Genomic DNA, 230686 nt, shown 5'->3' on the forward strand with positions numbered 1-230686 from the left:
GCGAACCAAATTAGAACACGAGGGTATTCCTTGTTTTCTAAACAATGAGAATTTTACCAATCTCATGCCCAATTATTACAACCTTTTTGGAAGTGGTGTGAGGGTGATGGTACCTGATGAATTCCTAGAACAAGCCAAGGAAATTCTGCAATTGTCTGATGGCGTTTTGAAATGTCCCAATTGCAAATCGGAAAATATATCAAATAAAAACAAACCCCTGTTGGAAACAATAAAAGTCATATTCATTGGTATTTTCTTTGCGGCCCCGGTTGGTAATTTAATAACAAACTTTTGCTGTGATGATTGTAAAACTGAGTTCAAACAATAATTTCATTCTATTTCCCATCTTTTTACCTTCCTTCCCGTATGCCATAATTCAACAATTCAAAAACTCATTATAATTACTCAATGACCAAAGTATTTTACTCAAGCATCGCTTATCTGGGATTGGCGATGTGGTTGCTGGCTTGCGACCAAGATGACCACTCAAACACCGATTTATATATCCAAATCCCGGATGAAAGTTTTGAAGCACAACTCATTGCGCAGGGCATAGATTCAGACACCACCATTAATCAACAAATATTAAAATCTGATGCAGAGTCAATATCCAGATTAGAACTTGATGCAAGTCAAGACACGGTGATTCTAGACCTTACCGGAATAGAAGGCTTCTCCAACCTGACTTATTTATCGGCTTCGTTTAATGATTTCGTTACAGTTGATTTATCGAAAAACATGAAGCTGGATTCGGTATCTATGATTGCCAATTTGCTAACTGAAATTGACTTTTCAAAAAACGAAAACCTAGTCTACGTTCAGCTGGAGTCCAACGAGCTAATAGTAGTTGATGGATTAGCTGATAAACCCAAATTGAAAAACGTACAACTTTCATTCAACTACCTAGAAGCCTTGGACGTAAGCAACTCTGGAGTAGAAGTACTTTTTGCCAGTGACAATGACATTACTACAATTGATCTAAGTGGGGCCGTTGATTTGAAAAATATCTTTCTAAAAACCAACGACCTGGAAAGCATTGACCTTAGAGCAAATCCTCTCCTAGAAACTGTGGTCTTATCTGACAATAAAATTCAAAGCTTAAACGTCGAAGAAAACAAGTCCATAGAATACCTGTGGATATCCAGCAATTCTCTCACCAATTTAGACGTAAGCAGTCTTCCTTCGCTGGTTCATCTAACTATTCACAATAACCCTAAACTGAGCTGCGTCAACATTGGCACAGGTCAAGACATACCAACGGTTACTAAAACTGAGGACCAGCAACTTAGTGAGGGTTGTGAATGATGTATCTTTGACTTAAATGGAGAGGAAACTAAAAGTCATATTAACTGGTGCCACGGGCATGGTCGGCGAAGGCGTTTTACATGAATGCCTGCATCATCCCGATGTAAAAAAAGTACTAATAATCAATCGAAGACCCGGAGGCATTTCACATGAGAAATTGACAGAAGTGATTCATGGAGATTTTACAGACTTGACTCCTATTATGGATCAACTCGCAGGGTACAACACCTGTTTCTTCTGCTTAGGCGTATCGGCATTCAATATGAAAGAAGATCAGTATAGATCTCTGACTTATGACCTAACACTCAATTTTGCCCAAAAGCTACTATCCATAAATTCAGACCTTTCATTTTGTTATGTTTCAGGAGCTGGCACAGATAGTACAGAAACTGGAAGACAAATGTGGGCAAGAGTAAAAGGCAAGACGGAAAATGACCTACTGAAACTACCGTTCAAAAAAGCTTATATGTTCCGTCCGGGGTATCTTCACCCAACCAAAGGCCTTAAAAACCACCAAACGTTCTATTCCTGGATTGGCTTTCTTTATCCAGTGTTCAGGGTACTATTCCCTAAATATGTTTCAACATTGGAAGAATTGGGTCTGGCCATGATCAACATCACAACTAACCCATCTAAAAAGCAAATTCTCGAAGTGTCTGATATTGTAAGATGGGCCAAGCAAACTACAGCCAATAAATAAGTCAAATACATATTTGACTTTCATGCAAATGAAAACTTTTGAATTGCACTTGAACTAATCAAAATATTCTAATTTAGCGATTCATTATATTAACTACCTAATAAAGATTATTGAGCATGATCATTCGAAACGACTGGACCAGAGAAGAGATTACAGAAATATACAACACACCTGTCATGGACCTAGTATATCGCGCTGCTACCGTGCATCGCGCCTATCATGATCCTAATGAAGTACAGGTTTGCACCTTGCTTTCTGTAAAGACAGGTGGATGTCCAGAAGACTGTGCCTACTGTCCACAAGCGGCTCGTTACCACACCGATGTGAAAGTAGAAAAGCTGATGGATGTTGATGTAGTTTTGGATTCTGCCAAAGAAGCTAAAGAAAACGGTAGTACCAGATTCTGTATGGGTGCGGCCTGGAGAGAAGTTCGAGACAACCGAGATTTCGACAAGGTACTAGAGATGGTAAAAGGAGTAAACGGCATGGGAATGGAAGTGTGTTGTACACTAGGAATGCTTTCTGAAGAACAAGCCGAAAAACTAAAAGACGCTGGGCTCTATGCCTACAACCACAATCTGGACACGAGCGAAGAACACTATGATGAGATCATCTCTACCAGAACCTACGATGATCGATTGGATACGCTAGACAATGTGAGAAAAGCAAAAATTTCTGTTTGTTCTGGGGGTATCATTGGCATGGGCGAAAGTCATGAAGACCGTGTAGGTATGCTGCACACGCTAGCCACCCTGGAAGAGCACCCAGAGTCGGTACCGGTAAATGCCTTGGTACCCGTAGACGGCACACCACTCGAGGATCAGCCTAGAGTGTCAATCTGGGAAATGATTAGAATGATAGCCACGGCTAGAATCATTATGCCAAACGCTATGGTAAGACTATCTGCTGGTAGGGTAAGGATGAACATTGAAGAGCAAGCTTTATGTTTCTTGGCGGGCGCCAATTCTATTTTTGCTGGTGATAAATTGTTGACCACCCCTAATCCAGAGGAAGACATGGACAAGAAAATGTTCCAGACCTTAAACTTGAAACCAAGAGCATCATTCAAAGACAATGAAGCTCCGGTAGAATTTCAAACTATCCCTCAATAGTGAGGAGTTTAGTTCTTCTATGGTGTTTGGCCTGCTGCATCGCTTGCAGCAAGACTAGTACAAAAGAAGAATCCATCAATAAGTATGAAAATATAAAAGAAGGCCGCTATAATGTGGCCTTCTTGGTAATGGATGGCACGTTCAATACCGAATTGACTGCACCATTTGACATTTTTCATCATACGATATTCAGGGATAGTATCAAACCTATGAATGTCTTTCTGGTGGCCAAAACACTCAATCCAGTTGTCTCATTCGAAGGAATCAAACTACTACCAGATTTTAACTATCTAACAGATAGCTTACCTCCAATAGATATATTGGTAGTACCAAGCGCAGAAGGGCACTTGGACAAAGACTTGGAAGACTCCCTTATGCTCAACTTTGTTAAATCCGTTGCCTATTCAGCACAATTTGTTACGTCTCATTGTGACGGAGCTTTCCTATTAGCCGAAGCAGGACTATTGACTAATGTAGAGTCTACCACCTTCCCTGGAGATATTGAGGCTTATCGCAAAAAATACCCCAACCAAATCATTCACGATTCTGTGTTGTTCGTTCATGACGGTAAGTTTATCACCTCTGCTGGTGGAGCTAAATCCTTCGAAGCAGCACTTTATTTATGCGAACTGCTCTATGGCAAAACGGTTGCTGATCAATTGGCAGAGGGACTAGTTATTGATTGGGACCTGCAAACCGCCCCACACATTGTTGCCAAATAAACAAAACATGTAGCGGTTAATCCGTATGAATGATTATTCCTCCCCCGATAAACATCTGTGGTGAGTGACTAAAAAACACATCATCATTCCCTCCTGCAGGCTGCGCATTGAAGCCTAAATTAACTGCTGGTGAAATTTTATTGTCTTTATTAATTATAAAGGTTCCAATAAAATTAGTCCCAAGGGCAGACATGTTATCTTGATCACTGGAAAACCATTGTCTAAAACCAATCTCAGCAGTCAGTCTTAGTTCATGATCATCTGCAATTTCAAATTGTGGTCCAAGAAAAAAGCCAAACTCAATAAAACTCGCATCAAAACCACCGATATCAATACCTGGGACAGCGTGAAAGTATCCACCTCCTAATAGCCAATCTCCCCATGGAAATCCTGCATTACCACTCAACATGACCGCTGAACTCATATCCGCGTATCCATCAGGAGGATCAGCGTAAGCAGCCTCACTAGCACCTAACAACAAGTTGAGAGATGCACCCCATTGAGGCTGGGAATAACCCGTAAAACAAAACAGCAAAAGAGAGGAAAGTAGGACAGTTTTCATTTGATGACGGTTTAATAAAAAACTAGAGCAATCGCTAGAAAGCCCATTTATCAATTCAAACAAAAACCAAAAAACTAGTTAGACAGAATCCAGTCATTATAAAATTACAGAAATACTCTTACAAACTCTACCTATTTAGTACTTAAAACTTACTCCCACTAATTGTGTCCAAGTATCATTGGATAGTTTTATTTAAACCTCACTCAGCTTTGCAAAGCAGCAGAACATCGAAATAGAGCCTCAAAATCTAATTCCTGATTTTCCCAAATAGTCAAAATTCTGTACCTTATATCTATTCTTGTTTCCTACACTTGGACTATCAGCTATGAAAATCTTCTTGATTTTGTTTTTTCTATCACTACTCTCATCTGTGAATGTTCTAGGTGAAGAAAAACAACAAGTTGGTTTTGAGCCGAAATATGGTTTTCAAGACTTGGCCATTGACACCTGGACCAACAAAAGTGGGCTTGTTTCTAACAACGTTATTTCAGTATTTCAGGCGAAAGATGACTACCTCTGGGTCATGTCCTACAATGGCTTACAAAAGTTTGATGGCGACAAATTTGAAAGTTATGATCAAACCAACATTCCGCACCTCACGTCAAATACTTTTTATGAATGTGCACAGGGTTCTGATGAGATACTATGGTTAAGTACTGGCGCAAGTGGCATAATTGGGTATGATGGAGAAAAATTCTTCCCACATCCCAAAAACAATCAAATACCTAATGCCATCATTTCGATATTCTCTGATAGCAAAAACAGGCTATGGATTGGTGCGAAAAATAACGGGTTGTACCTGATTGATGAAAATCAGGAGCTATCAAAGGTTAAAGAGATTCCAAGTGTCACAATTCATCAAATCACTGAAGACCAAAAGGGAAACATTTGGGTCGCGTCAGACAATAGCGGTGCCTACTGCATCAATGATGAAAAAACAACACATTTCACAGTTGAAGATGGACTGCTAGGTAATCATATTAGTACCATCTTCCCAAAAGACAGCTCAGTATATGTAGGAACCCTCAATGGATTGAATGTAATTGAGGAAAATCAAATCAACTCGATCCCTGCATTCGAAGAAGACATCATAAATGATGTCATCGTTGATGACTTTGGCATCCTATGGGTAGGCACAGAACGTGGGATCATTAGGTACAATAAAAAAGAAAGCATCTACGACTTTTTTTCTGAAAACGACGGGTTACCAGGAAAGCGAGTGGTCGACCTTACTTTTGACGAAGAAGGCAGCTTATGGGTATGTACTTATGAAGGTGGTCTTGTAAGATTCAAAGCAGGCATAATTACAAATTTGACTATTAAAAATGGACTCACATCTAATCAAGTACATATTGTCAATAGGTATAAAGACAAAATATACATAGGAACCCAAGATGGGAACGTCAACATTTTCGACGGAAAAAAAATTAGTCAATTAGCCTTAAGAAAAGAATTTAGAAATGACGTGATACGTGACATTCACTTCGAAGAAGATGAAATCTGGATCGCCAATTATAGAGGCCTTGTTAGGATAAATGGAGGTCAACAAACTTATATAAACGAGAGCTCCGGTCTTCCTAATCATAACCTAAGAGTTATTTTCAAAGATTCGAAAGGAAATATATGGCTCGGCTCTCGAAATGGTGGGTTGATTAAGTACGATCCCGCTGGCGATCATATAGTGTACGACAAAAGCACATACGGTGGGCTACTCACTAATTACGTTCTTTCGATTGATGAAGACCAAGAGGGCAATTTACTTATTGGTACCAATGCCGGTGGTCTCAGCGTTCTTTCTCCCACAGGTGAAATGAAAAATTATTCAATTAAAAATGATGACTCAGGCACGTTGATCTTTAACATCATGGTGGATAAGGAGAATAACATCTGGCTGATTACCAATATTGGACTATTCAGGTTTAAGGATGGCAAATCTGAAAAAGTAACTTTTCATCCAGCCCTCAAAATGGAAAAGTTTTTTGATATGGTCAGTGATGAATCAGGTACGTTTTGGTTAAGCTCGCCAATTGGCGTAATACGAGTTCGCCAGTCTGATTTGCAAAGCTTTATCAGTGGGTCAAAACCACATGTTTCGTATGAACATTTTGGTGAAGATGACGGTATGGAAAGTCAAGAATGTACTGGAGCCACACCCAGTTTTTTCGACAAAAAAACGGGTAAAATATGGATTCCAACATTTGAAGGAGTAGCCATTATTGATCCGAGTCAAAAAATTAAGAATCAAAGGATACCCAAAGTATATATTACTCGAGTCCAAGTTGATAATAGCTCCGTATTTCCCATAGAAAATGGTGTCAAGATTAAACCAGGTACATTTCGTTACCTTTTTGACATTACCTCTTTGAGTTTTTTGGTCCCATCAAAGGTCGAATTTATGTATAAACTAGATGGCATCGATGAACAATGGAATGGCCCCACTAAAAATCGACGAATAGAATACACCAATTTACCTTATGGTGATTACACCCTCCAAGTAAAAGGTTCAAACAATGATGGTATCTGGAACGAAACTGGATCTCAACTTTCTTTTACGGTTCTGCCATTTTTCTTTGAAACCCTTTGGTTTCGATTGGGTTTGATTTTCCTTTTTATCGGCTTGTTTTTTGGATTTTACAAGTGGCGAGTTCATGACATAAAAAAGACCAACAAGGTACTGAGAAAGATGAATACAGAACTCGATCACTTTGTATATAGTGCTTCACACGACCTTCGTGGTCCTCTCACCTCTACTATGGGAATCGTCAATCTGGCCCTTGATGAAAAGAATCCCGAGCAGCAAAGCGAATATTTCCGTCTTATCAAGCAATGCACAGACAAAATGAATCATTTCATTAATGGATTAATTAATTACTCCAAGAATAAAAATGACAAAATTGAGTATCGCGAGTTCGAACTCAAAACTATGATTGACAGTATTTGGGATGGTTTGAAAGAACGAATTACATCAAATGGTATCTCACTTGAGTATGACTTTTCTTCCAATCAAAAAATTCTATCTGATGAAACTCGGTTGAAGGTAATCTTGAGAAATCTACTACACAATGCTGTAGTGTTTTCTGATTCTAGAAAGCCGAATCCAATGGTAAAAGTTATTATGCGTCAAAATAACCAGCATATAGAATTATCAGTAGTAGACAATGGTCTTGGGATACCTAAAAATGTATTAGACAATATATTTGATATGTTTTTCAGAGCTAATGATCACAGCGTGGGATCTGGCCTCGGTCTATATGTAGTAAAAGAAACCTCTCAAAAATTGAATGCAACCATTAACGTGGAATCTGAAGAAGGAAAAGGTTCTTCTTTTAAAATCACCCTTCCCAATGGGAAATAAAAAGGGAATCACTTACTCTCTCTATCCGCGGGTAATTTCATTTCTTTTTCCAACAGTTCATTCATTTGCTTGATTATCTCATCTAATCGCTCAGCAGAGGTATCCAAACTATCAATAAGCATGATCCTTTCCGTCTCATCATTCTTTTTTTTCAATAAACTAACCAGTCCCAAAATATTGGATAAGGGAGCTCGAAGTTCGTGCGAATTCATATGAGCGTATTTATTCAATGTATTGAGCTGATCTTTAATTTTAAGAGATCGCTGTATGGCTAGATCATCCAGGTTTTCGTTCATGCTTTGAAGCTTTTCATTGGCCGAAGCCAATTTTTGCGTACGATCTCTTACTTGTTCTTCGAGTGTTAACTCATGAATGATCAATTCTCTCCTGATATCTAATTGAACTAAATACATAGTGGTGACCAATACAGTCACTACGAACTCATACTTAATCAATTGAAGCATCCTCAAGTAAGTATCAAAAAACACAAAGTCCGGATTTGGCGAAATCCACTGATTGATAATCAAAAGCAGAGGAACAACAAAAACAAGATAATAGACAGATGAAACAATGATCCAGGCCAATGCCCTGCGCCAATCGACTTCATCATACTTAATGAACTTGTGATAGCCAAACCAAGCGAAAGCTAATGCCCAAAGATGCATCCAGTATACAGTGACCCAACTAATGGAAGAAGGTGTAAGAATGGTAATACCACAAACCAAGAAGAGCCACCAAAATGACCTCAAGTAAAAAACAGCAATCAATAAGGGTATCTCCCTAAAATCAGCGGTAATACCTTCGAAGGCTGGCATTTGAATTTTTACGGACCCAAAAAGCAGGGAGAGTATACCAAAGAAAACTGCATTGGTGAAATCTGCAAGAACCGGAGAGGTCGCAATTCTTTGTCTGAGATCTGCAATCATTAAATGTAACTTCAATTCCACGCTTTCTTAATCTGGTTAGGTATCAAATAAATTTAATCAATTATCATCATTTAGTCTAAGGTCTTATTTGCGCTGCAGGCAAGGTGTTATCTGAATTATTTGCTTCACAAAGAAAAAACACCTGTTCAGAAAGAAATTCTATGAGTTAACAATACAACCCTTCAATATGTTCTATTGATCTGTGATCTTCACAGAGCAGCATTTTTAATCTAGAGCTTAACGTCTAGTACAGTCCAAAAAATAATAAAGTTTATATGCTTAACAGCATGTCTCATTTTTAAACCTGGAATTATTAAAATGCGAATTTCAACTATACTCACCCTTTGTTTTCTTTCACTTCATTTACATTCACAAAATCCAATCCTGGAATGGGCGAATGGTCTCGGGAGTACGGCGACAGATTACGGACAAGCCGTTGCGATAGATCCATCTGGAAATGTGATCAGTGTAGGTTTCTTTCAAGGCACCATAGATTTGGACCCCGGATCAGGTTCGGATAACCACACTTCTCAAGGCAACTTTGACGGTTATGTGTCCAAAGTCGACAAAGATGGCATTTATCTTTGGGGGTTTAGAATAGGCCAGACATTAGCTGACGGTATCAATGGCGTAGATATAGATGCCTCTGGAAACATATATATCACTGGGCTCTTCACAGGCACTGTTGATGTTGATCCTTCTGGTAACACCTACAACCTTACCTCCTTTTCAGAATTTAGTGTCGATGCATTTTGGGCTAAGTATGATCCCAATGGTAATTTTCTAAATGCTTATGCTTGGGGGGGAGCAGGATATGACCAAGGTAATGATATAAAAGTGGGAAGTACAGGAGAAGTTCACATTATTGGAGACTTTGAACAAACCGTTGATTTTGCTCCAAGCGCAGCAGTGATTAATAGATCTTCAAACGGTGGTCACGATATCTTTATATCAAGATTCAATACATCATACTTGCTCAATTATGTTGTTACAATTGGTACTTCAGAGACCACGTTATTCACAGATCATGGCTCCGGAATTGACATTGATAATTCAAACAACATATATATCTCTGGTTTTTTCCAAGGAACAATGGATATGGATCCTTATGGCACTCCAACAAACATATCCTCGACCAACAGTTCCTCTCCTGATGGATTTATTGCAAAGTATAATGGATCAGAAAGTCTGCAATGGGCCAAAGGATTTGGGTCAAGCAGTATCGACAGAGTTCATGATTGCACCGTAGATAATGATGGCAATATGTACGTAACTGGTGAGTTTACCAATGCCGTAAACTTCAACCCTGGAGGAACCTCCAACACATTAACCAGTAGCCCAATTAGTAATGCAGATGCATTTGTTTGTAAATACAATACTTCAGGAGACCTTCAATGGGCTTTTCGAGCAGGTGGAGTATATGCCAGTGATGTAGGACATACTATTGCGACCAACAACACAGCCATATTCGTGGGTGGCAATTTCAGGGGCACAAATGTAAATTTCAATCCAGACGGTTCCAATTTTTTAACTTCTACAGGAGGAACCAATGGCTTTTTGGCTTCTTATGATTTGTTGGGAAACCATTTGTGGTCAGGTGGACTAAATCCTGTGAACAATTGTGAAGTTTATGGAATCGACACGGATGGAACAAGTCGTACAGCTGTCACTGGTAAGTTTTATGGAACTACGGACTTCGATACAGGCGCTGGAACTTTGGAACTTACTCCCATTGGAACATACGATGCTTTTGTAGCTGGTTATAGATCCTTAAATACGGAAACAAATTTTATTGACTTTAGTATTCCAGAACAAATCACAGCGGCAGTTATTGATGAATCAAATCACACTATAGACGTTGTAGTGCCGAATGGAACTGATGTTTCCTCTTTGGTATCAACATTTTCAACTTCACCTGGCGCATCTGTTCATATTGGCCTATCTCCTCAAACAAGTGGCGTTACTATTAATAACTACAACTCTCCGATAACTTATAGAGTAACGGCAGAAGATGGTACGACTTTTCAGGACTGGATTGTTAGTATCATTTCACCACCCACCATTTCGAACTTCTCTCCAATGAATGGACCGATTGGGACTACAGTCACTATTGTGGGAACTGGATTTGACTCCACACCTATTAATAATGTTGTTTTCTTTGGAGCTACTCAGGCCATTGTATCAACTGCATCGAAGACTCAGCTTACTGTCACCGTTCCTTCAGGGGCAAGCTACATGCCAATTACAATTCTTGCAAATGGATTACTAGCTTACTCTTCCTCACCCTTCAAAGTAACATTTGGAGGAGAGGGAATTGATGCAAGTTCAGTCACCTCAAAAATGGATTATACTGCCGGAGACACTCCATTCTCAATAGCTATTGGTGACCTAGATGGGGACGGAAAAGCAGATTTAGCGGTAGCAAATCAAGCTAGCAATACTATATCTATCTTTCGCAATACTAGCACAGCCGGTTCGATCAGCTACGCCCCTAAATATGATTTTGGAACAGGACTAAATCCAATATCAGTTGCTATAGGCGACCTCGATGGGGACGGAAAACTAGATTTGGCAGTTGCTAATTTCAATAGCAACACGGTCTCTACCTATCGTAATATTGGTACTATAGGAACAATCAACTTCTCCTCTGGACAAGAGTTTGCTACTGGATTAAAACCAAGATCGGTAGCTATTGGAGATGTGGATAGTGACGGCAGAGCTGACCTTGCAGTTACTAATCAAAATAGCAATACCGTATCACTCTTTCGTAATACCAGCACAATTGGTGCGATTAGCTACGCAGCCAAGTTAGATTTGGTGACTGGAACTACTCCCACATCAGTAGCCATTAGGGAATTGGATGGAGATGGCAAAGCAGATTTAGTTGTATCAAATGCCAACAGTAATTCTCTATATGTTTGGAGAAATACAAGCGCAAATGGTGTGATCAGCTATGCTACTAGTATTGAGGTTGCAACTGGACAACATCCGTTATCATTTAGTATAGGTGATGTTGATGGTGACAACATACCTGATTTAGTTGTACCTAATTTCCCAAATGGCAATAGCACCCTCATCAATGTAATAAGAAATACCAGTACTAGTGGTGCAATCAGCTTCGCCTCGAAAGTCGACATTACAACTGGAGCTGGCCCATGGGCAGTAGCCATGGGGGATATAGACGGAGATGGAAAGACAGATTTAGCCATTGCGAACCCAAGTGGGAACACGCTATCAACACTTAGAAATACCAGTACTATCGGATCAGTCAGTTTTGCAGCCAACATTGATTTCGAAACAGACATTCAACCTTATTCAGTCGCCCTAGGTGATTTAGACGGTGATGGCAAAGCTGATTTAGTTTCGGCAAATGGTAATGGAGGTTCGGTATCGGTTTTTAAAAACACCGTGCCTATAATCGATACTGATGGAGATGGAATAGCTGATTTGTCAGACATTGATGATGATAACGATGGCATACTAGATGGGGCCGATTATGCCCCTTTAGACCCTACACTCTGTGGAGATGACGATGGGGATACTTGTGATGATTGTTCGGTTGGAGTAGATGGCTTTGGCCCATTGGCTGACTTTGACACCGCTAATGATGGAACCGATACAGACGCTGATGGAATCTGTGATTCCGGCGATACTGATGATGATAATGATGGTGTACTGGATGGAGCCGATTATGCTCCTTTAGACCCTACACTTTGTGGAGATGACGATGGGGATACTTGTGATGATTGTTCGGTTGGAGTAGATGGCTTTGGACCTTTGGCCGATTTTGACACTGACAATGATGGAACAGATACAGATGGGGATGGGCTTTGTGATTCCGGCGACACTGACGATGATAATGATGGAGTATTAGATGGAGCCGATTATGCTCCTTTAGACCCTACACTTTGTGGAGATGACGATGGAGATACTTGTGATGATTGCTCGGTTGGAGTAGATGGCTTTGGACCTTTGGCCGATTTTGACACTGACAATGATGGAACAGACACAGATGCCGATGGAATCTGCGATTCTGGCGACACCGACGATGATAATGATGGAGTATTAGATGTTGCGGATATTAACCCTCTTGATCCTACTATCTGCCAAGATGCTGATTCTGATAGTTGTGATGACTGTTCGGCTGGAGTAGATGGCTTTGGCCCATTGGCTGACTTTGACACCACTAATGATGGAACCGATACGGACGCTGATGGAATCTGTGATTCCGGTGATACAGACGACGACAATGATGGTGTCTTAGATACTCACGACTCTGCACCTTTAAACAACCTGATATGTTCAGATACCGATGCTGATGGTTGTGATGATTGTGCTTCTGGTACATTCGATACTAACAACGATGGAACAGACACAGATGGTGATGGGCTTTGTGATTCCGGCGATACTGATGATGATAATGATGGAGTATTAGATGTTGCGGATATTAACCCTCTTGATCCTACTATCTGCCAAGATGCTGATTCTGATAGTTGTGATGACTGCTCGGTTGGAGTAGATGGCTTTGGCCCATTGGCTGACTTTGACACCGCTAATGATGGAACCGATACAGACGGTGATGGAATCTGTGACTCTGGTGATACGGATGATGACAATGATGGCGTCTTAGACACTGATGACTCTGCACCTCTAAACAACATGATTTGCTCAGACACAGATGCTGATGGTTGTGACGATTGCTCCTCAGGCACTTATGACATCGATAATGACGGAACAGATACAGATAGTGATGGACTTTGTGATTCTGGTGATACGGATGATGACAATGATGGCGTCTTAGACACTGATGACTCTGCACCTCTAAACAACATGATTTGCTCAGACACAGATGCCGATGGCTGTGATGATTGTGCTTCTGGCACTTATGACATCAACAATGACGGAACAGATACGGATTCCGATGGAATCTGTGACTCCGGCGATACCGATGATGATAATGATGGCGTTTTAGACGCCAATGATTTGGACTCATTAGACCCATCTATTTGTGGAGATTTGGATACAAATGGGTGCGATGACTGTGCTACAGGAACTGATGGTTTCGGGCCATTGGCTGACAATGTCGGTGATATTCTTGCTCCTGTTCCTAATATTGAAAACCTATCAGATATCAATTCAGAATGCGCTTTAGAGTCTATCACTGCTCCTACAGCAGTAGATGACTGTTCTGGCACCATAGATGGGGTTTCTAATGTTGCATTCCCAATTAGTACTAAAGGAAATACAGTAATCACATGGACCTATGAAGACGCAGCTGGAAATACTTCAAGTCAAGATCAAACAGTAACGATAAATGATCAGAGTGCTCCCACTCCTATTGCATCATCGCTACCAGATCTAACAGACGAATGTTCAATACCATTGCCGACATCACCAACAGCCAGTGACAATTGTATTGGAACAATTAACGGCACTACAGATGTCATTTTCCCAATAACGGAGATTGGAACAACTGTAGTTACATGGTCGTTTGAAGATGATAATGGAAATGTTACTACACAAACTCAAAATGCGATCATTTCAGGGCTTGAAAATTCATTGACACAATCAGGAAATACAATTACAGCGAATGCTTCGGGAGCTACTTATCAATGGCTGGACTGTGATAATGGAAACACCCCAATTGATGGAGAAACAAATCAAAGTTTTACAGCTCATCAGAGTGGGAATTTTGCAGTTGAAATTGATAATGGTGAATGCAATATTGTCTCTGATTGCATTAGTGCAACAATTACAGTAGTGACCGATCAAATTGGCAGTATTGACATTTTCCCTAATCCAACAAACGGATTAGTAAAAATCAAACTAGATGACAAACGAGCACTTAGTATTCAGCTCTTATCTTTAGATGGTAAAGAAATTCAAAACTTCGGAAGTTACTTTGGGTCTAACTTAGAATTGAATTTAAGTAATGTTAACAAAGGAGTATATCTATTCAGAATCAACACCAACGAAAACCATATAGTGAAGAAGATAGTTTTAAAATAATCCACACAACCCTCTGGTACTCTAACTCTAGGGTACCAGTTTTTAAGCCATTCGGTTAAATCTTTGAAGTATTTGTTCTCGATTGTTTTTGCTATACGGAATATAAATTTCATCGAAATAGACGAAATCTACATCAAATCCCGTTACGTTGTCAGTATTGATCATGTAAGACCTATGCACTCTGATGAAGTTTGGGTGAGTGAGCTTTTTCCAGACTGAATTTAGATTATTGGAAGACGAATACTTTTTATGCTTTGTGAACACATGAGAGTAGCTACCATCTGCCTGAATATAGAGAATATCTAGTAGCATCACTTTTTCAAACTTGTCGCCACTCTTCAAAAAGATGCAGTCATTATTGATCAAATCCTTTTGACCAGAATCAAACACATCCTTAATATGATTACTAAAAGCTAATTCGATCGCATAAACAATCGCGGTCTCATCAAATGGCTTGGTAATGAATGCACTTGGCTGTGTACTGATGGCCCTGCTCGCGGTTATTTTATCCGAATTGGCTGTCAGGTATATCAAGGGAATATTATCCTTCTCCTTCAGTTTGAGGGCAGTATTAATTCCATCCAATTCTCCCTCCAGATTTACATCCATTAAAACAACATCTGGCTTATTAAGCTGAATAGCTTCAATAGCAGCTTCTCCAGAGGATACACTATCGGTAATGTGCATGCCGCACTCTTCCAACACCTCAGCTATATCTTGAGCTGTGATAGGGTCATCTTCTACGATCAATACGTTAATGCGCATTTTAGTCAGTTTGGAATTCAAATAGTAATATAATCAATTGCCTATTTTGAAGAACAACTTACCATACCAAATGCCTATACCATGTCCTGGTTTGTTTTAAAATATCCTGAGTCAAGATGAATTTCGACTACGAACCCTTCGTTGTGCCCAAATTGAATAGATGCTTTCAATCGATCCACAAGTGCATTTACTATTTTCCAACCAAAGGAATCAGATTTACCCAAATCGTCAACCTTGCCACTGCCATTGTCCCATACCCGTAATACGGTATGTTGTTCTCTCTGACTCATATCAATGCTGAGTTTAGGGTGTTCGACATGGGGAAAAGCATGTTTGATACAGTTACTAATCAACTCGTTAACAATTAGCCCTAGCAAAATAGCATTTTCCACCTCCATTTGAACTGGAGGTATACTAAAGTTGAGATCGACCTCCTCGTCAGGTTTTGAACTAATGTTCACCAGATTTTTAACCAGTTCCTCCAAATAAGATGCAAAGTTGATTTCGGCATAAGAAGCATTTTTATAGAGGTGCTCGTGAATCAAACCCATAGCAATCACTCTGTTTTTGCTATCCTTAATAGCCTGTTTGCTGGACTGGTCTTTCAGTTTTCGCTGTTGAATACTAAGAAAACTACTGATGGTTTGAAGGTTGTTTTTTACCCGATGATGAATCTCTGCCAATAGCATTTCATTCTGCTCGTTCTTTTCTGCTAACTCTTCTGTTCGCTGCGCCACTGCTATTTCGAGTTGATCTTTTTGATCACTTTGTATCTGCTCGTTTACTCTCATTTGGTCAATCAACAAGCTTTGAGTTTTTTCTCTCTGCTTATTTGTCAGTGCCATACGAATCCCAATTCCTACGTTGAAAATGAAAATTTCCATCGTTAATGCCCCCATGACAAAATAGTTTGTTTGATCGACCAATTTCAGCGTTGAAGCCAGTTGACCAAAGAGAGTGGTAGAAACCAAAATGGAGGCTCCTAGTAAAGCAATCCTGCTCAAAGTTGATTTGAGTTTATAAATCCTACTCAGGCTATATAGCATGAAGCACATTTGCACCACTAATGAAAAGAAGGTGAAAAATATTGAATGTTGAATATCATATCCTATAGCAAATGAAATGGACTCTACTATTACAACAAAAAACACGAACCCAATGCCACCATTCAAAACTTTCCACAATAACAAATCTTTTTCCTTGAGATGTAAAAACGACTGAATAAACAAGGTATAAGTAATGGTTATAGAGGCTGAAGTAATCCAAACCAAAGAGGGATGGATATAGTTGACCCAATCAAAGTAATAGCCAAAAAAGCCATATTGGTAGGCGAAAAAATAGTAGACAGAAAACAAATACAGCGCATATTCCAGATAGATGATTTCTGTACCTCGGACTACAATGTAAAACGCCAGACTCAATACAAATAAGAAAAATACAATCACCAAAAAACCAGTTTTAACCATCTGACTCGGGGCCTCCTGCTCTAGGTACCTGGCCGACGGAAGAACAGAAAGAGCAACTCCTCCGTCTTCTTTTGGGTCTAGAAATGGATAAAATATAAAGACCTTTTGAGTGCCACTATCCAATTCAACTCTCACAAAGTTTCCAGTGCTTAACTTTTCTCCTCTATCATTATAGAAGACCATAGACCGGAGGTATTTCTTACCTCCAACGATGAAATAATCTCCGCTTGTTCGAATCTCCATTTTGACCTCTGCCCAATAACTTTGTTTAAACTGAAGCTCTGTATCGATAGTCTCAAAGGTTGGAATTGAATCCTCAGTCCCACTTTTTAACTTAATAGATTCTATATGAACAGGCATACCTGAAAGAATCATCCAGTAAAATAGAAAAGCGTAAATCATATTCAGCTTATATCATGAGCTATGCAGGAATCAAAAGATTCGATTATCATCATGTTATAACATTTAATTATAATATTTTTAGTCTATTAAATATATCAATTGCGTGCCAATAATAAGCAACAGTACATACACCAACCGACCTTTCTACTTCCCTAGCAGACATTTAGAAACAATCATTCCATCTATTTTCAACAAAACAGATCAAGTCGCCTTTGAGAATGAGAGATTAGAACTAGAAGATGGGGATTTTTTAGACTTGGGATGGTTAAAAGGAAATAATCGTAAACTTCTAATTGCCTGTCACGGTCTGGAAGGAAGCCACCAAAGACATTACATCCAACGATCAGCTAAATTCTTTAGTCAGAAAAACTGGGACTATCTGGGATGGAGTTACCGAGGGTGTGGTTCTGAACTCAACAGACTTCCAAAACAATATTACTATGGGGGTATAGATGATTTTTCAGCAGTCATTGATCATGCTTTAAACACAAAACAGTATGATCAAATTATACTACTAGGGTTTTCGATGGGCGGTTGTTTGGTAAACAAATACCTGGGGGCTACAGAAAACCTCGATGATCGAATCAAAGGTGGGGTTTCATTTTCTGTTTCCTGTGATCTGAAGGATAGTGTTACTGCAGTTCAACAACATTATTTTGGTTTTTATGACAAAGTCTTTGTAAAAAAGCTAAAGGACAAACTCAGACTCAAAGCTGATGCTTTTGATGAGGTTAAAAGTATTCCGATCGACTCTATTAGATCTTTTGATGACTATCACAAGTATTACACTCTTCGATTTCACCACTTAGATTCCATTGAAGACTTTTATAAAAAGTCTTCATGCATTAATTACCTTGACCAGATCAACAAACCTAACTTGATCGTCAATGCACTGAATGATCCCATCTTAGGAGAAAGATGCTATCCTTATGAAAAAGTAAAGAATCACCCATTCGTCTTTTTAGAAACACCAAAATATGGTTCCCATTTAGGGTTTTCACTATCACAACAAGAATTTAGTTGGATGGAAGTCAGAACAAATGAGTTTATAGAAAATCAAATTTTAAAATGAAAGCTAGTCCTCGCTCCTCCCCCAAATGTATGACGGCAACATAACGACTCTATCGCAGTAATCGTGAACCGTGGCTGCAGGTTGTGAAATGATGGCATATGCCTACAAAAAAACGCAAGGCATGTGGCTAGCCATATGCCTTGCGTAATCTGGATGATGATCTATTACCTCGGTCTATTTTTTGTACAAAGTCTCTCCTGCCTGAAAATATGCATCCCCAGCAGACCAATAGGGAGTTTTCTTCGCGTTGGCTATTTTTCTAGCCACATTCACATATGCCCTGGTATATCTGGTGAGGTACTCATAATCTAAAGTTTCAGGGTTATCTGATACATTGTGATACACTTGTTGAATGCTTGGACCAAAATTCGAAATGCCCATGCTGATGTTAGCCGCTGGAATTCCAGCCCGAGCGAAGTGGACATTATCCGATCGTTCGTACAATCCCTGCTCCTTCATAGGGTCAGCTATTACTGACAACTCCGCTTCTTCAATTCCACTTTGAATCAGGTCTTTAGCCGTTGTGCGTTCCATTCCTATAATGGTTGCTGCGGTTTTGTCTGTATAGCCGGCATTATCACTGTTTAAACAATACACCATTTGATTTAAGGGCAAGGGTGCATTTTCAACGAACCATTGACTCCCTAGTATCCCTTCTTCCTCGCCAGTAAACAAGACATACAATACCGATCTCTTAGGTTTGTTTTGACCAAAATATTTAGCTGCTGTTAGCACTGTGGCTACGCCTACAGCATTGTCTCTGGCGCCATTAAAAATAGAGTCTCCTTCTGCATTTGGAATACCCACACCTACGTGATCATAATGAGCGGTAAATACAATATGTTCGTTCTTTAGATTTTCATCAGAACCTTCAATTTTAGCTAATACATTTTTGGACACGAACTCACTTTCTTCTGCACCTTCAACAGTTAAACTCCCTTTAACACCTTTTCCTTTTTTCATTTCCAATGGTGCTGATTCAAGAGCCCAAATATGCACGAAGTCGTTTTTTTCTTCATTCTGAAGTGAAACACGAACATCTTTATCAAGAAAGTGTTTTAACTGATCTCTCATCATTTGTGGAATCACAAGTACCTCTACAAGACCTATAGCTCCTTTTTCGATGGCCCATGCTCTCTTTTGCTTCATGGCAAAAAAGGCAGCCCTTGGATCCACTGGTTCGGAAAGTCCGGCCTTAACGATGACCAACTTTCCGGCTACATCTGTCGAACTAAAATCCTCTTGATTCCCAAACTCCAAGTAAACGATACGTCCCTCATATGTTTTATTGCCTCCATCAAGTAATATTAAATCTGCTAACGATTTATCCCCAAGTTTTATCTGCAGGCCAGTGGGTCTGGTGACTTGATTGAATTTCACAGATTGGAAATATAAACCCTCGACGGGCTCTGCTCCATAAGCACTTAGCTGTGTGCTCAAATACTTAGCTGCAATATCAATTTCGCTACTTCCAGTCTTCCTTCCCCTCAATTCATCCGAAGCTAAAAACGCTATGTGTGATTGTACTTCTCTCTTGTTGACCAGCTTATTTACTGATTCCATGTCAACCTGTGCCACAGAAGGCATAACCATCACACACAGCATTATCGCAATTAAATTCTTCATCTTCTTTTTTTTACATGATATTTAACTTTCAAAACTAAACAGACACCGAATCGATTGATGATGTTGCATTTTGAAAAAAATCATTTGCGGTTGATAATTCTTTTTTCAATCCTATTCTCATTTTCAAACCTAAGATGTGCCCAATCAGAAGACAATTGGAAGCTCATTGTTCTTGGCATTGCACAAGATGCTGGCTACCCACAAGCTGGGTGTAAGAAGTCCTGCTGCAAGGCGTATTGGAAGGGCCAAAATCCCAAGCAACATCCTACTTGCCTGGCCCTTCTGAATAACCAATCCAAAGAGGCTTGGCTATTCGAGGCTACACCTGACTTCAAAGACCAGATGCGCGCCTTGGACACTTTGGGATATCAGCTATCGGGTATATTTCTCACCCATGCACACATTGGGCACTATTCGGGTTTGATTCATCTGGGACGTGAAGTAATGGGAACGAAAACTATCCCTGTATATGCGATGCCCAAAATGAAATCATTCTTGGAAAACAATGGCCCGTGGAGTCAGCTAGTATCACTCAACAATATTGAACTGAAAGAATTGAAAAATGAAAAATCCGTTAGGCTAAATGCATCTACCAAGGTCACTCCGTTTCTCGTTCCCCATCGTGATGAATACTCTGAAACTGTAGGCTTTAAAATTGCTGGACTCAATCAAACGATCCTATTCATTCCAGACATCAATAAATGGGAGACTTGGAATAAAGATTTGGCAGAGGAGATAAAAAAAGTTGACTATGCCTTCTTGGACGCATCATTCTTCGCTGATGGCGAATTGCCGGGAAGAGACATGAGTAAAATACCGCACCCCTTCACCTCAGAAACAATGGAATTGCTCCAGGACTTACCAATCAAGGAAAAATCCAAAGTGCATTTCATTCATTTCAACCATACCAATCCCGCGCTTTTCAATTCGCCAGAGCGCAAACAAGTTTTAAAAAAGGGATTTAATATTGTGAAAGAAGGTCAAATGATTGATCTCTAACCTATTTCCTTAATGGCCATCTTTGATCAAGTCAGGAAATTTTGCTTTAAACCTATTGAGCCGGGGAATAGATACCGCCCTGATGTAACCCTGATTAGGGTGAAGCCTTTCATAGTTCTGATGATAATCCTCTCCCACCCAAAATTGTTCAAAGGCCATGACTTCTGCAGCAACTTTCTCAGGAGCTAGTTGCTCATTGAGTAGTTTAATTTTGGATTCAATGATTTGTTTCTCTTCCTCGTTTTGATAAAAAATAATGGATCGGTATTGAGATCCTCGGTCTGGTCCCTGCCCATTCACTTGAGTTATATTTTGCGAGCCAAAGTAGACATCAACCAATGTAGCAAAACTCACAACACTTGGATTGTAAAAAATCTCTACCGCTTCGGCGTGCCCTGTTCTCCCCGTATTAGAAGCTTCATAAGTGGGATTCTTACTATGCCCACCGGCATAACCCGAAATAGATTCCTCTACCCCTTTGACTGATTCATAGATGGCCTCCACACACCAAAAGCACCCTGAAGCAAAATAAGCTCGCTTTAGATTTACGTCTTTCGATAATTTTTTTGAAGTCAAACTTGCTGCTTGATTACCAGTTTGATTTTGAGACTGACCACAACTTGCTGCAAATGCCAAAATCAGAAACAGTATAATTCCTCTGTTTTTCATAAAATCAATTTATACGACCTATCATTAATCTATCTTCAACATACCTCGCTCTAAAATAATTCCTAGGCTAGGATGCTTTCTACAGTTGACTTCATTTTATCATAATCCGAATAGCCCATACTCACTGCAAAATACTCTTCTCCTTTTTTGAGCACTACCGCAGGAAACCCTCGAACACCCATTTGCTGGGCACGGGCGAAGTCCTGATATACCAGCTGCTTGTAGCCTTGAGATAAAAATAAAGATTCAAAGGTATTGTAATCTAGATCTAACTCTTCACACAGCAGCTTATAAGTCGCGAGGTCATGCACATCTTGGTTCTCCGCATAGAAAGCTTGCTGCAATCGCTTATAGAAAGACCACTCCTTCGATGCATCCATATCTCGCACTACCCTTACGGCTCTGGCTGATGGTTCGGTATCGTAGTTGAACTGCTCGCGCTCGAAAAAGCTATAATCAAACGGCTGACCTGATGCCTCTTCCACATGCTCCCAATGCTGACGAATCATGGCGCGAAAGTCTTCTGCCCATTCTTCGCCGCCGCCAGGACGAAGACCTCCTAATATCAATTCAAAACCGAACTGTTCTTTGTATTCTTCTTTCAATCGCTCCAAGTGATTGGTAATCCCCCAGCACCACGAGCACATGGGGTCACCAACATAGATCAAGCGATCTCCATTCTTATCCGAAGCTACTTCACTGGCTTTACTCTCAACTTCGGGCACTTCACAGGCGCCATCTTCGCAATTCATCGGATCTTCTACCATCTCTTATTCCTATATTATCTGGACACAACGCCAAACCTCCATAAATGATTCCACATTCGCCATCAATTAATTCTTAGAATTGTATAATATTTCTAATGACACTATATTCGGGTAGCTATTGGCATCAGCACCCAATGGTCCTGTCAGTATTTTGAGAAAAGCAAAAAATATAAATTACACCCATAATGGAAATAAGTGTAACTAGTTACACTTACATAAATGTTAGCAGTAATTATAGAACTTAAAAAAGTATGAGCACCTTTTCCAGCAATAGCGTTTCACTGACTTACAAGATATACGGAGAGGGTAATCCCATTTTGCTCCCTCATGGAGGTTGTGTTGATTTCAACTACAATTATTACCAAACTGGGTGGGTCGACACCTTGACAAATAATGGATTTCAGGTGATAGGCCTTGATTTCCGAGGACATGGAAACAGTGATAGAAGTACTGATCCTAGCTTTTATGGTTTAGATAATTTGTCAAATGACGTAATGAATTTAATTCATCATTTGAGTCTGAAATCAGCAGTTATAATGGGTTATTCGATGGGTACAGTTATCGCGCTCAACCTATTGCATAAACATCCTGATTTTTTTTCAAAAGCAATACTTATTGGCACTGGAGATGTCCTCATCGGTCAACCTCCTTTCGAAAAAATTGTTCAAGGACTAGGGAAAGTATTTGATTTTGAAACTTTCCCAGACCATTTACCTAAACATGTTTCCGCATATTGGTCCTTTTTCAAGGAACTCGGATTGGACAGAGAATCTATGAAAGCCTTTAGCAAGGCAAGTTATCCTAATTTGTCCATCGAAGAGGTTGAGAGTATTCAGGTTCCAACATTAATAATTAGCGGTGAAAACGATCTGGTGCTTGGTCAAGGGAAGCAGGTGGCACAGAAATTAGTAAATGGCGAATATTCTGAGATTAAAAATACAGACCATTTCACTTTAGCAATAGAACCAAATACACACCATAAAGCTATTGATTATCTAAAAAGAACTTAAACAAACTGCTAACAGACACTATCATCCATAAGCTAACTGAGCTATTTGCAAGGGCATATTTGATCCGATACTTTAGTAGAAATTTGAAAAGTCCAGCTTACGGATGATAGCTGGACGTTAGCTATAATTTTCCTTACTCAATCTGTAGCATCATAATGAAGGTTAAAGAGGTTTTCAGTCAGCTATTTAAGTACTCTCCTTCATCACAAGATAAAATTTGGGACGAAGATTTTGACTATAATGATATTGACCATTTGTATTCCCTTGAATTCTTTCTTCAAGATCAACTAAGGTTAATATTTGAACAGACTGGAGCAACAGAGAAAGTAATCCCTATTGTACATTCACATTTTGACGAAATAATTGACAGGAAAAAAAAGGCCTTCGGAGAGGAAAAAGAAGTCTTCGAATATTTACAATTCTCCTGGTCAATTAATGCTGTGACTCATTTGAACGTCCTGGGTGAATTCATCTATTGCTACAATATTTTTACTAAATCGGCTTTTGGAAAAACTCTTGAAAATGGAGAAATATACGATTTAGCGGACTTCAATGCCTATAAATTCTTGAATTCTAAAAACGCCTTTGTGCAAAGATCTATAGAGGTTATAGAACAATGGTTCAGCCAGTTATATTATTATTCCAAATCGTTCTCCGGCTTAAATGATTGGTGCAACTACTATTTTGAAGATATTTACTATGAACTCAATGAGAGTCTTCAAATAGCTCCTTATCATCCACAATTTCTTTCAAATCTTTTCTCTTGGTGTGAAGTAAATTCCAATTCGGCCGGTTCAAATGCAATAAAAAAAATTATAGAACGAGAGTACAATTTACTTAACTGGAATGGGAGTTCAGACTCAAATGAAATTAAGTACTTACTTGGACTTCAGCTTCTGATAATCAGAAATTATAAGCAATCTGAAAAACAGCAGCTATTTAATGATTTAGAAAACAATCACGGTTTTGATCCATTTGCCAAAGTACAAGCGATTATGGGACTTTGCCTCGATGAAAGCAGCCTATCATCTAACCTAGATTCTCTAATAAGTTCAATTAGTGAATTCAATGATTTCTTAGCAAGTCATAACCTCAATCCAGTTGAATATATATACCAAAGAGCTAGGCTGTTCAAAACACTACTTAACAATCCTATTTTTATAGCTTCTAACATCGGTAGAACTGATCTAATCGAAAAAATCCTCATAAGCTTCTATGAAATTCAGTCACCTGCTCCTTGTGGAAGCATTCTGATGATTTTCCCGAATCATTTAAGCCAAGTGGTCTATTGTATGGGAAAAGAGAGACTGACTGATCAAAAGGACACACAGAAACTTATAATAGAACTTATAGATATTGAGAACAAGGCGTTTAACCAGTTTAGGCTACTAAAAGGGGGCAAGAATCAAAACTTTGAAATCACAGGTAAGGATGTTGGATTGATTGATTTAAAACATGCCAAATCATATGAAGCAAAACTTTATGAACTCTACAATTTCAAAGTAATCGATGATGTAGTTTCCCGAGCCGATTCAATGTGTCAGTTTGACTTAAATTCCTTCCCTATTCAAGCTTTGATGCTTAAATCGATTGGGAGAACACTTCCAATGAACCTTAGTCTTTCAGAAAAATTAGAATTTCCAATTATTAAGAAAGTTCTATTCTGGTCAGGGTTTAGTCTGACATCACAATTGGAAACAGAAGCACTTAAAGAAATTTTTCAAAATGGGAATATCCAATTTGAAACACACAGTGAACATGAAAGTGATATTGAACGCTTCATTGAAAGAATTGATCAATATGATCCCGACATTATTTGGATATCTTCTCACGGAGAGTACAAACATTATGAACCGAATTTATCAGAGATTGTCTTTAGTGAAAGTGAGTCTCTGGATATTAGAGATTTTTCAAAACTTAATAATAATGGTACAAAGAGAAGATTATTGTTCCTTAATATTTGTGAGGGCGGTGTTCACTCACAAACTGGTGAATTCAAAAACCTAGGATTTCCAAACTTGCTTACATCAGCAAATCAAGATGTCCTTTCCCATCTATGGATGGCCGAAACTAATTTTGCCTATGTTTTTGGAGTTTTATTTGCGATCGGAATCACAGACAAGGCGTTAAACTATATTGATGCATATTCATATGCATTGAGTTTAGCTCTTTCGAGCAAGACTGAAATCTTGGAAGAAATTAACAGGAGTACCACTGGACTATTAGATTTCAAGGAAAGATTAAATAATAACGATAGAACAGACTGGGGAAATATTATAACCACAGGCAGTCTCGCTTATTACGTGTAAAAAAATAGCTAACAAACGATATAGCACATGCCTCGAAGTAGTTGCTTGAAAGTGCAGTGCATATCCGCTAGTTTAGAAGAATTAAACAAAGCCCAGAGGCACGTGCCATATCTGGACGTTAATCACATCCACTATTCCTTTTTTTCGCCAGTATACTCCAGTGAAATACATATAGATAGCATACTGCTATTTAGATTTTTGTAATAACCCTCGGTCATTTCACACTAACCACAAAAATATTTCAAACTCATTGTAACCGAGCGCAAGACCCCGCGTCTCCTAAGCAACATGACCACAGAACAATTTAAAACCGACGTCTTATCAGTCAAGAACAAACTCTACCGATACGCCCTGAGTATCGTGTGTGAGGTGGAATTGGCCGAAGACATCGTACAGGAAGTGTTCATGAAGCTATGGAACCAGCGAGAAAAACTCAAAGAGATCAAAAACATAGAAGCCTGGAGCATGACAATTACCAGAAACCAATGTTTGGACAAATTGAGAAAGAAGAAAATGCATGTGGTGGATCTATCCGAAGCCAAGTACCAGATTTCAGGGCATCAGGTATCGGACCACCTCAGCATCAACAACGATTTGATGGAAAAGATCGAATCTACGCTGGAGCTGCTACCCGAAAAACAACGAGAGATTTTTCGGCTGCGGGAGTTACTGGGTTATTCCAATCAGGAGATTGAAGAAATCACAGGATTGGATGACACTCAGGTAAAAGTGTACTTGTTCAGGGCAAGACAAAAAGTAAGGGCATCATTGAGTAAAATATTGAACTATGGAGTGGAAACAAATCAAGCAGCTGTCTGAAAAATACTGGAAAGCTGACACGACAATAGAAGAGGAAAAAAAACTCAGAAAAAACATCACATCCTCCAACGATCTGGTAGATCCGCAGGAGGTCGAATACTTCAAAACTTTGGAGCAGTTCTCTTCAGCCACCCTCGATGACGACTTTGATGATCGATTTTTCGAAAATATAGAAGCAAATCCTAAAACGATTCCTTTCTATCAGCACAGATGGTTTCAACTGGCCGCATCGGTCATATTGATGGTTGGCATGGCTACAGGGTTTCAGACCTACAAAGCTAGACAGCTGGCCCGTCAGCAAGAAGCCAGAGCCGCATTCGAAATCGCGAAAAGTGCCCTTTTTATAGTTTCAGAAAAAATGAATGAAGGCAATCAATACACGATTGATGGCTTGAAAAAATTTGAAGAAACCCATCAAAAGATTAAAACTCAGAATTTCAACAATTAAGAATATGAAAAAGTTAATGATAATAATGATAGCTGTAGCGGGAAGTTTTTCTTCTATGGCACAAGACAATGCGATAAGCAAATATTTCTCCAGCTATACAGCAGACGATGCATTCACGAAAGTGACAGTGACTAGCAAAATGTTTTCGCTCTTTACAGAAATAGAAGGTGAAGACGAAGCAGAAAAAGAGGTACTAGAAGCATTGAGCAAACTCAAAGGCATCAAGGCTTTGATCAATGAAGATCCCAAGGATTCGAAGGCGCTTTATAGCAATGCGATCAAATCAGTAGACAAAAGTTACGAGGTTTTGATGTCTGTTGAGGGCAATGATGAAAACATCAAATTCATGATCAGAGATGAAGGCAGCATCATCAACGAGCTACTAATGATCGTAGCCGGAGACGAAGAATTTCTAATCATGAGTCTGTTTGGAGAAATCGATTTGAAGCAAATAGCCAAACTTTCAAGGGTCATGAAAATGAAAGGCATGAACCATCTTGAAGTATTGGATAATGAATAACACATTGAAAGGTCAATTACTCACTCACTCTGCTCTTTTCATGAAGAGCAGAGTATTACTGCTCTCCTTAGGTTTGATGGTTATCTCACTTGTATCTATTGCACAAAGCAGCAGCATCACAAGCTTGAAAAAGGATAAGCTGACTAGCATGGATTTGCATTTCTATCCAAGTACCCTTCGCATGGTCAATCTCGACAACAATGAAGAGTTCAATCGCTTGATACAGGATATCGAGAAGCTCGTTTTCTTCAAGATGAATGGAAAGTTTGAGAACATTGATATGTACAATTTGGTAAATCAATTAGAATCCAATGAAGACTTTGAAGAATATGTAGTGGTCGACGGCCCTACTAAAAAATTCTATTTGTTGGGTAGAGAAAAACCGACAGAAACTGTAGGTCTTGCTTTATTAGACAATGAACATTACGTATTTGATATAGCAGGTAGTTTAGAGCTCAAAGAGCTTCCCAAATTGTATCAATACATTTCAGAAAACGACTCGACTTTCCAAAACAAGTTCTCCCAGATATTGGGACTCATGGAATTTGGCGAGGACGTAGCAGACTAAAAAAAACTCAAACATTGAAATATATACTCGAAACCAAAGGGCTCACCAAAAAATATGGAAAGCTCACAGCGTTGGACCAACTCAATCTGACGATAGAACCTGGACAGGTTTTCGGACTTCTAGGCCCTAATGGTAGTGGCAAAACCACTACCCTAGGAATGATACTCGACGTGATCAAACCCAGCAGTGGTAGCTATGCTTGGTTTGATGAAGCACCTAGTGCTGACAGTAGAAAAAAGATTGGTGCCATATTGGAAACACCTTGCTTCTACCCGTACCTATCAGCAGTGAGAAACCTGCGGATCATAGCCAAAATCAAAGAATGCCCAGAGTCTAGAATAGACGAAGTGCTGAAGCAAGTGGGCTTGTACGAGCGAAGAGATGATCCCTTCAAAACCTATTCACTCGGAATGAAACAAAGATTGGCTATAGCCTCTGCCCTGCTGGCGGATCCTCCAGTTCTTATTCTGGATGAGCCAACGAATGGTCTAGACCCTCAGGGTATCGTCGAAATTAGAGAGATTATTCAGGAGATTGCTCTTTCAGGAAAGACTATCATTCTGGCCAGTCATTTATTAGATGAGGTTCAGAAAGTATGCACTCACTTTTGTGTACTTCGCAAAGGCGAGAAGCTTTACCAAGGTAGTGTAGATGAAGCACTATCAGACCAAAAAACAATCGAAGTAGCAGCTTCAAATATGCCTCAGCTCGAAGAGACCCTGCAAGCATTAGAAGGAGTTTCGAAGATTGAAAAAATGTCGGACGTCCTATCATTGACCACTGTCAACGGGCTCTCACCAGAATCGATCAATTCATTCCTTTTTGAAAAAGGAATGACCGCTACTCACCTGGTCAAAAAAGGCGGAAGTCTTGAAAAACAATTCCTCAAAATACTCAACGAAAATGACTAGACTCTTACAAATAGAATGGCTTAAACTTAGATACAACCGAGCCTTTTGGATATTGATTGGTATGTACTCAACTGGAGTAATCATCGTTTGCTCAGGAGTGATGTTTCTCATGCAATTCCTTAAAAGTAAAGGCGCAGATTTCAATGGTATCGACCCTACGATCATTCCTTTCTACGACTTTCCAGACGTATGGCACAACATTGCCTATATCGCCACCTTTTTCAAAGTGCTACTGGGATTTATCATGGTGATCTCGATCTCCAATGAAGCCTCCTACCGCACCATGCGGCAAAACATCATTGATGGACTGAGCAAAAAGGAGTTTCTGATGACTAAGCTGCTAATTATAGGTCTACTTTCTTTGGGCGCGATGTTGTTGCTATTTTTTATAGGACTGACTACGGGTGGACTTTATTCACATGTCTGGGGGTGGAAGTATGTATTCTCTGACATGCAGTTCTTGTTCGCCTATGGTTTTGAAGTGTTTTGTTATCTCACTTTTGCATTAACCGTTGCCTTATTGGTTAGAAAAGCAGGGTTAGTGATTGTTGGCTTACTAATGTACACCTTGATATTTGACCCCGTGGCCTCCAAGCTTTTGGAGCACTTTCCTCACGTTTGGAATCAGATTCGATTCTTGAAAGACTATCTCCCTGTCACTGCTATGAATAACCTTATTCATATTCCATATATGAAATACTTCTTTCAGGAAATTCAAGATTACATCTCATGGAGAGAGTTTTTCATAGCTCTCGGCTGGCTAGTAGCCAATATCGGTTTTAGCTATTGGATATTGAAAAAAAGGGATTTGTAAATACTCACATGAATAAACAAAAAGGCCAATGCAAGAGAATTTGCATTGGCCTTTTTGTTACTTGTCTTTCTCAGTTATGCAGCAACTTTCTGCAATCTCCGATACTCTCCAAACGTAATCATTCTTTGAGAATCCTCATCCCACAATCTATGATTCATATATTTCAAGCTTTCCCAAAACGTAACGATAGTCGTGTATTTGCTAAACTCAGGGTTTTCTTTGATACACTTCACAAGATTGTAATTGGGAATAGCTGAATATAAATGATGAATATGGTGTACACCGATATTGCCTGTGAGCCAATTGACTAATGCTGGCAATTTATAATAAGTACTCCCTTTTACGGCAGAAGTAAAGTGGTCCCAATCCTTCGCCCATCTCTTGTAGCCGTCTTCATGCTGATGCTGCACGTAGAAAAACCAGATCGCGATGATCGAAAATAGATACAATACAGTTAAGTAAGTAGCTAATATTGCCTTCCAATTGAAGATCATACATAGAGCAACTACGCCGCCGATCACAACTACATTATTAATCATCACACTCCAAAAAGCTCTGCTTTTCTTATTTTCTAAAACTACCAATGGCAGTCTCATGTTTCTGACAAAGTAGACAATCGGCCCGATCATAAAAGTCACTACTGGAAATCTGAAAATTTTGTATTTGATCTGATCCCAAGTACCCATTTCTTCAAATTCTTTAACTGTAAGCGTATTGATATCGCCAATATCTCTGGTTTCTAATTTACCATTGTGGTTGTGATGAAAAGCATGCGCATCCGCCCAATACTTATAGGGCATCGCACTAAAAATACTACATACAAAACCTATGGCATCTCTCCATTTTCTTGATTTTACAAAAGAGTGGTGTCCGCAATCATGCTGAATAATAAAAATTCTAACCAAGAAGAACGCGTTGATCACACCCAAACCAAAAAATAAAAATAGGTTGTAAGAAAAGGCCCAATACATGGCAATCCATATCGCCACAAATGGGATCATCGAATTGCAAATTTGCCAAATTGCCTTCCTATAGGACGTCTGCTTATACTTTTGCAGCGTCTTCATCATCTCCTTCGCAAACGCTTTAATTTCAATGTCACTCATAAAATACTACTACAATTGTTTGATACTATAAAGACAAGAATGCCTAATATTTGTGACAAAGATCGGAAAAATTATTTAGGCGGTTATTGGTCCATGAGGAATAAATCTTATGATATAAATCAACTTTGGGCTAATTTTTGCGAACACCCAAATAAACAAATTTAATTACACATGAAAAAGTTAATCCTAATCCCCATTTACTTCCTTGCCATACTTACCGCTTCAGCACAATTGAATGTAACCGGGCAGGCCTCTATTTCCGTTCAGCCAGAGCGAACGATAGTCACCTATTCTATCAATGAAACCAGAGACAGCTATGACGAAGCGATTTCAACAATGACTAAGAGAATAGATGCATTGACCAATGCCTTAACAAAAATTGGTTTCAAAAAAGAAGAAATAAAAACTGCCAACTTCAATATCCGTCAGAATAGAAAATACCGTCAGAGCGAACCCAAAGGAGAAGAATATGTAGCTTCTCAAACCCTCGAAATTCGATTTGATCATTCGACCAAACGCTTGCTAGAAGTACTAAACAAAACGACATCTGATGAATCTGCTCCTTCTGTTTCCATAGCTTTTGGCATGTCTGATGAACAAGAAAAAACAGTGAAAAACCAATTGATACAAAAAGCTGTAGCAGATGCCAGAGCAAAAGCAGAGGTGATTGCTTCGGCTACGGGATATCAAATCAAAGGGATTAAAGAAATCAACTATGGTGGTTCATCAAATACACCTCGTCCGTATGCTACTAATATGGGCATGATGAAAAGTTTTGCAGAAAGTGACATGTCAAACTTCGAAGCCAAAGATTTAACAATTAGTGATCAAGTGTTCATTTCCTATGAAATCGATAAATAGAACTTGATCTATTCACATAATTATTAACTACCTTAAGGGAATGAAAAAGCTACTCATTCCCTTTCTTTTTGTCTTTTGCTTTCATGCCAATGCACAAACCAACAAACCCACCATGAACGACCTTAATTTTCTTCGTGGCTACTGGGTCGGTGATGGTTTTGGAGGCGTTTCCGAAGAAGTATGGATGCCGGCATCATTGGGCCGAATGAATGGTATATACAAACACATGAAGGATGATAAAACCACCTTCATGGAGTTTATGGATATTTCAATCGTGCAGGACACGATCCGGTTAAGACTTAAGCATTACAATCCTGATATGACAGGGTGGGAAGAGAAAGACAAGTACGTCACCTTCACCTTGGAATCCATAGAACCAAACAAAGCCATATTCAAGGGCCTCACTTACGAATTGGTAGACCCCAATTACCTAAAAGTTTCATTAAAGTTGAAACAAAAAGATGGCAGTGTAAATACTGAAGTATTCAACTTCAGAAGAAAAACACTCTAATTCAAATCTTCCTAAGGTTGGTTCAAAATTTTCAACGAACCATAAGTTTTAATATGAATTCTTTAAATATTAGCTAAAATCTTGCTCACACCTAAGATTCAGCTATCTTTGCCTTACTTATCAAGAAAGACCGAGGGACTGGGCCCGAAGACGTCTTGGCAACATATCCATAGCCGCAATATTGGATGTTGTGCCAACTCCCATTCTGAGTGAATCATCATTCAGAAAAAGATAGGTTATCTATAAGATTTCTTTTTTGGTAAGTGTTGTATCGGAAGGTTTCCCATACACATGAAGTAATGCGTGACAGACTGTGTTTCGCTGTACATTAAAATTAGAGTAAATGAATATTCTGGATATTCTAAAAGAGAGAATACTAATTCTGGACGGAGCTATGGGTACCATGATCCAACGTTATAAGTTGGAGGAAAAGGACTTTCGAAATGATGAACTTAAAAATCACGATGTGCCTTTAAAGGGCAACAATGATCTCCTCTCTGTAACCAGACCTGACGTGATTAAAGAGATACATGGGGCTTATTTTACGGCTGGTGCGGACATTGTAGAAACTAACACCTTTGGTAGTACTTGGGTGGCTCAGGCCGATTATAAATTGGAGGACTGGGTCTATCGTATCAACTACGAGTCAGCTAAAATTGCAAAAGAAGTAGCTAAGGAGTTTACAAAAAACGAACCCAACAAACCGAGGTTTGTGGCTGGTTCTATGGGTCCTACTAATCGATTGGCCTCAATGTCTCCGGATGTAAATGACCCTGGCTATAGAGCCATCACATTCGACCAACTGTTGGAAGCATTTGGAGAGCAGGCCAAAGCCCTTTTAGATGGTGGCGCTGATATCTTATTGGTAGAAACCATTACGGATACCCTAAATTCAAAAGCGGCCTTGATGGCCATCGATCAAATCGCTGAAGAAAGAGGCATTCGAGTTCCAATCATGGTTTCAGGCACTATTACAGACGCCAGTGGAAGAATTTTGTCTGGACAAAACACAGAGGCTTTCTTAATCTCTGTATCGCATTTGGACTTAATGAGTATAGGACTCAACTGTGCCCTGGGTGCTAGAGAACTTAAACCTTACTTGAACACACTTTCCAATAAGTCCGAGTTTAACATCAGTGCTCACCCCAACGCTGGATTGCCCAACGAGTTTGGAGAGTATGACGAAACGCCTGAAGATATGGTCGCACAAATCAAAGAGTTCCTCGATGACGGCCTCATCAATATCATTGGTGGGTGTTGTGGCACCACACCAGATCATATCAAAGCGATTGCAGAGTTAGCCTCTAATTACAAGCCGAGGATAGCTGAAGCAGGGACAGTAAACGCATAATACATTTTACAAAAGAAACAGAAGATCATGAGCGCCAAACTTTACAAAGAAATAGATAAGGATATACTAGTGGCCATCCCTAACCCTTCGAAAGAAGCCTATGAAATCAAAATAAAAATCCCAGAATTTACTTTTTTGGGTGTGAAACAGCAACCAGATTTCGCGCAGGTATATCTTACCTTCTACCCTAAAAAAAGCATTATTGAGCTCAAATCACTAAAGCAGTACGTCTATCATTTGCGAGACATTACCGTGTCTTATGAAAGATTGATCAACATCTTTTATGATCACCTGATAGAAGTATATGAGCCTGAAAGATTAAGAATTGTAATGATCTGTAACCCGAGAGGTGGAATCAGCTCAAAATGTACAATCGACTCAGACTGGAAAATAAGAGGTGGTGAAGAAAAATTCAAAGACTGGATGCATTCATCTAGCGAAGACAATTGGAATGTGGTAATGTAATTTTCACCTAATAGGTAATCAATAAAGAAGGCAAAGGAAATATGAATATTCATCCAGACTATCCTGGCAGATACGAGTACAAGTGGCACAACTGCACGCCGATGAAATTGAGTGGACTGGAACCTCTTGTGGTTACGCCAGATATGAATTTCATTAATGTAGGTGAAAGGACTAACGTAACAGGCTCTAGGAAATTCCTCAGACTGATCAAGGAAGAAAAGTATGAAGAAGCTTTGGAGGTGGCTAGAAACCAAGTAGAAGGTGGTGCGCAGATCATCGATGTCAACATGGATGAAGGGATGTTGGATGGTGAGGATACCATGACCAAGTTTTTAAACTTGATGGCAGCCGAACCAGATATTGCCAGAATTCCCGTGATGATCGATTCATCCAAATGGGAAATTATCGAAGCTGGACTGAAATGTACACAAGGTAAATCTGTGGTCAACTCCATCAGTTTGAAGGTTGGTGAAGAAGAATTCATCCGACAGGCCAAACTCATCAAACAATATGGCGCTGCTGTTATAGTAATGGCCTTCGATGAGGATGGCCAGGCTGACAATTACGATCGAAGAATAGAAATCGTCAAACGATCCTACGAGCTGATGACTGGTCCGAAGATCAATTTCAAACCTGAAGACATCATCTTCGATTTGAACATTTTTCCGGTAGCTACAGGAATGGAAGAGCATAGAAAAAATGCACTGGATTTCTTTCAAGCTACTCGATGGGTAAGAGAAAACCTTCCTGCCGCTCACGTGAGTGGTGGAGTAAGCAATGTTTCTTTCTCTTTTAGAGGAAACAATGCTGTGAGAGAGGCAATGCATTCAGCATTTCTATATCACGCCATTGGTCAGGGTATGGATATGGGGATCGTAAATCCAGCCATGTTGGAAGTATACGACGATATTCCAAAAGACTTACTAGAGCATGTAGAAGACGTACTGCTAGACCGTAGAGACGATGCCACCGAGCGGCTACTAGACTTTGCTGAAACTGTGAAAGGCAGTGGTAAAGTAGAAAAGAAAAATGATGAATGGAGAGCTCTTCCTGTTGAAAAGAGAATTGAACATGCATTAGTAAAAGGAATTGTAGAGTTCATTGATGAGGACACGGAAGAAGCCAGACAATCATTAGACAGACCGCTTCACGTAATCGAAGGTCCATTGATGGACGGCATGAATGTGGTTGGTGATTTGTTCGGAGCAGGTAAAATGTTCTTACCACAGGTGGTGAAAAGCGCCCGAGTGATGAAAAAAGCAGTAGCCTACCTTACACCATATCTGGAAGCAGAAAAAGCAGAAGGCGAAGCCCAAAATGCAGGAACTGTATTGCTAGCCACAGTGAAAGGCGATGTACATGATATCGGCAAAAATATTGTGGGTGTGGTCATGGCTTGCAACAACTACGAAATAGTAGACATGGGTGTAATGGTACCCAACGACAAAATTTTAGAAAAAGCCAAAGAAGTCAATGCCGATGTCATCGGACTCAGCGGACTGATTACTCCTTCATTGGATGAAATGGTGGATTTTGCCAAGTTGTTAGAAAAGGAAAAGGCAAACTATCCCTTACTCATAGGTGGTGCCACCACTTCCAGAATCCATACGGCCGTAAAAGTAGATCCCTGCTATAGTGGCCCAGTGGTACACGTGCTGGATGCTTCCAGAAGTGTGCCCGTGGCTGGTGAGTTGTTGAGCGACAAGAAGGGTGCGTTTGTAGAAAAAACCAAAAAGGAATATTTGGAGGCTAGAGAAAATCACGCCGGACGGACCAAAGCCAAAAACTACATTCCATTCGAGGCAGCACAAGCCAATTCGTACAAAATTGATTGGGAAAATAGCACCATCAAACAGCCTAATTTTATTGGAAACAAGGCGTTCAACAATTTCCCATTGGAGGAAATCAGAAAATACATCGACTGGACACCTTTCTTCCAAACTTGGATGCTCAAGGGCAAATTTCCTAAGATTTTGCAAGACGAGGTGATTGGCCAACAAGCCACCGACTTGTACAATGATGCCAACAAAATGCTGGACGAGGTGATTGCCAAAAGAAGCCTGCAAGCCAATGGTGTCATCGGCATCTACCCTGCCAACAATACCAATGGTGATGACATTAAAGTCTCCGATCGCTCTGGTAAAGAGTTGACCAATTTCCACTTCTTGCGTCAGCAAGGTAAGAAAGGCTCGAACATCGCCAATTTGTCTCTGGCAGATTTTGTAGCTCCTGAGTCTTCTGGCAAACAAGATTACATGGGTGGGTTTGCAGTCACAGCCGGAATCGGTATCGAAAAACTGATTGAAAAGTACGACAAAGAGCATGACGATTACCATTCGATTATGATCAAAGCTATTGCTGACCGATTAGCAGAAGCCTTTGCTGAACTCATGCATGAAAAAGTCCGAAAAGAACTTTGGGGCTATGCAGACAGCGAAAAATTAGACAACGAAGGATTGATCAGTGAAAAATACGCTGGTATTCGACCGGCACCTGGATACCCTGCATGCCCAGATCACACTGAGAAGCCGATCTTATTCGAATTACTCGATGCAGAAAAAGAGACGGGAATCAAACTCACTGAATCCAATGCCATGTATCCGGCTGCCTCGGTAAGCGGCTTTTACTTCGCCAACGCCGAGTCCAAATACTTTGGCTTAGGTAAAATCGAAAAAGACCAGGTAGAAAACTATGCTCAAAGAAAAGGAATGACATTAGAAGAAGCTGAGAAATGGTTGTCACCCAATTTGGCTTATTAGTCGACGGTCTATAGTCGACAGTCGATTGTAAAACAATAGATTCAAGAACTGAAAAAAATGAGCTTTAAATTTGAAAAACTTGAAGTTTGGAAAAAATCTTTGGAATTAGCCAATCAAATACACCTTTTGACTAAAAAATGGCCAAATGATGAATTGTATGTCCTTACTTCTCAGATTAAAAGAGCTACAGACTCTGTTTCCTTGAATTTAACTGAAGGAAGTACTGGCCAATCTAATCCTGAATTCAGACGCTTTTTAGGCTATTCCATTCGATCAGGGCTAGAAGTCGTCAATTGTTTATATCTGGCAAAAGGAAGACAACTAATTTCAGATGATCAATTTGACCTATTTTATCAAAAATTAACAGAAATAATCAAAATGCTTCAGGCATTAAGAAATTCACTAAAGTAAATCTGTGGACTGTTGACCATAGACAATGGACTAACACAATGAAAGTAACCGAACATATCGCTAACGCCAAGGGCAATACGCTTTTCTCTTTAGAAATCATTCCCCCACGGAAGGGTGAAAACATTCAAAATATTTTTGATCATTTGGATCCATTGATGGAGTTTAAACCACCATTCATAGACGTGACCTATCACCGCGAAGAGTACGTGTACAAAAAGCATCCTAGCGGGCTGCTGGAGAAGAAAACTACACGAAAAAGACCTGGTACGGTTGGAATATGTGCGGCCTTGAAGCACAGGTATGATGTGGATCCAGTGCCTCACATTATCTGTGGTGGCTTCAACAAGGAGGAAACTGAAAATGCGTTGATCGACCTGAACTTTCTTGGAATCGACAATGTACTGGTGCTACGCGGTGATGCAATCAAATCCGAACCACAGTTCAAACCCGAACCAGAAGGAAATAACTACGCCATCGATTTACTTCATCAAGTAAAGGGAATGAATGAGGGCAATTATCTTGATGACGAGATGGAAAACGCCAACCCAACTGATTTTTGCATAGGCGTCGCCGGTTATCCGGAAAAACATTTTGAAGCACCAAGTTTAAATTCAGACCTAAAGCACCTCAAGCAAAAGGTCGATGCCGGTGCTGAGTACATTGTTACGCAGATGTTTTTTGACAATCAGAAGTTTTTTGACTTCGAAAAAAAATGTAGAGAGATTGGCATCAATGTGCCGATCATTCCAGGGTTGAAGCCGTTTAAAACCAAAAATCAATTGAGCGTTTTACCAAGCTTTTTTAAAATTGACCTGCCAGACACACTGATCGATGAAGTAGAAAAGTGCAAGGACAATAAGGAAGTACAACAAGTGGGAATCGAATGGGGCATTCAACAATCCAAAGAATTGAAGGAACATGGTGTGCCTGTTTTGCACTACTATTCCATGGGCAAATCTTCGAGCGTTCAAAAAATAGCGAAAGCCGTTTTCTAATTTATTTTAAAAGGATATAAGCATGAAGATTAAAGCGTTTACAGTTGACTCATTTACTGATAAACCTTTTCAAGGAAATCCTGCTGGCGTGTGCCTACTGGATACAGCCATTTCGGAAGACCTCATGCAATCTATTGCCAAGGAATTCAACTTATCAGAAACAGCCTTCGTCCTAAAAAACGATCACCAAAACAATCATTATTCTATTAGATATTTTACACCTACGGTAGAAATTGATTTTTGTGGACATGCCACGCTAGCGGCTTCCAAAGTGCTTATGTCGGAAGAAAAACATGATTATGTCAATTTCACCACTCATAAAGCTCTAAAACTAAGCGCCACAAAAGAAGAAGAATCAGTTTTGATGAATTTCCCTCTTTTCGATACTAAGGCCTATAAAGTCAACCAAAGACTTCTCGATGCTTTTGGGATAACAAATCCTATGGCTATTCAATTCGCCGAAGCGCTGGACATGTTGGTCATTGAAGTAGAAAACAAAGAAGCATTATTAGCCATTAAACCAGACTATCAAGAAGCTTTAGAAAGTTCTGATCAAGTCAAGGAACTTGTGGTGACCACCAAATCTGAAGACAATGATTTTGATTTTTATTCGAGGTGTTTTTGTCCATGGATTGGCATCAATGAAGACCCTGTAACCGGTGCCTCTCACTCTGTCTTAGCCAAGTATTGGTCTGAAAAGCTCAACAGGAAAGAACTATCTGCCTATCAACTTTCAGAACGTGGTGGATATCTTGATCTTAAAATTACAGATCCCTCTACCCTAGAAGTCAGAAGCAATGCTTGCATTGTTTTCAAAGGATCTTTAGCGATCTAAAAAAATCCTTATAGAATTAAACCTTTTGATACCTCAAAAGTCTAACAGACTTTAAATCAAAAATTCAATATTTATGAAAGTATCAATTGTAAAAATAAGTGCCTTGGCACTTGGTGTTTTGTTGTATGTACAAACTCAGGCTCAGCCTCCGCAAAGACCAGATAAAGAAGACGTTTTTGCAAAGTTAGACACCAGTAATGATGGCCAACTTGACAAAGAGGAATTCATGGCTGGAGCCAAAATGAGAAAAGAGAAAATATCAGAAAAAAAAGATGCTCGAAAAGCTTTCGATCGTATGGATTCCAATGAAAACGGTACGATCGAATTTAATGAATTTGAAAAGGCCAGTGAGACGCGAGAGAAAAGAAAAGAGGAACGTTTGACTCCAGATGAACTGTTCGAGAAAATCGATACAGACAATAACGGGTTTGTCAGCCTGAAAGAATTCAAAGCGCACAAAAGACCTGAGAGAAAAAGAAACTAGTATCACTATCTACAGGCAATCACTCAGAGTTATTCCTAGGAGAACTCTGAGTACCTAATCTTCCTTACCTATTTCTTTCACCATCTTGAAGGAAATATAAGTTAGTCCGAACCCCACTACAGCAATAACAAACCAAACGAGATATTTGTTATTCCAGAATCCCGACTCAACAGGTGTGTCTTCCGTTGGCCTAATATCAACTACTGAATCGTGATCCACAGAAGGTATATCGGACGGTATTTGGTTCGCAAATGCCTTTAGATCATAGTCCGGTTCTCTCATGGATTCATTTCCAAATTTCAACGTGTAAGAAGTTTCTGACTGTAATTCGCATACAAGATAAGTATTCAAATAGGATGCTTTTATTGATTCAACTTTCAGGGGATGATTGTCTCGATTATCTATTTCAATAAGTAACTCCTGAACTATGGCACCACTAAAAGAAATCGAGTTCTCACTATTGGAATGGATTTCAAAAGAGCCCAATGATTGAAAGTATTCATACTTATTTTTCTTGCGGTCGATTCCTTCTCTCTTCACTTTCACTGTTGTTGACCTTAAGTAATGGTCTTCACCACTCAATGAAAATTGCAATTGTTCCATATACATCGGCTCAGGAAAAACAACCTTAATACTGGACGTCTTCAGCGTATCCTTTTGCAAGGCAATGGGACAATCAAAGCTGGTTCGCATTCCCTTTTCCAGCTGCCGATCATAATATCCAACTTTTAAGATATTGATGGGCAATCGCCAATTGTCATCTATCTCCAATTTGAAGTAAGCATAGTCGCTCAGCGGAAAGTTCAAGATCTTCATTTCTGAAGTTTCCTCTTCGCTTTTCATAGCATGCAACAAGTAGTTATCCTTTATTACATACCAGTTCTCCTGATCATCGCTTCCGCTTAACCTGGCTCTTTTCTTTACATCGGTATTCTTCACCAAAAAACTCACATTATTGATGGGTCGCTTATCTGGGTTAGTAAATATCAGATGTGAAATAGCGTCTTGCTTGTAGGCCATATCAATAATTTCATATTCATTGAATAGCGACTGAGTAGACACGGCAGTCTCTTGGCGAATAAGGTATGCCTGCTCTTCTCCGTTTTGATCATAAACCCTAACATCTGACAGATCCAGTTGGGCTTTGCCCATGAGCTCTGGTGAAAGCGATATTTTGTGATAGCCCGAGTTGGAAACGGGAGAAACAGCAGCTTCGAATCCAAACTCCTGACCAAAAACCTGAACACTCATTAATATGCCTAGAAGACAGCTTATCTTACTTTTCATCATCTTGAATTATAAACTTTAGTTTCTGATACAAGAACGAAATCAACAACAAAATCACACCGAGCAAAATGAAGGAAATGATTTTTCCCGTTGAATTACCTGCCAAATCATAGAAGAACAATTTAACAATTGTAAGGGAGAACACCACCAACGAGCCCAATCGCAAGGGCTTCATTCTGAGTTTCATCCCTACCACCATAAGTACCAAAGCTGACAATGCCCATACCCCAGGATAAACCGATCGGACAGCTGAATCTAAGGCTTCATACTCCGCTTTGCCCGACCCATATTGATACAACATCGATAAATGCCCGACTTCGACAGTACTCACAAATACTCCAATAAATGCCAACACCCACAGAGATATGGTCCCAACCTTGGAATGGAAGGTGTATGTTCTTTGAATATACTGATAAGCATGAATCAAAATCAGAACGAACAAAATCAGTAGGACATAATGCCAATAGAATCCTGTAGATAGCCCATCATCAAGAATATGATAGCTTCTGGAATAATTGACTGCGCTCAAATAATAAGTTAAGTAAGATCCAACAGCTAGAATACTTAGGATAAAGCTAGCCTTGTTTAACTGATCACTTTGTTTCTGTCTAGCGGCTAGCGCAACCAACAACACATACAAATAATTGTAAATACCTAAAAGAATCAATCGCTTAGAAAGCACCCATTCAAACCTTAAAAATTGATAATTCAATTCCATAAAGAATCCTAGGTAGAATACTATGGCAAACGATACACTCACGTATGATTGCTTCCATGTAAGTTGTATTCCTTTTATTTCAAAAGACTGGTCATTTTTCATCAACAACATGGAACCAACTAGTGAGACCATACCAACGAATGAAGCAACAAAGGCTTTGTTCAAGAAAACATTCAACACTACATAATCATACCGCGGGTAGTAATTTTGTTGCCAATCTATAGAAAGGCTGATCAGCATCAGTACAGTAATAAGTGCTGAAGCTGCAGTCATCAATTTGATACCTGACTTCTGAGAAAGCCATAGGAGCAGCACCGCTTCAACCGCCCAGAAGAGAGTAATGTAATTCCCATTCAGCTGAATAGGAGCAATCAAACTTACAAAGGTCAACACCAAGCCTATCAACAAGAACAGCAAGTTCTTGTCAATGTCCTTGCGCTTATAAAGCACGAACGCAAACCCAAAGTTAAATACTGCAACAAGTCCAGTAAACAGTCCACTCAGCAATCCTTCTCTATATCCCTGAACTAGTCCCAGTCCCAGTCCAAAGTACAAACTAGAATTGGTCAGCAACATCATAATTTCAGGATATCTGAATTTTCTTGAATTCTTGACATTGTATATGATTGTCATCAAAAAGAAGATCAAATAGAAAGTCGTTAAGAATAGGAACAATGGCAATCTAGTCTCATCCTGATTGTCAATAAACTTGGTAAAGTAAATCCCGAGAAAGAGGAAATAAGTAAATCCATAGGCCAGATAATTGATAACATTCCATTTCTTGAAATAGACCAAAGCCAACATACCAATATCAAGGATGAGTATATAAGTAAGCAATGCGCTGTAGTTACCCGAACCCGTACTAACAAAAAACGGTGTACCAAATCCACCAATGATGGCCAAGACAGCCAATTCTCTTCTGTCATACGCAACGGAGAGCAGCACACCAAATGCAGTAATGACTACCATGATAATGAAGGCCGCCATTTGTGGAATCAACTCATATTCATGAAAGGCAAGTGCAATCGTGAAATACAAAACTGCCAATGCACCGCCAATTAATATGGAACTAAACTTGGCAAAAGAAGTTCGCATATAATGTGCTAATCCAATCATACCACCTCCGATCAACACACCAATCGTAACTCTCATACTTTCAGTAATCACCTCATTGTCGATACCAAGTTTCACAAGAAACCCCATCCCAATGACGAAAATCACGATACCAATTTTGCTCAGCAGGTTTTCACCAATAAACTTCTCCAAATCTGGATTTCTTTCCCAAAAGGATGGTTTCGGAGGTTTACTGACCACTTTCTTTTTAGGCGGAACAGACGTCGCCTTTGGTTTTTGCGACTGGACAATCAATTCTTTTACCGGGTCAGGCTCCTTTTCTTTTACCACATCCTTAGGTGGAATCGGTTTCGGTTTTTCAACCACAGTGGGTTTAGCAGGTTTGACCCGTTTAGAAGTTTCTTCACCCAAGATTTCATCATGAATGTGTTTAACTCTGGTATCAATCTTATCGACTCGATCCATGAGCCGAACAATCATAATTAACAGTATGATCAACAGGAGTATGATAAATCCTTCCATTTAGTGTTGGTTTCTGTTTGCGGGATTACCCAATTCTTAAAGCCCGACAAGTTAACTTTTTCTTGGTTATTGCAATAAAAAATTAGCTGACAAGTCCTTACCACTTGTCAACTACACTACCATTTATATCGCTAGCTTTGCATTCAAATTTATTCGCACCCTAATGGAAAAGTTTTCTTCGAGCAACCTACACCCCAGTATAAAAAAAGCCCTGGCTGAAAAAGGCATTGATATTCCAAGCGAAATTCAGGCGAAAACCATTCCTGTCTTGATGAAGCACGATGGCGACTTTATTGGCCGGTCGGCAACTGGCACTGGCAAAACCTACGCCTATGGTGCTCCACTCCTTTCAAAAATTGACCCTTCGGTAGGAAAAGTGCAAGCTGTAGTTCTCGTCCCTACAAGAGAACTGTGCGAGCAAGTGGGCAAGGAATTAGCATTTCTATCTAAACACATTCCTAACCTAAAAACAGAATCTATTTATGGAGGCGTTTCACTTAAAACTCAAATCCACGATTTGAGCAATGGCACGCACATCGTGATAGCCACTCCTGGCCGATTGATGGACTTAGTCAACAGAAATGTGGTCCAATTAGAAACTTTGAAATATGTGGTTTTTGATGAAGCGGATGAGATGCTTTTGAAAGGTTTTCAAACAGACATTGACAAGATTTTAGCTACGACCAATCGCAATTATTCTACTTGGTTACTTTCCGCTACCATGCCAGATGAAGTGAATCATCTGATTAAAAAATACCTAAACAAAGACTTGATCAAGGTATTGGTCGGAAAAGCAGAAACACCTAATGTAGGCATTCAACACCAACTGATTGAACCGGTTGCCGAACAAAAACTGGACGTGCTCCTTCAGTTTCTCAAGCAATATGCCAACGAAAAAAGCATCATCTTCTGCAGAACAAAATCAGGTGTGCAGAAACTCTACAAACAGCTTTCTACCAACAAGTTCAGCTGTGGTGCCATACATGGTGACCTGCCGCAAGGTCTTCGCAATAAGGTAATGGAGCAGTTCAAAGCTGGAAGCATCAACACGCTAATTGCTACTGATGTAGCCTCCAGAGGAGTAGATATTGACAACGTTGGCGTAGTACTGCAATACCACATGCCAGACACCAAAGAATCCTATACACACAGAAGCGGAAGGACTTCCAGAGCAGGAAAAACTGGTATTAGCATTACTTTCATTTTTCCAGAAGAAAAAGAAAAATGGAATGAGATCAAGAAAACGCTTAATATTAAATTTAAAAACTTGCCTGTGCCTAGTCACAAAGACCAGCTTGTAGGCAAAGCGATGGTATGGGCGCAAAAGGTCGCCAAGTCCAAACCTGTTGGTAATAAACTAGATGCCGCTACAAGAAGTGAATTTAAGGATCAGCTCAAACATCTCTCAAAAGATGAACTATTAGAAAAGCTGCTAGCTACCTATTTGAGAGAACAACAGGGCTAAAAAACGAATATGGGAGGCAAAAAGAAACAACCAAAACAAGCATCCAGAATACACCCACGTAATAGGCATACAGGTCGATATGACTTTGAAGCGCTCATAGAGGCTCTACCAGAACTTGCAGTACACGTGCGTCCAAACCTCCACGGCGACGACTCCATTGACTTTGCTAATCCCGAGAGCGTAAAGACACTGAACAAGGCACTACTGAAGCTCCAATATGGCATTGAAGGCTGGAACATTCCAGAAGGCTACCTCTGCCCTCCCATCCCTGGACGTGCCGACTATATCCACCACATGGCCGACTGGCTTTGCAGCCACAACTATGGCAAAATTCCTACAGGTGACAAGATTACTTGTTTGGATATTGGTGTGGGTGCCAGCTGCATTTATCCTATCATCGGACAGAAAGAATACAGCTGGCAATTTATTGCTTCGGACATTGATAAAAATTCCATTGCCTCTTCCAAAAAAATCGTTGATCAAAACCCGACTTTAAAAGGCAAAATAGAATTCAGACATCAGCCCGAACCCAAGGATGTCATCTATGGCATTCTGACCAAAGAGGAGCGTATAGATCTAGTTGTTTGCAACCCACCCTTCCATGCCTCAGCCGAAGATGCTCAAAAAGGCTCATTACGAAAGGTGAATAACCTCAACAAAGAAAAAGTAAAAGAGGCCACGCTCAACTTTGGCGGACAAAGCAACGAGCTCTGGTGCGAGGGTGGAGAAAGAAGATTTGTGCGTGAACTGGTACGGCAAAGCAGCAAGTTTCCAGAATCCTGCTTTTGGTACTCATCGCTGGTCTCCAAGCAGTCCAACCTGAAGAGTATCTACGAAGCATTAAACAAAGCCAAAGCCACCATTGTACACACCATCCCTATGGGGCAAGGCAACAAATCCAGTCGCATAGTTACCTGGACTTTTCTTTCTAAGGAGCAACAAAAAGCGTGGAAAGACTTGAAGTGGAATGGCAGGAAGAAATAGCTAGACTTGAAAAGGCACTGACCAAAATAGCCAGCGCCTTTATGAACTGAAATCAGATAATATGACAATTAAACCCAGATGTTGTATTGGAACCTGATCATCCAGATTCAACTACTTGACCAAACATCAAAATTGTTCCGTTTGGTTGACTGCAATGGCTGATGCAATTAGTAGCCCAAAAATTCCTCCAAGGAATAGCCCCCCTTCAATAAGTTCCCAATGATTATTTTCTATTTGTGTAATAGTAGACAATAGCGTTCCGAGCTTTGCTCCTACTGCCCCACCTATGATTACACCTATAAGTAATGTTCTTAGTTTATTCATTTTGATAGAATTATGATGTCATTAAAATAATTGAATAATAAAATGGGATGCCAATGATCACGTTTAAGGGAAAAGTGATACCCAATGCCATAGGCAAATACAATCCAGCATTAGCTTCTGGCACAGCTTGCCTCATGGCTGCCGGTACGGCTATATAGGAGGCACTCGCACCTAGGATAGCAAACAAGAGCTGATTTCCATGCGCATCCGTAATCTGAATACTAATCAGCAAGGCCAAAAGACCATTGACAAAGGGCATAACACTCGAAAAAAGGAAAGGGTACATGCCTTTATTCAGGATGGAAGACAACTGCTTTCCACTTGTTAACCCCATATCAAGTAAAAAGACTGCTAAAAATCCCTTAAAGATATCCGTGGTAAAGGGTTTTATTCCTTCTGCTTGTGCTGGTGTGGCCATGAATCCGATGAGCAAACTTCCTAGGATCAACAACACAGATCCATTAGTCACAGAGTGCCAAACTATATCTGAAAAGGTAGAGGTACTCTTCTTCTTTTCGCCTCTTTTGAAATAATTGATTAGTAAAACACCAACAATAATCGCCGGTGCTTCCATGAGTGCCATCACTGCTATCATGTGCCCATTGAAACTGATGCCTTCGAAGTCCAAGAAGGTGGTAGAAGTCACAAATGTAACAGCACTAACAGACCCATAGGAAGCTGCAATTGCTCCTGCATTTTCTACACTGAATTTTCTTCTCAGTAGAAAAAAAGAAGTAATAGGAATAAGTGAAGCTAAGAATAATCCCAGCCCCATACTATAAAAGAGCTCCATGCTCATGCCACTATGAGACAATTCTTGTCCACCTTTAAACCCAATGGAGAGTAAAAGGTAAATCGAGATAAACTTAGAACTGTTTTCAGGGATCTGTAGATCACTTTTTATCTGAACAGCAATAATTCCTAGCAAGAAGAACAGCAACGCCGGATTGGTCAGGTTCTCAATAAGTGTTTCGATAGCCATTTCCCTTAGTCAGATATCTTTACAGTAAGCGTTTTGATGTATTCTACCTTTTTACCAAGTTTTTCCGCTTCTAGAACGTAACTATGCAAGGTCAAATTAGACAGCCCTTCCACTTCGAGTACATTCTCTTCCACAAAATGACTGGTAACTGATTCGGCCTCCCCTTTTCTTCTCAGCGTCTGATCAAATAATTCATACAAAGATGGTGCATTCTTTTGCACTTGTCTCTTCAGTTCCTCAGGCATGGCGCTTTCTTGAGCATGTGTAGATTTAATCCGAATACTCAATGGATCCTGCCCCTTCTTCTTAGAAGAACTCGTATCTCGTTTCAGTACTTCTTGATTCTGGCTGTAAGCTTTTGTTAATAAAGTCATAGTTTATTTGTTTAATTCGAGGCAAACGTACATTTTTATAATCATAAATTTTTATTTAAATATTTTATGATTAACATAAATATTAATTAATGCATTACACACTCCACCAGTTAAAAATATTTCTTACAGTTACTGATTTTCAGAGCATTACAAAAGCTGCAGAAGAACTCCATTTAACACAGCCAGCCATCTCTATTCAGCTGAAAAAACTTCAAGATCAATTTGACATTCCTCTTACAGAGGTAATAGGAAGACAACTTTACATTACTGATTTTGGGAAAGACATAGCCGTCAGATGTCGAAGAATACTTGACGAAGCAGAGGGTATCAAGCATACTGTAGACCAGTACAAAGGGTTATTATCTGGAAGTATAAAAATATCAGTTGTCTCTACTGCCAAGTATATTATTCCCTATTTTCTAAAACCATTCATGGATAGGCATCCAGGAGTTCAAATTTCCATAGACGTATCAAACAAAAACAAGGTAGTAGAAGGCTTAGTGAAAAATGAAACAGATTTTTCGCTTGTTTCCGTACTTCCTGAAGACATAAAACTAAATACCGTAGAATTAATGGAAAATAGACTATACCTGCTTGGTAACGAAGATTTTTCTGGAAAAATGAAATCACCAAAAGACCTGGAAAAAGTAACCTTACTCTTCCGAGAAAAAGGATCCGCAACAAGAAATGCCATGCAACAATATCTTAACCATCACAAAATCAATGTCGGCTCTTCTATGTCGCTCGTTTCAAATGAAGCTATAAAGCAAACCATTAATGCTGGTATCGGTTTTTCTATTGTCCCACTCATTGGATTACGTACTGCCTTAAAAAATGAAAAGATTAAAATCTATCCATTAAAAGGATTACCAATAATAACGAAATGGAATATGGTTTATATTTCTGGAAAATCATTGACCCCGGCGCAAATGGCCCTTGTGAATTTTATAAAAGAGAACAAGGATAACCTGGTGCAAGAACATTTCAATTGGGCATTAAATCCATTGGTTTAATGGATGCTTTATTATCTTGTGTATCAAGAACATTATAGGTCATGTCGAAAAAAGCAGAAAGTAAGAATCAGACTGTATCTCTTGTTTTAGGCAGTGGTGGTGCCAGAGGTCTGGCTCATATCGGTGTTATCAAGTGGCTGGAAGAAAACAACTACGAAGTTAAATCCATTGCCGGTTGCTCGATTGGCGCTATGATTGGAGGGGTTTATGCGGCTGGTAAACTAGATGAACTCGAAGAGTGGATGTGCTCTATAACTAAAATGGACATGGCCAATCTGCTTGACATCTCCTGGGGTAATGGTGGAATTTTCAAAGGAGATAAAGTGATAGACACCTTGAAAGACCTGATAGGCGATAAACAAATTAAAAACCTTCCCATCCCATTTACAGCAGTGGCGGCTGATATAATTACACAAAAAGAAGTCTGGATTAATAAAGGTTCACTTTTTGATGCCATTCGAGCTTCTATTTCTCTACCTCTCTTTTTCACACCAGTAAAGCACAAAGACAAGTTGCTCATTGACGGTGGTGTCTTAAATCCTGTTCCAATAGCTCCTACATTCGATGACCATACAGATTTGACTATAGCCGTAAATCTGGGAGGACCACTCCTAATAAGGAACGAAAAAGAGACGAATACCAAAGGAAAAAAAGAAGGCTGGGGCAAATTTCAAGAAAGCATCAAGAAGTTTATCGACAAATACAGTGACTCAGATAATTCTAAAGAAAAAGACTGGGGCATGTATAAGGTAGCGGATCGGGCATTTGACACTATGCAAAGCTCCATTGCTCGAATGAAAATCGCTACCTACCCTCCTGACGTTGAAATCAAAATTGCTCGAAATGCCTGCGGTACGTTAGACTTTGATCGCGCCACGCACATGATCGAACTAGGCTTTAACAAAGCAAAAGAGGCTTTTGATCAGAATCACAAAGAAGTTTAGTTCATTTAATCTCCGCAGCAGTCGAATTTTTATAACTCTTAATCGAGTAATGGACTTATTTCGTACATTTTCTTGTTATCATTGATAATCTACTTTAGAGAAAGGAATGTTGAAAAACACCAAAATTAGTCGATTGCCAAAATCATGGTTAAAGAAATTTAACTTGACACTAGTATTTTTAGTCTGGGGTTCCATTGTTTATGCCGCAGATTTCACAAGTAGTGCTGGAGGTGGAGATTGGGATGATACCAATAGCTGGAATGAAGCCGGTTTTCCTGTAGATGGTGACAACGTAACTATTACAAGTACTATCAATGTTAACGTCGCATCAGCCTGTACAAATTTAACTATCAATACGGGAGGAATTTTAAGACATACGGCTGATGTCACACTCACCGTTAGCAATGACCTTACACTTTCTGGCACAGGACAAATCACCCCCGATGTAGAAAGCACCTCTAGAATTCTTGATGTTGATAATAACTTTGATGTTTCTGCGGCATCGACAAGCAGTGTTGGTGGTATCCGATTAAATGTATCGGGAACAACAATGCTCAACGGACAACTTACTTTCACTTCGAACACAGGAATAAAATTTTTTGATGGAGCCGTAACAGTCAATTCAACTGGCTCCTGGATATCTACAACAGCTACAGGAAATAATATTGTAAGGTTCCGAAATGGCTTGACCAATGACGGGTCGTTTTCAGCAGGTAGTATATTGTTTAACTCTAACGCACAAAGTATTGGAGGAACAGAATCAATAAGCGTTGCGAATAACTTAACGGTTAACACCATCACAGTTACAAATAATTTAGTTTCTCCTGATGAACTTACTGTTGGAGCTGATATTAGAGGAACTGGTAGGTTCAACCAAGGAGTTAATGCTATACTCAACGTTGGTGACGACGTAGAAATTACCACCTTCGACCCATCGGCAAACCCAAACACTGTAGTTTACAATACATCGATTAGCTCAAATATTGGATGTCCGTTATCCGCATATCACCATTTGACACTTAACAAATCAGGAACTTCGAATTCAACCATGCAATGCAGTACAACCATAAATGGCGATTTGACTATTACCAGTGGCACTTTAAGGTCTGACGATAATGCAACCACTTTGACTCATAGTGTAGCAGGCACAACAACCATCTCAACAGGAACAGTAACAGGCTCTTATAACATCCGAGAAAACAATTCGGTATTAAATACACTGAACCTGACTATGAGTGGCGGAACTATAACTGGTGGTAATAGTTCAAGCACTGTCAATGTAACTGGCTTGTTTAATACATCCGGTACAGGGAGTCAAATTAATGCTTGCGTTTTCACTGTTAGTGGAGCTTCGACCATTGATGGTGGGTTTACTTTTGGAAGCAATACAGGCGTCAAAACATTTCAAAGTTTAGTTACCATTGGAGCCTCAGGTACTTGGGTATCTACTACCGTCACAGGCAACAATCGATTGGTTTTTCAAAATGGATTGACGAACAATGGGAGTTTTTCGGCTGGCGCATTACAGTTTAATACCAATGATCAAAGCATAAGCGGAAGCTCAGCTGTATCCTTTTCAGGAAGAGTTACCGTGGGAAACTCAAGAACCTTGACGAACAACAATACTGTGAATATTACAAGTGAGGCCACAGAATCTTTGCGCGGAAATGGCACGTGGACTCAAGGAAGTGGTAGTACTTTGAATTTCTCAGGAGAAACAAGTTCCCTAAACAACCTCAATTTCTCCACATCTACTAATACAGTTAATTATAATCGAGCAGGTATTCAGACTATTTATGTCCCCTCCGATGGCAGTTATTCTAACTTGACCATTTCAGGTTCTGGAACTAAAACATTGAATGGGACTATTGATGTAGATAATACGTTAGATATGACTTCTGGAGAAGTGGATCTAGCCACTTTTACATTGACCTTAGGAACAGCAGCAAGCACTCCTGGCACACTATCATATACCACAGGCGATCTTTACAATGGCAGTTTTACGAGATGGTTCAATGCAGTGACTTTAAGTGCTGGAAATGTAGCTGGATTATTTCCTATGGCAGATACTGATGGTAACTCGCGGCCTTTTTACGTGACTCCAGCAACTGCTCCCGGTACGGGAGGCACCATATCTGTATCCATCACTACAAATGACCAGGCAACAGACATTGGGCCAATCGATGATAATGGTACTGATATCGTTAGACAACACCAAGCATCTTGGAACGTATCAACCGGCAATGGATTGGCAGGAGGTGACAACTACAACATCCGAGGTAGTGGCACTGGTTTTGGAAGAATAGACGCTGTCTCTGACTTGAGGCTTATGACAAGTGGTGGCGTTGTTGGTAATGATGGTGGAGCTGGTGGATCAACTTCTGACCCTGTAGTTGACAGAGACGCACTACTACTAAGTGAATTAACCAATAGTTTTCATATTGGTTCAACTAATGCGACTGACTCACCCCTGCCTATTAAACTATTTAGTTTTGACGTCAAAATGAATTTCGATGTTGTCGAAATTCATTGGTTGACATCCGCTGAAACCAACAACGACTATTTCACCATAGAGCGGTCTTCCAATGGTTCTGATTTCCATGAATTAAGTCGAATCGATGGAGCCGGTAATTCTACAGAAAAGCTGAACTATAGTTTCACGGACTTCAACCCTTTAAATGGCGACTCCTACTACAGATTAAGGCAAACTGACTTTGACGGAAAAACTGAAGTTTTCGCCCCTGTGAAAATTCAAGGGCCAGTAAAAAACAATATCAGTATCTACCCTAACCCTTTGACAGGACCCACATTCAATATTCAATTGGATAAATTAGATGATCAAGTTTCTACTATATTTATCTATGACTATGTGGGAAAGCTAGTATCGTTTCAATCGATTGAAAAAGAGCAGTCGATAATTATCTCATTTACTGAAAGAATAAAACCTGGCCTTTATATTGTTTCTATTCAGAACGGAACCATTAATTCCAATCAACAACTTATTGTTCGCTAATTCAATAATAAACGGCTATCTCGTCCAATGGCTTCCTTGTCAGCTTGGGGACATAGACTTCATCCTCCGCATATCCCACAGGCAGAAGAAGAAATGCCCTTTCGTTTTCCGGACGTTCTAAGATTTCCTGTAGAAAGTTCATAGGACTCGGTGTATGAGTCAAAGTAACCAAACCAGCATTATGAATGGCTGAAATGAGAAATCCGCTGGCAATACCTACTGATTCATTGACGTAATAATTATTGTATTTAATACCATCTTCATCCCTTTCGAATACTCGTTTGAAAACGATAATTAAATAGGGTGCAGATTCCAAAAATGGTTTCACATCGTCTGTACCTATTGGCTTCAAATCATCCAACCATCGCTCACTCATTCGATTGGCATAACTTTCTCTTTCTTCTTCTTCTGCGGCAGCTCTAATCTTGCTCTTCATTTCTGGATTAGACACTACACAAAAAGTCCAAGGCTGTTTATGAGCCCCTGATGGAGCGGTTGAAGCCGTTTTTATGATGTTATCAATAATTTCCTGAGGAACCGGTTTATCAGAAATTTCACGTACCGTCCTACGTCGATCGATCCATTCAAAATAATCCTTACTTCTCTGGAGCATTTCTGCTTCTGGATAGCTGTCAGGTGTATATGCTTCGTGAGGGTGTCCTTTAATTTCTTTGGTTTTCATTAGGTATCTAATTTATAGGCGGTGGTAAATTTATCCCTTGAAAGTACGAACTGACTTTTCACGTGAGCAATGTTTGAATTCACGGAAAGGTTAGCCAGTATGAACTTTTGAAAAGTCTCAATATCGCGAGTTACAATTTTGAGCATGTAGTCAAAATCACCAGCAATATGATACACTTCTTGTACTTCTTTAAATTGATTCATTTCATCAATGAACTTCTCCAAATAGGAACGCGTATGATTCTTAAGTGAGATGGAAACAAAAACAGTAAGCTTCCGATCAATTTTCTTGTGATTGAGCAAGGCAACATACTTGGCAATCACCCCGTCTTTTTCAAGCCGTTTCATTCTTTCGAAAATAGGCGTAGTCGAAAGCCCCAACTTTTCTGAAAGTGCTTTATTAGTGATCCTTCCCTCCTCTTGCAGGACGTTCAAGATCTTGATGTCTGTAGCGTCTAACTGTGTCATTTTAGAATTTTACTATTTTACTTGGTCACATTCAATTCTTAAAAGGATATAATTCCAATAAATAATATCCAAATGTTCTTTTATTCTAATTATTTACATTAATTAAGAATAATCAGACATCCAAGATAGGTAAAATCTAACTTCGCACAAGAATTATTTGAAATATTTTATTCTTATCAATGGAATTAGGTGTTATTTATTTTTACCTAAAACAAACCACAAACAGAATAATATTCCATTAATAAGAAATAATAAAGAACATAACGATATCATCACCCAATGAAAGAACTACTAAACAAATTTGAGGCGAAACGACCGGAAATCGTATTTGAATGGAAGGACGCAGAAACAGAGGCAGAAGGCTGGGTAGTCATTAATTCGCTTCGTGGTGGAGCAGCTGGCGGCGGCACTCGTATGAGAAAGGGACTGAACAAAAGAGAAGTTGAGTCTCTGGCTAAAACCATGGAAATTAAGTTTAGTATTTCCGGCCCTCCAATTGGTGGCGCCAAATCGGGAATCAACTTCGATCCCGCAGATCCTCGCAAAGAAGGCGTGCTTCAAAGATGGTATGCAGCCGTTAAGCCGTTACTTAAATATTATTACGGAACAGGAGGTGATCTGAACGTAGATGAAATTCACGAAGTAATTCCTATCACGGAAGATCACGGTATTTGGCATCCACAGGAAGGTGTTTTTACTGGACACTTTCACCCAACTGAAGCGCAAAAAGTAAATCGAATCGGTCAGTTGAGACAAGGGGTTATTAAAATCATTGAAGACGAAAAATACACTCCTGACTTATTCAAAAAATACACAGTGGCTGATATGATCACTGGGTACGGAGTATCTGAGGCTGTAAGACACTACTATAATCTTTGGAGCGGTGATATTGCCAGTAAAAAAGCAATCATCCAAGGTTGGGGAAATGTGGGAGCTGCGGCGGCATTTTATCTGGCCCAGATGGGTGTCAGGGTAGTAGGAATCATTGATAGAGCTGGCGGGTTAATCAACGAAGAAGGATTCTCATTTGAAGAAATTACAGCCCTATTCGTCAACAGAAATGGTAATCAGCTGAACAGTCCCGATATCATCCCTTTTGACGAAATCAACGACAAAGTATGGGATCTCGATGCGGAAATATTTATTCCAGCAGCAGCATCTAGACTAATCACACAAGATCAACTCGATCGCATGGTAAAATCTGGGCTTGAGGTGATTTCTTGTGGAGCGAATGTGCCATTTGCCGACGAAGCTATTTTCTATGGCCCGATCAGTGAACATGCAGACAAACACGTTTCTGTGATTCCTGATTTTATTGCCAATTGTGGAATGGCGAGAGTATTTGCTTATCTCATGTCAGGCGAAGTAGATATGACCGATGATGGTATTTTTAGTGACACCTCAGAGATCATTGGAAAAGCCTTAGAAGCCATTCACAGTCAAAATAAGGATAAAACGCTCCTAACCAATACTGCCTTTGAAAATTCATTAGGCCAATTAGTGAACTAGTCATAGAGTTCGTAAATTTATATAGGACTTCATTTTTTGAATCTAAAACATTAAACCACTATGCCTCAATATCATCAATTAGGTAAGATTCCGCACAAGCGGCACACCACTTTTAAGAAAGACGATGGAAGCATTCATTACGAACAGCTTTTTGGAACGATAGGCTTCGATGGCATGTCATCATTGATGTACCACCTCCACAGACCTACTATGGTCAAAGAGGTCTCGAAATCATATAGTGTAGCTCCGAAGATTGCTGAAGAAAAGAACATGCTCTCTTTGGCGATGGAAGGCTTTAAGGTTCCTTCTGAAAATGACTACTTAGATAGTAGAAAGACAGTGTTGGTCAATTCCGATTGTCACATTGTACTTGCGTCCCCTAAACAAAGCCAAACCGAATATTTCTATAAAAACGCTGATTGTGATGAATTGATTTTCATCCACAAAGGCACAGGTACACTCAAAACTCAATTGGGAAATATCACCTTTGGATACGGAGATTATCTATTAGTACCACGTGGCATGATCTATCAGGTGCATTTTGACACGGAAGACAATCGCCTGTTCATTGTAGAGTCTAAGCGACCTATCTACACGCCAAAACGCTATAGAAACTGGTTCGGTCAGCTGTTGGAGCATTCTCCATTTTGTGAGAGAGATTTTAGGAGACCAGCAGAACTAGAAACATTCGATGAGTTTGGAGATTTTACTATCAAAGTAAAAAAAGAGGACATGATGCATGAGTATATCTATGCCAGCCATCCATTTGACATCGTGGGTTGGGATGGGTACAATTATCCCTATGCATTCTCCATCCACGATTTCGAGCCGATTACTGGTCGTGTGCACTTACCTCCCCCGATTCATCAGACTTTCGAAACGGACGCCTTTGTGATTTGCTCTTTTGTGCCAAGACTCTATGACTATCATCCGGAGTCGATACCTGCACCCTACAATCATAGCAATATTGATTCAGATGAGGTACTCTACTATGTAGACGGGGACTTTATGAGTAGAAACAACATTGAAAAAGGAAACATCACCCTTCACCCTGCTGGCATTCCGCACGGTCCTCACCCGGGAGCTACAGAGCGAAGCATTGGAGAAAAAGTAACCGAAGAACTTGCGGTTATGGTAGATACCTTCAAACCACTGCAAGTGACTGAAGAAGCAATGAAAATTTTAATAAAAGACTACCACAAGAGTTGGTTGGAATAACTGAAGAGATTCGTTGGTAACAACACCAACTAAGGCTAAGGATTAAAAAACGAATGAAAAACCCCAACAGGGTTTGAAACTCCTGTTAGAGTAACGTAAAAAATAATATTATGGCAAAGCAAGTAGAAAGCGTAAACTACGGTTTAGAGAAAATATTCGAAGGAGCACAGGACTTCCTTCCATTGTTAGGAACAGATTACATCGAGCTGTATGTGGGAAATGCCAAACAAGCTGCTCACTTTTATAAGACAGCATTTGGCTTTCAGTCCTTTGCGTATAGAGGACTAGAAACCGGAAGCAAGGATGTTGTTTCTTATGTGTTAAAGCAAGATAAGATAAGGTTGGTCCTTACCACCCCGCTCAACTCCAAGCACCCTATCAACGAGCATATCGTCAAACATGGTGATGGTGTAAAAGTAGTTGCCCTTTGGGTGGAAGATGCAAAAAAAGCATGGGAAGAAACCACCTCAAGAGGAGCCAAATCATACATGGAGCCAGTCGTTGAAAAAGACGAGCATGGTGAAATCGTTCGATCAGGAATTTACACTTATGGAGAAACTGTTCACCTTTTTGTTGAGCGTAAAAACTACAATGGTGTATTCATGCCTGGCTTTGAAAAATGGGAGTCGGATTACAGCCCAGAATCACTTGGTCTGAAGTACGTTGATCACATGGTAGGCAATGTAGGCTGGGGTGAAATGAACACCTGGGTAAAGTGGTATGAGGATGTGATGGGGTTTGAAAACTTCCTTTCATTCGATGACAAACAAATCCATACTGAGTACTCTGCTCTAATGAGTAAAGTGATGAGTAACGGAAATGGAAGAATCAAATTCCCAATTAACGAGCCAGCTGAAGGAAAGAAAAAATCTCAAATAGAAGAGTACCTTGACTTCTATGAAGGACCCGGTGTTCAGCACATTGCAGTTGCAACTGATGATATATTAAAAACCGTAGCAGGAATGCGAGCTAGAGGTGTTGAGTTTTTAACCACACCTCCTGAATCCTATTATCAAGCAGTACCTGAAAGATTGGCTACTCATGATCACAAACTCAAAGAGGATCTGGAGAAGCTGAAAAAACTAGGCATCATGGTTGATGCTGATGAAGAGGGTTATTTATTACAAATCTTCACACGTCCAGTAGAAGACAGACCAACACTCTTCTTCGAGATTATCCAAAGAATGGGCGCAAGAGGTTTTGGAGCAGGAAACTTCAAAGCACTTTTTGAATCCATTGAAAGAGAACAAGAGCGCAGGGGAACATTGTAAATTCCTGTCGTCATACCTCGATTTATTCGGGGTATCTACATCCATCAGGCAGATTCTCTGGACAAGCCAGAGAATGACGGCTATATTTGAGCCTTTAATTTCAATAACCCAAAACATTAAAAAAGAATATAATGACAAAATCCTGGATTTCGGTAGCCGCTGAATCTGACTTTCCAGTTCAGAACATACCTTTTGGAATAGTAAAAAATGGAAAAAGCTGGTACGCCGCCTCTCGAATTGGTGAGTATGCCATCAACTTGGCCATTCTTCAAGAAAAAGGCTATTTGAAAGGCCTTTCGTTACCAGAGGGTATCTTCGAAAAACAATATTTGAACGATTTCATTGCCTTAGGTAAACCAGTTACCAACAAAGTGAGAGAAAGGATTCAAAGCGTTTTTGAAGAGCATTCAAAAAACGGACTTAGAGAAAATACGGTACATAGAAATAAAATATTGAAAGATGTCAAGAACATCACAATGAGTCTACCAGTGCAAATTGGCGACTATACAGATTTCTATTCTAGTGAACAGCATGCTTTCAACGTAGGCTGTATGTTTAGAGACCCAGACAATGCCTTGATGCCAAACTGGAAACATTTGCCTGTAGGCTATCATGGTCGTTCTTCGTCTATAGTCATCTCTGGTACTGATTTTCATAGACCAAAAGGTCAGCAAAAGCCTAGCGCAGATGAGCCCCCTGTATTTGGACCATGCAAACTGTTAGACTTTGAGTTGGAAATGGGATTTATCGTCGGGAAAGGCACTGAGCTTGGCGATACTATTACGACAGCTAATGCCGCTGATCATATATTCGGACTTTGTGTATTCAACGACTGGTCAGCTAGGGATCTTCAGAAATGGGAGTATGTGCCATTGGGTCCATTCCTGGCAAAGAATTTTGCATCGCATTTATCTCCTTGGATAGTGACCTTGGAGGCACTAGAGCCATTCAGAACCGAAGGTCCAAATCAAGACCCGAAAGTTTTACCCTACTTGGAGTATGAAGGCAATCATCACTATGACATCGAACTGGAAGTGGCTATTGAAACGGAGAAAGGTGAAAGTAAAACAGTGAGCCAGTCCAATTTCAAGTACATGTATTGGAACATGATTCAGCAGCTCGCACATCATACGGTGAATGGTTGTAACGTACAGCCAGGTGATATGATGGCTTCTGGTACAATTAGTGGCCCAGAATCACATCAATATGGATCCATGCTGGAAATAGCCTGGCAAGGAACTAAGCCTGTGCAGATGCCAGATGGTTCAGAAAGAAAATTTATCCAGGACGGCGATACAGTCGTAATGAAAGGATTTGGAAATAAAGACGGTGTACGAGTTGGTTTTGGTGAAGTAAGAGCAAAAGTACTGCCGACTAAATAAAGCAACATTACCCAAAAGTGATCTTTGATCATTCATTTTTAAGTGTTGTTAATCCCGGCCTAACCGTCGGGATTTTTTATTTGAATTGTCGGTTTCTTCCTAACGGCAGTCTGTTAAAAAACACTATTTTTAAGCTTAACAAAAAACATTGAATTCACGATGACTTCTATTGATCCAAAATCGGTGTCTACCGCACAATTTCATTCTGTACTTCTTTCTGCTGTTGCACCTCGACCCATTGCCTTTGCCAGCACCATCGACGAGGACGGAAATGTAAATTTGAGTCCGTTTAGTTTTTTCAATGCCTTTAGTGCCAACCCTCCGATTTTAGTTTTTTCACCTGCTCGACGGGTACGCGATAATACCACCAAACACACGTTAGAAAATGTACTCAAGGTACCAGAGGTAGTCATCAATATCGTAGACTATCCGATCGTAGAGCAAATGTCCCTGGCCAGCACGGAATATGGAGACGGCGTCAACGAATTTGTAAAAGCCGGTTTCACCGAAGTACCTTCAGAAAAAATCAAACCACCAAGAGTAAAAGAATCTCCAGTATCCTTTGAGTGCAAAGTACTGGAAGTGAAAGCCATGGGTGATCATGGAGGTGCCGGCAATCTGATCATTTGCGAGGTGGTAATGGCTCATGTACAAGATCATCTTTTGACTGATGATAACAAAATAGATCCTACACGGCTAGAACTTGTGGCCCGCATGGGAGGTAATTGGTACACTAAGACCAATTCAAATTCTATGTTTGAAATACCCAAGCCTTTGACCACGATGGGTATAGGGTTTGATCAATTGCCTGAAAATGTGAAAAACAGTGCGGTACTTACAGGAAACAACCTAGGCAGACTGGCCAATGTAGAGCACATTCCTACAAAAAATGAAATATTGAATATGGCGAGAGAACCTGAAGTAAGCGCCATCTTGGAAAGTTTTGCTGACGATGAGGAAAATCTGGAAAATGAATTACACCTATTAGCTCAGAAATATCTCGATTCAGGCGAAACTGCTTTTGCTTGGCAAGTGATTTTACAAGGAGAGTATTTGTAACTACAAGCCCAATTTCTCGAAAAAACTTAATAGTGCTTCATTGAATTTATCGTTTTCTTCTTTAGAAAACTTTCCATGACTCCCATTTTCAATGGTAACAAACTCACTTTGTGCACCGGCACGTTGAAGCATTTCGTGCAGCTGTTTTGACTGAGTATAAGGTACTGTTGGATCCTTTTTTCCATGCACAATAAATACGTCTGGGCTTGAACTGTCTATGTAGTTAATTGGAGAAACAGACCTCACAAAGTCCAAGTCATTAACCCTCGTACCTAACCATTTCTTAACAGAGGGTGCTTGACAAAATGGTTCTAAATCTGCTACGCCATATTTATCGACAATCGCCAAGATTTCAATCTTTTTTTCACAAGAACATCCATTGTCAAACGATCGATCATCATTAAGCAAACCAGCCATCAGCGCCAGATGCCCTCCTGCAGAGGCTCCCATCATTATTACTCTATTTTGATCAATTCTATACCTGCTAGCATTATTTATTAAATATATTAGAGCGCACCGGACATCTTCTATCGCTGCTGGAGCCTTAGCTACACTTTCAAGTCGGTACTCGACATTGGCAACAACAAAATTTTTCTCAAAGAACTGAGAAAATCCTCTTTGTGATTCTTTCACTCCATGATTCCAACCACCTCCATGAATATTGATTACCAACGGATGTGACTCAGTGGTATCCAACGGAAAATAAAGATCTAAACGTCCTTTCCAACCGTCTAACTCTTTATAAATCAAATCAATATTTTTTGTATAACCTTTGGGTACGTTTACTGGCGCATAGACTACCTCCTGGGCATATAAAGAAACGGCCAGCCCACACCAAATTTTGATGAGGCCAGCCGTCAGTAGGAGATTTTTAATATTTTTCAAGTCAGTTATTCATGACTGACTTCCAACTCGTAGTATTTCACTTTAGCGAATGCATCTTCATCCAATGTAGTGAGGTAATTCCCTGCCTTGAAGTAGTTTTCGAAGATGCCCCACCGTTCCATGTGGATATCATCATAAGTCATAGTCTGATCATCATTTAGCGTGATTTCCATCTTGCCATCGGATACTTTCACCTCCAGAGTAAATTTGTTGAAATCTACTTTTTCATCGAAGTTCACGCCTGTCAGATCTCCCCAAGCATCCGTGTGCAATGCCTCAGTATCAGTAGCATCCAAATCCTTTAGATACTTAGTATGTACACGTACATAACCATCCTTCCAATAGATTTTAAGCACTGGAGGAGCATTATTATCGTCTTCTCCTATCAAATCTCTCTGCGCATTGGTCAACCGACCATGAATTTGCATGATGATAGTTCGGTGATAATCTCCGTCGCCTTCTTTGGTAATCGTATCCATGGCTAAAGTGCCTTTCATATAAGCTCCATCAGCAAACGTCCAATTGGTACTATTACTTCCAGACACCATTTGCTCTCGCAGCTCGGTCCTGGAATACTTAGTGTTGTTAGTTGTCGCTCCTGGATAAGTGTAAAACACCAAACTTCCATCTGTAGAATCATTGTACATAAATGGCAGCAACGTTTCATTAGTTGCATACTCCAATATTTCTGGCGGTTCTACTTCTGTAGGATTACCAATCGGCAAGGTGACTTTCCAATGGTTCAAATCAATATTGGGCAAAAAATAATCTACTCCTTCAACCAAGTCGCTTTCTGGTTCTTCTTTCTCTTCCTCCTTTTCCTCAGTCTCAGTCGTTTCCTCCTCGCTTTTTACTATTTCATCCGCTTCATCCTCACCGCATCCATTGCCCATGACCACGAACATGGCCAATAAAGCACAGATCAAATATTTTATCCCCTCAACTCTTTTCATCCTTGTACTATTTATAATAATATTTCTCTTTTCTACTAACTTCACTTAACGTAAAATACTATCCCCAATTGCTAATTAATCCATAGAATCAAATTCAGTGCTAGAATTGGGCAGATTCAGAATATTCTCATTCTGGATCTGCCCAATTCTAATTTATTAGATACCTAATGCTTGTCCACCACCAATTTGGATAGTTTCAGCAGTAATGAAAGAAGCATCATCACTTCCCAAGAAGGAAACAACAGATGCTACCTCTTCAGGTTCGCCAATTCTTCCCAACAAAATGTTGTTTTTCCATGATGCAAATACTTCAGGCTTGGTTGCCTTAATCTGCGCATGGAATGGTGTGTCAATCGTACCTGGAGATACTGCATTTACTCTGATTCCGTATTCAGCCAAATCCTTAGCTAATGCTCTCGTGATGGCATGCACACCTGCTTTAGATGTTCCATAAATACCAGCACCAGGCCCTCCTGCATTCCAACCTGCATTAGATGTGTAATTTATGATGGAAGCATTTTCGCCTTTCTTCAAGAATGGAATAGCCGCTCTTGAAGCAAAGAATACAGAATCAAGGTTTAAAGCCATAACAAACCTGTAAAACTCAGTGGTCATTTCTTCAAATCGAGCTCTACCGCCCAAACCACCGGCGTTGTTTACAAGAAGGTCTATTTTCCCATACTTCTCTCCTATTTTGGTAATGTTTTCTGTCACCTCAGCTTCGCTAGTCACATCAAACCCATAGTACTCTGCAGTAATTCCTTCAGCCTCAAGTTCTTTTACTCTTTCGGCTCCTTTATCATCTTCAATGCCATTCAATACAACAGTGTATCCATCTTTACCTAATCTCTTTGCTACCGCAAATCCGATTCCTCCTGTAGCTCCTGTAATGATCGCTACTTTATCTTTCGCCATGATATTTCTATTTAAAATTCAGTTATTCAATTAATCGCGGGCTTATTCTTTTCCCAAAGAAGGCAGAATCCATACCCAGGGTACAAGTAGGTTGTCTCAAATGAATAGATACGGTAGAAAAAGGCGACAACTAAACCTTTTATCTACTTGAAATGACAGCGTCAAATCAGTTATACTATTCAAACTCTAAACTCCTTCAGAGTCCATTTTAAACCAGCTGTATAGCATTCAATTCCTCAAAACTTGTTGGCCCAAGTAGTGAATAAAATCGTACGTTACTAGCCAATTCCTTTATATTCCAGTAGCCTACAACTCAGGCCACTTTATTCTCTTAATCTTCCTGATCTACAGGTTTAATTTCTTTCGCAAAAAAGTAAATCGACATTATGCACAATGGCACAAACAAGGCGATCATTACGAAAATCGGCGTGTAAGAAAATTTCTCTGTGATCACTGGAACTAAAAAGTTCATGATAATCACCGAAAAGATTCCCACCGTTCCTCCTAACCCCGCCAAAGAGCCTACTGATTTGCCACTGAATAAATCACTTGGTATGGTTTGGATATTGCTAATTACAAACTGAAATCCGTACAACACAAAGGCTACGATGGCAACAAACTTGACCGCCGTATCTCCTGCAAGGATGGTAGCGACAAGCCCCAAGAACATAATCACACAACCAACCATAATTGTTTTCTTTCTGGCTTGATCGACGCTTGCCCCATTGATAAGCAATCGACCAGAATAGTACCCTCCAGATAAGCTACCTAACGCAGCACCTACATAAGGTACCCAGGCAAAAAACCCAATCTCCTTTACATTGAAGCCATAAACATCCGCCAGGTAAATGGGCATCCAACCCACGAACAGCCACCAGATTGGCTCTACAAAAAATCTGGAAGCTAGTACTGCCCATGATTCTCTCTTCGATAGAATTTCCGTCATACTCAAGCCAGGCTTGTCATCTGCCTCTTTTGTTTCATTCAACCCAGAAAGAATATGCTCTTTCTCTGCCTCTGTAATCCATGGGTGCTTGGCTGGTACATTTTTGTTCACAATCCACCAGGGAATGATCCATACCAAACCTAAAAGACCCAATAGAACGAAAGTCATTTTCCAACCAATCATTACCCAAACTATGGCGATTAAGGGAGGAGCTACAATAGACCCCAAAGCCGCTCCTGAGTTGAATATCCCTTGAGCAAAAGCTCTTTCTTTTACTGGGAACCACTCCGCGTTACTTTTCACAGCACCAGGCCAGTTACCTGCTTCACCTAACCCTAACAACACTCTGAAGAAGCTAAATGAAACTACTCCGCGAGCAAAGGCATGAATAGCCGTAGCCAATCCCCACACTGTAATGGAAATTACAAACCCCAACCGAGTTCCGATCTTGTCAAACATTTTCCCAGAAAGTGATTGTCCCACTGCATAGGCTACCAAAAACACATTAAGTATAATGGCATAATCAGCCTTGGTCATCCCCAAATCCTTGGATATATCTGGCCACATAATAGCCAATGCGGATCGGTCAATATAATTGATCACAGTAGCCAGGCACACGAGCCCAACAATCCACCATCTTAGTCCTTTTATCTTCATCTTCGTTTAATCTTTATCTCCAAAATACGAAACGCCTCCTCCAGTGAGAAAATCCTCTCTGACTGGACTGAACGTATCAATCAATTGACCTTCTTCCAGACAAACGGCGCTGTGTAGCAGATTGGGTTCGATATAAACACCGTCTCCAGCAGATACGGTCTGTTTCACACCATCTATTTCAAATTCGAACTTACCCGATACTACATAAGTAGCTTGCGTATGAAAGTGACTATGCGGTGACCCAAGTGCACCTTTTTCAAACTTTACAGACACCATCATGATCTGATTATCATATCCGAGAAATTTTCTGGAAACTCCGCCGCCAAGCTCTTCCCATTCCATTTCTTTTGTCAATATGTATTTCTCGCTATTTCTTTCCATTCTTACTTAAAAAATTCTAAAATCATAAATTCCATTCCATTCCAACCGCTCTTTGGAAGTTGCTACTGCATGTGTACTTGTCTCTTCATCATTTGCTAATGAAAAGGCAAACTGGTAGTACTCTCCAGATTTTAGTTTAAAACCAACTACAGCATAAGCTTCTGACTGATGCAGTATTTCCAAATTGGCAATAGAAGTGAATGAGTTTATCGGGCGCTCTGATGCGTAATCATAGCTACCATGTGTTTCATAAAGGCTCGCGAAAAGTGTATTTCCACCTTTTCTACGATGGATCAAACCTGGATCTCGTCTAAGGTTAAAGTTCGGATCAGTTGCCCCGATTCTGGTTAAAATCATCTCGTCTCCAGACTCAACTGCAGAGGTAACCGTATAAAATTTCTTGCCATTGAACCATGTCATGCTGAATACATCACCCACCAATCCTGTCTGTGCCTCAGCCCACAAATGCTGATAGCCGTCATTTGTACCCATTGGAGTAAGGTCTTTGTTCGTCTCAAACTGCTGATTAGAAGACATGAACTCGCCCATGTAATAAAGAGGTAAGTCATACCTAGTCCCTTCAGGTGCTTGCACTGAAAACAAATCTATCACCAATGGGTTTTCTAATTCTTCAACGTCTACTACGGCCATCGTTCTTTGCATCTCTATACCATCATAGGCGTTCATCTCCTTGGCACTGGCAATCTGAACTGAGCCCTCACCTAAGAAGTAATAAGGCGTTCCAGAAGTTTTGTCTGCCTCCCTTACATTTCCATCAAAATGGGAGTCTTTGTCGACTACAAGCGTGTTATGAGCTACTGTTTCTTTCGCCCAACTATGGTTTTCTTTGAGATACCCTCCTCCATCTTTGTGCTCTATGTTTACCCAACGTGCGGCACCATAGTCTTGAATCACTTCACCCGTTTCGTCATACAACAAGAAGCCTAAACGGTCGAAGTGGCCATGCCCCATGCCGTGTTTTGCATATTTCATCATCAAAGTCAAGTCTTCTGACCGGATGATGCCAATAGCACCTTCATCACCTTTCGCTCCATCAGTCAGCTCCATGCTTTTGTATTCAAATTTCTTAGCCTTGCCTTCAGCAACCCCTTTGGCTGCAGCCATACCAGCATTGTTCAATGGCACACGTCCTTGATTCTCTACTATAGATAACAACCCTGAATCATTGCCTCCAAATGCATAAGCCATGCTCACTGCATTCACAAGCTCTCTTGAAGACAGTGACATACCTTTTTGCGAATCGTTAATAGGAAAAAATTCTCCGCTAGCGTTTGTCTGATTGATCAAGGCATAAATTGCTTTGATCAATAGGCCATCTCTATAGCCTAAAATTTCTAGTTCCGGTCTCTTATTAGCCAATGCTTGTGCAAAAATCAGGAATGGATACATGGCATATCTCTGATAGTACGGTCCTTCGGTATAGTAGCCATCTGGCGAAAAGGAATGATCAATTTGCGCCAGAAACCCTGCTTCTTTTTGTCCTTCCGGTTGTATATCTCCACCGTCATTGTCTTTGACAATATCTCCAGCTACCTGAATGTCCAGGCCATAAAGTGCCCAATTGATGAGTTCTTCATCGTCCATAACCAATCCAATCATCCCTACTGCTGCATTTCCCCAGGTACTGTGATTATGAATTCGATTAAAGAACTGTGGGTTCTCAACAGAAACATATTCAGCATAGGGTCTGAACAACTCCTTATTTAACTTCTCCCTGGTCAGTTCATCTAACCAATCATAGATACAATCATACCCTTGACCAGCATACACCAACCAATTCGCATCATTCAGACATTGCCAAAAGATCTTTCCACGAGCGTAAGAACGCTCTGCAGGATGTTTCCCAATGGTCGGCCACATCTCTGCATAGGCCAATAACATGTCTCGTACATAAACCGCATACTTTTCCTCACCGGTAATCTGGAACAAGACTCCAGCTTTCTGCATGATGAAGAAGTTGGACTTATGACGCTCGTGCGTATACCCTCCTGCCAGGTCCTTAGGAACAGGCACTTCTATTCCATTAGTGATTTCAGCATCTACTTCTTTAGTGACCGCTTCCAAGGTCTGATCAAAGAGTGGTACTTGTCCTAAATTGGATTTGATTTCAGCAACTCCTGCTGAGGTGAGGACCAAGCTTGGGTGTTCATCAGATAGGGACTGTTGCTCTGTAGACTCAACTCCCTCGACACAAGAGAGTAGTGACAGAACAACAGCCACACTAAAACCTATGCTGATATAACAAAACTTTATCTTCATAGCGATGATCCGAGTTTCTCGCCATCGCTTCCATTGGCATTTTTGGCCAATTTAAGATTTGACAATGTTGCAGTCTTGTCGCTGATCATCAGCTTTGACTGGTCGATATTGCAATCTGTTATTTTCGTGATCGGCTCACCTACTGTATGGAAGATATCGAAAGTCTTAATGTCATCGAATATGGAATTCGATATCAAAGTCTTCTGCACGCCATGTAGCGTAAATGCCTTCCCCCCTTTATTTTTAGGACCATATCCCACTTTTTCAAACGAACAGTGATCAATGAAAAGCAGTGGCCCAAACGTGCTTTCGTCGCTTCCTCCTCGATGCAGATTTACGATTTCCTTACCGATATTTTTAAATGAATTGTTATTGAGGATAACAAACTCAGCGTTGTAGATTCCAATGTCATCAGACTCTTGATTCAACTCTAGAATAGTACCACTTACATCGCTGAATTTAGAGTTTTCAATAAGAACGCTATCTGCAAAAGTGTTTTTATAAACCTTTAAAATATTGAATGAGTGGTTGACATCTAAATCTCTAAACTCGCAGTTGTTGATGAATAATTTGTAGTTTCTATTCATTGAATATCTACTGGTAGACACCACAGCATTGCCAGCATAATCAGGGCACTCAGCTCCATCGATAACCAAGCCTTCCATTTTAAGTGCTCCACCATTTTCTATCACAAACAAATTTGATTTTTCAAACTTCAAGACGGCACCCTCTGAAGACTGAACAGTGACAGGCACATTCAACGGAACCTTCTTTTCCAATAAATACTCCCCAGCAGCCAAGGTGTAAACATCGCCAGCCTTTGCGTTTTTCATTACATCAAACAAGTCAGTTCCAGCTTCAACAGCAATAGTTCTACCGTAACCAAACGTCTTACTGTTGGATGGCTTGGTATACCAAGATGGACCTGTAGCCTCTTTGGATACAACAGAAAAGTCAGCCGTGATACCCGCTGTAATATTTTCATCCATTAAACCATAAATTCCCTTTTCAGTTTCTACTATCTGCGACTTGACAGCCTCAAATCCAGCACCCAGAGATTGGATGTTTGGGCTCAGAATATTCCCATCGAAAGAAATACCTGAAATATCATCGTATACCGTAAAAACATCATCCTTAGATTCATTCCAAAAGATGTTGTTTGAAATGGAAGTGGTCTGTGGAATGGCACTTCTCTCCGCATCACTACCCGCACACAGCTGTACATAATCGCAGTTAATGAACGTGTTATTATTGATCTCAGAATCTTTGACCGGATGATATCTATTGATTGGCGAATTAGGCACGCCGTTCATTACCACTAAGGCACCTCTGAATCTATGACCGGTAAGTCCGTAGCCATAGTTATTAATTACTTTTTGTTTTTCGTTGATGACTCTGATACCACCTGTATGTGGTTTTCCATTACCAAAGAAAGCATTGCTCTCTGCAGTATTTTCATTGCCATGTCTGAAGGTCAAAGTACCAACACACTCGTCGAATACATTGCCTTTGAATAGGTTTCCGCATGATTTGTTTGAGATGATTTCATGCTCACCATCGCAGCGATCGAAGTAGTTGTTGATCACTTGTGTATTTGAAAAAGATAAAGAGTAATGGCTGGTGCCAATTCTAAGTGTCTCTCCACCGTTGGCGCCTAAGTTTTCTCTAGGGCCGAAGTAGTTATGATCGATCAGGTGTCCGTTTTCAAGACTTTCTTCGGAGTTGAGTCTCACTGCCATGGTCACCCCTTTGTTGCCTTTACCAACTAGGGCATTATGATCGAATCGATTGTTTTTACCATACATTCCCACCCAATAGTCGCTTTCATGTCGCTCTGGATTGGAATAGTTGTCTACTAATGTTTCTGTGATTCTACAGTTGTTGGCTAAATCATCCTTTTTGATTTTGAAAGAGACCACTTCCGCGGTAGGTGTGTATCCGTTTGTAAAATGCAAGCCACTTACTACGACATATTCACCTGCCAATTTCAAATTTGAAGCACCAGTTAATTGTACACCGCCAGCTGTTTCAGCCATTACAACGATTGGAGCCTCTGCTGTTCCTTGGGCTTTGATGACCAGTTCAGCATCCTTCCATTCACCATTTGCCAATCTGATAGTATCACCAGGGTTAGCAATAGCCAGCTTAATTTTCAACTCCTCTGCGCTACTTACCGCATCAACCGCTTTCGTCTCAAATCCGCACTCTGTACCGAACATCACCAAGAGCATAAGCAAGCTCAAGGTCACTGGGTTGATCAACTGTAAATTCTTCAATTCTTTCATTTCTTGTTTTGTTAGGAGCCAGCTCACGCTAGCCATCCCTATATTGTTGATGGATCTAAAAGAATCAGACCTCATTTTTTGAAAAAATACACACCCTGAAAAACTCAGAGTGTGTATGAATTTTATATCTAATTAATCCGCATCTACTATTGCAGCAGGAAGTATTTTGATATTATCATAATATGACTTACCTCCATGTGCCCACATCCAGATAGATACTTCACCACTAACAGGTGCAGTGAACTTTCCTCTAATGGTTCTCCATTGTGGGCTGTCAGACCCTCCACTTATCTCACCATTAGAAACAGTTCCTTGAAGTTCAACTAAACTAGATCCATCCAGCGAAGCTGCCAATGCATTTGATCCATCTGCAAAGTGACCATCCAATATTTCACCTGCTACTACAGTACCGTCAGCATTGTTATATGAGAATTCAAGATAGTATTCAGAACCAGGGTTAAGGTCCATCTCCTGATACGCATATCTGGTGTCAGTATCTGGTGTTGACCCATCAGCATTTGCACACTTCGAACCATCAATTTTCGCACCTCTAGTTTTTGAATCTGTGTCAGTTCCATTATACAACTGGAATGCACCATCACTACTACCACCATAAGGGGTATCTCCTGTTATCTCATCTCCTGAATAATCATTCGGTCTCCAGAAATCTCTATCATCACCAGTTTCAGTATCTTCAAAATCTCCACCTAACACTTTTGGAACACCAATTGCTAGCGTCGTTGATTTTTCATTTTCAAAGCCTGTACTACTTATGGCCGTAAGTGTAACCGTATAGAAACCAGGTCCACCGTTGTAAACGTGAGTCACTGTAGCATTTACGTCCGTTGTGCTGTACGAAAATCCATCACCAAAATCCCACGCTACACTTGCTGCAGTAGTCGACTCATCTGTAAAGTCGATAGTATATATATCGGCTCCTTCAGCATATGAAAAATCTGACGTAACTGGTGAATGAAGATCAAACGTTATTGAAAAATCAGCAGAAAGACCTGCATCATTTTTGGCGGTTAACTTCACAGTGTAATTACCCGCTTCTGCATATACGTGCGTCGGGGATACTTCTGTAGATGTATTACCATCTCCAAAATCCCATTCGTATGAGGTAGCATCAACCGAAGCATTAGTAAACGTATAAGACAAATAATTGATATCGCTCTGCTCACTAGAGAATGACACTGATGGTGGAATAGCGCCATCAGGAGCAATATCAATAGAAAATTCATCTAGCCTTGTCTCCACATTTCCGTCGTTCCAGAAGTAAATAGCCACTGTGGTGTTTTCACCTGAATTGAATGCTAATCTCTGCTGTACGTAAGTAGAAGGGTCAGACGTATCATTAATAGTTACAGATGCAATTATACCTGCTTTGGCTTCCACAGCACTGCTGATTGGTCCATTTTCGGTAACACCAACAATAGACACCGTAGCCCAAGGGTCTGAAGAATCATCCTTCATGGTATACCAGAAGCTCAAATCATAGTTTTGATCTGCTTCTACCACAAATTCTTGATATCCCTGACGAGGGTTATCTGGCTGAGCCTCTAATTTAGCGGCCTGATCTCCAAAACTTACCGGACTACCCGATATTCCAAAAACCGAATTCTCATCTGGCCAGGAGTTTCCTGACTCTGTCCAAGACTTTGATCTCCACGGGTCTCTTCCATCTCCAGTATCCCCATCACCTTCAAAACCAGATTCTTTTAATACTGGCTGATAAGGGCCTTCAACTACAGAAATAGTTATTGTGGTATCCGATTCTATGCCCAGTTTATCCGTGGCCATAACTGTTACATCATAGTTACCAAAAGCTCCATATGTATTCGAAGGATTTTCTTCATCAGAAGTATTACCATCACCAAAATCCCAGGTAAAATCTGTAGCACTTTCGGACTGATTTGTAAATACAATTTTCTTTTGATCCTCCGGATCTGAGCTATAGGTAAAAGCAGCCTTTGGTGGTGTGGTATCCTCAATAGACCCCGCTCCAGGCAACGTATCGTTTTCACATGCCGTGATAAATATAGCACTGGTGATTAATGAAAATCCAGCTAGTAAGTTCATCACTTTGATGAACTTACCTGTTTTTATATTTTTTGTCATTGATTTCAATTTTAGTATCCAGGGTTTTGACTCAACAATCCTTTACTCAAGTTGATTTCTCTTTGAGGGAAAGGGAGTAATAGATCATTAGCTGAGAAATTGAATCCATTGGAAGAAGCAAATGCTCCTAATGTACTTTCAGCTAACCCTAATCTTATTAAATCAAACAATCTATGATTTTCGAAAGCCAACTCAACTCTTCTTTCGTCAGCTAAGTCCTGCTTGGTGATGCTACTCACCAAAGTAGTAAGACCTGCTCTATCTCTCACTTCTTGAAATGATGCCAGGGCTGCTGTGTTAGAAATAGGGCCATCTGCGCCTGCAAGTAAAGATTCCACGTGCATCAACAATACATCAGCATATCTCAGCACAATCCAATCATTGCCTGCCAAAGTAGGGTCACTTGATACTGCGTCTATTCCCAAATTTTCATCGCCATTTGGCAAATATTTAACCACCTGTGAATGGATTGGCTGTAAGGCATCAACTCTCATTGAATAGCTAGCTCTCATGGTACCACCCAGTGCTGTAAGTGCAGCTTTCGCATCATCAGTCACATAGTTGACTCCACTGGTTCTACCCACGGCGTTTAACCACTCTGCTGAGAAGTTTTGACTATCATTACCATTATCAGAATCATATCCAATGGCAAAAATCACCTCATCATTTCCTTCTGAATAAAACAGTTGGTTAAAGTCTGTAGCTAAACTAAACTCAGTACTTGAAATGATGCTTTCACAAAGCGTCTGTGCGGTGCTATAATTACCCAAGGTTAAATGAACCTTAGCCAATAGTGCCTGTGCTGCAGCTAGAGAAGCTCTGTTTTTATAAGTGTTATCCAAATTAGCTACTGCAGTTTCCAAGTCGCTCACGATTACTGCATACACGTCTGCTGAAGCAACTCTAGTAAAAGCCGTTTCTTGATCCGACGGTTGGATCAGTTCGGTGGCTAATGGTATATCTCCAAATAATCGTACAAGGTTAAAGTATGCATAAGCTCGTACAAATTTGGCTTCGCCTTCGAACTGCCCAGCTTTAGCTGCAGAAGCGTTCTCGATATTAGCCAATACAGTATTAGCTCTGAAAATCACATTATACATGCTCGCATAGTAATCTGCTACTATGCCATTGGTCGCCTCTACAGCATAACTTTCGAATTGAGCGGTTTCACCTTCACTACTTTTAGTTTTAGTGTTATCACTTCTCATTTCGGTAAGGTAAAACTCAACCTGAATACCGTGTAAATCAGTTGTAGTTGTAGAATTGATACCTTGGATACCATCATACATGGCAATTACACCCGCTTCAAGCTCTGTATCATTTTGATAGAAGGCATCAGCGCTAATTGCTGAATTCGGCGCTGGAGACAAAAAATCGTCTTCACAAGCGATAAGGTGTATCGCAAGTACGAACAGCGCTATGATTCTTAAATTTTTCATAGTATTTTCTTTTATATTCATGATCACCCTGATTAAAATTCAATGATTACACCTGTCACAACTGATCTAGGAATAGGTGCTCCCGCACGCTGATAACCATAAGTTGTAGGAGAAGTAGTGGTCAATGATTCAGGATTAAAACCCGTGTAATCACTAGCTTTTAGGTACATCAGGTTAGACCCACTTACATAAAGTCTTGCACTGGTCATGCCTACTTTCGAAGCCCATGCAGCTGGCAAGTTGTAACCCAGATTCACGTTTCTAAGCGCTATATAAGAAGCGTCTTGAACGATTGAATTGGTGAAAATTTTCTGCTGAATAAACTCTTGATCTGGAGTCACAGCCGGATCATAATCCTGTCGGCTGTTGAAGTGGTTATACAGGTATTGATCGCCCATATTTCTTACTTCTGCACCATGACTACCCTGGAACATGAAAGACAAATCAAAGTTGCCAAAAGTAACCGTATTGGTAATACTCCAAATAAAATCAGGATATGGATTGCCTAATATGGTTTTGTCACTATCATCGATTACACCATCACCGTTCAAATCTCTCACATATACATCCTGAGCTTGCGCACCAATTGGGTGATAGGCATCGTTCAAATGTTCCAAAGCAATTTGTCTATCAACGACATAACCATAAAAAGAAGAGATTGGATCGCCTACAGAGCTAATCCATTCAGCAGCTCTTTTTGAATCCACACTTTGGATTAACCCATCAGAGTCAGCAAAGTCCGTCAGCGTATTTTTGTTTTTAGAAGCCAAAACAGTAGTTGTCCATTTGAACTTATCTGTTCTTAGGTTCGTAGTTCTCAACTCTACTTCAATACCTTCGTTTTTAACTTCTCCAATGTTTACTAGAGCATTATTGAATCCAGTTACTCCTGAAACATCTACATTCAATAACAAATCATCACTAGTACGTCTATATACGTCAACAGAACCTGAAATTCTATTATCCAAGAATCCGAAATCGATACCAGGATTAATTTCAATAGATCTCTCCCAGCCTAGCTCAGGGTTAGCAATGTTTTGTGGATTGAAAGCTGCAGCAGTTCCTCCACCTACAACAGCAGTTCGTGAACTCAATAAAGCAGTATGAGAATACCAATCATTTAACCTGTTTCCGGTAGAAATTTGATCATTACCAGTGATTCCATAGCTGGCTCTTACTTTCAAGTTACTGAGCACACTTGATCCTGCAAGAAATGCTTCCTCTGATATTCTCCAACCCACAGATGCCGCAGGGAAGTTACCATACTTAGTTTCCGAACCAAATACTGAACTACCGTCTCTTCTTAAACTGATAGAAGCCAAATATTTGTCTGCGAATGAATAGTTCACACGTCCAATAAATGAAAGTAATCTCTTTTCTCTTTCTCTAGAGCCCCAAGATGAAGCAGTTGATGCTGCATCTAACGTGGGTACATAATCAAATTCATATCCAGTACCACCAACGTCAGTATATCTCTCCTTAAAAGTTTCTGCCACAATACCTGCTGTTCCAGAAATATCGTGATCCCCGAAAGTTTTAGAATAGTTTACGAATGATTGACCTACTATATGAATCTTATTCTCATTATTGATGGTCAAAGAAGCTGCAGATGCACCATTTCTGTTAGACTCAACACCTTGGTATCTTTTTCTTTCAGTATTTTGATAATCTCCAGAAATAGCTGCTTGAATTGACAAGTCATCTGTAATCTTATATTTGGTATAGAACTTACCAAACATCTTGAATTGCAGGTCTGTCCTATCCCTCTCCAAAACTTTTGCAGCCGGATTAGTATTAGACGTATTGCTAATATCTATCAAAGTACCGTCACCATCTAGGTCATAATTATCGAAATGACGCTGAAGCGCATAATCACCAACTTGTACGTCAGGGTATGTGGTTCTATCTACGTATTGAATCGTATTTTCATCATGATAAACGGGTAACCATGGCGTCTGCCTTAAAATATCATGAGTAGATCCATCGAATCTCCTTCTTTCGGTATAAGAAGGGTTTAGGCTTACACCAAATGATAAATCATCATTAACTTTTGTATCAACCTTGGCCTTGAAATTATACTTCTTGAAATCATCCGTCAACAATACGCCTTCATCGTGCGCATAGGTCATTGCTGTACTGAACGTAGTAGACTCATTTCCACCACGTGCACTGATTGTATGACTTTGCGTATTGCCACCATCGAAAATGATGTCTTGCCAGTTGTTATCAACTCCGATCAATTCTTTATACCTTGATCTATCTGACAACTCTCCATTAGCAGCTCTTTCTGCAGCCATACCATCTGCCACAGAGGTATTGTAGTCAGGGTTGTTTTGAACATCTTGCCATCCGTAAAAACCATTGTAAGAAAACTTCGTCTTCCCTGATTCTCCAGACTTGGTAGTAATCATCACTACGCCGTTTGCTCCCCTAGAACCAAAGATGGCAGCAGAAGCCGCATCTTTCAAAACCTCGATGGATGCCACATCATTCATGTCGATGTTTGACCAAAACTCGGAATCAACCGCAATTCCGTCGATAACCAAAAGTGGGCCAGAACCGCCAGTAATTGACCCTACACCTCTAATTTGGATAGTAGGTGCTCCACCTACACCATCAGGGCTAGTAGATTGCACATTCATACCTGCTACTCGACCGACCATTGCCTGATCCGCTCTTGAAGTAGGAATTTGATCAATATTGGTGTTTTCCACCTTCGAAATTGCTCCAGTCAAGTGGGACTTCTTTTGAGTACCATAACCAATAACCACAACTTCTTCTAGTTGTTCAATATCTGGCGACAGAGAAATATCTATGGTAGATCTTCCGCCTACACTCACGCTTTGTTTCAAATACCCGATAAAAGAAAAGTCCAAAACCGCATCAGATGGGGCTTGAAGTTTATAGTTTCCATTAATATCTGTTACAGTTCCGGCAGTAGTGCCTTGTACTAGAATAGTAACACCAGGTAGTGGCTCATTTTCTTCAGAGTTTACCACCCCTGATATGGTGATGTCCTGAGCGAATACCGGCGTTATTATCATCACATTCAACACTAGCAACAAAAGCGTCAAATTCAGCTTTTGGTAGTGTTTAGATAATAGTAAAATGTTTTTCATTTTAAATGATTTTGTTCACACTTAGTAAATAGTATTTGCTGATGCGGGTAGGTAAAAAAGACACTCATTTACTGTAGAATAACAGTATTTAGTTATCTTTGAATCAGCAATTGATCTCTTCAATGAAATACCGATGGCCAAATTGATATTTCAACATTGATAGATCGATCCCGCTTGTGAATGGGTTGACCCTTGGTTAATCCATTCTTTTTTTATGTACCTGTCAGTTCTCCATTAACTCCTTCATTTTTATTGTTATATAATTGTTCTACTTGTATCGTTTTAGAATAATCAAGGATATCCACTAAATGCCCTCGCATTTCCTTTGCCACCGTCTCTCTATCCTGATTTTTAATTGCTTCCAATATTCTTTCGTGCTGCTCTACCGCCTTGTTTGACCTTCCATCACCACACACATCGTGCTGCTTGAAATAAGACAGTATATCGGGAGTAATAATCAACATCAAAGATTTAAGCACTGAGTTTTTGCTCGCCTCAGCAATTTTCAAATGAAACATCAAATCTTCTTCTACAGCATGATCTGCTTGTTCGATTTTCGCTCGGTGAGCAAATAATGCCTTTTCTATTTCTCTGAGATCATTACCTGTTCGACGCTCAGCGGCTAATACTCCACTGTTTACTTCCAATATAACCCTAGTCTCTACCAATGAGCTAAAGTCATCTCCTTCCAACTTTAATACATCAGAAATCAATCCTTCCAAAGCAGTAATGCCCATACCTGCCACGACAGTTCCACTCTGAGGGAGTGTCTTGAGGATTCCATAAAACTCCAATTTTTTTATAGCATCTCTAAGGTGGGTTCTACCTACACCTAATACATCACAAAGCTTTCTTTCTGATGGAAGCTTGTCTCCGGGCTTCAATTGACCGGAAGTGATAAGTTGCTTGATTTGGTTGATAATTTGATCAACCGGAGTTTCAATAACTATCTGACTAAAATTTTTAAGCAATTCCATTGTTTTGTCTTAACATCATTGTTGATTGGTCGACCAATTTATAGTAAATTATTTTAAATACAAAATTTACCATGAAAAAACCTGTCATTTAGCAGGACTCTGCTGAATTGTAAAAACGGCTCAAGCTTGCTAAAAAAGCCTCTATCTCCAACATAGATGCTATATATGACAGATAATATGTAATAATTGTAAAGTACAATAAAACTACTCTTCTCATTGATCGACCAGTTACGTTTACCAATAACAGTTGTTTAAAACATGATTTATCTTCTAATTGCTAATTGGTTCACCAGTTACTAATCGACTAAACTGTGTTCCTTGAAACATTTATTCACTAACTAAAACAAAATGAAAAACACGTTGAGTATTATGAGAAATGTGATATTAGCAACCATTATGCTGATATCTACTGGTTGGCTCATCAGTTGTCAGGAAGATGATCTTGAGCAATCAAAGACAGCTATTGAAAACGTAAAAATGGCAGCGGGCGATGTGGTCAGCCTTACCAACCCTGGATTTGAAAGCAGCTGGACAGGCTGGAATGACTCCGATCCTTCTGCCATTTCAGGCGATGCGAATTCTGGTTCTAAGTCCGCCAAAATCACTGGATCGGGTGGAAAAGCAGAACAGACAGTTTCCGTTTCACCAAACACCAATTACATTTTATCAGCCTATATCCAAGACAAAGGAACCATTGGTGTCATTGCTGGAAGCAATGATTACAATGACGGTGGAGATTTCAACGACTGGACACAAGTGTCTGTCTCTTTCAATTCAGGAAGCAACTCCTCTATCACCATATATGGAAAGTATAATGGAGGTACCGGTAGATTTGATGACTTCTCCCTTATAGAAGATAGCGGATCTGGTGGTTCTGGATCTGGTGGTGAAAATGGTAAACTAAGTGTATCGTCTGTATCGGCCAGCGCAAATGACGGCAATGTACCTTCCAATACTTTAGACGGAAACCTAGGCACCCGATGGTCAGCCAATGGTTCCGGACAGTACATCACCTATGACCTGGGTTCTATTAAAAGTGTGAGCAGTATGAAAATTGCCTGGTACAAGGGAGACCAACGCAATTCGTATTTTAAGATCAGAGCTGGTAATACGACATCTACCATGTCAGATGTTTTTAATGCGTCAACTTCTGGAAGTAGTGGTAGTACCACTAGTCTTGAAACCTATTCTTTCGATGCTGTAAATGCCCGATACGTAAGAATCACAGGTTTTGGAAATTCGAGCAATAGCTGGAACAGTGTAACGGAAGCTGAAATATGGGGATCTAGCGGTAATGGCGGTGGAGACACTACCCCTCCGGGTTCTGTAAACAATCTTAGTGCAACTGCAGGAAATAGTCAGGTGAGCCTTTCATGGACTAACCCCTCTGATTCTGATTTTGATTATGTATCCATCTCTTATAACGGAAGCAACACTACGAGCACCTCAAGTAGCAAGACTATTACAGGGTTGACCAATGGAACTTCATTTACATTCACGGTAATAGCTTATGATGATTCTGGCAATGCTTCTTCAAGCAAGTCGGTGAGTGCTACACCACAAGGTTCAGGTGGCGGATCCGCTAATGTCCCTTCTGACCTTATGGCCAATTGCAATCAATGGAAAATCACCTATCCTGATGGAAGTGAAGACAAAACACTTTGCGGCGAGGGTAATAATGAATACTACTTCGTGAGTGACAACCAAGATGCTATAGTATTCAAAGTGCCCATCAGAAGCAACAATGGATCTACGCCAAATTCCAGTTATATCAGATCCGAACTAAGAGAGAGAAAAGAGGATGGTAGTTCTGATATTTACTGGACGACAACTGGACAGCACGTGGTGTACTCAAAACAGGCGATTACTCATTTGCCGATAAACAAAAATCATTTGGTAGCCACTCAAATCCATGGCAACAAATCTGATGGCATTGACGACGCGATGGTTCTGAGATTAGAAGGCTCTCATCTTTTCTTAAGCTTCAATGGTGGGAAATTGAGAAGTGATTTGACAATCAAAACCGATTATGTACTAGGAACTCAGCACGAAGTGATTTTTGAAATCATAAATGGCAAACACTACTGCTATTACAGCGAGGATGGCAACCTGTCCAATGCCTACAACAGTGGTAATGCTTCGAGCTACCTCGTAAAAGATGGCAGTAATAATCATGTAATGGACATCAATTACGATCAAACCTATTTCAAAATAGGTAACTATACGCAGAGTAACCCTGATAAAGAAGGCAGCGATACGGACGACCCCAACAACTACGGTGAGGTCTATGTATACGATTTCTGGGTGCTACACAACTAAGAATTAAATTCAGTCGATTAATTGCAAAGAAAGCTGTCATCATCAGATGGCAGCTTTTACTTTATTCGAATTCCTTTAATTAATTATCAGCGAAAGCCACATTCTCTTTGGTCAAGATATCTAACGGCATATACTGAGTAGCGCTTACGGCTGTATTTAGGATGAGGTGTTTGTACAATGTTTGGATACTCAAAGTGCCTTGTGTTTTTGGGTTTTGATGTATAATGAATTCTATTCGACCATCATTTAAGCCCTCCAGGTTTTTAGACACCAAATCATAACCTATTAATCTATATGAACTAGCTGACCAAACGGAAGCCGCTTGTTTAGCCACCTGATGAGACCTAGAATTTGGAACGAATATCAAAGCCTCTTTTTCCTTCCTAGCACCTAACCATTCTTTCAAGGCTTCTTCATCCAATCCGATTTCCACCTCTTTGATTTGAGAATCGTCTAATCCCTTTTCATTGTAGTATTTCTTGAATCCTTCGATGCGCTCATCAATGGTTTTATTAATACTATCATAGTCACGAAACTTGATAATTAGAGATTGGCAGTTTTCAGGATGACCTATGTTCAGCAATTTGGCTGCTAAGTATCCACTTTGTATTGAGTCCTGCCCAATAAATGCCAGTGGCTTGGCCGTCTCCAAATTTGAGTCTACGAATACGTATGGAATTTTTAAGTTATCAAGTTGTTCACAAATAGCAGAAGCTTCCTTTTCCAAGAGTGGAGCCATGACTACTGCATCTGGCCCAGACTGCAAGGCCAACTCGGACTGAGTCACGAATGAATCTTGGTTTTGCCTATCGAATGTATAGAAATCCAATTGAACTCCTAACGACGCATACTCTGCAGCGGCAGACTCGATTCCAACGCGCTGAGTTTTCCAATATTCATTATCCTGTGGAAGAATAATTGCAAAGCGATGCGTTTTATTCAATTTCAAATTTCTAGCAAACACGTTGGTAGAGTAATTGCCTTCCTTGGCAATTTGCTTGACCAATTTCTTGGTTTTCTCTGCCACTTCTCCCCTGTTGTGCAAGACGCGATCCACTGTACCCACAGAGACACCTGCCTTTTTAGCTATTTCCTTAATCGTAATTCGTTTCATGCGAAGCCAATATTAAAAAAAATCAATGATTGATTTTGTAATTAGCAGCAATATACTACATTTGTATTCATCGTTAACGAACACGGAACAAAAATCCTTCTCATTGAGGGATTATTTTTTCAAGCATTCCGTTAACGAACACGGTAAAAGCAAAAGAATATACAATTATGAAAAAGGTAGTAACATTCGGAGAAATCATGCTAAGATTGGCTCCACAGGGATTTTTGAGATTTTCTCAGGCTAACAACTTCGACGTAGTGTATGGAGGTGGTGAGTCAAACGTAGCGGTATCGCTAGCCAATTATGGTGTAGATGTGGACTTTGTGACTAGACTACCAAAGAACGACATTGGTGAGTGCGCATTGATGGAAATGAGAAAAAGAGGTGTAAATACCAACAACATCGTTTTTGGTGGTGATCGATTAGGAATTTACTTCTTAGAAACAGGAGCGGTAAGTAGAGGAAGTAAAGTTGTATATGACAGAGCTCACTCTGCTATGTGTGAAATACAGCCAGGCATGGTAGATTGGAAAGCAGTATTCAAAGATGCTGGTTTCTTCCACTGGACAGGTATCACTCCTGCGATTTCTCAGAGTGCCGCTGATGCTTGTCTCGAAGCCGTAAAAATAGCTTCAGAAATGGGCGTTACCGTTTCTACAGACTTGAACTATAGAGCCAAACTTTGGACATACTGCGATGCAAAGAAAAGAGAAGAAATCATGACAGAGCTGACTTCTTACTGCGACATTGTGTTGGGTAATGAAGAAGACGCTGAAATGCATTTTGGCATCAAGCCAGAAGGCATTTCAGTACAGACTGAAGGTCACAATGTAAAAGGCGAAGCGTTCTTATCTGTATGTAAGCAGATGATGAAGAAATTCCCTAAAGCTAAGAAAGTAATAACGACGTTGAGAGGAAGTATATCTGCTTCTCACAACACATGGGCTGGCGTATTGTACGATGGCAACAAGCTATTTGAAACTCGCCAGTACCAAATCACTGATATTGTAGACAGAGTTGGTGGTGGAGATTCATTCATGGGTGGATTGATCTATGGATTGTTGAAATTCCCAGAGGATGATCAAAATGCCCTAGATTTCGCTGTGGCGGCATCTTGTCTAAAACATACTATTAAAGGGGATGCTAATTTGGTAACGGTAGCAGAAGTTGAGAAACTGATGGGTGGAGACGCATCAGGTAGAGTAGCCAGATAGTACGATTCAGAAGAACGGGCAGTCTATATTTTTTCCTAGAATATTTAAACCGGGACTGCCCTTCTTTTTCCTAATACCAAAACTAAAAACAATGTCCAAACCATCCATAGCAATCATTTGCGGCGGAGGCCCAGCACCGGGCATCAACACTGTAGTGAGCACTGTTGCCAAAACCTTTCTGAAGGACGGCTATCGTGTGATCGGCGTGCACGGTGGCTACCAGGGCATTTTGTCTGACGATCCTCAAATCACAGACTTCGACTTTGCCTATGCAGATCGAATCTTCAGCAGAGGGGGGTCTTCTTTGGTGATGAGTAGATTCAAACCCAAAGACTCAGATTTTAACACCAAGTTCTTCACCAAATTCAATGTGAAGCTTTTGGTAACTATCGGCGGGGACGACACTGCCAGCACAGCCAACCGCTTAGCCAAATTCTTAAAGAAAAGTGAATTGGACGTGAAGAACATTCACGTACCAAAGACCATCGACAATGACTTGCCCCTACCCGATCGAAATCCAACCTTTGGATTCCATTCGGCCAAGGATGAGGGAGTAAAGATCGGTAATACGATCTACGAAGACGCCATCACAAGTCAAAATTGGTTTATCATGTCAGCCATGGGAAGGTCGGCAGGACATCTGGCTTTCGGGATCGCCTCGGCCTGCCACTTTCCCATGTTGATTATCCCGGAGATGTTCAACCAAACTAAAGTCACTCTAGACAAGGTGGTCAACCTGATCATTTCGTCAATGATCAAACGAAAAATGGAAGGCATTGATTATGGCGTAGCCCTAGTCAGCGAAGGTGTTTTCCACGTCATCGACGAACAAGAACTGAAAGACTCAGGAATCTTATTTACCTACGACGCACACGGCCATCCCGAGTTAGGCAACGTAAGCAAATCCAATATATTCAATGTTTTGGTTCAAGAGAAATTGAAAAAATTAGGCATTCAAATCAAAAGTCGACCGGTCGAATTGGGATACGAATTGAGGTGTTGCCGACCGATTGGCTATGATTTGACGCTATGTACACTACTAGGCACGGGTGTAAAAAAACTATTTGATGAAGGAGTCAGTGGATGCATCGTCACCACCAATTCAAAGGGAGACATCAAACCGATGTTTTTATCTGAATTTGAAAATGGTGATGGTGTGATACCGCCGAGACTAGTGGATACAGAAGCGGAGATTTACAAACTAAGTTTGCACAATTTGCACTTCATAGACACCAAAGATTTAGCGAAAGCGAAAACTGTGGTGACCGACCCTGAACCGTACGAATTTAACACGATATTAAACTGGAATTAGAAAATTATGGCACGATTTACAAGAATAGAAGTAGCGCAGCAGATGGGGGCCACAGGGATGGTGCCTGTATTTTATCACAAAGACATCGAAATCTGCAAGAAGATATTGAAGGCTTGCTACGAAGGCGGCGTAAGAGTTTTCGAATTTGTGAACAGAGGCGATTTTGCTCATGAAGTTTTTACAGAATTGAACAAATGGGCAGCCAAAGAGACCCCTGAATTGATCTTAGGCATCGGTTCTGTGGTAGACGCTGGCACCACTTCACTTTACATTCAAAATGGAGCCAACTTCGTGGTATCACCAATCCTGAATGCTGACATGGCCAAGGTATGTAACCGAAGAAAAATCGCTTGGTCTCCTGGATGCGGATCTCTTACTGAAATCTCTTATGCTGAGGAACTTGGTGCTGAGGTAGTGAAGATATTCCCAGGTTCGCAAGTGGGCGGTCCATCTTTCGTAGCGGCAGTAAAAGGGCCATTCCCCTGGAGTAGCATCATGCCAACCGGTGGCGTTGAGCCTACCGAAGACAACCTAAAAGGTTGGATCAATGCCGGTGTGCACTGTGTAGGTATGGGATCGAAACTCTTTGTGAAAAACTCTGAAGGAGAATATGACTATGCTGGATTGACGGCCAAGGTAAAAGCTACTTTGGCTTTGATCCAAAAGCTGAGAGGGAATTAACCATGGGTGGTTCGTGAGGACACGAACCACGGCTAAACTCCTCAGTTGGTGTTGTCACCAACTGACCAACTAAAAGAAAAACGATTAGTGTGTTTATTACGATATAGTCCATTGCCCGATGGATTATGCATCAATGAAAAGACCCTTGAGAGAGGGTCTTTTCTTTTGCAAACAAACCTTATAGGTTTAGTTAATGAAAATATCCTTTTCATAATTCCCCCGTTCTTAGCATTTTTGAGCAAGCATTTGAAATCAGCAAAATAGTGATCAAAATTGAAAAAGGAGAACGGTATTGGAACATAGGTTTTGCACTATTTTCTATCCTGTTTATCGGTTATCTGTTCGACTTTAATTACCTATCCAGGTTCGATCCGCCGCTAGAATTTTTTACTATCATCACTAACCCTCTTACAGCTATTTTTTATCTCGGAGGTTCGCTGATTGCCTTTCGTCATAGTTATATGCTCATGAAGTTTGTGGCTCAAAAAACGCCCCAACTGTCCTTCATCTTTACCATCATCTTTTCGTTGGTTACTTTGGGTTCTGCTATACTCATCTATCTGAGTTTTGGTTGTGACGCCCAGGCACTCACATATCCCTTTGAATGGCACATCATGGTAGGGCTAGAATTTGTAGTTCTATTCTGGCTACTGATGATTGATGTCCATTTGATAAAAAGCCTTTCAAAGCTCTAAAAATAGACATATTTACAAATGACGGGTAAATGACGGGTTAGATTCAATTCCAAAATTTGAACTATTATTGAGCGTCGGTTAAGCTTGCAAAAAACGATAAGAAAAATGGCAACTCTAAAACAACCACAGCTCGGTCAGACGATAGTTTCGCTGAGACAAGAAAAGAACGTTACACAAGAAGAATTGGTAGAACGCTGTAATGTAAGTGTACGCACTATACAGCGGATAGAAGCTGGGGAAGTAACTCCTAGGGATTCTACCTTGCGAATTATCTTAGAATCATTGGACTACGATTTCAACCGAATCTACAATAAAGCGCACGTCAAAAAGAGTGTCGATACTTTGAAACTAGCGTGGATTTTAGGGATTGTGTATTTTATGACAGGTATTGCGGAAGCATTTCTCGACTTCTACCGATTCGAAACAGACCTCCCCATCTATTACAGCTGGATTTATACGAGCGCTAAGTTGATCATTCTTGCCACTTATATCTTTTTCATGCTTGGCTTTGTGGAAATAGGCAAACTGCATAAGAGCTCTTGGCTAAAAATCAGTTCATTTCTGATGATAGGGTCCATGTCTATCATGGAACTCTACGATATCATCACCCTTTTCTCAAAGTTTTCAGAAGAAGAATTCTTTTTGATAAAAGGGATAGAAGGTGTGGCCTTTGCAGGAATAGATATGGCCTTTGGAATTTCATTGTTTAAACTAGCCAAGGAATTGGGAGATTTGGCAAAAGTTGCCGGACTACTTGAAATAGGCGCAGGATTATGTTTCTTAACGTTCATACTGGGTTTTGTAGGGTTGTTTATCCTGTTACCAGCCATTGTCTTGCAGATTATCATCATCTACAAAGTATATGATAAGCTCGCCAGCGAATAGTCATTTTTAATGAAGCCTGAAGAGTTAAAAATATTTTCAACTCTTCAGGCTTCATTACCAGTTACTCATATTTCAATGTCTTCACTGGATTGATAGTAGCTGCCTTCAATGAATGCGCACCCACCGTGATCATGGCCACTAAGAATGTAGCCAAACCAGCTACTGCAAAGGGCCATAACAAGAGGTCAATCCGATAGGCGAAACTTGCCAACCACCAATCGATCATTAAATAGGCGATCGGTGCTGCGATCACAAATGAAACACCTACCAACATCATAAAGTCTTTAGACAACAAGAGCACTATGTCTTTAGTCTGTATGCCCAATACTTTTCTGATTCCAATTTCCTTGGTGCGCTGCTCCATCGTAAAAGTAGCCAGTCCAAATAGGCCCAAACAAGCCACCAAAATAGCCAAGCCAGAAAACACAGTAGTAATCATGCTCAACTTGCTTTCAGCCTTATAGGATTCGTTCAGTCGATCCTCCAAAAAGAAATATTCAAACGGTCTACTTGGGATAAATTTCTGCCAATTGGATTCTACAATAGCAATGGATTCCTGGAGGTTGTCTCCATCCACTCTTACTGCCATATATTTCATAAACAAATTAAATGTAAATGGAGCAGTCCAAAGGTCGATCCCAATAGGCGACATAGGATGATGCTTCGATGTGAAATTAAAATCTTGAACCACACCAATGATCTTTCCCTTTCTGCGTCGCATCAACTCAACAGATTTGCCAATCGCCGCCTCTGGCGACCCATATCCCAGCTGCTTCACCATCGTTTCATTCACTACCAGTGCCAAACTATCGTCAGTGACGTGCGATTCACTGTATGCACGACCGGCAATAACAGGGATATTAAAAGTTTTGAGAAAATCATGTCTGACAAATAGTCTAGGATAAGGTTTAGATTTTTCCACGCCTTCAAAAGTGTAGTTCATCACCTGATGTTTTGCTCCCAATACTTCCTCCAATGCAGTTACTGACTTGATTGAGGAGTTTGAGAGCATCTCACTTTTCATACTCTCATAATGGCTCGCTATCGGCGTTCCAATTACCGGAACCATAATTACTGCCTCTTTATTGAAACCCAAATCGTCGTCTTGTAAAAATTGTAGCTGTTTGATCGCCATGATTGTACCTACAATAAGCACCATCGAAATAGAAAATTGAAGGATGACCAACACCTTTCTGAAATTCATTCCATGATTATTGAGCTTTCCTCCTTTAATGACTTCGGTTGTTTTGAATGAAGACAATACAAATGCAGGATAAAACCCAGCAATCAATCCTACGAACAGTGTCAAGCCTGCCACTGCACTTAAATATTCGGCAGACCAAAAGGTCATAAGTGTTATTGACTTTTCAGTCAACGCATTGAAGCTCGGTAGTATAAATACAATACCAATGACCGCAATAATCAAAGCCAAAATAGTCTGAAGGATAGACTCAAAAATGAACTGATAAATCAGCTGTTTTTTAAGGCTTCCTAAAGCTTTTCTGATGCCTACTTCTTTCGCCCGTTTGGTCGCTCTAGCTGTGGATAGATTGATGAAATTGATCACTGCTATCAATAACACAAAGACTGCCACGGCCGAAAACACATAGATATTACTTTCATTGCTATTGGCCTGAATTTCATAGTCAAGCTTTGATTTGAGATGAATATCAGTCAATGGTTGCAACTCCATGGTAATATCATCTCGGATATTCTCCTGAAAATATTTTTGCACAAAATCAGGCAGCATGTCAGACAATGTCTCAGGATTCGTATTTTCATTAAGTACCAGATAAGTCCAACAAGGATTCCAGTACCAACCATTCATTGTTCGTTCTTGATTTCGTTCTTTGTAATGCGCTTTCAAAGTAGAAAAAGAAACCAAAAAGTCGAATTGAAAGTGGGCATTGTGCGGTGCGTCTGCCAATATGCCTTTCACTACTAAATTTCTCTCCCCCTGGAACTCCAAATTTTGACCCAAGGGATTTTCCTCGCTAAAGTACTTTTTAGCCATGGTTTCGGTAATGAGAATAGAGTTCGGCTCATCCAGCGCCGTATACTTATCTCCCACAATCATTTCAAAATCAAATACGTCAAAGAATGTGGAATCCACAAAAAAGACATTTGGCTCGTTGAAACTCCTATCAAGCTTTCTGTTAGCCAAACTGAGAAAGGGTGACTGAAAATCAAACAGTCTCGTCATGTGATCGATCTGCCCCGGATAGTCATTGACCAACGCCGGGCCAACTGGAAATGGCTGACTAGCAGAATGTTCACCCACACCATCACTTTCGAAATGTTCCAAAATTCGATAGGTTCGATCTGATTTAGAGTGAAAGGTATCGTAACTCAATTCATCATGAATGTATAGAAAAATCAAAAGAAAGCAGGCGACTCCTATGGCCAGACCTGCGGTATTAATCAAACTATACACGCGCTGCCGCATGAAATTTCGATAGGCTATTTTTAGAAATTTTTAAACATGGCTAAAGTGTTGTTATGTGTTATTGAGTTTCTTTTTAGTAAAAAAGGTCTAAGCAAATCGAATGCATCAAACCATACGAAGAGCTTCGCATACATCTTACCCTTCTTCTGGAACCTATCTGCATAGAGTTCATACAAATCCCCTTTGAGCATTTCCAAATGTTCTTCTTTGCAGAAAACATCCAGCAATCGTATGACCCATTTCGGAGGATTTAGCTCATCCATACCAGTGACAATCCTTTGAAGGATAGACTCGGCATGGCCTGATATAGGCCCGTTCGTAGATCATGGGCCTCTCTGGCCGCTGCACGTCCGGCTGAAGTGATGGTGTAAAATCGTTTTCTCCTTCCTCCTCTTGCCTTGGTAGCTCCTCCCTCCTGTGAACTAATAAAACCTTTTTCAGTCAATCGATTAAGTGCTGAATGTAAGGCACCAATACTGGGATTTCGACCTGTTCGCTCCTTCAATTCTTCTTTGATTGAAATGCTATAGGCATTTTCATTTAATACACCTATAACTAAAAGTACGAGTTCTTCAAACTCTCCTAGATACGTTCCTTTCATAAATTGGATATATTCTACATTTAGGATTCTAATACGCGAAGTATGAAGATTAGTTTCCTAATTGCAAATGAAATAATTACACCATAGACAAACGGCCAATTTCTCTTGCCAAACGACTATTTATTAGGAAATGTAAGCGTAAAGGTGGTTCCTTTTCCGTACTCGCTGGATACCTCAATGTTACCATCATTGAGCGCAACAAACTCACTAACTAATACTAGACCTAAGCCTGTACCTTTCTCATTGTTAGTCCCATAGGTAGAGTGCGTCAATTCAAAAATCTCTTCCAGTTTATCCTTAGGGATACCCACCCCTTGATCTGAAATTAGTATGGTGGTTTTTTCGTGATCGCAGGAATAACTCACTTCTATTTCAGAGTTTTCATTAGAAAACTTGATTGCGTTGTTGATCAGATTTCGAATAACGGTAGACAACGAATTCTTATCTGCATGAATCAAACACCCGGATGCACCAGTCAATTTCAATGCTACTTTTTTCGTTTTTGCAGACTCATTGAGTATTGAAATAATCTCCTTCAGAAAATAATCAACCTTGATCAGCTCTGGATTTACTTTGAAATTTCCAGACTGATTTAATGCCCAGGTCAGCAAGTTATCCAGTAGGTGTCTCAGTCTTTTTACCGATTCAGCCATATGCTCGACCATCTCGTCTACCATTTGAGTTTCTTCCTCCTCCTGATAATGTTGAATCAAATCTGTAAGCCCCTGCAGTGAGTTCAACGGGCTTCTCAGATCGTGTCCGATGATAGAAAAAAGCTGATTTTTTGTGTCATTAGCATTTTGAAGAATGAGGCGTTGAGTTTCTAAATCCCTTTTTTGTTCTTCTACTTCTGCTGTTCTTTTTGAAACCAAGTACTCCAACTTTTGTTTAGCCTGCTCCAGGCTCGCTGTCCTTATTCTAAACAATACATAAATCAAAACCAGAACACCAGCGACATAGGCAATGATTGCGTATCTGGATCGATACCACGGACGGTTGACATAAAATTCATACGTATCGATTGTACTTATTTGATTAACAGCATTTTTTGCCCTAACCTGAAAAGTATATGTTCCAGCTCTCAGGCCCGTATAGTCTTTTTTGGCTTCCTGCGTCCAGGCGGACCAAACTTCGTCCCGCCCTCCTAGCTTGTATTGAAAAGACCTTTCATCACTTGCATTTACTTCATCTGTGAAAAAAGTGAAACGAATATCCGTTTGATCATAAGGCAAGTCCACGGGGCCTACGTTAAAACCATTTTCGAAGATCAAAGAATCTTTTCCCAAAATCATTTTTTCGATATGGCAATTAAACGCTTCAGTTTCACCTATCACAGGGATATTCTGATCGTATCGAATGGCTCCTTCATCCCCAATAAACCACAGTACACTGTCCCTATCGGCAAAAGATGAATTCACATGAAAACTTGAGCCAAAAGCAATCCCGGTAGCTTCCATTTTACCCTCAACCATTTGTACGAGTTCATTATAGTTGATGCGCTGCTGATCCTGATAGCTGACCCACATATGCTGATCTTGCAGTACCACCGCCTGTAGAATTTTAGAGGCTTTGTTTGACAACGCCAGAGATCTTGGCTCGGAGAGCTTACCAGTCTCATCCAAATAATACCAACTCTCCCTAGCCACAATCAATATTTTTTCGCCACAGGGCACAATCGATGCATTACCAACTTCATAAGATTCCTCTAATTTTAAGTAATGGGTGTTCTGCGATACTCGATGAGTGACAACTCCCAAAGTGCCATATTTTGAAATGAAGACTATCTTATCTCCAATCTCTTCAATTTTTTTAATAGGCTCAGTAAAACCATCTAGCCGAATTAGCTTTAGATTTACACCCTCTTTGTAATAGATTCCCATACCTACTTCTCCGAGACCAACAAAAACTTCTGATTCGTCCTTGGATACCTGAGCATAATGCAATCTTTCGGTGTCTAGAAATTCAAAGTTCTTATTGTCGTATGCAATAAGGCCACGTTGACAACCTACGAGCATCTTGTCATCCATCTTGCCTAAAGAAAAGACTTCATAATAATCTTCGTGATTAAATGGAACGAAATGCGCTCCGAACTGATTAGGCTCCATTTTATATAGTCCACGTAAAGTGGTCGCATACATATTGCCTTTATATCTTATGATGTCCGTTCCTACGTCCTTCAGGCCACGACGCTCGTCAAAGTAAGAGAGAGGCGATTGAATTTTGACTTTGCTCGTCCCTACTCCATTCGCAATCCAGAGATTATTCGGATCGAACATGCCTACAAAGAGATACTGAAAATCTATTAGGCCTGAATTTTCATCCAGCATTTCAACAATTTCTCCCTGCTTGTTGAGAATTACTACACCTTTCGTGTAAGCAGCCAAGGCATAATTTCCATCGTAGGTGATACATCCATGGTAAATTTTATAAGTTTTCAAAAAGTCATCCGCTTCAGTTTCAAAAACCTCTATTACGCCTTCGTTATCCAAAAGGAACAAACCGTCAAAGCGACTGGCGACCAACAACTTGTCCTCATACGGTAAGAACACATTGACCTTCATGTCTGCAAAGTATTCCCCTCCTTTCACAGGAACCAGTGCATCTCCATTCAGATACAACAGCCCCTTTCCAACTTGACGTGTGTAAATGGTATCTCTTACTGTAAAAGCTATGTCAAACTCGCTGTCTTCTAAGACAAATACCTTGATCTGATCATCTCTAAGTCTGAATATATATTTTTTGGATCGAAAGACTACTTCTTTACTTGAGCATGCCACTTCCCATACCGCCCCAAAGTCATGGTATTTGGGGTCGATTTTATCCATAAGAGAAACATAAAATAGCTTGCCACTTTCAGTAGCTTGCATATAACCAATCTCTCCATCAGACCCTACATAAATAATTCCATCATCATTCTTCTGCAGCCAATAGACTGACTTCTCTTTGGCGATCTTGATAAGATTCCAATCCACTCCATTGTACACAAGTACGCCATCGTCGTTCGAGAAATAATAAATTCCCAACGAATCGCGAATGACGTTGAAGTTGAAACTTCCTGCACGGTAATCGGATGGTGCATAATAGTCAATAAACGGCAGACCTTTTTCGCTTGTCTGCGCCCATGAATAACTGCTAAGAAGAGGTAGGAAGGTTAAACACAGTATTGCTGACTTTATAAAACTCATCAAAGGTTTTAGTTAAATTAAAGACAGGCGGATAAGAGATATAAATAAACGGAATCTATAGAACTTAACCTAGTCGCTCACTCAATAAAAAATGAATATACTTTAATATAAGTATATAAATAGGCAAACCATATAGATGGCGACAATAAAAAAAGAGACCAATCAACCGATTAGCCTCTTTTACATGTTGTGGATTACTTAATATTATTCCTTAACAAACTTTAGGTTTAACTGCTGAGATTCAATTCGAAGCTTCAAAAAGTAAACGCCACTTTGATAATTGAAGAGGTCAATCTTAATTTCAGAACTATTCAACTGGTCCCTGAAAAAGACTTCTTGTCCTTGCATATTCACTACGCTAAGCTGAGCATTGTGCCAAGCTTTCGGCAAGTGAAGTGTCAAATGCTCTCTAGCCGGAACTGGAAAGAGTGTCACCTCTTCAGACGGATCATTTAAGCCAAGAACTTCTTCAGGTTCTTCTGGAATTATGATAGTGACGTCTAGCGCATTTGATGTAGACGAGCATCCCAGATCAGATACTACGACCACCTGATAAGACCCGCTTGCTGTAGGTTCGTAAGTAGCACCTGTGGCTTCGCTGATATTAGATTCGTCCAATGACCAGGTATAGGTATAACCTTCCACGTCAGCCACCTTCAACAAATCTTCTTCTTGAGTAAGCGTAGCTTCTGGCAATGGATTAAAGTCAATGTTTGTTTCAAACCTTTCATCTGTTTCTGTAGACTGACCATCCACTCCTACAACAAACAACGTAGTAGCTGTCGTAGATTCAAAGGTATTTCCTCCATCCTGGAGTAACTCATCATTATCATCATACCACCTATAGTCGAAAGCGCCACTTGCAGAAACAGATGAGGTTCCCCCTAGGCAACTTTTAGACTGAGTAAAAGACAATGTAACGTCATAAGTCAATTCTGATATATTGAGTGTAAGGACATCCTCTACAAAAGCACCAGATCCATCAGTCGCTCGATATACCACCTGACTCTGACCAACATCAGCTAAGGTGGGTGTACCAGAAACCGTTCCTCCGATGTTGGCCAGCCAATCAGGTTTGCTTTCTACCGTATAGGTCAATACATCACCTTCATCAATGTCCTTGAAATTTCCTTCAGGAAAATCAAAGCTGAATACTTCACCAGTAAACACAGACCTTGTTCCTGCTGTCTGAACAGCCTCAGGCGTATCATTTACATTGATAATCGCAAACTCAAAGGTGGCTCTAACAGATCCCCCAGCATCGGAGGCTAATATGGTAACCTGATCAATACCAACATCATCATTGGTAGGGCTGCCACTTAAAATATCCCCACTCTGAGACATCCAATCCGGTTTGCTTTCCACCAAATAGGTCAAGGTTTCGCTGTCTATATCATCGAACAAAGTGGTAATATCTGTATTAAAATCACCGTCCTGGTTCAAGTCAGACAAACTACCATCAACATAAGGCAAGTCGTTCACTCCTGAAACATTCAATGTAAAGGCCTCCTCTGAAGTATCACCATCATCTGCTGTAATGGTGATTACAGTCGAGCCATTTTCATCAGCTTCCGGAGTCAATGATAGGAAATAGAAATCACCCTGATTATCGGTTTGTACGATATTAGCATCTGTCAGCAAAGACTGATCACCCGAAACCACTGAGTAAGTAAATGAATCGCCTTCCGGATCTTTGATCTCAATCAAAAGATTTTCCAACACACCATCCTCTTTCATTGTTTGGTTAGAAACAGAGGTAATTACCGGTGGATCATTGATTGGATTTATCGTAAGGTTAAACTCTTCAATCACAGACTCTCCACTTGTGGTTCCAACCAGTACCATGTCATTACTACCATTAGCGTTTGACGTACTGGTCAATGTCATCATTTCACCATCGATCGAAGCATTGACTAAACTAGCACCTAGCAAATTATAGGTAAAGACAGCATTGGCATCCCGGCTATCTGCAAAAACATCAGAAATATCAACAGTTAGTGTACCAAAGTCTTCATCTTGGGCTGAAAGAACTATTTCATTTGCAACAGAAAGCTCAATTGGACTGGCATTTACTGTAAAGACCACATCAAAGGAAGCATCCGTGCCTCCTCCTCCATCCGAGGCAGAAAACGTCACCGTCTCTGTTCCAGTCCCAACATAACTAATGGTAGCTATTGAAGTTCCTGCCCCCAATCCAGTGATACTTACCACTGTTCCGCCTGAATTATCACTATAAGTCAAGCCCGATGAAGCCGTTTCTGCGTCAGAGAAATAAGAAGAAAAGTCAACATCATAGGAAATAAAGCTTTCTACCAACACCTGATCCTCTAGTTCAGATTCCACTTGCGGGTCATCATTTACCGCGTTGAAAGTCACATCGAATGTCACTGTATTAGATAAGGCATTGCTCGCTCCGGACCCATCATCGGCGACCACAGTTACAGTTGATGACCCATTGGCATTGGCTCTTGGAACTACGCTTAGCGTGTTATTCGAAAACTCTACTGTTGCCAGTCCAGGATTTGCAATGGATCCGTAATAGCTAAAAATAATCACATCTCCATCATCATCTGTGGCACTGAGGTTAACAGAAATAGTTTCATCCTCATCAGCCGTCTGATCACCTACAGCCGCTAAAACAGGAGCATCGTTAACAGGTGTCACCTCCACATCTAACTGCTTCAGCACCAGATACTCCTCATCTGTTCCCACCTCTTCTACCCAAACATTGATCGTAGCTACTCCATAGTACCCGGCAGTTGAACTAAGTTCTAGCACACCGTCTACCACTTCAGCCATGATATCTGGGTTGTCAGATTCTGTATCAAAAATCAGTGCATTATCTGGGTCTGAATAGGTCAGCGTAACTGATTTTGAGTCATCCTCGGCCCATTGCTGATCTGGAATATCTGACAATTGTGGCACATCATTTACTTCCTGAATAGCCATAGTCACCTCGCCAGATTCGTAGCTATTGCGTATGGGATTAAACACCCTAAAAGTAAAATCATCATCTCCACCGACCTCAGCGGTAGCGGTATAAGTCGTTTCCCAAATACGGATGTTGTTGGACGATTCCACAAGAGTCAACGACCCAAGCACACCTTGATCAGGATTTTTCGTCCATTCCACCGTGGGTTCAGCATCAAACCCTGCAAAATCTACAGCTACCAATTTGACGGCAACTGATTTGTTTTCGGGTACTGACATATCGCTTCCTACCACAAAATAGTCTCCATCTTCGCTAGCTAATATTCTACCTCCAGCAGCGTTATCCAGGATAAAGGAGTTGAAGGACGAATAACCATTTGGTGCCGTAACTAAAACAGTAACGAGCACCTGGTCCGTAGTATATAAATAACTATGCGTGCTTTCATCCACTGCAAATGAATAAGAAGCCGACAATGAAGCATAATCAAGCAACCCTGCATCTACCGACCCATTTTGAATATTTACAAATTGCGCATTCAAGGGATCGCTTATGTTATAGTAATTCACATCTACACCATAATTGGCATTGAATACCGTATCCGCAAATGTCAGCGTAAACGTATCTGAAGCTTTGCTCAGTCCAGTAACTTCATGAGGAGTATCTTCAAGTAAGAACTTAAATACCACCTGAGCCACGTTAGAACTCTCAGTTGTGTTCACTTCATTTACTTGAAACTCTAAAGTGTCCTCATAAATAATATCTGGGAGCAAATCAGGATTTGGTGTCAACAACAACTCATTAGTGGTAACTCCATCTGCAAGTGATAATGTACCATACTCAGGAGCACGCGTGATCTCAAATTCAATTGGTGCCCCTTCTGGGTCATAGCCATCGAGTTCAAGAATATCGCCCAATTCGTAATAAAACTGCACAGAAGTAGAAATGGCGACCGGTGGTTCGTTCACCTCCGGTTCGGCGAGGTCACCCAGCAAATAGCCTATTTTTCCTGTGTAGTCTCCTCCGGCGATTTTTCCCTGGACGTATTGTCCAGCCATACCAAAAGTCGTATAGCCACCGTTGCTGCCCCAGCCTGACCCAATATGGAGTGTACTCGGCACCAGCAAGGTATCCGGCTGCGCCACCAGCGTCTGCACCATGAGCAGCATTAAACTCATAAGATAATATCTTGTCGTTTTCATGTCTTTTGTGTTTTAGTTAAACAATCAAACAATCAATTATCTTGAAGCCGTTGCTTCATTTCCAGTCAAGGCCTGCTTGGCTAATAGTTTTTGTATAAGGTCAATTTTGATTTCAAGCTCATCCACTTTGGTCAGTTCTGCCTTCAATTCGGCATTCTCACCTTGCAGATTCGTTACTTGCTCTGACAATTCTTTCACTGCTTCGATCAACACGGCAGTCAAGGCAGCGTAGTTTACAGACTTGTAGCCTTCGTCATCAGTTTTCACCAATTGAGGGAATACTGCTTCCAGCTCTTGAGCCAATATGCCTACCTGTTCTTCTTTGTTGGTGATGCCTTTTTGCTTCTTAGCCAACTTATTCCAATTGTAAGTGTAACCGTTCAATTGCTGCGTTTTGGCTAAGGCATTGTCAATGGATTTTACATTTTTCTTGAAACGTGCGTCGGAAGTGTTGTTGTAGGACCCAGAAATATCTATGTCACCAGTGACCCCACTAATATGAACAAACCCATCTCCATTAACATTTACTATACCGCCAATACCATCACCATCACCTGCATCACTATCTCTACTCATGGAAACACCATCACCGGGGTCATTTATTAAAAATGAATTGGCAACTACTTCACCTTGAAACGAGGCGTCACCATTTGAACCATTGATAAAGGCTTGTAAACTGCTTCCCGCATACATTTCAAATACGCCCCCACCAGAATTATCATAGTTCATCACAATGCCATTATCATAAGCATTGTTGCCCATATTTATTCCTCCAGAACTAATATTCATACGAGAATCATTTCCCTGATTTGTAGAAAGCTCTAACTGTCCCCAATAATTCCCTGATCCGTCATCATCCACCGAAAACCTTACTTGCTGATCGTCATTATTATCTCTCATAAGGAAAGCTCCTTGATTTCCTGAGTTACCCCAATTGCTAATCATTTCAGCTTTTCTAGTCCAGAGATTACCTGTAGCACCGTCCATGTTAATCGAACTTGAATTGGATGCATCGTTTATATTGATGAAGCCAGCATCTCCTCCTTGTCCCATTTCTAAAGCATTCAGACCGCCATCGGAAGCATTTTTGAAGTCAATTCTACCACTACCATTCATTTCTATACCACTTTGATCGGTACTATTACTAATGAACATATAACCATGATAATTCGAAGAACCATCATCGTCTACTGAAGCTTGAATACGCCAGTTATCATTAGCATCTCTTAGGATCATAGCTCCTTGGCCATCATTACCCCAATTACTTTGTATTTCGGTGCGTGGGGTCCAAATGTTACCATTGGCACTAATGTCTCCATTTTCACCATTGATGCTAATCGTTTCCATAGGATTTCCTCCTCCATCATCTTGATAACTTCTTAATCCAATGTAACCGTAGCTACCTGCTCCTTCATTATTTACTTCGATAGAGGCCCTATTAATATCTCCATTACCAAAATCATCTGTACCATCTAGATAGACTCGACCTCTTTCATCTCCTCCATTTCCTTCCCACTCTTTATTGCCAATTCCAACATAATCATTTGCCCCTCTACTCAAATTTATCTGACTTGCTCTAATGTTTCCATTTCCGTCAATATCTACAGAAGTACCGTTCGTAGAACTAGAAACCGAAATATGCCCTCTCTCATCCCCGTCATCAAAAGTATTTAGTAAGATTAATTCATTCCCATTTTTCCAAAGACTGACAAAAGCTTCGTCACCATTCGGACCAGCCATGCCAAGTCGAGTAGAACCTATACCTGTTGGGTCATTGACTTCAAGTCCTCTTGAGGCGATATTTCCTTCGGCATAGACATCTCCATTTTCGCCATTCAAACTAATAGTGGTCAATCCATTTCCTCCACCATCATCTTGATAATTTTTAAGACCGAGAACTCCAAAACTTCCATTTCCATAATCATCCACATCCAAATAAATCCTTTGTGTATCCCCATTAGGTAAACCATCATCTGTTCCAGATAAATGGATAAAACCCCTTTGATCTCCGTTATTGCCTTCCCACTCTTTAGCACCAATATTAACATAGTCATTGGTTTCTGTTCCGAATACACCATTGGCAGATTTGCCAAGACCATGAGCATTAATGGTAAAAGAAGAACCATCCGTGCCGAATAAGGTAATTTCTCCCATTTCCTGAGGTGAGCCATCATCATACGAAGTAGCCTGCATCATAATCATATCCAAAGTATCCGGTGAACCATAAATCGCCATATAACCTAAATCAGACCTTCCTTCCCAAAATTTACCTCCCATCTGAAGCGAACTTTTCCACTCATTAGAATAAATATTGAGCTGTCCATAATCTTCACCTGCCCGAGCTCGTACTTTACCCTCATTGCCAGCACCCAATGTAAAAGTTGCTCCTGTTCCATGTGTCTGGATATATGCCTCTCCAAGCTTTTCCCAATCAGGGTCATCAGATTCAGGTACGCCAACCATTTGAAAATATGTTCCCCAGTCGTAATTTTTCATCCAAAACCCCGGATAGCGATTGCCATTGGAGCTCCTTATTCTGTCATTATACATAAAAAAATGACTGGTCGTATCATTAGACATCAATTGAAAGGTTTTTTCACCAAGACGGTCATACAAATCCAACCCTCCATTTTCGTATGAAGTCAATTTAGCTCTTACTTCATCGTTGGAATTTTGCACTTGTATGGAATCAAATACCCCAGATGAGTTTCCCGTTCCACCAGTATTAATTGGTAGTCCATTGACCATCAGGTCTCCATTCACGTTTACGTCACCATCAAAATATCCTGCCCAGTTTTCTGTTCCATTACCAGCAAGGCCATATACACCGTAATTTCGACCAACACCAAAAGCATTACCTGACACTCCGTAATTCGACACTGTATCAGAAGACCCAGCACTTGATATACCGTGCACACCAAAATTGGTTACCCCTTCGGTACCGAAGTTAGAACCTTCTACGCCAGTATTATTCCAGGCATTTCCTCCAGCATTACCCTCGACTCCAAAATTGATCGAGCCTTCTCCGAAGTTGTATCCGGTAGACCCATCACCTGTACCCGCAGCATAACCTTTCACTCCATGATTATATTTTCCACCCCCGGCACCATAGCCCATCACTCCTCGGTGGTTCCCTGTTCCATCACCAGCAGCTTGACCATACAATCCATTTTGAGTATCTACATTGCCATTCCCAGAAACGGCAAAACCTTCAACCCCAGTATTTTGAGTTGCCGACTGTGCTACTCCTTCAAAGGCAGAGGTCTGCGCATCTCCAACGCCATCAACAACCATAGTTAGTCCGTTGAACTCTGTACCATCCTCATCAAAAGTTCTTTCAATCTGACCTGGCATATTCTGACCTACTATAGCTTTACTGATAAAAGGTGAATGCAGTGCAACAGTTGCTACATCATTACCACCAATATTCACAACCAAATCTGGTGTAGTTCCTGTGGTAAATAGGTCATCAGGAAACGCTGTAGCCTCACCTAACACTACGGCATACACCCCTTGGGTTACACTTACATTGTTATGTGTTTCTGTCCATGCCGGATCAGCTATGGTAAATGTAATATTCACAGTACCGTTCACTGCGGTACCCCCTTGATACAATGTTCCTTGGAAAGGAATCACCTGGCCCTCTTGTGCCAATGAGTTTGAAATGGATAGTAATGCTGCAAACAACATCACTATACATGAATTGTAAACTAGCTTCATAATTCTGGTTTTGTTTGAAATTTTATTCCTAGGCAGGATGGTATTCAAATGACACCAGAATTATAGAGAATGTAAATACTCATATATGAGTAATTAGCTCATGCATTATTAGCATAATTCAATTATTACTTATAGAAGTAATAGATTAACTACACATGTATTAAAATAATTCAAGCTGTTCAGGAAGCAACCGAAAGCTTTTACGGTGATGCGGTGTGACACCAAAGTCACGAATGGCCTGTCTATGAGCCTTAGTTGGGTAGCCTGCATTGGATTGCCAACCATACTCCGGAAATTCTTGATGCAAATCTCTCATTAGCTCATCCCTATAAGTTTTCGCCAATACAGAAGCTGCAGCAATGGCGTAGTATTTACCGTCACCTTTGATGATAGTTTCGTGCGGGATATCAGGATACTGTTTAAAACGATTCCCATCAATCAGAAGCAATTCAGGTCTAGTCCTTAACTGATCCACCGCCCGATGCATAGCAAGGAAGGAAGCATTGAGTATGTTGATTTCATCAATCTCGGTATGCGAGACTACACCAATCGCCCAGGCAATCGCATCAGATTTAATCTCGTCCTTTATGTCATTACGCTGCTTGAGACTAAGCTTTTTAGAATCGTTCAAAACCTGGTGTTTATAATCAGTTGGAAGAATCACGGCAGCTGCCACAACAGGCCCTGCCAAACAACCACGTCCAGCTTCATCGCATCCAGCTTCAACAATTCCTTCTTTATAAAATGGCAACAAAGACATGCTCCAAAAATAGGAATCTTGCGAAGAAAAACTCCTATTTTCAATGTATTCTGTACCTTCGCATTTCGTTTATTCAAAATGGCAAAAATAGGAACTGACATATCACATGCGGTGGCGTTGCTAAAGGCCGGAAAGTTGGTGGCCGTACCTACCGATACGGTTTATGGACTGGCTGGGCATGCGCAGAAAACGGGAACACTTAAGGAAATATTCACGGTAAAAAAAAGGCCACAAGACAAACCACTTATAGCTCAAGTAGATCATATCGAAAAGGCTAACGGTTTTGTGAAAAACATTCCCAACGGTGCTCGGATTCTTGCTGAAAAATATTGGCCCGGTGCACTTACATTGATATTTGAGGCCAGCAACAATGTGTCACCTATCATGGTGTCTGGAGGTACGACCATGGGCCTTAGAGTACCTGATCATAAAATGACCCTGGAGCTGCTGAATCAATTAGATTTCCCTCTAGCCGTAACCAGTGCTAACCTAAGCGGCCACGAAAGTCCAACTACAGCACAAGAGGTGAATGAACAAATCGGAGACAGCATCGAATATATTCTAGATGGCGGGACCAGCGAGATAGGATTAGAATCTACGATTGTCGGGTTTGAAAATAAGACGCCAGTAATATTCCGAAAAGGAGCCATTTCCGAAGAAGAAATATTGGCGACACTCAATTTAAACTTGAGTAAAAAAGAGAATTAAAATGAACATTAATAATAAATAACCGCATGACCCAAGAGACAGCACAGCTGTCATGATTGCTATAAAATTTATTAGATAATAAACACGAATTACAATGAACACACTTGATCAATTCAACTTTGAAGGAAAAAAAGCCTTAGTGCGGGTAGATTTCAATGTGCCTTTGAATGCCGAATTTGAAATCACTGATGACACTAGAATTAAAGCGGCTACGCCTACAATAAAAAAAATACTAGCAGACGGTGGATCAGCCATTCTGATGAGTCACTTGGGTCGACCGAAAGATGGACCTGAAGAGAAATTCTCTCTGAAGCATTTGGTATCCACACTATCCGAGAGATTCGGTACCACCGTCAAATTTGCCGAGGACTGTGTAGGTCAGGAAGCGATAGATTTGGCGGCCGGCTTACAAGCTGGCGAAGTGCTTCTGCTCAACAACTTAAGGTTCTACAAAGAAGAAACCAAAGGTGATGAAGCTTTCGCTGAAAAGCTATCGAAGTTGGGTGATGTGTATGTCAATGATGCCTTTGGAACTGCTCACAGAGCACATGCTTCTACTACTATTGTGGCGAAATTTTTCACTGACAAAGTATGTGGCTATGTGATGCAAGCGGAATTGGACAATGCTGAAAAAGTGTTGAACAATCCTGACAGACCCTTCACGGCCATCATGGGTGGGGCAAAAGTCTCAGATAAGATTTTGATCATTGAGAAACTATTAGACAAAGTGGACAACTTAATCATTGGCGGTGGTATGTCCTATACATTCACCAAAGCCAAAGGTGGTCAAATTGGAAACTCACTATGCGAAAATGACAAATTGGAGTTGACCAAAGAGCTGGAGGCTAAAGCCAAAGAGAAAGGTGTAAACTTGTATCTGCCGGTAGACAACAAAATCGCTGACGATTTCAATAATGATGCAAAATCTGACATCGTAGATGCAGACAAAATTCCTGACGGATGGATGGGACTAGACATCGGACCGGAATCAGTAAAAATATTCAGCGAAGTAGTGGCCAATTCTAAAACAGTACTTTGGAATGGGCCAATGGGCGTTTTCGAATTTCCAAATTTCGCAACAGGAACAGAATCCATAGCAGAATCAGTAGTTACGGCTACTGAAAACAATGGCTTCTCATTGATCGGTGGCGGAGATTCTGCCTCTGCAATCAACAACCTAGGCTACGGAGATAAGGTATCTTACGTCTCTACAGGTGGCGGAGCTTTACTTGAGTACATGGAAGGGAAAGTATTGCCTGGAGTGGCTGCGCTGGAAGACTAATTCTAAAATAAACGAATTAAGCGAAGCCTTTCTGGATCACCGGAAAGGCTTTTTTTGTGTTTAAACAAAAATAATTTTACCGTATTTGAACGCGAGTAAATTTCAAGTGTAATACCTTATGACCTCCGGAAGTCATTTAACTAAAAAATGTAAATGATGAATACGATAAAAAGAATTTGTGTTATGACTATTGTCCTACTGCTAGGACAACAACTTATTGCCGCCAATAAACCAGAGAGCATTCCTTCGAAATTGAGGGAAATAAAAACTACTAGCTGGTATCAATCCAAATTTCAAGCATGGGAAGTTTATCTAGAAGAAAATCCTGACAACCCTTCCGATTGGCTTGAATATTTTATAGCCGCTGCCTACTCAGGAGTTTCAAAATCAAAATTAGAAGAAATATCTGCTGATATAGCCACTAAATTTCAGAGCTCTTTTGAAGCGGCATACGCAAGCGCTAAAACTAACGGGTGGAGCGACATCGGAGTAAAACAAATGGCCAATGCTGTACAGTTAAGCAATTCACCAGCTACGATGGCCGAGGAACTTATGCTTGCAGAATTTTATCTTAATAAAAAAGGGAGGGAATCTGCTTCCAAGAAGTTATATAGTCAAAGTCAACTCCATGCAAGCAGCCTCAACTACAGCTATAATGTACTGATGTCTGTTGGTGAAAATGGCATCCTTTTTACCGAGGGAGAAAGTACGACCATCCCTATTTGGATATTGCAGGATGAAATGAATGTAAGAACGGATGTATCTGTAATAAACCTTGAACTTGCCACAAATCAAACTTATCTCAAGCGCAAACTTGACGACCTTGGTCTACAAATACCTACTGAAGAAAGTGAACTGAGTCTAAGCTATTCGCTCCCTAGAGCCAATCCCAATCGAGAATTTTACTTTGCACTCACGCTGCCAAAAAAGAACCTAAAAAAGATTGAAGATCGGTTGTACGTAGTAGGACTTACCTCTCAACTGAGCGATAGCAGAATTAACAACTACGCTATTTTAAAAGAGAATATCGAAAACAAATTCCTCCTGGACTACCTCACGGTAGATTTCAATGGAGAACCCAAAACAGCTACCGGACGGACCTATGAAGGCAATTATATCGTACCTTTTATACTTTTGAAAGAGCACTATGATAAGACGGGCAATGAACTGAAGTCTGGATACTGGACAAATCAAATTCTAAATGTAGCTGACCGATCCCATCTCAAAAGCAGGGTAGAAATGTTGCTCAACAAAAACGGATTGAAGTCCGCCAACTTCGTCATAACGGAAATAAATGTAAAAGAAATGGATAAGCAATTGACCAAAGTGAAAGACAACATCTATGCCTCCATATCAGAAACCACCAACGAACAATACGAGACTTTTTTAGATTATTTAATCAATAACGGATACGACGACTTGTATCAAAAGGCTCGGATAGACCTTTCGAAATATGATGGTGCTGCATTAGGCATGCACAAGAGTTACCACTTTGACTTACGCAAAAACTCCAAACACAAGGGCTCCCGCACAACCGATTTTAGTCAACATCCAGCCATGGACATGACGCACGAAGCAGCTAAAATCTACTGCGAATGGCTCACGGCACAATACAATGGGCAAGAGAAAAGGAAATTCAAAAAAGTGCAATTCAGGCTGCCCAGTGAGCAGGAATGGACAATGGCTGCGTTAGGTTACGTGGACTTTCAATCTTGGGTATTTGAAGACAATATTGTGAAAGCCAGGCCGTATGGGGAGGATAAACCGAAGTACTTTGAGGAATATAGAATTGGTGACTACGACAGCGTAAGCTATCCATGGTATCATTTCGACTGGTTTAAGTATAGAAACAGTATCATTAACAATAAAGGATGCTATTTAGCCAACACCAAGGCTCCCGAAATACCTGCCTGCCAAGGCCAGATGATAGGTGATGGTTTTACCTTTACAAATAAAGTAACAACCTATTTTTCTAATGATATGGGTCTGTTTGATGTAATAGGCAACATAGCCGAGATGATAGATGAAGAGGGCAAAGCGATGGGAGGAAGTTGGGATCACCCTGCAAACGAAAGTACAATAACCAGCGTGATGCAATATGAGCACTCTGAACCAACAGTAGGCTTCAGAGTATTTATGGAAGTAATTGAAGAATAGTTGGGATTATTTTCAAATTATACCAACAATTCAGATGAAAGGCTGATGATCCTTATCAAAGCTGGGGATCATCGAGCCTTTTCACATCTATATGACCGATATGCGCTAAGACTCAAAGCCTACTTTTACCGTATGCTTTGGTCAGACAGCAGCCTCGCAGAAGATTACGTGCATGACTTATTTTCAAAAATCATTGAGAAACCAGAACTTTTTCATGAAGGCAAATCCTTTCAACCCTGGCTATTTCGAATAGCATCCAACATGTGTAAGAATGCCTATCGAAAAAGAAGTTTTGAGACAGAATACTTGCAACAATTAGAAAACCAGGGCATAGAATTGCCTGTGATAGACAATAAACTGGACGAAGAAATCCTGGCCAATGAAATCTATAAAGCGCTAGAAAAATTGGATGAGGACAGACGCTCTCTTTTTTTGCTCAGGTATCAACAAAACATTGCAATCAAGGAACTAGCCCTCTTATTTGAATTACCTGAAGGCACTATAAAGACTCGATTGTTCCATATCAAAAAGAATTTGATTGGCGCTACGGAGAAAATTAAAAATATGATCAATTATGGCAATGAATGATTTAGAAAAATTCGACCACCTGATCCGCACCAAAACATACGATCAATTATCGGAGGCGGAAAAGCAATGGGTTTTGAATCAGCTACCCGATCGGGAGAGTTATGCTAAAATTCGAAACATTATCTTAAAGCTGCGCATTGAGACCACTCCAAAATTGGCCCCATCAACCAAAAGTGATCTGATGCACCAGTTTAAATCCAAACATAACAGTGCCGCTTACAAGTGGCTCAACTATAAAATTCCAGCACATTTAAGTTTTTTGTGCGCTATAGGTTTTGCATTGCTTGTTTGGTGGATGTCTCCTTCGAAAGAAGTCATTGTAGAAAAAGCTGTGACAGTACAGCTTCCCGGTAGAGTAGATACGCTAGTCATCCAGTCTAAACCAGACACTGTTTTCATCAATAAAGTACACCGTATAGAAGTGCCTGTATATATAACAAAAAAAGAGGAATCTAGTCCTGAAATGGACATTCAAGGATCGAGTATGGCTGAGCAGCACGAATTGGACGACTTCCTTGTCAGTAGTAGTTCACCGTGATAAGAAAAAACTCAACATTCAGATTTTAACTCCTCAAGCAAAATCTAAAACAAGCCTTTCTGAAATCTTCAGAAAGGCTTTTTCATTTACATCTTCTGAATCGTCATTCTGATTCTTTATTTTAGGACTCTCAAAACCAAACTCCAAAACTATGAAGTCGATTTTAGCCTTATTGTTTACTCCTTCTTTTCTCCTGCTTCAGGAAGTTCAAGCTCAATCACCTACCCCAACTACCGATCTCGATGGTAAATATTTTTTGATGAATCCTGAGCGATCGCCAAAAGGCGGAACGACCCAGGAGATGCTGGTACAGTATGTAGAACGAAATGGACAAAAGATGCTGGTAGCCGCGGCCTGTGAAGATGGATGCACACCCATGGTATTCTCCTACCAACCGGCACCCAGCGAAACGCTCGGCGCTCCAGTTTTCTACAATAGTTTTGGTTACTACATGCTTTCGTACGAAGGAGATAGCTTTATTTCCGTCATTCCGGATACACAACTGGGCAAGGACATTTGGAGATCTATCAGGTACAGCAATTTCTACAGCAAAAGCAAAGAGAAATCAAGTGCTATGACTGCAGATAAAATCAATGAAATAGCGATTGGAATTTCGAATCAGGTTATGGGCAATTAGTTATCCTAAAATTCAGGATCAAGCCTAAAAGTCATCTCCTTGCTTGTAATCGGATGAACAAATGATATCTCCGCCGCCTGCAAATGTAATCGACTGTCTGGCTTGCCATACAAATCATCTCCTACCATAGGAATATTGAAGCCATCCCGATGAGCGGCATGAACGCGCAGTTGATGTGTCCTGCCAGTAAATGGCCAAAGGTGTACGAGAGTCCTGCCGTTTTCTCTTTTAATGACCTTCCACTTAGTTGTAGCCGGTTTACCATGTTCAAAGCACACCAGCTGTCGAGGGCGATCTTCGATATCCGGGCGCAGCGGCAGCTCAATGACTCCCTCCTCACCTACGACACTACCTTCCAGCAATGCACTGTATCTTTTTTTAATCGATCTGTCCAAAAACTGATCCTGCAGATTTTTATGAGACTCCTTCGTTTTGGCTACCAACAGAAGCCCAGAAGTCGCTCGATCCAAACGATGAACCAACAATGGACCAGTGGCGTCCGGGTATCGTTTTTGCATTCTGGCTAAAACAGAATCAGCATTAGTCTTGCCCGGCACGCTCAAGAATTCGTGAGGCTTATTGATTACTAAAACAGAATCATCCTCGTAGATTGTTTCTAATCTCTTACGAGAAGTGAAAACACTTGCCATCGGACTTTCTTCTACATTCATACCATCCAGCATGTGTCCAAGAATCGGCTCACACTTGCCTTTGCATGACGGATAGAAATATCCGTGCTTTCTTACTTCAGATTTTGGTGACTGCCCCCACCAAAATTCAGCCATTGCCAAGGGTTTTAATTCATTCAGAAAGGCATATTGTAGCAACTTAGGTAATGCGCAATCTCCTGCTCCGGAAGGTGGAATTTTGAAAGCGGTCTCTTCAAAAATGTCACAAACGCTACGCGTCTTACCCTCTATATTTAAGAATTGATATTGATCAAAAATCCACTGTTGCAGATCATTGGACATCTGACGCCTTTTCTTTTTTAATGCTCTGGCCTGCTCTTCCCAGATCTGAAATGCTGTTTCTTTTTCAGCCAAGTCAGCCTTCCACTTTCTAACCAAATCCTTACTTTGGTAGTGCATTTGCATGCTCTCTGCCTTCAGCGCTTCATCCAGATTCTCAAATGCCTCCTTAGTCAAGTTTTGTCTTCCTCCTTCCCGCTTCAGGCTTCTTTGTTTCTTCGCTTCTTTTTGCAGTTTTTTTGATTCAGCCAATTCAGCCTTAGATTCACTTTGCGCTGATTCCCAATTAGTTTTAGCTTGCTGGTACTCTGGTGATTCCAACAATCTATACAGCACTTGATTGACCGCTTCGATAGCTTTTTCACCTTGGCGATAATGGCTATCCACGGCAAGGTAATCTACTACTGGAGGCACAAAACCGGGCAAATGATGCTCGTCTGCCAGCTTTCCTGAAAAAGCGGACAGAAAGCCCACCTCACCTTCCAAACTTTGAACCAACAAGACACCAAACATCTTCCCTACATTCACCCCATCTACCCAATGGTCTATACCGAAATCATGTTGCCAATCGGTTTGATTTTTTAAGGTATTTTGAAGTTGCTCAGCCGCAAGTTTGCACAAAGGGTGCGGCTCATAAAAGAAGGGATAGGTGAACTGCTCAGGCAAAGGTATGCCTGCTATGTTTTCACTAAATCCGGTGAATTGTAAGCCCTTCTTTGTCCCTGTTTGACTCATGAATGACAAAGGTAAATGGAATCAGATAAAGATGATGAGATTCATGTTTCCGCAATTGAATCTACCACTCGCAATAATGGTTTTATCTTGATTATTTTATTGTCATATCACAACCATTATCCCATGATTGCCGACTACTTTTGGGCGGTTAAATCTTATTAATATCAAACCAGATGGATAGCCAACTTAACACATATATAGAAAGTCGTGTAGCCATTGAAGCTTCAGAACTTGAGCAAATCAATGCTCTCTTTGAACCCATAAAAACTGTCAGAAACGAAATGCTTTGCAATATTGGTCAAGTCTGCAAACATTTCTACTTCATTAAAACAGGATGTCTGAGACTTTACGAAATAGACGATAAAGGCAATGACATTACAGGCTATTTTGCACTAGAAGAAAGTTTGATTTCGGCGAATACGAGTTTCATACTTCAAAAACCATCTCGTGACTGCTTAGTTTCATTGGAACCTTCAGAGCTCTTGCGCATCAAACGATCAGACTTCTATCATTTAGTGGAAACAATCCCTTCGTTTGCCAGTGTTTATCATCAGTTTATAGAATTTGCGTTTATCCATTCACAAATGCGCATTTACAGTTTTCTCGGAATGGAAGGAATAGACAAACTCAAATGGGTGATGGAGCATGAACCCAAATTACTTTCTAGAATCTCCAGTAAGGCTGTAGCCTCTTATCTGGGGATGACCAATTCCACCTTGAGCAAGTTGAAAGCGAAACTTTAAATCGTTGTCATAAGACAATTTTTTTCTTTCTGACACTCCCCAGCTTTGCTACATGATGAACAACGAAGTTCGCATGTAAACAAATAAACAATGCCTATTACAATAACAATTACCAAGGGAGTGATAGCCTCAGAAAGACATGGAAAAGTAGTTAAGGAAATTACTGATTCTTTTCTTGAAAAGCACGGTTTGGCAGGAAACACCGTCATGACACCCAATGTAACTACACAATTACACATACAACCCAAGAACGAAACCTTTTCCGCAGGTGAACCCATAGAAGGTGCTTGGGTAGAAATCAAATCACCATCCTTCGCATTGGCAGATAGAAAGGTACAGCAGGAATTCTTTGCAGCCGTCACTGAGATCATCTACAAACACTCAGATGCAACTTTGCCCAAAAAACATATTTGGACAAATGCGGTGCACACGGTAGACGGTAGCTGGAACATGGATGGCATCGCAATGACCAACGAAGAGTTAGGGGCAGCCATTGCTAAAGGTTAATTACTATTCAGATGCAGCGACCTCAAAACAACTCATACATCAGAATTTGAGGTCGTTGTTTACACTTAAAAAAGACTAATGAAACATATACTTTTTATTGTAACCAGTACTAACAAAACAGGTACAGGCCAGCATGCTGCCGGCTATGAATTTTCTGAAATCGCAGACCCCTACTGGGAGTTTATCAAGAAGGGATATACTGTAGATTTTGCCAGTATCAAAGGAGGACAGCCACCTTTCGTTGGTTATGATCATTCGCAACCATCGAGCAAAAACTTCAGGGCAAGCAATGGATTCAAAAGATTAAACTTTAGCCATACGCTGCTGAATGTAGATACCGAGGCCTATGACGCCATTTTCTTTCCAGGTGGGCTAGGCTTAATGACAGATATGTTGAACAATCCATTAGTAAAAAGGGTAATCAAAGAGGTTTATGAAAATGAAAAAGTTATTGGGGCGGTTTGCCACGGGCCTGCTGCCTTGCTTAACGTGAAGTTATCCGACAACCGTTTTTTATTAGAAGGGAAGCAGATTAATTCATTTACTCAAGAAGAAGAGGACGAAGATAAACACTGGCTGATAGATGTCATTCCATTCATGTTGGAAGACGAACTGATTAAACAAGGTGCTATTTTTTCAAAAGAAAAACCTTTTCAAAAGTATGTAGTATCTGATGGCAATTTAGTAACCGGACAAAATCCAGCATCAGCTTCGGGTGTAGCCCAAAAAATGATTGAACTTTTATCCTAACAGATTATTAATTGATTCGTTCGACCTAGATGGACTGGTTTGTTCCATACGAACCAGCATCTGGGTACGAGCATTTTTAAAACCCATTAATTGAAACAAGCATGATTGAGCCATACAAAATCAATATCCGACAAGAAGTCCTGGATGATTTAAACTTAAGAATTAAAAACAGTCGTTGGCCTGATGAGATCAATAACTCAGGTTGGGAATACGGAACTAATCTATCATACATGAAGGAATTGAGTAACTACTGGCTTCATGACTTCAGCTGGAGGAAAATCGAAGATGAGATCAATGCTCATCCTAATTTCGTTGCTAATATAGATGGACATCAAATTCATTATTTACACATCAAAGGCAGAAGTAAAAACTCTACACCCTTAATCATAACACATGGGTGGCCAGGGTCATTTCTAGAAATTCTAAAACTCATCCCGCTTTTGACCAACGACGAAGCATTTTCATTTGATTTGGTCATTCCCTCGGTTATAGGCTTTGGCTTCTCTAGTAAGTGTGTAGAACGTGGATGTGACAATGCCTATATAGCGGAGCTGTGGCACAAACTGATGCTTAAACTGGGCTATACCAAATATGGCGCTCAGGGAGGAGATATAGGCTCTGGAATAAGTACTCGGTTGGCTCAAAAATATCCCGATCATATCCTCGGGCTGCACCTTAATTATGTCTCTGATTCTTTTCAACCATATAATCAAGAAGAGCTGACACCAGAAGTGATCAAATACAATCAAGGACTTGAAGAATGGGCGGCAAGGGAAGCTGGATACGCATATATTCAAAGTACAAAACCAATTACATTAGCCTACGGTTTGAATGATTCGCCCATTGGATTATGTGCCTGGATAGTGGAAAAAATGAACAGCTGGAGTGATCATGAAGGCCACCTTGAAAACATTTTAACAAAGGATGAAATTTTGGCTAATGTTACACTCTATTGGGTGACTCAATCCATACATTCTTCGGTAAGAATATATAACGAAAACAGCAAGAACCCCATGAAATTTGGTGCCAATGATTTCGTCAAACCACCAGTTGCTTATGCCAATTTTCCAAAGGAAATATCAAGACCTCCAAAAGCCTATATGTCGCAGGGATACCACCTCACACAATGGACCGACATGCCCAAAGGAGGCCATTTTGCAGCTTTGGAACAGCCCGAGTTATTGGCTCAAGACATCATGGAATTCTATAGGAAGTTTAATGATTGATCTGTTTGATTCGTATGAATCATACTCTAAGGTCATACATACTGAAGGGTAAAAAAGCAGGTACTTCCTTCCTCTTCTTTGCTTTCCATCCAGATAGACCCACCATGCATTTCTACAAAGTCTCTACATAATTTGAGCCCGAGCCCGGAGCCTCGTTCTTCGTGTGTACCAGTAGACGAGCGATAGGACGATTGATCAAAAAGGCCTTGCAACGTCTGACTATCCATCCCTATGCCATTGTCTGAGATAGAGATTTCAATGCCATTCTCTATCGAAATAGCATTGATAAAAATTTTGCCTTTATCCTTAGAAAACTTGATTGCATTGGCCAATACATTTCTTACGACAGTGGATATCAAAGTATGATCAAAAGGCATTTTCAGGTTTTGATCTACTTTGTTTTCTATCTCAATATTTTTCTGCTTCAACTTTTCCTGAAGCAAATTGACATTCTCAGTGATCACATTTTGTAAGGGCTGGTCCTCTAAATTCAACACTGAACCCTGTCGTTGACTCTTGGCCCAGATCAACAAGTTTTCCAGAATATTGTATACCGAGGTACTTTGAGCTCCCAGTTTATCCAGCACCATCATCGTCTCTTTCTGGTCCATCTGATCAGGACTGGAGACAATCAAATCAATAAACGCTTTAATGTTTCCTACAGGAGATCTTAGATCATGGGAAATGACGGCAAAAATGTCGTCTTTTGACTTATTCATGACTTCCAACTCCTGATTCGTTTTCCTTTTCTCAATCAGGCTTTTTCCTAAAATAACACCAAACAAAAACAACAAAACAAACCCGGCAATAAAACCATTTCTAAGCAGTAACTCCCTATCAATTTTAGCCTGCTGAATGGCTTCCTTCTCTTTTTGTTTAAGAAGTAACATTTCCTTCTCTTTTTCAAATTCATATTGATATTCCAGACCAGTTATTTTCTCGATGTTGAGTTCATTAAACAAACTATCACTTAATGTTTTGAAATCGACATGGGTCTCGTACGCTTTATCGTACTTTCCTAGTTTAGCATAAATCTGCGGCATCAGTTCCAAAATTGCCCGTCTTCGTTCAACAATATTAACTGCTTGGGTAAGATCAGATGCTATTTTTCCATATTTCAACGCTTGATTATACCGTCCCATTTTGAAGTAAGTCTCCGCAATACCAATGAGATTATCACACTTAGATGACTCTATTCCCATTGCTTCGTTTTGTTCAAGTGCTTTATTAAAGTATGCTAGTGCTGACTGAAACTCTCCTTTCTTTAAAGAAATCCGGCCATAGCTATTCAGTCCACTGGGTAACATGGTCACCAAATTCAATTTTTCTAATATGGGCATCGAAATCGCCAAATACTCTTCCGCCTTTTCAATGTTGTTCAAGGTAAGATAGACATCCGAAATATTGTAAGTACATACGCCTATTTTGAATGGTTGGTTAAGCTCTTGAAATATGGCAAGCGCTCGTAAATAATAATTGAGGGCCTGCTCAAAATTTCGTTGAATCAAATGCATAGAACCGATATTGGTAGCAACGTTGGCAACTTCTTCTTTGGCATCAGATGTTTCAAACAATTCCAGAGACTGATGAGAGTAATCTATGGCCTCAGGAATCTTATTCAAAAAGAAATAACATGTGCCCATACTTCTATATATTGATCCCAACCCAATGACATCAGTTGTTTCGCGCTGCCTGGCCAGTGATTCATTCAAAATCACTAATGCCGTGTCCGTGTCACTACCGGGTTTTCTCATATAGTACTCCGCCATCATCCTGAGCGCCTGTGCTTGTCCATTGATATAACCTATGGAATCAGCAATCCCAAATGCATCCTGAGCATACTTGAATGTTTTGTTCAGATCGTAGCGATTTGACTTTAATGAAATTTGTAATAGGAGATCAACTTTTTCTAAGTTATCAACTGTGGTCAGAGAAAGACTATTTTGAAGACTGTCTAATTCCGGTGTCTGAGCATGAATGTGAAAAGAAGAAAATAATAGGACATAGGCGGTTGTCAAATGCTTCAATATTCTCATTGCTGGCTTACAAATAGTATATATTCAATATACGAATTTTTTGTACACTATTCAACAGATTGTTTGAAGCCCTACCTTTCCACACCCTTCAATATATTCATATGCAATTTGGTTAGGTCACATCCCCAACCTCCTCATCACCAATTCATCCACTCGCTGACAGAGTGTGAGCGGCTTCAGTGTACGCCAGTTGGTAATTTCTAGTGGGCCGCCGAAGTTGATGTAGCCATCTACGTTGTAATTGTTCATTTCTTCGATCACGAAGTCTCGGAAACCCATACCAACAATCCAGCCATCCTCTACGTCCTCCAGCCACTCTTCGTAGTAGCTATCGTCCGAACCGTGGAAATTGAGCACATTTTCTCCTATGAGAATGTATTTATTGATGCCCTCCAGTTGAAACTCGTCTATAATATTTCTTTTAAGGTGCATGATGTCGTTATTCACGGCATCATTCCACTCCCCGATAAACTCTAGCACGGCATAGCCGAGCTCATAGTCGACGAAAAGCACCTTGACATACAGGGTTTCCGAACCCAGATAATCCCAACCCGGATCGATGTAATAGCCATAGATCGTTTCCGAATACAGATCGTAGTTGTACTCCTTGCCATGAAAAGGCGACAAGGCATCACTGGCCGAATCGTAATACTTTAACCAACCGCTGTAGGGCTCAATGTTATGCATCGCCGTTTTTATGATAATCAATCGCCTTTCGTACTGAGCCCTGAGAACAAACCAACTCTTCAGCCTTTTCACGACTTAGGCCTGTTTCTTCCATGACCATGCGAACTGCCCGATCCACCAATTTTTCATTACTGAGTTGCATGTCCACCATTTTGTTTCCTTGCACATGACCCAAGCGGATCATAACAGTTGTCGAGATCATGTTGAGTACCAATTTTTGAACGGTGCCTGCTTTCATGCGCGTACTGCCGGTGACAAATTCAGGTCCTACTACCACTTCGATAGGAAACTGTGCCGTTTCGGCCAGCTTACTTCCTTGGTTGCAAGTGATACACCCCGTCACTAAACCCTCCTCATTGCCTTTCTTCAATCCACCTATCACATATGGCGTGCGGCCAGAGGCTGCAATGCCGATCAGCACATCCTTCTCGGAAATATTGAATTCTAATAGATCGTCCCAGGCCTGAGCGGGATCATCTTCGGCATTCTCTACCGACTTTCGTATAGCTCCATCACCGCCTGCTATTACCCCTACCACATGACCGTGAGGCAACCCGTAGGTAGGTGGTATCTCTGAGGCGTCTACCACACCCAGTCGACCGCTGGTTCCGGCACCGATATAAAACAACCGACCACCTGTCGACATTTTCTTTACAATTTGAGCCACCAACTCCTCAATGGCTGGAATGACTTTTTCTACAGCTATAGGCACTGTTTGATCTTCTTTGTTGATATTGGTCAACAATTCAGAAATCGACATATGCTGTAGGTCATTGTAATTAGAAGGGGATTCCGTGGTACTGCTCATTCTTCAAAATTGAGGCAATCGTTTGTGAAAGAGAAGAGAATTTTATTTTTATTATTTGATGTAAGCGATAATACCTTTATCAAATCCCCCTAGCCACCTTTTTCTAAGGGGGAATGACTTGTGTTACGTTCTTAAGGTAAGAATTGCTATAGCCGTCACTATAGTAGCAGCTGTTTTCGCTAACAGATCACGGAATGAATTCCGCAAAAACTCCCTCTTGAAGAAGAGGAATGGAGGTATTGAAGACTCTTATTTCTTTGGTTGGTGATATTGAGTCAAACCATCGATTGGACCTACCACTATATCTTTAATATTGATACCAAGGTCGATACCTACCTTTCTCAATATATTCTCATAGAAAAAGGCCACTGAGCCCGTAAAGTGGACAGGAATGTTCTTGAAATTTGTGTATTTCATCACGTTCAGCTCTAAGAATCTTTTGAAGGCATCATACACCATTTGATAAATCATCGGGTCTTTGAGATGCTTGTGAATGAACTTAGAAAAGCTAGACAAATACAAAATGGGCATGTGATGATGGTAGATATTGTTTAAAATATCTGGTGCATCCAAACCAAACTCGTCATCGAATTGGGTATGGATATCTTCAGGCAACTCCTTTTTAAAATAATGCTTTAAAAACTGTTTACCTAGGTAATTGCCGCTACCCTCATCTCCCAGGATGTATCCCAGCGATCTAACATTTTCAATGATTCCAATACCATCATACAAGCATGAGTTAGAACCTGTTCCTAAAATACATGCTATCCCCTCTTCAATACCACATAGAGATCTGGCAGCAGCCAGCATGTCATGATTGATTTCGATTTTAGCATTAGGAAACAACTGCATAAAACAATCTCTGATAGTCTGCTTATTTCTAGCTGACGAACATCCCGCCCCGTAAAAGTACACCTCATTAAATGGGGCATCGATATACTCGATGAGTCCCATACGCATGACCTCTAATATACCCGCAGCATCCAAATAATATGGATTGATTCCGCCTGAGCGAGCGTGAAATACATTTTGTTTGGAATCAATGATCCTCCATTCCGTTTTGGTGGAGCCACTTTCTGCAATTAGAATCATACCGTTCATAAAGATTGATGCACCATTATTTGTACACCAGATTCGAAAATAACAAATTCTAGAAGATTCGTTGAGCTTGTCGTCAATAATTGAACAATTTTTAAAACCTCTGCCCTATCCTATTCATTTTGTTGAGCGTTATAGACATGCTTCTTTCAGAGTATTGAGAAATTGTTGTTTGCCGTCTTGGAGTGGTTATTGGTTAGCAATACCAGTGTTTCACTTGCAATCAGCAAACTAATTACTATGATTTGTGTATTACAATCCTAATTGCAGAACAAATAACATTATGGAAATCAAAATCACTAAAACGCTCATCCTATTAATATTCGCTTGCTGTTCTGCATTTGCACAGCAAGAGTCAAAAAAATTCGAACCGCTACCTATTCTACATGCTTTCGTGGGAGAGTGGACAGGTGAGGCCACAGCTTATTATCCAAGAGATACTAGTAAGGAAAGTAGATTCGAAAGTATCCGTGCTGTTGGAAAAAAAATGCTCAAAGAAACCTATGTTGAGATTCAATCTACTTGGACTCAAGCAGATGGCACTTCTCGTGAGTTATTAGAATTAGTGAATTATCATGTTCGCAAGGACAGCTTTCAGGTATTGTATCTGTATGACAATTGGCCAGGAAGAGTAGATTACCCTCTTTCCTACAATGAAGAAACGCGAACTTTTAATGGCTATGACACTTTTATTGCTCGCGGTGGTATTCCAGCTGAAGAAAAAGTAGAATGGATACTATCTGAAGATGGACTTGAAATTCGAGGCACTGAATACAACCGCCTATCTACAGATCCTGATGGATACTGGCCAAAGACCTTTGAATATGTGCTTCGCCGAAAGGAGTAATTAGCCTAAAATACCAATCACCTCGAACTTATCAAATACTTTTTCTGTATGAGGAGCATCAGCCAGTTCTGGAGTCAGGTCCTGCCCTGCCCAATGTTCGTAGTGTTTGCCTTCACGCCACAAGCGTGATTTAGTAACATCATAGATTTTACCTTTGTATGCCACCCAGATTTCGTCACGATCCTGGCCGTTTCGAAGAGCTAGCTGCTGGCGCGAATAAGTGGCTATACTCATCAGTTCTCCAAAGTAACTACAGTAATACCAGCACCGCCATGCTCTACATGCTCGTCTTTGGCACTAATAACCTTGTGATTTTCACGCAATACATTTCTCACTAGTTCTCTTAAGATACCGTGACCTTTTCCGTGCAAAATTTTGACCTCGGCATGCCCCAATAAAAGGGCTTCATCTATATAATATTCGACCTTTCCTATGGCCTCTTCAGCTCTCACACCCCGAATGTCCAAGGTAGCACTGAAGCTAGCCATTTTATCATTCAAGTTGATGCCCGTCATTTGCTGTACTCGTTTTTCGGTTGATTTCTTGAATTCTTTCGAAGAAATCTTCACAAGATCATTCAACTTGGCCCTGGATTTCAACCCACCCAGCAACAACTCCACTTGCTTACCTTTGATACTTTCAACCTCGCCCACAGCACCAGATTTCAACTGCACTTTATCACCTACTTCAATCGGGCTGGTGTCTGCCACTTTTTGAGGCTCAATTTTCTCTTTGGTTTTTATCACCTTGGCAGCATGGTCTTTGAGTGCCTCACGGGCTTGAGCAGTCCGTTTTTTATCAGCTTTGGATTCTTTGATGGCTTTGATTGTAGCTTCTACTTTTTTGTTTGAAGACTCAATAACCCTGGCCGCCTCGGCTTTGGCATCTTTCAGCACCTTTGTTTTTTCCTTTTCCAAATACTTCTTTAGATCATCATAATCTTTAATGGCATCGGTCAGTCGCTTGTTTTTAGCATCCAATGCTTTTTTGTCCTTGGCTATCTGATTTTTTTCAGATTCCAGTTCACTAAGCAGTCTGTCAAATTGCACATGTGATATCCCGGCTTTTTTCTTAGCTCGGTTGAGCATCTCAGGGTTCAACCCAATCTTTCCAGCAATTTCCAAAGCAAACGAGCTACCTGGCTTGCCGATTTCAAGTTCATACATCGGCTCCAGCCTCTTGACATCGAACTTCATTGCAGCATTCACGATACCCTTCTCTTTGTCTGCTACTTTCTTTAAATTCCCATAATGGGTGGTAATCGCACCAAAAGCTTGCGCTTTATTCAATTCTAACAGCACCACCTCGGCAATCGCTCCTCCAAATTGAGGTTCTGTACCTGTACCAAATTCATCAATGAGAAAAAGAGTATTTCTAGTTGACTGCTCTAAAAAATGTTTCATGTTCGTTAGGTGCGAACTATAGGTACTCAAGTCATTTTCTATAGATTGTTCATCACCTATATCAATGAAAACCGAAGAAAAAGTCCCAAACTCTGAGCTTTCAGAGACTGAAACCGGAATTCCACATTGAGCCATATATTGCAACAAACCAACGGTTTTGATACAAACAGATTTACCGCCTGCATTTGGACCCGAGATCAACATGATTCGTTTCTCTCTGGACAAAGCAAGGTTTAGTGGTACGATTTTCTTTTTTTGCTCCTTTAGTGCGGCTTCCAATATTGGATGACGAGCCAATTGCCAATTGATTTTTTGTTGTTTGGACAACTCCGGACAGGTACAATTAAAGTCTATCCCAAACTTCGCCTTGGCCCGAATGAAATCCATCACTCCCAGTATTTTGATTCCATTACGGACTTCAGGTAAATTGTCTCGAAGCTCATCAGTTAGCACAGTCAATATCCGAACGATCTCTCGTCGTTCTGCATATCTCAGCTCTCTGATTTCATTGTTGATTTCTAATGCTTCAGCCGGCTCCAAAAATACCGTTTGCCCAGTAGCAGATTCATCATGTACAAAGCCCTTGATGTGACGTTTGTGCTCTGCCAATACAGGAATTACCATTCGACCTTCTCGGATTGTTAAAGCTGGTGCTTCTGGACAGTAACCGTGCTTATTGGCTTCCTTCAATATCTTATTGACTGCAGTTCTGGCACGTACCTGGCTCTTGGAGATGGCACTTCTAATGGACATTAACTCTTGACTGGCATCGTCCCTTAGTTGGCCTTTCTCATCTATTTTTTTGTTTAGAGCCAAATACAACGAATCATCTAACTCAATATGCTCTACTCTAGCCGAAAGAACGGGAAAGTCCTCTTGATGCTCTTCAAAAAATTTGAGCATTTTTAGCAGTGTTTCAAGTACGAGTTTTACTTCAAAAAAATCCGCTTCATCCAGGAAACTGCCTGGCACTTCCGATCGCTTTAAAGCTGGGGATATGTCTGTGTAATTAGCTTGCGGAAATGATGAACCGCTGGTGAGAATTTGAATAAACTCCCTTGTTTGATCCATCCACTCATTTATTTTCGGAGTATTTGTTGACAAAGTCAAACGATCCACAAAGTCCTCTCCCAGCGTACTCAAACAGCGATCCTTTACCAACTGTCTTACTTTGTCAAAACCTAATTTGACCTCAATATCTTTGGGGTAATAATTCAATTTCTATTTTTTAAATACCGAATCTCTGGAGATAGCAGCAGGTATCATCCTCTTATTATTTACAGCCATAGAGTCTAAACTTGGTTTAAAGTCAGTCACCTTGGCCAATTCAGTTTCTTCTTTATAACCTCTTTTTTGGATCACATTTAGGCTATCAACTACAACAGCATAAATTTGATCTAATTCCTTAGGGTAGGATAGGTAGTGCTGATAGCTTCGTTCATACTCGGACTTTGTTACCTCATTTTGTTCAAAAATCTCCTGCTCTAGCGTGTTGTATATGGCAAATGCAGAATCATTGGTCAGACGAAGCTTATCAACCCTGGCCTCCAAAATATGAATATCAATCAATAACTCGGTCATCTTCGCTGGAGGTATCACCTCTTGTTTTTTAACCGACTGATTACAACTGAATCCTACGATAACATTTATTAACAAAAAATATTTTTTCACAAACCCAAAGTATTAAGTAATGGCTTAATTTTAGCGCCTCAAAAGTACAATGAATGAAGGACATCCTCAAGAAGCTTAGAAAATACGAGATAAGGATCCGGAAGGCTATAAACTCCCAGATGCAAGGCGATTTTCATTCTATTTTCAAAGGATCTGGACTGGAGTTTGACGATGTACGGTCCTACCAATATGGTGATGATGTACGATCTATCGACTGGAATGTTTCTGCGAAAGGACATGGTACTTTTGTAAAGACCTTTAAAGAAGAAAAAGAGCAAAACGTATTTTTCATTCTTGATGTAAGTGCTTCTCAGAATATTGGAAAGAAAGGACAACAAAAATTAGACATTGGAAAGGAAATCTGCGCACTCCTCTCTATCTCCGCGATTAAAGAAAATAGCCAGGTAGGTCTTATCTGTTTCTCTGATCAAAAAGAGAAATACGTAAAACCTGGAAAAGGGCTAAAACATTCCTTTAACATCGTCTCGAATGTATTCAACCTAGAACCAAAATCTAAGCAAACCGATTTGGCCAAGGGTATACATTTCACCTTAAACTTACTTAAGCGAAAAAGTGTAGTTATTCTCATATCGGATTTTGTAGACGAAAACTATGAACACGATCTGAAGGCTCTAGCAAGGGCGCACGACTTGGTGGTTATTCAGGTATCAGACAAAAGAGAAACCACATTTCCAAATTTGGGTATTGTGCCGTTGCATGATCAGGAAAGTGGAAAAACGGTCTGGAAAAACACCTCGTCGGGTGCTTTTAGGAAATTATTGGATCAGACCTATGGCGATCGACAGAAGGAACTTGAGAAATTTTGTTTAAGAAATCAGGCCAACTACACCAATATCCGCACTGATGAGGATTATGTACCAAAACTCATCCGATTGTTCAAAGTCAGAAATAAAATGAGGAAAAGTGGATAAAAGAATTGCGGCAGGAATATTATTCAGCTTAGTATTTTCATTCAGTTATGCTCAGGAGATTTCTCCTTTTGGTAAATTTCTGAAGGATAGCGTAATGGTTGGCGAAGAAGTGCAATACTCGCTTTCTGTAAGGTATCCTTTGGATTGGCAATTGGTATTTCCAGACTCGACTTACAATTTCGAGCCTTTTGAATACTATGCGAAAAATTACTTTCCTACACGTATCGATAGCACCCATGCCTTTGACAGTGCTGTATACACAATAGCTTCTTTCGAAGTAGATTTAATACAAAAGCTACAACTACCAGTCTATCTTTTAAATGGCAATGATAGCACGGTCATCTTAGCCAACCCTGACTCAGTTTTTTTAAAGGAGCTGGTGACAATGATGCCTGATTCGTTAAAATTCAAGGAAAACGTGACTTACCAGGCCGTTGACTACGCTATCAATTACCCCTATTTGATGATTGGATTGGGAGTTCTGTTGCTACTTCTGATCGGAACCTATTTTCTTTTTGGAAATGCAATTCGAAAAAAAATCAAGCTGTACCGAATGCGGAAGGCTTATGAAAAATTCTCCCTGGAGTTTGAACGCGGAATCATTAGAATCAAACAAAGTGAGACGAACGCTGAATTGATTGAACAAATTCTTGTTACCTGGAAGAAGTATATGGAAAAGATAGAAGACCGTCCTTTCACAAAATACACCTCCAAGGAAATATTAAAAGTTGGTTTTGAAAAAGAACTAAAAACTGTGCTTCAGACTATTGACCGTTCCATTTATGGAGCGATTGGAGACGAAGAAATGCATAAAAACTTTGAGGCTTTAGAGGATTTTACTTTGGAGAGATATCGCGAGGCTCAAAAAAAAGTATCGATTGAAAAAGCTGAACCAATAATAAAAAAGAAAAGCCGAGATGAAGAACGTAAAATAAAAAACACATCGCTAAGCAACTTCGGCATGACCCCTAGGGACTTGTATATAGAAACGAGTAATGGCGGCAGGTTTGTTATTTATTACTACACTATATCGATATTGGTCATGACATTTAAACGTAGCAGTAAGGTATACTTTCTTAAAGGATCTGAGAATGGCATCAAGCAGGGGTTGATTTTTAGCCTAATTAGTTTCCTTTTTGGCTGGTGGGGGTTTCCGTGGGGTTTGATCTTTACTCCCCATTCTTTATACGTAAATTTTCGTGGTGGCAAAGACATCACGAATGAAATTGTAAAAACATCCAAATAAGCAGAACGCTCAATAAAAATGCAGAAACCTTGGTATTCGTTGGATTGGTTCAAATGGTCATCATTTGAAAACTTTCAGTGGGAGAACCCTGTAGCGTTTATTCTATTTGGACTCCTTCCATTTTTTGTATTGATCTGGTGGCTTTGGAGCCTAAGCAAAAAAAAGAATCTTGCCATTGCTCTGATCAAAAAGGATATCAAATGGAGCCCCTCTTCGTTGCTCAGACATATCCCTAGCTTGGTCTTTCTGATATTCGTCTCGTTAATAATTGTTGCCTTAGCCAGACCACAGAAGACTAATGAAAAAGTGGAACAATGGACTGAAGGAATTGACATTATGCTAGTGGTTGATATTTCGGAGTCCATGCAGATCGAAGACTTTAAGCCAAACCGACTGGAAGCTGCCAAAGATGTGGCGCGGAAGTTCATCGCCGGAAGGTTTCAAGACAGAATTGGCTTGGTGGTATTTTCTGGAGAAGCATATTCTCGATCACCACTCACTTCAGACTATGATCTGCTAGGAGAATACATCGATGGTATATCCTTTGATCTAATCGAAAAAGGAGGTACCGCCATAGGCAGCTCACTGGCGGTAGCCACTAACAGAATGCGTGAATCTGAATCCAAATCTAAAGTAATGATCTTGCTAAGTGATGGAGACAATACTGCTGGTAATATTGACCCAATTACTGCTGCGGAATTAGCTAGTGCTTACAACATCAAAATTTATACAATTGCCATTGGAAAAGAAGGTAAAGTTCCTTTCGGTAAAGATTTTTTTGGTAGAACTCGGTATGTTGAAAATACACTTGATGAAACTACACTTAGAAAAATCGCCGACATAGGAAATGGTCAATTCTATCGAGTATCAGATAACAAAGCCTTGGAAAATGTATTCGCTCTAATTGACAAATACGAAAAAGCTGAAATTAAAGAAAATAGATTTCGGGATACCACAGACTTCTATCCTATCTATCTGAAATGGGCCATTGTTTTCTTCCTGCTATGGATGATGCTGAAGTCGACTTTTGTAAGTAATGTTTTACAAGATTGATTCAAATAGTTTATTGAGAATCACTCAATAGCAACTGGCAAAAACACTGAAAATCTGGTTCCAACACTTTCTTTACTCTTAATCTTGATGTGACCTTCTGACTTCTGAACAAATTCCTTAATCAAGTTTAGTCCCAAACCAGTTCCTTTTTCATTCGCCGTTCCTCGAGTAGTTTCAATTCGATTTGATTTAACTAATTGTTCGGCCTTTTTCTTTGACATCCCAACTCCCTCATCCTTACACCTTAATTCAATCATTGCTCGGCCACTTTTTTTATCCATCACTTCCTTCGCGCTCAGTGCTATTTCTCCTCCAGTTTCAGAGAATTTAATGGCATTGGAAATAACATTTCTCATGATGGACAAAAACGCTTTCTTATCTACATAAACTTCCAAATAGGGTTGAATCTCATTCTCTACACTTATTTTCTTGAAGTCAATTTGTGGTTTGAATAGCTCCAAAGCGTCTTTAACCAATTCACCAAGCACCAGATTTTCGGGTTGAAAATCTAAACCATCTTGTTGTGCTACTGACCAGGAAATTAGATCATCGGTCAATTGAACAACCGAATAGGCACAATTATTTAACTCTGAAAGCACCTTGGACTGCTCCACTTTATTTTGAGCAAACCCATCATCTAGCATGTGTACTAGCATTTGCAAATTGCCTAATGGAGCTTTAATGTCGTGGGCTATAAAAGCAAACAGTTTGTTTTTCGTCTGATTGGCCTCATCCAGCAACTTTTTGTTTTTATAAAGTTTAGCGAATAAGAAAATTACAATTATGAGAAAAACAAGTAGGATGGCTCCGATAGCATATTGTAATCTAATTTGAGCTTGCTTAGATTCAATTTCCTTCTCCTTCAATTCATTTTCTTGTTGCAAAAACAAATTCTCCTGCTCCTTTTTTTCGAATTCATACTGTCCCATAATTTGCATGAGCTGTTCGTTTTGATTGGAAACGTTCAATGAATCTTTGGCCACCGTATATTCCTTTTGCACTTGGTAGGCACTCTTAAACTTACCTTCTAGCTCAAAACACTCTGCCTTTAACTCCAGTACTGTGGATTGTTCTCGCGACTCACCCGTGAGTTCAATAAGTTCCAAACTCCGATCAAACCGTTGATGCGCTCTAATGAATTGTCCCAATCGCATATAACACTCACCTGCACAATAATTGACGAAAATTAGTCCTGAGTTGAAATTATGCCGTGTTAGAATTTCTTCAGCCACCGAAAGGTATTCTAGTGCTATTTTATAATCGGCTAGATTGAGATAGGCCTCTCCAATGTTTGCATTGGTAATTCCAGCATCTAATTCATTGCCTATCTTTAGATTAATGGATAGAGACTTGAGGTAAAATTTGATAGCTTCAGTGTATTGTTTATTGAATGAGCGAATGACCCCTATATACTCGTATGAACTTGCCATTCCTATTGAATCTTTTCCGGCAATGGCTATACTCAAGGTTTCTTCATAAATCTCTTCGGCCTTTTCTAGCTCTCCAGTACTTACATAGATTCCACCTAATATGTTTGATGCACTCACTAAATTGGCCGTATCTTTAAGTGATCGGAATAGGCCAATACTCTTGAGGATATTTTGAATAGAATTGACATTATCGCCATATCTCCACAAGACATGTGATTGTCCCATCAGAGCCTTGGCTATCTCCTTTTCTTCCTTGTATTGTTGTCCATACTTTAGCACCAGTTGATAACTTCTATTGGCCTTGGTGAAATAGCCTTGCTTATAATAGATATCGCCAATCAGATTGTGAATTTTAAGAAAGTCATTGAGACTACTATCTCTATCTTGGAATAATAGTGCTTCTTCATACAATTCTATAGCACAATCGAAGTTTAGAACTTGCGCACACGAATCCGCCCTAGTCAAACTATTAGACTGAGGAGCAGCACTTATATCACAAGCGAAAAGGAAAAAAACAAAAACAACACTCAAACTCAGAATGTCAAACCTCATAGCATAGTCATGTAATTCATCAGATTAGAAATTACTCAAAAAAAGAACAAAACAGAACTATCTTGTCTATTTAGATATCTGCATGCTACTATTTCCCTTAATGCTATGGCAATAGGTGCTTATTTATATTCGTTCCACCATGCTTCAGCCTTAGTTTCGGATGGAACCATCATGACAGCCCCTACAACTGGCGTATGAGTACTTAAGCTTTTATTAATTGCCTCGTTAATGAACCGTTGAACAGGGTCTTTCCATTGGTGTAGAGCCAAATTAAACTTACCCCAGTGAATAGGCATGGCAACTCTAGCTTTTACATCCAAAGCAGCTTGCACCGATTGTTCCGGTAGCATATGAATATCCGGCCAGCTTTCCTTGTTGTATGCACCACATTCAATAAGCGCTAAATCAAACCCTCCAAACTTTTCTCCTATTTCCTTGAATCCCGGAAAGTAGCCCGAATCACCACTAAAATACATTTTTTGACTACTCCCTTCTATCACCCAAGAACCCCATAGGGTAGTAAAATTATCCGTCAACCCTCTACCCGAAAAATGCCTTGTTGGCGTGAATGTCAATTTAATATTACCATCGAGGAGCTGCTCATCCCACCAGTCAAATGTCATTATGTTTTCAGTAGGGACTCCCCAGCTTTCTAAGTGAGAAGCCACTCCTAGTGGAACATAAAACAGTTTTACCTTTTCCTTTAATTGCGTGATAGTAGGATAATCTAAATGATCATAGTGGTCGTGCGAAATTATTACAAGATCTACGTCAGGCAATTGATTCACGTCCATATGATGACTGTAGTCAAATTTCTTTGGCCCCATGAATGAAAACATAGAAGCGCGTTCTCCAAAAACTGGATCAGCCAAAATAGTCTTTCCATCTATTTTGATCAAAACTGAAGAATGACCAAACCAACTCAATAAAATTTCATCTTCGTTCCTAGCAACCCACTGCTTAGCATCAAATGCAAAGGTCTCAATCTTTTCTTCAGGCTCTCGACCTTGAGTATTGGTAACCATTTGATACATGACTTTGACTGTCTTCGCAAATGAAAAATCCGTATCAGTTTCAACCGAATTATAAAATTTCCCTTCACGATACTGAGGGGACTTTTCCATTTCATCATGTCGCATTCCGGAAGCTTGTCCTCCTATTTGAGGCGCAGTTTTGAAAAAAACCATTACAAGAATAATAACAGCAAACAATGCTGCTAGAATAGTCAGTAGCGTCATTTTTAAAATTTTAAGCATAATACAAATCTCTAATGCTTCCAAAAAGCATCAAATGATATTTACTTCTGGTGTAATCTCAATATTGAATTTCTCTTTTACAGAATCTTTGATTCTGAATGCCAGGTTCTTTATATCGGCACCTGTTCCATTGCCGTAATTCACCAGGACTAGTGCCTGGTTTTTGTGCACCCCAATATCTCCTTCACGAAAACCCTTCCAACCACATTGTTCAATCAACCATCCGGCTGGCACCTTTACCTTTCCATTAGGTTGATCATAACTGGGCATATTAGGGTATTCGTTTTTTAACTCTAAAAATTGATCATTGCTAATCACGGGATTTTTAAAGAAACTACCGGCATTGCCAATTTTAGTTGGGTTCGGCAATTTAGATTCTCTAATCTGAATTACGGCTTCGCTTACCTGCTTAATAGTCGGGGTTTCTATAGCCTGGCTATTGAGCACTTTACTGATCGCGCCGTAGCTTATATTCAGCTTATGTTTTTTTGTCAATTTCAAAGTCACGGAGGTAATGAAATATTCTCCTTTAACCTCTTTTTTAAAAATACTTTCTCGATAGCCAAACCGGCATTCCTGATTGCTAAATACCTTTTCTTGTAACGTACTTTTATTGATTGCTTCTAAGGACTCAAACACCTCCTTGATTTCTACCCCATACGCACCTATATTTTGCATTGGTGCCGCACCAACAGTACCTGGAATTAATGATAAATTTTCGACTCCACCCCAGCTCTGATCAATACAATGTAAAACCAGATCATGCCAAACCACACCCGCACCTGATTTTATCCAAACAAAATGCTCATCTTCCTTTTGTTTTTCTATCCCAATGAGTTTATTAATAATAACCAGAGGATAAGATTGTTTTGTAAACAAAACATTCGAACCTCCTCCTAAAATCAAAGGAGAAACACCTAGCTCTTCAGAGACTCTCATTGCTTCTTTAACATTCTGATTATTAGAAACTTCTATAAGATTTTCAGCAACTGCCTCTATTCCAAAAGTATTGTATTTTTTAAGTGAGGCTTGCTTTGAGGTGTGAAGCATGAACAGTATTTATTTCGCCGAAATCAGTTTATTTATCGCAATTTACCCAACCAAAAAAATTATCTCCTTCATAATCTCAAAAATGTTAAAAAAACCACCATTTGGGCAGCTAGATTTTCGTATTTTTGGCAGATTTTATTCGGGTAAATCAAGTCCCGTTTTGGGATATTGTCTTGGTTACCATTCGGCAGCCTTTTTAACAAAATTCTGTACCTGAACAAAGATTAATAAATACGTGAAATGAGCGAAGAAAAGAAGCAAGCCAGCGGAGCACAAAAAGGAGACTACTCAGCCAGTAATATTACCGTATTAGAAGGATTAGAAGCGGTTAGAAAACGACCAGCCATGTATATTGGTGACGTTGGATTCAAAGGACTTCACCACATGGTATGGGAAGTGGTCGACAACTCAATTGATGAGGCTCTTGCAGGACACTGTGATACCATAACAGTAACAATCAACGAAGACAACTCCATCTCTGTTTCTGATAATGGAAGGGGTATTCCTACCGACATGCACGAAAAGGAAAAACGCTCGGCATTAGAGGTAGTAATGACAGTACTCCATGCTGGTGGTAAATTCGACAAGGATACCTACAAAGTTTCTGGGGGTCTTCATGGTGTAGGTGTGTCCTGTGTGAATGCACTTTCTTCAATGCTGGAAGTCACCGTTCATAGAGGTGGTAAAATTTTCAAGCAAGAATACTCAAAAGGTATTCCTAAATACTCAGTAAAAGAAACGGGCAAAACCGATATCACTGGTACATTTGTTCACTTCCTTCCTGATACCGAGATCTTCACTGTAAGTGAATATAAATATGAAACGGTAGCATCTAGATTAAGAGAGCTCTCTTACCTGAATGCTGGTATTAGAATCCAGCTTACAGACAAAAGAGAAAAAGATGAAGAAGGAAACTTCATTGGTGAAGAATTTTATTCAGAAGGTGGATTGGTTGAGTTTGTAAACTACCTGGACGGATCAAGAGAGAAACTAATCCCTACTCCGGTATACATGGAGGGTGAGAAAGGAGACATTCCAGTTCAAGTGGCTCTGACTTACAACACATCATACACAGAAAATGTAGTTTCGTACGTAAACAATATTAACACCATAGAAGGTGGAACGCACGTAGCTGGGTTTAGACGAGCTCTGACTCGAACATTGAAATCTTACGCGGACAAGTCTGGTTTGCTCGACAAAGCAAAAGTAGAAATTGTAGGAGATGATTTTAGAGAGGGTCTAACGGCGATTATTTCTGTGAAAGTTGCCGAACCACAGTTTGAGGGACAAACTAAGACCAAACTCGGTAACTCTGAAGCCATGGGTGCCGTGGACACCAGTGTAAGTGAAATCCTTAACAACTATCTGGAAGAGAATCCAAAGGAAGCTCGCGCGATAGTTCAAAAAGTAATATTAGCTGCACAAGCCCGTCAAGCAGCTCGAAAGGCACGTGAGATGGTTCAGCGTAAGAACGTGATGTCAGGAACTGGCTTACCGGGTAAATTGGCCGATTGTTCTTCTAGAGATGCAGCAGAATGCGAACTTTACCTGGTAGAGGGCGATTCTGCAGGTGGATCGGCCAAACAAGGTCGTGACAGAAAATTTCAAGCCATTCTTCCGTTAAGAGGTAAAATCCTCAACGTAGAAAAAGCACAAGAGCACAGAATCTACGAAAACGAAGAGATTAAGAACATGATCACAGCACTTGGGGTAAAATTCGGAACTGAAGAAGATCCTAAGGCTTTGAATATGGAAAAATTGAGATATCACAAAATCATCATTATGACGGATGCTGATATCGACGGTAGCCATATTAGAACTTTGATATTAACTTTCTTCTTTAGATACATGAGGGATTTGATTGACAATGGCTATTTATACATTGCACTTCCTCCCCTTTATCTATTGAAAAAAGGAAAGCAAGAACGTTACGCTTGGTCTGAGGACGACAGAGAAAGAGTAACTAAAGAAATGGCAGGAGAAGGCAAGGAAGAGTCTGTTGGACTTCAAAGATACAAGGGTCTTGGAGAGATGAACCCAGAGCAGCTCTGGACTACCACCATGAATCCTGATGGCAGAAGTTTGAAGCAAGTGACTATAGAATCTGCTGCTGAAGCAGATCATTTATTCTCCGTACTTATGGGAGATGAAGTAGCTCCTAGACGTGAATTCATTGAAAAGAATGCAAAATATGCAAAGGTGGATGTTTGATAAAGGTCAACCTTTCAAAAAAGCTCAAAGGAATTCCTTTGAGCTTTTTTTATGCGTTTGACTTAACAACACCAAGAATTACAAATACCCAACCGGCTATAAGGAGTATACCTCCTATTGGCGTAATTGCACCCAAAAAACCTATATTGGTAATACTCAACAAATAAAGCGAGCCACTAAAGATGATGACTCCTGTCAAAAAACAAATAACTACCCTTGGTACCCAGCTGCCTTTTAGCTTATCCGCCAGAATACCTGTAAACAACAGGGCAAGTGCATGATACATCTGGTACTTGACAGCTGTTTCAAATACATCTAGCCGTCCATTTGACACCAGAGTGTCTTTCAGGCCATGAGCACCAAAGGCTCCAATGACTACTGACAACATTCCTAAAATCGCTCCAATCAAAATAGATTTTTTATGCATTCTCCAGAGATTTATCCAAGTCCTGTAAAAAGTGATCCAGTACTCCTTCAGTAACGTGATCCATCACCACTATCTTCCACCAAGCTGGAGCGTCGTGATCATCTGGAACTAAGAAGTATTTTTCTGCCAATTCGCGATCTATGAGGTCAGGTTTCATGGTTACAATATTCATTTTTGGATGTCTGAAATACGCAATGTTTCGTTTTGAGAGTTGCTCACAAAGCCAGTCGGTGCGGTCCAATAGTTCTGCAATTTTAGACGTCCACCCTTCAGAACCATATGCTCTCAGAATCATCCATATAGCTACAGCATTGGCACCTGATCGACTACCAATTAAGGTATAGTCCTTACCCTTAACATAATTGGCCTCCTCCGTCATAGCATATTCAATATAGCCTTTTTTAATAAGGACGATCCCCGTACCATATGGCGACAACAGCATCTTATGGGCGTCTAAGGAAAACGAGAACACATGTTCATTTTGAAAAGAATACAATTCATCTTTCGCAGAAAACGGATATATAAACCCTCCATAAGCTCCATCCACATGTATCTTAAAATTCAGATCCATGGACTGAAATAAATTTATCGCAGCATCCATATCATCTACAGAACCAAACATGGTAGTAGACATGTTCATAACCAGAATAAAATACTTGATTCCCGATTCCTTCGCTTTATTTAAAGAGTCTTCAAGCTTAACCAGATCTATCAAACGTGACTTTTCATCCACTTGAGCGCGAATAGATTTTATATTAAGAAGGTTAACACCTTTTGGCATGGAGTAATGAGCATCCGAAGAATAAACCATAGCGATCTCCTCATGACTCGCTCCTAAGTCCTGGATAAAATAGTTTCTCAATACCCAAAAAGCCTGAATGTTAGCTTCTGTTCCTCCAGAAGCCACATAACCATCTACAGTATCTGGTTTGGCTCCAAAAATTTGAGTCGCACAAATTTCGATTAGCTCTCTTTCTATAGCTTGCGTACCGCTAAACACCGGTTCAGAATCCCCCATGGTATGACAACCTATATGATTTGGGTTTGCTACCATTGTACTCATGAATGGGGCCTCACTTAAAAAGGGAGCATCTGAATAAAACACCTTTGGGTCTAAATAAGAAGCAGGCAATCCTATGGGTGGAGAATCCCGATAATTAAGATTCTTTCCAATACCCTCAAAAACCACATCCCTTATCTTTTGTCTACTATACTTTTCCCAATACATAGGTTACCATTTTTATTCTTAGCAAAACTAAGCATCTCGAAGATCTCCAAAATATCCATCGGAATAAATACGCTAAAATTAGAAAAATCCTTTGTTTATACCCCGAATAGAAGAATTATATTCTACTCTTCGTTGAAATGACGAAAATTATCCTTTTACAACAAATCAAAAAGTTGTCATACTATGTATTTACAAAATAAAATTTTGTTTGAAAAATTAACTTGAAATTGTCGCAAAAAAGACACTTATTTTTCTCGGTATTTAATGTCGAAATGAATGGTAATCTACCTCATTTCAACAATAAAATTTTGCCTTTTTTGAAAGTCATGATATTAAATGGGGGAAAGTTCAAGTTTACTCAAAAAGGCATGTTTATGCTGAAATAAGGGGCAATAAAAAGCATAGGGGGTTCTTTATTAAAGGCTGTTTTGGGTGTGTTAAAGGTTAAATTCTCAATTTGTTGATACATGTACGATGTATCCGACTTGATATCAAGCAAGCTTATGAGCGTTGCAGTCTTATAGATTAAGAAGTCTAACATTTAACATCCAATTTGCTGGCTTTTCTTTTGCTAACATTTGAGATCAGTCAGCGGCCATTACATGATTGGGTTAAACGAAATTCAATCAGTAATTTTTCTCATAATAAAAAAAACGAGGTTTTGGTTTTCCTCGTTTTTTTTTGCACTTATTAGTGATCAACAAAACACTCATTTGACTTTCAGATTCAAATAACATCGTCACTACACAGTTCTAATAATACAATAATACATTTGAAATACATCAACAAATATTAGAATAATACAATTAAAAAATCATTCGTCGAAAAATCTTAGGCTTTCATAGGAAATCCTCCTAGAGTGTTAGGAGAATATCTGTTTTTTGTATTTAGAGAAGATTACGGATGTACCCGAATCAAGAATAATCTTGTTTTGTGTATTGAATTACTTGAAAAGGAAAAAGGAGTATGAAAAGGAGAAAGGTAGGTATAGCATTGATTCTACTAATTTGTTATGCATGCAGCGCAATTGCCCAAACTGGTCCTGGTGGGGTCAATTCGCCGGCAAGTAATATTGTTTTCTGGCTTCGCTCTGATAAAGGCCTGACCTATGATGGAACTAATAACATAACCACCTGGACTGATCAGGCTAACAGCAACGACGCCACAAACAACAGCACAGCAACCAATCCGATATTTGATGCTGCAGCCAGTATTGGTACAAATACTGAACCAGGTGTACTATTTACTGCGGCTAGCAACGAATTCCTAGACCTGTCTGATCCTTCCAATAACATCAGTCCAGCCACAACCATTAATGCAAGAACCATGATGATGGTCATCAAACCTTCGACAGTTGGAAGTTTGCAATATATATACCAACAAGGCGATGGCAGCAACGGCCTCTTCGTCTATATTGCGGCCAATGGAAGCATGACCTTCGGGATTAACAATGGATCTTCAACCTATACGGTATCAAGTCCGGCATCCTCAATTAGTGCTGGTCAAAGCCATATCGTAAGCTGTACATATAATGGAGCTGCTGGACCCGCCGAAATTTCACTGACGCTAGATGGTGTGGTTTATACAAACAATACTTCTATCCCTACAACCATAGGCGATCACAACGCCGTTCAGATAAAAATAGGAAGCGACGCCTCTAGCTCAAATTACTTCAACGGTTACCTTGGTGAAATCATTTATTATGATGTGGTGCTAAATGATGGCGAAAACAGAGTTGTGGAGAACTACTACTCAGAAAAATTTGGAATTTCAATTGGAGCCAATGATCACTATTCTGGAGCAACTTCAAATTACAGGTATAATCTAGTTGGAATTGGTCAGCTGAATACGGAATCTCATGATGCCACAACCGGCGAAGGTGGAACAGTATATCTTTCAGAAAATGGCGCTGCCCCATTGGCTAATAATGATCACATTTATGTAGGACACGATAACAGTAACCTTAGCACAACATCTGCCGACCTAACCGGAATCTTAGATACCGAGCGATATAATCGTATATGGTATTTAGAGAAAACTGGAACCTCTGGAGCTATTATAGAATTTGATATCGTCGAGTCAGGGCTTTATACCGATGTCAGCGGACTCACCGCGACAGACTTTAGCCTATTGGCTCGTTTTGGAACAACAGGAGACTTCTTTCAGGCTGGAATGGTCACATCGCCCGTTTTCAATGGCAATAGAATTCGATTTACCCTTACTAATGCAGAAATGGCAAGTGCATATTTCACACTTGGAGTTCCTTCAACGGCCAAAAAATGGTATGTCATCAACTCTGGAGACTGGTCTGACACCAATACATGGACATTAGACCCGGCTGGAGCCATCTATAACAACCCTGATGGACTTACACCAGACACCTCTCCTACTGCGGCTACAGATATTGTTACGATTTTGTCTGGAAAAACAGTGACAGTAGGCAATGGGGATATTTCAGGAACTCTTACTCAATTGGTCGTAGATGGCACCTTGGATTTTGGCAGCAGTACCGGACATGGTACAATTTCTAATCTCGAAGGATCTGGTGTTATAAGATTAAGTGACGATATACTTCCCACCATCACTGATGCCAGTGTATTTACAGGTGCTGGAGCTGGAGCTGGCACTGTTGAGTACTATGGGGCTGGTGACGTCTCTTTGACTTCAGCATCAGGCTTAACATCATTCTATAATTTAGTCTTGAACTTTAACTCTAATGCGCAACACCTCATCGTAACCAGCGATATTGCCATTAACAACAATCTTACAATCACTCAGGGTGATTTCCAGATTAATGACGCCAGCACTACCAGATTGGTCATCGATGTATATGGAGATTTGACGGTGGCAGCAACGGGTGAAATATCGGTTGGAACTGGGAACATTGGTGTACCAACAAGCTCGGCTAACTATCACGACACTTTCCATCGACTAAATTTATATGGAAATTTTACGAATAATGGAGTGGTCAATTTTTCTAATTTGACTGGTTACGCCTTCGACACTTTTCCTACAAATGGAGATGCTGTTACAGTTCGCTTTACTGGCCAAACAGACAATACCTTGACTTGTAATAATACGACCAACTTCTATGACTTCATGCTCGACAAGGGAACTGATCAGACGTATGTACTGACAGTAAACCCTACTGCAGTTGGTCATTTTAGAGTTTTTGGTAGAAATGAAATCGGAAACCTTCCTGGACAGGCCAGCAACTATTTAGGAAAACCTATATATATCAAGAATGGTACACTCGAACTAACAGGAGAAACCTTCATTCCTTCTATGTCTGAAGGTAATACAAATATAGGCGGAGGAGGAAATGGTTCTTGGCTTATCCCAGCTGAAGGAGCCTTATGGATAAATGGACCCAACGTACTTGTTTGGGGAACGTGTGATGACGAACTGGATATCATTGCGATTGACACAGATCTGACTGCTGGAGATATATCGGGTGTTCAAGGTCCTACAGGGCGACAGCAATCGCTCAATATTATCGGACAATTCAGATTGACAGATGGAACCTATGAAACTCGAAATGGACCAGGTACTTTTTATTCTCAATTTGGGTCTCCAGAATTGATCATTGAAGGAGGTTCTATGGACGTACCTCAGCTCAGAAATATTGGAGGAACCAATGCCAATATTGTTTACAAGCAAACAGGAGGCGTATTAACCTTTACGGGTACTACTCAAGGAGGAAACACTTGGGACACAGATTTGGGAATTTTCGACTATGAATCAAACAATGCGGTATTCGTGATGTCCGGTGGTAGTATCATATTCAAGGATATCAATGAGAGGACGACTGCAGGATTTATTAATGGTATAAACATCAACGTACCGGAAGGAAACTATAGTGTTACAGGAGGAACCATAGAAATTGACATTGATACTGATCAGCTATTGGGCGAAGGCTTTGAAATATCGTTTACCCCTAATTTTTATAACCTGACAATTACGGAAGATTTTGATGAATTCGTGGATTTCGAATCTGACATCGTGGTCAGCAATGACTTAATCTTATCCAGTGGCACTGAAGTGCGAATGAATGGCAATAACTTGACTGTAGGTAGAAATTTTAATATACCAGCAGGAGCCACTTACACACAAGGTGGCAACAATACGACCACATTCTCAGGAGATGCTAGCCAAACCATTTCTTTGGGCGGAACATACGGAGATTTCTATGATGTTGTAGCCTCGGGAACCGGGCTCAAAACAATTAACAGTGGAGACCTTACCGTTAGCAATTCTTTTGTGGTTCAACCTGGAGCATCCTTTGACAATGGCAATCAAGATATCATTGTTCAAAACACCTTGACTAACTCAGGAACGCTTCAAAGTACTGGAACTGGTGCATTAGAGTTTAGTGGTGGCTCGGCAGATTATACCGTGAACGGGGACGGAAATGGCATCTTTGGAAACATTAATTTGAATGACGCATCCAACAATGTTGACATGACTGCAGATCAGGCTGTTACTGGCACGTTGACTTTTAGTCAAAATCAAATTCTTGATATAAATGCGAATCAATTGACATTTGAAGGAGCAAGCGCCAGCATTTCTGGCCAATCCAACAACAGATTTATTCAACTGTCTGGTAGCGCATCAGATGGCGGTCTAAAAATGTATGTCGATGCGAACGAAACACTAGTTTTCCCAATAGGAACCGATGCAAACGCAACCGTTCGGTACACACCGGTCTCTGCTACTTTCAGCAACTTTCCAACTGCAGATGATGGCTATGTAACTATTTCAATTGCTGACGAAGTACTAACAACAACTGCTTCTGGTGGTGGAAATGCGCTATCCTATTATTGGAATGTAGAACCGAGTGACTTCACAGTAGCCCCTACCGTTCAATATTCCTTTACCTACGCTACTTCAGATGATGACGCCTCTGATGAAGCCAATTATGTTCCCGGAAAAGTACTGAGTTCATCACCTTTTACACGTTCAAGTGAAATTCAGGGTAATTTAAATACGGGGTCAAATACAATCACTTTTGATAATGACGGAGGAGGTGGTTTCACTCTGGAGGAAGCTAATTATACTGCCGGGCGTGTAGCTAGATTCGCTGGCGCTCCCAACATCTATTATTCACGACAAGACGGAAATTTTAACACAGCTTCCACTTGGTCAAGAAATGTGCAAGATGGATCCGGAACGCAAGAAGTGCCTACTGCAGGTAGTATTGTTGTTATTCAATCTGATGGCGCAGGAGATTCTCACCGCGTAAATACATATGGTGGCATCAATAACTTAGGCGCAGTGATTTTCGATCACGACTACACTACCTATCCTGATGCGGCCTCTGAAGATTTACCAAGGTTACAGTTTTTGGCTGCAGGTACTTATAATTTGGGGTTAGTATCAGGAACGGGGATGATCTCCTTCAATGCGACCCTAGCTATTACCGCCAATGGTGACTTCGGCGATTTTGGAGAAAATACAGATGCTTACTATCTGTACTTTGGAGGAACTTCCACGCTCAACAACATTCCTACTCCCATACCCAACCTGATGGTGGAATCTGCAACTTATACCATAGATCAAAACATTACTACCAACGCCAACGTGGTGGTACAAGGAAATGGAACAATTATTCCTGCGCAGGATATGACCATCGGCGAAGACTTAAGAATTGGCACCTGGGTAGGCGGAACTTTTCAATTTCCTAATAGTGGTTCTGCAGTGACAGTGACAGTGAACGGAGATATCGATTTTACCGAAGATCCATTTACGAATCCACAGGATCGTGATTTGATTGTTGCAGATGCGGCAGTTGACCTAGAGCATACCTTGATTCTTAAGGGTAACATTATACACGGCGCTGGAAATGGCCATAGTTTTGATCTGTATAATGCGGACAATGCAAGGCCAAGAGTGATATTAGAACTTCAAGGAGAAACTGATAACAACTATGCTCGGACTTCCACCTCGACCCCTGACCTCTACAGAATCGTTCAAAACAAGGGTAGTGATCAGACCTATTCATTCACATTCAATGATGATTTTACACTAAGCACTCCTACAGCTACTATTCAGCCCATCGAACTTCAAAATGGAGTATTAATCATTAATGACACCAACATCGGAGATACTAATGATATCGTATTGACAAATGAAACGAATGACACAGACTTCAATATTCCGTCTTCCGCAACCCTGCAAATTAGTGCTGGAACTATCACAGTCCTGGGAGATGACTTGGGCATTACCTTAGACGGAGCCATTATATTAGACGGAACAGGTATACTAGATATGGATGGAGGCAACAACAATTACATCCAATACTCTAGTTCAGGCTCAGCAAGTATAAACCTAAGTGGAACAGCACAACTGCTGGTAGGATCACAAATTAGAGAGTCGATTTATACCTCCGGAGGCATACTAAGCTACAACCAAGCTGGAGGTACTGCAGTCATTGGTAACAATACAGGAGGTTCCCCAAGTACGATCAAACCAATGTTTGCGGTTTACGGAACAGGAAGTGTTTTTAATTTTTCCGGTGGGACTATTACTATTTCAAATCACTTGTCAAACGCCTCTGTTGCATCATTGTATCTAGATCCTGACACCTACACCGTGGGTACAGGCACATCCATTCAGTTCGGCGATGCCTCTACAGCTTCAGGAACCGAAGACCTATCAATAAAGAGTCTCATTGGCCTATATGATATTATTGTTGATAATTCTTCTGGCACATCTGATTATCCTACTTTGAGCTTGTTAAATACTCCACTGACCATAAGCAATGATTTAACCATTGAGGCCAATACTACTATGGATGCTTCTGGGTTAGGATTGACAATCGCCGGAGATTTTACAAATAATGGTACGTTTACACCCAATGCCAATACCACAACCTTCAATGGATCAGGAACTCAAGTCATTACAGGTACAACAACCTTTTACAATTTGGATAAAACAAGTGCCAACACAGTTCAACTAGCAGGATCGAGTGATCTTACTATCCAAAACAATCTAAACATTACCTCAGGAACTTTAGACGACAACAACAATGACATTACCGTCTCAGGTACTGTTACAAATACAGCCATTCATACAAATACCAACGGGACAAAAAGCAATAGCGGAATTGTATTAGCTGGATCTTCTCCGCAGGATGTAATTGGTGCTGGTACATTCAGTAGAATTCAGGTTCAAAATTCATCAGATGTCACACTCAACAATGATATAATCATCACAGAACAAGTAAGATTGCACACGGGATCACTAGACATTCAAGGTTTTCAATTGACAATGAACGAAGATGCAGTTTTCTTTGATGCCAGTGGTGGTGGTTTTTCTTCATCAAAAATGGTACAAACCAGGAGAAGTTTTACCGATGCGGGTGTCATCAAAGTATACAATGGAACAGCTGCTAGCGCCTTCACTTACCCTATAGGCTCTGGAGACAAGTACACCCCGGTCGTTGTTACCTTAACGCAAAACAGCGAAACCAATGCTACCATTGCCATTAGAGCTGCCGATGAGCCGCACCCCAATGTACAAGAGGATGTTGACTCACCAGAGTTTGTTGATCAAGACAATGTACTTCAATACTATTGGGAGGTGACTTCATCTGGAATGACTGATTTTATTGGTAATTTGACTTTCACTTATTTCGGTTCGGATGCCTATGTAACCTCTCCCTTTACACTGAATGATTATAATACAGCCCGTCTACTTCCAGACGCCTCTGACTCGTGGAACAAACTTGAAACCGGATTCAACTATCAATCCAGAGATGGTAGCAATACACTTTCTTTTGATGTAATCAGCGCCACAGGTGATTCGGGAATTGGTGGTGACTATACAGCCGGTGTTGATGGGGCTATACCCAATCAGGTGCAGACCGTAACTTCCAATGTAGCTGGAGGGTCAGGCAACTGGACCACGGATGGTTCTTGGGACACTAATTCTGCCCCTAGAGGTGCGATAGTAGATATTTTGGCCGGAGATGAAATCATCATGGATGGTCCTGACCTATTGGCTTACAAAACAGTAATTGATGGAACTTTAACTGTCTCGGCTTCTGCTACTAACGCCAGACTCGGACGAGTGTCGGGTTCGGGAACATTAGTAATCTCTGGAGGAGGCAATTTGCCGGCAGGTATTTATGATGACTTCTTCAACTGCTCAACCGGAGGTACACTAGCCTTCAATGACAACGACGATTACACCCTCCCTGATCAAATAGCTAATCTTAGAAACCTTTTGATCGATGGCACAGGCACAAAATCATTTCCCAATACAGATATTACCATATGTAATGATTTGGAACTTCGAGGTGGCACAACGCTTAATAATGATTTTAATGTAAGTGTAGAAGTTCTGGGTAATATGACGCTCACCAACGGCACATTAGATTTAGGAACGAACACCACCTTTACTGTGAATGGCGATGTGACTTTAACTGCAGGTACGCTTGACCTTGGTAACAATGATCTAATTATACTTGGTGATTTAATACTCAACGGAGGCACGTTGGTGTTGGGCACGAATGGCACTATTGACCTTGAAGGTGATTTAACGATTGGAGGTACAAGTACAATATCAGGAGCCAATTCAAGTAATGTTAATTTCGCTCAGAATATCACAAAAACCTCAGGCACCTTTAGCGTAGACGCCACCACTACAACATTTACTGCCGATGGCACAGGGAATCAAACCATTTCAGGTGACTTTACGGGAGCCGAGTCATTCAACCGACTTTCCGTCAACAAATCATCAGGTGACCTAAGTATAATCGACGGCGGAAACGACGTGGAAGTGGATGGTCTATTGACCCTTACCTCCCAAAACATACAAACAGATGGAAGCAACTCCTTGACCTTGACATCAACCGCTTCCATTGCTGGAGGGAGTTCAGGAAGTTATGTAGAGGGCCCATTGACCAAAAATGCAATTGCAGCCAGCGCAAACTTTACCTTTCCGGTTGGTAATAGTGCTAGATTTGGATACGCCCGTATAGAAAATGTAGGCACAGGTGGTCAAAATTGGACTGCTGAATATTTCTCCTCTAATTCCAACAGCGGCCAAACTATTGACATTACCACCAATGCAGGTTATGGTGCCATGGTTGAAATCAGCACGCTCAATTCATGGACGATTACTCCTAGCGGTAGCAACACTGCTATTGTGGAGTTAGGTGTAATTTCAGGCATGAGTGTACAAGTTATCGAAGACGTAAGAATAGCCATATACAACGGGCCTACAGCAAATGAATGGGTAAACCTGGGCGGTTCTCCTGCTGGAGATGAATCCAACGGATCCATTACCTCTCAAACAGCATCAGATTTTTCATCCAGTACTTTTTCTTTCGGAGGAATTACTACGGTTGCCCTTCCTGTAGAGCTAGTAAGATTTACAGCTGATCTATCAGATAATCAGGTTAAGCTCGACTGGACAACTTCTTCTGAGTTGAACAACGAATACTTTGAAGTTCAAAGATCCTCAAATGGTGAGAATTATGAAGTTATTGGAATGGTAGACGGAAATGGAACAACCAATGAATTTATAGACTACCAATTTGTAGATGATAAGCCTTACTACGGCTTATCCTACTATAGATTGGTTCAGGTAGATTATGATGGTACCAGAAACGTCCATGCTCCTGTAACAGTCAATAATGAAGGATACAAATCCAGCATTGAGGTATCTGTATTTCCTAATCCTGCCCATTCGAATAATGTAAACGTAAGGTTCGCGAGCCATGATGAAAATTCCATCATTCAAATTTCATTATTCGATCTTTCGGGAAACCTTGTACATATGGAAGAAACTACTCCTTCTTTGGGTATTTCTGATATTCACCTGAACATTAGAGGCGAGATTCAATCTGGTATTTACTTGGTAGCCGTTCAACAGGGAAACAACAAACAAATCAAAAGGTTGAGTATTAGATAGGGAATCTATGTCTATAGAATTAGGCTAATCTGTTCTTTTAACATTGGCAATACATCCCTATCAAACCAGTCATTTTTTGCACGCCAAATGTTATTGCGTGGAGATGGATGCGGCAAGACAAAATAGTCAGGGAGGTAGTCTTCATAATGCTTAACGGTCTCAGTCAGTGATTTTTTCACTCTATTACCCAAGTAGTAATTTTGTGCGTATTGTCCAATAAGAAGTGTCAACCGAACCTCTTTTAACTCATTTAGTAAAGACTCATGCCATTGAGGAGCACACTCAGGCCTAGGAGGTAAATCTCCTGACTTCCCTTTACCGGGATAACAAAATCCCATGGGAACAATTCCAATTTTATCTGGGTCATAAAAGCTAATCTGATCAATACCTAGCCATGATCTTAGGTTCTCACCACTCTTATCATCCCAAGGCACTCCACTTTCATGCACTTTGGCACCAGGAGCCTGACCTATTATTAGCACCTTACTTGACTCGCTTGCGTTTAGGACAGGTCTAGGAGTATGACCCAAATGAGGTTTACAAATTTCACACTTCCGAATCTCTTGAAGCAAAGATTGCATAATTAATCAAATTCAAAATGAATATACTCAAGATCTAGCAGTTCTTCTATATTAACGCTCCAATTCCATAAGTTCTTCTTCCTCCGCAGTTTTGTTCACTATGCGAGCTATGATCTCGTCAGTCTGCTTAACCGATTCATACATCAGTTCGAGCCAATATTCAATCTGCTTCACATTCTTCTGTTCCTTTTTACTTTCCAGTACTAAAATGTCAAATATACCAAGCATGTTGGCCACTGGTCTTCTAAACTCATGTGCCTGGATAAAGGCTATTTCATCCAACTGTTTTTGATGTTTGAGCAATTGTTCTTCAGATGATTTCTTTTCTGTGATATCATAGTTGAAACCATGCCAAACCACATTACCATTTTCCAATCTCTCCGGGGTGGCAATCCCTTGTACCCACACCACATCGTTTTCTGAACGACAAACTCTAAATTTGTGATTCCACAGCGTGAGATGATCCGCAGAATGTCGAATTGATCTTCTAAATTCTTCCGAATCATCTGGATGAACTTTGCCAAACGCTGGACTTGCGTCTATTCTTAATATATCTGCTGGCAAGCCATAAAGTTCAGCAACACCCTCAGTTACAAATGGGAAATAGTGAGAGTGATCGGTCTGTAAAAGATATTGGTAGACGAAACCGGGTAAATTGGCAGTAATCTTCTTATACTTTCTAAACAAATCGATTTTTTCTTCCGCAAGTCTTTTATGCGCAGTAATATTGAACTGGATGTGTAGCAGTTGAGTTAGATTTCCATTGATGTCGTAAATCGGATTAATGAAAGTATGAAACCATAAACTCTCATCATATTTCGACTTGAGATTGACCTCATTCACCCAGGCCTGTCCCTTTCGAAGGGTCTCTATCATTTCCTTCCAAAAATCTTTACTATGTAGATCCTTGAACACTTCTTGATGGCGGTGCCCTATCAACTCTGATCTTTCAAACCTGGTATATCTACAAAAATTATCATTGACCATTGTGATTCTTCCGCGAGGATCTGTAATTGATACAAGTGCATTTCCGCTTACCGCTCTTGATATATTCAAATCGGGATGATCTGGGGAATTAACGTTGTAATCAGCTATCGTTCTGCCTATTCCTACGACAAGCTCAGCTCCATCTATATTCACATTTTTAAACTCCCATGAAGATCGCATGACATCCCCGTCAGGAAGTTCACATTCTAGATCAATAGACTTCATTCCATTTTCAATTTGTGAACAATAATTGAAAATATCCTCGAATGAAGTCTGAAGTGAGTTACGTAGAATTGTATTAAACTGCAACCCAACGATATTACTCATTCCTATTTGAATGGCATTCAAAAAAGCGTTATTGGAGTATACAAAATCACCTGACTGATTTAACAGTACAACTAAATTAGCTGTCGATTCCGCCAACCAATCGGGTATACAATCACTCATGGAGTTAAATTTTTTATTCATCAAGGTTACTTATAGCTCTTACATCAATATACTCATTAAGAGTCTATCATTCAATAGGTTAGATCACCTATATTATGCTAGGTTATTTTTATTTTCAGCAACAAAAGTCAATTACACTACCAGTTTCTGCTGATCATTGGGAACATCTTCGACTTCTCTAGTGTGATCGGGTTCTAATCTAATTTCTATCAAAATTTGAGTACCATTTTTTGATTCTATGGTCAGCTCACCATTAATACTTAGCACCCTACTCTTGATATTACTCAAACCAATTCCATCCTCACTACTTTTTGCATTCAAATCGAAACCAACTCCGTTATCATCGATCATAAGCACGAGAAGATCATCTATCTCCAACAATTGTATTTCTACTTTAGTAGCTTGAGCATGTTTCAAGATATTGTTAACTGCCTCATTGATGATGTAATAGAAGTTGGTCTCAATGTCTGACCTGTACCTTTTATCCGTGTTATGATGAAAGAAGGTGATTTTAGCCTCTACCGTTTTTTTCAGTCTATTAACTAAAGAATTGATTGCTGGCACAAGCCCCCGTTTCACCTTAGCAGGCATTAATTCATGCGACAACTCTCTCGAGTCCACTATTGCCGTATTCACCAAATCCATAGTCTCATCGAGAAGTTCCTCTTTCTCAACCGTCATTGGTCCAAGGGACTTTTTAAGGGAGGACAATCCCATACTTGCTACGGTCAATAGTTGGCTCAGTCCATCATGCAACTGCTGAGCAATCCGTTCCCTCTCCTTGTCTCCACCCATGATTTGAGCCTTCATTAGGTTCATTTCTGCAGCCTTTTTTTCGTCAGTATTTATCAAAATTCCGACAATCTTTCTGATTGCATTAAACTGCCAATAGGTTTTTCCAATAGCGTTGATCCAAACGAATCGTCCTTCTTTATTTCTAAACTTGAAATCGAAATTGAAGTAGCCCTTATTCTCTCGAGACTTCTCCATTTCCTGCTCAAATTTCATAATATCACTAGCATAAAAATGCTTTTCGATATCAGACATCAAATTGACCAGTTCCTTTTCGGTATATCCAACAAGTGCCTTGGTATCTCCTGTAAATATGATTTGACCACTATGCTTGTCTAGCTTGGCCGAAGCCACATGCAAAGAATCCACCAATAATTTATTGAAATCATTCAGTTCTTCCTTATTTTTCTTCAGTTCTAGCGCATAGGTGCTACTACCAAGTTTGTCTGCATATTGCCTTAAGAAGGATATTCGCTCTTCCCCAATGTCAGTGGGTAGACAAGAATAAATATTGACGGTTCCAATAATTTCATCCCCATGGAAATAAGGTAAGTAAATAGCCGTATGAATGTTGAAACTTTTTGCCATTTCCCTCCATTCCGAATAGGTATTACCTTCCTTGGTTAAATCACAAATGAGGTAATCGTATTTGCCAGTAATGACATCTGACATGGGACCGTCCTTTTCGTACTTTAACAAATCATTAAACTGGTCATTTTTCTGATAGGATTCATGAATACAATGAGCCACCGGCCAAACCTGACCTAAAGCCAAATTCTCCTGGCTCGAAATCCACACCCAATCATATCCAATTTCTTTGACCAAGACCTGACAAAACGAATGAACAAGAAACCAGTTGTTATTAGCCTTAGCCGCAGTTTGACTAAGGTCATGTTGAATTCTAATATGTTTGTTTTGCGTGTTTAGCGAAATTTCAAGCTCTTTCCGATCTGTAATATCTTGTACAGTCCCTAGAGTTTTTTCTATTCGTCCGGTTTGATCAAAGCTATTGACTGACCGTACACTTATATACTTGAGTTTGCCATCGTTAGGCCTAACAATGGCAATATCTCGGGCTTCCAATTCTTCATTCTTTAACGAATGCAGCATGTAATCAAAATATTTTGCCTGATAAGCTGGATGGATAATCCTTTCTATATATTCCATATTCGGCTTCTGATCAGGGTCCACACCCAGTATTTCAAACAACTCATCTGACCAGTAAACACTATTATCATTCAAGTTCCACTGCCAATGTCCAATTCGAGCAATTTTGTTGGCCATTTTCAATTTTCTCTCACTTTCCTGTATCACCAGCTGTTGTGATTCCGAACTAGTGATATCTTGGAACGCTCCTACAATTTTCACCACCTTTTTTCCTTTAAATTCGGGATAACCTTCCGCCTTGACTCTAAGCAAGTTTCCACGAGCAGTGATCAACCGTAACTTGAGACTAAAATTCTCTCCTTTTATACAATTTTCAACTGCTTCCCTAATTGTGCTTCTATCCCCGGGATGATAAAAATTAATAGCTTCCTCTACTGTGGGTGTATTGCCCAAATCCAATTCATGGATGTAATAGGTTTGATCCGTCCAGGTTAAATTCATTTGTTCCAATTCCAGTTCCCACCCTCCTATTTTTCCAAGATTACCAGTTCTATTGAGCAGTTGCTCTCTTGACTTCAATAGTTCCTGACTGGATTTTTGCTCATGAATATTGACAATGGAACCCACCATTCTGGTAGCTCTTCCTCCCTTATCCCATACGGCCTGTCCACTGCAAAAAAACCACCCATAATCTCCATTACCTCTGAGTAGCCTAAACTCAACCGAAAACTCCCCTCGGCTGTCAAGGTATTTATGTAATTTATCAAAGGTCTCTTTTCTGTCCTGAGGATGAATAAATTGTCCGACCTCATCAAAGTCAGGTTGCTTCGACGTGTCCTGGTAATCAAGAAGTTCGTAGATTTTAGGTGCCCACCAGACCTTCCCCTTTTCAATATCGTACCAATCCCAAATACCAGCGCTAGAACCGCTGATGGCCAACTCAAACTGCTCTTGACTATCGCGTAATTTATCCTCTGCTGTTCTCCTCGGAGTAATGTCATGAAATACAACCTGCATGGCATCCTCATCATCAAATTGAACCTTATTGGCTTTCATCATTACATAGTGCGGATCCCCTTTCGCATCTTCAATTTCAAACTCTTGAAATGTCGACTTTTTTCTGGATTTCAGCACCTTATTGCTGGTCACACAATCAATGAAAGACTGAGGCAAATTTTGATAACCATTTACTGACAGGTCCCTATCACTTAAATTCAGCAGCTCTTTTGCACTCCGGTTCATAAAGAGAACATTTCCCTTTCGATGTATGGCTATACCGACTGGAGAATCATCTAACAAGCTTTGATATCTTGATTCACTGCTCGCCGCTCTTTCCTCATTATTTACTTTCTCTACCATCAGCCCAATAACATAGGCCAGCTGATTAATCAATCGAATCTCCCGCCTTTTGGGAAGTTTCTGTGTTTTATAATATACCGAAAAGGTACCCAGAACTTCTCTATTCCCAGTAAGCACTGGAACTGACCAGCAACTTTTCATCCCGGTGGGTGTGACTACCGACAACCACGGTTTCCAGTTGGGATGGTTCAAAATATCAGACATGAATACCATTTTCTTTATAAAAGCTGCTCTACCGCACGCTCCAACATCGGGACCAATTTTAACGTCCTTAATGGCATCAGTATAGTACTTTGGCATTCCAGAAGAAACATAAGAGTTCAATGCTTCATGTTTGGCATCGTACTTTAAATAAGTACAATACGACCCTTGAAATATCTCTTCAAAACTCGAACATATATACTTCAATACCTCTACATCACTCTCTCCAGAAATGGTCTTTTTCAAAATATTCTGTTGAAGTTTTTCAATTTTATCTTGAAGAATTTGCGGAGTCATGTCCTTGATGATAAACTGACAAAACTGCCCACCTCCGATCAACAATGGTCTTACAGAGATTACCACATCTAACTGTTCACCCTCACTTACATCTATTTTCTGCTTGAATACAAAATCGACATCCGTTCCTGAATTAGCCCTAAAATTTCGATACTTGGTCAGATCAAAGTTTGTGAAGACCTCACTCAAATGTTTGAGTTTTAATTGTTCGGCATCACAGACGAACAATTCTAGGGCAGGCTGATTGGAAGCTATAAACGCACCCTTTTCTATATCAACAATAACCAGCGACTCTTTATGATTACTCAATGGTATTTCTGAATGTCCTTCATATTTTGTGGAGGAAGAAATCGTGGAAATTCGTTGCACTAATCCTGTGATTCCCTTGTAAGCACCCAGGTGATCGAAATTGGCCTGTGCTGCGAGAAGTAGATGATGAGATTGCTTTCCTTTTTTGACTTTGAATTGAGCATAGACCAACTCTTTTGCAGCTTTTACTTCAATCTGAAAGGTTCTAATATTTCTAGGTTCAGCAAACAACTCATCTAGACGCTTTCCAATAATTTTTTCTTTTGTTAAGTCCATCTGAAAAGGAACGGACTCCCCTATTTCAATGAGTACTCCAGCTTCATCTGTTCTAAAGTAGGGTCCTAAAATAGAGATTGTTAATTTTTTGAATGAACTGTTATGGATTGCTGGTTTTGATTGAGGAACAGGCATAATTTCCTCAAGCGTCAAAATAAACTGATCATTGGATTCTGGTTGTAGTCGGGCTCTTAGCCTATAGCTCGATTTGCCTTCCTGATAGTCATATTCGGCAACCACATGTTGTCCTTCTTGCTGACATCTATCTAATAAAGAATCAAAATCCTGAACAAGATTTAACTCCTGAAAATACTTTCCTGTGAGATTGGGGTGTTTTTTAAATGGAGGGATTTTCTCCTTAAAGTTGTAGGCAATAATTTGACCATCTGCCTGAATGCGAAAGACATGAAATGGAAGCCATTGGATCCAAGAATTATCGCTATCAGTTTTTGAAGGCATGGTTAAAAAGGTTAGTTCTTTTTAAGTTAGTTATTTTTTCAATTAGTCGTACAATTGATTCTATCAGTATATTGAGAATTGTTAGTTCTTCACTCATCCATACTTCACAGATTTTGGCTTATTATCCAAATCGTTAAGCAGTTTCACTTTCTCTACGATTTGATCCGCGCTAAATGGTTTAAGCAAATAGTCATCAATTCCGTTAGACAGGGCTTCATCCACTATTTTTGATTGTCCCATTGGGCTAATCATTAATACTTTGATATCAGAAGAGTGCTCTTTTATCTTCACAATTGCGTCGAGGCCCAGCATATCTGGCAAGACATTGTCCAAAGTGATAATGTCTGGGTTAAGGTCGGCGGTAAGTTCTAAAGCTGACTTACCATCTGCGGCCTCTCCAACAATTGTGTATCCTGCATTGGCTAAGATTTTCTTAATCAACGCACGCATGTACATAGAGTCATCTACTATTAATATTTTTCTCATTAGAAATTGGTTCTGAATATGTCCTTCACTTATTTCTCCCGATAACCATTGAAACAACCGAATCAACCGGCCAATCAATGATTTGCTGCTTTATCGACTTTAACCTAAGCCAATACCTCTTTTTGAGTGAAGACTTCATTAGCCACCAGAACCAATTGTTCTGAATCAAAAGGCTTGACAACATAATGATTGACACCAGATTTTCTGGCCTCTTCTACCATGGCACTTTGACCAAGGGCACTCACCATCATCACTTTTGAAGCCACTCCGTCTTCGCGAATGGATTTCAAAATATCCAACCCATGCATATCTGGCAATATGTTATCCAATGTGATCAAATCTGGCCTTAACTCAATAGCCAGATCTATGGCATCCTCGCCACTCCCAGCTTCTCCTAAAATCTCATACCCTGCTTTTTTGAGAGCGATTTTTATCATCGATCGCATATAAACAGAATCATCAACTACTAAAACAGTTTTCATTTTATGTATAATTAAAGTTTAAAAATTCTACTAAACCGCGTATTGTTCTACAGCGTCTACCACATCACCAGCGGTGAATGGTTTTACAATATATTTTGCGGCACCCATGTCCATTACATCAGTGACTGTTGACTGTTGGCCCACGGCACTGATCATAATTACCACGGCATTTAATCCTTCTTCCCGAATGACTCTAAGTATATCCAAGCCCAGCATATCAGGAAGAATATTATCAAGGGTAATGACATCTGGTTGCATCTCTAATGCCATATCTATGGCGGATTCACCAGACTCTGCTTCGCCGACTATTTCATATCCTGCCTTATCCAAAGCACGATGAATGACCTTTCGGGTATAGCCGGAATCATCTACTATTAATACTCTCTTGCTCATAAGTATGGTTTGTTTGTGAAACTCGTTTTTTATAAATCCTAGTTGAATTACTGTAGACATCAAAAATGTCAATGCTTTGGTTTGGCATGGTATCGTAATAGCCTAATATCAAATGTCCTCCCTCGTTGAGACATTCATTAAGAAAGCTTAATATTCTCGCCTTGAGCTCCTGATCAAAATAGATCATTACATTTCTGCAGAAAATGACATCAAACTTCTGATCCATTTTACGATCCACCAGATTGTGGTTCATAAACTTTACATTCCTTGCAAATTGGGGTTTAATCGTAGCATTTGATTCTGCATAATCGAAATAGTCCTCCAGTTTTCTATCTGGGTACATTTTTAAAAATGGCTTGAGATAGTTTTTTAGGGAAGCATGAGAATATGAGCCCGTTCTTGCTTTTTCAAGTGCTGTCTTACTTAGATCTGTGGCGAGAAGTTTGGATTTTCGAAGTAAATCGCATTCGGCCAAAACTATGGCCATGGTGTAAATCTCCTCACCCGTAGAACAACCCGCATGCCATATTTTTATTTCTCTATCGTACCGATATTGAGGTAATATTTCGTCTCTTATCATTATCCATGCATCGGGATTCCTGAAAAGCTCGGTAAGATTGACCAGCAAGTCGTCTATTCCATTTACGAAGAAGTCTTCATCATTCAATATTCTTCCCCAAAGGTCAATCATGCCATTCATGTTGTACTTAGTCATAAGGCGTGTGATTCCACGGTTGAGCGATTTGGGCTCATAGTTGGTAAAATCCAGCCCATACCTTTTTTTCATGGCAATCATCAAGGAGTTCACTTCTTCTTCTGAAATCATAGCCGGTTGCTCTTATACTTTTTCAATTGTTTCTTCAGACTTCTTTCCCTCTATAGTATCCAGAAACGACTTATTAAAAAGCCATACATACACTGGGTAAATTTGTAAGCCTGGCACACTTAAACGACAATTCAACTGAACAGCAGTTCCGAACTGATTTGATTCTGTGTTCATTATTTCAGAAATTTCTTTGAGAGACAAGGACTGTATTCTGGGCACATCACCAAACATTGACATATCCAATTTATCAGCCAATTCGGAAATAGTGGCTGCCGCCATTACATTCTCTACCTCCTTGAGAAACTCGGTCATCAATTCCTTAAGGTCAGCCACCTCTCCTTCGAACTCATTGGAAAAAATTGCTCCAGAAATAGCTTTAGCCTCTTTCTCTGAAATCAAGAAATAGTTTAGACCCGCCACATCACCAATCAGTTGAGTTCGAAGAAGGATCATATTTTCTTTTGATCCACCTTCGGGGTTTAAAAGAAATGAAGGGTCTTGCTTCAATTCTATTTCCATAATTTCTACATCCTGATCTATCATTACCCCGAGAGATCCGGCGGTCTTGTCTATCCCAGAAGTCAGTACCTCCAGGACATCATTTTCAAGCTTTGTTTTTTGATTTTCCATTAGTTAGGATACTTTTTTAGTTTCATGAATTTGCAGTTTAGATTTATACAGTATGGCAGCAACAGCAGCCACATCTACCACCAGACAAACATTCCCATTACCCAAAATGGTGGTACCACTAAGCAGCTTGTTGTTGTCTAATGGCTTAGGAATGGTTTTTTCGATAATTTCTTTTTGCTGAAGCAGCTTGTCCACTACGACTCCGATATATTTATCGCCATAGGACACCACTATCACATCTAGTTTTTCATCGTCTTCTAGCTGGTCGTAAGTTCTGGTTAGTGAATCACCTTCGTATATTTCTGAGAAGTCCCTCATATCAAATAGGTCACTGAAGAAGATTACAGATATTGTGTGCTTGAGGTAACTCGACATCAATCCGATGCCAGCTCGATGAATGTTTCTTTTGTAAAGTGAAATGACTGCCTCCGTATAAGAAAGAGCAAAAGCAAACTCCTGATCTCGCATTTGAAACAAGAGCACACCTTTCACCGCCATGGATGACGGTAGATTGAGGGAGATGGTCGTTCCCACACCTACTTTTGTATCAAGATATATGTGACCTCCAATGGACTCGATAGAATTTTTGACAACGTCCATGCCTACTCCTCTTCCAGAGATTTCGCTAATTTCGTCGGCATTAGAAAAGCCTGGTTCGAAGATGAACATGATAACTTCGTCATCAGTCAAGTGGTCTGCATACTCTTGCTGTACCAACCCTTTGGCTACTATCTTATTCCGAATAGCCTGAGCATCAATTCCTTGACCATCATCTTGCACCTCTATGACTACATTGTCTTTCTCAGCTCTTGCACTGAGGGTGATTGTTGCTATTTCTGACTTGCCAGAACTTAGGCGGTCTTGTCTAGATTCAACACCATGGCCAACCGCATTGCGAACGAGGTGTACCATCGACTCACTAATTGTCTTCAAGATGTTACGATCTATTTCCACCTCCGTGCCTTTTACTTTCAATTGCACATCTTTATTTTCAATCGCACTTACATCACGAGCTATCCGGTGAAACTTATTGAATAGACTTCCAATCTGAACGAGTCTAACATCCATGACGCTATATTGCAGGTCTGAGGTGATGCGCTGTAAGCTCGCAAATTCTGTATTGCGCGATCCATTTACGGAATTGATGGCCATTAAGCGGTCTCTTTCAATAATTAGTTGACCCACCTGGTTCATTAGGTTATCCAGTTTTCTAATGGGCACTTGAACCAAATCAGTAATGGCTACTTTTTCTTCAATATTTTTAAGGAGATCTTCTTGATCCGTTTCTTCCACATTGACACAATCCTCACCTTCTAAATCGCTGTGAAGTGTTTCTACTGTTTCTTCACCTAAGCCTTCTTGGGATGATTCTTGGATTCCATTATCGATGTTTTCAATGGAAGTCGAAACCGAAAATTTTTCACCTTCGTGATTTTGCTCTTTTGAAGAACTGGTTTTTGATTCTTTTTCATCTTTATCTCTTTTTAGCTTGATTATCCAGCTTTTGACCCATCCTGTACATCTTTCCAGCATTGAAGAGGCACCTTCTTTGTCCAAAAGGAGTTCATTTCCTTCAGCCTCTTCAATCACCGGATTCTGATGGTAAGCCTCTTCAGAAACAGGAATAGATTCATTTTCAAATGAAGTAGTTGCTACTACCTCTTGATTTTGCGCTTCCGCACCCTCTACTTCTTCTGTGGTTTTCTCTTTGGCCTTTCTTAAAATTACCTGCAGCTTGGTTCTGACCCCTTTATAACTAACCTTGGCACTGTCCTTACTTTTGATCTGCCCAATTAATTCCCCCAGTTTATCACAAGCTTTAAAAAGTGCATTGAAAAGCGACTTGTTGATTTCAATGTTTCCATTTTTTATTTCCTCAAACAAGTCCTCCATGACATGAGTCAATGCAGATATACCCTCAAAGTCCATCCCCATCGCACTACCTTTCAGTGTATGAACGATGCGGAATATTTCATCAATATTCTCACCGTTTTCTGGATCGGACTCGAACGCAGTCAACAACTCGTTGAGATGCTGATGCATTTCTTGCGCTTCAAAAGAGAACATTTCCAGCATTTCTTCCTCCTCCTGGGGAGTTAATGAAAAATCCATGGTTCAGTTAGTCTATACAATTCGTTAAAAATTCACCCATTTCATCAATGGATACCACACGCTTTACGCACCCGCTGGCAATGGCCTGCTTTGGCATTCCAAACACAACTGAGCTTTTGCGATCTTGCGCTACCGTATATCCTCCTCTGGCGTGTATTGCTTCAATTCCAGCCGTTCCGTCTTTGCCCATACCCGTAAGAATTGTACCAAGAGTACGCGCTCCATACACCTCAGCTGCGCTCATCATCAAACCATTTATAGAAGGATTGTTATATTCTTTGTAAACTCTCTCGTCCACATCAAAGACCACCTTACCTATCGCCTTGTTGTATCTTACCATCATGTTTTGATTACCAGGAGCGATATAAATTTTACCATCCTCTATTCGCATTCCTTTTTTTGCCACCCTTACAGTGTAGGGACTCAATAAGTCAAGACGTCTGGCAAAAGACTCCACAAAATTGGATGGCATATGCTGTGCAATAACTACAGGTACCTGAAGGTTTCTCGGAAATTTATTTATAATCCTCTCTAGTGCATTAGGCCCTCCCGTAGAGGAGCCAATGACCATGATATCATAAAGCCTCTTTTCACTAAAGACATGCTCAGCGTGATTTACCTCCTGAGTAGCAACTCTAAGTTTGTTTGTATCAGCCTTTGCAGCCAATCTCACTTTTTTTATGATCTCAGAATCAATTGTCCGAAGCTTAGCGACATTTCCTTCTGGCTTGTTTAGATAGTCAAATGCACCCAGGTTTAAGGCAGCAACGACCGGACTGATATTAGAATTACCAACAGAGCTCAAAATCACTATTGGTGTGGGGCATTGCTCCATAATGGATTCCACACCATACAGTCCATCATATTTAGGCATGAGCATATCCATCAACACAACATCTGGTCGTTGGGTTACTGTTTGCTCTAAAGCTTGCTGTCCGTTTTCTGCTGTGGCTATCACTTTTATATTTTTGTCTACACTCAATATGTTTTTTAAGAGCAACTGCATAAACCCTGAATCATCTGCAATCAAGACCCTAATGGAAGTTTCATGCATGCTATATTTAGGCTACTTCTGTTTTTAATTCTCCCGAACTCATCATTGTCATCACGTCAATCAAAATGATCATCTTTTCCTTAGTCTTGACCACGCCCTTGATCACCGATTCGTCCAAACTCGTATGTTGAATAATGTTTGATGAGTCGTCGATTTTGGAAGAAAGCACGGATAAAGTGTTGGGTACGTCATTCACTAATATTCCTACATTATGATCCTCGCTTTCTATGACCAGAGTATAGTTTACCGTTCCATTATTCAACTTCTTTTTGTTTGGTTTCAAACCGAATTTTTGTTCGAAGTCCATAATTGCAATCACATTTCCTCGAATATTCGCTATGCCTTTTACATAATCTGGAGTTTGAGGCATAGGTGATATACGGGGTGTCAATACCACTTCCTTGATTTGTTCAATTGGAAGTGCATATTCTTCTTCTCCAAGCTTGAAGACAATGAGTTGAATTCTAATTCCCTTTTCAACCTCTTGTTCCTGATCTTCAAGCTCTAGTACATCTTCTTGATTGGCTAGTTCCATGTTTGATACATTTGATGTTCTACATTTTATTTTGATTAGGCGCTAGCCCTCAACTTGAATTTTGAAACTCCTTGTTGCAATTGGTTGGCAATATCTGCGAGACCCTTGCTAGACGAATTGAACTCAGTCATACCATTACTCAAGTCCTTGGAAGAGGTAGCAATTTCCTCTGTACCTGATGAAGTTTCCTCAGATACAATCACAATCTTCTCGATATTCTTGACCGTCTCTTCAATGCCTGATTTTTGATCTTCGGTTGCGCCAAGAACCTCCTCTGAAAGCCCAAGTGTTTCAGATATGGATTGGTCAATTTCAATGAAAACCGATTCTGCTTCTTTGGAAGCATCATTACCTGACGACACACTATTTCCCATTTCTTGAATGGCCTTGCCCGCCTGAGAAATATCCTTTTCCACGGCCTTGATTACTGTCTCGATATCACCTGCTGAGGTTCTGGAATCCTCTGCCAACTTTCGTATTTCCTCCGCAACGACGGCAAATCCTCTACCAGCATCACCTGCTCTTGCTGCTTCGATAGCGGCATTGAGTGCAAGTAGGTTGGTCTGACCAGCAATATCGGTAATGACATTCAAGGTTCGGGCGATTTCCTCAGATCGCTGAGTGAGGACATCAATGGACTGGGAGGTTATGTTCGCTGAGCCCTCAATTTGCGACATGCTTTCTACCACTTTCTGAATAGTATTCATCCCTCGCTTGGCATTCGACTGGCCCGTATTTGCTGCTACATTAATCGTCTCAGCCTGACCTGCCATTTTCTCTGAGGCTTGTCTTACTGCCTCTATGAGCTTGGATGATTCATCTATTTGCCTAGCCTGATCCTGAACACCCTCTGCCATCTGGCCGATAGCCGAGGCCACTTCTTGGGTAGTGCCTTGCATCTGATCACTCTTCGTTAGCATCTGCTCCGAGCTCGAGGCTAGTAACGTACTACTTTCATTAATGTCAAGTAGAAGGTTGTTTAGGTTGAGCATAGCCGAAGAGAGCCCTTCTGCCATGGATCGTATATCCCCTTTGCTATCCAATTTTACTTCTTGGGTCAAGTCTCCATTGGCCAAAGCCGAAATAATCTCGCTAACTTCTAATACCGGCGTAGCAATTCCCTCCAATAAATTATTGATGGATTTAAGCAACTCCAACTCGGCTCCTGTAGCACTAGAAACATCTGCTCGTTCTCTTAAATTACCTTCGTCTATTACTACCCGAATCACTCGGCGCAATTCGTGCATAGCTTGCTTCTGAGCGGTGATATTAGTAGCGTATTTCACTACCTTAAAAGGATTTCCATTCAAATCCATTATCGGATTATAGTTGGCCTGAAGCCAGAGTGAATTTCCATTTTTATCGTACCTTTCAAACTCACCATTTGTGTATTCACCGCGATTCAAACTTGCCCAAAACTCTTTGTAAGCATTTGAAGATGAAAATTCAGCATCGCAAAATATCTTATGATGCTTCCCCTTTATTTCAGAAAGCTTATAACCAACAGCATTCAAGAAATTTTCATTGGCATCTATGATGGTCCCGTCCAAATTGAATTCAATGACCGCCTGTGCCTTTTTTACTGCTTCGATCTGTCCGACATAGTCTGCATTTCTTTTCTTTTGTTCAGTAACCTCTGTAGCAATTTTAATTACCTTGACGACCTCACCGTTTTTATTTTTTATTGGAGTATAAGAGGCTTGAAGATATATTTGATCTCCATTTTTTGTTAACCTCTTGAATTCACCTGCATTGGTTTCTCCTTTGGCGAGCAACTTCCAAAAATCTGCATAGGATGCTGAGTTCGCATATTCTTGTTCACAAAACATTCTGTGGTGCTGGCCAATAATTTCTTCTTCTTTATATCCTGTGGTGGATAAGAAATTTTCGTTGGCTGCTTGAATGATTCCATCAGGAGTAAACTCAATAGAAGCCCATCCAGTGTCGACAGCAGCTTTGATTGCCTCACCCTGATCACGGAGTTCAACCATTTTAGTAATGTCAGCGGCGATTTTTATAACACGAACCACTGTGCCATGATCATCTTTTATTGGCGTATAGCTGGCATTAATATAAAATGGTTCACCTCCTTTTTTATACCTTTTGAATTCTCCTGAGTTGATCTTTCCATCTGCCAAATCCTTCCAGAATTTTTTATATTCTGCAGATTTCGCATATTCTGGATCACAAAACATACGATGATGCTGACCCACCATCTCTTTTTCTGTATACCCTAAGGTATTCACCCAATTGTCATTGACTTCCTGAATAATGCCATCGGGAGTAAACTCAATAGAAGCCCACCCTGAATTCACGGCATTCTTCATATAACTATTCATAGCTGTACTTTCCAGCTCACTTTCTAGTTGTGCAACTCTCTGAAGTAGGGCATCATTTCCATTTTTGTCTTTTTTTGCGGCCCCGTTTTCCGAAGATTTGGTGTTTGTGGTTTTTGTACTCATTTTTTTAATTTTTGTTAGCCCTGATATGCTCAAGCATATTTGCTATTTGATTGTGAAAAGTGATTGATTTATTCGCGGACGAGAATCGTAACCATAGCTATTGAAAAGAATCTGTCACTTGATTTGACCCTATCTGGTCTAGGCTGATGAGAAATTGTTTACTATTGGTGGAACAAGCGAAATCATTTTAGGCAGTTTATGAGGTTATTTAATTTTAATTATTAAATAAATCTATATGCTATACTAGAATCGATCAATAGCATAATCCGCCTAAATTTTATCTAACCATAATTAGAAATGACAACACAGTCTTTTGATTCGACTCTAGGTTTCCTAAGATTATTTTTATCTAAAATCAACTTCTATTGCATGGAAAAGGAACAATTAGCGTTTAAAACACATAAACTAAAGTGTTCCTAAATAAGGATTTAAAACTAAGCCCGCTAGGTGATTCAGCCTATACAACTTGTCGTAAACACTTATCTGATTACACTGTCTTTTTCGGACAAATACCTGAATTTGAGTATATATTTCTTACTAATTAAATTAAAATCAAACGCTCATAATAAGACAAAAGACATTTTATTTTTTTAGATTTAGAAAAGCAGCAAGTAAGAAAAACCTAAACCTAACCCTTTATCTCATGATTAAAGTTGTACTAGCTGATGACCACGGAATAGTTAGAAAAGGCATCAAACTATTGATCAGTGGTGGAAAAAACATTGAAATTGTAGGAGAAGCTACCGACGGACTCCAAGCGGTGGAATTGGTCAAAGACCTAAAACCTAATGTCCTCATTGCCGACATCTCGATGCCTGGAATGACTGGAATAGAAGTAGCTGCAGAAGTAAAAAAACTCCATCCAAGCACCAACGTGCTTATGCTATCTACTTATTTTGATGAAGAAAACATTCTCGAGTCTTTCGAAGCAGGTGCTCTAGGATACCTTCCTAAAAATTCCAATGAAGATGAATTAATCCATGCTATTGAAAAAATTGCAGAGGGAAAATTGTTTTACACTCCATCTGTCATGGAAATTGTGGGTTCATCTCTCATCGAAAGAAAAAGCCTTGGGTCAAGCATAAAAGCTTCCTTGACTAGCCGGGAGAAGGAAATTCTAAAAGAGTTGGTCAATGGCTCCACTAATAAGGAAATTGGCTCCAAGCTATTCGTAAGCACAAGAACCGTAGATGCCCACCGTAGAAATATCATGAAAAAGCTGAAAGTTAATAACAGCGCTCAGCTTGTAAAAATAAGCATGGAGAAGAAGCTGGTGTGATTATTTTGCTTGTATAATTAATACTCTCATTATTTCAGAATTTAGTTATCTAATCAAACAGTAACAGCATTATTCTATACTTGATTCGGCACCTATTAACATCACTTTACCAAGCCGAGGCGCCGTTATCCCAGTTTTCCAGGCATATACTGTTTTTAAGTTTTTTACATCAGATAGATTTACCAGGCAACTATCGGTAAGCGTATTTCCATAGACATTCAAAACTTCAAGGCTTTTCATATTTGATAAGACCTTGATGCCCTCATCGGTCAAATCATTATTATCCAAACGAAGCTTGACGAGATTATCCATGGTTTCCACTGAGGTCAGCTCTTCATCCTTTAAACCCAACCCTGATAGGTGTAGCCAAATTATGTTTTCGAATAATGGTTCAAGTTTTTTCAGCAGTTCAATTCCTTTATCATGACCAACTGAAGACGGAATTCGCACATCGTAGCTGTTTGATCCTGCGACCAATTCACGAATGACCACTCCTTCTGTGATTAAGTTTTCAATCGTGGCTCGCGGCACACTATCCAGTGCTATCATTTGCGCCTGATCATATCCTCCTTGAGCCAGCCCCAGGTATACCGCAGCCAAATGATTGATACTGTCATTGCCAATAGAATCCAGCGCCAAACCAAAAGCTCCACTGTGCTTCAACCAAAAGGCCAATATTTTTTTCTCCTCTTCGGTCAGCTGTGTTTTGCCTTTAGGTGGCATCACGTCTTCGTCAGATTCGGAGAGATGAATACGTCTGAGCACTTCATTTTCGGTGAAAGGCTGTGCAAAGAGGCTTCCAGAATCTCCTCCTCTCATCATGGATGCTGCATCAACCATAGATAAGCCCCCCTTCTTTTTTTCATCGCTATGACATGAAACACACTTGGCCTGAATGATAGGTTTGGCGATATGATCGTACACCATAGCAGCCTCTACCTGCCTAGGCAGTGGCAGCTGATTGGCTCGCTCGCCTATTATTGGCGCATACTCAGTCAGGTAATCACTTCCATGTGTTAGGTTACCCCCAAGGTGACCAGTAATTGACAACACGATCACCATCAACGTAAGGGAAGCCCATCGGATATGTTCATTTTTGTTGCTTTTCAGCTTTAAAGTAAAAGACAAATATGCCCAGGCAGCCAATGCCGTGGTGGCTATTCCAGCCCACATGTGCCAATTCAAGGCCTGATCGCTATATCCACCAGATAGCGACAACATATAGCCAATCAAACAAGAGGCTGCAGCACCTAATGTGCCCAGTAGCAAGCTGAAAGCAATAGCCTGGCTGAATGCCGTTGATTTCTTCCAGAAGTCATAACTCCACATCAGAAAAGCGAGCAGCAAAATGCCTATTGGCAAATGCACAACCAAGGGATGAAACCTCCCTAAAAACACAACTATATCTGGCACATTCATATTCTTTCTAGTTTAATGGGCGGCGTTTGATCCGCATTCCACTGGCAGACGTATAAATTCTTATCCTCATCTACGCACACATCATGTCCGTGATTGAATGGCTTGTGAGCCAATTGATAACTGGGTTGTAATTCCCCTTTGATATATTCTGGAGCAGTACCACCTGGATTGGAAACCACCCTGTCTCCATCCAGCACTGTCACAAATCCAGTATGCGCTTGCCAATCGAAAATGCCACCTTTGGGTTTCGACCAGCACACACCCGCATACAAATTCGGCCCGTCAAAAACAGGACGGCAGACATACATATTGGGCAACGTCAGCATACTTATGAATTTTCCGTCTAGGGTAAAAAACTTGAAGGCATTCTCATTACGAGAGGTACAAACCACCATTGGATTTTTTGGATCACGGAGGTCAATAGCCACCCCATGTGCATTGCTGAGGTTGTAGTTGGTATTGTCGTTGTCATGCCCACCCCAGTGTCGTATATATCGACCGTGGGCGTCGTATTGGATAATGTAGTCTGCACCATAGCCATCGGCCACATAGATGTCACCGTTCGGTGCTACCGCCACTTCTGTTGGTCTAAAATACTCACCTGGCTTGTAAATACCCATGGTCTGAGGATGCCCTATATCAAATACCACTCGGCCGTCGGTCGTTGTTTTTGACACACGCCCATTGTGGCTGACCCATTGTCCTCTCTTGTCCTTGTACCAACCAGAGTCTGTCAGAAACAAGAAGTCCTCATCGTTTTCTTTGGACAAGGTCAGTCCATGTCCGCCCGGGTATGCTGTACCCCAGTAATCCAGCATCCTGCCAGATTTGTCAAATATGATGATATTGTTGCGTGGATGATCACCTAACATGATTAGTCTACCTTGGCTATCCATGATCATTTCATGGCAATTGAGCAAGGGAAACCTCATACGATCCATCTTTGCCCAATCCCGAACCAATCGATATTTATAATCACCATGGCCTAATATTTCTTCTTCAGGCCGTACCTTTTTGATGATATTAAACCCAAATGATGGAGCAGCTGCCAATCCAGCGGCCAGTCCTGTTTTCTTTAAAAAGTTTCTTCTTGTGTTCATTCGTTTATCATTTTTCAAACTCATCAACTCAAAATATCTTTTACCACATGACCATGTACATCAGTAAGTCGGAACCGCCTACCTTGATGCTTAAAGGTCAGCCGCTCGTGATCTACGCCCATGAGGTGCATAAGCGTGGCATGAAAGTCATGTACCGACACCGGGTTTTCTGTGATGTTGTAGCTAAAATCGTCGGTGGCACCGTAAGTAAAACCGGACTTCACGCCGGCACCAGCCATCCACATGGTGAAGCATCTCGGATGATGGTCGCGTCCATAATTTGTTTCCGAGAGTTTGCCCTGAGAATATACGGTTCGACCAAACTCACCTCCCCAAATGACAAGGGTGTCTTCCAACAATCCCCTTTGCTTTAAATCTTTGATTAGCGCAGCGGTGGGCTGGTCAGTCTTCTTACATTGCCCGCTGATACCACTTGGCAAATGAAGGTGCTGATCCCAACCTCTGTGATACAGCTGTACAAATTTTACATCCTTTTCTAATAGCCTTCTGGCAAGCAGGCAGTTGGCGGCGTAGGTTCCTGGATCTCGACTGTCTTCCCCGTACATATCATAGATATAATCTGGTTCGTCTGACATATCAGTGATCTCTGGCACGGAAGTTTGCATGCGATAAGCCATTTCGTATTGAGCAATACGGGCATTGATTTCAGGGTCACCATACGCGCTCTGTTGCACTTCATTCATTTGCCTGAGGTATTCAAGCATTTCCCCTCGGTCCTTGCCATCGTATCCCTCAGGGTTGTTCAAAAACAAAACCGGATCGGCACCAGATCGAAACTGCACCCCTTGATGCTGGGTAGGCAAAAAGCCATTGCCCCAAAGTCTGGCATACAATGGTTGCCCATTAGCATTCTTAGAATTGAGTACAATAAATGACGGCAGATTATTATTGTCTGATCCTAAACCATAGCTCATCCAGGATCCTATCGACGGTCTGCCTGGTAATTGATGGCCGGTTTGAAAAAAGGTGATGGCCGGATCATGGTTGATCTGATCGGTGTGCATGGACTTGATGAAGCACAGCTCATCCACCACTTCAGCGGTATGTGGCATCAATTCGCTCACCCAGGCACGGCTTTCGCCATATTGATCGAACTTGTACATCGAAGGTGCAATGGGCAATGACGACTGGTTGGCACTCATGCCTGTCAATCGCTGACCGCCTCTAACCGAACTTGGTAAATCCTGACCAAACATATTTGCCAACTTGGGTTTATAATCAAAAGTCTCGAACTGAGAAGGCCCTCCACTTTGAAACAAATAAACCACTCGCTTGGCCTTCGGCATAAAGTGAGGCAGTCCTGTTAATCCATTTCCCGACAATGGAGAAGGAGCGGCTCCGTAGAGCTTGTCCATTCCTAACAGCGAACCCAAAGCCATAGCCCCTAACCCTAATGAAGTTTTGGTCAGAAATTGTCTTCTGTCAATTTTCTTTTCTTCTTCTTGCAGATCCTGATGTCCGGATCGTATGATATCGTGATGATGGCACATGTATTTATCTTTTAGTAATGGTAGCGTCTGTATTAAGGATCACGCTGGCTACGACAGCATTGGCAGCCACCAGATTTGTATCGAGTGATGGGTCTACTCGGTAGACGCCTGTTTCCAACCAACCCTTGGCTCGTGTCTCGTCTGCTTTAAACTTCTTGTATTCATCTTGTTGCAATGCCTGTAACAGATTCATTTCTTCTGCCGCAGGTTTTCTGCCTGTTAGTTTTACAAAAGTTTGTCGTATTGCCTCGGCTGAATCATCTGCTTGGGTGATCTGCTCTCCTATCTTTCTTGAGGTTTCCACGAAAGTGGGATCATTGAGCAAAACCAAAGCTTGTAATGGCGTATTGGTTTTTTGTCTTCGAACGGTACACTCATTGCGATCGGGCTGATCAAAAGTGGCCTGGGTAGGCAGTGGCACGGAGCGTTTCCATATAGAATACAGGCTGCGTCTGTATAAATCGTCTCCGCTTCCTGGCTCATACTTGTTTGAATTCATAATCCACAATCCTTCGGGCTGATAAGGCCTGACGCTCTCACCTCCAATTTGAGGCACCAACAAATCACTTGCAGCCAAGGCATTGTCGCGAATCATTTCACTGGTAAGTCTTGCCTGCGGACCTCTGGCCAACAGCACGTTGTCTGGGTCTTTCTCCCTCAGCTCAGGACTGCAATACGTATCCTGCTGATAAGTAGCCGACATCACCATCAGTTTGTGCAGTGCTTTCACATCCCATTCGTTTTCCATAAACCAAATGGCCAGCCAATCCAACAATTCTGGGTGACTAGGCAGCTCACCCTGATTACCAAAATCTTCGCTGGTTCTAACTATCCCCCTCCCAAATAAGTGCTGCCAATAGCGGTTCACTGCCACACGTGCTGTCAATGGATGGTCCTTATCAAAGAACCAATTCGCCAAACCCAGTCTGTTTTTAGGCAAGCTATCGTCCATAGGCAAAATGGTTGATGGTGTATCTAGTGATACTGGTTCTCCATAATTATCGTATTGGCCGCGTAGTAGCACATAGGCTTGTCGTGGCGTTTGCATTTCTTTCATCACCATGACCTCCTTCACAGCATCCATGCTATCAGCTAACACGGCTCTTGTTTTTTGAAGTCCTTCCAGAGAAGATTTATAATTTCCAGAAATGTTTTTCCAATAATACTCACTGAGCAATGCTTTGTGATATGCAGTCAATTCATCAGCTGCTTTGGCGAGTATGTCATTACCTCTCTGGTTGTCAGTGAGTTGGAGCACTTCAAAGGCGGTCAGCTCTCGACTGTATACCATAATATCGTCGACAATGGCATCCTTGATCCCGAACCCTCTCCATCTACCTCCTACTTTTAGTCCCGGCTCCAACGGTTCTGGATAAATCTCATCTATATAGTCATGAAAAAGAATGTCCTTATACAGATTGTCATTTTTGACAGTCATCACTTCTTCCTCTCCATTGATGTAGAGCTTGACACCTTCTGCATGACTGGATCCGTCGTAGGTCAGGGTCAGTTGAACCCATTCATTAGTTGGAACGGTTCTCGTCCCTAGTTTCTCGATGGCATTATCTGGCCAGGTATGAGCCAACATGACTTCCAATTTACCTTCGCGGTAATACAGATGATAGCCTTTGTAACCATGCAGTCTTACACCTTTGTTCTTATGAAAGATCACGCCTTCTTTGAGCGTGTCTGGCAATTTGACCCAAAGCCCGATGCTGAAAGCTTCATCCCTACCATAAATCCCTACCGGCTTCAAATCAAGCCAGGAGTCGCCATTAATGTGTAGACCACTTCGTCCCTCTGACTGCCTAAATATGGCAGGTTCAGTATCAGTGTACATCCTAGCCATTTGGCCAGACTTTCCAGTGATGGTATTTTTCAAATGGCCCTCCAAACTAAAGTGAGCAACCATACCCTGATTTAGACTGGATTTAGCCAATTGTCTAAAACTACCAGCAGCTATCCATTTATCGGCTTCATTTTCACTTTTTGTGATCATCAATTTAGCCTCCTGTTCTTGCTCTATTTTTTTCAGGTATGCAATTGCCTCTGTTTGTGCCTCAGTTGGAATCAATAGCGTTGGTACAGGTATGTCCATAGGGTCACGCGATATTTGGCCTGACTCATTTACATTATTGAAAAAACTGTAAAGCGAATAAAACTCTTTGTGAGAAATAGGATCATACTTATGATCGTGGCATCTGGCGCAGGCCACCGTCAGTCCCATCAGTCCCTGACCAACTACCGATGTGCGGTCTATCACCTGCTCGACTCGGTATTCCTCCTCGATAATACCATCTTCCGAGTTTTGAGCATGTAGGCGATTGTACCCAGTTGCGAGAATTTGTTCGGTGGTAGCATTTGGCAATAGGTCGCCGGCCAACTGCCAAGTCACGAACTGATCGTATGGCATATTGTCGTTGAATGATTGGATGACCCAATCGCGCCACGGGCTCATGTCTCTATAGAAATCCACCTGATAGCCATAGGTATCAGAAAAACGAGATAAATCCATCCAATCAACTGCCATCTTTTCCCCATAGTGACGTGAAGCCAGCAGTCTATCTACTTGTTTTTCGTAGGCAGTTGGTGAATGATCATTGACAAAATTTTCAATCTCTTCTACCGTTGGTGGCAGACCTGTCAAATCCAACGAAAGCCTACGGAGTAAGAGCGATCGATCGGATGATTTTGCAGGCTTTAAACCCTCTTCGTCAAGTCTTTTTAGTATGAATTGATCTATGACATTGTTGACTTGCTTTTCAAATTTGACCGCAGGTGGTTTTGGCTTGACAGGTTTCTCAAAAGCCCAGTGTGGCTTGTATTCGGCACCATTTTCTATCCATTTAGTCAGTACAGCCTTCTCATAATCAGACAATTCAATCTTGCTAGCAGGCGGTGGCATGATCATATTAGGGTCGTCTGATACAATGCGATGAAATAACTCGCTGGACGACAAATTGCCTGGCACTACTGCTCGCTTGCCCGGTGATTCAGGTAGCTCTCCGTAGGCGGTGTTCGCATCATGTAGCTGAAGGCCAGCCTCTATTTTTCCCTTATCTGGACCATGACAAGCAAAACACTTGTCTGATAAAATCGGTTTGACATGTATATTAAAATCTAATGATTGAGGTAGTTTTTCATAGGCTACCTCTACACCTTCAGGTAATGAAGGGCTACAATTCTGGAGCCCTAAAACCATTACAAACCCTACCAGCGAAAGACAAAATTTTTGGTTCTTCATGCGTGCATTAAAATCAATTCAGGAAGTGCAATTCCTTCCATTCCCAATTTCAAATGTGTACATATCACTCTTACAAACCTGAAATTTGGCATAGACTTGATATAGACAACTCACAATTTTCTTTTAGTTTGCGAGTATAAAAAGTCCTATTTGATGAGATTTGATAAGGATTAGCGTGAATTCAACACCATAGCAGTGAAAAGAACATATAGACTTTGTCCATCAAAACAAATTACATTGAGCCTTCTTCTATCTATGACCATGAGCATAGGTTTAAGTCAACATAAAGATGGCAGTTATAAACTATGGATCTACCAAAGCCAAGAAGATACATTAACCCGTGCGCTAAATACTAAGTGGAATAATGCGCTCAAATCAAGAGATACTCTTCTGGCTATTCAGGTGCTTAATCATCTCTCTGGCGTCTATTGCAATCGAGTCAATTATTCCAAGTCTTACGATGGGTACTGGAAGGCGCTCTTATTGGCAGACCAAAAAAAAGATGAGCAATCGAAGGCTGCTAGTTACAATGGGCTAGGCATCCTCTATAGCCTTTATGAGCGGCGTGACGAAGCACTAAAATACTATTTAGCATCATTGGATATTAATCTCGACCTTGTAAAAAAGGGGCTAATCGACCGCTCAGCACTGAGTGAAAATTATTTTCCATTGGCAGTTCATTATAAATATGACCAAAAGCCCAAGATTGCACACCTCTATCTGGACAGTTGTGAGCGATTCCAAAGCGATAAAGCTATGAACTTGTATACAACAGTAGAAAGAGGTCATTTGTACGTACAGGAAGAAAAGTTCGAGCAAGCTGAACAGATTTTTAAGCAAATTGAAAATCAAGTAACACAAAGCAGTCCTGATTTTTCTCCTATTTTCTTTTCCTATCAAGGCGATTTGTATTCGGCTCAACAGAAATTTGAACAAGCCACCGCCTACTATATACAATCCCTTAAAGCTGCTCAAAGGCATAGTAGTCACCTCAATTTCGTACCAGATGTGTATGAAAAATTATCCCAATTAATGAGTCGCTGGGGTAAGCCTGAAAAGGCCAATGAATACCTCAAACTTGCCAACGAAATCAATGAATACCTCTATAGTAGCCGCAGCCCCAACAATAAGCATCTACTCGAAATCAAAGACAAATTCAGACTGGAGCAAGAGCGGAATGCCCAACTCGCAAAAGAGCGAAGGCTTGCTGCATTAGAACAAGAACAGCAAATTGCTGACTTAAAAATCTTTCTACTCATTTTATCCATAGGATTTTTGATCTCCGCTGGTCTTTTCATTTTCAAATATTGGAGAACGAAGCATAAAGCTGAGAAAAAAGCACTAGAGGTAGAAAAACAAAAAGAGGCAGAAAAGTCGCAAGAAATTCTGTCGGTAAAAAACAAAGAGCTTACCCTTTCGACTCTCCAACTTATAGCCAAGGACGAATTGCTCTCAAATTTAAAAAATGGACTGAGCAGGATTCAAAAAGAATCCATGTCCAATGAGGCTGGCAAACTGATCAAGGAAATAGGATTGAACAAAGATCAGAGTTGGTTGGAGTTTGAAAAACGATTTACAACCGTCAACAACGATTTTTATAAAAACATCAAAAATCAGTTTCCCAATCTTACACCTTATGATTTGAAAATCTGTGCCCTACTCAAACTGGATTTCACAGGCAAAGAAATGGCAACTCTACTTGGGATTTCCGCCGAAAGTGCACAGACGTCGAGGTACCGACTAAGGAAGAAGTTGAGACTAAAAAAAGAAGATAATTTAGTGGAATTCATCAATCAGGTTTAGATCTTACGATACATTTTACGGAATTCAAGTGGCTTATAAGTTTTGAACTTTTTGAACTGTGTATAAAAAAAAGGCAGACTTTCATAGCCACACTTGTAGCCAATTTCGGCTACTTGCAAATCTGTTTCCAGCAGTAGTCGACTGGCCAAATGGACTCTGTATTCATTGAGGAACACAAAAAATGGCCGATTCATGACCTTGCTAAAAAAGCGGGAAAAACTTTGTTCACTCATATTCACAACCGAAGCTACATCAAGTAATTTGATTTTTTCATGATAATGATTGGCCACAAAAGACTGGACTTGATCGATTTTATTGTTGGTATCGGTGGATAAATCCGAGGTATAAGAAGCTCCCGCCAGATAAGTTTTTGGAGCTATGCTTAATGATTCCAACATCTCAATTAAAGAAATATAGCGTTTGATTGGTGACTCACTTATCATTGCCTTCATGGCTCCTACTATGTCGGGATAGCTTTCAGAAGTAAACTTCAATCCTCGTTCTGCCTCGCGCTGTAGGCGCATGATTTGTTGAAATTCCGGGATATTGTTAAAAATAATGGCAGGCCATTGAATCACCAATGAGGACGCTCGACTCCCGTGTCTATCGTCATTGACCCAACAATGCGGCAAATTAGACCCTAATAAAACCAAATCTCCCGGGGTGAATATCTCAATGCTATTACCCACATACCGCATCCCTTTACTTTCCAAAATGTAAGTAAGTTCAATCTCAGGGTGAAAATGCCAAGGCGCATCAAATCTGTCTCTATTAAAATTGAAAGCTGCAATCGACCCTTCGTCCTTTACTTCAACTTTTTCTAAAACCGCTTTCATTAATTATGTATTTATCAGATATAAATACATAATTAATGAACTACACAACATAATACATAATTTATTTGACAGAATAATTGAAGAACACTGCTTTTGATTCAATCAAATTTGAAGTCTGATTAATTGAAATTACTACTATGGTACAAGAATTAGAAAGAGACTTCTCTCAACATTCAGAAATGATTTCTGACATGTTTCCTAGAATATCAGCACGTGAAGCGTGGGATAAATACAGTCTATCCCAAGATCAAGTTGATTTTTTCAACGAAGAAGGTTATCTGGCCGGTATAAAGCTACTCGAAGAAGAACAAGTAGACCTGCTAAATGAAGAACTAGCCAGACTCGTCGATGTGAGTCACCCAAAACACGATCTGTTTCATGAATTTCATAGCAACGAGTCTTCAGATCCCAACGCTGTATTGTTTCATTCTTTGGGTCACTGGAGAATAGAAAAAGGTTTTCATGATATTCTCTGGAACCCCAGATTTGTAGTAGCGGCTTGTCAGTTGCTGGGCAACAAAGCCGTTCGATTTTGGCATGATCAGTTGTTTTGTAAACCTGCGAAACATGGAGGGGTGGTAGCCTGGCATCAAGACTACAGCTATTGGACCCGTACGTCACCCATGCAGCATTTGACCTGCTGGGTTGGGCTAGATGATGCAAACACAGACAACGGCTGTCTTCAGTATATCCCGAAGAGTCATCAGTGGGAATTGTTGGAAAAAATTGACCTGGCAGGCAACATGGATAGTCTCAAAGATCATTTATCTGAATCTCAAATCGCAGAGTACAATCAAAAAGTAGCCATAGAGATGCCAAAAGGTTATGGTTCATTTCACCACCCCTTGATGGTGCATGGATCGTATGAAAATCGATCTGAGAACTCCAGACGAGCTTTTGTCTTGAATGTCTTTGCAGATGGCACCAAATCGAATGCTGATGAGCCTCTGTTGAAAGGTGTCCCTACGATTCCCGCTGGGCAAAAAATGGGTGGTCGTTTCTTTCCGCTACTGTTTGATCCAAAAGATATTTAGTCCAAGATGAAAGCCATTAGATGTAAAGCTGCCATTGCAAAAGGTGATGGCAGCTTCGTTATAGATCATATCCAGGTAGCGGCGCCTAAGCCAGACGAGGTGTTAGTAAAAATAAAAGCAGCAGGCCTTTGCCATACCGATCACGACTCTCTGAATTGGGGAAAACCCATTGTGATGGGCCATGAAGGGGCTGGCATCGTAGAGCAAGTAGGGGCTGAAGTGAACGAGTTGAAGTCTGGCGATGCCGTCATCTTGAATTGGGCGACGCCTTGCATGACCTGCTTCCAGTGCCAGGAAGGCAATCAGCACATCTGCGAAAACAACTCTCCCGTGACCACCGGAGGCAATGGCTATACGCCAGGTCATGCAGATTTAGAAGGTACAAAATGGAATGACCAACCGATAGAGCGATCGTTCAACATCGGCACCCTGTCGGAATATACCTTGGTCAAAGCCTCGGCTTGTGTGAAAATGGACGTATCCATGCCCATGCCTTCGGCCAGTATCATCAGCTGCGGAGTGATGACCGGCTACGGCTCTGTGGTGAATGCCGCCAAAATGAGCCCCGGCAGTTCGGTCGTGGTGCTAGGAACAGGCGGTGTAGGCTTAAACGTTATTCAAGGTGCTAAAATCTCTGGTGCTGCCATGATCATTGCTATTGATATCAATCCAGAAAGATTAGAAATGGCCAAGAAATTTGGTGCAACACATACTTTGTTAGCGGATAAGGAAGATCTAGGCCTAACCAAAGCCGCCGAGCAGGTAATAACCATGACTCAAGGGCGAGGCGCAGACTATGCCTTCGAATGTACGGCTATTCCGGCTTTGGGTGCTGCGCCATTGGCCATGATTAGAAATGCCGGAACTGCTGTGCAGGTAAGCGGCATCGAAGAAGAAATAACGGTTGATATGCGACTATTTGAATGGGACAAGGTGTACATCAACCCGCTCTATGGACAGTGTAGACCTCACATCGACTTTCCAAAATTGACTAGCTTATATGCCAAAGGTGATCTCATGCTGGATGAAATGATTACCAGAACCTATCCTTTGGAAAATGTACAGCAGGCGTTCGACGACATGCTGGCGGGTAGAAATGCCAAGGGTGTAATCGTATTTGATTGATGAGCAAGTTTAGAACTACCGAAATATCCGATACTCCTTTTGAATCGAATGGGCTTCGCTTTATCACCGTAAAGTCCACTCACCTGAAGGGCCGAGGCGACATTTGCGTATTTGTGCCCATGGGAGAGCACCAGCACCTGCCGATTGTGACACTCCTTCATGGCGTATATGGTAGCGCATGGATCTGGGCCATGAAAGCCGGAGCACATCTGACGGCCCAGCGTATGATTGACAACGGAGAAATAAAACCCATGATTTTGGCTATGCCTTCTGACGGGCTTTGGGGCGATGGCTCGGGCTACGTGTCTCATGGCGGGGTAGACTATGAAAAGTGGATTGCCGAAGATGTGGTGGATGCTGTAATGGAATTGATTCCAGAAGCTTCTAAAAAATCAACCCGGTTCATTTCAGGTCTATCCATGGGTGGGTATGGTGCATTGCGCATAGGTGCAAAATATGCTAATCAATATAAAGGCATCTCAGCACACAGCTCTATTACCGATATTGATCAGATGAAACTATTTGTGGAAGAACCTCTAACAGCATATCTACAAAAAGATGGAAAAGACCAGTCCGTTTTTCAAACTATACTTGCTCAAAAAAGCAAGCTGCCTCCCCTACGCTTCGATTGTGGCAAACACGATTTACTTATAGCGTATAATCGCAACTTACACAATCAACTCAATCAACATCAGATAACTCATACTTATGAAGAGTTTGAAGGCAAGCATGAGTGGCCCTACTGGGCCGAACACTTGAAGGATACACTAAAATTCTTTAGTGACATTTAATGTAGTACATTTAGTATTTGGCTGTATTCCTTTCTTTTTCCTATCAATCTAAATAAATAGGATCCATCGGATAAGCCTTGGGTATTGAATCGATAATCTGAAGCGAAAACGATATCTTCATTTACGAGTTCTTTACCACTCAAGCTATAAATTTTTAGTTGATAGGCCCCATCTTCCAAACCATTCAGATGAATACTGTCTTGCGCAGGATTGGGAAACAGCTGAATAGAACCATGTTTCTCTGGATTGGCCTCCAATATGTTTTCATCACTGGCTACAGGTTTATAAACTCTGATCCAGTCCACTTTCATTATATTTCTGGCCGGGTCATTTAGTTCAGCGTCTGTAGGCGTACGACCAGCCTCTACATGCCAATCTTGTGACTCCACATTGATGATGATATCCATCTCTTTGTTCATACCATCCCCATTTTGATATTCGTAAGGATCAATCACACTTACAGTAGAAACCTCAGAAGCCGCTTGTAAGCTGCTGAATAAATAGTCTGAACTGGTCGAATGTTCCGTAGCCTTTTGCCACCCATCTTCAAAGTCTAATTCTCCATCGGTCATAGTGGGATAGGTGTAGTGCCATGTTTGGCCTTTTTTAGTAGCAAAGGCTTTATCGTACAATACTCGAATCAGTTCTCCATCGATGTAGTATTCAAAATGTGTGGGACTGATCCAATACACGCCTACACGAACGTATTTTCTATTACCATCATTCCAACAGTACTCACCCCAGCTGGATACTCCCTCTTGCTCATACCAGCTATTGAGATCTCTGGGTTGGTAATCAGTGAATGGATTTCTGATAAACGAGTGATGACTTAAATGAATGAATTTCGAAAAGAACTCATTGCCATTTTCGTCTCCACCATAACACTCTATGATATCAATCTCTTGGGTATCATCCGGACTCAGAAGCCAAACATCAGAGGCCAAAGTGATATCGGCCACACTGATTCTGGACTCTACAAATACTGGATATTGCACACGATGATTGGAAGTAATACAGGCCGCATTGATGCCAGGCACACCCATTTTAGATGTACTCGGATTTCTTGAAGCCCTCAATATCAAATCATCTCCATCTGTAGACACATGGTCGTATTGCCAATAGGTTGTACCAGGCCCATCCCAGTTGTTGTGATAAAAATTGTACCACTTGCCGTTTCCGAAATTAGTTTTCTGATTTGTCTCGGCGAATGTATAGTTGAAATCGTCTGATGGGGCGTCTTGTAATTCCCACTGCATACCTGTCCCGGCATTCGCAGGGATTTCAAAATTGCTCCATTCCTGAGCTTTTGCACCTGATATCAAACTCACCGATACAAATAAAATCACAACCTTTCTCTTCATAACTTTTTCTCTTAATGCTAATGAATCATAAAAGTGGTCATTCATGGATAAAACTCCCAATTTTCGTACTAGACCAAAACTGAATAATAGACTAGACATTGTACAGTTGGGCCTAAATAACTCATTATAAACCGATACAAAGCATACATCAAAAATACAGAATACCCGAATACTCCTAATATCTGACAAGCTTGTACAAAAAAAATCCCCAGGAGCAACACTGCCGCTGGGGATCTCTCTTCTAAACTAAAATTAATGTTTAACCTTCACTTTCAATCGGGTATCAATATCACCTCCACGTACTCGCAGAACATACATTCCATTCCTAAGGTCGTTTACGTCCAAAATGAACTGATTTACATAATTGATTTCTTGATTCAAAACCATTGATCCACTCAAGTTGTACATTTTCAAACTATAGTTTCCTTCTGGCAAACCTTTTAGGTGGAGCGCATATGAAACTGGATTCGGATAGGCTAGAATGTTAATGGTAGATATCTCCTGAGCAACACCTTCGTCGCGAAGTCTTGCACCACTACCCGGTTTATATAGGGTAAATCGATCCAAGTTCCACTGCCAATCTGAGGCTCCGCCTTTGAGCTGCACCACATGATTGCCTGCTGCAAAGTATACTGTCGCACTGGCCTGCAACGCTTGATAACTCTCCAGCCCCCATTGTTAGGCACGGTAGTCATGTGATACGATGAGCCTACCTGCATTTCAATGCTGGTACCGCTCAATGGCGTTGAGATGTAATACGTTACGGTATATGTCCCAGCTTCAGGAATCGTCACATTGTAGTTCATCCAATCTCCACCATTCACAAAATTGATACTACTGCCATTGTCATTGGCCCCGAAAGGCACCACGCCGTCATTGTAAGTACCACCTGTGCTGGCGAAATCCTCTGCCTGAATGGTCAGACTCACTTCGTTGGATGGTGGTGGCGTAGACGAAGATTCCGATAAAGTGATTTTGTCCAAATTCCATTGCCAGGCGTTGCTGCCTGAGGCCAACACTCTGATAGTCACAGCTCCAGCCGGCAAATTGACCTGAGTAGCCGAATTGAGACTGGTATAATCATCCCACTGACCGTTGTTGGGTACATTGTCTGTAGCTACTGAAGTTCCATTTACCTGCAAGGTAACTTGCGCATTGGTCATCGGTGTTGAAATCATGTATTGCAAATCGTACAATCCTGCAGAGGAAACATTAATAGCGTATTCCGTCCAATCGCCGGCATTTACATAGTTGATTTTGGTACCTGCATTGTTTGCCCCAAAAGGCACGAAGCCATCATTGTACGTTCCGCCAGTGCTTCCGAAGTTTTCGGCCTCTATTACAATCGCACCGCCTGACCCGCCAGACGAAGGATTGGTAACGGTGATTTGGCTGGTGTCGGTGAAGGCACCATCTGTAGTCGTCGCAGTGATAGTTGCCGATCCTGCCGAAACAGCAGAAACCAAGCCGCTTTGATTCACTGTAGCTACGTTTGTATCGCTCGAAGTAAATGTCATGGTCTGATCAGTAGCATTTGAGGGTGTGACAGCGCCAGTGACATTTCCAGTGTCACCCACTTCCAGATTCAATGTAGCTGGACTTAGATTGACCCCAGTCACTGCAACATGGTTGCTACCTTGCACTGGTTTATACACTCTGACCCAGTCGACTTTCATTTGATTTTTTGCAGGATTACCCAAATCACTTGCTGATGGCGTGGATCCCGCCAACCAAGACTGAGATTCCATATTGATAATGATGTCCAGTTCTTTGGTAAAACCTCTGGCTTCTACCGTTACACCGTTGCCATCTTCATCGCTATCATCACCGCCCTGAAACCAGGCCGGGTCGATGACATTGTACCCGTTGGATGCATTAGAAGCAGCTTGCAACGTGGCAAAATTGTATGTACTGGACGTGGCATGCGTAGTGACATCAGTATAGCCAGATCCATTGTTGGTCGGTAAGTTGTATCCATTGACATTCCAATTCATGGAATTGAAATAGGTATACTGCCAAGTGCCATTGTATTTGGTTGCAATGGCATTGTAATACATTACCCTTACCAATTCTCCGTCTATGTAATACTCAAAATGTTTTGGACTGATCCAATATACACCCATGCGCATGTAGCGTCTGTTGCCGTTGTTGTAGCACCAATCTCCCCAGCCATAGCTGGTAGACACTCTACTGTCCGGGTACCATGAATTCCAGTCTCTAGGTTGATAATCGGTAAAGGGGCTTCTGACAAAGGAGTGATGACTGATGTGTGTGAGATGCTTGTATCCATTCACACCGCCGTAGTTTTCTATGATGTCGATCTCTTCCGTATCATCTGGGCTCAATAGCCAAAAGCAGGAAGCCAGTGAAATATTAGCCACGCTGATCGCTGATTCTACGTATACAGGATATTGTACCTTGGCATTGGAGGTTACACATCCGGATACCACACCATAACTACCACCTTTGCTGTTTTCAGATGTATACCCTACGTTGATCACCAAGTCGCTGCCATCTACGGTTACATTGCTATGCTTCCAATAAGTATACCCTGGGCCATCCCAGGTGTTGTGGTAGAAATTGTACCATTTATTTCCCGAACCAAAATTGGAATGAGAAGAAGAATTGAAATTATAATTAAAATCATCCGACACGTTGGCCTGAAGCTCCCATGTCTTACCTGACCCAGCATCTGCAGGCACAGGTATATTGGTCCAGTCTTGCGCTCTGACCCCGCCCAGATGGCAGATAGCCAAAATCAATGTAAGTAGTATTTTCCTCATCATGATGTTTTGTTTTTGTGTGAATAGAAAAGAGGCCATTTCGAAAGCACCAATTAGATGTACTTCCGAAATGACTTCCATGAATTACTTATTAGTGCTTGATTCTTATCTTCATTTTGGCATTTACACCTTCACCTGATATCCTCAGCAAATACAATCCATCCAATAGATCTTTTGTACTCAATTGATATTTGTAGGCATAGTCTATGCGCTCATCCAAGACCGCCGAACCGCTCAGATCATACATCCTCAAGGTGTAGCTACCATGCGGCAAACCACTCAAATTCAAGGTATGAGACACAGGATTAGGATAAGCCTGAACCGATTGCTCGATTGGTTGACTTGTTGCTTGCGAAACGCCTGATGTCACTCGTGCACCTGCACTTCCACTCGACAAGACGAAACGATCCATATTCCACTCCCAACCATGCGTGCCTGCTCCAGTGAGTCTGATGGTGTGAGATCCAGCCGTGAGGTTGACAGTGCCTCCAGCTACCATAGATTCAAACACATCCCAATTGCCGTTGTTAGGCACATTATCGGTTCGTATGTTTTGTCCATCTACAGTGAGCTGAACTGCTGCACCGTTGACCGTCGTACCCATGAAGTATTCCACGTTGTAGTCGGCCGACGCACTGATATTAACACTATACTCAGCCCAGTCGCCGGTCTGATTATAATTGATCGCTGTAACGCTGCCCACATTGTAGATCTGGAATCCTTGGTACGTTCCTCCTGTACTGGCAAAGTCCTCCGCTTGAATAACTAATGGCTGGATCACTGTTGGTGCAGTCACAGTTACTTGGCAAGCGGCTGTGAATCCGCCGTCCGTGGTGGAGACAATGACCGCAGTTGACCCTGTGTCTACTCCAGTCACTAATCCGCTGGCATTTACAGATGCAATACCACTATTGTTGGATGACCAGCTAACTGAAGGATCGGTTGCATTTTGAGGTGAAACGGCCTCATTGAGGTCGAATGTCTCTCCTACCTCAATGCTTATCGACATAGGTGCTACAGATACACCAGTCACATCTATATCGCCAGGCCCTTCTACTTTACTTAGCGTAATTTTATCCAAATTCCACTGCCATTCATTGGTTCCAGACGCGGTAATTCTTACCGTGTGCAACCCTGCAGTCAAATTAGGAATTGTATTGACTGCTGTCAAAGCATAATACTCATCCCACTGACCATTGTTGGTCACATTGTCGGTAGCTATTACCTGTCCATCTAGTGAAAATTGGATCGCTGCATCGTTGCTCGGTGTAGATATTTGGTAGGTGATTTGGTATTCACCTGCTTCGCCTACATTGATGCTATATTCTGCCCAGTCGTTGTTATTCACGTAGTTGATTGTGCTGGCCGTGGCATTGACGCCAAATCCAGGACCACCATATGGACTGTCGTCCAATGTTCCACCGGTAGCAGCAAATTGCTCAGCTTCGATAATGATATCGCCCGGAGGTGGTGGAGTCGTGCTGACCGTCACACTCGCTGTAGCGGTATGATTCCCATCCTGGGTAGTCACTGTGATTGTAGCGGTACCATCGGATACTGCCGTCACCAATCCAGCAGCATTGACTGTAGCTACATTACTATTGTTGGTACTCCATGTAACCGCCTTGTTGGATGCATTACTTGGCTGAACGTTTTCGTTCAGATCTGCACTTTGCCCTGGTTGCAAAGCAAGCGTCGTAGGTGCCAATGACACCCCAGTAACCGGCACATTTTGCGAAATAGAAACGGTCACATTGGAAGTGGCTGTGAATCCGCCATCTTCGGTGGTAGCAGTGATCACAGCAGCCCCATTCGCTACAGCTGTCACAACTCCAACACCATCCACCGAAGCGATATTTTGATCACTAGTACTCCAAGTCACATTTTTGTTGGTGGCATTGGCAGGCTCAATAGTCGCCGCCAAAGCACCCGTAGCTCCAGCACTTGTCAACGACAAAGTAGTAGGACTAACCGACACATTGGTGACAGCCACTGGATCGGGAGAGGTGACCACCTCAGATCGGCCTGGTGCAGTGGTAAAATCCCAAGTCGAAAGATTGACCACACAGACTTCTCCTGCATGATGAAAGTCCACATCAATCGTATTATTAGTCTGAATCAGGTTTGCTGGAATAGGAATTTCTAATGTACCGAACCATCGGCTTCGCTTCTGCTGACCACCTCGCCAATCCAAGGGCGCTTCTACTACTACCCCATTGAATTTTAGCTCATCAATGGATAAGAAACCCACTTCATCGTCCGCCGCATCGAATAGGTTTACCGTGATTCGAAGCATGGCTTCAGCCTTTGACGCATCTATCGGAATCGTTACGTTATTGACATGAAAGGTATTGAACCCAGCAGCAATGTCTACGCGCTCATTTGGCCCTACCGCTTCACCATAAAATTTCTTTTCGACGGAAGTCTCATCAATCGAAATATTACTTGCATAAGTATATTTCAATATCATGGTTCCATCTGCAGCTAAGTTGACCGATGCAGGTGCTGAAGTAGCATTGGTATCGTCTAGCATAACATCGCGAATGCCTGAGAGGTACAGATGCTTGGTTCTTACATTTTGCAACCCTGGGCTTGCACCAAAGAAATTCAAGTCGATATTTTTAGCTACCGGTTCCAAATTGTTCAGAATCAAAAAGACATCGTCACCATCCACATAGGCATCAACTTGAATATCTGGATCTGTAGATTTGGTATCTATTCGGGTGCCGTCAACTTCGGCCCACAACTCGAACCATTTGATATAATCGCTCCATTCCCAATTACCATCCATGTCGTCATCACGCATCATGGTGTATTGGTATCTATATTCAGGTGTACCATCGCCGTTGGTATCAGTATCGCCCCAAGTAGCTTTCACTGGTGTGAATGGCATGGACTTGATGATATAATCTGGTCTTTCCAAGAATTGCATCATCATGGAACTGAATGGCTTTAGCGATTCCCAATCGTATCTGGCATCATGTGGCGTATATTCCCAAGCTCCTTGCACGGCGCCATATTCAGACAATACTATAGGCTTCCTATTGGCCACTCCATTTTGACTGACATCATACCACTCCAGCATGTCGAGCATGGCTTCGGTATGTCCGCCAGCACGAGTAGCTCCACCACCAGCTCCATAAGTAGGCCAGTCGTATACGTGCACAGAATAAAAATCCATATTGGGACCGGCATTGTCCATAAACCCTTTCCAAAGCACATCCCACTGTGTCCATGGGCCCGTTTGGTTCAAATAGGCCGACTCTGTTTGCGCTCGTGCGTAAGCTTTGGCTGCATCGTTTTCCGGTCCGTTGCCGTAGTAGGCATCAGAATAACCCACAGTCCTTGATCTATGCAAATCGTCGGCAAAGAAATCGTGCAGCCCCCAGGTCATACCACCAATTTTTGGAGCTTTGTCCCCTAGTCTTTGGCGAATGCCTTGGGCTACCAGATTATGATATTCCCAGATGTCTTCCCAGCTGGTAATCATAAAAGCACCCGTATTCATTTTCATGTCTGGCTCATTGATTACTTCCCAGTATTCTGGCAGCAGTTCACCTTCTTCAGCAAAAGTCTCCACAAAGAAGTCGTCAAGGTATTGCGCCATCCAATCGGCGGAGGTTTCGATATCCTGTGGCAACCAGTCGTAGCCATTGGCTCGACCCCACTCCGATCCGCACATGTACCAATAGGACAAGGTCGGATAGGTCGGGTGAGGATTCGTACCCTGAATCATTCCTACCGTTCTATTTTCAAACGATTTGGTACCATGATCTGTAAGAATGCGCTCGTACTCAGTCTTCCACCAGTCAGCAAAAGCAGTCAAACTATCTGGATCATGGTGATTAGGATTGTCCTCATCTTCTGCAGAATATTGAAATTTCCATGTGGCGCTACCATTATCTCTCCCCAGATATACATCCAGGTCATTGAGTAAATAGTCCATTTTATCGAGTTCGTCGACCCAATCGGATTCGACGAGAGAAGAGTGAAGTGTGATGTGTCGGTCTCTTCCGAAATCCGATATGCCACCCACTTCATGTTTGATATTTAAATTGACATCTACCTCCACGTTCTGAGCGTATAGTGATACGCTCAGAAGTAGAAAGCAAATGAGGTTAAAGCCTAGTTTTAGGTTCGTTTTCATAGTTGATTTTCTTATAAATGTTCTAGTTTGTTAGTCAGTTCTAAAAAAGGCATAGCTATCCTGTTGAGCTTAAGTGATTCATTTTTTCACTTCTAATAAGCTCTGATATTAATACCTCGGTTTGGAATTGCTCTACTTCAGATTAGCTAACCTGCAGGTCAATATCTGGCAGGACCTGTCAGGTGATTCCCATAGCATCTGGTGATGAATTAACTGGGTAGTAATTATTTAGTCATAGGCTGCAGTTTGTTTTGTTTCCTTTCAGCTTTGAGACCTATGTGTATTGTGAAACTTTTCCTTTTTCTACGAGTATTTTAATATTGGCCTCAAAACCATCTTCAAAGTGGATTTTTGACTGAATTATTCCAAAACTACGTACTAGACAAAAACTGGATAAGTCAACTAGACAAATACCAAAATAGGCTTTCAGCTCATCTAAACGAGGTTTTCAAACCCATATTATGGATTTCTGTCTAGTTGAAACAAACCTCGAAAACGTAGTTTTTTTTGTATTGAAAATCTACTTTTAACACATCTCGTACTTAAGTCGAAAGTAGACTGTTATTATGCGGAAATTGTTGAATGGTTATTGGCTAATTTCACTTCTAAAAAGGCGCAAATGATAACGTTGAAACACGAAATGACATTTTGAAATTATTCTCCAAACCTCAAATCATACATGCCATAATTCGTTTGGCGAACCGCCTCAATAAGCTCAGGATAAGGACGGTCACAAATGTCTATGAAACCTACATTATAATTTTCACCGTCTTGGCGGCCAGTCATCGCTTGATCTGTGTACTGAAACCAGTGCGCACCGACGATCTGAGCGTTGCGCAAGGCACCTTCGATGTATGATTGGTACATTTCGCCTCGTTCAATTTGGCTGGCAGCTACTTTCACCCCTGGATGTGTATGCCCGCGGTCAGTCGCTCCAAAATGGTACTCTCCTATTAAAATGGGCTTATCCACTCCTTCTGGCAATTGCAAATTCGCAATGCTGTATTCGTACTTATTGAAACTGACCACATCACAATATTTAGCGGCAGCTCTCAATGTAGGCTCATTGTTAGACCAAGCAAAACGGCACCCCAAATACAATTGATTGGGTGCGATGCGATCCAACTCTTCACTCACAATTTTAAAATAAGTCTCGGCTATTTTGATGTAAAAATCGGCCATATCCTTCTTCGCCAAGTTGATGTCAGGTAGAGTTGTACTTTGAGTCAAGCCTTCCCATGACGGATAATTTGTGCTCCAGCTTTCATTCAAATCTTCGATGGAGATGTATTTGTTTTTAAGGTCAGAAATCATTTCAATCTTAGCGGGTTGGTTTGCTGGGCTTTTTAGCGTACCCACTGACAACGAGCCAATTTGTCCCCAAGACATTTCATTATCTACAAAAAAGCCGATACACCACGGATCGTCTGCACCTCTTTGTTGTTGTTCCATGGAAACACGGACGGCTGCCCTAAATTCTGGATCGAATACATCGTGAAACTTACCCCAAAACCCTTCCGACCCTTCAATCTTGGGCGTGCCATTGATCCAGACTGTACCTACATATGGTGTTTTTTGGTCGAGACAAAGCGTATCATCGGACACATTGCCGAAAGTATTCATGCCCCAGCTTCTGAATCTTTTGTGCGTTGCCGTTCGGAACGAATCGGCCCACTGCTGACCATACTTTCTGAATAAGTTGGCTTCGTAAAAACTATAGGCCTCGAAAGGTATTTTGTCTTTATAGTATCCATGACTCGCCCATCTGCCTTCTGTATAAAATCGACCCAGATCTGAATCTCTATTTGGTAGGGAGGCAAAGTAATGTTCTCTGCCTTCCGTTCCCGTTATGATCATTTTGCTATTCACACAATTAAGTCCATTACTCCAAAACAAGTAACCCTCTGGATCTACGAGCCACCATTTATCATCGTGCTTAGCAGTTTTGAAATATCCGGTAGCCTCGAGTTTTGGCCCGGCGGTCCATCCTCCAAAGTCGTTCAGGTTTTTAGGCTGATTTTGCCAATCTTCTTTTTCGTCAAAACCAGCTTTCGCCAATTCGTTTTGATCGTGTGTTTTGCTAGGCCAATCTCGATTTTCGAATTGACCAAAGTCATCTACCATAGGAAAATAATCCGTAGTATCCCTAACCTCTGTCCTTCCTTCTGCCCAGATTTTATGCACTGCAAAAGCATCAGGAGTAGTTGCATAGCGCGAACGAAAACTAATCGAATTGATTTTGTTTACATCGGTTTTGTACTGGCCGGGAGCACCTCGCATACCTACTATATCCAGCTGTGGCTTGGTAATCCATGATGTCCAGGCCAAAGGCACCTCAATGGTCTTGGTTTGTCCCGGGAGCAAATCCACATAATCAGAACAGTACCACCTGACAAGTCCATCTGGGTCGTTGCCGACAAACATTTCGGCCTGCACGGGTTTTGTACCCAAATTAGAAACTTCAGCTTTTACTAAATAATAGCCGGCTAGATTCCATGGATAATTGGAGGATTCGGTGACGACAACGCTGTGTTGGCCAATTTCGCCGCCAGAATGAATAACTAGAGCCTGATTGTTATTTATAACCTCAAAGCCTACTGAATTTTCATTTCCTTGATTAGCCAGTTGTGACTCCCAATTCTGAATCAATATCAATTGGTCTATCTCTTTTGTGGTGCACGATAATTGCGCCACTAATAGTAGCAGTAGACTTGAGCAGTAGTATATGTAATTCATAACTTGGTTTAAAGTTTGTCTTTCTTTGTTTTGTAAAATGCTTGAAGCCGTGCGGTTTGATCTTCATTCAGATGCTGGGTAGCCAAAAACCAATACACCGCTCGTGCTATCAAAAAGTCATCACTATCCAGCAGCAGCAATAGCTGAGCTGTTATCCAGGGCGACAAGCGCTTTCGCTGCTTTAACATACTTAGCAGCACATGCACTTCTTCATAGGTTGAATTTGAGCAGCTGGTAATCAGCGACTCATAAAATGACTCGGGCAATTCTCTCTTTGAATTTAAGATTTCATGCAAGCAGATCAATCGAACATCTGATTCACAAGATTTGATCTGATTGAGCAACCCTTTGGAGTAAACGACGTCCGATGCTTGCCTCCAGTATACCATGCTCATTTTGGCCAAATCTGGATACTTTTCATTCGCAAAAAGCACCGCATCGACAGTCTGTTGCGAATCATCCTTTCTTCTGGTCAATTGCTCTAGGGCAAACCTCCGATAGACCGGATCTTCTGAATTTAAATAGACCAAAAGCGAAGCAACGGTCAGACCATCCCCAGTTATGTTTCGTATGCTATCCCTAGCGGCTCCATGCACCCAATGCCACAGCGTATAACAGGTCCAAACCGCCCCTGCCACGTAAGACGATTTGTCCAGTGACACCGTAGCCCCTGACAACGCATCTATGCCTTCTCCTCCTACCGTACCTACGATTTCATTCTTAAAAACATCTCGAAGTGGAGAATTGGCATCGGAGAGCGTAGCATCTAGTTTCGCATAGTCTTTTTTGGTAAATGATTGTCCCTCAGCCTTTTCCAGGTCTATACCTTTCGGCAATTCAAGACGATCATACCGACCTAATTCATCCCAGAAAAGCATAACTGTATCAACCTTGCACTGCGTGTCTCCGCATGAAACCGAAGCGACATTCAGATAGAATTCACGAAATGAAGATTGATCGTTCTTTCGTTCTACCAGTCTGCATGATACAGTATCATCCAAACTCACACCAGGGTGAGAAACTACTATGTGGTGAACAATTTCGGGAAGTTGATTCTGATCAGCGTCTTGAGCGCATGGGTTTACAGAGAAACCACAATACCATGCACTCAGGTACACTACATTTGCTAGCAGCCAACTAGCCAGCATAGCATCGAACTTCAAACAATTTGGCATTCGGGTGGCCGTAGGTTTTCTTCGCCCGTATGCGGATGGCAGTAGTTTCGATAGCATCAAATCTAAATCGGATCAAACGCATTCGATTATTATCCTCATCACCCAGACTCACCCAGTCTCCATTCACTCTGGCTTCTATTTTCAGCGTCTTGAGCATTTCCTTGGGTACTTGTGTACTGTAGAGGTCGTTTTCCAAACTATCACGTCGCAGCATGATATTTCGCTTGACATTGGTATCGCATTTCAATTCTATGCTCGATATTTTCACTCTATCTTCCCACTCTAGCTGTACGTCGGCCGGCAGTCCGTCCGATTGCCAATGATGCTCTACACCGTGGTAGTCTCTCCCCCAGCCATCGTTCAAAAGCTTGGCATCTCCAGAAGAAGTGGAAGATGCGAAAATCAAAGCAGCTTGCTTGGCTAAATCAAGTTCATCCTTTGCTGTTCTGTTTGGGATGAAGGCATCGTCTCTGAGCAGCTGCTCTTGCAACTCTTGAATGTATTGCTGACCCAGCGTCCTAGGCATGATAGACTTTTGCCAGCACATAGCCGCAGCTGTGCCCACAGCTTGACCTTCCAGGGCACAAGTAGCCATGATCCGTGTAGAAGAAAGTGCTATATGGGTTTGGCTAATATTTCTACCTGCAAAAAGAAGATTAGGTACGTTTTTAGAATACAAGCTTCGAAATGGAATTTGATAGGGCTCTTCGAATTCTTCGTGAAAATAGCTTGGCGGCTCACTCAAGTTTTCCATACCCCCAGGGTTATGCTCGTCGAGCGACCACCCACCAAAGGCCACGGCATCAGGAAACTGCTTATTGCCCAACAAATCTGGCTCGCACAAAACATAGTCCCCCATAAATCGGCGACTTTCGCGTTTTCCTGGCAAGGAAGAAACCCAATCCAAGGCATAGTTTTCCGTTTCACGGAATTTACCAGAGTTTTTCAAATAATCCCATACGCCATAGGCGTATCCCATGAGCTTGTGTTTATTGTCTTCAAACTCACCTATAATATCATCGTCGCTACCCAATTCCACCCACCAAAAACCCAACTCAAAGGGTTTTAGGCTTCTGCCCTTGTGTGATTGCTCTGCGTCGTAGGGTATGGAGAAATGTGGAGCCTCAAATGGCATGGGTCGTCCCATATCTTTAGACCCCAATAGGATCGTTGAGCCCATTTGCCAGCCATCAGCCTTTTTGGGAGCATATTTTTCATTGAATTCGGAAGCAGCTTCGCGACCGGTGCGATAGTAGGCACCTGCCGTGGCACCTAGCAGTCCATCTCCCGAGCAATCGATAAACATCGAAGCCTTGATGGTAAATTCGGTTTCGGTAGTTAACTGCCAGCAGTACGCAGCTTCAATCTTATCTCCCGACATCACGGCTCTAATCGCCGATGTATTGAGTTTTAAGTCTATGTTCGGTTCTTTGGTCACAAAGTCGTACAAAATATGATCCCATACTGGATAACTGTCTTGTGGATTATGAAATCGGTTGTGTAGCAGCATTTCTTCGATGATGCCCGTTTCGCGTTCGGGCACCCCGCTTTTCAAATGATTGACACCATTGAGGTGCACCCGGATTTCGCTGGACGAATTACCTCCTAATACTGGCCGGTCCTGCACCAGCACCACTCTGGCTCCATTGCGAGCTGCTGATACGGCGGCGCATATACCCGCCGCGCCTCCGCCGATCACTGCTACATCATAAGTGACCACCTTTTTCCTATTTGGTCTGGGCTTTTTGCCAGTACCCATCTGATGCCATTGTTTTGAGTCATTAGATGGTTCGTTATTAGTAGGTAGTTTCCTCTCTAGGCTATCCCCTTCAGTATGACCTACGACAGGAATAAGCGTAGCTCCTAATGTTCCCTTGACGGAATTTTTTAAAAACTTTCTTCTTTCAATGTTTTTCATATTCTCCTAAATCAAATGACTCTGATGCGAGCTAATTGAATCATTGCCCTACCTTGATGAGCTGATTAATTTTTAAATCGAACCATTCCCTCTCTTCTCCATTGCGCCAGCGTATGGTGAGTTTTTCAATTTGTTCGTCCTTGGCCAAGCCAAAATGTACGATGTTCAACAAACTCTGCGAATGAATGGCTCCTTCTGACCCCACGCGCTTGTACTGCTTTCCTGATGCGGTCTCGATGGTGATGATAGCACTGTATGGGTCTACATTCGATTCGGGGCTATATCCCAAGTGTATCAAGGCATAATGGCCCGGCACTTCGTTTTTATACAAATACCAATGACCATCGGCATCGCTGCCATTGAGCATGTCCAGCTGGCCGTCGAGGTCAAAATCAAAAGCTTGCCCCATGTCTCCGTGGCCTTCGTCCGTTGGATCGGTGGCCCCATGTTGAGCCCATTGTATGAATTTACCCTTGCCGTTGTTGAGTGCCATTACGTCCATTACACGGCCGTGTAAAAATCCAAAACGATGTAAGAACAGGTCAACAAAACCATCGTTGTTGAAATCTCCGACCGATACGCCTTGGTGATTACCCCCTAATGGGATCTCAGATGTATTAGATACGTCGGTAAATCGTTGTCCTTCATTGCTCAGCAGTATATCGTTGACATGACGGTTTTGCGGATCCCATGTTGTTTGTACATCGGACACACCTGATATAGACATGCGAATACCCCAGTAGATGTTGCCATTTTTCACCCATTCACATTGCCATTGATTATCTCCGAGGTAGCCAAAGTACCAGCCGTTTTGGTTGCGCTGTTCTGGCCATCCTTGCGCTTCACTGGGTGAAAGTACCAAGCTGTCTTCAGGTGTATCTATTTGTATTTTTTCTTTCCCTAAGTAAATGGGGAATCCTCCGTCATATCGTCGATACCAATGGTAAAAGTCCGACAACACCAGATCGCCGGCTGCTCGAAAGGTCATACCTCGTCTTCCCTCATTGCCTTCTTCTCTGAGGTCTATTCTCTGTTTGATAGGATTGTAGTCCAATGATTGGTTGGCCATTTCATAATAGACCTTGCCTCTGGAAAGGTACAAATCCCAGTCGCCGTCGTTGTCGTAATCTAGCGCTGCAGCACCTGTGATGTGCGCAATGTCGCTTTCACCGGCCCAAGCTTTAGTCACGTCAGTATAGGTCAAATCTCCGTTGCCTTGCCAAAGAGACAAGGGTGAGAAGAGAATTAAATCGTCGATATGATCATTATTGAAATCAGTAATCAGCAATCGCTCGGCGTCAGCTTTTTCGATGGCTGGACTAGAAAAATATGCGAACGTTCCATCCCCTTTGTTCTCATAAACAAAATTTCTCGGACCTTCTTCGCCCATCATTTGCTGCGCATTGATCATCAGAAAATCCAGATCTCCGTCTAGATCCATATCGATCCATCGTACCGATCGACCGCGAGCGCCTTCTGTAATTCCTATTTCTTTAGTCACTTCGGTGAAAACACCCTGGTCATTTCTTAGCACATGAGGCGGTTGTGGATCGGTGCCGTTGCCTCCACCCTGTGCGATGACGATGTCGAGATCGCCGTCATTGTCGTAGTCGCCAGCGGTAGAACCATGGATGTCCCAGCGATAGAGTGGTTCGCTATGCTCATCGACCGTACCGTCGCCATTGTTCCAAAACAGTTTGGCAGGTACTTTATCATGATTGTTTAAGATGAAATCATAGTCGCCGTCGTTGTCTACGTCAGCTATGGAAGGTCCTCCATATTTCCAGGTATCTACGGTTTTGAAATTGGCCGATTCCGAAATGTCTTGGTAAGCAGGAAGTGCAATGTCAGAAACAGGTGTCAGCCGAATTTGATCCAATCGAATATCTCCACCTCTTCTTTGAAATGTGAGTTGATGATCTCCTTTAGCCATTTGGCCAACAATCACTTTCAAATCGTAACTACCACTATCAGGAATACTTAGATTGTCTATCAGCACTCGGTCTCCTTCCAACAAACTCAAATTGGCATTGCCCGTCTGAGAATAGGCTTCAATCTTGACTTGATAATTGGTAGGTTGGTCAGACTGCCATTGAATAGGAGTAGAAGCCGCAAAATCTAAAGTGACTGCACTAGAAAGTAAATAATCCGACTGTTGATCTACTTGTTGGTCACAAGACCAACAAAGGCAACAAAGGCTAAAAAGCGATTGAGTTAAGGTATTTTTCATGATGGTCATTTTACTATTCGAATACTACAAGAATTACTTCTCTACAATGAGTTGTAACTCTTGCTGCAAGGCAGTCACTAACTCAGAGTTTTTTTGAGCCAAATTGACTTGTTCGGCAGGATCAGTTGACAGGTCGAACAATTGCGGTATCGTGTCCACCCCTCCTTCTATAGTCTTATTTTTGAGCCAGTTAGGAAATGCCTTTTGGGCTGGCACAGGCGCTATATATTTCCAATGGCCTTTGCGCAAAGCGAAAGCAAAAGCCTCCTCCAACATAACCTCACGACCTACTGAATCCAATCCTAGCAAGGCATCCAACTGATTTTCAGCATCTATATCTGCGCCTTCAATGTCCACTTCCGTCAAGTGAGCCAAGGAGGCCAACAGATCCGTTTGCGTGAAAAGTGCCTTAGATTCACCCGCTTGAATCTGGTCTGGCCAATACGCGACAAAAGGCACACGAGTACCCGCCTCGAAGGCGCTGTACTTGCCTCCTCGGTAGACACCCCCAGGTTGATGCTCACCCAAGAGTTCTACTGCTTTATCCTCATAGCCGTCGTTAAGCACGGGACCGTTGTCGCTGGTGAAGATCACCAAGGTATTTTCCTCCAAGCCTAGTTTTCTGAGTTGACTCATCACCTGCCCGGTCATCCAATCCATTTGAACAATGGCATCGCCTCTTAGCCCCATTTGGCTTTTGCCAAGAAACTGATCGTGCGGTAGACGAGGCACGTGGATATCGTGGAATGAGAAATAAAGAAAGAAGGGCTTTTCCTGATTATCCGCAATAAATCTGTTGGCTTTTTCCGTAAGGATATTGGCAAAATCCTCGTCTTTCCAAAGGGCAGATTCTCCCCCAGCCATGTAGCCAATGCGACTGATCCCATTCACTATGGTTTCGCTGTGCTGGCGATCGGCGGCATATCTAAGCAACTCTGGGTTTTCGATGCCCGTAGGTCGATTACCGATTTTTTCGTTGTAAGAGACCTGGATCGGATCGGCAGGATCTAGGCCTACCACATGATGATTTTCTAAGTAAACTGAAGGCACACGATCTCCTGTGGCTGGCAGGAGAAAGCTATAATCAAAGCCAATTTCCAAGGGGCCAGGGGACACTTTTCCATTCCAATCTATTTGGCCATTGCCAAGCCCAAGGTGCCACTTACCCACTACGGCGCTAGTGTAACCAGCCTTCTTCAACATTTTGGGCAGGGTCAGTTTTGCGGTATCGATGAGCAATGGGGCGTCGCCTGGTAAGATTCGGGCGTTGTTTCGGAAAGCGTACTCACCCGTGAGCAACGAATATCGAGATGGTGTACAAGTAGCCGCTGGGCTGTGGGCATCTGTGAATTTCAGACCTCCGTTTACCAATCGATCTACATTTGGTGTGCTTACGCCTTTGGCACCGTAGCCGCTCAGGTCACCATAGCCCAGGTCATCTACATAAAAGATGATGATGTTGGGCTTGAGCTCATCCTTGGTTTGATGATCACAGGACCAGCAAAGGCAGCTGAGGCTACCAATGAGTATAGCAATGAGAAATTGTATTTTCATAGAAATGAGTGTGTTGGAGGAATAACCCTAACAGGGTTTTGAACCCTGTTAGGGTTGAAGGGTATGATAGGCGAACCGTGAAATGGCGTATCACGGTTCGATTTATCCCTTCATTAAAAATTAAGCTGGTTGCCCACTAAAACCATATTACTTTTCATCGCTACCCTTCTCAGCACCGGCTTCGCCTTTGCCAACATGGGTTGTTTTTCTCTTTCCTCTAAAGCCTTTGATACACTGATAATCATATGAAACGTACTCATGTGTCAATCCAAATCCGAATATGGCAAATGGCTCTTCGGTATCTTTAGTTCTATCCAGCCCAATGGCATGTGGTGGTGCAGGAATAGAGGCTATGATGTTGAAATTAATACCATCAGGTGACCACTGAACCGTATTCTTCTCTGGTCCGTCCGTAGTAATCAATGACGCTATTCCTCCTTTATGTGGCCATACACAGATTTCATGTCCACTGTTTGAAATTGGGTTGTAGGAAGATTTCACATAAGGACCTTTTGGATTGTCGGCAATGGCTACACCGTGTCTGATTTGGCGTCCGCCAAAAGTGATGGCCTCTCCCATTTGCTCGCCTTTGTAATAGAGATAAAACTTATCATTGTAGGGCAGAATGCATGGATCGTGAACTTTGTGACTGTCGAAATCTCCTTTTTTCTCTACCAAAAAGCGGTTGTCAGAATCACCTTCCCAAATACCATTATCAGCTGGGCTTAGGATCGGCTCTTCGCTCTTTGTCCAAGGACCATCCGGCGAATCCGACCAAGCCAGACCGACCTGATTTTTCACTCTTACGTTATAAGGCGATTTTACAGTTTGGTAGCTGAGATAATACTTATCCTCCCACTTCATGATCTCCACGGTAAAGACCGAACGGTCGTCATAGGCACCTTTTTCACCTCTGGCGATAGCCATACCTTCTTCCTTCCAGGTGATACCATCTTCTGAGGTGGCATACCAGATATCACATCTATCCCACGGGAATACTTTCTCATTTTCGATGTCGCCAGCGAAGCCATCCGTAGGACCTACGCTCTTGCTATACCACACGTAATACTTGCCGTTTTCTTTAATCAGGGCACTTGGGTCTCTTCGCACTACGCCTTCTTCATAGGCCAAGTCTCCCTTAAGATAAAACTGTTCGAATTCTCCGAACCACTCGTTGTTCAAATCATCTGACCATTGCAAGGCCCGTTTGGATGCAGCACTAAGATGTTCCGGATCAGTGATGCCCAAGAAGTCGATTTTTTCTGGGGTGATGTTTAGTTTTTGTTCACAGTCTTTAGTGACTGGTTGTTGGCAAGCACCAAGGCTTATTCCGAAAGCAATTGCCATCAACGTTAACCATTTTTTAGTTATTGTTTTTCTCATATCAGTAATCTTAATTTCCATGTTCTTTATTTTGCTTTCGCCAGATTAATGGACAAGGCTTTACTCCAATATTGTCACCCCTTTAACCTTTGTCCATACTTTCAGCATGTCTCTGAGTTTCCCATTTTAGATCTTTCCTTCGTCGAGATGAAAAAACCGTATTAACTGGTTTACTTCAAACAAACCAGTTAATCAAAATTTTTACAAGCCGTTGCCTACAGCAACAATTACAATACCCGCAATCATACAGCCTAAGCCGAAGTACAACATGCCTTTTGTTTTTGCGGAAGCCTTGATCCACTCCTTAGTAATCAAACCACTCACAATCGCTACGGCTACGGCTACAGTATTAAAGATAGCGTAACCGACTGTGCCGCCTGTATTTCCCAGCTTAAATGCAGCAAAGGCAAAAGCTGCAGAAGCAGCAAAGTTGAATACTCCCATGATGGTGGTGAGCAAGGCATTTTTGCCGAAGTTGGGTGTTTTGAATTTACCCCAAAGACCTTTATTCGAAAGCTGATAAATAAAATACGCTGCAATCGCCAAACCTCCAGCCATGTAGATGATGTACATCACTGCCACAGCGCTCACCCACTCCGGATTACCCAAGCTCTGACAAGCGGCATGGATAGCAGCACCTCCTACCGTATTGGCATAGCTAAAACCTGTGGCCAGCAATCCTCCAATGACTGCTATCAAGATGCCAGTGGTCATAGAGCCTTTTTCCGTTGATTCTTCCTCAGCGCCTTCTTCGGCCTGTCTTCTGAGTCCGGCTTTTCCGTTGGCAATCACACCTATCAATACTACGAAGATTCCGCCAAGGATCGTAGCAAATACTTTGGTATCTGGAAGTCCATCCACCATAAATGGAATCAAAGAGCCTACTAGAATAATAGTACCAATAAATAGCGAAAAGCCCAGTGACAATCCAATATGATTTATGGCTTTGCCCCACATCATAACGCCTATTCCCCATAGAAAACTCGAAATGGCCATACCCCAAAGGACATTACCTGGAAGTGCTGCCAATACTTCTCCAAACCCATCGATGAGCATAAATGCCGCCACGTTGGGTATCACAAACGTGTTGATGGCAAAAAACAGTGCCCAAGTATTTTCGAATTCAAAATCTTTGGTAAACTTCTCTGGTAAAGCATACAGCCCAAGCATTAGTCCGGCAAGTAACGCCCATATAATTCCTTCAATCATAATTGTAGTATTTAGATGTTAAACCTTAGAATTTAGAATCAAGACAGAAGAAAGGGTTTGTCTTGAATCTCATCTTTAGTCTAGTTTCTTTCAGTTAAAAATCAAATTTGTACACCGTGCGACTTTCGTACGGTTGGTCAGGTGAAGTCCAAACATTGGGTGCACCTTCTATATTCGGTCCATTTGGATAGCGGTGTGCCTCGCAGCAAAAGGCTCTGAATCGGCCAAATTGTTCTCCACTTTCACGCTTCAATTCATCGGAGGTGAAGTAGCCCGAATAAAACAGCATGCCTGGCTCAGTCGTGTATAGTTGCATACTCCTGCCACTTTCGCTTTCATTGAATTCGGCCACTTTTCTCAGATTCGTATTTTCATCAAACACGTAGTAGTGTTCAAACCCTGTTTCCATAGCCGTCAATGCATCATTCAATTTTGTTGGTTGTCTCAGGTCGGCTGGATTGCTATCTACGTTGGTTTCCTCTCCAATGGGCACGTTGGTTTCATCTGGGGTAAGAAACTTATCTGCCAAGATGGTAGCCTCATGATTCACAATGGTGTGCTTGAATGCTGAAAGATTGAAATAAGTGTGATTGGTCAATGAAATTGGCGTTTTCTGATCCGTGGTGGCTTTGTATCGGATCGACAGCTCATTGTCGTTGTTGATCGAAAAGGACACTTTGATGTTGACCAAACCTGGGAATCCATTGTCCATATGATCGCTCACGATTGACATTTCTACACCTGAGCTAGTCACTTCAGCGGTCCAGATACGTTTATCTAAGGCCTCCACTCCACCGTGCAAGTGGTTCGATCCATTGTTTACATCCAAGGTGTATTCATTGCCGTCGACGGAGAACTTACCATCCTTGATTCGAGAAGCGAATCGTCCTACTGTGCAGCCAAAGTAGGGTGCGTTGTTTAGGTAGGCTTCGCTCAAATAGCCATCGATGCTATTGAATCCGCAAGCGACGTCGCCTACTTTCCCATTTTTGTCCGGAACCTGAAGCGACGTGATGGTAGCACCATAGGTCATCACCTTCACGGTAATGCCATTTTCATTCGCCAATACATATTGCTCTATGTTTTGTCCGTTGACTTGGCCGAAATTTTGTTTTTCTACTTTCATGCTGGTTTTGTTTTGTTCATTCTAATGAGATCTCTCCTTACGTCGAGATGACAATAAATGCATTACATTAATTGTTCATATGGCTCCAATTTCTCCCAGTTAAATACCACACCTGTTCCCGGTTCATCCGAAGCTACCGCTCGATGGTTTTCCACTACCAATGGCCGAGTGGTATACTGATCGATCGGGAAACTGTGCACTTCTAGCCAGCCGCTATTTTCTTGCGACGAAACCAGACTCACGTGTAGTTCTTGCATCCCATGCGAACAGACGGGTATATTGTTTTCTTTAGCCAATTTGGCTGCCTTTAGCCAGCCTGTAACTCCCCCACAATTTGAAGCATCCGGTTGTATGAATGAGAGATTTGCATCGGCCATGGCGTACTCAAATTCATGGATGGTGTGCAGGTTTTCTCCCATAGCCAGTGGCACGGTAGTCGCTTTGGCGATTTCTGCATAGCCTTTATAGTTGTCAGGGATCGTGGGCTCTTCAAACCAGGTAATGTCCAGGTGTTCGATTCTCTTGGCGCATTCGATGGCCTTTTCTACGCTCATGGAATAGTTGGCATCCACCATGAAGGTGACGTCGGGGCCGATATAGTTTCGAACTGCCTCGATTCTTTCGATGTCCTCGTCTAGGTTTTCTCGGCCTATTTTGATCTTTACTGCATTGAACCCTGCCTCGAGGTAGCCTTTCATATTACTCAACAATTTCTCTATCGGGAACATCAAATCGATGCCTCCACAATAGGCTTTACAGGTGTTTCCGGCACCGCCAGCCATTTTCCAGAGTGGCTGGCCAGCCTTCTTACACTTGATATCCCAAAGAGCGATATCGATGGTTGAAATGGCAAATGAGGCGATACCACCTCGCCCCACATAATGGATGTGCCATTCTAAAAAGTCGTAAATTTCGTCTATTTCAGTTCCATCCTTACCGATTAATGCTGGTGCCATATCATGCTCCAGCATAGCCTTGATCGAATGACCGCCTTTGCCGCCGGTATAGGTATAGCCTGTACCTTCACTTCCATCCTCTAGGGTAATGGTAGTGGTCACCAACTCGAAGTGCGTGTGATCGCCGTGCTTGGCGTCGCTCAGTACTTCGGGTAGCGGCACATTGAATAGGCGTACTTGTATGTCTTTTATTTTATTCATTGATTCTTTTAATTTCCGTCATGCGAGTTTTTGCGAAGCGATCTTACTGGTACTGATGAGAGATTGCTTCGTCGTTCCTCCTCGCAATGACGGAATCCATTAATACTTCACATAGAACGTCTTCTTCTCCAAGTACTGCTCAAAGCCGTACTTGCCATCTTCTCCTCCGCTGCCACTTAGCTTGTAGCCATTGTGGAAGCCCTGGTGCTGCTCGCCGTGGCCTCGGTTCACGTAGATTTCTCCGAATTCCAATTCGTCATTGAGACGGAGTATTTTCTTCATGTCTTTAGTGAAAACCATCGCTGCCAGACCGTATTCGCAATCGTTGGCCCATTCGATCACCTGATCAAAGTCGCTGAACTTAATTACCGGAAGAATTGGCCCAAAAGCCTCTTCATGTACTACAGTCATATCCTGTGTTACATTGGTGATCACGGTTGGCTCAAACCAAAATCCTTTTTCGAATTCTGCTCCTTCTGGCTGCTTACCGCCATGCGCGATCGTAGCTCCCTCTTCCATACTTTTAGCTACCAGATGCTCCATATTTTTCAATTCGCTGGCATTCACTTTGGGGCCCATATCCACATCCTCATTCATCGGGTTACCTACTTTGAGTGCTTTGGTCTTCGCCAAGAATTTTTCCATGAACACATCATAAATGTCTTCATGCACATACATTCTTTCATTACAAGTACAGACCTGACCGCAGTTGTCCCAGCGTGAGTGGAAGCATGCGTCTACTGCTTGGTCGATGTCGGCATCAGCAAATACAATGGATGGCGCTTTCCCCCCTAGCTCCAGCTGCACATGCGTTAAATTGTTGGCAGCAGTTCGGAAAATAGACTGACCAGCTGGTGTACTACCCGTCATGGTCACCATTTTGGTAATTGGATTGGCTACCAACGCCTCACCTAAGACTCTGCCCGAACCAGTCACGACGTTGAGCAAACCTTTAGGCAAGCCTACCTTATTGGCAATGTCACCCAGCTCCAAAGTAGCCAAGGGTGTTTCTTGCGTTGGTTTCACTACGATTGCGTTTCCAGCTACTAGAGCTGGCCCTATTTTTCTACCGGCTAAGGCCAATGGAAAATTCCAGGCGGTGATGGCTACCACAACGCCTCTAGGAATTTTATGAATCCAGATATGCTCATCTTCATTGTCGGACTGAACGATATCTCCTTCGATAGCTCTTGCGCCGTCGCAGGCGTACTCGATGAAGCTGGCCGTGACGTCCACTTCAAACTTGGCCAAGGACAATAATTTGCCTTGCTCTCTAGTGAGTAACTCTCCCAGTCGATCTCTATTGGCTCTGATCTCTGCGGCAAACTTTCGTAGTAAGTCAGCACGTTTTCTAGCTGGCCATTTTTTCCATTCTTTTTGAGCGGCCTCGGCAGCTTTCAGGGCCGCTTCTGCGTCTTCCTCCACTCCCATGGCGGTGGTACCTACTTCGCTCTCGTCGATCGGACTGTAGATTGTATCCCTTTTGCGTGTCGTGGATTCTACCCACTCGCCATTTATGAATAATTTGTAGTCTTTCATTTTGATAGTATTTAGTATTTAGACATTAGTAATTAGATTCTAGACATTAGACACATCGTGTACTGCATCAAAGCCCCAGGTCCAACTACTAGATACAAGAATTAGCGGCCCATCCAGCCACCGTCTACTAGCATGATGCTGCCGTGCATATAGCTGGCTGCGTCTGATGCTAAGAATACTGTTGGCCCAGCAAAGTCTGTGGCTTCTCCCCATCGTCCGGCTGGAATTCTACTCAATATCGATTCTGATCTCACTGGATCATTTCTCAATGCCTCGGTGTTGTCCGTACTGATATAGCCTGGTGCGATGGCGTTTACATTCACTCCTTTGCTTGCCCATTCGTTGGCGAAAGCCATGGTGAGCTGACCTACGGCTCCCTTGCTGGCTGCGTAACCTGGCACAGTGATCCCGCCCTGAAAAGTGAGCAATGAAGCAGTGAATATCACTTTACCACTGCCTCTGGCTACCATTTCTTTTCCTATTTCCCTGGTGAGAATAAACTGTGCGTTTTGGTTGACTTCGATCACCTGATCCCACATGTCATCTGGGTGCTCAGCTGCTGGCGTTCTAAGGATTGTTCCAGCATTGTTTACCAGAATATCGATCACTGGAAAATCTGCTTTTACAGCTTTGATAAATTCATAAAGACTTTCCCTGTTAGAGAAATCGCACTGATAAGCTTTAAATTTTTTTCCAGTCGCTTCTACTTCTTTCTGAACTGCAGATCCTTCTAATTCTAAACTGGCACTCACGCCAATAATGTCGGCTCCCGCTTCGGCAAGGCCTACAGCCATAGCTTTTCCGATTCCCCGCTTGCAACCTGTAATCAAGGCTACTTTTCCTTCTAATTTGAATGTGTTTAGTATGCTCATATTTTTTAATTCCTATTGGTTTTATGCGTCATTTCGAAAGACAAGATCACTTCAGTCGTGCCTCCTTCGTGATGACGGTGTATATTTAATTCTGGCAGTCGATGAGGTATTTCATCCCTGCCGGGTTGTTGTCTATGATTTCAAATATTTTTTGAATATTGTCCAGCGTATCCGTTTGCGTAATCAGCGTGTCGAAAGGAATCTGACCAGACGAGGCAATTCGAATGGCTTCTTCATAATCATCTTCTTCGTATAGTCTGGCTCCGAGCAATTCAATCTCACTCCAGAAAAACTTAAACAAGTCCACCGGCTTTTTATCACCACCATGGATAGCTACCATCACGATTCTGCCTCTTACATTCACCACGTCAGTCATGGTTTGTACGCCGGGTGCTGATCCTGAAACCTCGAATGCGCAATCGATCATTTTTTCGTTGGTCAGTTCACTTATTTTTGCCATCAAATCCTCCTTAGCAGGATTGACGGTAGTAAAGCCCAGATTGTTGAGCATTTCCAACCGTGCCTCATTCACTTCCGTGATGATTACGTTGGCACCTTTTTCTTTGAGAACATAGGCGATCAGGGTACCAATGGGGCCACCACCAATGACCAATGTGTTTTCACCTGCTTTCACTCTACCGATCTTCACATCATGACAAGCCACGGCTAAAGGCTCCACAAATGCGCCATGTTTTAGCGAAAGCGACTCAGGCAACTTATGCAAAGTATAAGCGGGTACTGTCCAACTATTTTGAAAAGCACCTGCACTATCGATACCGATAAACTTCAGGTTTTTACCCACATGTGCATGTCCTTTGTCAAAGGCATGCGGTTCACCAAATTTCAATGGTCTTACAGCTACTCTGTCTCCCACTTGCACGTTAGCCACTCCCTCTCCAATCTCAGCCACTATGGCAGAAGCCTCATGTCCGACCGTCTGTGGTGGTCCAACGCGCTGATCCATCACTCCGTGGTAGATGTGTACATCTGTACCACATACTCCACAGTAAGCCACATCAAGCCTTACTTCATCTTTCCCCGGTGCAACTGCCTTGCCTTCGCTTACCTCGAATTTTCCTTTGCCTGTATAAAAAGCTGCTTTCATCTCTTTTCTTCTAAAATTATTTTATGGTATATGGGGTTTGAAACCCTCAAATCTTTTGATATACTGTCTTTCCGGACTTGTGACTTCATGACACAACCCCCAACCCAATGCCTCTACTTCATTGCCGTCATAGCTAGATTTTTGATAAAGTCCAACCGCCTCAGGTGTGTTTTTCAAATACGACATGATCTCGAAATTGATCCCATCTTGTGCCCACTGAACGGTATTCTTTTCTGGCCCGTCGCCTACCATCAATCCTGCTACACCGCCATTGTAAGGCCATACACATACCTGATGTCCACTATTTGTGATAGGATTGTAGGGTGACTTTTTATAAGGTCCTTCTATCTGGTCGGCAATAGCTACACCCCAGCGAATTTCACGACCAGCGTTAGTAAGTCGCTCACCCATTCGTTCTCCCTTGTAGTACAGATAAAATTTGCCCATATATGGAACCAAAGTCGGGTCATGTACCTTGTGGCTATCGAATGAACCCTGTTTTTTCACATTGTAGCGATTGTCTTCATTTCCATCCCAAACACCATCATCAGATGAAGATAAAATGGGTTCCTCCATTTTCGTGAATGGCCCTGTGGGGCTATTGGACCAAGCCATAGCTACTTGATTTTTCACTCGATTTGCGTAGGGTGCTTTTACTGTTTGGTAAACTAGATAGTACCTTCCTTCATGAACCAAAATCTGAGGCGTAAAAACTGACCGGTCATCGAATGACCCAGTTTCCCCTCTGTTGATCACTTTCCCTATTTCCACCCAGGTAGTACCATCAGTTGATCCCGCAATCCATATGTCCGACTTGTCCCAAGGGAATACCTTTTTGGAAGGGTCACCTGTGCCGAAGCCATAGGACATCCCAATGGATTTGGTGTAATACACGTACATAACCTCATCCACTGTGATAACATCACTAGGGTCTCTGCGTACTACTCCAGGTTCAAAGGCTAAATCCCCTTTCAGTTCGTGATAGCTGAATTCCAGATACCATGCAGCATCCTGTCCATAGTTTCGCTGAAAAGCACGAAGTGAAGCAGCACTCATTTTGCTCGGATTGGTAATTGCATGTCGGTCGAATGCCTGCTGCGGTATTGATGCCTGCTTGTCTGCCAATGACCTTGAAGAACTATCTGATATGCAACTGGACCAACCAAGCAATAGGGCAATATAGATAAAGGTCTTATTCAATTTCGATGATGATTTTATTTGATTCTAGTGCTTCGGATGCAACAGATACAACAGCTTTACCGGTCTCTTTCAGGGACTGAACGATGAATAGTGCTCTACCTTGATCTGTCACGATTTCACTTGCATAATGGTCTTGCACATTATCCCCTGCTCCATTGTCGATGCCTAACATGCGAAGCTGACCTTCTATTTCAAATTTGATTTTAGCCTCTTGAGTTTTAACTGGATGACCTTGAGCATCTACCAGCTGTGCAACGATATGTGCTACATCGTAAGCATCAGCTTTTAATCCATGTTGGTCTACTGTTAGTTGGATGGCTACTGGTTCAGTAGTAGTGTACAGCACCTCTTCTATTATTTTACTTTTGAGCGAGCCTACTGCCTTCAATTCACCTGGCTGAAAAGCGACACCCCATTTGTATATGTGATCTTCAAACTCATTCAGACTTCTTTTTCCCTGACTCTCTCCATTTAGAAAAAGTTCGATTTCTTCACAATTGGAGTACATCTCAATACTAATCACTTCTCCAACCTTATAATTCCAATGATTGTTGACCTCATGCCATTCCCATAGCGCAGTCTTCCATGCCTCTGCATCCTGCGCAACTAGCTGTCCACTTTGCTCGTCGATTCTGTTGATAGATTGTGGCAATGTTTGCGTTGCGATATGAATAGACGGCTCTTCTTGCCATAAGGACTTCATCATGAAAAATGATGATTTTTTGAATCCAGCGTAATCAAGCAGTCCACTCAGCGTACCCTTAGTTGGCCACGGTCCTCTGATCTCACCCATATAGTCGATACCTGTCCATAGGAATGTACCTGCGATAAATGGGCGTTCCATGATCGCCTTCCATTCATGATATTGCGCCAAGTTTTCTGTTCCCATAATAACTTGATTCGGGTAGTTTTTGTGACCATAATCATAGAGTACTCTACGGTAGCTGTACCCCATGATGTCCAATACATCACCGACTCCAGACAAATGACTGGCAGAAGGCAAAATACTATTCGCAATAACTGGCCTGGTGGTGTCCATTTCTTTCGTCCAACCCGCCAGTTTCTTCGCTGTAGTTGCCATGTCGTATTTGGCCTTTGGTAAAGTTGCCAACTGCTTTTTGATCTCATCTGTACTAAATGGAGGTGGTTGCCAGAAATAGTTGCCATTCCAGTTCATGTTGTTGAAATAGCCTGTGGCATTGGCATTTCTTGGATAGGTCCACTCGATCTCATTACCTATGCTCCATTGAATTATGGACGGGTGATTTCGGTGCGATAGTATGACACTTTTCAGATCTTTCTCTGCCCATTTTTGGAAATGTTCTGCATAGCCACGGGACTCATAGTCATCGTGTTGTTCATTCTGATTTAATCTCTTGTCTTTGGGGTTGTCCCATTCATCAAAAAACTCATCCTGGACTAAGAAGCCCATTTCATCACAGAGGTCAAGAAATTCGTTGGAGCCGGGGTTGTGCGCAATACGGATCGCATTGGTGCCTCCTTCTTTGAGTATTTCTAACCTTCTTCTCCATACCCCTTTTGGTACGGCGGTACCTACCAAGCCAGCATCGTGATGTAGGCAAACTCCTTTGATTTTGTAATTTTCTCCATTAATGCTAAAGCCAGTATTGGGATCAAAATTGAAATCTCTGATACCAAAAGTTGTTGTGGTAGTATTCTTTAACTTCTTGCAAGTAACGGTAGTAACCGCCTGATACAAATTGGGATCGAAGATTCCCCAGAGTACAGGATTGTTGATTTCGAAGGTTTGTACCAATGTTTTTTCTTGCCCTTCCTCCAAGTCATATTTTGTCTCTGAAGTGGCTACTATAGTTCCATTAGGTGCTACGATTTGAGTCTCCAACGAACCTTTATGCGACTTTTTGAAATGATTGACAATGGTGCTTTGAACAGATACTTCTGCACGCTCAGCAGACACCTTTGGCGTAGTGACAAATGTTCCCCAAATTGGAATATCAACTTTGTTTTTAACTACCAGAGAGACGTTCCGATAAATACCTGCACCCGTGTACCACCTACTGTCAGCGTATCGGGTGTGGTCAATTCTTACAACAATCACATTGTCATTTCCATTCTTATTCAAATGTGGCGTGAGGTCATAAAAGAAAGGGGAATAGCCATACGGATGAAATCCCAAATGCTGACCATTAATCCAAACGTCGGAATTGTTGTACACACCGTCGAATAGAATGAAAGCTTCTTGTGTATCGTTCAGGTCCAAATCGAAGGTTTTTTTGTACCAACCTAATCCTCCACCATAGATATAACCTGTAGCTGGTGCAGTGTTTACCAGCGTAGAGTCGAATGAGCCTTTAATAACCCAGTCGTGAGGCAGACGAACTTGTTCCCAATCTTTGGTATTTACCATGGCTTGATAGTCTCGACCAGTCAAAGAATCTTGACTTAGTATAAACTCCCAATCGAAGTTAAAATCTATGGACTCTTGAGCTTTTAAAGACTTCGATGTCCACATCAAAGCCAATCCCAACAACATGATATATATTCCTCGCTTCATTCTATTGCTTTACTATTTTCTTAGTTATAATTTTATTTCCCTGCTTTGCACTGAGCCAATAAAGCCCTGCAGGCAATCCAGATACATCCAAATTGACTCTTGTGGTAGAAATGGTTTGACCCAATATTGTCGAACCATCTACTGCTACTAGCTTCCATTCATTGCCAATCAATTCGCTAGCAAACTGAATGGATAAACTATCTTGACTTGGGTTTGGGAAAATTATGATTGTTGCGTTTTGAGTAACAGGTTGAGAAGTTGCCAAGGCAAAAGGTTGTGCCAAGCGCTCAATTGCTCTACTGAACTCGAAAACTTGTAGCGCAACACTACTGATATGTCCACCACCGTCTTCGAAAGTGATACTCACCTCATTAGACTCTTTTAGTTGAGCATGTGAAACAGCAATTTCCATTACACCAAAAAAACTATCTCGATCAGTCTGTTCATCTCCCCTGATATTGCCTGGCAGGGTCAATATTTCTCCATTGAACTTTATTTCAGGAGATAGTGATTTTCCATGTTCTCGACCTATTCCAATTCTTAAAACAGCTTCCCCATGCGAACTACTGGCTACGCCGTTGATATTAAAAACCTCCGTTGTGCCTGCCTGAATAGGCTTGAGATAGCTGTCAGCATAATATTTTGTTTCAATAGAGGTATCCGAAATTTCAATTTCATTCTCAAATGTGCATTTAAGAATAATGGTCGCCTCGGCTCCCAGCGTAATAGTCTCAGGCCATTCAGTTGAAGTGGTGGTGTTCAATAGGGCTGCATTGTCCTTTAGAAACAAATGCTTTGTTTCCACCTCCTTCACCTTATTATCACTCAAGCCCAAATCATTGAGAGCAATAGAAACTGAAGAAAATTTAAGGTTGTTGAAGATCAGAAAGGCTGTATGTCCATCAACATATGCGTCGACCATTACGTCTAAATCTGTAGAATAAGTATCAATCCGTGTACCCTTCACTTCTGACCAGAGTTGATAAATTTTTATCATGTCTGTATAAACCCATTCACCAGTATAGCTTTCGGGCTCATCAGCTTTTCTCAACAATCTGTGATTGTATGTATCATCTACTCCAGAAGTCCCCCATTCTGCTTTTAAGGGCAGGAAATTGACGGTTTTGTTGATGATGTCTGCCCGCTCCATAAACTGCATCATCATCGAATTGGAGGCCTTAATATGTAGCCAGTCTCTATAGGCAGACCAAGCACCAAAGTAATCATGCATTTGTGCCCCAAATTCGGATATCATAAAGGGCTTGACTTCTCCAAACTTCATAAAACTATACTGTTCCATGATATCGAAGGTGGCCTCCATATTGCTTCCCTTTCTGTAGAGTTGCTTACCATTGTTTATAGACGGGAAGTCATACAAATGAATGGTCCAGTAATCCATTTTTTCGCCTGACATATCCATAAATAGCTTCCATCTTTCCTCCCACTCTTTGAAATCGTCTGTCTCATGATCAGGAAATGCTGTACAGTAACCGCCAATGACTACATCGTCATTGTATTTTCTAATTTCATCCGCCACTGAATTGTGAAACTTGAAGATTTGCTCGGGCGAATCGTCCCCATAATCCACCAGATGCCATAGCGGTTCGTTTATTACTTCTACATATTTCGGTTTTGGTTGGCCGGCGGTGGTTCCCGAACCGAAAGCATCTCTAATAAATCGACCCATGTACTCTCCGGTAGCTGTACCAAAAGGCTCTTCATCTGTATCATTTTGCGAAAAGGACCAAGTGTCATTGATGAGCTGACCATCGGGATAAAATGGATGTAGCTGCGCTGCAATGATCTGATCGTTTCTATGCTCGTAGACATGCAGGCTTGTTTGTGCCGCATATGTATTTTTTAGGTTGGTGCCATTTGAGGTAATGTCAGATGGGTTTGCATAACCAGATCTAGAAGGATCTTCATTCGTACTGCTGTTGAGATACCAAGTGATACCGCCTGTGTTTCTGCCCATGTAGACATCATACCCATTGAGTAGATCATTTCTCAGGTCTTCGGTGAAATTATTACCTTCCCACTCATTTTCATTGATATCGGCATGGATAGTCACAAACTTGTTTCTGTCGAAAGTAGACACACTCCCAACCTGATGTTTCACATCAAAGTTGATATCAACAGCCACTTGAGCCTTGACCTGAAACCCTAGCGTAGAGATTCCAATTAAGAAAAGTAAAAACAGTATTTTTCTATTTACCTGCATAAAAGGTGTTCGATTTTCAAACTGGATCGAAAAAATCTTGATGAATGAAACTTGAATGTGATAAGAGTAGACAGGATAGTTTATGTCTATTCTAAAACCAGAAAAGCTTCAGTTAAGTAAATCCGGGACGGGTTTCGGCCCGGATTTGATCATAAATAAGTGTGTTATGGTCTCAAGTTTAGCTCAAAGACGGTGAGGTCATCTAGGTAGAAGTTCATAGGAACAGTACTACTTGCATTATATCCTCTCATCATCAAATAGAAATCTCTACTTGCTCCTGGCGACCAGGTAGTGGATTGATACACCCACTCACCTGTAGGAAACTCGTCATTGAAGAAGAAAGCCAATTCTGTAGACCAATCATCTGGGTAGAATCTCAAATCTGGCATAAAACCATCACCCGTGTCAGCGTTTCCAAGATCTTCGATATAAATCCAGAATCCTAACTCATAGGTCTTACCTGATTCAAGTCCAAATGTATACTGGGCACCCAAGTCATCTCTGTGGTCGACAATACATCCACCAGCGGCCTCCCACTCCATATACATACTCTTAGATCCAGAATATACCTGAGTGCTTGAGAATGACAAATCAAACAATGCCCAATTTCCTCCCCAACCTAAGTCAGGCCAGTTTGTAGGTGTGGAGGTTTCCATACCTACATCATACCCATTTTCTGTCATCAAATTTTCTCCTTGAAGGAAAACCAACTCAACATCAGTAAACGCTTCTACTGCTACCAAATCTGTAGTTTGCATGATACCTGGGGTATAGGAAATTTTAATGGTATCATCATCATATAATGTTTCACCATCCAGCGTAAGAATCACAAGGTTTCCTTCATTAGGATCCACCGCAGTTTTTAGAACTGTAGCCTCCCATGTTGTTTCATTTTCGATGGTCACGGAGAAGTTCGATGGACCAAATGACGTAGGATCAATCTCTCTACTAAAATTCAGAACAATTTCATCCTCTTTGTCATAAACAGCATCAAGATCCACTGGTTCTGTCGAAGGAATGACTTTGATTAAGTTTTCAATTACAACCGTATCTCCTCCAAACGGACGATCCCTTCTTCCAATCAAAGTAACACCATAAGTACCTATTCTTTTGAATCGTACGTCTGTATCATCTGAATCGCCGGCAACAATTTGATTGCCGTCGTATTCTACTTCAGCAGGATCACCACCCTCGAATGTCCAAATTACTTCATTTGGAGCACCGACTGCGCTGTAGTTGAATCTAACAGACTTACTTGCTATTACTTCATTTTCGGCTCCATTGCCAATCGTCAAAGCACTGCCTAACGTCCCGTCGTCATTGATATGAGTAGCAGTAAAAGCCACGTCAATAGAATCCAACACGGTAACCGACATTGTGGTATCGTATTCTGTTCCTATTTCTTTGTTTCCAACAAATGCATTTCCAGCAAAAATCTGATGTAGTGTTACTTGGTAGGTCCCTGCGGTACTAAAAGCTACATTGATATTTGCTTCGTCTGAAACGTTTCCGTCTTCATCTTCTATAGTAGCAACGTTTTCAGGCACAGTCCATATTCTGTCGACTACACCCGCGGATGCATCTCCAAAACCAATCAAACCATTTACTTGAACTATATTTCCAATGCTCATTTCAGAACTAAACACTACTGAATTGTTTGGTTCGGTTCCTGGAGCTTCGTATTCCTCTTTACAAGCCGCCATCCCGACGATGATCAAGCCTAAGATTACAATATTATATATTCTTTTCATCTGTAATTTCTTTTAGTTGGCCGTCAAATTGACGTTGATTTGAACTTCATCCGTTGGAATTGGATAATAGTCATGAGTAGCAGAATTGTAGTTGCCTGCCGATACTGCATAATCCGGTCTTACGGGTCGTGCAGCATCATTGAAATAGAATGGTGCAGTATTCCAAAGAGGATCTGTCTCATCATCAATGTTTGCCAAAAGCCATTCTTCATCTGCTCTATGCGCAGCCAATACATCTCCTACTATACCCCATCTAACCAAATCTTTCCATCTGTGTCCTTCAAAGGCCAACTCCAATGGTCTCTCTACCATCATGATGTGTGTCAATAAATTGGCTGCTGTAGGATTCACATAACTATGAGCTCCATTCACTACAACACTTGTATGCATGGCAGGAAACTGACCTGCATTATCGGCAACGTAAGACTCCAAAGTGACTACTCCAGCCCGCGTCCTTATCCTGTCAATATACTCCATTGCTTCAGTTGCTGCTGCATCTCCCTGATCCTGCAGAATCGCTTCAGCATACATCAAATAGATATCTGCTAGTCTGATATGTCTGAAGTTGATACCTGACCTTTCAAAACCAGACTCTCTGTCTTCGTGATACCAATTGGAGTGCTTTTTGACATAAGCAGACTGTCCAAATCCCCAACCGGCTTCTGTTCCAATAGGCAAATTGTAATAATCTCCTTCGCCATTAGCTGCGGCCAGTGTGGCTGCCATTCTCATAGATTCTACACCTGTTGCCGGGTTCAATGGATTTGCCGGATCTTTTTCATCATATGTGAACATTTCATGTAAATAATATGAAGACAAAACCGTATTGTATCCGCCGAAGCTTAACTGACCTGTTTGCCATCCAATAGCACTCGCTTCAGACCCTGTTTCTGATCCCCATGTCCACTGATAGGCGTCTTTTTCCTGTCCATTAACACCTTCTTTAAAACTATCGGTGTAATTGGTTTCAAAAATTGATTCTGCATTAAACTCATTGAAATGAGTGAAATTGTCCATAATATCAGTTGTCAGCGCATAGAGATTCGAATTAATCACTTCCTCGAAATATGAAGCTGCAGTATTGTAGTCTTCAGCATATAGATACACCTTTCCCAACATGGCAGCTGCCGCACCCCAGGTAGCTCGTCCTTTTTCCGAATCATCCCAAGAGGTAGGAAGGTTGGCATAGGCGAATTCCAAATCGGGTATAATCACTTCGGTGTTCACATCAGCAATAGAGGAGAAAGCACCATTGAAATCATCTCCAGATTTTGGAACTGTCGTTTTGATCACAGCTCCTCCATAAGAATGAACCAACTGAAAATAGAAAAATGCTCTTAAAAACTTTGCTTCTGCCTCAATGGCCGTTTTAATGTCTGCATCAAAATCTGCATCCTCTGCACTTAAGTTTTCAATCACTTGATTGGCTCTTAAGATGCCAACATACAAATCATTCCACTTAGTATAAACGTATTCAGTACTGTTTGTAAAACTCAAGGTTGCGAATGCGTCTTGTGGATACCAAAACTCTGTACCTCCTAAGTCTCCTTGCACCATTTCATAGGTCAATGAAGCCCCACTTACTGATTCGAATTGCAAAGCTCCGTACACCGTAGATAAGGCAGCTTGAAAATCATTCTCTGACTTCCAGAAGGTTTCAGTAGTAATGTTGTTTGGATTGGATTGATCCAAAAATTCACTTTCATCACATCCAGCCATGGTAAAAATAGCCGTCAGTAACAATATATATTTATTAATATTTTTCATGTTTCTCTCTTTTTAGGTTTAGAATTTCACTTGTAAACCGAGTAGGAAATTTCTCGTGATCGGATAGTTTCCTACATCAACCCCTCTCGTATATATTCCATCTCCACCAATCTCTGGGTCGTACCCTTCATACTTTGTAAAAGTGAAAGGATTCTGTGCAGTAGCATATACCCTTACAGAAGTTAACTTCCCGTTGAGTAATGATTGCGGCAAGGAGTAACCCAGCGTAATGTTTCTAATTCTTAAATAAGAACCGTCTTCCAAATAATAATCAGAGAATGCTCTAGTATTTGAATGCTCTTGATTAGTTCTAGCTGTAGGTATATCAGAATCGCTATTGTGTACCGACCACATATAATACATATCTCTATGTCTACCTGTTGAATATGCGTATAGTTTAGATCCATTGTATAAATCTGCTCCAACAGAAGCATAAGTTTGAACGAATAAATCAAAACCTTTGAAATCTGCACCCAATGAAAGTCCTGCTTCAAAATCTGCTTGTCCAGATCCTGAATAAACTCTATCCAAGTCATTAATTACATTATCCCCAGCATCTGGAACTCCATCACCATCTGTATCTACAGTCAGCTGATCAGTGTACATGATGTCACCCATCATTGCATTAGGGTTGATAGCCTGATAATCAGCCAATTGTTCTGCGGTTTTAATTACTCCTTCATTTTGAACCAAAAAGAAAGCTCCCGCTTCGTATCCTTCGATCAAGAATGTAGTATAATCTATCCTATCTCCTCTGGAAAGAATAGGACGACCTCCACTAAAAGCAAAGCCTTCAATTCCATTGAGGTCAGTTACTTTATTAATATTCTTAGTGAAAGTTCCTGCAATGTTCCACTTTAAACCAAAGGCTGTTTCATTCCTATAATTCAAGGCTACTTCAATCCCCTTGTTTTCCATGTTACCCCCATTCACAACTACACTTGAGTAGAGGTTTTCCGAACGGGTTGGGCTTGTTCCATTAGATGGAGCCAACGCCTGCGGAAGCAACATGTCTTGTCTGTCATTTTTATATAAATCAACAGACAAATTGAGTCGATCAGCGAACATGCTCATATCAACCCCAATATTCCTTGAAATAGATGTTTCCCACTGCACTAGAGGGTTTGCAAAACCTCTCTGAACAGCTCCAGAAGCAAGGCTCTCATCAGCACCTGTTCCAAAAACGTAATCCACTCCATTCTGAATTGTATTTTGATCAAGGTAGAGTCCAATATTTTGATTTCCTACTTGACCGTAGCTACCTCTAAGTTTCATGTTAGAAATAAAGGATAATGCTCCGGCATTTTTGAAAAACCCTTCTTCACTAATATTCCAACCTACCGAGGCGCCAGGGAATGTCGCATATCTGCTGTCGTCACCAAATGCTGAAGATCCATCATGGCGGACACTCACAGAAACCATATACTTTTCATTAAAGCTGTATTGTAGTCTGAACAGTTTTCCAACCAATGTTCTTTCGCTATCTGAACCTCCAACTCTGGCAGACACTCCAGCGCCCAATACTTTAGTATCATTGCTCAAAAGTGTACTTACACCCGCTGTCACCAAATTTTCAGTATATCTCTCATAGGTCAAACCAGCAACTGCACTAATGCTATGTGCACCAAATGATTTGTTGTATTTCAATAAATTTTCCCAAACCTGGCCTTGATTCAATCTAAACGTCTCATCAATTGTAGCATCCATATTTGAACCTGCTGGCTCCAATCCATTCAATCCATAAGTAAGGAACTGTGGCACAAATTCTTTTCTCCTATAATTAGATTCGTTCAAGCCTAAGTTTACTTGATAGCTCAGACCGTCTACAAACTCATACTCAAGATTTAAGGCGAGGTTATATCCATTGGTCGTTCTATCATCCTCATTTTGAAGCTGTCTGGCCAACCATCCGTACTGAACGGCATTTCTTGTTGGTACAAACACACCATTTGAGCCCACTGGATCAAGATCACTTAGTCCTCTCTGCCATGGTGGCTGAACAATAGCATATTCATACAAAGCCCAAGGTTCTTGTTCACGTCTTTCATTGGTGATTCCCATACTTGCAAAAGCTCTAAACTTTTTAGTTTTGAACTGACCATTCAATCTGGTAGAAAATCTATCGTATCCAGAATTAATCAAAACACCGTCTTGTCCGAAATAATTTGTATTAATACTGAAAGTAAGATTATCCTCTCCTCCAGATACTAGCAAATTATAACTCTGCATTACTGCATTGTCATTTTGAACATCTCCAACAAAATCGGAATCATAATCCAATGCGTCAGGATTGAAGGTAAAAATCAATGGCTCTTGTCCAACAGCATCTAATCGCACATCCTCTACATACATTTGCTGCTGGGTATTGTTTAGAGGTGTACCAGAAGTAATGTTCTGAATACCTGCGTAAGAAGTGAAATCAACTTTAAGCTCTCCTGCTTTACCGGCTTTGGTAGTAATCAGTATCACCCCGCCAGAAGCTCTGGTACCGTAAATGGCAGCAGAAGCTCCGTCTTTCAAGACATCAATCGATTCGATCTGCTCAGGTGCGATATTTGGGTTACCCTGATAAGGAATTCCATCAACCACATATAATGGACCTAATCTATCAGCATCAATAGAACTTAGTCCACGAATTTGAATATTAGCGGTTTCCCCAGGACGACCATTGGCTGCTTGTACATTTACCCCAGCGATTTGGCCTTGGATAGCGCTTCCTAAATCTGCAGTGGGCGTCTTCAAAATAGTTTCACTACCCAGTGAACCAACTGCACCGGTTACCTCTTTCTTCTTTTGAGTACCGTAGCCAACTACAACAATTTCATCCAACTGCTTGGCATCAGTTGCCAATTGGATGTCAATTACTGATCGGTCGCCTACCGAAACTTCCTGTGTAACGTAACCTATATAACTAAATACTAAAACAGTATTTGAATCAGATACTTCTAACTTGAAGTTTCCGTCCAAATCTGTAACTGTACCTGTGGTGGTACCTTTTACTAACACGTTGACCCCTGGTATTCCAGAGCCATCAGCAGAATCTGTCACCTTACCGCCTACATTCTGCTGTGCTTCTGCAAAGCCGAATATGGGAATCATAAAAAGGACAATCCACCTTTTAGATAATGTAAAATATTTTTCCATTCAAATAGTGTTTTGCTTTTGTAAAAATCATTTTGATGAACGCTTATAAAATCACTTTTCAAATGCCCTTCGATCGGAGGGAGGATTTCTTTTCGCTCAATCAAATATGTTTTTTATCAGAAAAAAAACCTTTTTTTGCCACTAGATGAAAACTATACAGGCTGGATATTTTAGGGAATATCAACTAGACAAAATGGGATTTAAAATTACACAATTATCTGATATTCAGAACTATAAAAACATGACAAACACTGTAAAAAAAATTGAAGCTACTAGACAAATACACTTTTTTGTTCTATTGTTTTTAGGAACATTTTGTCAGGCATTTAGTCAAAGTCAATCTGTTTTACAGGAAAAAATTTCTATTCGGTACCTCGAAAAAGCGAATGAACTGAAATTTCAGAACTCAGATAGTTCGATACTTTTATTCAAACTGAGCTATAATGAAAACATGCAAAATGGTGATACTTTAGCTGCCATTCAAAGCCTCGTAGACTTGTCTGATTTGTATGCACATAATGCCAACTTTGGCTTAGCCTATGACGGATATTGGGAGGCGCTTTCTCTGGCTGACCATATCGATCATAGCGGCGCCCGAGCTAGCGTGTTTACGGGGCTAGGCTGGCTGTACAGTTTATACAGAAGAGACGACGATGCTATTAAATACTTTACCCAAAGTATTAAAATCAATAAAGTACGAATAAAGGAAATGAATCTAAATAAGCAGATTCTATTGGCTGACTACTATGCTATGGCTACCCTTTTTAGAAAAAATAGACAATTCATAACTGCTAGGCTATACCTGGACAGCTGCAGACTTGTACAAAACATCAACGAACGTCTAGAAGACAGCAATGCTTTTATTTCAGCCGAACTAGGATATGTACTTCATGGTGAAAAGAAGCACAAAGAGGCTTTAGCCACTTTACTCCCCCTAGAAAACTACTTTGTCAAAAATAGGCACGATTACCTTGTTATTTATCATTCCTTTCTAGGGAAGATATATCACGATATGGGCAACCTGAAACTTGCTGAACGATACTTCCAGAGTGCCGTTGAGGCCAGTAAAATACACAAGAGTCACCTCGATCTTGTACCTGAAATATATGAGAGCTTTTCTCACTTGCTTGTTGAAAAAGGGGATATGAAAAATGCCTACGACATGCTTCTGGAGGCTAAAACGCTAAACGAAAGCCAATTCGGAAGTCGAAGTGATAATAACCGATTTATACTAGAAATAAAAGATGAATTTCGGATAGAGAAAGAAGAACAGCAAAAAATACTGCAAGAAGAGAAATTGGCTAGGCTCGAACAGGAAGATAAAATCTGGTACTTACAATCATTGATTCTTTATGGCACAATCATATTTCTGATCATTCTAATATTTGTGGTATACAGATACTTCAGAACCAGATATAAAGCTGAAAAAAGGCTACTGAAGGAAAAACAACGTCTAGAGCTTCAAAAAACAAGAGAAGTACTGGAAGTTAAAAACAAAGAACTGACTGCCTCTGCCCTTCAGGTCATTCAGAGAGATGAAGTCCTAACAGACCTAAAAAATCAGATTAACGAACAAAAAAATAATCCAGACACCAAGAAGCTTACCAAGCTAGCTAAGAGCATTGATATTAGCTCTTCCAACAATTGGAAAGAATTTGAAACTCGTTTTGTGTCTGTAAACAAGAGCTTCTATAATAAATTGAACCAGGAATATCCTAGTTTAAGTCAGGGGGATCAAAAAATATGTGCACTCATCAAACTCAATTTCACTAGTAAAGACATGGCTAAGCTTTTAGGCATATCCATAGAAAGTGTGCACACCACCAGATATAGGCTTAGAAAAAAATTGAATCTGGAGCGCAGCGACAACCTGGAAGATTTTATTGGAAAATTTGAGTGACTAGTCCTAAATAAGCGTTACAGATTTTAGGATAAAATATTATGTGGCATCGGATTTTAACTCGATGCTATTTTTGTTTCTATAGTTTCTGATCTTGCTTTTGTTTTGTTGGTACATAGATGCTGGCGTATTCATCCAACAGCTCTAATACGGCCGATCATAGTTGTAAATATAAATACTCTGTTCAATGAGTTTATCCATCAGTTCTACATCTGAAATGGTGATACCTAAGATAAATTCATGTTTCAAAATCCTATTCACCCTTACATTTTCACAAATTTGATTACTGTGACCTGATTATCATCAGACACAGAAGCTAGATATACGCCATTTGCTAAATGTTTAATTGAAATTGATTCACCATTAGATTGAGGCACGATTTGCTCAACACCTCCCAGGTTATAGATGCGAACAACGGTTCTCTTATCCATTCCTTGTATGAGAATGCTATCACTACTGGGGTTAGGATATAGGATGGGCTGAGTTTCCAATGCCTTTTCGTTGGTCTCTAGTATCTCTACAAATTGACTTTTTTCATCTCGGAGTTCTACAAACAAGACTTCATATGGGCTCAGCACTTGCTCGTTGCTAATATCAATACCTTTCAGTAAATCTTTTGTAGTTGTACCAAGAGTTGCTCCATTTAGCGACAATGATACTTTTGCATCAACTTTCCCAACGTTGACAATTGACAATACTTGATTGCCAGAAATATTTTCAATTGATTTCCAAGTGCAAATCGGAAAGTCTTCCGCACTCTGTTCAGTCACCGTTACTGCTGGAGACTGGCCTGCTGCTTCTACAACAGTCAATGCCGCACTTCTAATATTATCGATACCATTGACTGTAGTCATTGAACCGGTAAGACCCGAAATACTCTGCCCATATTCATCGGAGGCAAAACTTACATCATCAATGATCACACGACCCCCTGCATTAATGTATGCTTGCAGTGCCTCAACATCTTCCTTAGTTACAAATTGTGTTTGATATACAAGTACCACATCCCAATTGCTTGCATCTTGTTCCAACAAGATATCTTTGGTCACGAACCCTAACGGTATTCCATCAAAATATAAGGATTCATAAAGTTTTGTAAGCTCCTCCATGTGGGAGATTTTATTGATTGACGAAGCCTTCGAATAAAACAGCCGAATAGGTTTTCGCTGACGCTGAAAGGCCACAATTTCTTCAGAATGTGCATTGAGATCCATTAGTGTTGAATGGACTTGGTTGACCACTCTCGGCTGATGATTATTGGATCCAGCATATCCTTGGTCATTTTGATTTCTTGCACTTCCATCTTCCCTACGAGACCAATACCACGTTTGACTCGCCGACATACCTTGAGTATGTGCAAGCCAATAAGTTGCACGTGCATGCAGTGGATTCAGATATAAATTGATTGAAGCTTTTGTGGATAAGAAATGTGATTCTGTATTAAACATAATTTTTTCTGGGCTGATGGATTTGAAGAAGTCATGTGCCATAGCCATCTCCTGCCATTCAAAGATGTAGTGTTCTTCCCAAGGGTCAGTTTTCCATGGAAAACTACGATGCTCGGCCCCAGTATCGTTGCCTATGATGTCTGACATTCGAGTAAGCGCTTCAAAATCAAGGCCATGAGTTCGTAATCCACTGGTCCATTGTCCTGGTATGAGCTTGAGATGAACTTTGGCAGTCGGATCTGAATTCTTGATGGTGTCTTTCATATACTGATACCAATTGGTCACTCGATCCATATTGAAAGACATCCAATCATACCACTTTGGAGTACCTTGCAGTGTTACTGAGATTGGAATATCAATTGACACCTCGTCAAAGGTTCCAAAATCAGCCCCCCAAATAGTATTGAGATCTGCAATCACTTCGTGTTTTTTAGCTAACCAATACCTAAACGAATCGATAGTGTATTCAGAGACTCCACTGCTGGCCCATGATAAGTCACCATTTTCTTTTTTTGTATTAATGAAATGTGGCTCGTTACACATCATATAACCTAAGTTAGAATACTGTTTTCCAGCCATTTGTGGTATCATTCCGCCGATCAACGCACCTATTAGTTCTCTTGACCCAGGGTGATCAATATCGTACTCTGTGTACCTCACATTTGACGGATCTTTGATTTCAAAACCTGCTCCATACTTTGTCTTAGCCCAATCCGGAATATTTCTATGATTGATGAAAATGAACCCCATGGTTCCACTAGATTTTTCAGACAAATTGCTGGATTGACTGCTATTGATGGTTCCGGCTTCACTGGTTACATAACTGGGAGTGATAAACACACCATCTAGTTGACCATGATAGGCCTGTAATTGTGCCGTTTCAGGTTTCCAACTCCAGTCTGTTAAAAATACCGGACGGCCTTCAAAAGTAAGCTGATCTCCATCATGTGAAACACTTGCCCAATCTACCTGTGGGATAGTCGCTCTTGTGATTTCCATATTGATAACCTGAGTAAGTTCAAGGATGGCTTCTTCCAACATGGTAATTACATCCTGCCGTTCGAAATCAGGAAGTAGCTTTGCAGTTGCTGCCGCTTCATCTCTATAATGAAACCCGGCTTCAAATTGCTTTGTATTTGCTTCAATGTTATTTTCATCCCAAACTGCAAAATCTAGATATATCTCAGCCGTTCTCACTGTGAGCCTCTCTTTAATTGCATCAACCCCAGCAGCCTCAGCTGTACTGATCAAGGTATTGAGTTCAGTCAGCTTTTGTTCGGCTAAATCTTGGAGTGATTGTCCGTTCAGAGTGGTACAAAATAAAATAAAGGCAGTAATCAGGAATTGAACTCTAAAATCGTTATTCATATAAACAAATTTATTTATGAAAGTTCCAAACGGTTGAGTCTATGTTATCCTGTGTCTGCCATATTTTACCTGATTACCTGTAAGAATGCTTGAATAAACTTTTCGCCTTATGTGAACTTATATAGTACTTTATAACAAGGAAATTTGTCACTCCGGGTCGAATTTAAGGATTAAAAAATGCCTTTGAGAACTGAATTGGACTCCTTACAATTCATTGAATTCCGCACTAAACCTAAATACACCTTACTTGCAGTATAGGGAAAACATGTGGCCCACCAAGACTGCCAGATACTTGCGATCGATGCGATTGGGATAGGCAAAACGTTCCAAACTAACCCGCTTCTCGCACGGCCAAACATTTTCTGACATAAAAAAACCTCCAACCGAATAAACGATGGAGGTTTTAAATGTGGGCCCACCTGGGCTCGAACCAGGGACTTTCTGATTATGAGTCAGATACTCTAACCAACTGAGTTATAGGCCCAATATCTTATGTATTCAAGGACTTTCTGATTATGCCACTACGCGTGCCGGACAGATACTATAACCAAATGAGTTATAGCCTTGTTTCTTTTGCAATTTTCGGATCATTAAAAGAACTACTGCTTACAAGTCAGTTGCTCGTTAAATGAGCGCTCCATTTGCCATGGATTTTCAGCCCTTCAAAATAGTCTAAGAGACTGCCTTGAATTTGGAGGTGCAATGTTACATATTTGCCCAAAATTACACAAACAAACAGGTGAATATCAAAACAATAATTTTTGACCTTGGTGGCGTGATCATCGATCTGGACTTTAACCGCACACCAGAAGTACTGAGCCAACTGACCGGATGGAAATTTGATGAAATTTACCAGATGTACTTTAAGCCTGGTTTGTTTCAGGATTATGAAAAAGGACTTGTCTCTGATCAAAAACTGAGAACAGGTATCAATAACTTGTTTAGTACTCAACTCACTGAAGCGCAAATAGATGAAGCCTGGTGCGCTATGCTAGGGCCAATTCCTAAAAAGCGATTGGACTTCATGAAGGAACTGCGAAAAGACTTTCAGGTATTAGTCCTTAGTAACACGAATGCCATTCACGTGGAAGCCTTTAATCAAACTATTGAGAAAGTATCCGGAGAGAAATCTTTAGATGCCTTTGCAGATGAGGTTTACTTCTCTCATGAACTAAAAATGAGAAAGCCTGATGGAGAAATTTATACAGAGATACTAAAACGATCCAACAACAAAGCCGAAGAATGTCTATTCCTAGACGACACACAACACAACCTGGATTCGGCAGCTCAGCTGGGAATTCATACCATGCACATTGCTCATCCAGATCAAATATTTAACTTAACATCACATGTTTAAGGACAAGGAAGAAAAAACCAAACTCATACAAATTGGGCTGTTTATTATCACCCTCATTGTAACCACCTTCGCCGGGGCTGAATGGATGACTGGAAAATCGTTGTTTTACGGAGAGACTACGATTAATCAAACAGAGCTTTTCAATGGACTAAAGTTCTCCATCCCTTTCCTATTCATATTGACCGTACATGAGTTTGGGCATTACTTCATGGCCCAATACCATAAAGTAAAAGTGACCCTTCCCTTTTATATCCCACTTTGGTTAGGCTTCTTGCCTGGTTTCCCTTCGCTTGGCTCTATGGGTGCATTCATCAAGATTCAAGACATCATCGACAGTAGAAAGAAGTACTTTGACATAGGTATCGCGGGACCACTTGCAGGATTTGTTGTTGCCTTACTCGTACTGTTTTATGCATTCCTAAATTTACCCGAAAGAGAATCCATTTATGAAATTCACCCGGACTACGAAGTTTATGGGTTGGACTATGCGGATGAAGTCTACACTTATGAGCATTACCTGAATCAACATCGTGGTTTTTATATCAAAGACCGAGTAGAGGACTCCTTAGCTCACGTAAAAGAATATGGAAATGCAGAAAACTGGGGTTATCCTGACTTTGAACCATGGGATTCCTATCCTAGCTATTCTCTAGGGGGCAATCTACTTTTCACAGCACTCGAACATTTGTTGGTATCAGATCCTAAACGCGTGCCGAATCCATTTGAGATGATGCACTACCCATGGCTTTTTGCAGGGTTCTTGGCGTTGTTTTTTACCTCGCTCAACTTGCTCCCAATTGGACAATTAGACGGAGGGCATATTCTGTACGGCCTGATTGGGTATAAGCAACACAGAATAGTCTCTCAAGTTCTTTTTATTGCCTTACTCTTCTATGCGGGACTTGGCATGGCAAATCCACATCGACTATCTGATGGAATGATCAATGAGATCATTTATCTCGGGTTTTTATTTTTATGTTTCACTAAATTCACTCCACAAAACAAAGATCGATTCACCTACGCGCTTGGGGTATTTTCTGCGCAAATGGCTCTCAATTTCTTCTATCCAACACTGGAAGGGTATTCAGGTTGGCTTTTGTTTGCTTTTCTATTGGGGAGAGCTTTGGGTATCTATCACCCACCAGTCATGGTCAATCAGCCCTTAGATATGAAAAGGAAAGTCTTGGGATGGGTATCACTTGGAGTATTTATCATCTCCTTCAGCCCCAAACCTTTCAATGTGGTTGAAATTAAGCCTCAGAGTAAGGAGGTCAAGTCTGAAACGCCGGGCATTTTATCTGCAATAAATCCTTCACCATATTTCACTCGAATGGACATACCAAATTCGCGACCCCTGGCCTCAATTAATTCCATGAATTCAGGGGTAGAAATAAGCGTATTGGAAGATTCACCGGAAGGATCAAAAAACTGAGATTTATAAGCTCTAACGGCTTCCATTCTGGTTTCCCAAAAATCCGATACATCTACTACAAAGTCCGGCTGATGAAAATCGGTCTGAATGTAATGATATAAGTTTTTGATATACCAGTTCTCTTGAGCCTTTCCATCTAGTTCAGTCTTTACATTCTTCAATCCCGCTAGAAAGGTGGCGCGCTTTACGACCTGTGCTCCTTTGCCATGATCTGGGTGTCTGTCGGCTAGGGCATTGGCAAGAATAATATCCGGCTGATACTGTCTGATTTTTTTCACCACTTCAAGCACATGTTCATCGTCATTTTTGAAAAACACATCCTTAAACCTGAGGTTCTCTCGAATAGTCAAACCTAGAATTTTACTCGCTTCTGCAGCTTCCCCATCACGAATCTCAGGAGTACCCCTTGTCCCCATCTCACCTCGCGTAAAGTCTACAATACCCACTTTCTTTCCGCTAGCAATTAAAGATAGAATAGTGCCGCCACATGACAATTCTGCGTCGTCCGGGTGAGCAGCAAAAACAAGAACATCTAGTTTCATTTTTTTTAATTTAGGTGATACGCAAGCGCTGTCCAACTCTCAAGATAGTGCTTCTTCTGATCCCATTCAAACGACAAATCTTGTTAATAGATACACCATATCGATAACTTATATGACTCAGGGTATCTCCACTTCTTACTCTGTGATATCTGATCTTACGGGCTTCTTTGAGATATGAAAAGGTGTCAGGAGTCACTATCACTGTGGTCGTCCGAATAGTGTCTCTATCGAAATCAAATATCTCTTTGGGGTCGATGGCATTGCCTTGGTACCTGGCTTCGAAATGCAAATGAGGCCCACTGCTTCTCCCTGTACTTCCACCCAAACCAATGACATCACCCGCCTTCACCACATCTCCGGGCTTCAGTAATCTTTTACTCAAATGGCCGTAAAGTGTTTCCAATCCATTGTAGTGTCTAACTAAGATGTAATGTCCATAACCATACCTGTCATAACGCGCCAATCTCACAATGCCATCAAAAGCCACACGCACGGAGTCTCCAGTTTTCAATCTTAAATCATCGCCATAATGCCAACGCCATCTTCGCAAACCGAATGGAGAAGTTACCTCTGTATTTGGTATAGGTAAGCACCAGTCTAATGATGGGTTGTCAAACGTCAGAGAAAGCGCCAACGTATCGGCAAATTTCTCCCCGTCAATTTCATAGGGGTTCACTTTCGTCGTACTCCAAGTACTATAGTACTCTCTTAGTGTCACCCATACCGAATCAATCATCAGTTGTTCTGTGATTTGAACAGGCACATCGTAAGCCAGCACCACTTCAGCAGTGTCTTCGTGCAACATACTTAGCTCGCGCTGTAAAGAAACCTCTTCTTCCATGGCCAAGCTATCCCAGTAAGCATCCTCAATAACGAAAATATCCTCATCTATATCGATGATGGTATCCTCTGGGGTGATAGGAATTATCTCCTTGTTTTTAAACTTAAAAAAATCCTTCAGCTTTTTCTGGCTGAAGGATTTTGTTGCCGTGCACAATGACACAGCACATATTATTAGTGTTACTCTAAGTATCAAATCTATCTTACTGTTCTACACTTTCAAATTCTTTGGCTGCCAAGAATCGCTCGGCATCCAAGGCACCCATACAGCCAGTACCAGCTGCAGTCACAGCCTGACGATACACTCTGTCAGCAGCATCTCCAGTCACAAACACACCTTCCACTTTTGTTTTGGATGTACCCGGCTCTACGATAAGGTATCCAGCCTCATCCATTTCCAAATAATCTTTGAAGATTTCGGTGTTTGGCTTGTGACCAATAGCAACAAAGAATCCGCTAATTGGAATCTCTCTCTTTCGCCAGTCACAGTATCCACCACTCTCATGCCTTCTACTTCGTCTTTTCCTAATACCTCATCAGTAGAAGTATTCCAAAGCACCTCAATATTTGGTGTATTCAACACGCGCTGTTGCATGATTTTAGAAGCACGCATTTCGTCTCTTCTTACCAATAGGTAAACTTTAGGACAGATGTTAGCTAAATATGTTGCTTCTTCAGCAGCAGTATCTCCACCACCTACTACAGCAACTTCTTTGCCTCTATAGAAGAAACCATCACATACGGCACATGCAGATACACCTACATTCAACAGTCTCTTTTCAGACTCAAGTCCCAGGTATTTCGCACTAGCACCCGTTGAGATAATTACTGCTTCAGCAGTAATCTCGTGCTTTTCATCTACGATCACTTTGTGTGGGTATCCAGAGAAATCCACTGAAGTCACCAAACCAAATCGGATATCGGTTTCAAATCTTTCCGCTTGCTTTTGTAGGTCGGTCATCATTTGCGGGCCGTTTACTCCTTCAGGATATCCAGGAAAGTTCTCTACGTCGTTGGTCGTGGTCAACTGTCCACCCGGTTCTCCACCTGTGTACAATACAGGCTTCAATCCTGCCCGTGAGGCATATATAGCAGCCGTGTAGCCTGCAGGCCCTGAGCCAATAATCAATACTTTTACGTTCTCTTGAGTCATTATATCAATGTCTTCTTAAAAAATGATTTTGCAATTTAGCATTTAGCTAATCGACTATAAAACATTTAATATCAAAAAAAGTTTTTGTGGACAGATAATCTTTATCTATGGTCTGATAGGCTTTGGCTCAGACCGAATGACGCCCACCATGACGTAGAAGAAACAGCGTAGGTTTTGTCGGTCATAAGGCCAACAAAGGCGGACTAGATAAGAACCTCTATTTCAATAATTCATTTTTATCTAACGAAAAGCTAATATTTAAAAAGAGATTATTATAAAAATCAGGATCGACTACATAGAACATTGTAGGTATATCCAATCCAAAAGTATAAATATAATTGCCTGAATTAGTTTGATATACAATTGACGTATTTTCATATTCAAAATCCAGTTCTCTAACCATATAATTAAATGATCTCTTTAATGAAATTCTGTTGCGCAGATACGATTTAGAAACCACATAATTTTCCAATTCTGTATTCAACTGCTTCGGAAGGAGAACATTATATGGATAGTCCATTTGTTCCTTATTCTTCTGATAAGACTCCCAAATGTCAATTTCAGTGGTATCATTAGTTTTTAGCTCGATAACATTAATTGAAAATGAAATTGCCGAATCAGCCTGGTAAGCCCTAAAGATATTATGTTCACTTACCCCCATATCTGACTGCCAATGGTCAGGTGCATCGAAGGCTACTCGATATTTAAAATTTGAATATAAATTGGTAAGCGAGTCAAAATGTTCGGTAAATTCAGGAAGTCCTCCTTTATCCTTTTGTTCCTTAAAAGAATCTTCAACTAAATCGTCAGCCGTGAGTTTCTTATTTTTCTGTTGACATGAACAAATAATGGCAATGGAAACCGAAATTAGAAACAGACTCTTCATATTAAATTGTGTTTGATTTTATGGCTTCATAGGCAGCTGCCTCACCTAGTTCGCCAGCCTGAGACCAATCATCATACGCTTCTTCTGGCTTACCTTGCTTTTGTTTGGCGTTTCCCCGTAGATAATAGGCCAAACCTGATTTCGAATTCAATTCTATAACCATTGAAAAATCCAAAATTGCAGCTTCATTCTTTCCCAATACAAAATATGCTTTCCCGCGAAACAAATATGCATCCTGAGCTTCCCCTTTTAGCTCAATGGCCTTAGAACAGTCATTAATAACCCCTATAAAATCGCCTAGCTGAAACTTTGCCATCCCACGTTTACAAAATGCTTTCTGAAATGAAGAATTTAGCGCTATGGATTTACTATAATCAACTACGGCACTTTGATACTCCTCCAATTCAGAATTTGCAACACCCCGCTCATAAAAGGCATCAAAATTCCCTGGGCTTAACTTTACTGATTGTGAAAAATCTAATACTGCTTCTTGATGCTTCCCTATCGCCCTATACGCTTTGCCTCTATCCATATAAGCGTCCAAGTACAAAGAGTCTCTTTTAATAGCGACTGAAAAATATGAAATGGCTTTTTCAGAATTTTCCGATTCCGAGAACTGTTCCCATGCTTTATTATAAAAATATTCTGCTGGTCGTTTGCTATATACCCAGTATAAATACAGAGCGATTAATGCTCCTAAAAGAATTCCAGGAGGTATTATTTTCCCAATGAACTGCCCCATACTTCCATCGCTTTCCGGAGCTGTTTCTCGATATTGATCTGCTTTATAGCTTAATTCAGCTGCCCAATTATTTCCCGGATCAATATTAAATACGGTGCTTGATATCAAGTTACTAACTTTGGAAACCATGTACCGATAGGTCTTAGAAACTCCTTCAATTAAGTTATTGAAAAAATTATGCTCTTGGTTTATAGCGCTCGATTCTTCAATTTTATATTTATCCGGATCAAAAATCGAAAAATCCCAAAATTCTGATAGGTCATTATTTCTCTCATTTATTTTAATTAACTCACTCCTGACTTGAACCCTAGCCATATATGCAAGACTATGATTAGGATCTATTTCTAGAGCTTTAGTGAAATTTATAAATGCTTCTTTTTTATTACCTGATGCTGATAATTCAACACCTCTTTTGTAATATTCGTTTGCCGCTTCACCACAAGAGATCGTAAAGAGTACGATTATTATTCCTAGATATTTACGCATCTTTTACTATTCTTTTTTATAACCAAACAGCTTATATTCCTTTAAAAATAATAAAAATATAACAACATTTTATTTCTGAAAAAGTTATTAGCAACAACTCTAAAACAAAAAACCACGCGTTTAGGCGTGGTTTTTATCTATAAGTTAAGAGGATCAATTATCCTTCTTTTTTCTCAGGTTTTGGCAAGAGTGCCTTTCTAGACAATCTGAACTTACCAGTTTTCTTGTCGATTTCGATCAATTTCACTTTGATCTCCTCGCCTACTTCTAATACGCCGTCCATTTTCTCTACTCTCTCCCATTTGATCTCAGAGATGTGAAGCAAACCGTCTTTACCAGGCATGAATTCGATAAATGCACCAAATGGCATGATCGATTTCACCTTACCTTCGTAAGTCTCTCCAACATCTGGCGTAGCCACGATATTGTTGATTCTTCTCAATGCTTCTTTCATTGCATCACCGTCAGCAGTGAAAACATTCACAATACCATTGTGATCGTCTTCAGTTACCGTTACGGTAGCACCAGACTCTTTCTGAATCTCCTGGATGATCTTACCACCTGGTCCGATTAACGGCCCGATCATTTCTTTTTCAATCTTGATCATGGTAGATCTTGGTGCGTGAGATTTCATGTCATCTCTAGACTCCGTCATGGTCTTTCTCATTTCGCCAAGAATATGAGCTCTACCTGCTTTTGCCTGCATCAATGCTTCAGTCAATACTTCGTAAGACAAACCGTCCACTTTGATATCCATCTGACAAGCAGTGATACCATTGTCGTTACCAGTTACTTTAAAGTCCATGTCTCCCAAGTGATCTTCATCACCCAAGATATCAGACAAGATCGCATACTTTCCAGTCTCAGCATCTGAGATCATTCCCATTGCGATACCAGACACTGGAGATTTCAACGGAATACCCGCATCCATCAAAGCCAAAGATCCAGCACATACCGTAGCCATAGAAGACGAACCATTTGACTCCAAAATATCAGAAACTACTCTGATGGTGTATGGGTTTTCATCATCAGCAGGAAGCATTGGCTTGATAGCTCTCCATGCCAAGTTTCCGTGACCTACTTCTCTACGTCCAGGACCTCTGTTTGGTCTTGCTTCTCCAGTAGAGAATGCAGGGAAGTTGTAGTGCAAGAAGAACTTGTTGTATCCTGAGTGCACCGCACCATCAACCATTTGTTCGTCTAGCTTGGTACCCAAAGTCACAGAAGTCAAAGACTGCGTTTCACCTCTGGTGAAAATAGCAGAACCGTGAGCTGAAGGCAAGTAATCTACCTCAGACCAGATCGGTCTGATTTCATCTAGATCACGACCGTCAAGTCTCTTTCTAGTCTCCAACACACATTGTCTGATCGCTTCTTTTTCCACATCGTGGTAATATTTACCGATCAGTCCTTGATTGTATTCTTCGCCTTCTGGTAATTCAGGCAGGGCCTCTTTGTATTCTTCGATAATCGCAGCAAATTTCTCCTTACGGATGCTTTTGTTTGGATTACCTTCTTTCGCTACAGCGTAAACTTTGTCAAAAGTCTTCGCTTTGATGTCAGCTCTAAGTTCTTCGTCTGGCTCTTCTTCGTGAGAGTATTCTCTCTTTTCAGTTTTGCCAACAGCTTCAGTCAATTCCAACTGAAGGTTACACTGGTCGATGATCGCTTCGTGACCTGCTTTGATCGCTCCGATCATAGTTTCTTCTGAAACCTCTAGCAATTCACCTTCCACCATCATGATATCGTCTTTGGTACCAGCGATAATCATGTCAAGGTCTGAACCTTCCAATTGAGTTTTGGTAGGGTTGATGATGAATTCACCATCTTTCTGAGCTACTCTTACCTCTGAGATAGGTCCTCCAAATGGAATGTCCGATACTGCCAATGCAGCTGAAGCAGCAAATGCCGCCAATGCATCAGGAAGATCGTTTTCATCCAATGAGATCAACGAAATCATTACTTGTGTTTCAGCATGATAGTCGCTTGGGAACAATGGTCTCAAAGCTCTATCTACCAAACGACAAACCAATACTTCGTTGTCAGACAATCTGCCTTCTCTTTTCAAAAATCCACCTGGGATTTTTCCAGCTGCGGCAAACTTTTCTTGATAATCAACAGACATTGGAAGGAAATCTACACCTTCTCTAGCTTCTTTGTTGGACACTACTGTGGCCAACAACATGGTTTTACCCATTTTGACAACTACCGAACCATCAGCTTGCTTGGCCAATTTTCCAGTCTCGACAGTAATCTCTCTGCCATCTTTTAATTTGACGGACTTTGTTACTACGTTTAATGACATAAGTAAAATGTTAAATTTTGACTAAAAAATTGAGTGTGAGTGAATGTCAAAATTTGTTATTAACGAGTGAGAAAGAACAAAAAAGGAAGTCTGTGAGAGACTTCCTTTTGCGCATATTTTTATTTTCTTAATCCTAATTCAGCGATTACCGCTCTATATCTTTCGATATCTTTTTTGTAAAGGTAATCGAGAAGGCTTCTTCTCTTACCTACCAACTTCAAAAGACCTAATCTAGTAGAGTGATCTTTTTTGTGTGACTTCAAGTGATCTGTCAAGTGATTGATTCGGTGAGTGAAGAGAGCGATTTGTGATTCCGCAGAACCAGTATCTTTCTTAGACTTCCCCCGACCATGATTCTCAAACAATTCTTCTTTCTTTTCTGTTGTTAAATACATGCTTAGTAAAAAGTTTATTTAATTATTTTTTTCGAACGGCAAAATTAGGAATTCAATTCATTAAAACAAAACCTTATGCAGTTTGCTTTTTCTTCATTCTTGATTCCCACCAGTTTTTAACATTATCAATCCAAACACTATAGAAATCAGCGTCAAATATCTTAGCATCCTTTCGCGCCTGCTTGAGGAAGAAAACTCCTATAGGAAACAAGACCACATTAGCCATCCAGGCTGCATACAATCCATCTACCACTCCGCTTTTCGCCCACTTATCACCTACACTAGTAAGCACATAGAAAATGATAAAAAAGAAAATAGAGATGATCACAGGAAAGCCTAAGCCTCCGCGTTTAATAATCGCTCCAAGTGGAGCCCCAATCAGAAACATAACAATGCACGAAAAAGCCTGAGCATATTTTTTATACTTCTCCACAACATGCGAGTCGAGCGAAGTCTTCAAACCTCTCATCTTAAGCACATTACTATTGAGCGTGGATTTAATGTTTCTGGCATTTCCTACCGCTCTTGACAACACCTGGTCTTTTACACCTTGTCGCTGATAAACACTATCCATTTTTAATTTGACCATTGCAACTAATGAATCATTGCTGATAAACAGACTGTCTAAGCGTATCTTTTTCTCTCGCTTTTTCTTGGCCTGATAATTTTTGGTCTTAGCGGTAACCACACCCCTCGTACTTTTGGTTCGATCCCTTTTAAAGGATTTTCGAGCAAGTTTCTTTTGAGCAATAGAATCTGCTTCGCTTTTCAAAGAATCCCTTTCCTGAAGCTTAGCCAGCTGCTGCAGGGAATCCCTCAAAGCCACCCGCAGTTCCTTCAATGAATCAAGAATCTGTTTTTTATTGATCAGTTCTTCTGGAGGTGCAATGTACCCAGCCATATGCAACTTATAGGAGGTGGCGACACTGCCGTATACTTTGTGCTTAGCGTTCAACATGGAGTGACTCATTGAGTCGATACTCTCAGTCAATTCCTTGATTCCTTTCATGTATCGATTATCCGCAAAGAGGTTATCATCTGTGTCGTTCAAATCAAAGGAAGCCAAACTGAAGACCAAGTCCATATTCGCAAACCTGGTTCTTACAAACTGTGTAATCTGATCCCTACCTTTTTTTCCTGAGGCTTTTTCTTCCTCTACATAATAGTTTCCATTGAACAAATCCATCTTGAGATACCTATCCCCCATAAATGAATACATTCTACAAGAGTCTGCAAGAATCACTGTTTTATTTCCCGAACCTGACGTATGGTCATAGATTACGATTCCTTTGATTGAAACCCCATCAGGATACTTTTTTTCAATCTTGATACTATACTTCGGAATACCATTATAAAATTGCCCCTCCCGCAGATCGAGTGCTGGTTTGGTTTGCTTTATATCATATAACAAACTGAACGCTCGTAAGTTGGCAGTAGGAACCACCCGGTCACTCAAAACAAAAGCACCCAAAGCCAAAACCAAACAAAAGACAAACGCTGGTAAGATGATTCGAAGAAGGGAAATTCCAGACCCCTTGATTGCCGTCAGTTCGAAATGCTCTCCTAGTTTCCCATAGGTCATCAGGGAAGAGATTAAAACCGCTAATGGCAATGCCATCGGCATCTGATTGATACTGAAATATCCCATTAACTCACCCAGTGTTGCAAAGCCGAGGTTTTTACCAATGAAATCATCGAAATATTTCATCATGTAAACCAGCAGCAGAATGAACACCGCTACCAAAAAAGTAATGACAAAAGGCCCGATAAATGATTTAAGAATAAGCTTATCGAGTTTTTTCATTTTTGCAGTCTAAATAAGGGAAAATCAATAATCAAAGTACCTGAATAATGTTAATCATATTTGTAGAGCCGCGAAATTTAGTGTGCTTTGCAAAATCAATCACAACCCATAACAACACGAGCAAAAACAAAAACACTGCCACAAAAAATATCTTCTTAGACTTGTTCATCAAATAGTTTACTTCGTATATCAGTAAATACTCAGTTGAGCAAATTTCACATTAATAAATGATAATATAAAGCCAAATCAAAGATTGTCTGACAATTTACCCATACGGAAAATTATTCACATAGATATGGATGCATTTTATGCCTCCGTAGAGCAACGAGACAATCCTGAATTGAAAGGTAAACCTGTGGCTGTAGGAGGAAGCAGGTCACGCGGAGTGGTAGCTGCAGCATCCTATGAGGCCCGTAAGTTTGGAGTAAGGTCTGCCATGCCATCCGTTACTGCATTTCGCCGGTGCCCAAATATCATATTCGTAAAACCTAGATTTGAAGTCTACAAAGAAGTCTCTCAAGTCATTCGAAACATCTTCTTTGAATATACTGACCTAGTGGAGCCACTTTCGTTAGATGAAGCTTACCTTGATGTCACCAATAATAAAATCGGTCTCCCCTCCGCCACTTTAATTGCTGAAGAAATTAGAAAGAAAATATTCGACACAACAAGTCTTACCTGTTCGGCAGGTATTTCCATCAATAAGTTTCTAGCTAAAACAGCCTCTGATATTAACAAACCCGATGGACTCAAACTAATCAAACCAGATGAAGCAGTAAATTTTATTGAAACATTGAAAGTCAAAGACTTTTTTGGTGTTGGCAAGGTGACAGCAGAAAAGATGAAAAGAATGGGAATCCATACTGGGTTAGACCTCAAAAACAAGTCCTTGGGATTTCTTTCTAAAAATTTCGGGAAAAGTGGTGCTTACTATTATAACATATGTCGGGGCATCGATGATCGTGAAGTCAACCCTAATCGAATTAGAAAATCAGTTAGTATTGAAAATACCTACGACACCGACCTTTCTGATTTTCAGGAAGTTCTAACTGAACTGCAAATTTTGTCTGAGGCGCTAGAAAAACGCTTGTCAAATAATCATATACAAGGCAAGACGGTAAATATCAAGATAAAATATGCAGATTTTGAACAAGTAACCAGAAGTAGAACATCTCAGATCTGGTTGTCAAAAAGTCAAGATTATAAACCCTTTTGGGAAGAAATCATGAATGACAAGGGGTTAACAGAAAAACCTATCCGACTTCTTGGATTAGGACTTTCCAATCTAAATACAGAAGAAAAGGATAATCAAGGATTTCAACTTACCCTTGAATTCTGATTATTTATTAGCTGCTCTTTGGGCCAGATGCTCTTGCGAACTCTTGAAGTCTTCCGGGGTATCGATATCATTCCAATAATATCCCACCACTTCAATGATCCGCGCTTTTTTCTCAGCTGACAAGTGTGTTACCAAATTAGATATTGATAGCTTTTGGTTTGTTGCAATATGATCCAATACATCAAATACATTTTTCTTCACATAGAATAGCCCAGTATCATAGTAATTGTAGCCTTCGATCTCTTTGCCAATCCTGTTGATATAATCATCTGCATCAACCTTAGTCACATCGTCCAAATCGATATGTTCATTGTGATTTCCAGGAATATCAACCGCCAATTTCAAATAAGCTCCTTTATCAAAAACTAATTTTGTTTTTAGATCAGAAAGGAAGGCCTCTTCGTAGTAATGATCCGCCATGGTAAAGAAAAACTCCTCATCACCAAGTTCATGCACCCAATCCTTGGCCGCATATAATGAGTAGCCATTCTCCAACTCGTACTTCTCGTTATAAATGGTGGTGATGTTGGCTGTGTACTTTTGACGAAGGTCCTCACAAATTTCCTCTAAAGCCGGTCTATGAAAACCAGTAATGACTGCAAAATCTGTCACTCCAATTTTTTGAAACTGATCAATATGTCGCTCCATCAGACTTTGACCTCCTACTGTCAATGCAGATTTTGGTTGTCCTAAGTTTAAACGTAAGTTTTTGCCAGCGGCGAGAATTACACAGACCATAGAGTGATTGTAATCAGTTGATAGGAATTGCGCAATGTTAGCGAATTATCAACGATTTATTACCCAATATGCAATGAAATTAGGCAGATTCCTGCGTGGCCAATTGAAACTTCAATTGTTTCACAAAGTCCTCATCCATGAATTTTTGAGCAAGCATCACAATGGCGATTGGGATCAACTTGATTAGACACACAATGAGATACAAATCGAAACGTCCCATGACGCTAAAGAGCATAATCAACGTTCTGTGTGTATTAGTTCCTCCAACCAATGCCCACCAGAACATGATAGGATTGAAGGTATTTCTATATTTTTCTATAAACTTCTCTCTAGTGCTGTCATTAAAAGCGAAATGTTCGTACACATCTCTCATCTCCTCGGTACGAGTCACCAACATCCACTGTCTTTTGGTATAGTCAATCTCAAGCCCTCTGAAAAATTTATTCCAGAACCCTACTTCATCAGAAGTTTGCGGTAATTCTTCAATTTTTTTAACCTTGGAGCTTTCCGATCCGGCCACATAATACAAGAATTCACTCTTGTAAAAATCATAAATCTGAGAAGTAAAAATATGAGAAACTACACCTGCAGGAATAGCTAATAAAAATATTGACCAACCCATTTCTCCTTGGACATAGTAGGCACAAGCAGAAAGATAACAAGCTATAAATATGGCACTATCAATAAATCCATCAATGAATCGGCCAAGCTCAGTAGACTGTCCTGTCATTCTTGCCAACTGACCGTCCGCGCTGTCTAAAACTCCTGCCAAGGTAATCAATACAGAAGCCCAAACTGTAATCACCCAACTGTCTTGGTAGTAGAGCATATACCCACCAGCAACTCCAACAATCAGGCTAATGATAGACACCTGCGTCGGAGTCATATTGAAGAATTTACCCATTTTGGCAAAATACAATCCGAAGAATCGGCTGAATGCCAAGTCGAATCGTTCTTCAATATCAATAAGCTTAATGGTAGATTGAACTTCGGCGTTATGGTTGCTGAAATGGTTCTTTATGCTACGTAACATTTAATGCGTATCTCGTTGTCAATTTAGGTCAACTGCTCACTGACTTTTGCGGCTGCAAAATTAGACTATTTTTTTACCAATTCCAGCCTTACGTTAAACGTTAGACTTTCTAAATAGATATTTCAAGCTAATTATCGATGCCACTACATGGCAAAGCCTGCTGATTCCAGCGAACACTAATGGGACAACGATACTTCGTTTACCCCCCAAACTTTTTTTCAATATGCTATTCGCAATATCCGGTTTTGATATATTATCAATAAAATTTTGTACTATTTCTTGATTCTCAGTAATCATCACCACCTCTTCTTCGAAGTAGTAGCTGATAAAGTCAAAATTACTACTGCCACAAATCAGTTTCTTCCCATCAATCAATATGGCTTTAAGATGAGACATTCTACCTTGATACTCATAGAAATTAAAATAACCTTTCATCAACTCATTAGTCAGAATAGCTTTGAATATGTTCTTATTATTAATCCCTGGCGATACAATATCAAATTTTACTCCTTCAGCCTTATGATTTCTGGTATAAGTCAACAATGGATCTGAGACGTATGGAGAAAAAATCTGAATGGATTCCTTTGCCTCATCAATATTTCGAAACACATCCTTATAAATGTTTCTACTTCTATAACCGTCCAGGTAATACATCTTGGTATCACCCAAATTATTGACCGTTGATTGGTCATTTTCCGCAACGGATCTATGAAAGTCGTTTGACAGTGATTTTGCCATTTCAGCGCTATTCATTTCCACCATCATATCGTGCCATTCAAAGTTGTGCTCACAGAAATTGAGCCCACCGATAAAAGACACTTCCTCATCAATGACCACCATCTTTTTATGATTTCGATGAGGGTATTGTAGAAATAGAAAGCCCAATGGGTTGGTGTATTTTACTTTAATCCCATTTGCTCTAGCCTTTTTTATTACGGCTTTGGTATTTTTCACTTCTGCACGAAAGTCCTCGTCTTTGAAATAGCCTAGACTGTAAATGAAACGGTCGTTGATCACAAATTTCGAATAGGAATCCAGACACAGCTGAATGTCTTTAGCTGGTGAAGCGATCAGAGTGTCTACCAACCACTCCCCTACAGAGTCTCCTTCAAACGACATGGCCTGGATGTAAATACTCTTCTGTGCTTTTGCCGCTAAGCTCTCGAATCGCTCTTTAAATGCGTCCGAGTCTACCAATACCTGTCCTGTCATTTTATTCGTTGAAGGTGATAAAAATGGAAAGCAGCAAAATTAGCTGAAAAGCGCAATTCAGGTCAAGTATTACTAAAAATTGCCCACTCCTATTGGGTACTCTATAAAATATTGTTTTTTTGCGTCGAAACTAAGTACCCATTCTCTATGAAGATTGCACAAGTATGTCCGTATGATTGGTCCAGACCAGGTGGAGTAAAGGCTCACATCGAAAATTTGG

At 41.0% G+C, this 230686-nt stretch carries 164 protein-coding genes, 1 tRNA gene, 2 pseudogenes and 1 riboswitch (2 of these 168 only partly in view); of the genes and pseudogenes, 68 read left to right on the forward strand and 99 right to left on the reverse strand.

The window, feature by feature from the left end:
• The 5 genes from ACO6S2_RS15620 to ACO6S2_RS15640 all read left to right on the forward strand — a co-directional run.
• A protein-coding gene (locus ACO6S2_RS15620; protein WP_422359492.1) for a DUF2007 domain-containing protein crosses the window boundary here: on the forward strand, window positions 1-328 show its 3' portion. 53 nt of this gene lie to the left of the window's left edge; only the last 328 of its 381 coding nucleotides appear in the window; the start codon falls outside the window, past its left edge; it ends in the stop codon at window positions 326-328.
• Window positions 329-408: 80 nt separating this feature from the next.
• Entirely contained in the window at window positions 409-1305 is an 897-nt protein-coding gene (locus tag ACO6S2_RS15625) for a hypothetical protein (protein ID WP_422359493.1), read from the forward strand.
• A 16-nt stretch (window positions 1306-1321) separates the two neighbouring features.
• Window positions 1322-2005: an NAD-dependent epimerase/dehydratase family protein gene (locus ACO6S2_RS15630; RefSeq protein WP_422359494.1), complete on the forward strand. Its 684-nt coding sequence runs from the start codon at window positions 1322-1324 to the stop codon at window positions 2003-2005.
• A gap of 116 nt (window positions 2006-2121) precedes the next feature.
• Complete coding sequence (gene bioB, locus ACO6S2_RS15635; RefSeq protein ID WP_422359495.1) at window positions 2122-3117, forward strand: biotin synthase BioB; 996 nt, start codon at window positions 2122-2124, stop codon at window positions 3115-3117.
• A complete protein-coding gene (locus ACO6S2_RS15640) occupies window positions 3117-3839 on the forward strand; it encodes a DJ-1/PfpI family protein (protein ID WP_422359496.1) in 723 nt (240 codons plus the stop codon). Before bioB ends, ACO6S2_RS15640 begins: the two co-directional genes overlap by 1 nt.
• 16 nt (window positions 3840-3855) lie before the next feature.
• On the opposite strand, the gene ACO6S2_RS15645 is transcribed toward ACO6S2_RS15640, so the two are convergent.
• A complete protein-coding gene (locus tag ACO6S2_RS15645) occupies window positions 3856-4401 on the reverse strand; it encodes a hypothetical protein (RefSeq protein WP_422359497.1) in 546 nt (181 codons plus the stop codon).
• Between the two features lie 325 nt (window positions 4402-4726).
• Between ACO6S2_RS15645 and ACO6S2_RS15650 the strand changes: the two genes are divergently transcribed.
• On the forward strand, window positions 4727-7756 hold the full coding sequence (locus tag ACO6S2_RS15650; protein ID WP_422359498.1) for a two-component regulator propeller domain-containing protein: 3030 nt from the start codon (window positions 4727-4729) through the stop codon (window positions 7754-7756).
• A gap of 8 nt (window positions 7757-7764) precedes the next feature.
• On the opposite strand, the gene ACO6S2_RS15655 is transcribed toward ACO6S2_RS15650, so the two are convergent.
• Entirely contained in the window at window positions 7765-8682 is a 918-nt protein-coding gene (locus ACO6S2_RS15655) for a histidine kinase dimerization/phospho-acceptor domain-containing protein (protein WP_422359499.1), read from the reverse strand.
• Window positions 8683-9000: 318 nt separating this feature from the next.
• Between ACO6S2_RS15655 and ACO6S2_RS15660 the strand changes: the two genes are divergently transcribed.
• Window positions 9001-14691, forward strand: a complete 5691-nt coding sequence (locus ACO6S2_RS15660; protein WP_422359500.1) for an FG-GAP-like repeat-containing protein — start codon at window positions 9001-9003, stop codon at window positions 14689-14691.
• A gap of 42 nt (window positions 14692-14733) precedes the next feature.
• Here the strand turns inward: ACO6S2_RS15660 and ACO6S2_RS15665 are convergent, their stop codons facing one another.
• Window positions 14734-15456, reverse strand: a complete 723-nt coding sequence (locus tag ACO6S2_RS15665; RefSeq protein WP_422359501.1) for a response regulator — start codon at window positions 15454-15456, stop codon at window positions 14734-14736.
• 74 nt (window positions 15457-15530) lie between these two features.
• Window positions 15531-17324 (reverse strand): histidine kinase dimerization/phosphoacceptor domain -containing protein, encoded by a 1794-nt coding sequence (locus tag ACO6S2_RS15670; RefSeq protein ID WP_422359502.1) that lies wholly within the window; start codon window positions 17322-17324, stop codon window positions 15531-15533.
• Between the two features lie 103 nt (window positions 17325-17427).
• On the opposite strand from ACO6S2_RS15670, the gene ACO6S2_RS15675 reads away from it, so the two are divergent.
• The gene (locus ACO6S2_RS15675) at window positions 17428-18396 is read left to right on the forward strand and encodes a YheT family hydrolase (protein ID WP_422359503.1); all 969 of its coding nucleotides are present in this window, start codon (window positions 17428-17430) and stop codon (window positions 18394-18396) included.
• Window positions 18397-18570: 174 nt separating this feature from the next.
• On the opposite strand, the gene ACO6S2_RS15680 is transcribed toward ACO6S2_RS15675, so the two are convergent.
• Window positions 18571-20022 (reverse strand): M28 family peptidase, encoded by a 1452-nt coding sequence (locus tag ACO6S2_RS15680; protein ID WP_422359504.1) that lies wholly within the window; start codon window positions 20020-20022, stop codon window positions 18571-18573.
• A gap of 84 nt (window positions 20023-20106) precedes the next feature.
• Between ACO6S2_RS15680 and ACO6S2_RS15685 the strand changes: the two genes are divergently transcribed.
• Entirely contained in the window at window positions 20107-21021 is a 915-nt protein-coding gene (locus ACO6S2_RS15685) for an MBL fold metallo-hydrolase (protein WP_422359505.1), read from the forward strand.
• Window positions 21022-21030: 9 nt separating this feature from the next.
• Here ACO6S2_RS15685 and msrA read toward each other — a convergent pair whose 3' ends face one another.
• Window positions 21031-21690, reverse strand: coding sequence for a peptide-methionine (S)-S-oxide reductase MsrA (msrA, locus tag ACO6S2_RS15690; RefSeq protein ID WP_422359506.1), 660 nt, complete (start codon window positions 21688-21690; stop codon window positions 21031-21033).
• 62 nt (window positions 21691-21752) lie between these two features.
• A complete protein-coding gene (locus tag ACO6S2_RS15695; RefSeq protein ID WP_422359507.1) occupies window positions 21753-22457 on the reverse strand; it encodes a DsbA family protein in 705 nt (234 codons plus the stop codon).
• A 251-nt stretch (window positions 22458-22708) separates the two neighbouring features.
• Here ACO6S2_RS15695 and ACO6S2_RS15700 point away from each other — a divergent pair, with 251 nt between their 5' ends.
• The 8 genes from ACO6S2_RS15700 (at window position 22709) to ACO6S2_RS15735 (ending at window position 29856) form a co-directional block, all read left to right on the forward strand.
• A complete protein-coding gene (locus ACO6S2_RS15700) occupies window positions 22709-23467 on the forward strand; it encodes an alpha/beta fold hydrolase (protein ID WP_422359508.1) in 759 nt (252 codons plus the stop codon).
• A gap of 566 nt (window positions 23468-24033) precedes the next feature.
• Window positions 24034-25776 carry a CHAT domain-containing protein gene (locus ACO6S2_RS15705; protein WP_422359509.1) on the forward strand — a complete coding sequence of 581 codons (1743 nt, stop codon included), beginning with the start codon at window positions 24034-24036 and terminating at the stop codon, window positions 25774-25776.
• Window positions 25777-26064: 288 nt separating this feature from the next.
• Window positions 26065-26595 (forward strand): RNA polymerase sigma factor, encoded by a 531-nt coding sequence (locus ACO6S2_RS15710; RefSeq protein WP_422359510.1) that lies wholly within the window; start codon window positions 26065-26067, stop codon window positions 26593-26595.
• A complete protein-coding gene (locus ACO6S2_RS15715) occupies window positions 26564-27043 on the forward strand; it encodes a hypothetical protein (protein ID WP_422359511.1) in 480 nt (159 codons plus the stop codon). Before ACO6S2_RS15710 ends, ACO6S2_RS15715 begins: the two co-directional genes overlap by 32 nt.
• Window positions 27044-27047: 4 nt before the next feature.
• Complete coding sequence (locus ACO6S2_RS15720) at window positions 27048-27563, forward strand: DUF4252 domain-containing protein (protein WP_422359512.1); 516 nt, start codon at window positions 27048-27050, stop codon at window positions 27561-27563.
• Window positions 27556-28131, forward strand: a complete 576-nt coding sequence (locus tag ACO6S2_RS15725; RefSeq protein ID WP_422359513.1) for a DUF4252 domain-containing protein — start codon at window positions 27556-27558, stop codon at window positions 28129-28131. The genes ACO6S2_RS15720 and ACO6S2_RS15725 overlap by 8 nt, the downstream gene beginning before the upstream one ends.
• A gap of 14 nt (window positions 28132-28145) precedes the next feature.
• A complete protein-coding gene (locus tag ACO6S2_RS15730) occupies window positions 28146-29042 on the forward strand; it encodes an ABC transporter ATP-binding protein (protein ID WP_422359514.1) in 897 nt (298 codons plus the stop codon).
• On the forward strand, window positions 29035-29856 hold the full coding sequence (locus tag ACO6S2_RS15735) for an ABC transporter permease subunit (protein WP_422359515.1): 822 nt from the start codon (window positions 29035-29037) through the stop codon (window positions 29854-29856). Before ACO6S2_RS15730 ends, ACO6S2_RS15735 begins: the two co-directional genes overlap by 8 nt.
• 74 nt (window positions 29857-29930) lie before the next feature.
• Here the strand turns inward: ACO6S2_RS15735 and ACO6S2_RS15740 are convergent, their stop codons facing one another.
• Window positions 29931-30962: a fatty acid desaturase gene (locus ACO6S2_RS15740; RefSeq protein ID WP_422359516.1), complete on the reverse strand. Its 1032-nt coding sequence runs from the start codon at window positions 30960-30962 to the stop codon at window positions 29931-29933.
• A 171-nt stretch (window positions 30963-31133) separates the two neighbouring features.
• Here ACO6S2_RS15740 and ACO6S2_RS15745 point away from each other — a divergent pair, with 171 nt between their 5' ends.
• The 9 genes from ACO6S2_RS15745 to ACO6S2_RS15785 all read left to right on the forward strand — a co-directional run bounded on the left by ACO6S2_RS15745 (window position 31134) and on the right by ACO6S2_RS15785 (window position 39634).
• The gene (locus ACO6S2_RS15745) at window positions 31134-31823 is read left to right on the forward strand and encodes an SIMPL domain-containing protein (protein ID WP_422359517.1); all 690 of its coding nucleotides are present in this window, start codon (window positions 31134-31136) and stop codon (window positions 31821-31823) included.
• A gap of 40 nt (window positions 31824-31863) precedes the next feature.
• The gene (locus tag ACO6S2_RS15750; RefSeq protein ID WP_422359518.1) at window positions 31864-32334 is read left to right on the forward strand and encodes a DUF6265 family protein; all 471 of its coding nucleotides are present in this window, start codon (window positions 31864-31866) and stop codon (window positions 32332-32334) included.
• A gap of 114 nt (window positions 32335-32448) precedes the next feature.
• Window positions 32449-32572: riboswitch (SAM riboswitch) on the forward strand.
• 105 nt (window positions 32573-32677) lie between these two features.
• A complete protein-coding gene (locus ACO6S2_RS15755) occupies window positions 32678-33685 on the forward strand; it encodes a homocysteine S-methyltransferase family protein (RefSeq protein WP_422359519.1) in 1008 nt (335 codons plus the stop codon).
• Window positions 33686-33712: 27 nt separating this feature from the next.
• On the forward strand, window positions 33713-34150 hold the full coding sequence (locus ACO6S2_RS15760) for a preQ(1) synthase (protein WP_422359520.1): 438 nt from the start codon (window positions 33713-33715) through the stop codon (window positions 34148-34150).
• Window positions 34151-34191: 41 nt separating this feature from the next.
• A complete protein-coding gene (gene metH, locus ACO6S2_RS15765) occupies window positions 34192-36909 on the forward strand; it encodes a methionine synthase (protein ID WP_422359521.1) in 2718 nt (905 codons plus the stop codon).
• A gap of 57 nt (window positions 36910-36966) precedes the next feature.
• Window positions 36967-37320: a four helix bundle protein gene (locus ACO6S2_RS15770; protein ID WP_422359522.1), complete on the forward strand. Its 354-nt coding sequence runs from the start codon at window positions 36967-36969 to the stop codon at window positions 37318-37320.
• A 38-nt stretch (window positions 37321-37358) separates the two neighbouring features.
• A complete protein-coding gene (gene metF, locus ACO6S2_RS15775) occupies window positions 37359-38315 on the forward strand; it encodes a methylenetetrahydrofolate reductase [NAD(P)H] (RefSeq protein WP_422359523.1) in 957 nt (318 codons plus the stop codon).
• A 22-nt stretch (window positions 38316-38337) separates the two neighbouring features.
• A complete protein-coding gene (locus ACO6S2_RS15780; protein ID WP_422359524.1) occupies window positions 38338-39150 on the forward strand; it encodes a PhzF family phenazine biosynthesis protein in 813 nt (270 codons plus the stop codon).
• Between the two features lie 73 nt (window positions 39151-39223).
• The gene (locus tag ACO6S2_RS15785; RefSeq protein ID WP_422359525.1) at window positions 39224-39634 is read left to right on the forward strand and encodes an EF-hand domain-containing protein; all 411 of its coding nucleotides are present in this window, start codon (window positions 39224-39226) and stop codon (window positions 39632-39634) included.
• A 54-nt stretch (window positions 39635-39688) separates the two neighbouring features.
• Here the strand turns inward: ACO6S2_RS15785 and ACO6S2_RS15790 are convergent, their stop codons facing one another.
• Together ACO6S2_RS15790 and ACO6S2_RS15795 are read right to left on the reverse strand one after the other, a co-directional pair.
• Window positions 39689-40924, reverse strand: a complete 1236-nt coding sequence (locus ACO6S2_RS15790; RefSeq protein WP_422359526.1) for a hypothetical protein — start codon at window positions 40922-40924, stop codon at window positions 39689-39691.
• Complete coding sequence (locus tag ACO6S2_RS15795) at window positions 40911-43235, reverse strand: DUF2339 domain-containing protein (RefSeq protein ID WP_422359527.1); 2325 nt, start codon at window positions 43233-43235, stop codon at window positions 40911-40913. Before ACO6S2_RS15795 ends, ACO6S2_RS15790 begins: the two co-directional genes overlap by 14 nt.
• A 163-nt stretch (window positions 43236-43398) precedes the next feature.
• On the opposite strand from ACO6S2_RS15795, the gene ACO6S2_RS15800 reads away from it, so the two are divergent.
• Window positions 43399-44700: a DEAD/DEAH box helicase gene (locus ACO6S2_RS15800; RefSeq protein WP_422359528.1), complete on the forward strand. Its 1302-nt coding sequence runs from the start codon at window positions 43399-43401 to the stop codon at window positions 44698-44700.
• Window positions 44701-44709: 9 nt separating this feature from the next.
• Window positions 44710-45684 (forward strand): 23S rRNA (adenine(1618)-N(6))-methyltransferase RlmF, encoded by a 975-nt coding sequence (gene rlmF / locus ACO6S2_RS15805; RefSeq protein ID WP_422359529.1) that lies wholly within the window; start codon window positions 44710-44712, stop codon window positions 45682-45684.
• A gap of 126 nt (window positions 45685-45810) precedes the next feature.
• On the opposite strand, the gene ACO6S2_RS15810 is transcribed toward rlmF, so the two are convergent.
• The 3 genes from ACO6S2_RS15810 to ACO6S2_RS15820 are packed head-to-tail and all read right to left on the reverse strand — an operon-like array spanning window position 45811 to window position 47364.
• On the reverse strand, window positions 45811-46008 hold the full coding sequence (locus ACO6S2_RS15810) for a hypothetical protein (protein ID WP_422359530.1): 198 nt from the start codon (window positions 46006-46008) through the stop codon (window positions 45811-45813).
• 10 nt (window positions 46009-46018) lie between these two features.
• Window positions 46019-46990 (reverse strand): sodium-dependent bicarbonate transport family permease, encoded by a 972-nt coding sequence (locus tag ACO6S2_RS15815; protein WP_422359531.1) that lies wholly within the window; start codon window positions 46988-46990, stop codon window positions 46019-46021.
• A 5-nt stretch (window positions 46991-46995) separates the two neighbouring features.
• A complete protein-coding gene (locus ACO6S2_RS15820; RefSeq protein ID WP_422359532.1) occupies window positions 46996-47364 on the reverse strand; it encodes a hypothetical protein in 369 nt (122 codons plus the stop codon).
• 89 nt (window positions 47365-47453) lie between these two features.
• Between ACO6S2_RS15820 and ACO6S2_RS15825 the strand changes: the two genes are divergently transcribed.
• The 3 genes from ACO6S2_RS15825 to ACO6S2_RS15835 all read left to right on the forward strand — a co-directional run bounded on the left by ACO6S2_RS15825 (window position 47454) and on the right by ACO6S2_RS15835 (window position 52334).
• Window positions 47454-48377, forward strand: a complete 924-nt coding sequence (locus ACO6S2_RS15825; RefSeq protein ID WP_422359533.1) for a LysR family transcriptional regulator — start codon at window positions 47454-47456, stop codon at window positions 48375-48377.
• Window positions 48378-48418: 41 nt separating this feature from the next.
• Window positions 48419-49321 (forward strand): patatin-like phospholipase family protein, encoded by a 903-nt coding sequence (locus ACO6S2_RS15830; protein WP_422359534.1) that lies wholly within the window; start codon window positions 48419-48421, stop codon window positions 49319-49321.
• A 163-nt stretch (window positions 49322-49484) separates the two neighbouring features.
• Window positions 49485-52334, forward strand: a complete 2850-nt coding sequence (locus ACO6S2_RS15835; RefSeq protein WP_422359535.1) for a T9SS type A sorting domain-containing protein — start codon at window positions 49485-49487, stop codon at window positions 52332-52334.
• 1 nt (window position 52335) lies between these two features.
• Here the strand turns inward: ACO6S2_RS15835 and ACO6S2_RS15840 are convergent, their stop codons facing one another.
• Both ACO6S2_RS15840 and ACO6S2_RS15845 read right to left on the reverse strand, forming a co-directional pair.
• Window positions 52336-53016: a nitroreductase family protein gene (locus ACO6S2_RS15840; RefSeq protein WP_422359536.1), complete on the reverse strand. Its 681-nt coding sequence runs from the start codon at window positions 53014-53016 to the stop codon at window positions 52336-52338.
• Window positions 53016-53483, reverse strand: a complete 468-nt coding sequence (locus tag ACO6S2_RS15845; protein WP_422359537.1) for an Lrp/AsnC family transcriptional regulator — start codon at window positions 53481-53483, stop codon at window positions 53016-53018. Before ACO6S2_RS15845 ends, ACO6S2_RS15840 begins: the two co-directional genes overlap by 1 nt.
• A gap of 279 nt (window positions 53484-53762) precedes the next feature.
• On the opposite strand from ACO6S2_RS15845, the gene ACO6S2_RS15850 reads away from it, so the two are divergent.
• From ACO6S2_RS15850 to ACO6S2_RS15870, 5 genes are all read left to right on the forward strand, one after another.
• Window positions 53763-54992: a Glu/Leu/Phe/Val dehydrogenase dimerization domain-containing protein gene (locus ACO6S2_RS15850; protein WP_422359538.1), complete on the forward strand. Its 1230-nt coding sequence runs from the start codon at window positions 53763-53765 to the stop codon at window positions 54990-54992.
• 60 nt (window positions 54993-55052) lie between these two features.
• Window positions 55053-56210, forward strand: coding sequence for a homogentisate 1,2-dioxygenase (locus ACO6S2_RS15855; protein WP_422359539.1), 1158 nt, complete (start codon window positions 55053-55055; stop codon window positions 56208-56210).
• A gap of 110 nt (window positions 56211-56320) precedes the next feature.
• Complete coding sequence (gene hppD, locus ACO6S2_RS15860) at window positions 56321-57481, forward strand: 4-hydroxyphenylpyruvate dioxygenase (protein WP_422359540.1); 1161 nt, start codon at window positions 56321-56323, stop codon at window positions 57479-57481.
• A gap of 131 nt (window positions 57482-57612) precedes the next feature.
• The gene (gene fahA, locus ACO6S2_RS15865; protein ID WP_422359541.1) at window positions 57613-58863 is read left to right on the forward strand and encodes a fumarylacetoacetase; all 1251 of its coding nucleotides are present in this window, start codon (window positions 57613-57615) and stop codon (window positions 58861-58863) included.
• A gap of 159 nt (window positions 58864-59022) precedes the next feature.
• Window positions 59023-59922: a flavin reductase family protein gene (locus tag ACO6S2_RS15870; RefSeq protein WP_422359542.1), complete on the forward strand. Its 900-nt coding sequence runs from the start codon at window positions 59023-59025 to the stop codon at window positions 59920-59922.
• Here the strand turns inward: ACO6S2_RS15870 and ACO6S2_RS15875 are convergent, their stop codons facing one another.
• The 11 genes from ACO6S2_RS15875 to ACO6S2_RS15925 form a co-directional block, all read right to left on the reverse strand.
• A complete protein-coding gene (locus ACO6S2_RS15875) occupies window positions 59923-60807 on the reverse strand; it encodes an alpha/beta hydrolase fold domain-containing protein (RefSeq protein WP_422359543.1) in 885 nt (294 codons plus the stop codon).
• Between the two features lie 5 nt (window positions 60808-60812).
• Entirely contained in the window at window positions 60813-61760 is a 948-nt protein-coding gene (locus ACO6S2_RS15880; protein WP_422359544.1) for a polysaccharide lyase family 7 protein, read from the reverse strand.
• A 156-nt stretch (window positions 61761-61916) separates the two neighbouring features.
• A complete protein-coding gene (locus ACO6S2_RS15885; protein WP_422359545.1) occupies window positions 61917-62675 on the reverse strand; it encodes an SDR family NAD(P)-dependent oxidoreductase in 759 nt (252 codons plus the stop codon).
• A 331-nt stretch (window positions 62676-63006) separates the two neighbouring features.
• The gene (locus tag ACO6S2_RS15890; RefSeq protein ID WP_422359546.1) at window positions 63007-64278 is read right to left on the reverse strand and encodes an MFS transporter; all 1272 of its coding nucleotides are present in this window, start codon (window positions 64276-64278) and stop codon (window positions 63007-63009) included.
• Between the two features lie 6 nt (window positions 64279-64284).
• Window positions 64285-64659, reverse strand: a complete 375-nt coding sequence (locus tag ACO6S2_RS15895) for a cupin domain-containing protein (RefSeq protein WP_422359547.1) — start codon at window positions 64657-64659, stop codon at window positions 64285-64287.
• A gap of 6 nt (window positions 64660-64665) precedes the next feature.
• Window positions 64666-66939 carry a heparinase II/III domain-containing protein gene (locus tag ACO6S2_RS15900; protein WP_422359548.1) on the reverse strand — a complete coding sequence of 758 codons (2274 nt, stop codon included), beginning with the start codon at window positions 66937-66939 and terminating at the stop codon, window positions 64666-64668.
• Window positions 66936-69224 carry a polysaccharide lyase 6 family protein gene (locus ACO6S2_RS15905; protein ID WP_422359549.1) on the reverse strand — a complete coding sequence of 763 codons (2289 nt, stop codon included), beginning with the start codon at window positions 69222-69224 and terminating at the stop codon, window positions 66936-66938. Before ACO6S2_RS15905 ends, ACO6S2_RS15900 begins: the two co-directional genes overlap by 4 nt.
• Window positions 69225-69356: 132 nt before the next feature.
• Window positions 69357-71345, reverse strand: a complete 1989-nt coding sequence (locus tag ACO6S2_RS15910) for a PKD domain-containing protein (RefSeq protein ID WP_422359550.1) — start codon at window positions 71343-71345, stop codon at window positions 69357-69359.
• 11 nt (window positions 71346-71356) lie between these two features.
• Window positions 71357-72784, reverse strand: a complete 1428-nt coding sequence (locus ACO6S2_RS15915) for a RagB/SusD family nutrient uptake outer membrane protein (protein WP_422359551.1) — start codon at window positions 72782-72784, stop codon at window positions 71357-71359.
• Window positions 72785-72816: 32 nt separating this feature from the next.
• Window positions 72817-75903 carry a SusC/RagA family TonB-linked outer membrane protein gene (locus ACO6S2_RS15920; protein ID WP_422359552.1) on the reverse strand — a complete coding sequence of 1029 codons (3087 nt, stop codon included), beginning with the start codon at window positions 75901-75903 and terminating at the stop codon, window positions 72817-72819.
• Window positions 75904-76115: 212 nt separating this feature from the next.
• Entirely contained in the window at window positions 76116-76880 is a 765-nt protein-coding gene (locus tag ACO6S2_RS15925) for a FadR/GntR family transcriptional regulator (RefSeq protein WP_422359553.1), read from the reverse strand.
• Between the two features lie 348 nt (window positions 76881-77228).
• Here ACO6S2_RS15925 and ACO6S2_RS15930 point away from each other — a divergent pair, with 348 nt between their 5' ends.
• A complete protein-coding gene (locus tag ACO6S2_RS15930) occupies window positions 77229-79199 on the forward strand; it encodes a polysaccharide lyase family 7 protein (RefSeq protein ID WP_422359554.1) in 1971 nt (656 codons plus the stop codon).
• A 79-nt stretch (window positions 79200-79278) separates the two neighbouring features.
• Here ACO6S2_RS15930 and ACO6S2_RS15935 read toward each other — a convergent pair whose 3' ends face one another.
• A complete protein-coding gene (locus tag ACO6S2_RS15935) occupies window positions 79279-80313 on the reverse strand; it encodes a LacI family DNA-binding transcriptional regulator (protein ID WP_422359555.1) in 1035 nt (344 codons plus the stop codon).
• A gap of 167 nt (window positions 80314-80480) precedes the next feature.
• Here ACO6S2_RS15935 and ACO6S2_RS15940 point away from each other — a divergent pair, with 167 nt between their 5' ends.
• From ACO6S2_RS15940 to ACO6S2_RS15960, 5 genes are all read left to right on the forward strand, one after another.
• Window positions 80481-81527 (forward strand): PfkB family carbohydrate kinase, encoded by a 1047-nt coding sequence (locus ACO6S2_RS15940; protein WP_422359556.1) that lies wholly within the window; start codon window positions 80481-80483, stop codon window positions 81525-81527.
• Window positions 81528-81618: 91 nt separating this feature from the next.
• Entirely contained in the window at window positions 81619-82839 is a 1221-nt protein-coding gene (locus ACO6S2_RS15945; protein WP_422359557.1) for a 6-phosphofructokinase, read from the forward strand.
• A 6-nt stretch (window positions 82840-82845) separates the two neighbouring features.
• Window positions 82846-83520, forward strand: a complete 675-nt coding sequence (locus ACO6S2_RS15950) for a bifunctional 4-hydroxy-2-oxoglutarate aldolase/2-dehydro-3-deoxy-phosphogluconate aldolase (RefSeq protein ID WP_422359558.1) — start codon at window positions 82846-82848, stop codon at window positions 83518-83520.
• 263 nt (window positions 83521-83783) lie between these two features.
• Entirely contained in the window at window positions 83784-84215 is a 432-nt protein-coding gene (locus ACO6S2_RS15955; RefSeq protein WP_422359559.1) for a hypothetical protein, read from the forward strand.
• 105 nt (window positions 84216-84320) lie between these two features.
• Window positions 84321-85100 (forward strand): helix-turn-helix domain-containing protein, encoded by a 780-nt coding sequence (locus ACO6S2_RS15960; RefSeq protein ID WP_422359560.1) that lies wholly within the window; start codon window positions 84321-84323, stop codon window positions 85098-85100.
• A gap of 61 nt (window positions 85101-85161) precedes the next feature.
• Here the strand turns inward: ACO6S2_RS15960 and ACO6S2_RS15965 are convergent, their stop codons facing one another.
• The 7 genes from ACO6S2_RS15965 to ACO6S2_RS15995 form a co-directional block, all read right to left on the reverse strand.
• Entirely contained in the window at window positions 85162-87546 is a 2385-nt protein-coding gene (locus ACO6S2_RS15965) for an ABC transporter permease (RefSeq protein WP_422359561.1), read from the reverse strand.
• Window positions 87547-87566: 20 nt separating this feature from the next.
• Window positions 87567-87809: a permease prefix domain 2-containing transporter gene (locus ACO6S2_RS15970; protein ID WP_422359562.1), complete on the reverse strand. Its 243-nt coding sequence runs from the start codon at window positions 87807-87809 to the stop codon at window positions 87567-87569.
• The gene (locus ACO6S2_RS15975; RefSeq protein ID WP_420580902.1) at window positions 87797-88147 is read right to left on the reverse strand and encodes a PadR family transcriptional regulator; all 351 of its coding nucleotides are present in this window, start codon (window positions 88145-88147) and stop codon (window positions 87797-87799) included. The genes ACO6S2_RS15970 and ACO6S2_RS15975 overlap by 13 nt, the downstream gene beginning before the upstream one ends.
• 116 nt (window positions 88148-88263) lie before the next feature.
• Window positions 88264-91332: an ATP-binding protein gene (locus tag ACO6S2_RS15980; RefSeq protein WP_422359563.1), complete on the reverse strand. Its 3069-nt coding sequence runs from the start codon at window positions 91330-91332 to the stop codon at window positions 88264-88266.
• Between the two features lie 204 nt (window positions 91333-91536).
• Entirely contained in the window at window positions 91537-95463 is a 3927-nt protein-coding gene (locus ACO6S2_RS15985; protein WP_422359564.1) for an Ig-like domain-containing protein, read from the reverse strand.
• A gap of 36 nt (window positions 95464-95499) precedes the next feature.
• Complete coding sequence (locus ACO6S2_RS15990) at window positions 95500-99183, reverse strand: tail fiber domain-containing protein (RefSeq protein WP_422359565.1); 3684 nt, start codon at window positions 99181-99183, stop codon at window positions 95500-95502.
• 160 nt (window positions 99184-99343) lie between these two features.
• Window positions 99344-99943 (reverse strand): ribonuclease HII, encoded by a 600-nt coding sequence (locus ACO6S2_RS15995; RefSeq protein ID WP_422359566.1) that lies wholly within the window; start codon window positions 99941-99943, stop codon window positions 99344-99346.
• 78 nt (window positions 99944-100021) lie between these two features.
• On the opposite strand from ACO6S2_RS15995, the gene ACO6S2_RS16000 reads away from it, so the two are divergent.
• The 6 genes from ACO6S2_RS16000 to ACO6S2_RS16025 all read left to right on the forward strand — a co-directional run bounded on the left by ACO6S2_RS16000 (window position 100022) and on the right by ACO6S2_RS16025 (window position 105853).
• Window positions 100022-100651 carry an L-threonylcarbamoyladenylate synthase gene (locus tag ACO6S2_RS16000; RefSeq protein ID WP_422359567.1) on the forward strand — a complete coding sequence of 210 codons (630 nt, stop codon included), beginning with the start codon at window positions 100022-100024 and terminating at the stop codon, window positions 100649-100651.
• Window positions 100652-100745: 94 nt separating this feature from the next.
• Window positions 100746-101933 (forward strand): phosphoglycerate kinase, encoded by a 1188-nt coding sequence (locus tag ACO6S2_RS16005; RefSeq protein WP_422359568.1) that lies wholly within the window; start codon window positions 100746-100748, stop codon window positions 101931-101933.
• Window positions 101934-102116: 183 nt separating this feature from the next.
• Window positions 102117-104090, forward strand: a complete 1974-nt coding sequence (locus ACO6S2_RS16010; RefSeq protein WP_422359569.1) for a formylglycine-generating enzyme family protein — start codon at window positions 102117-102119, stop codon at window positions 104088-104090.
• Between the two features lie 45 nt (window positions 104091-104135).
• On the forward strand, window positions 104136-104678 hold the full coding sequence (locus tag ACO6S2_RS16015; protein ID WP_422359570.1) for an RNA polymerase sigma factor: 543 nt from the start codon (window positions 104136-104138) through the stop codon (window positions 104676-104678).
• Entirely contained in the window at window positions 104665-105216 is a 552-nt protein-coding gene (locus ACO6S2_RS16020) for a hypothetical protein (RefSeq protein ID WP_422359571.1), read from the forward strand. The genes ACO6S2_RS16015 and ACO6S2_RS16020 overlap by 14 nt, the downstream gene beginning before the upstream one ends.
• A 151-nt stretch (window positions 105217-105367) precedes the next feature.
• Window positions 105368-105853: a hypothetical protein gene (locus ACO6S2_RS16025; protein WP_422359572.1), complete on the forward strand. Its 486-nt coding sequence runs from the start codon at window positions 105368-105370 to the stop codon at window positions 105851-105853.
• A 5-nt stretch (window positions 105854-105858) separates the two neighbouring features.
• Here the strand turns inward: ACO6S2_RS16025 and ACO6S2_RS16030 are convergent, their stop codons facing one another.
• Window positions 105859-107556, reverse strand: coding sequence for a pseudouridine synthase (locus ACO6S2_RS16030; protein ID WP_422359573.1), 1698 nt, complete (start codon window positions 107554-107556; stop codon window positions 105859-105861).
• 173 nt (window positions 107557-107729) lie between these two features.
• Here ACO6S2_RS16030 and ACO6S2_RS16035 point away from each other — a divergent pair, with 173 nt between their 5' ends.
• The 4 genes from ACO6S2_RS16035 (at window position 107730) to ACO6S2_RS16050 (ending at window position 110782) form a co-directional block, all read left to right on the forward strand.
• Window positions 107730-108299: a Crp/Fnr family transcriptional regulator gene (locus tag ACO6S2_RS16035; protein WP_422359574.1), complete on the forward strand. Its 570-nt coding sequence runs from the start codon at window positions 107730-107732 to the stop codon at window positions 108297-108299.
• 90 nt (window positions 108300-108389) lie between these two features.
• The gene (locus ACO6S2_RS16040) at window positions 108390-108806 is read left to right on the forward strand and encodes a hypothetical protein (RefSeq protein ID WP_422359575.1); all 417 of its coding nucleotides are present in this window, start codon (window positions 108390-108392) and stop codon (window positions 108804-108806) included.
• A 78-nt stretch (window positions 108807-108884) separates the two neighbouring features.
• Window positions 108885-109556, forward strand: coding sequence for a type 1 glutamine amidotransferase domain-containing protein (locus ACO6S2_RS16045; RefSeq protein ID WP_422359576.1), 672 nt, complete (start codon window positions 108885-108887; stop codon window positions 109554-109556).
• A gap of 101 nt (window positions 109557-109657) precedes the next feature.
• The gene (locus ACO6S2_RS16050) at window positions 109658-110782 is read left to right on the forward strand and encodes an epoxide hydrolase family protein (RefSeq protein ID WP_422359577.1); all 1125 of its coding nucleotides are present in this window, start codon (window positions 109658-109660) and stop codon (window positions 110780-110782) included.
• A 32-nt stretch (window positions 110783-110814) separates the two neighbouring features.
• On the opposite strand, the gene ACO6S2_RS16055 is transcribed toward ACO6S2_RS16050, so the two are convergent.
• The 4 genes from ACO6S2_RS16055 to ACO6S2_RS16070 form a co-directional block, all read right to left on the reverse strand.
• Entirely contained in the window at window positions 110815-112818 is a 2004-nt protein-coding gene (locus ACO6S2_RS16055) for a tetratricopeptide repeat protein (RefSeq protein ID WP_422359578.1), read from the reverse strand.
• A 117-nt stretch (window positions 112819-112935) separates the two neighbouring features.
• Window positions 112936-113505: a hypothetical protein gene (locus ACO6S2_RS16060; RefSeq protein WP_422359579.1), complete on the reverse strand. Its 570-nt coding sequence runs from the start codon at window positions 113503-113505 to the stop codon at window positions 112936-112938.
• Window positions 113498-114313, reverse strand: coding sequence for an N-acetylmuramic acid 6-phosphate etherase (murQ, locus tag ACO6S2_RS16065; RefSeq protein ID WP_422359580.1), 816 nt, complete (start codon window positions 114311-114313; stop codon window positions 113498-113500). The genes ACO6S2_RS16060 and murQ overlap by 8 nt, the downstream gene beginning before the upstream one ends.
• Window positions 114314-114562: 249 nt before the next feature.
• Window positions 114563-115405, reverse strand: coding sequence for an N-acetylglucosamine kinase (locus ACO6S2_RS16070; protein ID WP_422359581.1), 843 nt, complete (start codon window positions 115403-115405; stop codon window positions 114563-114565).
• Between the two features lie 289 nt (window positions 115406-115694).
• Between ACO6S2_RS16070 and ACO6S2_RS16075 the strand changes: the two genes are divergently transcribed.
• Window positions 115695-116258, forward strand: coding sequence for a hypothetical protein (locus tag ACO6S2_RS16075; RefSeq protein ID WP_422359582.1), 564 nt, complete (start codon window positions 115695-115697; stop codon window positions 116256-116258).
• Here the strand turns inward: ACO6S2_RS16075 and ACO6S2_RS16080 are convergent, their stop codons facing one another.
• The 3 genes from ACO6S2_RS16080 to ACO6S2_RS16090 are packed head-to-tail and all read right to left on the reverse strand — an operon-like array spanning window position 116259 to window position 119332.
• Entirely contained in the window at window positions 116259-116492 is a 234-nt protein-coding gene (locus tag ACO6S2_RS16080; protein WP_422359583.1) for a cytochrome b5 domain-containing protein, read from the reverse strand.
• Window positions 116492-118879 (reverse strand): endonuclease MutS2, encoded by a 2388-nt coding sequence (locus ACO6S2_RS16085; RefSeq protein WP_422359584.1) that lies wholly within the window; start codon window positions 118877-118879, stop codon window positions 116492-116494. The genes ACO6S2_RS16080 and ACO6S2_RS16085 overlap by 1 nt, the downstream gene beginning before the upstream one ends.
• 3 nt (window positions 118880-118882) lie before the next feature.
• Entirely contained in the window at window positions 118883-119332 is a 450-nt protein-coding gene (locus ACO6S2_RS16090) for a DUF4296 domain-containing protein (protein ID WP_422359585.1), read from the reverse strand.
• A gap of 53 nt (window positions 119333-119385) precedes the next feature.
• On the opposite strand from ACO6S2_RS16090, the gene ACO6S2_RS16095 reads away from it, so the two are divergent.
• From ACO6S2_RS16095 to ACO6S2_RS16105, 3 genes are read left to right on the forward strand one after another with little or no spacing between them, the layout of a single operon-like run.
• Window positions 119386-120264: a DUF58 domain-containing protein gene (locus tag ACO6S2_RS16095; RefSeq protein WP_422359586.1), complete on the forward strand. Its 879-nt coding sequence runs from the start codon at window positions 119386-119388 to the stop codon at window positions 120262-120264.
• Window positions 120257-121510, forward strand: a complete 1254-nt coding sequence (locus ACO6S2_RS16100; protein ID WP_422359587.1) for a hypothetical protein — start codon at window positions 120257-120259, stop codon at window positions 121508-121510. Before ACO6S2_RS16095 ends, ACO6S2_RS16100 begins: the two co-directional genes overlap by 8 nt.
• Before the next feature lie 18 nt (window positions 121511-121528).
• On the forward strand, window positions 121529-122563 hold the full coding sequence (locus ACO6S2_RS16105; protein ID WP_422359588.1) for a vWA domain-containing protein: 1035 nt from the start codon (window positions 121529-121531) through the stop codon (window positions 122561-122563).
• Window positions 122564-122583: 20 nt separating this feature from the next.
• Here the strand turns inward: ACO6S2_RS16105 and ACO6S2_RS16110 are convergent, their stop codons facing one another.
• The 3 genes from ACO6S2_RS16110 to murB all read right to left on the reverse strand — a co-directional run bounded on the left by ACO6S2_RS16110 (window position 122584) and on the right by murB (window position 126851).
• A complete protein-coding gene (locus ACO6S2_RS16110; RefSeq protein WP_422359589.1) occupies window positions 122584-124545 on the reverse strand; it encodes a tetratricopeptide repeat-containing sensor histidine kinase in 1962 nt (653 codons plus the stop codon).
• 119 nt (window positions 124546-124664) lie between these two features.
• Window positions 124665-125801, reverse strand: coding sequence for an MBL fold metallo-hydrolase (locus ACO6S2_RS16115; RefSeq protein WP_422359590.1), 1137 nt, complete (start codon window positions 125799-125801; stop codon window positions 124665-124667).
• Window positions 125802-125831: 30 nt separating this feature from the next.
• Window positions 125832-126851, reverse strand: coding sequence for a UDP-N-acetylmuramate dehydrogenase (gene murB, locus ACO6S2_RS16120; RefSeq protein WP_422359591.1), 1020 nt, complete (start codon window positions 126849-126851; stop codon window positions 125832-125834).
• 240 nt (window positions 126852-127091) lie between these two features.
• On the opposite strand from murB, the gene gyrB reads away from it, so the two are divergent.
• Window positions 127092-129062, forward strand: a complete 1971-nt coding sequence (gene gyrB, locus ACO6S2_RS16125; protein WP_422359592.1) for a DNA topoisomerase (ATP-hydrolyzing) subunit B — start codon at window positions 127092-127094, stop codon at window positions 129060-129062.
• A gap of 49 nt (window positions 129063-129111) precedes the next feature.
• Here gyrB and ACO6S2_RS16130 read toward each other — a convergent pair whose 3' ends face one another.
• The gene (locus ACO6S2_RS16130) at window positions 129112-129489 is read right to left on the reverse strand and encodes a DUF423 domain-containing protein (protein WP_422359593.1); all 378 of its coding nucleotides are present in this window, start codon (window positions 129487-129489) and stop codon (window positions 129112-129114) included.
• Window positions 129482-130717 carry a pyridoxal phosphate-dependent decarboxylase family protein gene (locus ACO6S2_RS16135; protein ID WP_422359594.1) on the reverse strand — a complete coding sequence of 412 codons (1236 nt, stop codon included), beginning with the start codon at window positions 130715-130717 and terminating at the stop codon, window positions 129482-129484. The genes ACO6S2_RS16130 and ACO6S2_RS16135 overlap by 8 nt, the downstream gene beginning before the upstream one ends.
• Window positions 130718-131683: 966 nt before the next feature.
• Between ACO6S2_RS16135 and ACO6S2_RS16140 the strand changes: the two genes are divergently transcribed.
• Window positions 131684-140635 (forward strand): T9SS type A sorting domain-containing protein, encoded by an 8952-nt coding sequence (locus tag ACO6S2_RS16140; protein WP_422359595.1) that lies wholly within the window; start codon window positions 131684-131686, stop codon window positions 140633-140635.
• An 11-nt stretch (window positions 140636-140646) separates the two neighbouring features.
• Here the strand turns inward: ACO6S2_RS16140 and ACO6S2_RS16145 are convergent, their stop codons facing one another.
• From ACO6S2_RS16145 to ACO6S2_RS16200, 12 genes are all read right to left on the reverse strand, one after another.
• A complete protein-coding gene (locus tag ACO6S2_RS16145) occupies window positions 140647-141216 on the reverse strand; it encodes a uracil-DNA glycosylase family protein (RefSeq protein ID WP_422359596.1) in 570 nt (189 codons plus the stop codon).
• A 51-nt stretch (window positions 141217-141267) separates the two neighbouring features.
• Window positions 141268-142650 carry a PAS domain-containing protein gene (locus ACO6S2_RS16150; RefSeq protein ID WP_422359597.1) on the reverse strand — a complete coding sequence of 461 codons (1383 nt, stop codon included), beginning with the start codon at window positions 142648-142650 and terminating at the stop codon, window positions 141268-141270.
• Between the two features lie 132 nt (window positions 142651-142782).
• A complete protein-coding gene (locus ACO6S2_RS16155; RefSeq protein WP_422359598.1) occupies window positions 142783-147450 on the reverse strand; it encodes a PAS domain-containing protein in 4668 nt (1555 codons plus the stop codon).
• 93 nt (window positions 147451-147543) lie between these two features.
• Window positions 147544-147936 (reverse strand): response regulator, encoded by a 393-nt coding sequence (locus tag ACO6S2_RS16160; RefSeq protein ID WP_422359599.1) that lies wholly within the window; start codon window positions 147934-147936, stop codon window positions 147544-147546.
• Window positions 147937-148040: 104 nt separating this feature from the next.
• Window positions 148041-148418, reverse strand: coding sequence for a response regulator (locus ACO6S2_RS16165; RefSeq protein WP_422359600.1), 378 nt, complete (start codon window positions 148416-148418; stop codon window positions 148041-148043).
• A gap of 30 nt (window positions 148419-148448) precedes the next feature.
• Window positions 148449-148811 (reverse strand): response regulator, encoded by a 363-nt coding sequence (locus ACO6S2_RS16170; RefSeq protein WP_422359601.1) that lies wholly within the window; start codon window positions 148809-148811, stop codon window positions 148449-148451.
• Window positions 148783-149637: a CheR family methyltransferase gene (locus tag ACO6S2_RS16175; RefSeq protein ID WP_422359602.1), complete on the reverse strand. Its 855-nt coding sequence runs from the start codon at window positions 149635-149637 to the stop codon at window positions 148783-148785. Before ACO6S2_RS16175 ends, ACO6S2_RS16170 begins: the two co-directional genes overlap by 29 nt.
• 12 nt (window positions 149638-149649) lie before the next feature.
• A complete protein-coding gene (locus ACO6S2_RS16180; protein WP_422359603.1) occupies window positions 149650-150267 on the reverse strand; it encodes a hypothetical protein in 618 nt (205 codons plus the stop codon).
• Window positions 150268-150270: 3 nt separating this feature from the next.
• Window positions 150271-152379, reverse strand: coding sequence for a chemotaxis protein CheA (locus ACO6S2_RS16185; RefSeq protein WP_422359604.1), 2109 nt, complete (start codon window positions 152377-152379; stop codon window positions 150271-150273).
• Window positions 152380-152386: 7 nt separating this feature from the next.
• Window positions 152387-153433: a chemotaxis-specific protein-glutamate methyltransferase CheB gene (gene cheB, locus ACO6S2_RS16190; protein WP_422359605.1), complete on the reverse strand. Its 1047-nt coding sequence runs from the start codon at window positions 153431-153433 to the stop codon at window positions 152387-152389.
• A 7-nt stretch (window positions 153434-153440) separates the two neighbouring features.
• Entirely contained in the window at window positions 153441-153968 is a 528-nt protein-coding gene (locus ACO6S2_RS16195; RefSeq protein ID WP_422359606.1) for a chemotaxis protein CheW, read from the reverse strand.
• A 35-nt stretch (window positions 153969-154003) separates the two neighbouring features.
• Window positions 154004-156430, reverse strand: a complete 2427-nt coding sequence (locus ACO6S2_RS16200; RefSeq protein WP_422359607.1) for a PAS domain S-box protein — start codon at window positions 156428-156430, stop codon at window positions 154004-154006.
• A gap of 643 nt (window positions 156431-157073) precedes the next feature.
• On the opposite strand from ACO6S2_RS16200, the gene ACO6S2_RS16205 reads away from it, so the two are divergent.
• Window positions 157074-157709 carry a response regulator transcription factor gene (locus ACO6S2_RS16205; protein WP_422359608.1) on the forward strand — a complete coding sequence of 212 codons (636 nt, stop codon included), beginning with the start codon at window positions 157074-157076 and terminating at the stop codon, window positions 157707-157709.
• A 69-nt stretch (window positions 157710-157778) separates the two neighbouring features.
• Here ACO6S2_RS16205 and ACO6S2_RS16210 read toward each other — a convergent pair whose 3' ends face one another.
• The 4 genes from ACO6S2_RS16210 to ACO6S2_RS16225 are packed head-to-tail and all read right to left on the reverse strand — an operon-like array spanning window position 157779 to window position 164983.
• Entirely contained in the window at window positions 157779-159128 is a 1350-nt protein-coding gene (locus tag ACO6S2_RS16210; protein ID WP_422359609.1) for a c-type cytochrome domain-containing protein, read from the reverse strand.
• Window positions 159125-160228, reverse strand: a complete 1104-nt coding sequence (locus tag ACO6S2_RS16215; protein WP_422359610.1) for a twin-arginine translocation signal domain-containing protein — start codon at window positions 160226-160228, stop codon at window positions 159125-159127. The genes ACO6S2_RS16210 and ACO6S2_RS16215 overlap by 4 nt, the downstream gene beginning before the upstream one ends.
• A 23-nt stretch (window positions 160229-160251) precedes the next feature.
• Window positions 160252-161739, reverse strand: coding sequence for a DUF1501 domain-containing protein (locus ACO6S2_RS16220; RefSeq protein ID WP_422359611.1), 1488 nt, complete (start codon window positions 161737-161739; stop codon window positions 160252-160254).
• Between the two features lie 4 nt (window positions 161740-161743).
• Window positions 161744-164983 (reverse strand): DUF1553 domain-containing protein, encoded by a 3240-nt coding sequence (locus tag ACO6S2_RS16225; RefSeq protein WP_422359612.1) that lies wholly within the window; start codon window positions 164981-164983, stop codon window positions 161744-161746.
• A 261-nt stretch (window positions 164984-165244) separates the two neighbouring features.
• Here ACO6S2_RS16225 and ACO6S2_RS16230 point away from each other — a divergent pair, with 261 nt between their 5' ends.
• A complete protein-coding gene (locus ACO6S2_RS16230) occupies window positions 165245-166786 on the forward strand; it encodes a hypothetical protein (RefSeq protein ID WP_422359613.1) in 1542 nt (513 codons plus the stop codon).
• Here the strand turns inward: ACO6S2_RS16230 and ACO6S2_RS16235 are convergent.
• Window positions 166783-167622, reverse strand: a complete 840-nt coding sequence (locus ACO6S2_RS16235; protein WP_422359614.1) for an AraC family transcriptional regulator — start codon at window positions 167620-167622, stop codon at window positions 166783-166785. The genes ACO6S2_RS16230 and ACO6S2_RS16235 overlap by 4 nt on opposite strands.
• A gap of 137 nt (window positions 167623-167759) precedes the next feature.
• Here ACO6S2_RS16235 and ACO6S2_RS16240 point away from each other — a divergent pair, with 137 nt between their 5' ends.
• The 3 genes from ACO6S2_RS16240 to ACO6S2_RS16250 are packed head-to-tail and all read left to right on the forward strand — an operon-like array spanning window position 167760 to window position 170572.
• Complete coding sequence (locus ACO6S2_RS16240) at window positions 167760-168656, forward strand: phytanoyl-CoA dioxygenase family protein (RefSeq protein ID WP_422359615.1); 897 nt, start codon at window positions 167760-167762, stop codon at window positions 168654-168656.
• A gap of 6 nt (window positions 168657-168662) precedes the next feature.
• The gene (locus ACO6S2_RS16245; RefSeq protein WP_422359616.1) at window positions 168663-169781 is read left to right on the forward strand and encodes a Zn-dependent alcohol dehydrogenase; all 1119 of its coding nucleotides are present in this window, start codon (window positions 168663-168665) and stop codon (window positions 169779-169781) included.
• On the forward strand, window positions 169781-170572 hold the full coding sequence (locus ACO6S2_RS16250; RefSeq protein ID WP_422359617.1) for an alpha/beta hydrolase: 792 nt from the start codon (window positions 169781-169783) through the stop codon (window positions 170570-170572). Before ACO6S2_RS16245 ends, ACO6S2_RS16250 begins: the two co-directional genes overlap by 1 nt.
• Here ACO6S2_RS16250 and ACO6S2_RS16255 read toward each other — a convergent pair.
• From ACO6S2_RS16255 to ACO6S2_RS16360, 22 genes are all read right to left on the reverse strand, one after another.
• Window positions 170569-171933: a T9SS type A sorting domain-containing protein gene (locus tag ACO6S2_RS16255; protein ID WP_422359618.1), complete on the reverse strand. Its 1365-nt coding sequence runs from the start codon at window positions 171931-171933 to the stop codon at window positions 170569-170571. The genes ACO6S2_RS16250 and ACO6S2_RS16255 overlap by 4 nt on opposite strands.
• A gap of 252 nt (window positions 171934-172185) precedes the next feature.
• The gene (locus ACO6S2_RS16260; protein ID WP_422359619.1) at window positions 172186-172500 is read right to left on the reverse strand and encodes a T9SS type A sorting domain-containing protein; all 315 of its coding nucleotides are present in this window, start codon (window positions 172498-172500) and stop codon (window positions 172186-172188) included.
• Entirely contained in the window at window positions 172410-174797 is a 2388-nt protein-coding gene (locus tag ACO6S2_RS16265; protein WP_422359620.1) for a carbohydrate-binding protein, read from the reverse strand. The genes ACO6S2_RS16260 and ACO6S2_RS16265 overlap by 91 nt, the downstream gene beginning before the upstream one ends.
• Before the next feature lie 10 nt (window positions 174798-174807).
• The gene (locus ACO6S2_RS16270) at window positions 174808-178863 is read right to left on the reverse strand and encodes an Ig-like domain-containing protein (protein ID WP_422359621.1); all 4056 of its coding nucleotides are present in this window, start codon (window positions 178861-178863) and stop codon (window positions 174808-174810) included.
• A 654-nt stretch (window positions 178864-179517) separates the two neighbouring features.
• The gene (locus ACO6S2_RS16275) at window positions 179518-181599 is read right to left on the reverse strand and encodes a hypothetical protein (RefSeq protein ID WP_422359622.1); all 2082 of its coding nucleotides are present in this window, start codon (window positions 181597-181599) and stop codon (window positions 179518-179520) included.
• An 8-nt stretch (window positions 181600-181607) separates the two neighbouring features.
• A complete protein-coding gene (locus tag ACO6S2_RS16280; protein WP_422359623.1) occupies window positions 181608-182762 on the reverse strand; it encodes a hypothetical protein in 1155 nt (384 codons plus the stop codon).
• Complete coding sequence (locus tag ACO6S2_RS16285) at window positions 182737-184692, reverse strand: FAD-dependent oxidoreductase (protein ID WP_422359624.1); 1956 nt, start codon at window positions 184690-184692, stop codon at window positions 182737-182739. Before ACO6S2_RS16285 ends, ACO6S2_RS16280 begins: the two co-directional genes overlap by 26 nt.
• A 40-nt stretch (window positions 184693-184732) precedes the next feature.
• The gene (locus ACO6S2_RS16290) at window positions 184733-186922 is read right to left on the reverse strand and encodes an FG-GAP-like repeat-containing protein (RefSeq protein WP_422359625.1); all 2190 of its coding nucleotides are present in this window, start codon (window positions 186920-186922) and stop codon (window positions 184733-184735) included.
• A gap of 33 nt (window positions 186923-186955) precedes the next feature.
• Window positions 186956-188476: a sulfatase family protein gene (locus tag ACO6S2_RS16295; RefSeq protein ID WP_422359626.1), complete on the reverse strand. Its 1521-nt coding sequence runs from the start codon at window positions 188474-188476 to the stop codon at window positions 186956-186958.
• A gap of 147 nt (window positions 188477-188623) precedes the next feature.
• On the reverse strand, window positions 188624-189880 hold the full coding sequence (locus ACO6S2_RS16300) for a glycoside hydrolase family 117 protein (RefSeq protein ID WP_422359627.1): 1257 nt from the start codon (window positions 189878-189880) through the stop codon (window positions 188624-188626).
• A 180-nt stretch (window positions 189881-190060) separates the two neighbouring features.
• Complete coding sequence (locus tag ACO6S2_RS16305) at window positions 190061-191068, reverse strand: L-rhamnose/proton symporter RhaT (RefSeq protein WP_422359628.1); 1008 nt, start codon at window positions 191066-191068, stop codon at window positions 190061-190063.
• 94 nt (window positions 191069-191162) lie between these two features.
• Window positions 191163-192194 carry an aldose epimerase family protein gene (locus ACO6S2_RS16310; protein WP_422359629.1) on the reverse strand — a complete coding sequence of 344 codons (1032 nt, stop codon included), beginning with the start codon at window positions 192192-192194 and terminating at the stop codon, window positions 191163-191165.
• A 62-nt stretch (window positions 192195-192256) separates the two neighbouring features.
• On the reverse strand, window positions 192257-193351 hold the full coding sequence (locus tag ACO6S2_RS16315; protein ID WP_422359630.1) for a mandelate racemase/muconate lactonizing enzyme family protein: 1095 nt from the start codon (window positions 193349-193351) through the stop codon (window positions 192257-192259).
• A gap of 99 nt (window positions 193352-193450) precedes the next feature.
• The gene (aldA, locus tag ACO6S2_RS16320) at window positions 193451-194890 is read right to left on the reverse strand and encodes an aldehyde dehydrogenase (RefSeq protein WP_422359631.1); all 1440 of its coding nucleotides are present in this window, start codon (window positions 194888-194890) and stop codon (window positions 193451-193453) included.
• Between the two features lie 101 nt (window positions 194891-194991).
• Window positions 194992-195756 (reverse strand): SDR family NAD(P)-dependent oxidoreductase, encoded by a 765-nt coding sequence (locus tag ACO6S2_RS16325; protein WP_422362452.1) that lies wholly within the window; start codon window positions 195754-195756, stop codon window positions 194992-194994.
• Between the two features lie 91 nt (window positions 195757-195847).
• Window positions 195848-196867 carry a zinc-dependent alcohol dehydrogenase gene (locus ACO6S2_RS16330; protein ID WP_422359632.1) on the reverse strand — a complete coding sequence of 340 codons (1020 nt, stop codon included), beginning with the start codon at window positions 196865-196867 and terminating at the stop codon, window positions 195848-195850.
• A gap of 21 nt (window positions 196868-196888) precedes the next feature.
• Window positions 196889-198067: a glycoside hydrolase family 117 protein gene (locus ACO6S2_RS16335; protein ID WP_422359633.1), complete on the reverse strand. Its 1179-nt coding sequence runs from the start codon at window positions 198065-198067 to the stop codon at window positions 196889-196891.
• A complete protein-coding gene (locus tag ACO6S2_RS16340; RefSeq protein WP_422359634.1) occupies window positions 198060-200603 on the reverse strand; it encodes a glycoside hydrolase family 2 TIM barrel-domain containing protein in 2544 nt (847 codons plus the stop codon). The genes ACO6S2_RS16335 and ACO6S2_RS16340 overlap by 8 nt, the downstream gene beginning before the upstream one ends.
• 1 nt (window position 200604) lies before the next feature.
• Window positions 200605-202824: a T9SS type A sorting domain-containing protein gene (locus tag ACO6S2_RS16345; protein ID WP_422359635.1), complete on the reverse strand. Its 2220-nt coding sequence runs from the start codon at window positions 202822-202824 to the stop codon at window positions 200605-200607.
• Between the two features lie 164 nt (window positions 202825-202988).
• Window positions 202989-204575, reverse strand: coding sequence for a hypothetical protein (locus ACO6S2_RS16350; protein ID WP_422359636.1), 1587 nt, complete (start codon window positions 204573-204575; stop codon window positions 202989-202991).
• Between the two features lie 12 nt (window positions 204576-204587).
• Window positions 204588-206342 (reverse strand): RagB/SusD family nutrient uptake outer membrane protein, encoded by a 1755-nt coding sequence (locus ACO6S2_RS16355; RefSeq protein WP_422359637.1) that lies wholly within the window; start codon window positions 206340-206342, stop codon window positions 204588-204590.
• 18 nt (window positions 206343-206360) lie between these two features.
• Window positions 206361-209486, reverse strand: coding sequence for a SusC/RagA family TonB-linked outer membrane protein (locus ACO6S2_RS16360; RefSeq protein ID WP_422359638.1), 3126 nt, complete (start codon window positions 209484-209486; stop codon window positions 206361-206363).
• A 241-nt stretch (window positions 209487-209727) separates the two neighbouring features.
• Here ACO6S2_RS16360 and ACO6S2_RS16365 point away from each other — a divergent pair, with 241 nt between their 5' ends.
• Window positions 209728-211386, forward strand: a complete 1659-nt coding sequence (locus ACO6S2_RS16365; RefSeq protein ID WP_422359639.1) for a hypothetical protein — start codon at window positions 209728-209730, stop codon at window positions 211384-211386.
• 263 nt (window positions 211387-211649) lie between these two features.
• Here the strand turns inward: ACO6S2_RS16365 and ACO6S2_RS16370 are convergent, their stop codons facing one another.
• A complete protein-coding gene (locus tag ACO6S2_RS16370) occupies window positions 211650-214202 on the reverse strand; it encodes a beta-galactosidase (protein ID WP_422359640.1) in 2553 nt (850 codons plus the stop codon).
• A 410-nt stretch (window positions 214203-214612) separates the two neighbouring features.
• Window positions 214613-214686: transfer RNA gene (locus ACO6S2_RS16375), tRNA-Ile, on the reverse strand.
• A gap of 255 nt (window positions 214687-214941) precedes the next feature.
• Here ACO6S2_RS16375 and ACO6S2_RS16380 point away from each other — a divergent pair.
• Both ACO6S2_RS16380 and ACO6S2_RS16385 read left to right on the forward strand, forming a co-directional pair.
• On the forward strand, window positions 214942-215559 hold the full coding sequence (locus ACO6S2_RS16380; protein WP_422359641.1) for an HAD family hydrolase: 618 nt from the start codon (window positions 214942-214944) through the stop codon (window positions 215557-215559).
• A gap of 85 nt (window positions 215560-215644) precedes the next feature.
• Window positions 215645-216415: pseudogene (locus tag ACO6S2_RS16385) on the forward strand (site-2 protease family protein); the annotation flags it as partial.
• A gap of 401 nt (window positions 216416-216816) precedes the next feature.
• Here the strand turns inward: ACO6S2_RS16385 and bshB1 are convergent.
• The 8 genes and pseudogenes from bshB1 to ACO6S2_RS16425 all read right to left on the reverse strand — a co-directional run bounded on the left by bshB1 (window position 216817) and on the right by ACO6S2_RS16425 (window position 226144).
• Complete coding sequence (gene bshB1, locus ACO6S2_RS16390; RefSeq protein WP_422359642.1) at window positions 216817-217533, reverse strand: bacillithiol biosynthesis deacetylase BshB1; 717 nt, start codon at window positions 217531-217533, stop codon at window positions 216817-216819.
• Window positions 217534-217543: 10 nt separating this feature from the next.
• Window positions 217544-218536 carry a peptidoglycan DD-metalloendopeptidase family protein gene (locus tag ACO6S2_RS16395; RefSeq protein WP_422359643.1) on the reverse strand — a complete coding sequence of 331 codons (993 nt, stop codon included), beginning with the start codon at window positions 218534-218536 and terminating at the stop codon, window positions 217544-217546.
• A gap of 40 nt (window positions 218537-218576) precedes the next feature.
• Window positions 218577-219526: pseudogene (gene trxB, locus ACO6S2_RS16400) on the reverse strand (thioredoxin-disulfide reductase).
• Window positions 219527-219743: 217 nt separating this feature from the next.
• Complete coding sequence (locus tag ACO6S2_RS16405) at window positions 219744-220412, reverse strand: hypothetical protein (RefSeq protein ID WP_422359644.1); 669 nt, start codon at window positions 220410-220412, stop codon at window positions 219744-219746.
• Between the two features lies 1 nt (window position 220413).
• Window positions 220414-221640 (reverse strand): tetratricopeptide repeat protein, encoded by a 1227-nt coding sequence (locus ACO6S2_RS16410; protein WP_422359645.1) that lies wholly within the window; start codon window positions 221638-221640, stop codon window positions 220414-220416.
• 157 nt (window positions 221641-221797) lie between these two features.
• The gene (gene pnp / locus ACO6S2_RS16415) at window positions 221798-223945 is read right to left on the reverse strand and encodes a polyribonucleotide nucleotidyltransferase (protein WP_422359646.1); all 2148 of its coding nucleotides are present in this window, start codon (window positions 223943-223945) and stop codon (window positions 221798-221800) included.
• Between the two features lie 119 nt (window positions 223946-224064).
• On the reverse strand, window positions 224065-224340 hold the full coding sequence (gene rpsO, locus ACO6S2_RS16420; protein ID WP_422359647.1) for a 30S ribosomal protein S15: 276 nt from the start codon (window positions 224338-224340) through the stop codon (window positions 224065-224067).
• Window positions 224341-224413: 73 nt separating this feature from the next.
• Window positions 224414-226144: an LptF/LptG family permease gene (locus ACO6S2_RS16425; RefSeq protein WP_422359648.1), complete on the reverse strand. Its 1731-nt coding sequence runs from the start codon at window positions 226142-226144 to the stop codon at window positions 224414-224416.
• Between the two features lie 253 nt (window positions 226145-226397).
• On the opposite strand from ACO6S2_RS16425, the gene dinB reads away from it, so the two are divergent.
• The gene (dinB, locus tag ACO6S2_RS16430; RefSeq protein WP_422359649.1) at window positions 226398-227483 is read left to right on the forward strand and encodes a DNA polymerase IV; all 1086 of its coding nucleotides are present in this window, start codon (window positions 226398-226400) and stop codon (window positions 227481-227483) included.
• On the opposite strand, the gene ACO6S2_RS16435 is transcribed toward dinB, so the two are convergent.
• The 3 genes from ACO6S2_RS16435 to ACO6S2_RS16445 form a co-directional block, all read right to left on the reverse strand.
• Window positions 227484-228221: an NTP transferase domain-containing protein gene (locus ACO6S2_RS16435; RefSeq protein WP_422359650.1), complete on the reverse strand. Its 738-nt coding sequence runs from the start codon at window positions 228219-228221 to the stop codon at window positions 227484-227486.
• A gap of 79 nt (window positions 228222-228300) precedes the next feature.
• Window positions 228301-229254 carry a CDP-alcohol phosphatidyltransferase family protein gene (locus ACO6S2_RS16440; RefSeq protein WP_422359651.1) on the reverse strand — a complete coding sequence of 318 codons (954 nt, stop codon included), beginning with the start codon at window positions 229252-229254 and terminating at the stop codon, window positions 228301-228303.
• A 93-nt stretch (window positions 229255-229347) separates the two neighbouring features.
• Complete coding sequence (locus tag ACO6S2_RS16445; protein ID WP_422359652.1) at window positions 229348-230466, reverse strand: phospholipase D-like domain-containing protein; 1119 nt, start codon at window positions 230464-230466, stop codon at window positions 229348-229350.
• Window positions 230467-230613: 147 nt separating this feature from the next.
• Between ACO6S2_RS16445 and ACO6S2_RS16450 the strand changes: the two genes are divergently transcribed.
• Window positions 230614-230686, forward strand: partial view of a glycosyltransferase family 4 protein gene (locus ACO6S2_RS16450; protein ID WP_422359653.1) — the 5' end (the start) only. Its footprint extends 1061 nt past the window's final position; the window shows 73 of its 1134 coding nt (coding positions 1-73); the start codon lies at window positions 230614-230616; the stop codon falls past the right edge of the window.

This window comes from Reichenbachiella sp. (assembly GCF_965233835.1).
Taxonomy (GTDB): domain Bacteria; phylum Bacteroidota; class Bacteroidia; order Cytophagales; family Cyclobacteriaceae; genus Reichenbachiella.

Bases quoted from the DNA above. Each gene is read 5' to 3' on its own strand.
- ACO6S2_RS15625 (WP_422359493.1), top strand. From the start codon at position 409: ATGACCAAAGTATTTTACTCAAGCATCGCTTATCTGGGATTGGCGATG.
- ACO6S2_RS15630 (WP_422359494.1), top strand. From the start codon at position 1,322: ATGGAGAGGAAACTAAAAGTCATATTAACTGGTGCCACGGGCATGGTC.
- bioB (WP_422359495.1), top strand. From the start codon at position 2,122: ATGATCATTCGAAACGACTGGACCAGAGAAGAGATTACAGAAATATAC.
- ACO6S2_RS15645 (WP_422359497.1), bottom strand. From the start codon at position 4,401: ATGAAAACTGTCCTACTTTCCTCTCTTTTGCTGTTTTGTTTTACGGGT.
- ACO6S2_RS15650 (WP_422359498.1), top strand. From the start codon at position 4,727: ATGAAAATCTTCTTGATTTTGTTTTTTCTATCACTACTCTCATCTGTG.
- ACO6S2_RS15655 (WP_422359499.1), bottom strand. From the start codon at position 8,682: ATGATTGCAGATCTCAGACAAAGAATTGCGACCTCTCCGGTTCTTGCA.
- ACO6S2_RS15660 (WP_422359500.1), top strand. From the start codon at position 9,001: ATGCGAATTTCAACTATACTCACCCTTTGTTTTCTTTCACTTCATTTA.
- ACO6S2_RS15665 (WP_422359501.1), bottom strand. From the start codon at position 15,456: ATGCGCATTAACGTATTGATCGTAGAAGATGACCCTATCACAGCTCAA.
- ACO6S2_RS15670 (WP_422359502.1), bottom strand. From the start codon at position 17,324: ATGATTTACGCTTTTCTATTTTACTGGATGATTCTTTCAGGTATGCCT.
- ACO6S2_RS15680 (WP_422359504.1), bottom strand. From the start codon at position 20,022: ATGAAGAATTTAATTGCGATAATGCTGTGTGTGATGGTTATGCCTTCT.
- msrA (WP_422359506.1), bottom strand. From the start codon at position 21,690: ATGAAAAACAGAGGAATTATACTGTTTCTGATTTTGGCATTTGCAGCA.
- ACO6S2_RS15695 (WP_422359507.1), bottom strand. From the start codon at position 22,457: ATGGTAGAAGATCCGATGAATTGCGAAGATGGCGCCTGTGAAGTGCCC.
- ACO6S2_RS15700 (WP_422359508.1), top strand. From the start codon at position 22,709: ATGAGCACCTTTTCCAGCAATAGCGTTTCACTGACTTACAAGATATAC.
- ACO6S2_RS15710 (WP_422359510.1), top strand. From the start codon at position 26,065: ATGACCACAGAACAATTTAAAACCGACGTCTTATCAGTCAAGAACAAA.
- ACO6S2_RS15715 (WP_422359511.1), top strand. From the start codon at position 26,564: ATGGAGTGGAAACAAATCAAGCAGCTGTCTGAAAAATACTGGAAAGCT.
- ACO6S2_RS15720 (WP_422359512.1), top strand. From the start codon at position 27,048: ATGAAAAAGTTAATGATAATAATGATAGCTGTAGCGGGAAGTTTTTCT.
- ACO6S2_RS15725 (WP_422359513.1), top strand. From the start codon at position 27,556: ATGAATAACACATTGAAAGGTCAATTACTCACTCACTCTGCTCTTTTC.
- ACO6S2_RS15735 (WP_422359515.1), top strand. From the start codon at position 29,035: ATGACTAGACTCTTACAAATAGAATGGCTTAAACTTAGATACAACCGA.
- ACO6S2_RS15740 (WP_422359516.1), bottom strand. From the start codon at position 30,962: ATGAGTGACATTGAAATTAAAGCGTTTGCGAAGGAGATGATGAAGACG.
- ACO6S2_RS15745 (WP_422359517.1), top strand. From the start codon at position 31,134: ATGAAAAAGTTAATCCTAATCCCCATTTACTTCCTTGCCATACTTACC.
- ACO6S2_RS15750 (WP_422359518.1), top strand. From the start codon at position 31,864: ATGAAAAAGCTACTCATTCCCTTTCTTTTTGTCTTTTGCTTTCATGCC.
- ACO6S2_RS15755 (WP_422359519.1), top strand. From the start codon at position 32,678: ATGAATATTCTGGATATTCTAAAAGAGAGAATACTAATTCTGGACGGA.
- ACO6S2_RS15760 (WP_422359520.1), top strand. From the start codon at position 33,713: ATGAGCGCCAAACTTTACAAAGAAATAGATAAGGATATACTAGTGGCC.
- metH (WP_422359521.1), top strand. From the start codon at position 34,192: ATGAATATTCATCCAGACTATCCTGGCAGATACGAGTACAAGTGGCAC.
- ACO6S2_RS15770 (WP_422359522.1), top strand. From the start codon at position 36,967: ATGAGCTTTAAATTTGAAAAACTTGAAGTTTGGAAAAAATCTTTGGAA.
- metF (WP_422359523.1), top strand. From the start codon at position 37,359: ATGAAAGTAACCGAACATATCGCTAACGCCAAGGGCAATACGCTTTTC.
- ACO6S2_RS15780 (WP_422359524.1), top strand. From the start codon at position 38,338: ATGAAGATTAAAGCGTTTACAGTTGACTCATTTACTGATAAACCTTTT.
- ACO6S2_RS15785 (WP_422359525.1), top strand. From the start codon at position 39,224: ATGAAAGTATCAATTGTAAAAATAAGTGCCTTGGCACTTGGTGTTTTG.
- ACO6S2_RS15790 (WP_422359526.1), bottom strand. From the start codon at position 40,924: ATGATGAAAAGTAAGATAAGCTGTCTTCTAGGCATATTAATGAGTGTT.
- ACO6S2_RS15795 (WP_422359527.1), bottom strand. From the start codon at position 43,235: ATGGAAGGATTTATCATACTCCTGTTGATCATACTGTTAATTATGATT.
- ACO6S2_RS15800 (WP_422359528.1), top strand. From the start codon at position 43,399: ATGGAAAAGTTTTCTTCGAGCAACCTACACCCCAGTATAAAAAAAGCC.
- rlmF (WP_422359529.1), top strand. From the start codon at position 44,710: ATGGGAGGCAAAAAGAAACAACCAAAACAAGCATCCAGAATACACCCA.
- ACO6S2_RS15810 (WP_422359530.1), bottom strand. From the start codon at position 46,008: ATGAATAAACTAAGAACATTACTTATAGGTGTAATCATAGGTGGGGCA.
- ACO6S2_RS15815 (WP_422359531.1), bottom strand. From the start codon at position 46,990: ATGGCTATCGAAACACTTATTGAGAACCTGACCAATCCGGCGTTGCTG.
- ACO6S2_RS15820 (WP_422359532.1), bottom strand. From the start codon at position 47,364: ATGACTTTATTAACAAAAGCTTACAGCCAGAATCAAGAAGTACTGAAA.
- ACO6S2_RS15825 (WP_422359533.1), top strand. From the start codon at position 47,454: ATGCATTACACACTCCACCAGTTAAAAATATTTCTTACAGTTACTGAT.
- ACO6S2_RS15830 (WP_422359534.1), top strand. From the start codon at position 48,419: ATGTCGAAAAAAGCAGAAAGTAAGAATCAGACTGTATCTCTTGTTTTA.
- ACO6S2_RS15840 (WP_422359536.1), bottom strand. From the start codon at position 53,016: ATGAAAACCAAAGAAATTAAAGGACACCCTCACGAAGCATATACACCT.
- ACO6S2_RS15845 (WP_422359537.1), bottom strand. From the start codon at position 53,483: ATGACACAGTTAGACGCTACAGACATCAAGATCTTGAACGTCCTGCAA.
- ACO6S2_RS15850 (WP_422359538.1), top strand. From the start codon at position 53,763: ATGAAAGAACTACTAAACAAATTTGAGGCGAAACGACCGGAAATCGTA.
- ACO6S2_RS15855 (WP_422359539.1), top strand. From the start codon at position 55,053: ATGCCTCAATATCATCAATTAGGTAAGATTCCGCACAAGCGGCACACC.
- hppD (WP_422359540.1), top strand. From the start codon at position 56,321: ATGGCAAAGCAAGTAGAAAGCGTAAACTACGGTTTAGAGAAAATATTC.
- fahA (WP_422359541.1), top strand. From the start codon at position 57,613: ATGACAAAATCCTGGATTTCGGTAGCCGCTGAATCTGACTTTCCAGTT.
- ACO6S2_RS15870 (WP_422359542.1), top strand. From the start codon at position 59,023: ATGACTTCTATTGATCCAAAATCGGTGTCTACCGCACAATTTCATTCT.
- ACO6S2_RS15880 (WP_422359544.1), bottom strand. From the start codon at position 61,760: ATGAAAAGAGTTGAGGGGATAAAATATTTGATCTGTGCTTTATTGGCC.
- ACO6S2_RS15885 (WP_422359545.1), bottom strand. From the start codon at position 62,675: ATGGCGAAAGATAAAGTAGCGATCATTACAGGAGCTACAGGAGGAATC.
- ACO6S2_RS15890 (WP_422359546.1), bottom strand. From the start codon at position 64,278: ATGAAGATAAAAGGACTAAGATGGTGGATTGTTGGGCTCGTGTGCCTG.
- ACO6S2_RS15895 (WP_422359547.1), bottom strand. From the start codon at position 64,659: ATGGAAAGAAATAGCGAGAAATACATATTGACAAAAGAAATGGAATGG.
- ACO6S2_RS15900 (WP_422359548.1), bottom strand. From the start codon at position 66,939: ATGAAGATAAAGTTTTGTTATATCAGCATAGGTTTTAGTGTGGCTGTT.
- ACO6S2_RS15905 (WP_422359549.1), bottom strand. From the start codon at position 69,224: ATGAAAGAATTGAAGAATTTACAGTTGATCAACCCAGTGACCTTGAGC.
- ACO6S2_RS15910 (WP_422359550.1), bottom strand. From the start codon at position 71,345: ATGACAAAAAATATAAAAACAGGTAAGTTCATCAAAGTGATGAACTTA.
- ACO6S2_RS15915 (WP_422359551.1), bottom strand. From the start codon at position 72,784: ATGAAAAATTTAAGAATCATAGCGCTGTTCGTACTTGCGATACACCTT.
- ACO6S2_RS15920 (WP_422359552.1), bottom strand. From the start codon at position 75,903: ATGAAAAACATTTTACTATTATCTAAACACTACCAAAAGCTGAATTTG.
- ACO6S2_RS15925 (WP_422359553.1), bottom strand. From the start codon at position 76,880: ATGGAATTGCTTAAAAATTTTAGTCAGATAGTTATTGAAACTCCGGTT.
- ACO6S2_RS15930 (WP_422359554.1), top strand. From the start codon at position 77,229: ATGAAAAACACGTTGAGTATTATGAGAAATGTGATATTAGCAACCATT.
- ACO6S2_RS15935 (WP_422359555.1), bottom strand. From the start codon at position 80,313: ATGAAACGAATTACGATTAAGGAAATAGCTAAAAAGGCAGGTGTCTCT.
- ACO6S2_RS15940 (WP_422359556.1), top strand. From the start codon at position 80,481: ATGAAAAAGGTAGTAACATTCGGAGAAATCATGCTAAGATTGGCTCCA.
- ACO6S2_RS15945 (WP_422359557.1), top strand. From the start codon at position 81,619: ATGTCCAAACCATCCATAGCAATCATTTGCGGCGGAGGCCCAGCACCG.
- ACO6S2_RS15950 (WP_422359558.1), top strand. From the start codon at position 82,846: ATGGCACGATTTACAAGAATAGAAGTAGCGCAGCAGATGGGGGCCACA.
- ACO6S2_RS15960 (WP_422359560.1), top strand. From the start codon at position 84,321: ATGGCAACTCTAAAACAACCACAGCTCGGTCAGACGATAGTTTCGCTG.
- ACO6S2_RS15965 (WP_422359561.1), bottom strand. From the start codon at position 87,546: ATGCGGCAGCGCGTGTATAGTTTGATTAATACCGCAGGTCTGGCCATA.
- ACO6S2_RS15970 (WP_422359562.1), bottom strand. From the start codon at position 87,809: ATGGATGAGCTAAATCCTCCGAAATGGGTCATACGATTGCTGGATGTT.
- ACO6S2_RS15975 (WP_420580902.1), bottom strand. From the start codon at position 88,147: ATGAAAGGAACGTATCTAGGAGAGTTTGAAGAACTCGTACTTTTAGTT.
- ACO6S2_RS15980 (WP_422359563.1), bottom strand. From the start codon at position 91,332: ATGAGTTTTATAAAGTCAGCAATACTGTGTTTAACCTTCCTACCTCTT.
- ACO6S2_RS15985 (WP_422359564.1), bottom strand. From the start codon at position 95,463: ATGAAAACGACAAGATATTATCTTATGAGTTTAATGCTGCTCATGGTG.
- ACO6S2_RS15990 (WP_422359565.1), bottom strand. From the start codon at position 99,183: ATGAAGCTAGTTTACAATTCATGTATAGTGATGTTGTTTGCAGCATTA.
- ACO6S2_RS15995 (WP_422359566.1), bottom strand. From the start codon at position 99,943: ATGTCTTTGTTGCCATTTTATAAAGAAGGAATTGTTGAAGCTGGATGC.
- ACO6S2_RS16000 (WP_422359567.1), top strand. From the start codon at position 100,022: ATGGCAAAAATAGGAACTGACATATCACATGCGGTGGCGTTGCTAAAG.
- ACO6S2_RS16005 (WP_422359568.1), top strand. From the start codon at position 100,746: ATGAACACACTTGATCAATTCAACTTTGAAGGAAAAAAAGCCTTAGTG.
- ACO6S2_RS16010 (WP_422359569.1), top strand. From the start codon at position 102,117: ATGACTATTGTCCTACTGCTAGGACAACAACTTATTGCCGCCAATAAA.
- ACO6S2_RS16015 (WP_422359570.1), top strand. From the start codon at position 104,136: ATGATCCTTATCAAAGCTGGGGATCATCGAGCCTTTTCACATCTATAT.
- ACO6S2_RS16020 (WP_422359571.1), top strand. From the start codon at position 104,665: ATGGCAATGAATGATTTAGAAAAATTCGACCACCTGATCCGCACCAAA.
- ACO6S2_RS16025 (WP_422359572.1), top strand. From the start codon at position 105,368: ATGAAGTCGATTTTAGCCTTATTGTTTACTCCTTCTTTTCTCCTGCTT.
- ACO6S2_RS16030 (WP_422359573.1), bottom strand. From the start codon at position 107,556: ATGAGTCAAACAGGGACAAAGAAGGGCTTACAATTCACCGGATTTAGT.
- ACO6S2_RS16035 (WP_422359574.1), top strand. From the start codon at position 107,730: ATGGATAGCCAACTTAACACATATATAGAAAGTCGTGTAGCCATTGAA.
- ACO6S2_RS16040 (WP_422359575.1), top strand. From the start codon at position 108,390: ATGCCTATTACAATAACAATTACCAAGGGAGTGATAGCCTCAGAAAGA.
- ACO6S2_RS16045 (WP_422359576.1), top strand. From the start codon at position 108,885: ATGAAACATATACTTTTTATTGTAACCAGTACTAACAAAACAGGTACA.
- ACO6S2_RS16050 (WP_422359577.1), top strand. From the start codon at position 109,658: ATGATTGAGCCATACAAAATCAATATCCGACAAGAAGTCCTGGATGAT.
- ACO6S2_RS16055 (WP_422359578.1), bottom strand. From the start codon at position 112,818: ATGAGAATATTGAAGCATTTGACAACCGCCTATGTCCTATTATTTTCT.
- ACO6S2_RS16060 (WP_422359579.1), bottom strand. From the start codon at position 113,505: ATGCATAACATTGAGCCCTACAGCGGTTGGTTAAAGTATTACGATTCG.
- murQ (WP_422359580.1), bottom strand. From the start codon at position 114,313: ATGAGCAGTACCACGGAATCCCCTTCTAATTACAATGACCTACAGCAT.
- ACO6S2_RS16070 (WP_422359581.1), bottom strand. From the start codon at position 115,405: ATGATTCTAATTGCAGAAAGTGGCTCCACCAAAACGGAATGGAGGATC.
- ACO6S2_RS16075 (WP_422359582.1), top strand. From the start codon at position 115,695: ATGGAAATCAAAATCACTAAAACGCTCATCCTATTAATATTCGCTTGC.
- ACO6S2_RS16080 (WP_422359583.1), bottom strand. From the start codon at position 116,492: ATGAGTATAGCCACTTATTCGCGCCAGCAGCTAGCTCTTCGAAACGGC.
- ACO6S2_RS16095 (WP_422359586.1), top strand. From the start codon at position 119,386: ATGAAGGACATCCTCAAGAAGCTTAGAAAATACGAGATAAGGATCCGG.
- ACO6S2_RS16105 (WP_422359588.1), top strand. From the start codon at position 121,529: ATGCAGAAACCTTGGTATTCGTTGGATTGGTTCAAATGGTCATCATTT.
- ACO6S2_RS16110 (WP_422359589.1), bottom strand. From the start codon at position 124,545: ATGAGGTTTGACATTCTGAGTTTGAGTGTTGTTTTTGTTTTTTTCCTT.
- ACO6S2_RS16115 (WP_422359590.1), bottom strand. From the start codon at position 125,801: ATGCTTAAAATTTTAAAAATGACGCTACTGACTATTCTAGCAGCATTG.
- murB (WP_422359591.1), bottom strand. From the start codon at position 126,851: ATGCTTCACACCTCAAAGCAAGCCTCACTTAAAAAATACAATACTTTT.
- gyrB (WP_422359592.1), top strand. From the start codon at position 127,092: ATGAGCGAAGAAAAGAAGCAAGCCAGCGGAGCACAAAAAGGAGACTAC.
- ACO6S2_RS16130 (WP_422359593.1), bottom strand. From the start codon at position 129,489: ATGCATAAAAAATCTATTTTGATTGGAGCGATTTTAGGAATGTTGTCA.
- ACO6S2_RS16135 (WP_422359594.1), bottom strand. From the start codon at position 130,717: ATGTATTGGGAAAAGTATAGTAGACAAAAGATAAGGGATGTGGTTTTT.
- ACO6S2_RS16140 (WP_422359595.1), top strand. From the start codon at position 131,684: ATGAAAAGGAGAAAGGTAGGTATAGCATTGATTCTACTAATTTGTTAT.
- ACO6S2_RS16145 (WP_422359596.1), bottom strand. From the start codon at position 141,216: ATGCAATCTTTGCTTCAAGAGATTCGGAAGTGTGAAATTTGTAAACCT.
- ACO6S2_RS16150 (WP_422359597.1), bottom strand. From the start codon at position 142,650: ATGAGTGATTGTATACCCGATTGGTTGGCGGAATCGACAGCTAATTTA.
- ACO6S2_RS16155 (WP_422359598.1), bottom strand. From the start codon at position 147,450: ATGCCTTCAAAAACTGATAGCGATAATTCTTGGATCCAATGGCTTCCA.
- ACO6S2_RS16160 (WP_422359599.1), bottom strand. From the start codon at position 147,936: ATGAGAAAAATATTAATAGTAGATGACTCTATGTACATGCGTGCGTTG.
- ACO6S2_RS16165 (WP_422359600.1), bottom strand. From the start codon at position 148,418: ATGAAAACTGTTTTAGTAGTTGATGATTCTGTTTATATGCGATCGATG.
- ACO6S2_RS16170 (WP_422359601.1), bottom strand. From the start codon at position 148,811: ATGAGCAAGAGAGTATTAATAGTAGATGATTCCGGCTATACCCGAAAG.
- ACO6S2_RS16175 (WP_422359602.1), bottom strand. From the start codon at position 149,637: ATGATTTCAGAAGAAGAAGTGAACTCCTTGATGATTGCCATGAAAAAA.
- ACO6S2_RS16180 (WP_422359603.1), bottom strand. From the start codon at position 150,267: ATGGAAAATCAAAAAACAAAGCTTGAAAATGATGTCCTGGAGGTACTG.
- ACO6S2_RS16185 (WP_422359604.1), bottom strand. From the start codon at position 152,379: ATGGATTTTTCATTAACTCCCCAGGAGGAGGAAGAAATGCTGGAAATG.
- cheB (WP_422359605.1), bottom strand. From the start codon at position 153,433: ATGCATGAAACTTCCATTAGGGTCTTGATTGCAGATGATTCAGGGTTT.
- ACO6S2_RS16195 (WP_422359606.1), bottom strand. From the start codon at position 153,968: ATGGAACTAGCCAATCAAGAAGATGTACTAGAGCTTGAAGATCAGGAA.
- ACO6S2_RS16200 (WP_422359607.1), bottom strand. From the start codon at position 156,430: ATGAGTACAAAAACCACAAACACCAAATCTTCGGAAAACGGGGCCGCA.
- ACO6S2_RS16205 (WP_422359608.1), top strand. From the start codon at position 157,074: ATGATTAAAGTTGTACTAGCTGATGACCACGGAATAGTTAGAAAAGGC.
- ACO6S2_RS16210 (WP_422359609.1), bottom strand. From the start codon at position 159,128: ATGAATGTGCCAGATATAGTTGTGTTTTTAGGGAGGTTTCATCCCTTG.
- ACO6S2_RS16215 (WP_422359610.1), bottom strand. From the start codon at position 160,228: ATGAACACAAGAAGAAACTTTTTAAAGAAAACAGGACTGGCCGCTGGA.
- ACO6S2_RS16220 (WP_422359611.1), bottom strand. From the start codon at position 161,739: ATGTGCCATCATCACGATATCATACGATCCGGACATCAGGATCTGCAA.
- ACO6S2_RS16225 (WP_422359612.1), bottom strand. From the start codon at position 164,983: ATGAAGAACCAAAAATTTTGTCTTTCGCTGGTAGGGTTTGTAATGGTT.
- ACO6S2_RS16230 (WP_422359613.1), top strand. From the start codon at position 165,245: ATGAGCATAGGTTTAAGTCAACATAAAGATGGCAGTTATAAACTATGG.
- ACO6S2_RS16235 (WP_422359614.1), bottom strand. From the start codon at position 167,622: ATGAAAGCGGTTTTAGAAAAAGTTGAAGTAAAGGACGAAGGGTCGATT.
- ACO6S2_RS16240 (WP_422359615.1), top strand. From the start codon at position 167,760: ATGGTACAAGAATTAGAAAGAGACTTCTCTCAACATTCAGAAATGATT.
- ACO6S2_RS16245 (WP_422359616.1), top strand. From the start codon at position 168,663: ATGAAAGCCATTAGATGTAAAGCTGCCATTGCAAAAGGTGATGGCAGC.
- ACO6S2_RS16250 (WP_422359617.1), top strand. From the start codon at position 169,781: ATGAGCAAGTTTAGAACTACCGAAATATCCGATACTCCTTTTGAATCG.
- ACO6S2_RS16255 (WP_422359618.1), bottom strand. From the start codon at position 171,933: ATGAAGAGAAAGGTTGTGATTTTATTTGTATCGGTGAGTTTGATATCA.
- ACO6S2_RS16265 (WP_422359620.1), bottom strand. From the start codon at position 174,797: ATGGAAGTCATTTCGGAAGTACATCTAATTGGTGCTTTCGAAATGGCC.
- ACO6S2_RS16270 (WP_422359621.1), bottom strand. From the start codon at position 178,863: ATGAAAACGAACCTAAAACTAGGCTTTAACCTCATTTGCTTTCTACTT.
- ACO6S2_RS16275 (WP_422359622.1), bottom strand. From the start codon at position 181,599: ATGAATTACATATACTACTGCTCAAGTCTACTGCTACTATTAGTGGCG.
- ACO6S2_RS16285 (WP_422359624.1), bottom strand. From the start codon at position 184,692: ATGAAAAACATTGAAAGAAGAAAGTTTTTAAAAAATTCCGTCAAGGGA.
- ACO6S2_RS16290 (WP_422359625.1), bottom strand. From the start codon at position 186,922: ATGAAAAATACCTTAACTCAATCGCTTTTTAGCCTTTGTTGCCTTTGT.
- ACO6S2_RS16295 (WP_422359626.1), bottom strand. From the start codon at position 188,476: ATGAAAATACAATTTCTCATTGCTATACTCATTGGTAGCCTCAGCTGC.
- ACO6S2_RS16300 (WP_422359627.1), bottom strand. From the start codon at position 189,880: ATGGAAATTAAGATTACTGATATGAGAAAAACAATAACTAAAAAATGG.
- ACO6S2_RS16305 (WP_422359628.1), bottom strand. From the start codon at position 191,068: ATGATTGAAGGAATTATATGGGCGTTACTTGCCGGACTAATGCTTGGG.
- ACO6S2_RS16310 (WP_422359629.1), bottom strand. From the start codon at position 192,194: ATGAAAGTAGAAAAACAAAATTTCGGCCAAGTCAACGGACAAAACATA.
- ACO6S2_RS16315 (WP_422359630.1), bottom strand. From the start codon at position 193,351: ATGAATAAAATAAAAGACATACAAGTACGCCTATTCAATGTGCCGCTA.
- aldA (WP_422359631.1), bottom strand. From the start codon at position 194,890: ATGAAAGACTACAAATTATTCATAAATGGCGAGTGGGTAGAATCCACG.
- ACO6S2_RS16330 (WP_422359632.1), bottom strand. From the start codon at position 196,867: ATGAAAGCAGCTTTTTATACAGGCAAAGGAAAATTCGAGGTAAGCGAA.
- ACO6S2_RS16340 (WP_422359634.1), bottom strand. From the start codon at position 200,603: ATGAAGCGAGGAATATATATCATGTTGTTGGGATTGGCTTTGATGTGG.
- ACO6S2_RS16345 (WP_422359635.1), bottom strand. From the start codon at position 202,824: ATGCAGGTAAATAGAAAAATACTGTTTTTACTTTTCTTAATTGGAATC.
- ACO6S2_RS16350 (WP_422359636.1), bottom strand. From the start codon at position 204,575: ATGAAAAGAATATATAATATTGTAATCTTAGGCTTGATCATCGTCGGG.
- ACO6S2_RS16355 (WP_422359637.1), bottom strand. From the start codon at position 206,342: ATGAAAAATATTAATAAATATATATTGTTACTGACGGCTATTTTTACC.
- ACO6S2_RS16360 (WP_422359638.1), bottom strand. From the start codon at position 209,486: ATGGAAAAATATTTTACATTATCTAAAAGGTGGATTGTCCTTTTTATG.
- ACO6S2_RS16365 (WP_422359639.1), top strand. From the start codon at position 209,728: ATGACAAACACTGTAAAAAAAATTGAAGCTACTAGACAAATACACTTT.
- ACO6S2_RS16370 (WP_422359640.1), bottom strand. From the start codon at position 214,202: ATGAATAACGATTTTAGAGTTCAATTCCTGATTACTGCCTTTATTTTA.
- bshB1 (WP_422359642.1), bottom strand. From the start codon at position 217,533: ATGAAACTAGATGTTCTTGTTTTTGCTGCTCACCCGGACGACGCAGAA.
- ACO6S2_RS16405 (WP_422359644.1), bottom strand. From the start codon at position 220,412: ATGAAGAGTCTGTTTCTAATTTCGGTTTCCATTGCCATTATTTGTTCA.
- ACO6S2_RS16410 (WP_422359645.1), bottom strand. From the start codon at position 221,640: ATGCGTAAATATCTAGGAATAATAATCGTACTCTTTACGATCTCTTGT.
- pnp (WP_422359646.1), bottom strand. From the start codon at position 223,945: ATGTCATTAAACGTAGTAACAAAGTCCGTCAAATTAAAAGATGGCAGA.
- rpsO (WP_422359647.1), bottom strand. From the start codon at position 224,340: ATGTATTTAACAACAGAAAAGAAAGAAGAATTGTTTGAGAATCATGGT.
- ACO6S2_RS16425 (WP_422359648.1), bottom strand. From the start codon at position 226,144: ATGAAAAAACTCGATAAGCTTATTCTTAAATCATTTATCGGGCCTTTT.
- ACO6S2_RS16435 (WP_422359650.1), bottom strand. From the start codon at position 228,221: ATGGTCTGTGTAATTCTCGCCGCTGGCAAAAACTTACGTTTAAACTTA.
- ACO6S2_RS16440 (WP_422359651.1), bottom strand. From the start codon at position 229,254: ATGTTACGTAGCATAAAGAACCATTTCAGCAACCATAACGCCGAAGTT.
- ACO6S2_RS16445 (WP_422359652.1), bottom strand. From the start codon at position 230,466: ATGACAGGACAGGTATTGGTAGACTCGGACGCATTTAAAGAGCGATTC.